The organism is Paenibacillus sp. J31P316 (assembly GCF_056269105.1).
In genome coordinates, this window is sequence record NZ_JBWDNI010000001.1 from 1,038,086 (window position 1) to 1,244,011 (window position 205,926).

General features: G+C 55.2%; 174 protein-coding genes, 1 tRNA gene and 1 other annotated feature (1 of these 176 running past the window's edge). Of the genes, 60 read left to right on the forward strand and 115 right to left on the reverse strand.

What is annotated here, in order from left to right; translation table 11 throughout:
• Positions 1-560 carry the 3' portion of an alpha/beta fold hydrolase gene (locus tag AC0YNU_RS04545; RefSeq protein ID WP_475753546.1) on the forward strand. Its footprint begins 223 nt before the window's first position, so only the last 560 of its 783 coding nucleotides appear in the window; its start codon lies off the left edge, out of view; it ends in the stop codon at positions 558-560.
• 200 nt (positions 561-760) lie between these two features.
• Here the strand turns inward: AC0YNU_RS04545 and lepB are convergent, their stop codons facing one another.
• Both lepB and AC0YNU_RS04555 read right to left on the reverse strand, forming a co-directional pair.
• Positions 761-1,417, reverse strand: a complete 657-nt coding sequence (lepB, locus tag AC0YNU_RS04550; protein ID WP_475753548.1) for a signal peptidase I — start codon at positions 1,415-1,417, stop codon at positions 761-763.
• Positions 1,418-1,593: 176 nt separating this feature from the next.
• Entirely contained in the window at positions 1,594-2,349 is a 756-nt protein-coding gene (locus AC0YNU_RS04555) for a class I SAM-dependent methyltransferase (RefSeq protein WP_475753550.1), read from the reverse strand.
• A 393-nt stretch (positions 2,350-2,742) separates the two neighbouring features.
• On the opposite strand from AC0YNU_RS04555, the gene AC0YNU_RS04560 reads away from it, so the two are divergent.
• Entirely contained in the window at positions 2,743-3,849 is a 1,107-nt protein-coding gene (locus tag AC0YNU_RS04560; RefSeq protein WP_475753552.1) for a DUF4303 domain-containing protein, read from the forward strand.
• A gap of 170 nt (positions 3,850-4,019) precedes the next feature.
• Here AC0YNU_RS04560 and AC0YNU_RS04565 read toward each other — a convergent pair whose 3' ends face one another.
• From AC0YNU_RS04565 to AC0YNU_RS04575, 3 genes are all read right to left on the reverse strand, one after another.
• Positions 4,020-4,196, reverse strand: a complete 177-nt coding sequence (locus tag AC0YNU_RS04565; RefSeq protein WP_475753554.1) for a hypothetical protein — start codon at positions 4,194-4,196, stop codon at positions 4,020-4,022.
• 16 nt (positions 4,197-4,212) lie between these two features.
• On the reverse strand, positions 4,213-4,599 hold the full coding sequence (locus tag AC0YNU_RS04570) for a hypothetical protein (protein ID WP_475753556.1): 387 nt from the start codon (positions 4,597-4,599) through the stop codon (positions 4,213-4,215).
• A gap of 104 nt (positions 4,600-4,703) precedes the next feature.
• On the reverse strand, positions 4,704-5,327 hold the full coding sequence (locus AC0YNU_RS04575; protein WP_475753558.1) for a hypothetical protein: 624 nt from the start codon (positions 5,325-5,327) through the stop codon (positions 4,704-4,706).
• Positions 5,328-5,612: 285 nt separating this feature from the next.
• Here AC0YNU_RS04575 and AC0YNU_RS04580 point away from each other — a divergent pair, with 285 nt between their 5' ends.
• The 4 genes from AC0YNU_RS04580 (at position 5,613) to sigJ (ending at position 10,313) form a co-directional block, all read left to right on the forward strand.
• Positions 5,613-7,061, forward strand: coding sequence for a spore germination protein (locus tag AC0YNU_RS04580; RefSeq protein WP_475753560.1), 1,449 nt, complete (start codon positions 5,613-5,615; stop codon positions 7,059-7,061).
• Positions 7,058-8,212: a Ger(x)C family spore germination protein gene (locus AC0YNU_RS04585; RefSeq protein WP_475753562.1), complete on the forward strand. Its 1,155-nt coding sequence runs from the start codon at positions 7,058-7,060 to the stop codon at positions 8,210-8,212. The genes AC0YNU_RS04580 and AC0YNU_RS04585 overlap by 4 nt, the downstream gene beginning before the upstream one ends.
• A 25-nt stretch (positions 8,213-8,237) precedes the next feature.
• A complete protein-coding gene (locus AC0YNU_RS04590) occupies positions 8,238-9,341 on the forward strand; it encodes a GerAB/ArcD/ProY family transporter (RefSeq protein ID WP_475753564.1) in 1,104 nt (367 codons plus the stop codon).
• Between the two features lie 90 nt (positions 9,342-9,431).
• Positions 9,432-10,313 carry an RNA polymerase sigma factor SigJ gene (sigJ, locus tag AC0YNU_RS04595; RefSeq protein ID WP_475753566.1) on the forward strand — a complete coding sequence of 294 codons (882 nt, stop codon included), beginning with the start codon at positions 9,432-9,434 and terminating at the stop codon, positions 10,311-10,313.
• A gap of 138 nt (positions 10,314-10,451) precedes the next feature.
• On the opposite strand, the gene yidC is transcribed toward sigJ, so the two are convergent.
• Positions 10,452-11,171 carry a membrane protein insertase YidC gene (yidC, locus tag AC0YNU_RS04600; RefSeq protein WP_475753568.1) on the reverse strand — a complete coding sequence of 240 codons (720 nt, stop codon included), beginning with the start codon at positions 11,169-11,171 and terminating at the stop codon, positions 10,452-10,454.
• An 84-nt stretch (positions 11,172-11,255) separates the two neighbouring features.
• Between yidC and AC0YNU_RS04605 the strand changes: the two genes are divergently transcribed.
• The 3 genes from AC0YNU_RS04605 to AC0YNU_RS04615 all read left to right on the forward strand — a co-directional run bounded on the left by AC0YNU_RS04605 (position 11,256) and on the right by AC0YNU_RS04615 (position 13,506).
• Positions 11,256-11,396, forward strand: a complete 141-nt coding sequence (locus tag AC0YNU_RS04605) for a hypothetical protein (protein ID WP_475753570.1) — start codon at positions 11,256-11,258, stop codon at positions 11,394-11,396.
• A 302-nt stretch (positions 11,397-11,698) separates the two neighbouring features.
• Positions 11,699-12,139: a MarR family winged helix-turn-helix transcriptional regulator gene (locus AC0YNU_RS04610; protein WP_475753572.1), complete on the forward strand. Its 441-nt coding sequence runs from the start codon at positions 11,699-11,701 to the stop codon at positions 12,137-12,139.
• A gap of 188 nt (positions 12,140-12,327) precedes the next feature.
• Positions 12,328-13,506, forward strand: a complete 1,179-nt coding sequence (locus AC0YNU_RS04615) for an MFS transporter (protein ID WP_475753574.1) — start codon at positions 12,328-12,330, stop codon at positions 13,504-13,506.
• A 49-nt stretch (positions 13,507-13,555) separates the two neighbouring features.
• Here the strand turns inward: AC0YNU_RS04615 and AC0YNU_RS04620 are convergent, their stop codons facing one another.
• The 4 genes from AC0YNU_RS04620 to AC0YNU_RS04635 all read right to left on the reverse strand — a co-directional run bounded on the left by AC0YNU_RS04620 (position 13,556) and on the right by AC0YNU_RS04635 (position 16,645).
• Positions 13,556-13,921, reverse strand: coding sequence for a GntR family transcriptional regulator (locus AC0YNU_RS04620; protein WP_475753576.1), 366 nt, complete (start codon positions 13,919-13,921; stop codon positions 13,556-13,558).
• Positions 13,918-14,574, reverse strand: a complete 657-nt coding sequence (locus tag AC0YNU_RS04625; protein WP_475753578.1) for an ABC-2 transporter permease — start codon at positions 14,572-14,574, stop codon at positions 13,918-13,920. The genes AC0YNU_RS04620 and AC0YNU_RS04625 overlap by 4 nt, the downstream gene beginning before the upstream one ends.
• Positions 14,567-15,421, reverse strand: a complete 855-nt coding sequence (locus tag AC0YNU_RS04630) for an ABC transporter ATP-binding protein (RefSeq protein WP_475753580.1) — start codon at positions 15,419-15,421, stop codon at positions 14,567-14,569. The genes AC0YNU_RS04625 and AC0YNU_RS04630 overlap by 8 nt, the downstream gene beginning before the upstream one ends.
• Before the next feature lie 369 nt (positions 15,422-15,790).
• Complete coding sequence (locus AC0YNU_RS04635) at positions 15,791-16,645, reverse strand: class I SAM-dependent methyltransferase (RefSeq protein ID WP_475753582.1); 855 nt, start codon at positions 16,643-16,645, stop codon at positions 15,791-15,793.
• A gap of 330 nt (positions 16,646-16,975) precedes the next feature.
• Here AC0YNU_RS04635 and AC0YNU_RS04640 point away from each other — a divergent pair, with 330 nt between their 5' ends.
• Entirely contained in the window at positions 16,976-17,164 is a 189-nt protein-coding gene (locus AC0YNU_RS04640; RefSeq protein WP_475753584.1) for a hypothetical protein, read from the forward strand.
• Between the two features lie 53 nt (positions 17,165-17,217).
• Here AC0YNU_RS04640 and AC0YNU_RS04645 read toward each other — a convergent pair whose 3' ends face one another.
• Positions 17,218-17,484: a hypothetical protein gene (locus AC0YNU_RS04645; RefSeq protein ID WP_475753586.1), complete on the reverse strand. Its 267-nt coding sequence runs from the start codon at positions 17,482-17,484 to the stop codon at positions 17,218-17,220.
• A 126-nt stretch (positions 17,485-17,610) separates the two neighbouring features.
• Here AC0YNU_RS04645 and AC0YNU_RS04650 point away from each other — a divergent pair, with 126 nt between their 5' ends.
• On the forward strand, positions 17,611-18,951 hold the full coding sequence (locus AC0YNU_RS04650; protein ID WP_475753588.1) for a serine hydrolase domain-containing protein: 1,341 nt from the start codon (positions 17,611-17,613) through the stop codon (positions 18,949-18,951).
• A gap of 37 nt (positions 18,952-18,988) precedes the next feature.
• Here AC0YNU_RS04650 and AC0YNU_RS04655 read toward each other — a convergent pair whose 3' ends face one another.
• From AC0YNU_RS04655 to AC0YNU_RS04685, 7 genes are all read right to left on the reverse strand, one after another.
• Entirely contained in the window at positions 18,989-19,693 is a 705-nt protein-coding gene (locus AC0YNU_RS04655) for a hypothetical protein (RefSeq protein ID WP_475753590.1), read from the reverse strand.
• Between the two features lie 311 nt (positions 19,694-20,004).
• Positions 20,005-20,190: a hypothetical protein gene (locus AC0YNU_RS04660; RefSeq protein WP_475753592.1), complete on the reverse strand. Its 186-nt coding sequence runs from the start codon at positions 20,188-20,190 to the stop codon at positions 20,005-20,007.
• Between the two features lie 104 nt (positions 20,191-20,294).
• A complete protein-coding gene (locus tag AC0YNU_RS04665; RefSeq protein ID WP_475753594.1) occupies positions 20,295-20,864 on the reverse strand; it encodes an isochorismatase family protein in 570 nt (189 codons plus the stop codon).
• Positions 20,865-20,892: 28 nt separating this feature from the next.
• Entirely contained in the window at positions 20,893-21,999 is a 1,107-nt protein-coding gene (locus AC0YNU_RS04670; RefSeq protein ID WP_475753596.1) for an AbrB family transcriptional regulator, read from the reverse strand.
• A gap of 86 nt (positions 22,000-22,085) precedes the next feature.
• Positions 22,086-22,490: an RrF2 family transcriptional regulator gene (locus AC0YNU_RS04675; RefSeq protein ID WP_475753598.1), complete on the reverse strand. Its 405-nt coding sequence runs from the start codon at positions 22,488-22,490 to the stop codon at positions 22,086-22,088.
• Positions 22,491-22,752: 262 nt separating this feature from the next.
• Positions 22,753-23,793 (reverse strand): formylglycine-generating enzyme family protein, encoded by a 1,041-nt coding sequence (locus AC0YNU_RS04680; protein WP_475753600.1) that lies wholly within the window; start codon positions 23,791-23,793, stop codon positions 22,753-22,755.
• Between the two features lie 629 nt (positions 23,794-24,422).
• Positions 24,423-24,716 (reverse strand): winged helix-turn-helix transcriptional regulator, encoded by a 294-nt coding sequence (locus AC0YNU_RS04685; protein ID WP_475753975.1) that lies wholly within the window; start codon positions 24,714-24,716, stop codon positions 24,423-24,425.
• A 374-nt stretch (positions 24,717-25,090) separates the two neighbouring features.
• On the opposite strand from AC0YNU_RS04685, the gene AC0YNU_RS04690 reads away from it, so the two are divergent.
• On the forward strand, positions 25,091-26,287 hold the full coding sequence (locus AC0YNU_RS04690; protein ID WP_475753602.1) for an MFS transporter: 1,197 nt from the start codon (positions 25,091-25,093) through the stop codon (positions 26,285-26,287).
• 188 nt (positions 26,288-26,475) lie between these two features.
• Here AC0YNU_RS04690 and AC0YNU_RS04695 read toward each other — a convergent pair whose 3' ends face one another.
• Complete coding sequence (locus AC0YNU_RS04695; protein WP_475753604.1) at positions 26,476-26,802, reverse strand: carboxymuconolactone decarboxylase family protein; 327 nt, start codon at positions 26,800-26,802, stop codon at positions 26,476-26,478.
• A gap of 128 nt (positions 26,803-26,930) precedes the next feature.
• On the opposite strand from AC0YNU_RS04695, the gene AC0YNU_RS04700 reads away from it, so the two are divergent.
• Complete coding sequence (locus AC0YNU_RS04700; protein ID WP_475753606.1) at positions 26,931-27,554, forward strand: YfiT family bacillithiol transferase; 624 nt, start codon at positions 26,931-26,933, stop codon at positions 27,552-27,554.
• Here AC0YNU_RS04700 and AC0YNU_RS04705 read toward each other — a convergent pair.
• The gene (locus tag AC0YNU_RS04705; protein ID WP_475753608.1) at positions 27,531-27,920 is read right to left on the reverse strand and encodes a tautomerase family protein; all 390 of its coding nucleotides are present in this window, start codon (positions 27,918-27,920) and stop codon (positions 27,531-27,533) included. The genes AC0YNU_RS04700 and AC0YNU_RS04705 overlap by 24 nt on opposite strands.
• Before the next feature lie 111 nt (positions 27,921-28,031).
• On the opposite strand from AC0YNU_RS04705, the gene AC0YNU_RS04710 reads away from it, so the two are divergent.
• The 3 genes from AC0YNU_RS04710 to AC0YNU_RS04720 all read left to right on the forward strand — a co-directional run bounded on the left by AC0YNU_RS04710 (position 28,032) and on the right by AC0YNU_RS04720 (position 30,811).
• On the forward strand, positions 28,032-29,015 hold the full coding sequence (locus AC0YNU_RS04710) for a LysR family transcriptional regulator (RefSeq protein WP_475753610.1): 984 nt from the start codon (positions 28,032-28,034) through the stop codon (positions 29,013-29,015).
• 108 nt (positions 29,016-29,123) lie between these two features.
• Complete coding sequence (locus AC0YNU_RS04715) at positions 29,124-29,783, forward strand: response regulator transcription factor (RefSeq protein WP_475753977.1); 660 nt, start codon at positions 29,124-29,126, stop codon at positions 29,781-29,783.
• The gene (locus tag AC0YNU_RS04720) at positions 29,780-30,811 is read left to right on the forward strand and encodes a sensor histidine kinase (RefSeq protein ID WP_475753612.1); all 1,032 of its coding nucleotides are present in this window, start codon (positions 29,780-29,782) and stop codon (positions 30,809-30,811) included. The genes AC0YNU_RS04715 and AC0YNU_RS04720 overlap by 4 nt, the downstream gene beginning before the upstream one ends.
• Positions 30,812-31,343: 532 nt before the next feature.
• Here the strand turns inward: AC0YNU_RS04720 and AC0YNU_RS04725 are convergent.
• The 4 genes from AC0YNU_RS04725 to AC0YNU_RS04740 all read right to left on the reverse strand — a co-directional run bounded on the left by AC0YNU_RS04725 (position 31,344) and on the right by AC0YNU_RS04740 (position 36,311).
• Complete coding sequence (locus AC0YNU_RS04725; RefSeq protein WP_475753615.1) at positions 31,344-33,329, reverse strand: FtsX-like permease family protein; 1,986 nt, start codon at positions 33,327-33,329, stop codon at positions 31,344-31,346.
• Positions 33,326-34,078 carry an ABC transporter ATP-binding protein gene (locus AC0YNU_RS04730; RefSeq protein WP_475753617.1) on the reverse strand — a complete coding sequence of 251 codons (753 nt, stop codon included), beginning with the start codon at positions 34,076-34,078 and terminating at the stop codon, positions 33,326-33,328. The genes AC0YNU_RS04725 and AC0YNU_RS04730 overlap by 4 nt, the downstream gene beginning before the upstream one ends.
• A 115-nt stretch (positions 34,079-34,193) precedes the next feature.
• Positions 34,194-35,705 carry an MDR family MFS transporter gene (locus AC0YNU_RS04735; protein ID WP_475753619.1) on the reverse strand — a complete coding sequence of 504 codons (1,512 nt, stop codon included), beginning with the start codon at positions 35,703-35,705 and terminating at the stop codon, positions 34,194-34,196.
• Between the two features lie 18 nt (positions 35,706-35,723).
• Positions 35,724-36,311 (reverse strand): TetR/AcrR family transcriptional regulator, encoded by a 588-nt coding sequence (locus AC0YNU_RS04740; protein ID WP_475753621.1) that lies wholly within the window; start codon positions 36,309-36,311, stop codon positions 35,724-35,726.
• 200 nt (positions 36,312-36,511) lie between these two features.
• Here AC0YNU_RS04740 and AC0YNU_RS04745 point away from each other — a divergent pair, with 200 nt between their 5' ends.
• On the forward strand, positions 36,512-37,291 hold the full coding sequence (locus AC0YNU_RS04745) for an alpha/beta hydrolase (RefSeq protein WP_475753623.1): 780 nt from the start codon (positions 36,512-36,514) through the stop codon (positions 37,289-37,291).
• 239 nt (positions 37,292-37,530) lie between these two features.
• On the opposite strand, the gene AC0YNU_RS04750 is transcribed toward AC0YNU_RS04745, so the two are convergent.
• The 4 genes from AC0YNU_RS04750 to AC0YNU_RS04765 are packed head-to-tail and all read right to left on the reverse strand — an operon-like array spanning position 37,531 to position 40,813.
• Entirely contained in the window at positions 37,531-38,130 is a 600-nt protein-coding gene (locus tag AC0YNU_RS04750) for a methyltransferase domain-containing protein (RefSeq protein ID WP_475753625.1), read from the reverse strand.
• Positions 38,131-38,151: 21 nt separating this feature from the next.
• Positions 38,152-38,844 (reverse strand): class I SAM-dependent methyltransferase, encoded by a 693-nt coding sequence (locus AC0YNU_RS04755; RefSeq protein ID WP_475753627.1) that lies wholly within the window; start codon positions 38,842-38,844, stop codon positions 38,152-38,154.
• The gene (locus AC0YNU_RS04760; RefSeq protein WP_475753630.1) at positions 38,841-39,965 is read right to left on the reverse strand and encodes a tetratricopeptide repeat-containing glycosyltransferase family 2 protein; all 1,125 of its coding nucleotides are present in this window, start codon (positions 39,963-39,965) and stop codon (positions 38,841-38,843) included. Before AC0YNU_RS04760 ends, AC0YNU_RS04755 begins: the two co-directional genes overlap by 4 nt.
• Positions 39,962-40,813, reverse strand: coding sequence for a class I SAM-dependent methyltransferase (locus AC0YNU_RS04765; protein ID WP_475753632.1), 852 nt, complete (start codon positions 40,811-40,813; stop codon positions 39,962-39,964). Before AC0YNU_RS04765 ends, AC0YNU_RS04760 begins: the two co-directional genes overlap by 4 nt.
• An 84-nt stretch (positions 40,814-40,897) precedes the next feature.
• On the opposite strand from AC0YNU_RS04765, the gene AC0YNU_RS04770 reads away from it, so the two are divergent.
• Positions 40,898-42,496: a glycosyltransferase gene (locus AC0YNU_RS04770; RefSeq protein ID WP_475753634.1), complete on the forward strand. Its 1,599-nt coding sequence runs from the start codon at positions 40,898-40,900 to the stop codon at positions 42,494-42,496.
• Between the two features lie 15 nt (positions 42,497-42,511).
• Positions 42,512-46,663, forward strand: coding sequence for a BclA C-terminal domain-containing protein (locus AC0YNU_RS04775; protein WP_475753636.1), 4,152 nt, complete (start codon positions 42,512-42,514; stop codon positions 46,661-46,663).
• A gap of 129 nt (positions 46,664-46,792) precedes the next feature.
• Here the strand turns inward: AC0YNU_RS04775 and AC0YNU_RS04780 are convergent, their stop codons facing one another.
• The gene (locus AC0YNU_RS04780; protein ID WP_475753638.1) at positions 46,793-48,184 is read right to left on the reverse strand and encodes a hypothetical protein; all 1,392 of its coding nucleotides are present in this window, start codon (positions 48,182-48,184) and stop codon (positions 46,793-46,795) included.
• A 228-nt stretch (positions 48,185-48,412) separates the two neighbouring features.
• On the opposite strand from AC0YNU_RS04780, the gene AC0YNU_RS04785 reads away from it, so the two are divergent.
• Together AC0YNU_RS04785 and AC0YNU_RS04790 are read left to right on the forward strand one after the other, a co-directional pair.
• Positions 48,413-49,162, forward strand: a complete 750-nt coding sequence (locus tag AC0YNU_RS04785) for a cupin domain-containing protein (RefSeq protein WP_475753640.1) — start codon at positions 48,413-48,415, stop codon at positions 49,160-49,162.
• A gap of 14 nt (positions 49,163-49,176) precedes the next feature.
• Positions 49,177-50,358 (forward strand): oxalate decarboxylase family bicupin, encoded by a 1,182-nt coding sequence (locus AC0YNU_RS04790; RefSeq protein ID WP_475753642.1) that lies wholly within the window; start codon positions 49,177-49,179, stop codon positions 50,356-50,358.
• Between the two features lie 350 nt (positions 50,359-50,708).
• Here the strand turns inward: AC0YNU_RS04790 and AC0YNU_RS04795 are convergent, their stop codons facing one another.
• From AC0YNU_RS04795 to AC0YNU_RS04860, 14 genes are all read right to left on the reverse strand, one after another.
• Complete coding sequence (locus AC0YNU_RS04795; protein ID WP_475753644.1) at positions 50,709-52,028, reverse strand: MFS transporter; 1,320 nt, start codon at positions 52,026-52,028, stop codon at positions 50,709-50,711.
• Positions 52,029-52,050: 22 nt separating this feature from the next.
• Positions 52,051-52,512 (reverse strand): MarR family winged helix-turn-helix transcriptional regulator, encoded by a 462-nt coding sequence (locus AC0YNU_RS04800; RefSeq protein ID WP_475753646.1) that lies wholly within the window; start codon positions 52,510-52,512, stop codon positions 52,051-52,053.
• Positions 52,513-52,811: 299 nt separating this feature from the next.
• Positions 52,812-58,499, reverse strand: a complete 5,688-nt coding sequence (locus tag AC0YNU_RS04805) for an S-layer homology domain-containing protein (protein ID WP_475753648.1) — start codon at positions 58,497-58,499, stop codon at positions 52,812-52,814.
• A 64-nt stretch (positions 58,500-58,563) separates the two neighbouring features.
• Positions 58,564-60,633, reverse strand: coding sequence for a cellulase family glycosylhydrolase (locus tag AC0YNU_RS04810; RefSeq protein ID WP_475753650.1), 2,070 nt, complete (start codon positions 60,631-60,633; stop codon positions 58,564-58,566).
• A 236-nt stretch (positions 60,634-60,869) separates the two neighbouring features.
• Positions 60,870-62,186 (reverse strand): carbohydrate ABC transporter permease, encoded by a 1,317-nt coding sequence (locus tag AC0YNU_RS04815; RefSeq protein ID WP_475753652.1) that lies wholly within the window; start codon positions 62,184-62,186, stop codon positions 60,870-60,872.
• A 5-nt stretch (positions 62,187-62,191) separates the two neighbouring features.
• Positions 62,192-63,121, reverse strand: coding sequence for a carbohydrate ABC transporter permease (locus tag AC0YNU_RS04820; RefSeq protein ID WP_475753654.1), 930 nt, complete (start codon positions 63,119-63,121; stop codon positions 62,192-62,194).
• Between the two features lie 72 nt (positions 63,122-63,193).
• Positions 63,194-64,660, reverse strand: a complete 1,467-nt coding sequence (locus AC0YNU_RS04825; protein ID WP_475753656.1) for an extracellular solute-binding protein — start codon at positions 64,658-64,660, stop codon at positions 63,194-63,196.
• Between the two features lie 251 nt (positions 64,661-64,911).
• Entirely contained in the window at positions 64,912-66,534 is a 1,623-nt protein-coding gene (locus AC0YNU_RS04830) for a response regulator (protein WP_475753659.1), read from the reverse strand.
• Entirely contained in the window at positions 66,512-68,380 is a 1,869-nt protein-coding gene (locus tag AC0YNU_RS04835) for a cache domain-containing sensor histidine kinase (protein WP_475753662.1), read from the reverse strand. The genes AC0YNU_RS04830 and AC0YNU_RS04835 overlap by 23 nt, the downstream gene beginning before the upstream one ends.
• Before the next feature lie 373 nt (positions 68,381-68,753).
• Positions 68,754-69,305 (reverse strand): hypothetical protein, encoded by a 552-nt coding sequence (locus tag AC0YNU_RS04840; RefSeq protein ID WP_475753664.1) that lies wholly within the window; start codon positions 69,303-69,305, stop codon positions 68,754-68,756.
• Positions 69,306-69,446: 141 nt separating this feature from the next.
• Positions 69,447-70,835: a glycoside hydrolase family 32 protein gene (locus tag AC0YNU_RS04845; protein ID WP_475753666.1), complete on the reverse strand. Its 1,389-nt coding sequence runs from the start codon at positions 70,833-70,835 to the stop codon at positions 69,447-69,449.
• Between the two features lie 106 nt (positions 70,836-70,941).
• Positions 70,942-71,715, reverse strand: coding sequence for a DUF817 domain-containing protein (locus tag AC0YNU_RS04850; protein ID WP_475753669.1), 774 nt, complete (start codon positions 71,713-71,715; stop codon positions 70,942-70,944).
• A 602-nt stretch (positions 71,716-72,317) separates the two neighbouring features.
• Positions 72,318-74,804, reverse strand: a complete 2,487-nt coding sequence (locus tag AC0YNU_RS04855) for a GH116 family glycosyl-hydrolase (protein WP_475753671.1) — start codon at positions 74,802-74,804, stop codon at positions 72,318-72,320.
• Positions 74,801-76,171, reverse strand: a complete 1,371-nt coding sequence (locus tag AC0YNU_RS04860) for a glycoside hydrolase family 140 protein (RefSeq protein WP_475753673.1) — start codon at positions 76,169-76,171, stop codon at positions 74,801-74,803. Before AC0YNU_RS04860 ends, AC0YNU_RS04855 begins: the two co-directional genes overlap by 4 nt.
• A 307-nt stretch (positions 76,172-76,478) precedes the next feature.
• On the opposite strand from AC0YNU_RS04860, the gene AC0YNU_RS04865 reads away from it, so the two are divergent.
• On the forward strand, positions 76,479-76,901 hold the full coding sequence (locus AC0YNU_RS04865; protein WP_475753675.1) for a hypothetical protein: 423 nt from the start codon (positions 76,479-76,481) through the stop codon (positions 76,899-76,901).
• Positions 76,902-76,925: 24 nt separating this feature from the next.
• On the opposite strand, the gene AC0YNU_RS04870 is transcribed toward AC0YNU_RS04865, so the two are convergent.
• Positions 76,926-77,693 carry a TioE family transcriptional regulator gene (locus tag AC0YNU_RS04870; RefSeq protein WP_475753678.1) on the reverse strand — a complete coding sequence of 256 codons (768 nt, stop codon included), beginning with the start codon at positions 77,691-77,693 and terminating at the stop codon, positions 76,926-76,928.
• A 197-nt stretch (positions 77,694-77,890) separates the two neighbouring features.
• On the opposite strand from AC0YNU_RS04870, the gene AC0YNU_RS04875 reads away from it, so the two are divergent.
• The 10 genes from AC0YNU_RS04875 (at position 77,891) to AC0YNU_RS04920 (ending at position 87,846) form a co-directional block, all read left to right on the forward strand.
• Positions 77,891-79,477, forward strand: coding sequence for a plastocyanin/azurin family copper-binding protein (locus AC0YNU_RS04875; protein ID WP_475753680.1), 1,587 nt, complete (start codon positions 77,891-77,893; stop codon positions 79,475-79,477).
• A gap of 22 nt (positions 79,478-79,499) precedes the next feature.
• Positions 79,500-80,429, forward strand: coding sequence for a cupredoxin domain-containing protein (locus AC0YNU_RS04880; protein ID WP_475753682.1), 930 nt, complete (start codon positions 79,500-79,502; stop codon positions 80,427-80,429).
• Positions 80,430-80,498: 69 nt separating this feature from the next.
• Positions 80,499-81,074: an RNA polymerase sigma factor gene (locus AC0YNU_RS04885; protein WP_475753684.1), complete on the forward strand. Its 576-nt coding sequence runs from the start codon at positions 80,499-80,501 to the stop codon at positions 81,072-81,074.
• Positions 81,071-81,871, forward strand: coding sequence for an anti-sigma factor (locus tag AC0YNU_RS04890; protein WP_475753686.1), 801 nt, complete (start codon positions 81,071-81,073; stop codon positions 81,869-81,871). Before AC0YNU_RS04885 ends, AC0YNU_RS04890 begins: the two co-directional genes overlap by 4 nt.
• Positions 81,872-82,227: 356 nt before the next feature.
• Positions 82,228-83,049 (forward strand): helix-turn-helix domain-containing protein, encoded by an 822-nt coding sequence (locus AC0YNU_RS04895; RefSeq protein WP_475753979.1) that lies wholly within the window; start codon positions 82,228-82,230, stop codon positions 83,047-83,049.
• Between the two features lie 102 nt (positions 83,050-83,151).
• Positions 83,152-84,147 (forward strand): ABC transporter substrate-binding protein, encoded by a 996-nt coding sequence (locus AC0YNU_RS04900; protein WP_475753688.1) that lies wholly within the window; start codon positions 83,152-83,154, stop codon positions 84,145-84,147.
• Positions 84,148-84,166: 19 nt separating this feature from the next.
• Positions 84,167-85,171 carry a FecCD family ABC transporter permease gene (locus AC0YNU_RS04905; RefSeq protein ID WP_475753690.1) on the forward strand — a complete coding sequence of 335 codons (1,005 nt, stop codon included), beginning with the start codon at positions 84,167-84,169 and terminating at the stop codon, positions 85,169-85,171.
• A complete protein-coding gene (locus AC0YNU_RS04910) occupies positions 85,168-86,154 on the forward strand; it encodes a FecCD family ABC transporter permease (RefSeq protein ID WP_475753692.1) in 987 nt (328 codons plus the stop codon). The genes AC0YNU_RS04905 and AC0YNU_RS04910 overlap by 4 nt, the downstream gene beginning before the upstream one ends.
• 72 nt (positions 86,155-86,226) lie before the next feature.
• Positions 86,227-86,931 (forward strand): metal-dependent hydrolase, encoded by a 705-nt coding sequence (locus AC0YNU_RS04915; protein ID WP_475753694.1) that lies wholly within the window; start codon positions 86,227-86,229, stop codon positions 86,929-86,931.
• A 186-nt stretch (positions 86,932-87,117) separates the two neighbouring features.
• A complete protein-coding gene (locus AC0YNU_RS04920; RefSeq protein ID WP_475753696.1) occupies positions 87,118-87,846 on the forward strand; it encodes a hypothetical protein in 729 nt (242 codons plus the stop codon).
• A 178-nt stretch (positions 87,847-88,024) separates the two neighbouring features.
• Here the strand turns inward: AC0YNU_RS04920 and AC0YNU_RS04925 are convergent, their stop codons facing one another.
• From AC0YNU_RS04925 to AC0YNU_RS04940, 4 genes are all read right to left on the reverse strand, one after another.
• Positions 88,025-88,486, reverse strand: coding sequence for an SRPBCC family protein (locus AC0YNU_RS04925; RefSeq protein ID WP_475753698.1), 462 nt, complete (start codon positions 88,484-88,486; stop codon positions 88,025-88,027).
• A gap of 62 nt (positions 88,487-88,548) precedes the next feature.
• Positions 88,549-88,989 carry an SRPBCC family protein gene (locus AC0YNU_RS04930; RefSeq protein ID WP_475753700.1) on the reverse strand — a complete coding sequence of 147 codons (441 nt, stop codon included), beginning with the start codon at positions 88,987-88,989 and terminating at the stop codon, positions 88,549-88,551.
• Positions 88,986-89,489, reverse strand: coding sequence for a MerR family transcriptional regulator (locus AC0YNU_RS04935; protein ID WP_475753702.1), 504 nt, complete (start codon positions 89,487-89,489; stop codon positions 88,986-88,988). The genes AC0YNU_RS04930 and AC0YNU_RS04935 overlap by 4 nt, the downstream gene beginning before the upstream one ends.
• Before the next feature lie 177 nt (positions 89,490-89,666).
• Positions 89,667-90,338: an O-methyltransferase gene (locus tag AC0YNU_RS04940; protein WP_475753704.1), complete on the reverse strand. Its 672-nt coding sequence runs from the start codon at positions 90,336-90,338 to the stop codon at positions 89,667-89,669.
• Between the two features lie 201 nt (positions 90,339-90,539).
• Between AC0YNU_RS04940 and AC0YNU_RS04945 the strand changes: the two genes are divergently transcribed.
• Together AC0YNU_RS04945 and AC0YNU_RS04950 are read left to right on the forward strand one after the other, a co-directional pair.
• On the forward strand, positions 90,540-91,430 hold the full coding sequence (locus tag AC0YNU_RS04945; RefSeq protein ID WP_475753706.1) for a LysR family transcriptional regulator: 891 nt from the start codon (positions 90,540-90,542) through the stop codon (positions 91,428-91,430).
• 86 nt (positions 91,431-91,516) lie between these two features.
• Entirely contained in the window at positions 91,517-92,281 is a 765-nt protein-coding gene (locus tag AC0YNU_RS04950; protein ID WP_475753708.1) for an SDR family oxidoreductase, read from the forward strand.
• Between the two features lie 84 nt (positions 92,282-92,365).
• Here AC0YNU_RS04950 and AC0YNU_RS04955 read toward each other — a convergent pair whose 3' ends face one another.
• From AC0YNU_RS04955 to AC0YNU_RS04965, 3 genes are all read right to left on the reverse strand, one after another.
• The gene (locus AC0YNU_RS04955; RefSeq protein ID WP_475753710.1) at positions 92,366-93,172 is read right to left on the reverse strand and encodes a hypothetical protein; all 807 of its coding nucleotides are present in this window, start codon (positions 93,170-93,172) and stop codon (positions 92,366-92,368) included.
• A 193-nt stretch (positions 93,173-93,365) separates the two neighbouring features.
• Positions 93,366-94,826, reverse strand: coding sequence for a hypothetical protein (locus AC0YNU_RS04960; RefSeq protein ID WP_475753712.1), 1,461 nt, complete (start codon positions 94,824-94,826; stop codon positions 93,366-93,368).
• A 35-nt stretch (positions 94,827-94,861) separates the two neighbouring features.
• Complete coding sequence (locus AC0YNU_RS04965; protein ID WP_475753714.1) at positions 94,862-95,689, reverse strand: hypothetical protein; 828 nt, start codon at positions 95,687-95,689, stop codon at positions 94,862-94,864.
• Between the two features lie 231 nt (positions 95,690-95,920).
• Here AC0YNU_RS04965 and AC0YNU_RS04970 point away from each other — a divergent pair, with 231 nt between their 5' ends.
• Entirely contained in the window at positions 95,921-96,820 is a 900-nt protein-coding gene (locus tag AC0YNU_RS04970; protein WP_475753716.1) for an SDR family oxidoreductase, read from the forward strand.
• Positions 96,821-96,906: 86 nt separating this feature from the next.
• Here AC0YNU_RS04970 and AC0YNU_RS04975 read toward each other — a convergent pair whose 3' ends face one another.
• Positions 96,907-98,361 (reverse strand): aldehyde dehydrogenase family protein, encoded by a 1,455-nt coding sequence (locus AC0YNU_RS04975; protein ID WP_475753718.1) that lies wholly within the window; start codon positions 98,359-98,361, stop codon positions 96,907-96,909.
• Between the two features lie 12 nt (positions 98,362-98,373).
• Complete coding sequence (locus AC0YNU_RS04980) at positions 98,374-99,417, reverse strand: zinc-dependent alcohol dehydrogenase family protein (protein WP_475753720.1); 1,044 nt, start codon at positions 99,415-99,417, stop codon at positions 98,374-98,376.
• Between the two features lie 135 nt (positions 99,418-99,552).
• Between AC0YNU_RS04980 and AC0YNU_RS04985 the strand changes: the two genes are divergently transcribed.
• Both AC0YNU_RS04985 and AC0YNU_RS04990 read left to right on the forward strand, forming a co-directional pair.
• Positions 99,553-100,437: a LysR family transcriptional regulator gene (locus tag AC0YNU_RS04985; protein WP_475753722.1), complete on the forward strand. Its 885-nt coding sequence runs from the start codon at positions 99,553-99,555 to the stop codon at positions 100,435-100,437.
• Positions 100,438-100,592: 155 nt separating this feature from the next.
• Positions 100,593-101,672, forward strand: a complete 1,080-nt coding sequence (locus AC0YNU_RS04990) for a lactonase family protein (protein WP_475753724.1) — start codon at positions 100,593-100,595, stop codon at positions 101,670-101,672.
• 969 nt (positions 101,673-102,641) lie between these two features.
• Here the strand turns inward: AC0YNU_RS04990 and AC0YNU_RS04995 are convergent.
• Positions 102,642-103,571 (reverse strand): NADP-dependent oxidoreductase, encoded by a 930-nt coding sequence (locus tag AC0YNU_RS04995; protein ID WP_475753726.1) that lies wholly within the window; start codon positions 103,569-103,571, stop codon positions 102,642-102,644.
• 198 nt (positions 103,572-103,769) lie between these two features.
• Between AC0YNU_RS04995 and AC0YNU_RS05000 the strand changes: the two genes are divergently transcribed.
• Positions 103,770-104,267 (forward strand): MarR family winged helix-turn-helix transcriptional regulator, encoded by a 498-nt coding sequence (locus AC0YNU_RS05000; protein WP_475753728.1) that lies wholly within the window; start codon positions 103,770-103,772, stop codon positions 104,265-104,267.
• An 85-nt stretch (positions 104,268-104,352) separates the two neighbouring features.
• Entirely contained in the window at positions 104,353-104,790 is a 438-nt protein-coding gene (locus tag AC0YNU_RS05005; protein WP_475753730.1) for a nuclear transport factor 2 family protein, read from the forward strand.
• A 137-nt stretch (positions 104,791-104,927) separates the two neighbouring features.
• On the opposite strand, the gene fsa is transcribed toward AC0YNU_RS05005, so the two are convergent.
• Genes fsa through zwf form a run of 3 tightly spaced genes read right to left on the reverse strand, consistent with a single transcriptional unit; the run spans position 104,928 to position 109,218 of the window.
• On the reverse strand, positions 104,928-105,593 hold the full coding sequence (fsa, locus tag AC0YNU_RS05010) for a fructose-6-phosphate aldolase (RefSeq protein ID WP_475753732.1): 666 nt from the start codon (positions 105,591-105,593) through the stop codon (positions 104,928-104,930).
• 48 nt (positions 105,594-105,641) lie between these two features.
• A complete protein-coding gene (gene tkt / locus AC0YNU_RS05015) occupies positions 105,642-107,630 on the reverse strand; it encodes a transketolase (RefSeq protein WP_475753981.1) in 1,989 nt (662 codons plus the stop codon).
• Positions 107,614-109,218, reverse strand: a complete 1,605-nt coding sequence (gene zwf / locus AC0YNU_RS05020; RefSeq protein ID WP_475753734.1) for a glucose-6-phosphate dehydrogenase — start codon at positions 109,216-109,218, stop codon at positions 107,614-107,616. The genes tkt and zwf overlap by 17 nt, the downstream gene beginning before the upstream one ends.
• Positions 109,219-109,338: 120 nt before the next feature.
• On the opposite strand from zwf, the gene AC0YNU_RS05025 reads away from it, so the two are divergent.
• Positions 109,339-110,217 carry a LysR family transcriptional regulator gene (locus AC0YNU_RS05025; protein ID WP_475753983.1) on the forward strand — a complete coding sequence of 293 codons (879 nt, stop codon included), beginning with the start codon at positions 109,339-109,341 and terminating at the stop codon, positions 110,215-110,217.
• Positions 110,218-110,461: 244 nt separating this feature from the next.
• Here the strand turns inward: AC0YNU_RS05025 and AC0YNU_RS05030 are convergent, their stop codons facing one another.
• Entirely contained in the window at positions 110,462-110,923 is a 462-nt protein-coding gene (locus AC0YNU_RS05030; RefSeq protein ID WP_475753736.1) for an SRPBCC family protein, read from the reverse strand.
• Positions 110,924-111,153: 230 nt separating this feature from the next.
• Between AC0YNU_RS05030 and AC0YNU_RS05035 the strand changes: the two genes are divergently transcribed.
• Positions 111,154-112,941 carry a family 10 glycosylhydrolase gene (locus tag AC0YNU_RS05035; protein WP_475753738.1) on the forward strand — a complete coding sequence of 596 codons (1,788 nt, stop codon included), beginning with the start codon at positions 111,154-111,156 and terminating at the stop codon, positions 112,939-112,941.
• 254 nt (positions 112,942-113,195) lie between these two features.
• Positions 113,196-113,434 (reverse strand) — a binding site (T-box leader).
• Positions 113,435-113,622: 188 nt separating this feature from the next.
• Here the strand turns inward: AC0YNU_RS05035 and AC0YNU_RS05040 are convergent.
• The 4 genes from AC0YNU_RS05040 to AC0YNU_RS05055 form a co-directional block, all read right to left on the reverse strand.
• Positions 113,623-114,618 carry a cell wall hydrolase gene (locus AC0YNU_RS05040; RefSeq protein ID WP_475753740.1) on the reverse strand — a complete coding sequence of 332 codons (996 nt, stop codon included), beginning with the start codon at positions 114,616-114,618 and terminating at the stop codon, positions 113,623-113,625.
• 248 nt (positions 114,619-114,866) lie between these two features.
• On the reverse strand, positions 114,867-115,883 hold the full coding sequence (locus AC0YNU_RS05045) for a zinc-binding alcohol dehydrogenase family protein (RefSeq protein WP_475753743.1): 1,017 nt from the start codon (positions 115,881-115,883) through the stop codon (positions 114,867-114,869).
• Positions 115,880-116,833, reverse strand: coding sequence for an aldo/keto reductase (locus AC0YNU_RS05050; protein WP_475753745.1), 954 nt, complete (start codon positions 116,831-116,833; stop codon positions 115,880-115,882). The genes AC0YNU_RS05045 and AC0YNU_RS05050 overlap by 4 nt, the downstream gene beginning before the upstream one ends.
• Before the next feature lie 188 nt (positions 116,834-117,021).
• Positions 117,022-118,500 (reverse strand): tagaturonate reductase, encoded by a 1,479-nt coding sequence (locus tag AC0YNU_RS05055; protein WP_475753747.1) that lies wholly within the window; start codon positions 118,498-118,500, stop codon positions 117,022-117,024.
• 138 nt (positions 118,501-118,638) lie between these two features.
• On the opposite strand from AC0YNU_RS05055, the gene AC0YNU_RS05060 reads away from it, so the two are divergent.
• Positions 118,639-119,511, forward strand: coding sequence for an AraC family transcriptional regulator (locus AC0YNU_RS05060; RefSeq protein ID WP_475753749.1), 873 nt, complete (start codon positions 118,639-118,641; stop codon positions 119,509-119,511).
• Positions 119,512-119,574: 63 nt separating this feature from the next.
• On the opposite strand, the gene AC0YNU_RS05065 is transcribed toward AC0YNU_RS05060, so the two are convergent.
• Together AC0YNU_RS05065 and AC0YNU_RS05070 are read right to left on the reverse strand one after the other, a co-directional pair.
• The gene (locus tag AC0YNU_RS05065) at positions 119,575-120,390 is read right to left on the reverse strand and encodes an ABC transporter permease (RefSeq protein WP_475753751.1); all 816 of its coding nucleotides are present in this window, start codon (positions 120,388-120,390) and stop codon (positions 119,575-119,577) included.
• Positions 120,387-121,418, reverse strand: coding sequence for an ATP-binding cassette domain-containing protein (locus AC0YNU_RS05070; RefSeq protein ID WP_475753754.1), 1,032 nt, complete (start codon positions 121,416-121,418; stop codon positions 120,387-120,389). Before AC0YNU_RS05070 ends, AC0YNU_RS05065 begins: the two co-directional genes overlap by 4 nt.
• A 202-nt stretch (positions 121,419-121,620) precedes the next feature.
• Here AC0YNU_RS05070 and AC0YNU_RS05075 point away from each other — a divergent pair, with 202 nt between their 5' ends.
• Positions 121,621-122,508: a fructose bisphosphate aldolase gene (locus AC0YNU_RS05075; RefSeq protein WP_475753757.1), complete on the forward strand. Its 888-nt coding sequence runs from the start codon at positions 121,621-121,623 to the stop codon at positions 122,506-122,508.
• Positions 122,509-122,689: 181 nt separating this feature from the next.
• Here AC0YNU_RS05075 and AC0YNU_RS05080 read toward each other — a convergent pair whose 3' ends face one another.
• Entirely contained in the window at positions 122,690-124,192 is a 1,503-nt protein-coding gene (locus AC0YNU_RS05080; protein ID WP_475753759.1) for a DHA2 family efflux MFS transporter permease subunit, read from the reverse strand.
• 227 nt (positions 124,193-124,419) lie between these two features.
• Here AC0YNU_RS05080 and AC0YNU_RS05085 point away from each other — a divergent pair, with 227 nt between their 5' ends.
• Positions 124,420-125,019: a TetR/AcrR family transcriptional regulator gene (locus AC0YNU_RS05085; protein WP_475753761.1), complete on the forward strand. Its 600-nt coding sequence runs from the start codon at positions 124,420-124,422 to the stop codon at positions 125,017-125,019.
• 75 nt (positions 125,020-125,094) lie between these two features.
• On the opposite strand, the gene AC0YNU_RS05090 is transcribed toward AC0YNU_RS05085, so the two are convergent.
• Together AC0YNU_RS05090 and AC0YNU_RS05095 are read right to left on the reverse strand one after the other, a co-directional pair.
• Complete coding sequence (locus AC0YNU_RS05090) at positions 125,095-125,949, reverse strand: phytanoyl-CoA dioxygenase family protein (RefSeq protein ID WP_475753763.1); 855 nt, start codon at positions 125,947-125,949, stop codon at positions 125,095-125,097.
• 81 nt (positions 125,950-126,030) lie between these two features.
• Positions 126,031-126,756 (reverse strand): MarR family transcriptional regulator, encoded by a 726-nt coding sequence (locus AC0YNU_RS05095; protein ID WP_475753765.1) that lies wholly within the window; start codon positions 126,754-126,756, stop codon positions 126,031-126,033.
• Positions 126,757-126,917: 161 nt separating this feature from the next.
• Between AC0YNU_RS05095 and AC0YNU_RS05100 the strand changes: the two genes are divergently transcribed.
• The gene (locus AC0YNU_RS05100; RefSeq protein WP_475753767.1) at positions 126,918-127,535 is read left to right on the forward strand and encodes an NAD(P)H-dependent oxidoreductase; all 618 of its coding nucleotides are present in this window, start codon (positions 126,918-126,920) and stop codon (positions 127,533-127,535) included.
• Positions 127,536-127,656: 121 nt separating this feature from the next.
• Here the strand turns inward: AC0YNU_RS05100 and AC0YNU_RS05105 are convergent, their stop codons facing one another.
• Positions 127,657-128,490, reverse strand: coding sequence for a helix-turn-helix domain-containing protein (locus AC0YNU_RS05105; protein WP_475753770.1), 834 nt, complete (start codon positions 128,488-128,490; stop codon positions 127,657-127,659).
• Positions 128,491-128,660: 170 nt separating this feature from the next.
• On the opposite strand from AC0YNU_RS05105, the gene AC0YNU_RS05110 reads away from it, so the two are divergent.
• The 3 genes from AC0YNU_RS05110 (at position 128,661) to AC0YNU_RS05120 (ending at position 131,872) form a co-directional block, all read left to right on the forward strand.
• The gene (locus tag AC0YNU_RS05110; RefSeq protein ID WP_475753771.1) at positions 128,661-129,491 is read left to right on the forward strand and encodes a phytanoyl-CoA dioxygenase family protein; all 831 of its coding nucleotides are present in this window, start codon (positions 128,661-128,663) and stop codon (positions 129,489-129,491) included.
• Between the two features lie 97 nt (positions 129,492-129,588).
• Positions 129,589-131,388, forward strand: coding sequence for an extracellular solute-binding protein (locus AC0YNU_RS05115; protein WP_475753773.1), 1,800 nt, complete (start codon positions 129,589-129,591; stop codon positions 131,386-131,388).
• A gap of 100 nt (positions 131,389-131,488) precedes the next feature.
• Positions 131,489-131,872: a YciI family protein gene (locus AC0YNU_RS05120; protein ID WP_475753775.1), complete on the forward strand. Its 384-nt coding sequence runs from the start codon at positions 131,489-131,491 to the stop codon at positions 131,870-131,872.
• Between the two features lie 126 nt (positions 131,873-131,998).
• On the opposite strand, the gene AC0YNU_RS05125 is transcribed toward AC0YNU_RS05120, so the two are convergent.
• Positions 131,999-132,499 carry a DUF6022 family protein gene (locus tag AC0YNU_RS05125; RefSeq protein WP_475753777.1) on the reverse strand — a complete coding sequence of 167 codons (501 nt, stop codon included), beginning with the start codon at positions 132,497-132,499 and terminating at the stop codon, positions 131,999-132,001.
• Between the two features lie 175 nt (positions 132,500-132,674).
• Between AC0YNU_RS05125 and AC0YNU_RS05130 the strand changes: the two genes are divergently transcribed.
• On the forward strand, positions 132,675-132,872 hold the full coding sequence (locus AC0YNU_RS05130; protein ID WP_475753779.1) for a MerR family DNA-binding transcriptional regulator: 198 nt from the start codon (positions 132,675-132,677) through the stop codon (positions 132,870-132,872).
• 164 nt (positions 132,873-133,036) lie between these two features.
• On the forward strand, positions 133,037-133,372 hold the full coding sequence (locus AC0YNU_RS05135) for a MerR family DNA-binding transcriptional regulator (RefSeq protein WP_475753985.1): 336 nt from the start codon (positions 133,037-133,039) through the stop codon (positions 133,370-133,372).
• 95 nt (positions 133,373-133,467) lie between these two features.
• Here the strand turns inward: AC0YNU_RS05135 and AC0YNU_RS05140 are convergent, their stop codons facing one another.
• From AC0YNU_RS05140 to AC0YNU_RS05190, 11 genes are all read right to left on the reverse strand, one after another.
• Positions 133,468-135,450, reverse strand: a complete 1,983-nt coding sequence (locus tag AC0YNU_RS05140) for an alpha-galactosidase (protein WP_475753781.1) — start codon at positions 135,448-135,450, stop codon at positions 133,468-133,470.
• Between the two features lie 152 nt (positions 135,451-135,602).
• Positions 135,603-136,493: a carbohydrate ABC transporter permease gene (locus AC0YNU_RS05145; RefSeq protein WP_475753783.1), complete on the reverse strand. Its 891-nt coding sequence runs from the start codon at positions 136,491-136,493 to the stop codon at positions 135,603-135,605.
• 15 nt (positions 136,494-136,508) lie between these two features.
• Positions 136,509-137,396 carry an ABC transporter permease gene (locus AC0YNU_RS05150; protein WP_475753785.1) on the reverse strand — a complete coding sequence of 296 codons (888 nt, stop codon included), beginning with the start codon at positions 137,394-137,396 and terminating at the stop codon, positions 136,509-136,511.
• 129 nt (positions 137,397-137,525) lie between these two features.
• Positions 137,526-139,241 (reverse strand): extracellular solute-binding protein, encoded by a 1,716-nt coding sequence (locus AC0YNU_RS05155; protein WP_475753787.1) that lies wholly within the window; start codon positions 139,239-139,241, stop codon positions 137,526-137,528.
• A gap of 224 nt (positions 139,242-139,465) precedes the next feature.
• Entirely contained in the window at positions 139,466-140,854 is a 1,389-nt protein-coding gene (locus AC0YNU_RS05160) for a response regulator transcription factor (protein ID WP_475753789.1), read from the reverse strand.
• The gene (locus tag AC0YNU_RS05165; protein ID WP_475753791.1) at positions 140,847-142,601 is read right to left on the reverse strand and encodes a sensor histidine kinase; all 1,755 of its coding nucleotides are present in this window, start codon (positions 142,599-142,601) and stop codon (positions 140,847-140,849) included. The genes AC0YNU_RS05160 and AC0YNU_RS05165 overlap by 8 nt, the downstream gene beginning before the upstream one ends.
• A 161-nt stretch (positions 142,602-142,762) precedes the next feature.
• Complete coding sequence (locus AC0YNU_RS05170; RefSeq protein ID WP_475753793.1) at positions 142,763-143,647, reverse strand: fumarylacetoacetate hydrolase family protein; 885 nt, start codon at positions 143,645-143,647, stop codon at positions 142,763-142,765.
• A 68-nt stretch (positions 143,648-143,715) separates the two neighbouring features.
• Entirely contained in the window at positions 143,716-144,738 is a 1,023-nt protein-coding gene (locus AC0YNU_RS05175) for a DUF4432 family protein (RefSeq protein WP_475753795.1), read from the reverse strand.
• Between the two features lie 42 nt (positions 144,739-144,780).
• Positions 144,781-145,818, reverse strand: coding sequence for a zinc-dependent alcohol dehydrogenase (locus AC0YNU_RS05180; protein ID WP_475753797.1), 1,038 nt, complete (start codon positions 145,816-145,818; stop codon positions 144,781-144,783).
• A 57-nt stretch (positions 145,819-145,875) separates the two neighbouring features.
• A complete protein-coding gene (locus AC0YNU_RS05185; protein WP_475753799.1) occupies positions 145,876-146,661 on the reverse strand; it encodes an SDR family NAD(P)-dependent oxidoreductase in 786 nt (261 codons plus the stop codon).
• Between the two features lie 14 nt (positions 146,662-146,675).
• Positions 146,676-147,794, reverse strand: coding sequence for a mandelate racemase/muconate lactonizing enzyme family protein (locus AC0YNU_RS05190; RefSeq protein WP_475753801.1), 1,119 nt, complete (start codon positions 147,792-147,794; stop codon positions 146,676-146,678).
• 274 nt (positions 147,795-148,068) lie between these two features.
• Here AC0YNU_RS05190 and AC0YNU_RS05195 point away from each other — a divergent pair, with 274 nt between their 5' ends.
• Positions 148,069-148,728, forward strand: coding sequence for a GntR family transcriptional regulator (locus tag AC0YNU_RS05195; RefSeq protein ID WP_475753803.1), 660 nt, complete (start codon positions 148,069-148,071; stop codon positions 148,726-148,728).
• Positions 148,729-149,083: 355 nt separating this feature from the next.
• Here the strand turns inward: AC0YNU_RS05195 and AC0YNU_RS05200 are convergent, their stop codons facing one another.
• From AC0YNU_RS05200 to AC0YNU_RS05230, 7 genes are all read right to left on the reverse strand, one after another.
• Positions 149,084-149,596 (reverse strand): VanZ family protein, encoded by a 513-nt coding sequence (locus AC0YNU_RS05200; RefSeq protein ID WP_475753805.1) that lies wholly within the window; start codon positions 149,594-149,596, stop codon positions 149,084-149,086.
• 249 nt (positions 149,597-149,845) lie between these two features.
• Complete coding sequence (locus AC0YNU_RS05205) at positions 149,846-151,123, reverse strand: Gfo/Idh/MocA family protein (RefSeq protein ID WP_475753807.1); 1,278 nt, start codon at positions 151,121-151,123, stop codon at positions 149,846-149,848.
• A gap of 37 nt (positions 151,124-151,160) precedes the next feature.
• Complete coding sequence (locus AC0YNU_RS05210) at positions 151,161-152,000, reverse strand: carbohydrate ABC transporter permease (RefSeq protein ID WP_475753809.1); 840 nt, start codon at positions 151,998-152,000, stop codon at positions 151,161-151,163.
• A gap of 15 nt (positions 152,001-152,015) precedes the next feature.
• A complete protein-coding gene (locus AC0YNU_RS05215) occupies positions 152,016-152,912 on the reverse strand; it encodes a carbohydrate ABC transporter permease (protein ID WP_475753811.1) in 897 nt (298 codons plus the stop codon).
• Between the two features lie 112 nt (positions 152,913-153,024).
• Positions 153,025-154,335 (reverse strand): ABC transporter substrate-binding protein, encoded by a 1,311-nt coding sequence (locus AC0YNU_RS05220; protein ID WP_475753813.1) that lies wholly within the window; start codon positions 154,333-154,335, stop codon positions 153,025-153,027.
• Between the two features lie 237 nt (positions 154,336-154,572).
• Complete coding sequence (locus AC0YNU_RS05225) at positions 154,573-155,628, reverse strand: LacI family DNA-binding transcriptional regulator (RefSeq protein WP_475753815.1); 1,056 nt, start codon at positions 155,626-155,628, stop codon at positions 154,573-154,575.
• A gap of 163 nt (positions 155,629-155,791) precedes the next feature.
• The gene (locus AC0YNU_RS05230; protein WP_475753817.1) at positions 155,792-156,394 is read right to left on the reverse strand and encodes a class I SAM-dependent methyltransferase; all 603 of its coding nucleotides are present in this window, start codon (positions 156,392-156,394) and stop codon (positions 155,792-155,794) included.
• Positions 156,395-156,897: 503 nt separating this feature from the next.
• On the opposite strand from AC0YNU_RS05230, the gene AC0YNU_RS05235 reads away from it, so the two are divergent.
• The gene (locus tag AC0YNU_RS05235) at positions 156,898-157,554 is read left to right on the forward strand and encodes a transcriptional regulator (protein WP_475753819.1); all 657 of its coding nucleotides are present in this window, start codon (positions 156,898-156,900) and stop codon (positions 157,552-157,554) included.
• 524 nt (positions 157,555-158,078) lie between these two features.
• Here AC0YNU_RS05235 and AC0YNU_RS05240 read toward each other — a convergent pair.
• The 4 genes from AC0YNU_RS05240 to AC0YNU_RS05255 all read right to left on the reverse strand — a co-directional run bounded on the left by AC0YNU_RS05240 (position 158,079) and on the right by AC0YNU_RS05255 (position 163,330).
• Positions 158,079-159,980, reverse strand: coding sequence for a glycoside hydrolase family 127 protein (locus tag AC0YNU_RS05240; protein WP_475753822.1), 1,902 nt, complete (start codon positions 159,978-159,980; stop codon positions 158,079-158,081).
• A gap of 45 nt (positions 159,981-160,025) precedes the next feature.
• Entirely contained in the window at positions 160,026-160,895 is an 870-nt protein-coding gene (locus tag AC0YNU_RS05245) for a carbohydrate ABC transporter permease (protein ID WP_475753825.1), read from the reverse strand.
• Positions 160,892-161,815: a carbohydrate ABC transporter permease gene (locus AC0YNU_RS05250; RefSeq protein WP_475753827.1), complete on the reverse strand. Its 924-nt coding sequence runs from the start codon at positions 161,813-161,815 to the stop codon at positions 160,892-160,894. Before AC0YNU_RS05250 ends, AC0YNU_RS05245 begins: the two co-directional genes overlap by 4 nt.
• 72 nt (positions 161,816-161,887) lie before the next feature.
• Positions 161,888-163,330: an ABC transporter substrate-binding protein gene (locus AC0YNU_RS05255; RefSeq protein ID WP_475753830.1), complete on the reverse strand. Its 1,443-nt coding sequence runs from the start codon at positions 163,328-163,330 to the stop codon at positions 161,888-161,890.
• Between the two features lie 432 nt (positions 163,331-163,762).
• On the opposite strand from AC0YNU_RS05255, the gene AC0YNU_RS05260 reads away from it, so the two are divergent.
• From AC0YNU_RS05260 to AC0YNU_RS05275, 4 genes are all read left to right on the forward strand, one after another.
• Positions 163,763-164,653: an AraC family transcriptional regulator gene (locus AC0YNU_RS05260; protein ID WP_475753833.1), complete on the forward strand. Its 891-nt coding sequence runs from the start codon at positions 163,763-163,765 to the stop codon at positions 164,651-164,653.
• 255 nt (positions 164,654-164,908) lie between these two features.
• Positions 164,909-166,228: an extracellular solute-binding protein gene (locus AC0YNU_RS05265; protein ID WP_475753835.1), complete on the forward strand. Its 1,320-nt coding sequence runs from the start codon at positions 164,909-164,911 to the stop codon at positions 166,226-166,228.
• A 98-nt stretch (positions 166,229-166,326) separates the two neighbouring features.
• Positions 166,327-167,208 carry a carbohydrate ABC transporter permease gene (locus AC0YNU_RS05270; RefSeq protein WP_475753837.1) on the forward strand — a complete coding sequence of 294 codons (882 nt, stop codon included), beginning with the start codon at positions 166,327-166,329 and terminating at the stop codon, positions 167,206-167,208.
• Positions 167,208-168,062 (forward strand): carbohydrate ABC transporter permease, encoded by an 855-nt coding sequence (locus tag AC0YNU_RS05275; RefSeq protein ID WP_475753839.1) that lies wholly within the window; start codon positions 167,208-167,210, stop codon positions 168,060-168,062. The genes AC0YNU_RS05270 and AC0YNU_RS05275 overlap by 1 nt, the downstream gene beginning before the upstream one ends.
• A 247-nt stretch (positions 168,063-168,309) precedes the next feature.
• Here AC0YNU_RS05275 and AC0YNU_RS05280 read toward each other — a convergent pair whose 3' ends face one another.
• On the reverse strand, positions 168,310-169,194 hold the full coding sequence (locus AC0YNU_RS05280) for a helix-turn-helix transcriptional regulator (protein WP_475753841.1): 885 nt from the start codon (positions 169,192-169,194) through the stop codon (positions 168,310-168,312).
• A 123-nt stretch (positions 169,195-169,317) separates the two neighbouring features.
• On the opposite strand from AC0YNU_RS05280, the gene AC0YNU_RS05285 reads away from it, so the two are divergent.
• Positions 169,318-170,823: an MGH1-like glycoside hydrolase domain-containing protein gene (locus AC0YNU_RS05285; protein WP_475753843.1), complete on the forward strand. Its 1,506-nt coding sequence runs from the start codon at positions 169,318-169,320 to the stop codon at positions 170,821-170,823.
• A gap of 13 nt (positions 170,824-170,836) precedes the next feature.
• A complete protein-coding gene (locus AC0YNU_RS05290) occupies positions 170,837-171,739 on the forward strand; it encodes a glycoside hydrolase family protein (protein WP_475753845.1) in 903 nt (300 codons plus the stop codon).
• A 149-nt stretch (positions 171,740-171,888) separates the two neighbouring features.
• Here AC0YNU_RS05290 and AC0YNU_RS05295 read toward each other — a convergent pair whose 3' ends face one another.
• The 12 genes from AC0YNU_RS05295 to nrdR all read right to left on the reverse strand — a co-directional run bounded on the left by AC0YNU_RS05295 (position 171,889) and on the right by nrdR (position 191,274).
• The gene (locus AC0YNU_RS05295) at positions 171,889-172,776 is read right to left on the reverse strand and encodes a carbohydrate ABC transporter permease (RefSeq protein ID WP_475753847.1); all 888 of its coding nucleotides are present in this window, start codon (positions 172,774-172,776) and stop codon (positions 171,889-171,891) included.
• Between the two features lie 21 nt (positions 172,777-172,797).
• Positions 172,798-173,667: an ABC transporter permease gene (locus AC0YNU_RS05300; RefSeq protein WP_475753988.1), complete on the reverse strand. Its 870-nt coding sequence runs from the start codon at positions 173,665-173,667 to the stop codon at positions 172,798-172,800.
• A 98-nt stretch (positions 173,668-173,765) separates the two neighbouring features.
• Complete coding sequence (locus AC0YNU_RS05305; RefSeq protein ID WP_475753849.1) at positions 173,766-175,286, reverse strand: ABC transporter substrate-binding protein; 1,521 nt, start codon at positions 175,284-175,286, stop codon at positions 173,766-173,768.
• A 274-nt stretch (positions 175,287-175,560) separates the two neighbouring features.
• On the reverse strand, positions 175,561-177,141 hold the full coding sequence (locus AC0YNU_RS05310) for a response regulator transcription factor (protein WP_475753851.1): 1,581 nt from the start codon (positions 177,139-177,141) through the stop codon (positions 175,561-175,563).
• Complete coding sequence (locus AC0YNU_RS05315) at positions 177,138-178,862, reverse strand: sensor histidine kinase (RefSeq protein ID WP_475753853.1); 1,725 nt, start codon at positions 178,860-178,862, stop codon at positions 177,138-177,140. The genes AC0YNU_RS05310 and AC0YNU_RS05315 overlap by 4 nt, the downstream gene beginning before the upstream one ends.
• 170 nt (positions 178,863-179,032) lie before the next feature.
• On the reverse strand, positions 179,033-185,014 hold the full coding sequence (locus tag AC0YNU_RS05320; RefSeq protein WP_475753856.1) for an S-layer homology domain-containing protein: 5,982 nt from the start codon (positions 185,012-185,014) through the stop codon (positions 179,033-179,035).
• A 206-nt stretch (positions 185,015-185,220) separates the two neighbouring features.
• The gene (locus AC0YNU_RS05325; protein ID WP_475753858.1) at positions 185,221-186,393 is read right to left on the reverse strand and encodes a WG repeat-containing protein; all 1,173 of its coding nucleotides are present in this window, start codon (positions 186,391-186,393) and stop codon (positions 185,221-185,223) included.
• Between the two features lie 302 nt (positions 186,394-186,695).
• Complete coding sequence (locus tag AC0YNU_RS05330) at positions 186,696-188,267, reverse strand: MDR family MFS transporter (RefSeq protein ID WP_475753860.1); 1,572 nt, start codon at positions 188,265-188,267, stop codon at positions 186,696-186,698.
• The gene (locus AC0YNU_RS05335; RefSeq protein WP_475753862.1) at positions 188,264-188,653 is read right to left on the reverse strand and encodes a MarR family winged helix-turn-helix transcriptional regulator; all 390 of its coding nucleotides are present in this window, start codon (positions 188,651-188,653) and stop codon (positions 188,264-188,266) included. Before AC0YNU_RS05335 ends, AC0YNU_RS05330 begins: the two co-directional genes overlap by 4 nt.
• A gap of 706 nt (positions 188,654-189,359) precedes the next feature.
• Positions 189,360-189,432 (reverse strand) — tRNA-Ala (locus AC0YNU_RS05340).
• Positions 189,433-189,564: 132 nt separating this feature from the next.
• On the reverse strand, positions 189,565-190,581 hold the full coding sequence (locus AC0YNU_RS05345; RefSeq protein ID WP_475753864.1) for a glycoside hydrolase family 130 protein: 1,017 nt from the start codon (positions 190,579-190,581) through the stop codon (positions 189,565-189,567).
• Positions 190,582-190,809: 228 nt separating this feature from the next.
• Complete coding sequence (nrdR, locus tag AC0YNU_RS05350) at positions 190,810-191,274, reverse strand: transcriptional regulator NrdR (protein WP_475753866.1); 465 nt, start codon at positions 191,272-191,274, stop codon at positions 190,810-190,812.
• Positions 191,275-191,409: 135 nt separating this feature from the next.
• On the opposite strand from nrdR, the gene AC0YNU_RS05355 reads away from it, so the two are divergent.
• Positions 191,410-191,625 (forward strand): alpha/beta-type small acid-soluble spore protein, encoded by a 216-nt coding sequence (locus AC0YNU_RS05355; protein ID WP_161693527.1) that lies wholly within the window; start codon positions 191,410-191,412, stop codon positions 191,623-191,625.
• Positions 191,626-191,685: 60 nt separating this feature from the next.
• Here AC0YNU_RS05355 and AC0YNU_RS05360 read toward each other — a convergent pair whose 3' ends face one another.
• From AC0YNU_RS05360 to AC0YNU_RS05410, 11 genes are all read right to left on the reverse strand, one after another.
• Complete coding sequence (locus AC0YNU_RS05360) at positions 191,686-192,267, reverse strand: lytic transglycosylase domain-containing protein (protein ID WP_475753868.1); 582 nt, start codon at positions 192,265-192,267, stop codon at positions 191,686-191,688.
• On the reverse strand, positions 192,264-192,860 hold the full coding sequence (coaE, locus tag AC0YNU_RS05365; RefSeq protein ID WP_475753871.1) for a dephospho-CoA kinase: 597 nt from the start codon (positions 192,858-192,860) through the stop codon (positions 192,264-192,266). The genes AC0YNU_RS05360 and coaE overlap by 4 nt, the downstream gene beginning before the upstream one ends.
• A gap of 86 nt (positions 192,861-192,946) precedes the next feature.
• On the reverse strand, positions 192,947-193,651 hold the full coding sequence (gene ytaF, locus AC0YNU_RS05370; RefSeq protein WP_475753873.1) for a sporulation membrane protein YtaF: 705 nt from the start codon (positions 193,649-193,651) through the stop codon (positions 192,947-192,949).
• 96 nt (positions 193,652-193,747) lie between these two features.
• Positions 193,748-194,653, reverse strand: coding sequence for a DNA-formamidopyrimidine glycosylase (gene mutM / locus AC0YNU_RS05375; protein ID WP_475753875.1), 906 nt, complete (start codon positions 194,651-194,653; stop codon positions 193,748-193,750).
• Between the two features lie 65 nt (positions 194,654-194,718).
• On the reverse strand, positions 194,719-197,379 hold the full coding sequence (gene polA / locus AC0YNU_RS05380; protein WP_475753877.1) for a DNA polymerase I: 2,661 nt from the start codon (positions 197,377-197,379) through the stop codon (positions 194,719-194,721).
• A 189-nt stretch (positions 197,380-197,568) separates the two neighbouring features.
• The gene (locus tag AC0YNU_RS05385; protein WP_475753879.1) at positions 197,569-198,771 is read right to left on the reverse strand and encodes an EAL domain-containing protein; all 1,203 of its coding nucleotides are present in this window, start codon (positions 198,769-198,771) and stop codon (positions 197,569-197,571) included.
• Positions 198,768-200,357: a GGDEF domain-containing protein gene (locus AC0YNU_RS05390; RefSeq protein ID WP_475753881.1), complete on the reverse strand. Its 1,590-nt coding sequence runs from the start codon at positions 200,355-200,357 to the stop codon at positions 198,768-198,770. Before AC0YNU_RS05390 ends, AC0YNU_RS05385 begins: the two co-directional genes overlap by 4 nt.
• Before the next feature lie 257 nt (positions 200,358-200,614).
• Positions 200,615-201,373 (reverse strand): phosphate ABC transporter ATP-binding protein PstB, encoded by a 759-nt coding sequence (gene pstB / locus AC0YNU_RS05395; RefSeq protein WP_475753883.1) that lies wholly within the window; start codon positions 201,371-201,373, stop codon positions 200,615-200,617.
• A 17-nt stretch (positions 201,374-201,390) separates the two neighbouring features.
• Entirely contained in the window at positions 201,391-202,278 is an 888-nt protein-coding gene (gene pstA / locus AC0YNU_RS05400; RefSeq protein ID WP_475753885.1) for a phosphate ABC transporter permease PstA, read from the reverse strand.
• On the reverse strand, positions 202,275-203,135 hold the full coding sequence (gene pstC / locus AC0YNU_RS05405; protein ID WP_475753990.1) for a phosphate ABC transporter permease subunit PstC: 861 nt from the start codon (positions 203,133-203,135) through the stop codon (positions 202,275-202,277). The genes pstA and pstC overlap by 4 nt, the downstream gene beginning before the upstream one ends.
• 185 nt (positions 203,136-203,320) lie before the next feature.
• Positions 203,321-204,292, reverse strand: coding sequence for a phosphate ABC transporter substrate-binding protein (locus tag AC0YNU_RS05410; RefSeq protein WP_475753888.1), 972 nt, complete (start codon positions 204,290-204,292; stop codon positions 203,321-203,323).
• Between the two features lie 188 nt (positions 204,293-204,480).
• Here AC0YNU_RS05410 and AC0YNU_RS05415 point away from each other — a divergent pair, with 188 nt between their 5' ends.
• Positions 204,481-205,386: a LysR family transcriptional regulator gene (locus AC0YNU_RS05415; RefSeq protein WP_475753890.1), complete on the forward strand. Its 906-nt coding sequence runs from the start codon at positions 204,481-204,483 to the stop codon at positions 205,384-205,386.
• Positions 205,387-205,926 lie beyond the last annotated feature (540 nt).

The window sequence follows — 205,926 nt, forward strand, 5'->3', positions numbered from 1 at the left end:
GATTGGCGGATGACGTCCGTGCCGTAATCGATGCCCTTCAGTTAAAGAACATTACGCTGGCAGGACATTCCACAGGAGGAGCGATCTCGATTCGTTACATGGCTCGACATCAAGGCCATGGGGTTTCCAAGCTCGTTCTGATCGACGCAGCATCGCCAGGCAGCGTTCCGAAAGAAGCTGCGAATAAATTCATCGCCGATACCATTCAGGATCGTCCTAAAATGCTGCGGGATTCAACGGGGCTCTTTTTCTTTCAATATATCTCGCCGCCGACCGCGGATTGGTTCTTTCAGCTCGGATTAGAAGCAGCCAATTGGGCGACGATCGCTATTATGGTTACGCTCAGAGATGAAAATGTTTACCAAGATCTGCCGAAAATAGTCGTTCCGACGTTAATTATCCACGGCATTCATGATAAAATCGTTCCATTTGTCAATGCCCAGGAAACCAACAAGCTGATCCGAAATTCTCAGCTGGTTCCATTCCAATACAGCGGTCATTGCACCTTTCTTGAGGAACGTGACAAATTCAACCACCTGCTGGCCCAATTTAGCGGCTAATTGTTAGTTTTGCATATAAAGCACAACATCCTCCATGTACTGACCCACAAGTTACGAGTTGTCTACCTTCATACATTCCAGTTGAACCGGCTTTTTTGGCCCGGTTAATTACCTCCTGCCATTTTTCTTCCGGTATATTAACTGGACCAATTTGGGTCATCATTCGGTTGGGATTCAACGATGCATCTAGCATCCAGCGCTTATGATGTTTTCTCATACCCCAGAACATGACCTTTCACATTAGCAATGGGAAGCGGTCCAAATATCTGACTATCGATGCTTCTCCACCACGTATCGCCCATGACGAACAGGTGGCCGACCGGTACCGTCACCTTATCCATATTTGTTATAAAATAGTTCCTCATGTTTCGCTCGCACTCTTCGCACGGACGAGACCGATCAAGCGTATTGAAATAGTCCTCTTCATTCAAACCCCAGCTCAATGCCTCCCCGTAGAAGGTATTTAACCGCTTCCCGTTTACATAGACCTTGCCCTTCTTGATTTGAACCTCTTCTCCAGGGAGTGCGATTATCCTGGAAATGTTCGTCTCAGGCGGCGTTAGGCGCGGATATTTATTCCGGTCAATCGCTGGTAGTGTATAATAAATCACTTCGCCACGTTGAAATTCATGCTCCTGGTAATAGCTCGGATCCACCACGAGCTTCCCGATCTCCTGCGAGTCATATTCCAGATGCCGACGAGACATGCCGTCGTTATTGTTTTCAACCCGAATGAAGCTCGGCTTCATCTCTACGGTCACAGGCGATTCGGGCGTGTTCGGATCCGTTATCGCCTGCTCTTCGCAGCCAACTGTCAACAAGACGAGGCAGAGGCCAAACATTATTTTCAACCGCATGGCTAATCCCCCTTCACTATGATCTCACCTCTATTTTACGCAAGATAAGGAAATGTCCGGCTATAAAATCCAACAATTTCCTGAACACTGAACTATCGTACATAGCTAGCTATATAAAGAAAGAGGAATCGCCATCGTTCGGCGGTTCCTCTTTCCCTTGCTAAGGATGCATGTTTTTACTTTCTAGCCCTAAAAATCATGAAATTTTGATCATCGTTCATGGCTTGAAAGTTGTAGCCGCCATAAACGGCTACCGCTTGAAAACCAATCTTTTCGAGCATCATGATAAATTCGTACTTATAGTACCATCTTAATTTGGATGTGGTGAATACCGTATCGAGTAGATGCCCGTCCTGAAAGATTTCGTATTTATCCTTATTCGTTTGCGCTTGATCATGGAAGTTAACGCTGGATATAGAGCTTAAAATGACTTCTGCTCCGTCACTGCGAATTCCCCTGCGTCCAACCTTCCAATCATCCGTATTCACGTTTCGAGGAATAAACAACGGAATAATGATTTGACCACCATGATCAAGATGGTCGAACATGCTTCCTAAAGCACGTAGAGCCTCATCTCGTTCCGATATGCACATAAAGGATGCTAGTGGAATATAGATCGTTTTATATGTTTTCGACAAATTTAAATCTTGTACAAGTTGATGATACAGGATGGGGAATACTCCCTTATCAGAAGCTTTTTGCTTGCAGAGGTCGAGCATTTCCCCCGAGCAATCAACCCCATCAACGTTGTAGCCTTCCGTCAGATAAGGAATTAACAGTCTGCCCGTTCCGCATCCAATCTCCAAAGCAGCCCCCGGAACCTCATTCATCAGCTTCTTGTAGAAATCCGTATCATCGAAATGATCTCCCGAAAACCAAATATCGTACGTGCTAGCAACGATTCCTTGATAAGCTCCTTGAGTAGAAGTCATGTATGGTATACCCTCCATATTTTAGTCTCATTTCAGAAGGGTATGAGTATGGATTACTTAACCCTTCAGCACCTCGGAATTAGTGGCTGCAACCTGGTTTCTTTTGTTCATTTCAATAACCTCGCTTCCTGATTGGGATATTTCCAGATTACTGTAAAAGTAAATATATGTATAGTGATAATTCCCTCCGGTCACATCTAGAAATACCATTTAGCTATATGTAAATGTACGAGGCAGGACAACATGTTTAACATTCGAAAAAATGCTTCCGATAATAGAAGAGCATGCTAATTTTGGAGTAAAGTTACAGATGGCGTACGGAACCTCGCTCTCCACTATTCTTAGTCCCAGCAGCATGACACATTAATGAATCACTTTTGGAGGATCGATGGTATGAATACTTACTACTCTGAGCTTGGCCGCAAGCTCGCAGGGCAAACACCAATTACAACAGAAGGCTTTTATGTTCTACATGATAACGATGAGGTCAGCCGGAGCTTGACTTCTTTGGAAGGGATTCCGATTGTTACAGCCGAGCGTTTCGCCAAGGCCTTGGTAGAAGGTTGCAAAACCATTATTCGTGAGTTCGCTGAACTTCCTGCGAATAAGGATGTTTACGCTTTTAACTTGTATGCGGACGATCACAACTGCTTCTTCGTCTATATGAATACCGAAGAATGTTTTACTGCGACGTTAGACAATTACGAATATGAAGATCCTAAAAGAATTAATTCACTAAAGTATAATCAGGGGGATTTTGATTATCAGTTCAGCACTGAAGATATGGGTGAATTCGGAGATACGATCGCACAATTTGAAAAAACGGCATATAGAGCTTTAGAACTGGAAGATGATGAGTTTGGAGAGGTTACAGGCATGCCAGTTGTCGCTTTCGAAGCAGGTATTATTTATATGGGTTATCAAGTGCTTGCGTTAGAAGCAATACAGTGTTTAATCGACGGGAATGCATTCTCTCAGCTACGAAGAACTGACGAATTTATAGCTTATGCCGCAACAGGAAACGACTATGTCGATTATAGCATTATCATGCGTAAGACAATTGAACCAGCATTGTTCGCTACGTTGTTCCCTGATATGAGAGAGCTTGACCAGCAGTATAATTTGGAGTTAGAGACCTATCGGAATCTGACGGTCTCTGAAGCAATCGATTACTGGATGGAAGCCGTTCACGACGGATATAAACTCAGCTCACCTTATCGTTACGTGCGGTCAGAATATGAGGTATTAGCGCAGCTTGCACCATTCGGAAATTCTCTAGCAGAGGAATGTCTCCCGAGATTAAGGAGACTCGCGGGACAGGACGAACTATCGCGAGTGGATATAGAAGAGCTATTATACTATATTGAATGTTTACATTTCTCGGGTAGCTTGAATGCCCAGCAGCAAGGTGAATGCCAAGAAATCGCAGAACTGCTGGTAGAGAAACACGAGGATTTAAAGACGGAAGCGCGCCAACTACTTTTATTTACCAACCAGTAGACGATAAAAGAAAAATGTATAAGAGCCGAAGCAACTATCCATGGATGCTTCGGCTCTTCGAATTAAGAATTACCTTTTCTTCCAAGATGCCAAATACCATATATCCGAGTAGGAACACTTATCACTGCTGACAACAATTCATATTCGGCACTCCTCACTTACGTTCCGGGTCAGTTAAACAGCTTGGATAACAGAATTGCAATTAAAGGCCCAATCACCATAAAGCCCAGAAATGCCGCAACGAATTTCATTGGCGTCGACAACCCTCTAGATTGATCTAAACGGTCAAGTTTGGCATTCAATTTCTTTAGCTCTTCTAATATTTCTCTATTCAGTTCGTCCGACATACGCATCGTCTCCTAGTCATCGTAATTGGATAGGAACGACAGGGTCATGTACATTTACCCCCGTAATCTTCCATTGTCTGGACTTATCCAAACCGTAATGAACATTCAGGGTCTGTTCGTCCACGGATCTCCACTTGCTATCGCCCACGTATGCGGTTATCGTCACTTCTATATTCTCTTTTCCCCTCTCCATCTTCACGTCGCTTTCATTAATAATCAGCGGAGATAAAAGGATTTTATCTTCATTTCCCGTTTGGATACCTACGTATTTGTTAGAAGATAATTCCTCAACCTCTTTAATCACCTCGTCAGACGTAGGCATTATGGGATCTGTTTCATGACTGCAAGCTGCCATTCCAAGAAGCAAGAAAAGGATGAGGCAAGTCGTGCCGATTTTTCTCAAACGATTGAACCTCCCTTAACGGTCTTTCTTCAACATCCACTTCTCCTTATTCGCATTGTTGTACCGAACCTGACTCTAGATCCATACTACCACATAACGGAATTTCACTGCCTGCTACCGAAATAAGCATCCAACCATTCAAAGTTATCCTGTAAGCTTTTATTCCCATCAACGCTTAAAACATCTAGCTTCAATCTAGCAGCTTCTTGCTGGATATAGTCGGCGAATAAAGCGTCCCGCGACATCCAGTTGTTAAAAGCCATCGCAGGGTTGTCAGTCTGCTGCAGCACGCCTTGAATCCAATTCCTCTTGGCATATTGTTCTCTCTGGAAGCGCTCAGTCGGAATAACCCATAACGCCTTCTGATTCTCATTCAGTAGGGGCGCTACGAGCGAAGGCAATAATTGATTGCCTTCTACGACAATGGGGGTGTCCGGTCGCTGGGCAAGATCCTTGAGGACAAACGAAAAGTCTTCCATAAAAGATTGTTTATAGACACGGAGCTGTTCTTGAACTTCCCGCGCATAGAAAGCTTCATTCGGATTCATCCTTGCAACTTGATACATCGCAGGATAGTCTTCGCTCGAAACATGCTGCGCGTGTCGGTCAAAATGATCATCGCAAGCGTAGAACGCCAACCCATGCTTTGCGGCATACATCCTGGCTAATGTGCTTTTTCCAGCGCAAGCGGATCCGCCGATCCAATAAACGGCTTGATTCTCGAGCATTTTCCCACCTCCGGCTCCACTCATTCGCTAATTACGAACGGATCGGGCAAGCAGCGCGCCAATCCGTTCCACGCCTCGTGCAATATCATCCTCGTTTACGTTGGTTGCGTTTAGCTTCACGATATTCCTCTTCTCCAAATGCGTCAAATCATTCCGCTCCATAGGATTCCAGAAAAATCCAGAACGCGATTTCTGGATGTCATAACGATCCATATTCGCATAGGGGCAGCCTGCACTGCACATATTATCCAACATGTGAGTTCTATAGCACCGAGGTGATCAGACATGAATGCCCTAAACACAAGCGTCGAAGCGAATGAAGCTCATCTCAGAAAACAATTCGAAGATTGCTCGGATATCGTGTTTCGATCCTTCAAGCTGCGAGACGACACTCTGCTGTTGCTTGTCTTCCTGGAGGGCATGACAAATCTTCAAAGCGTGGAAGTGAACATTCTGAAGCCCCTTCTATTCGATGGACTGCCGCATGGCGTGGAGATCCTGGCATCGATCGCGGAGACGTTCAAGCGCGAATGGCTTCCGCTCGCGAACGTCCAGACGGCTGACTCCCTGGAAGATCTCGTGCAGCATATTTTGAGGGGCAGTATGGTACTGATGATAGACGGCGAAGCTTCCGCGCTCGTAGCGCAAGTTCCAGGCTTCGAGGAAAGAGGCATTCTGGAACCGAAGAAGGAATCGACCCTTCGCGGTTCGAAAGAAGGCTTCGTCGAGAATATTCGCACGAACACGTCGCTGCTCAGGCGCCGAATCATTCATGCGGATTTGAAGACGGAATCCTTTTTGATCGGCACTTATACGCAGACCGAAGTCGTCCTTGCTTACGTGAAGGGACTCGTCGATGAGAAGGTCCTCTCCGACGTACGGGAGAAGCTCGGCAAGATCGACATGAAAGGCATCATCGATTCTGCCTATCTCGAAGAGTGGCTCGAGGACAACTCCTTCTCTCTCTTCTCCCAAATCCAGAATACCGAACGGCCGGATATCGTAGCTGCGAGCTTATTGGAGGGGAAGGTTGCCCTCATCGCGAACGGAAGCCCCTTCGTCCTTCTTCTTCCCATTACGTTCTGGTCGGGCTTGCAATCGGCGGACGACTATTTCGAGCGCTTCATCTTCGTCATCCTTACGCGGACCGTCCGTTACATCATGACGTTCATTTCGTTCGCCTTGCCCGCCATCTATGTCTCGCTGTCGACGTTTCACCCGGAGATGGTCCCGAGCAATCTCATGATCAGCATCGCAACGGCCAGGGAAAGCTCGCCGTTCCCGACCGTCATCGAAGTGTTTCTCATGATGTTCATCTTCGACGCCTTGCAGGAGGCCGGCGTCCATCTTCCGAATCAGCTCGGTCCGGTCGTGAGCATCATCGGGGCGCTTGTCATCGGACAGGCAGCCGTCGAAGCCGGCATCATCTCCACGCCGATCATCATCGTGATCTCCTTGACGGGTATCGCGGCTTATACGATTCCGAGATACAGCGCCACGCTGCCTTTCCGTCTGATTCGTTATCTGATGCTCGTCACGAGCGGCTTTCTCGGCTTCGTCGGCTTTGCTTTCGGAATCATCTTCCTGCTGATCCATCTGGTGATGCTGGAATCGTTCGGAACGCCCTTCCTTCGCCCCATTGCACCGTTCGACGGCAAGCGGTTCAAGGATCTGATCATCCGTTATCCGCTCTGGATCAAGAATGGCCGGGACAAGAAGAGGAGCCGGCAATGACTCGATTTCTTCTTCTCTTGAGTGCCATGTTGATCCTGACGACGACAATCTCCGGCTGTTCGGATTTCGTCGAGCCGAATCAATTGGCCTTCGTATTGGGAACCGCGATCGATCATAACAAGGACGGGTCGATCGAAGTCAGCCTTCAGGTCGTCATTCCGTCGCAGCTCCAAAGAGGCGCCTCCGGAAGAGCGAACAGCTTCGTCGTCATCTCCGCTAAAGGGAGGGACGTCTTCGAGGCCAGCCAGAACATCCAGCGCAAGATCCCTCGGAGGTTGATGACGAGCCATCGCATTCTCATTGCGATCAGCGAATCGTTCTTCCAAGCGAACGAAGTGAACAAGCTGTTCGATAAACTGGGCAGAGACCCCGCTAACACGCTGAGGGATGTCGTCATATTGGTCAAAGGAGGCCGCGCAAAGGATTTCCTGATGCTCAAGCATCCAATGGAATATCTGACCAGCCTCGCCGCCGTCAAAGAAATACGGATTAACGGACTAAGCAATTTCACTTCGCGGCAGCTCGTGATCGACAGTCTCTCCGAAGGAACAAGGGCGATGGTACCGGTGTTTAATGTGGAGTACAAAGCGGTGACGAACGAGAATAAGAAGGTTGCGATTCCCATCTTTGACGGCTTTGCCGTGTTGAACAAAGAACTCAAAGTGAAAGGCTTCCTGGGCAGTTCCGAATGCGCCGGCGCGAGCTGGCTGGCGGGAAGAGGCATGTATCAAGGCATATCGGTGCCGTGGAAGAACGGCAAGGGCGTGCTTTCGTTCCGCTTTACCCGTCTTGATCGCAGCATCCGTTCCGTCCGGGGCCAGGACCCCAGGGAGGTCGCTCTCACCGTCAAGGCTCAGGCTTACCTGCTGGAGAACACGGCCGGGCTGGATATGACCGACGTGGGCACGATCGTAGACGTCCAGAAGTACCTGAACGCGTATGTCCAAAAGAAGCTGCAGCGCACGTTGAACCAGGTTCAGCAGATGGGACCCGATATCTTCGGCGTCGGCGAGCACTTGCATCGCAAACACCCGATCTGGTGGAAATCGCAGCGGGGCGATTGGGACGGAAATTTCAAAACGATCCACGTTGCCGTCAAGACGGATATTCTGCTTCGGTCGGTCGGCGTGATCGGCGGGGAACTCAAATAATCACGACGAGGAGCGTCGCATCGCCATGAAAGTAAGCGGGTACCAGATGTTTTGGCTGATCAGCATCTCCTCCATGATCTTGTTCTCCTATCTCCCCATCCAGCTGGCTGCGAGGGAGGCTCGCCAGGACTGCTGGATCTCCATCTTGCTCGGAAGCGCGATCATGATGGCCGTTACCTGGCTCATGCTCCGGATCAGCATGCAGCATAAGGACAAAACATTGGTCGGCTTTATCAAAGACCTGTTCGGCACCGTTCTCGGCAAACTGATCGTTCTCGTCTACTTCTTGCTGTGGTTCATGCAGATGGCCACGATTGCAAAAGGAACCGCGGAGTTCCAAAATCTGGTCATGCTGCATAACACGCCGACGCCCTTCATCCTCGTGTGCATGCTCTTCCTCGTTGGGTACGCGGTATATCGCGGAGGAATTACGGCAGTCAGCCGCTGCGCAGAAGTCATTGGCCCCTTCTTCGTTCTCGTATTGTACGCCCAGCTGTTTCTGAATCCCCAAGAGATGGATGTGAAACGAATCCTCCCCGTATATTACGATTCGGGGTGGTTCCCCATCCTGAAGGGCACGTTCTATTCGATGAACTATATGGTCGATCCGTCGATTATCCTCATGCTATTCTTCTTCGCCGAGAATAGGCGAACCGCCACGCGGGGAATTTTTTGGGGGACGGCAGTCGCCATGGCATGGGGCGTCCTGACGACGCTCGTGCTGCTGTCCGAAACCGGACCCGAGATGGCCGCCAAGATGACCATCCCCGTCTACTCGCTCACCAAATTCATATCCATACTCAATTTCGTTCAGAACATCGATGCGTTCTTCATCACGCTTTGGCTGCTGGGCGCCTTCATTAAATTGGGGATAGGGCTATTCATTCTTAGTTTCGGGCTGTCCGAGTGGACCGGAATCAAGAATTGGAAGCTTATCGCTTGCATGACCACGGCAGTGTGGCTGGCGTATCTGATCTACAGCACGCATGAAGTCCGATTATTGTACACGCTCCGAAACTTGTACCTGGTCGGGGGCTTCTACCCCTTCGTCTTCGTTGTTCTTCCGCTGCTGCTCTGGTTGATCGGCAGCATCAAGCAAAGCCGAAAATCGTCGGGCAGCCCATCCTGATGTCACAAACCGGTCCCCAAGCTCGTTATATTTAGGAGCCATGCTTTATACTGCTGAAGAGAGCAAACAGAAAGGGATGGAAGTGGAACCATGCAGGAATTGTACAAGCAATACAAGGCGCTGCTGTTTACGCTTGCCTACCAGCTGACCGGATCCGTATCCGATGCGGAGGATGTCGTTCAGGACGTCTTTTTGAAGATCTACGACGTCCCGCCGGAGAAGTTGACCGAGCCCAAAGCGTATTTATGCAAAATGGTCACGAACCGCTGCAGGGATTTGCATAAATCGGCGCGCAACAAGCGCGAACAATATTATGGCGAATGGCTCCCGGAGCCTTTTGTCAGTCCCTATGACGATACGATGGATTCGGTGGTGCGCGACGACCTGCTGTCCTACGCGATGCTGGTGCTGCTTGAACGGCTGACCGTTACGGAACGGGTCATATTCGTCCTGCGCGAGGCCCTTGGCTTCGATTACCGCGAGATCGCCGAGCTGACCGAGAAAAGCGAGGCGAATTGCCGCAAGCTGTTCAGCCGTGCGAGCGCAAAGATGGGCGTAACCTCCGAAGAGCTCGATCAAGCCGAACCCGCGAACTCCGAATGGGTAGAAGGCTTCCTGGGCGCGCTCAAGCAAGGAAACCTGAATCAGATTCTGTCCATGCTCGATAGCGATGTCATGCTGGTCTCCGACGGCGGAGGCAAAGTAACGGCGGCCGCGGAACCCATCGAATCGAGAGATCGTGTCGCGGAATTTCTGCTGGGTCCGCTTCGTCAGGCTTCCATGGTGAATGGAGAACCGACCTTCGAGCCGGCTCTCGTTAACGGGCAACCCGGATTCGTCTTTCGTACGCGTTACGGGATTCATACGGTGGGCTTGTTCCATATCGAGGGGAATACGATCCGCAATGTCTACGTGATCCGGAATCCCGATAAGTTGACGCACATCAGCCAGATGCCCCGCTCTTCTAATTAAGGAGAACGCATTCGTTCGATACGCACACAGTCATGGCGTCAGAAAAAAGTCCCTCTCGTTCCGTCTGGAACGAGAGGGACTTTCGTTTTCTCGGGCGGCGTGCAGCAATCGAACGGCCTCCCGCTTATGCTTCCTGGTTCATGCAGTTCCTGCAGACATCGTGCCAACGCCAGGCTCCGCGGGCGGCGCCGGATACAACCGCTTGGCGATCAGCGTCTGCATGATCATGATCAAACCGCCGACGCACCAATAGAGCGGAAGCGCGGCTGGCGCCGAGAACGAGAAGACGCCCATCATGACCGGGGATAAATAGACGATCCACCCTGTCCCCTTCTGCGCAGGTTGCGACGAACGCGCGAGGAGGGCTTGTACCAGATAGACGGCAGCCGCCAAGAACGGCATGACGAGATCCGAGCTGCCGAGCTGAAACCACAGGAACGTATGATGCGCCATCTCCGGGTTCGAACGAATCGCGTAATACAGGCCGGACAAAATCGGGATTTGCAGCAGCAGCGGCAGGCAGCCGATGGCGAGCGGATTGTAGCCGTGCTTGCCGTATAGCGCCATCGTCTCTTCCGTTTGCTTGCGCTGCTTGTCGGGATCTTTGCTTGAAGCGTATTTAAGTTTGACGGCGTCCAACTCGGGCTGCATGGCGGCCAGCTTAACTTTCATGTTATGCTGCTTCTTGTATTGGTTGATCATGAACGGCATGAGCGCCAGGCGAACCAGAACCGTGATCGCGATCAACGCAAGCCCGAAGCTCCCGTCGAACCAGCCTGCAAAATGGTCGATCAGCCAAGAGAAAGGCGAGACGATATATTGATGAAAGACTCCGATCTGAGCATACATAGTCGACATAATAATTGAAATCCTCCCTGTTGAATGTGTTCATGCGTATTCAACAGGGTCGCGCATGGGGATGAATCATCATCCGGCGCTTCTTTGCGCTTCGTCAACCACGTCAGCCGCTGCCTGCCGGAGCGTAACGTTCCGGACGGCTGGCCCAGCTTGGCTGCGGGCAAGTCTGCTTCGCCGATCATCGATCCGTTCAGGATCGGCGCGGCAGGACTCCACAATAAATAGAGGCAGGCCAAGGAAACAAGCGCGCAGATGGACATCGCGTACAGCAGTACGTCATGCAGCTCGAACAATGAGATTCACCCCCCGTGATTTCGTTATGTTCCATTCTAGTCCTTTCAGGCGCGCCTTGAATCGGTCCTGAGGTGGAGAAGCGTCTGGCAATAAGCGCCAGCTTCAAGAAATATTTGACCATCTTTTCCCCGCTTGCAATTATGGGCATATGAGACTAAAATCAACTTTAGCAAGGAACAGCCTACTCGGCAAAGCAGTAAATCATCCGCCAGCATGATGGAGGCGAGACTTGAATGAATTCCGACATTGATATTCCAAGGCTGTGCAACGCCACGAAGCTAAGACGCGCGACGCGCCATCTGACGCGATTCTATGATGCTTGTTTAGCCGAGACGGGCTTACGGGTTACGCAATTCGCGATCCTTGGCCACCTCAAGCATCAGGGACCGAAGACGATGAACGAGCTCGCTGAGCTTATGGCTATGGATCGCGCGACCATCGGACACAATTTGCGGCCGCTTGAGCGTGATCAACTGGTACGTATTCAAGTTAGCGAGACGGACCGGCGTGCCAGAATCGTGTCGATTACCGATGTAGGTCACGAGCGGTTGGAAAGCGGAAGATCGGGCTGGGAGCGGGCTCAAGCCGAATTCGAGAGCAAGTTCGGCGCGGAGCATGCGCATGCCATGCGTGAAATGATGGACGATGTAGTACTTGTCCATTTCGATATCTGAGCAACGACATTGTCTGTTGCATGCAGAGGTAAAAACAGTGCATCTAATCATTTATTGCAAATAGGGGCATATGAGACTAAATTGGCGATTTGATGCTATCCAGGTGCTCGCTAGTCTTGGTAAAGAACAGCCGAACCGGGCATAATGAAGCCATCTCTTATACAAAGAAATTCAGGGGGAGATTAGCTATGAAAAAGATGCTGTGGGCTGTTCTTATGATGTCCTGCGGACCGACTTTTATTTCGTCCTTATTACCGCTCTATTCGGAGCACTATAAGCTGAGCAGCTTGGAATTAACCTTGTTGTTTTCCGTGTATGCCGCTTTCCTGCTGCCGACTTTGCTTGTCGTGGGAGCCAAAGGAAACGACTGGGGATTGAAAAAGGTGCTGCGCTTCAGCATTTGGATATCCATCGCATCGACGCTGCTCTTTCTCGGGAGCACCGACGCTTGGATGCTCTATGCGGCTAGAATTTTGGAAGGCGTCGCATACGGTGCATTTACCGCGACAGCAAGCGCGTTTCTGCTAAAACAAACCTCGAGCGATAAAATAAGCACGGCAATCAAGCTATCTGGCGTCACTGTGAACATGGCCTTTGGCCTAGGGCCGGCCATATCCGGCTTGGTCGTGCAGTATGTGGACCTTGCGCCGCTTCGATTGCCCTTCTGGATTTTGCTCGTCATGCTGTTGAGTGCTTGGATCGTGTTGGAACGATTGCCGAAGCGCGAAGAATTCCAAGGTCGGAAGCCGGCTAAAACCAAAATTTCATTCGGCGTTCCGAGCAATATCCGAGCCCATTTCTTGTCTTTCATCGGACTTCCGATCTTCATGGTATTCACGTTAGGCGGCATCGTCTTCTCGCTGCTCCCTTCCGTGGTCAAGAACGTCATTCATACCTCGAATCTCTCCGTTTCCGGTTTGTTGATCTTGGTGCTGCTTGGCGGCGGAGCATTGACGCAGTTCTTGCCATGGCCGCGTAATCCCGTGACACGTCTGCGTGTTGCGGTCCTTCTTCTCATTCTCGGATCGTGGATCACCGTAATCGCAGGTCAGACGGAGAGTCTGGTCCTGCTTTGGACCGGCATCATCGTGCAAGCTTTCGGCGCCGGGTGGACGTTCCAAGTCACGCTGCGTTTCGCAGGCCAGCTGCCGAAGCCGGAAGAACGCCCGCGCGTGATTACGGCCTTTTATTTCAGCGCGTACACCGGATTCATCGTTCCCGTCGTCGGCGTCGGCATCCTGACCCAATTTTTCAATCTTCACCTTTCATTGGTCTTCCTGAATTTGTTCGGTTCGCTCGTCGTGTTCTATATCTTGTTGTACTCGTTCAGATTCAAACGTTATTATGCGAAGCTCACGGCAAAATAAGAAACGCAAAAACGGCAGTCATTTCTTCATGGCTGCCGTTTTCATAGGCTCAATAGATCCGCTTCAACAGCTCGAACACTTCGTCGATCGTGAGGCCGAAGGATTTGTAGTACGACGCGTCGCTCTCCATTTGCTTCAAGACCATTTCGTTGCGCAGCTGCAGCATCTGCTCGGATGAGAATTCGGCCACGAAGCACCCTTTCCCCGTGACGGTATTGATCAATCCGCCGCGTTCGAGCTCTTCCCAAGCTTTCTTCACGGTGATGACGCTGACGCGAAGCTCTAGGGCTGCTTGTCGAATAGGCGGTAAACAGTAGCCGCTTTCCAGCTCGCCTTTCAGAATCTGGGCGCTGATTTGCTCGAAGAGCTGCTGATAAATCGGTTTTTCGGATGTACTTGAAATCGCTACGTTCATTGAATCTCCACTTTCATAAATCGTTTGACCGCCATGCGGTACGCAAGCAAGGTGAATGCAGCGAAGATTACGATTCCTGCGACCAGGAGCGAGATTTGAAGAGCCGTATTGTCTACGCCGCTGCCTTTGAAGGTGTCGAACACGAACGAATTCTGGATACCCACCCATTCTGCGACTCCGGCAAAAAGCATAGCGCCGGCAATCGCCGCGACCGCTGCTTTGCCGTGCAGATACGCAGTCTTATAATACATCGGCAGGAAGATCAGGTTGAAGATCGCAAGCATGACGAAACATAACCCCCAGAAACCCATGTACGGTCCGTAGAAATAATAGGTCAGGTTCGGATAGAGATGCAGGTTGATCGTCCCGAAGATGATGGCCAGCACGATATGCAGCAATTCCAGGATGACGATCACGGTCACCCTTGCTTTGACCATGTCCGTCTTGGTCACGGGCATCATCGCGGTAAACATCAGATCGTTCTGCGTCCGGAAGCCGTTAAACATATTCGGTATCGTGATCCAGCAAAAATACAGAAGGACAAGAAAATATAACCACCCTGGAATGAGCATCAAGGCGCCCGTCAACAGCGGCATGACAAACAGCATCGGACTTACGCCTAATTTAATATCCTTCATCAATAAATTAATCATGCGGACCCTCCTTCTTGGCGAAATAAATCATGATCTCCTCGAGACTCGGCGTGGCGGATTGAATATCGGAAGACGGATCGAAATCTCTGGCGTGAATCAATCCGGTAAAGCCGAAGGAATTGACTTTGTACGAAATCAACCGATCCTTCACTTGGCCGAGCTGACTTTCTTTTCCGTTCAATAAGCGATAGGAAGCTATAAATTCATCTTTCTCCGAGCTGTGGATGATCTGCCCGTTGTCGATAAACGTAATGAAATCGGCGCATTTCTCCAAGTCGGATGTAATATGCGTCGAGAACAGAATACTGATCTCGCCGTCTACGATGAGCTCTTGAAACACATCGAGCAGATCGTCTCTCGAGACCGGATCGAGTCCGCTTGTCGGTTCGTCGAGGATGAGAAGCTTCGCGCCATGGGATAAGGCAAGGGCCAAGCTGTACTTCACTTTCATGCCCGTCGACAATTCGGAGATTTTTTTGTTTTCATCCAGTTTGAATCTTCTCAGATAATTGGCATACGTCGCATCATCCCAATTGGCGTAGAACTTCTTAATCACTTCGGTCAACGTTTTGATCTTGCTTCGCGTATAGAAATCGACGCCCCCGAAGGCGTAGCCGATCTCTTGTTTCAATTCGAGCTCGTGTTCGGCCATGTTCTTGCCCAGAATACGGACCTCGCCGCTATCGATATGATTCATGTTCAGGATCGACTTGATCGTGGTCGTTTTTCCTGCGCCGTTGGCTCCGATGAACCCCATGATATAGCCCTTTTCCAGCTGAAACGATACATTCTTTAACTGAAAGCTTGGATAGCTTTTATTTACGCCTCGGACGTCTAATGCCAGCATGCCGTACCTCCTCCTTATATTGTGCATGTTGTGTATGCACAATATATCACCCGTTGGTTTAGGAAGTCAACATTGAACTTTGTTAGCCTTAAACGGAACAAGACTGCCGGCGACGGCAGTCTTTTGGGTATTAGGCTTATGGTTATCTGTTGCGCGCGATGATCGGCTGATATCCATACATGTTACGGACTAAGCCTCGGTTTGCAGCCCCAGGCCTTCATCAAGTCCCAGCATGATGTTCATGCATGGAATGGCTGCGCCGGAGGAACCTTTTCCGAGGTTATCCAGCCTGCAATGCAATAAAAGGAACGTCAGAGACGCAAAACTGCCCTTCGCTTCAAATCAGCAAAGGGCAGTTGCTACGCATGTTTATACGGTTCCGAAGGTGATTTTCATACTTGCCGCATAAGTTGCCGCCATGGAGGGGGTAAATCGCTCCGACAACGTTTTTTCACACTCAAATTGTCGATTGGCCTCTTCTTCCGACATGCCGCGTGCCAACAGCTTCTCTGTAAAGGAGCTGCGTTCCCCAGGGTTGCTGAATCGCATGGCTTCGTACAGCTGAGGCTCTCCAGACGCGGTCGGATCGTATATATTCACTTTATCGCTCAAACGGCATTGCACGTCGCTTAATCCTAAACGGTTAAAATATAAGGGGAGTTTTATTCCGATATTGCCGTCTTTGCCGGTACGGCTCGCATCGCGCTCAAACAATTCCTGCAGCTGTCCCAGCGGAATGACGGCGGACTGGTCAACGCCATCGAAGTGAAAGCTTGCGTTCGTACCGATCCAATGCGGCTCGAATGCGATTATTTTCCCGCCTTTCTTGACGCAATCCATCATCTTTCTCAATACGGCGATGGGATCTTGCATATGAAGCAGCACGGCATGGCAGACAGCAAGATCAAACTCTCCCGTAAAGCTGAACGCATGAAAATCTCCCGTGAGAAACTGCGTACGATAAGGCAACTCGCCAAATATCTCTCGGGCGTGCTCGATAAGTTTGGTACCCGCATCGATCCCGACATATTCCGAACCATCCGGCAGAACAGGCAGCAGTCGAAGGCCCAAGTGACCATACCCGCAGCCAAAATCCACGACACGAACGGGGCGATTTATTTTCCATACTCGCTCGACCAGAAATTCAATGTAATCGTCGTTGTAAAACAAGGAAGTAGACCTCTTTAAATACGCGATTTGCTCGTCCCAATAATAGGGTTCCATTTGATGATCTCCCTCACCCGATTAGCGCCGCGGTCGCTGAACTAAACATACCTCTACGGGCAAAAAAGGAATAGACTTACGTTGGAAAATTTTGTAGACTATTATGTATCTATGGCTTTTTCAAGCCAGCCAGATCAGTGGAAAATTTCATATGTAACGGATAACCCGGCACATGATATGTGTCGGGTTTATTGTTTTTAATAGCGGAATCCACCCTGTTAGCGGGAACCACGCCAACTAGTATATCCCCCATTTGCATACAAGCCCGAACCCTATCGATTCCGTTCTCATAGGATGAGCGTATACGAAACAAGAAAGGGGGATGATTCCATGCTTGCACTTTTGAACCGCCTTCGCGGAACGTTCGTCGTCCTGAAAACGGCTTCGGGAGAAGAAATCGGAGGACGCATCGTTAAGCTGCACAACGGCATCGTCATCTTGCGAACATTACTGGGAACGAAAATATATGTCCCTTTGAAAAAGATCATTGCTGTCATCACTCGCCAAGGCGGGAAATAAACAAAAAAAACGTCCGCTGCGGACGTTTTTTGTTTTGACTTTGAGTCGAATCCCTATTGATTTTCTGTTATATTAGCAGTCGGATTGGGATCTCTGAAAGAGCCGAACATACCAATGAATAGCCCAACCACCCCGATCGTAAACCCATATCCATCATATCCAGCCACTACGGCAAGGACCCCGATCAGCGTGATTTGGATCCCGAGAAGCTGTACCTGGAGCGCGCTTGGACTTATAAAGTCCACTAACAATCCTGCAAAGAATAACAGCGTAACGATGATAATAAATACGGTTAAAATCGTTAATCCCAAGCTCGCCATAACTCGCCCCCTAATTCTTCCGATCATAGTTCTTTTAACTCGACTGCAGACGCACCCAAATAGCTTTTGACTTCATACGATACGAATTATACACTCGAATGGAAAACATTGGGCAGAAGGAGTGGCATGATGCACGATATAACAGCACTTACGGGTCATGTGGATCGCCTGCTAGAGACGCATATCCAGCATGAACCGATGCCTGGACTGGCTATCGGCCTTATTAAAGATAGTCAAGTCATCTATGCCAAAGGCTTCGGCGTCAAGCAGATCACGACCGGCGAACCGGTCGACTCTCGTACGTTATTCCACCAAGCTTCCATATCCAAAACGCTCGTAGCGACTGCTATTATGCAACTGGTCGAACAGAACCGGATTGCGTTAGACGCCCCGATCTCGACCTACTTATCCTATTTTCAAATGAAAGATGAACGCGCTGCGCATATCACCGTAAGGCAGCTGCTAAACCATACCTCAGGAATGCCGGATGAAGATGACTACGAATGGGACCGCCCTCAACATGATGACCAGAGCTTAGAAAGGTATGTGAGAAGCATCAATGATCGGAGCCTTCTGAGCGAGCCAGGCCATACATACGCATATAGCAATATTGGCTATGAAATCTTGGGAGATCTCATCGCGAAAATATCCGGTTTAAGCTTCGAGCAGTACATGAAGGAACGGGTCCTTGAGCCGGCAATGATGAGCGACAGCACGTATTTCAAGCATGAAGCGGACGCGCTGCTTGCCGCTCCTCATATCCTTGGAAATAACGAAAACGAAAGATATGGCGTTCAAGTAAGCGGCGTCTTCCCTTATAACCGCGCTCACGGTCCAAGCTCCACGTTATATGCATCCGCCCTGGATATGTGCCGCTATGCGAGCAGTCACTTAAGGAGAGGACAAGCCGCGAATGGCTCCTCCCTTCTAATTGAAGAGAGCTACGCCGAAATGTGGCGCTCGCAAGCCTCCACCGGCCAAGGCGCAGAATCGGCGGCTATCGGGCTTGCTTGGTTCTTAGGCGAGTACCGAGGACATCGAATGGTTTCTCATTCCGGCATGGACACGGGATTTCAGAGCTACCTCGTTATGCTGCCCGACCAAGGAATTGCCGTGGCGGTTATGGCCAATGCGGATTTTACATGGCTGAGCTTCAGCTCAGCGCTGCTTGATGTATTGCTAGGCTTGGACGTCCCCTTTATTAAACAGTCCATGGCGCATTATTTGGCGAATTATCTCGCTGCGAATGACGTTGACGCAACGTTCGAAGAATATTCAAGGCTGAACGATGATGATCGCTATTATTCGTGGGAAGGTGAATATGAGTTTATCGCAAGCTTATTAAGAGAAAACGGTTGTACTGCTGAGGCGGCCAAATTCCTCCAGCTATCAAGGCGTCTGTTTCCGGACTCTCACCGTATCGGCGAGTTGCTTGGAGAACTTCACGGAAATGAACAGAAGGCGTAATCGTGGCCGTAATGTCCGAGTCGTTCATTACGCAGACTTACCGATAAAGCCATTGACGTATCCCCTCGTCAACGATTCTCGCTCCCGCCGGGGCGAAGTAAACATGCGCGCCGTCATCGTAGATCGTGTACGCGTAGGCAATCGGTCCTTCCGGATAGAAGACCATCTTATAGGTGAGCGGATCACCCTGTTGGCTTGGAGGGTAGTCCTGCACATCCTGTCCTTCTTCCAACAGCTGTATAAACGAAGCCAGATCTTCATCTCGAAGCGTCACGAAAGGCGCGGTCTCCTGTTCTCTGAACAGCGCCACATGCTCGACCTTGTTCAGGGGAACATCCTCATACCAGTCACGGAGCATATCGGCGCCTTCTTCGTTTCGGAACAGACGGTATCCCCCGATTCTCGTATCGTCCTTCGCCGCGATCAGCATATCGGGCTCGTATCCTCGAACACGATAGAGCTTGGATCCTTCTCGGAGAAACGACGCATCGCTGTTCTTCGTGTGATAGCCCGGGTTCGAGACAACGGACACGTTGAAAGTCACCTTGCCGACCACCTGATCGGTGATGTCGTTCGGATCCTGTATCACGCTCTGATTCAAACCCGTGTACGTGCGTCCGTCAAGCTTTACAAAATCAACCCAGTCGATGATCGCGTTTCCCCGAATATCGTTCGATTTCGCTTGGGAGCATCCGCATAACAGCAGGCATACGGCGACAAGTAGCATCCCTCGGATTTTCATGACCGCTTACTCCTCCTTATCTCCATCATTCTTGCGTGCTTCGCATGGATACTCTCTCCACGGCTTCACTCTTATCTCCAACCTCAGGTGTCGGACGAGGTGTGGAACATCCCATACAAAACAGGATAATAAAGGAATCTATCCCATTCGACGCATGGAAGCGGAACAAGGTTGCGGTCCAAGCCTGAAAACCCGCGCTGCCATCTTGCACACTCTGAATCTACCTCACATTTAATAGAGTATCCCCTAGTAAACGAGGTGATTCGAATGACTAACGCCAAGGCTGTACTACAACCTGATTTAGTATTGATTTATTGGTCAAAAAATCCCCTGGTTTCCGGATCCGCACGCAGGATCGTCGCTTCGCGCGTCATCGGCAGTTCCCGTCCCTGCACGGCCAGCATAGCAGCGGGTTCGCTGTTATCCACTGCCTTAGCCTGTTTATTGGACAACGACATTGGCTTCAAAATCGTATACCGCAAGAAAATATCCGACATCAGCGGCTACTTGCTCCTCCAACGGAGAAGCTGAAGGACGCGGCCATATGAAAAGAGCAGCTTCCCATTGGGATAGCTGCTCTCTTTACTTATCGTCGGTTGTCTTATTCGCCGCTGACGCTGTCTACGAATGCTGCCGTCGTTCTCAGCTTCCCGATGCGCGGGAAAATGTATTTGCACGTCGTGTCATGCTCTTCTTGACTGAGCGCCGTCATCGCGTCCGTAATGAAAATTTGATTGTAGCCCAACTGGTACGCTTCCCTCGCCGTCGTCTCCACGCCGATATTCGTCGAAATGCCGCAGAGCACGATCGTATCGATGCCCCGGCGGCGGAGCTGCAAGTCGAGATCCGTGCCGAAGAACGCACCCCACTGCCGCTTGACGACCACATGATCATGCGGTCCGACGCCGAGCTCCGGCACGAACTCCGACCAGCCTTCGGGATAACCGCCCGACTGAGCAGCCTGATCCGTCACCGGTCTCAGCGCATCCTTGCCATCCAGAAAATCGACCTTCACGAACGAGATGAATCCTCCGCGCGCGCGGAACTGCTCCACGAGACGCACCCCGTTCGCGATGATCTCGGCCGCGGTCGGAGCCCTGCCGATAATGCCTTTCTGCAGATCAATCAGAACCAATGCGGTTTTGCTAAAATCGATGTTCAATGCTTCCATGATTGCTACCTCCAATACATGTATTTGATCAGGCGGCTCCCCGCCTCTTCGCGCCGCTCGGCTGAATGCGAAGCACCATCCGCAGGAGCGGCGGCACGAAGAAGAGGATGAACAGCGCCCGGAACAGCTGATAGCCGGCCACGATGGACAGATTGGCATGAATCTCGTGCGCGATAATGCTCATTTGGTCCATTCCGCCAGGCGCGAGACTGAGGAGCCCCGTCGCTTCGGATACGGGCTGCAGGACGGACAACAGCAGCGCCAAGCCAAATGCTCCCGCGATCAGCAGCAGGCTGCTGCCGAACGCGAGCGATAACGTTTTGACTTTGTTCGGCATGTTTCTAGGACGAAGCATTAAGCCGACGTACGTGCCGATCATCAGCTGCGCAAGCTGCGTCAGGGTGCCCGGCAGTGCCGGACCGTGAAGTCCGGACAGCTGCAGCAAGCAGGTCCCGATGGTCGGACCGAGCAAATACGCCGTCGGCAGCTTCACGCGAGTACCGACGATGGCGCAGACGACGCTCGCGGCGCCGAAGATCAGTATGTTCGGGAACAGCCCGCTCCAGCTTGCGGCGGAGGCTGCGGCACCGGCTGCAGAAGCTGACGCGTCCTTCACTTGCCCGAGGATCGGGCTAAACACGATAAGCGGCATACAGACGACAATCATGATCAGGCGCGTGACTTGCGTGAAGGTGACGGAAGTAATATCAATGCCGTCCGTCTCTTCCGCGAGCAGGATGATTTGCGACAATCCGCCCGGTATACTGCCCATAAGCGCGGTTTTGTATCCCGTCCCCGAGAATCGCGAGACAACGTACGCAATTCCGGCACAGTAGGCAAGCAGCAATACGGCCATCAGCAGCATATAAGGCAGCTGAAGCGCCATTGCTTTCAGCGCCGCAGCGGTCATGGACAGTCCGATCGTGTAGCCGATGATGATCATCGCCGTGTTGCGAAATTGCATGGGCCAAGCGAACCGGTCCTCGACCACGTTGTTAGCGACCAGCATCGCGAACATCGGTCCAAGCATCCACGGAATGGGCAAACGGATCAGCGTGAACAGCAGCCCCCCGGCAACGGACAAAGCGAGCGTGACAGCGACGGCGCCGACCCGAATCGGCTTACGGGTGCTCATTGAAATCTCACCTCTTTCTTTTCAGGTTGTCTATTTGATAGCCGTGTTAAAAATGAGCAAAAATTTGCACATTTTAGCTAAAATTTTTAGCGTCGGATCAGATCGGCCACCGTGTAGTTTCCGAGAACCATCGTGACCTGCGCGTTAATATCGGACATGATTCGCTGGAACGATTCATTGACCTGCTGGCCGAAGCCGTGACTGCCCGTCGTGTCCAGCATTCGGTCCCACTGCGGCTGTTCCTCATGCAGTGACGTATATACCTCGAATAGCGTTATCGCCTCCGCCGACCGAGTCAGCTCATAACCGCCCGAACGACCCTGCCTGACCTCGATAAGGCCGGCATCGCTTAGCTGCGCCAATATTTTGCGAAGCGCCGTAGGCTCGCATTGAATTTGCTCCGCGATTTCCGCGCTCGAGCGAAGCTCTTCATTCGTCGCCAGCACGATAAGCGCCTGTAGGCCTAATCCGAATCGTTTCAATTGAGCCATCGATGTTCGCTAACGCCCCTGTCTATCTTAATGTGCTGATATTAGCACACATTAGCGGAGAACTCAACTTACGCGGTTTCTGCAACACGTTACATTCCTCGAAGCGACGACTCTGCATCCCGGCGAGAGCCGAGACGGAGCGGATAAGACCCAATCCAGCTATTACGAAAAAAGCCGGCCCTCTCCGTTTGGAGAAGACCAGCTTTGTCGTGAATAAGCGTATGATGCCATTGCATGGCAGGGCAGCTATCGCCCATATCGGCTAGGCGTCCGCCGCGCAGCGGAATCCGATATTCCCCGTCGAGCTGTCCGGCGTGTTCGAACTGCGCGCGGCAACCCGGTACCGGTTGCAGTACGATTGGTGGCATAAGTACGAGCCGCCTCGCATCGCTTTGGCCGTTCCCGACGCAGGTCCGCGAGGGTTCGAGCTGCCGGGCTTGGCATGACGGGTAGCGAACCAGTCGCCGCACCATTCCCACACGTTGCCGCACATGTTGTACAAGCCGAAGCCGTTCGGCCGGAACGATTGAACGGGCGCTGTCCCGGCATAGCCGTCGGAGGCGTTATTCTTGTCCGGAAACTTCCCCTGCCAGATGTTGCAGCGATGCTCGCCGTCCGGCTTCAGCAGATCGCCCCACGGATACCGTTTCTGGCTCAAGCCGCCCCGTGCCGCATATTCCCATTCCGCTTCGGTCGGCAGCCGTTTACCCGCCCACTCCGCATAGTCCGCGGCATCGTTCCACGATACGTGCACGACGGGATGGTCCTGCCGATCTTCTACATGAGAGCCCGCTCCCTCCGGCGTATGCCAGCAGGAACCGTCGATGGCGAGCCACCAAGGTATGCCGGGAACGGGTTTTGCCGCTGCCTTCAACTCTTCCGGCACGAACAAGTGAAACACGAACGACCAGCCGAACCGCTCCGCTTCCGTCACGTAGCCGGTCGCCTTGACGAATTCGGCGAACTCCGCGTTCGTGACCGCGCAGGCATCCATATAGAACGGAGACAGGTTCACCTGCCTAACCGGCCCTTCCCCGTCATTCGGAAAGCCTTCTTCATCGTTCGTCCCCATGAGAAAATCCCCGCCTTGCAGCAAAACCATCCCCTGTCGGCCGGAAAGTCCCTCAGACGGATACGCTTCGAGCGCTTCAGCTTCCGCTGGCTTTCCTTTGGATCGTTCTACTTCGGACGGCGCGCTAGCATTTATCGAAGCTGTCCCGACTGCCTCAATCGCAATCGTTGCTTTCTCCTGCATTGGTCTTGTCGCTGCGCAGCAGCAGGAAGGCATATCTCCTTTAGTCATCTTCAGGTCGCTCCCATCCACCACTCCGAATCGTCGAAAGACAAGAGACATGCCGCAAGAACCGGCGTTCTTACAGCATGTCTCCGGCGCTCCGATCCAAGAGCGGCTTGGTTTCATCTATAATCCCAACGGGCTTGCTTGGATATCGCTATGAGTTGAATGATACCTGCTCCATTTGATTTTTGTCAATGCATGGAGACCGCAGGAGAAATCACAAAAGAGACTGCGAGTGACCACGGATGTGACTGTAGTAGTGACTATAGTAGTGGCCGCGAAAGTGACTGCGGATGCGACTGCGGATGTGACCACTGTTGTGACCACGGAAGTGACTGCGGAAGTGACCGCAGAAGAGCCTACGCACAATGAACGGCTCCCGCCTCCCACAAACATTTTTAACTACTGCTAGAACGGACGCTGTTCCGGTGCCCGCGCTATCACCCGAATAACTGCATATCTGCACTTATTTTTTAATTCAGAACAGGTCTGAAAGGAAATAAATACGATTATGCAGTTCATCCGCCGGTTTACTGCTGAAAATGCTCGAAGTCGGCCAAATAGATGCAGATTTGCAGCTATTCTCGTTCTCAACGCCAAACAACTGAAAATAGATGCAGATTTGCAGTTATTTCTTAGCTTTCGTTACTCGCTCCCTCTCCCCATTCGACCGCCCATTTCTCCATTTCCTTCAAGGCGCTCTGGAATCCGTAGCCCTTCTCGGTCAACGCGTACTCCACCGTAACGGGCACCGTCGGAAATACCTCCCTGCGCACGATCCCGCTGCGTTCCAGATGTCGCAGCACGTCCGTGAGCGACTGCGTCTTGACGACCTTCAAATCACGGTTCAGCTGATTGAAGCGCTTGGGTCCCGCGCTCAACTCGGCGATGACCAGAAACGCCCACTTCGCGCCGAGAATTTCCAGCACGGAGCAAATATTCGTGGACCTGGAAGGTTGCTGCTCACTGACCTGCTCACTGACCTGCTCACTGACCTGCTCGCTGCGATCGCTCCTTGGTTCACGTTTTGGCTTTCCGATTGGACCTCGAATTGAAGCTTCGGCTTGCTCTCCGGTCGACTCGCTCGTTTGCTCGACTGGCTCTCCGATTGGATGGTCGGTCAACTTCGAATATGGACGCGTTTGCGGATTCATCCTCTTCTCTCCACCTTTACTTACTTTTTGTTAGTTAGTCCATTTAGTTGGATTATATCCATTCCATTTGCCTTCTTACTTAATGTTAGTGACTTTATTATACTACATCCAAGAGCTCGCTTACCATATCCAGGAAGGGATAGAACCTCATGAAAACAAACGCCTATCGATTGACCGTGTATGCACTGGCGTTCGGCGCATTCTTCACTGCAACGTCCGAACTTGTCGTCTCCGGGATTTTAAATGTAATCGCCAGCGACCTGCACATTGCGCTAGCCGCGGCCGGCTTGCTCATCACCGCTTACTCCACCGCATTCGCCATCGGCACGCCCATCGTCATCTCGCTCACTTCAAGGCTCGAACGCCGCAAGGTGATGATTGCCGCGCTCGGCTTCTTCATCCTCGGCAGCTTCGCTTCCAGCGCGAGCTCGACGTTCGAGATGCTGCTGTTCTCCCGCATCCTGCTTGGCATCAGCTCGGGCGTTTATCTCGTTGTCGCGTTCGGCGTCGCAGCTAGAATCGTGCCGCAGGAGAAGCTGGGAAGCGCCATCGGCACGATCGTGCTCGGATTCAGCAGCGCGATGATCCTCGGCGTCCCGCTCGGCATCGCCATTGCGAATCGGCTGAGCTGGCAGGCGATCTTCCTCCTCCTCGGCCTCGTCAGCCTTGCATTCATCTTCCTGCTTTACCGGCTGCTGCCCAAGATCGAAGGCGATGCGCCAACGTCATTCCGCAGCCAATTCAAAGCGATCGGCAGCACGGTTATCGTCAGCGCCCTCGTGCTCACGTTTCTTCGCGAATCCGGCAACTCCGTCCTGTTCACGTTCATGACGCCGTTTCTTCAACAAATGCTTCATTACAGCGTATCCGGAGTCAGCGTCATGATGCTTACGTTCGGCGTCATCGGAGCGGCCGCCTCCCGAATCGGCGGCTATAGCGTCGACCGCTGGGGCGCGGCGCGCGTAATCGCGGCCGGCGTCATGCTCCATATCGCCGCTCTCGTCCTGCTTCCGTTATTCCCGTCCTCCGTTGTCGCAGGCACGATCATGCTCGGATTCGTCGTGTTTTCCATGTTTGCCGTCGGGCCGGCGATGCAAAGCTATTTTATTCAACAAGCGCCTCAATCGGCCAATCTCATCCTCAGCGTGAACACGTCCATTATCCATCTCGGCCTCGCAGCCGGTGCCGGCGCGGGCGGCGTACTGCTGACAAACGCTTCGACGCTGCGTTATCATCCATGGCTCGCCGGAGGCGCGCTGCTGATCGGCTTGGCTGTCGGCTTGATCGGTTTTGCCAAAGGCAGAGCCGGGCGGCCGGCGAAGGCCGTTATCGACCAAACCGACTAATTCATGCAGGACCACTGCCGGACCAACAAGAAGGCCGAATGCGAAAAAACGGGTTGGCGCTGCTGCGCCAACCCGCCTTTTTTGTTGGTGAAGTAAGTAGTTCTACGGTTCTCATGCAGCTTGGCTGTCGTTACAGTCCTGCACGCTCAAGGTCGCTGAACGCGCGGAATTTCCCAATTTCGGCTATGTCAATTGTCCTTGTTGAAGACGGTTTTGACGGTACCAAGCGCTGCCGCAGCCCGCGGCCAGCCGACGTAAAATGCTAAATGCGTGACGGCCTCCACCAGCTCTTCCTCGGTCAAGCCGTTCTCGATGGCCAATCGCAAATGGTACGACAATTGATCGGTCAATCCTGCCGACACGAGTGCCGACACGGTAATCAGGCTCCGATCCCGCAGGGACAGCGCCTCCCGGCGCCATACGTCTCCGAACAGCACCTCTTCCGTATAGCGGACGAAGGCTGGAGCGGTATCTGCGAATGATGCCCGTGCCGTTGATGGGATACGTCTATGCATAGGATTTCCTCCTTGTTGTGGATTGAAGGTTGAAGCAAAAGGGCAGGAATTCGCATACCCAGTGAAGAAGCTAGACGAAAGCCTATGAAGTCAGCCGATGAAACATGAAACCATGAAGGAGCGCGATTATGGAAGGCGAACAGCCAAACGACAGTCACTTTCACTCCAGCAGCGAATCCGAAATCCGGCGTGTGAATGACGTAAATGAAGAAGATCTCGAGCGGATGCGCTTCCCCAACGGCCGTCTGGTACCCGCCTCGCATCCGGGTCCGGCGGATAGGCAGCGTTGGATGCAAGACTTAGCCGGCATTGCCGGAACGCTGCGCTCGGAGCTCGAACAGCTGACAACGGAGCAGCGGTTGCTGCCTTACCGCCCCGGAGGCTGGAACGCGCTGCAGGTCGTCCACCATTTGGCCGACAGTGACTTCAATGCTTATATCCGGTTCAAACGAGCGCTGACGGAAGAAGCACCGCTTGCGGGCACCTTCCGGGAGGATCTCTTCGCGGAACTCGCAGACTATCGGGAAACGCCGGTAGAATGGACGATTTCACTGCTGGACGCGCTGCATAAGCGGTTCCTTATTCTGCTGCGGCACCTGACGCCGGAGCAGTTTCAACGGACGTTTACGAGTCCTTCGCACGGCCGGATGACGCTCGATCAAGCGGTAGAGCGGTTCGCCTGGCATGGCCGGCACCATATCGCGCAGATCCATGGATTGCGAGGGCGATTAACGATCGATCATTTGCGCTAGACCGCAGCCGAACGACCAATTCTCCAGCCCCGACTCGACAAGCACGACGAATACATCCTCTACTCGCACGGCGCATTCCGCATGCAGGAGCGAAGCCAGCTTATTATAGAAGCCGCGCTTCTTCTCCGTGCTTCTGCCCGGAGCCAGCGTAATTTGAATCATGAGCAATCCGTCCCCGCGCGCGACATGCAAGTAATTGCGGCTGTATTGGAATTCCCCCCGTTTATGTCCTTGGTAGATTTGAAAATAATCCTCGTCCGGCACATCGAACTCCTCCTGCAGCGCACGCATAATAACGCGCCCGACGGCTGCCAGCTGTTCCTCGCCATATTGTTCCTCTTGGTAACTGACGCGAATGAATGGCATGTTCATCACTCCTCTTGTAGGGATGACCTCATTTTACGCCGGCGATCTTCATCTGTATAATTGAAAATAATCAACCACTTGATCGAAAACACCGATGGAGATGAGCGCCTTATGGACTTAAAAGAATTGGTGACCTTCCGAACGATCGTGCAGGAAGGAACGTTTTCCCGGGCTGCCGCGAAACTGAACTATGCGCAGTCTACGGTGACGAGCCAGGTTAAGCGGCTGGAGCAGGAATTGGGGCTGCAGCTGTTCAAGCGAGGATGGGACGCGGAGCTGACGGAGGCCGGACGGCGCTACGCCGACGAGGTCGACAGTCTTATCGCACATTGGCAATATGCCATCGAGCAGGCGAAGGCGCTGCATCAGGAGGAGATCGGCGAGCTTCGTATTGGACTGATCGAGTCGCTCGCCGATGACGTGATGCCCACAGCCATGAAGACATTTAGCGAATGGAAGCCGAAGATGAACGTTCATTTCACGATCGGCAATACGGATACGCTGGCACGCGAGATCCGGGGTCAAACCATCCAAGCCGCCATATGCGGAGAGCCTTCCACGGCCGAAGGTCTGCGCTTCCAGCCGCTCTACAACGAACGCGCCACATTTATCGCGAAGGCCGACCATCCGCTCGCGGCTGCGGTTGGCGAAGATCGCGATGATCGCGGTCGTGAAAATGGTCTTGATGATGATGGTTTTGGTCATGGTCGTCGGGCAAATGCCGGTGCAGTCCAGCAATCGGACGACGGAACGCTACCCGTTTCAGCGCTTTTTGGCTACCCCGTTATTCTCGGCGGCAAAACCTGTCTGTACCATTTACACGTTCAACGGGCATTGAACCGTTACGGTACGCTGCCGCAGGTGCATACGGTCAGCCGCATCTCTTCGATTCCCGCAATGGTCCGATCGATGGCCGCCGTCGGCGTCGTCCTGGAATCGACACCGCTGCCCGCGAACGTCGTCCGGCTGCCGGTCCAGCTGGAATCGGTCGATATTCCGGTCGGCATTCTTCACCCGCAGACCGCGGATTACATGCCCGCGTCCCTTGACCTGCTGCTGCAATGCCTGCGGGATGAGATTGCCGCGCGACGGTAGCGAGGCGCCCCCCTCATCCGTCCCCCGCGACTCCCCCTCTCCCGCCATGGTATACTGGAACGGACATCCAGGCATCCGCCGAAGGAGGCGTTATTCTTGTTCCAAATCATGCTCGTGGAGGACGACGCGGACATTCGCGGCATCGTGGCGGATACGCTCCGCAAATGGCAGTACGACGTCATCGAGCTGGCCGAGTTCAGCCAAGTGAAGCAGCAGTTCGAACATCATCGGCCGCATCTGGTCGTGCTCGATATCAATTTGCCCGTCTTCGACGGCTTTTACTGGTGCCGGCAGATCCGCGCCGTCTCGAACGTGCCGATCATTTTCCTCTCCTCCCGCAATCAAAACATGGACATCGTCATGGCCATCAACATGGGCGGCGACGATTTCGTGCAGAAGCCGTTCGATCTGGAAATTCTCGTCGCCAAGGTAAGCGCGCTTCTAAGGCGCAATTACACGTACCAGGAGGACAGCCTGCAGCTCCGGCACCGCGGTTTGCTGTTGAATCTCGCCAGCTCCTCCGTCGACTTCGAAGGCCGTACCGTCGAGCTGTCCCGCAACGAATTCATCATCATGGGCGTCATGCTGCGGAAGATCGGCGCCATCGTATCGCGCGACGAGCTCATGCAGGCCTTATGGCATGACGAGCAATTCATAGACGACAATACGCTAACGGTGAACGTCAACCGCCTGCGCCGCAAAATCACCGATCTCGGGTTGGACTCCTTCATCGCGACGCGCAAAGGAATGGGGTATATCGTGGAATGAAGCTGAAGCTGCTGCGCTTCCTGTACTACGAACGATCCTACGTCCTGCTCTGCGCGGCGACCTTCGGGCTGGTCATGCTGATCTGGTATGCGGAGCCCGGCAATCATCTGCATACCGAAAGCCTTGTCTATCTGATCGTGCTGCAGCTGCTCCTCATGGCCATATTCTTCGGTTACCGGTACTATCGCAACGAGTATGCCATCCGCACGATGAACGAGGAGGACGCCTCCCCTCTATCCTTGGAAGCGGAAGCCTACCAGCGCGTCGTTCAAGAGATGGAGCGCACGCATATCCGGGCATTGAACGAGGTTCATGCGCGGCAGAAGGAATACTACGACTTTATCGTGACCTGGTTCCATGAAGTGAAAACTCCGATTTCCGTCATCCGCCTTATGCAGCAGACCGTGGTGGAGCCGCGAAGCCTGGAGGAGCAGGTCGCCCGTATCGAGCAGTACGTCGACCAGGCGCTCTATTACGCGAAGCTGGACAATTTCAACCAGGATTACGACCTCGTCAATTGCGATCTGGAGCCGCTGCTCAAGGATGTGATCAAGTCGTGGTCCAAGACGTTCATCGCGCGAAAAATCCGCCTCACGCTCGAGGTCGGTCCCACCATCGTGCAAAGCGATTCCAAATGGCTGCACTATATCATCGGTCAGCTGCTCTCGAACAGCCTCAAATACACGCCAGCGAACGGCGAAATCCGCATCTCGGCTCGGACGAACGGCCAAGAGAAGCTGCTTGTCGTGCGGGACAACGGCATCGGCATCGAGCCTCGCGACCTGCCGCGCATCTTCAACCGGGGCTTTACCGGGACGAACGGCCGGGTCCATATGAAATCGACCGGCATGGGCTTGTACTTGGCGCAGGAGCTGTCCAAGAAGCTCGGCCACTATCTGACCTGCGTCTCGGAAGCCGGCCGATTTACGGAGATGACCGTCCATTTTCCGAGAAACCATGATCCTTATCGCGAGACGCTTCGGCAGTCCGATGCAGCAAGCAGTGAAACGAACAGCCCCGGCGACTGAATGCAGTCGCCGGGGCTGTAATCGTGTATAAACTACGGTTTCTCTGTTTTGTATCCGGTCAAACTCGCAGCATTCCGCGAGAACGTTGCGTTTCATGACGCTTAAATCCTGCCTCCCGGGAGAAATAAGTGTAATAATACATTTATTTCCGGCTTGTCGAGTCTATCCTATAAAATAGATGCAAATGCGCATTTATTTTTTGTTTCTGATCGATTAGAAGCCAGTTTTCCCGGAAATAAGTGCAGATTTGCAGTTATTTCGTCTATTTCAGGAAAAAGTGCAGAAATAAGTGTAGTTTTGCAGTTATTCCGCCCGGCTGAATGCAAATCACGGGAATAACCGCCGTGTCACAGCCATTCCGTTCATTTGCGCAGATTGACCTTGATTACTGCCATGGTCATCGGACAATAGCACATTTTCGGCAACCTGACAGCCCCGGCGACTAAAGTCGCCGGGGCTGTCATCGAAATCGTATCGTTACGTCGTAGTTACGTCGTAGTTACGTCGTTATTACGTCGTAGTTACGTCATTGTTATAGCGTACGGTTGGCAATCCGGTAGTACAGATTCGTGGAGACCAGGTAGAAGCCGGCATAGATCAGGAAATACAGCGCGATAATGCCCCATACCATGCCGATTAAATTCGGAAAATCCTGAACGGAGTCTAATATATACGTCTTGATAATCAGCCAGCTGCTGAGCAGACCGGGCAGGAGCGGCAGCGCGAACACGAACAGCAGCTGCTTGCGAATGACGTTCATCATCTCCCGCCTGCCGACGCCCAGCTTGCGAAGAATCGCGTATTGCCGGCGCGCTTCCGTCGCTTCGCGCAGCTGCTTGAAATAAATGACGCTGGCGAGCGCGAAGAGCGCGATCAGCGCCAGGAAAGCGCCTGCGAACAGCAGCAGCGACGAGCCTTCGATCTGCTTGGAGTACACGTCCGCGAACGAGGAGTAATACGTCTCCGGCTCATTCCCCGCTTCCGGCGCCTTCGTCACGATGCCGTACAGCTGCTCCGAGAGCGATTCGGCATCGCCCGCATCCGCGATATCATAAATTCGAAACGTCGCCATGGCGGTGCCCGCTGCCTTCAAGCTGGCGAAAGCGTCATCGGATATGACGAGCACCGCAGCCTTCTTGTTCATGGACAGAACAGGATCGGTCGACCAGCCGAGCAGCGCGTAATCCTTCTTCTCCACCAGCTTGAAGCCCGTCTCTTCTGACCCGGTACGAATCGTAAAGTCCGTTCCCGAGCCCGGCAGCGCCGTGGGGAAATCCATGCCCTGCGACAGGGACACCGCCTCGTCGCCGGCAAGTTGAACCTGTTGATCATCGCCCCGCCGTTGAACGAACGCATTATAATCCGAGGCCGAGGCGAGCAGAATGCCGGGTGCGAAATTTTCGGGATTCTCGAACGCGACACCCGCATCGGTTACCGCATCCGCGCGCAGCAGCTTCAACGAATAGCTGCCCGCGATCGCGTGTTCCGATGCCATGATCGTTTTTTTGACCTCGGCATCCACGGCAGCGCTCTTCGATTCATAGGCAATATCGTTCGGCAGGTTGCGGCCGACGGCCTCGAATTGAACGGAATAGTTGATGGACACGAAGCACACGAGCAGCACGAGCACCGTGCTGAACAGCGAGATGAACGTCAAGTTCAGCGTATTCCCGCGAATTTGAAACCGGATCGCGGACGTCCATAACGTCGTATTGCCGCTCAAGTAGCCTCTCGTGCGGCTCCAAACCTGCAGCAGCCACCCAGCGAACTGCCTGAAGAACAAGTACGTGCCGCCGATGATGCCGATCGCGCAGTAAATCAAGGATACGCTTGCGTAATCCGTCCAGAACACGGACTGTTTGCCGCCTCCGATCATCGCCAACGCCGATCCGAGCAGGAAGAACCCAAGGATAGCAAGCGTGGCCGAGGTCCGGATCGGCTTCTCCTGCTGCTCTTTCGCACGAAACAAGTCAATGAGCTGCACCCGCGTCACGAGCAGATAGCTCTGGATGCTGACGGCAACGTGAAGCACGACGAACACGACAATCGTAGCGATGATCGCCCGGACCGGAAAATCGAGCGACACGACCTGGTCGTATTTCATCAAATTCATGAGCAGCGCGCCGAAAACCTTGGACAACAAGCCGCCCAGCAGTCCCCCGATGACCAAGGCAACGGCACCAATCGCAAGCGTCTCATAGAACAGCATCGACAGCAGGTGGCGCTCGTTCATGCCGTACAGCATGTACAGCCCGAGCTCCTTTTTCCGCTGGCGGATGAAGAAAGAGTTGGCATAGAGCACGAACAAGAGAATGAACGACACGATGACGACGGAGGCAATGAGGAAGCCGGTATCGAAATTTTGCACATTCTTCAGCGCATCCAAAATATCATCGTTATACATCACGGACGAGAACGAGAAGAAAATCATGATGCCGATCAGCATGGAAATCCCGTAGATCGTATACAGGCCGAAGCTTCGGCGGACGTTCTTCAAGGACAGCTCGAGCAGACTCATCGCAGCTTTCCTCCCAGCAGGCTTTGCGTTTCCAGGATCCTGTCGTAGAAGCCTTGCTGGCTCTGTTCGCCCGCATACAATTCATTGACGATCGCCCCGTCGCGCAGGAAAATGACCCGTTTGCAATAGCTTGCCGCATAGACGTCATGCGTGACCATCAAGAGCGTCGTCCCGAACATGCGGTTAAGCGAAGTCAGCTCTTCCAGCAGCTGCGTCGCCGACCTGGAATCCAGCGCACCCGTCGGCTCGTCCGCGAAGACAATCGCTGGCCGGGTAATAATCGCGCGCGCGCAGGCGGTGCGCTGCTTCTGTCCGCCGGACAATTCGCTCGGGTACTTATCCAGGAGGTCCGCGATATTCAGGGCTTGTACGATCGGCATGAGCTTCCCGTTCAACTCCCTTGCCTTGACCTTGCGCAGCGACAATGGCAGCAGAATGTTCTCCTTCACGGTCAGCGTGTCCAGCAGATTATACTCTTGAAAGATAAAGCCCATCCGGTCCTGCCGGAATCGGCGCAGCTCCTTCTTGTCCAGCGCGAGCAGCGACTGCCCTTCCAGCCAGACGTCGCCTCCCGTAAAACGGTCAATCGTCGATAGGACGTTCATCAAGGTCGACTTGCCTGAGCCGGATGGACCCATGACCGCGGTAAATTCGCCGTTCATGACGGTCAAGTCGATATTTTTCAGCACCGTCGTCTTGCCATAAGCCTTCGATATATTCTCGGTACGGATAATTGCGGATGCGTTCACGGCGCTCCCTCCCTTTCGTTATCTCTACTATAGACGGGAAAGGAAGGCCATATCCATCGAAATAGGAGGCCGCAAGGTGACGGTTTTGTCACTTTACGACCTCCTATTGCTTTCGTTATGCCTGGATTCCCGCAGCTTGCTCGGCCTCCGGCTTCGGTGTCAGCACCTCCCGCTTCATGAACCAGGTAGCCAGGAAAGCGGCGGCCGCGAAAATTGCGCCAATGAGGAACATCTCTTGAAAGGCATCCGCGAACACGGTCTTGATCTTCAAGATGAGATCGGATGCGAGTCCGGACGGCAGGCCGCCGTTCATGATCGAATCCGCGGCGTCTGCCGGAAATTGATCCGACAATCCGGCAATGCCGTCGTGAATGCGACGGGACAGCAAGCTTCCGAAGATGCTGAAGCCGAGCGTCGCGCCGAGGGACTGGAACAGCTGCACCGTGGCGACGCCGACGCCTGTATGCTCGGGGCTGACCGTCTCCTGGACGATCAGGTTGTCGCTGCCGAACAGGACCCCGATGCCAAGACCGAGAATGAAGAACGCGGCGAGAATGTAGAGGACGGTCGTGTCCACGTCGACGCGCGACAGCAGGAAATAGCCGACGATCGGCAGCACGAACGAGCCGACGAATAAATATTTGTACGCGACGCGCATGATGAGGAAGCCGCATACGATGCTCATCGGGATGGCGCCGGCCATGAAGCCGAGCGACAGGTAGCCCGAGGCCGTCGGCGACAGGCCCATGACGATCTGAGCGAAGAACGGCATCCCGGACATGCCGCCCATGACGCCCAGCATTGTAATGAATACGATGACCGACAGCACGACGACGGAACGGTTGCGGAACAGCTGCAGCGGAATGATCGGCTCCGCGGCTCTCGCTTCGATGCGAATGAACAACAGAACGAATAAGGCCGACAAGACGAGAAGACCGATGACGACCGGGGATGACCAGGAATAGCCTTTAACGTCGATCAGCACGGGCGCGAACAACAAGGACAGGATGGCGAGTACGAGCGTGGAGGCGCCGGCCCAGTCGATTTGTTTCTTCTCGGGACTGACGGATTCGCGAAGCCCTTTGGCCACGAACAGCGCCGCCACGAGTCCGACCGGGATGTTCATGAGGAAAATCCAATGCCAGTCGATATGACTGACGAAATACCCGCCGATCGTGGGGCCGATCAACTGCGGCAGAATCAGCATCGGTCCGACGAGACTTTGCACCTTCGCGCGCTGCTCCAGCGGGAAGGAGTCGCCGATGATGATCATCGCGAGCGGCATCAATCCGCCTGCCCCGATTCCCTGCACGCATCTGCCGACAAGCAGCTGCGTCATGGAATCCGCCAAGCCGCATAGGATCGAACCTACCATAAACAACGCGACGCAGCCGAGATAAATTCGTTTCCGGCCGTACAGGTCCGCCATCTTGCCGAAGATGGGCATGAATACCGTAATGGCCAGCATATAGATGCCGGCGACCCAGCCGAACAGCGACAGTCCGTGCAATTCCCGGACGATCGTCGGCAGCGCGGTCGACACGGCCGTCTGGTCCAGTTCCGAGAAGACGAGACCGAGCAGCAGCCCGATCATAATCAACGTTTTGTTCGTCGATTCTTTCACCATGGTTACATCACTCTCCTATTAATCGGTTTGCTTCAACAGCAGCCGAATCATGAACTCCGGCGTCGGCCGCTTGTACAGCTCGAATTCGGTGGACTGCAAATTCATGATGCCGACGAGCGTCGTCAAGTACCAAACCGCCAGCTCGCGGGCATCGCCGTCGATGATCCGGCCGTCCTTCTGTCCTTCCAGCACGATCGGCGTCAGCACCTCGATAATGGACAGCGGATCGTAATCCGCCATGATCTTGGCCACCTCGGCCGGCACGTCGCGGGCGATCAGAACCTGCTGCATCAGAATGAAGGAATGATTATCCTCCTGCAAAATTTCCTTGGCCAGCAGCAGCAGCTTGTCGACCGGGTTTCCCGGCATCGCCCGGATATACGCAAACGCTTCGTTCGAGCCGTCGACCGCCGCTTGGATGAGCTCCGTCAAGATTTCGTCCTTGGATTTGAAATAGCGGTACGACAAGCCGTCGCTGATTCGCGCTTCCTTGGCGATCATGCTCATCTTCGTGCCGATCAAGCCATGCTGGGCAAACACCTTCAGTGCCGCCTTCTTGATCTGTTCCCTGCGTTCATCGCGAATCTGTTCGGAATCGTTTGTCATGTGCCAGCTCCCTCGATTTCATGAATGAATAAATCATTCATTTACTTTGTTGAGCTTATCATATTCATTTTCCAACACGATGTCAACCGCATTTTTTAATAAATGTTTCCAAATGGACTAGCGCTGAGGTATATATAGTTTGTAGGTACTCTTAAGCTCCCCCTTTCTTACAAGGACTGATCTAGGAGATGATCGTCAGGATGAAGGAAATTCCTATTCAGCATGGAACCGAATCCGCTTCGCATATTCCGGTCGTTTGGGCTGCGCCTGCAGAAGGAGCGTCCTCCGGAAAGCAAGATCTCGTCATCTGGCTGGCCGGCTTCACGGGCAAGAAGGAAGGGATGATCTCGCAGCTGGAGGAGCTGGCGCAGGCCGGCTATATCGCGGTCAGCTTCGACTTGCGCGAGCATGGCGAACGGACCGTCGGCTCTGAGACGCATCGGCAAATGGTCGATCGCGTGAACGACGAGCGGCGTCTCTATTTCTGGCCGATTATCGCGCAGACGGCGGAAGACGTATCCCGCGTGATCGACTGGGCGGTCCGCCGCTTCGGCATCGACGGCCGCATTCTGGCCGGAGGCATCTCGATGGGCGGCGACATCGCTTTGACGGCTGCGGGCATCGACCGGCGGATCGACGGCGTATGCGCCGCGATCGCCACGCCGGATTGGCTGCGCCCCGGCTCCGTCGATCCACAGGGCGAGAGCGACGCGTACTCGCAGCAACTCTACGACCGTTATGATCCAATTACGCATGTACAGCGGTTCGCGCACCGGCCATGGATTCATTTCGAGAATGCGGGGGCGGATTCTTACGTACCGCCTGATGCCGCGCGCCGCTTCCGGGAGCTGCTCCTTGCCGGCGCATATTCCGAATGCCCCGAGCGCATCGCGATCACGGAACATCCCGGCCTCGACCACGGGTTCCCGCCGGCAATGTGGCAGGGCTGCTTGGCGTGGTTCCGCGCGTTTCGCGCTTAAGGGCCCAAGACGGAGACTGCCGCTCTTCTCGTCGTTCACTCGTTCCGTGCAACCTTGCAGGCGGTCGTGCCGGTCGTCCCGAGAATCCTTGCGCAATCGGCGGCCGAAACCCGACCTGTTGAGCAGGATCAGGTTGAGCTGCATAGCCCGGAACATCAGCAGGCAGGCAACAAAAAGAACCTTCACTGCCGCGAATGCGGCACTGAAGGTTCTTTGCCGGTTGCAACGAACCCGCCCGATCAATCCGCCCCGCGGCGCAGGACGACGAAGTCCGCCGAGGACTGTTCCTTGTACCGCTGCGGAATGATCTCGTGAACGTAATAGTCTTCGAACGCCGCCAGATAGTGAAAAATATCGCGGTCCTGTATCGTCTCGATTACCTGCGGCTCCGACCCTCGGGTCAGGCGCGTGTACAACACGACGACGCGCGGCTTCGGACTGAACAAGTCCCGCAGCGTCGCCCTGTAATCCGCCTCGTCCGTAATATGATAGAGGACATCCAGGCAGACCGTCATATCCGCTTCCACGAAGCCGCGGTTCTGGAACGCGCCCGGCCGGTACAGCATAAAGCTCTTCGACAGGTCATGACCGTACTTCTCGGCGCACAGCTGCACTGCGGTCGACGAGATATCGAGCCCCAGGTACTGCGGATAATGCATGAGCGACAGCTGATTTCCGTCTCCGCACCCGAACTCCATGACTCGCCGCACGCCGTACTGCGCAAGGATCGCATTGACGATCTCCGCCTTGAAGGCTGCCAAATCTCCGAAAGAACCTCTCCCGGACGTCCCACCTTCCTTGTAGTTATTCTCCCAATACGAGATATAATCGAAATCCATAAGGCCCTCCTCCAGCATGGATTACACGTGAGCCGGACGTATGCGCAGGACCGCCCTGTAGCAGTACAACCGTCCCCATAGATCGGAAGTAATCGCATCCTCGGGAAGCGCCTCGGTCACATCGCCCGCGAAAATAAAGCCCTCCTGCTGCGCCAGCTCCCGGAAGCGCTGCAAGTCGACCGTCGGATAGTCGAACGTCAGCACGACTCTGCCGTCTTGTTTCAGCGTCCGGTAGAACTCGCCGAGCGCTGCCGTCAAATCCTTCTCGGACAGATGCTCCAGTACCGATATGCAGAAGATCGTATCGAATGTAGCGCCCTGGTAGGGCAGTGCCGCAATGCTGGCATAAGCCCGCTGAAGCCGGCTGAGGCTGGCGGCCCGTATCAGATTCTCTGCCGCTCCCTTGCCGAAATCGCGCACCACGTCCAGGTAAATCTCCGTCTCCGATTGAATACGCGTATCCCAATCGCAGGCATGCGCTTCCTTGCAGCGGTCCGCCAAAAAAAACTTGAACGGGTGCGAAATCCCGCACGCCGCGTCCAATACGACGTCGTCCGGATTCGCGAAGCCGGCGCACCACGCATATTCATACGGTCTGCTCCACCAAGGCCCCGGAAGCGGGAAAACGAAGCTGTCCTCCCTGTCGTCCGACGTCTTGAAAAACCGGGCATCCGCGGACTTCGCGTCCTCCGCCGTCGATCCGCCGCCGCTCATCGGGACACCTCCGCTTGCGCTGCCGATTCCGGCGAAGTCGCATCGCCGGGCCGCTTGAGCACGCCTTCCAGATAGGTTTTGTTGTGCAGCACGGAAGCGTCGTCGGGCCGGTATTCCCGGGCGCGTTCATTGTGCGCGTAAGCCCGTTCATGATCGCCCAGCTTGTCGTAGCAGACGCACAGCTGGAGATGAGGCAGCCATGTCGCGCAGGATTTGTTTTGCAAGGACCAGGCTTGATCCAGCTTCGGCGCGACAAGCGCCGACTCATACCAATAGGCTGCGGTTTCGTAAGCGTCCCGCTGCAGATGCCAATAGCCGATCCGGCAGCAAAATTCCGGCCGCGGGGGGCCGTACCGAAACGAGCGCAGCGCATATTCCAGCGCCAAGTCCGCCGCCCCGAGCGCGGAGTAACAATCCGACGATTTCCCGCATGCCGCGATATTATCCTCGACCCACCCTTCCCCCGTAAGAAGGAAGCGGCTGTAGTACATGACGGCCTGCTCGTAGCGGGCATGATCGTTCAATTCGTTGGCGTAATAAAATAAATCCCTTGGGCCGAACTTCTCTCCCCTGGCGAGCCGCTGCTCGTAAATGCGCAAATTACGGTCGCTGTCATGCCGAAGGCTGGCATGCGTCACCGCGACGTCCGACGAGAACGACTGGCCGTATACCTCCAAATATTCATGGACGGCACCGATCCAACGGAACCCGCGGGCCCGCTTCACCAATCGATTGCGGCGCAAGGAACTCGTGACCGTGCCGTATTCGTCCTTGGACAGATGATAGGCCATGGACACCGTATCCACCTCAGGCGAGAGAAAGCTCTTCAACGCCAGCAGCTTCTCCAGATCCGGCTCGAGGAACACGTCGTCGGCATCCAGCCACAGAATATAAGCGGAGGTCGCTTTGCTGAATGCGAAATTGCGGGCGGCCGCAAAATCGTCGATCCAGGCGAAATCATAGACGCAATCCGTATAGGATGCGGCAATGGACTTGGTCGCGTCCGTCGAGCCCGTGTCCACGATGACGATTTCGTCGACGGCGTCCTTCACGGAATCCAAGCAGCGCGCAAGCACATCCTCCTCGTCCTTCACGATGAGGCATAAGCTGATGGTAATCACGATACCGCCCTCCTGTCCGTTATTGGAATTGCGACGCAAATGATTTCATGGCCTTTACCTTCGCCCTGAAGGCGCGCAATCAGCCCCATTCGTTGTTCGGCGGACAATCCGTCGAACACGGGATGATCCGCCAGCAGCTGCTCGAAGCCGTACACGTATTGGCGCGTGAACAGCATATGGACATGCAGTCCGGCGGCGGCGACCAGCTGCCTGACATTATCGCGGGCGTAGTGGCACAGATGATCGGTCTCGGTATACAACGGCGATTGAACGCCGTGGATCTCATTCATGAGCGACTCCCGGTTCGGAACGCTGAACGCGATCAGGCCGCCCGGTTCCAGCATCGCTGCCGCTTCGGTCAAGAACGCGACGGGCCGCTCCATATGCTCCAGCACATGCCAGGCAACAATGGCGTCGTACGGTCCGCTTCGCGATGCCAGCTCGGAATTCCACATGGACTGAAGGAACGGCAGCCCGTACTTGGCGGCTGCGTAGCCGCACGAGGCGGACGACGGCTCGATGCCCACCGTCTCCCATCCGCCGCATTTGGCCATGTACAGAAACTCGCCCGTTCCCGAGCCGATTTCCAGCAGCCTGCCTTTGTCCGGCGCCGTCATTTCCAGCAGCAGCGTGTTGAAGACGGTATGGTTCAAATAGGTCACCTGGCCGTACTTCTCGCGCAGCGACACCCAGGCCTCATCGTAGATCTCTTCAATAAAGGCGGCCGCATCCCGCTGCCGGTCGGAAGGCTGGTACACAAGGCCGCAGGCTTGACAGGCCACGAGCTTATGCGTGGCATAGGCTGCGAACACCTCGAAGCCCACGGCTGCGCATAGCGGACATGACATCCTTTCCCCTCCCACTTTTTCTAGAATATTACTACTTTATGGTACATAACTTTCAATATTCCATGATTTGAGGGGAGTGGTGAAATGACCGAGCGGCGCATTCTCATCGGCAGCCCCGTCCGCCAGAAGGAAGAAATTCTCGTCTTGTTTCTTCGATCTCTGGAAAGGCTGCGCCATGCGACCTGGAAATGCGATTACGTATTCGTCGACGACAACGAAGATCCCGCTGCCAGCACGCTGCTCGTCCAGTTTGCTGACGCCATCCATGCCAAGGGAACCGGGACGGTCAGGATCTTGGCGCGCAGCCCGGCAGCGTCCGACTATAGACGTGACGAGGTCACGCATTATTGGAATGACGGGCTGATTCATAAAGTCGCCGGCTGGAAAGATCATTTCATCCGACTCGGCCGGGAAGAACGGTATGATGCCTTGTTTCTCGTGGATTCGGATTTGCTGCTTCATCCCGAGACGCTGGAATCGCTGCTGGAAGCGGAAAAGCCGATCATATCCGCGATTTTCTGGACGCAGTGGTATCCCGAGAGCATGGAATTGCCCCAAGTTTGGCTGAAGGATCACTATTGGCCCTGGCAAGCGGACAAAGATCCGGCCGCGGCCCGCGATGAACAGATCAAGCTGCTCGCCAAGCTCCGAATGCCGGGCGTCTACGATGTCGGCGGCTTGGGCGCCTGTACGCTGATCAGCCACGAGGCGCTGGCACAACCGATTTCGTTCCAACCCATACCGAACTTGTCCCTGTGGGGTGAGGATCGGCATTTTTGCGTGCGCGCCGCCGCGCTCGGCATCGGATTGTTCGTGGATACCCGCCATCCCGCCTTCCACGTCTACCGGGATACGGATCTGCAGCGCGCCGGGCAGTATCTCCGTACGACGGAATCGGAACGGCCGGAGCCGCGCAGGCCGCTTCATATTTTCATCAAATACGCGGGTCCGAAGCTGGTCCTCTCGATGACGGCACGCAACGAAGAGGGACGGTATTTGAGCGAGGCGCTGACGCGGCATCGCGAATATATCGACGCCGCGGTCATCATCGACGACGGCAGCACGGATGCAACGCCGGATATCATCCACGAACGCCTCGCGGGCATCCCGCTGTTCTACGTGCGCAATGCGGAGTCCCGTTTCGCGAACGAGATTGATTTGCGCAAGCAGCAATGGGATCGAACCTCCCGTCTTCGGCCGGAGTGGATATTGAATCTCGACGCGGACGAATATTTCGAGGACCGCTTCGCAGCGGAGATCAGAACGATGCTCGATCAACCGAATGCGCATACTTATTTGTTCCGACTGTACGATTTTTGGAACGAGCGCCAGTACCGCGACGATGCTTATTGGCAGGCTCATCTGACGTATCGGCCGTTTTTGGCCAGATTTTCGCCCGGCTTCCCGTATCAGTGGAATGAGGCGAAGCAGCACTGCGGACGGTTCCCGCGCAATATTTTCGACCCGGCGCCGGTGCTTTCGGACTTGCGGCTCAAGCACTTCGGCTGGGCGCGGGAGTCGGACAGACGGCTGAAAGCCGCCCGTTACGCGGAGCTTGATCCGGATGCCAGATACGGCTGGAAAGAGCAGTACGATTCGATCCTTGGCCTCCCGCGGCTGGTCGATTGGCAAGAGAACGAATCCTCGGTCGACGCAGACGCAGTCCCGGCAGCCATGAAGTAGAGGAGTGAAAGAAGAATGGCCAACGAGTTCGATCCAAACGCAAGGCCGCCCGCTATTCCGGTTACCCAGCTGCAGCTCAACCTGCTGAAGCAGATCCTCGGCAAGCTTGCCGGGCTGCTGTCCTCCGTGCTGGCAAATCCGACGCCTTCCGGCGTTACGCAGCTGAATACCCTGATGCGAGAGCTGCGGGCGTTGGTGCTCGAGATCGACTTCCAGCCGGAGGAGCAGTCGGCTCTTCTTGCCTTGCTGGAGAACTACATCACGTTGATCGAGACCCGCCCGTTCTCCCCGCTCGGCACGGCCTCCGTCACTCAGGACCTGTTGAACCTGCTGGGCGGTTATATTCTGTTGTTCGCGATTCCGGCTTCGGATAAAGATGCGCTTGTCGCGCTTGGCCGCGCGAACGAGCAGCAGCTGGCATCGATCTTCTCGCTGCTCGGAACCGCCGGGCCTCCAGGGCCTCCGGGGCCGGCCGGGGCCGCCGGACCCGCGGGGCCTCCAGGACCGGCCGGAGGACCGCCGGGGCCAGCCGGGCCTCCAGGGCCGGTCGGACCGCCCGGACCAGCGGGGCCGCCAGGAGCAGCCGGCGCGGTCGGAGCACAGGGGCCGGTCGGGGCCACCGGGGCCGGGCTTGTAGGCGTTACCCTCTTCAACCCGGTGAGTGCGATCAGTTACCCTCTCGGGCAACTCGTCTCCTACCTCGGGGCAACCTACTTGACGCTGATCGCAAGCCCGACGGGAACGCCGGGCAGCTCGCCGGATTTTGTTCAGCTTGGAGGTTCTGGCACCGGAGCGACGGGTGCGACTGGGGCGACCGGCGCGGGCTTGGTGGGCATCACAGCGTTTAACGCCTTGAATGCCCCGACCTATCCTGTCGGGCAGGCCGTTACGTCGAACGGCAGCACGTACGTCACCTTGGTAGCCGGACCGACAGGCGTGCCGGGAAGCTCTCCGAATTATCAGCTCGTAGCCGCAGGCGGAGCGACCGGCAGCACGGGGTCGCCTGGCGCTACCGGTGCCACCGGCCGTACCGGCGCGACCGGCACCACCGGGTCGACCGGCGGTGTCGGCTCGACCGGAGCTACCGGGTCGCCTGGCTTGCTCGGGGCGACCGGAGCCACGGGGGCGACGGGCAGCGGCGCGACCGGAGCTACCGGAGGCACCGGAACGGCTGGAGCTACGGGTGCCACGGGTGCATCAGGCGCGACCGGAGCCACCGGGGCGACGGGCTCCACCGGAACGCAGGGGCCAGTCGGGCCGACCGGCGCAGGCTTGTCGGGCGTCACCGCTTTCAATCCCGCCAATGCTCCGACTTACCCTGCCGGCCAGGTCGTGACGTTCAACGGCAGCACGTATATTGCAACAGTAGCGGGGCCTACCGGGACGCCTGGCTCCTCGCCGGATTATTTGCTTCTGTCTGCTGCGGGCAGCACGGGGGCGACCGGTTCCACGGGCGCGAATGGCGCGACTGGCGCGACGGGTACCACCGGAACGCAAGGACCAGTCGGACCGACCGGCGCAGGTTTGTCGGGCGTCACCGCCTTCAATCCCGCTAATGCGCCAACCTACCCTGCCGGCCAGGTCGTAACGTTCAACGGCAGCACGTATATTGCAACGGTAGCGGCGCCGACCGGGACGCCTGGTTCTTCGCCGGATTATTTGCTTCTTTCTGCTGCGGGCAGCACGGGAGCGACAGGCGGGACTGGTGCTACGGGTACCACCGGAACGCAAGGACCAGTCGGACCGACCGGCGCCGGCTTGACGGGCGTCACCGCCTTCAATCCCGCCAATGCGCCGACCTACCCTGCCGGCCAGGTCGTAACGTTCAACGGCAGCACGTATATTGCAACGGTAGCGGCGCCGACCGGTACGCCTGGTTCCTCGCCGGATTATTTGCTTCTGTCTGCTGCGGGCAGCACGGGGGCGACAGGCGGGACTGGTGCGACTGGTTCTACAGGCGCCCAAGGACCAGTCGGACCGACCGGCGCAGGTTTGTCGGGCGTCACCGCCTTCAATCCCGTCAATGCGCCGACCTACCCTGCCGGCCAGGTCGTGACGTTCAACGGCAGCACGTATATCGCAACGATAACAGGGCCGACCGGGACGCCTGGTTCCTCGCCGGATTATTTGCTTCTGTCTGCTGCGGGCAGCACGGGGTCGACAGGCGGGACTGGTGCAACTGGCGCGACTGGTTCTACAGGCGCCCAAGGGCCAGTCGGGCCGACCGGCGCCGGCTTGTCGGGCGTCACCGCCTTCAATCCCGCCAATGCGCCGACCTACCCTGCCGGCCAGGTCGTGACGTTCAACGGCAGCACGTATATCGCAACGGTGGCAGGGCCGACCGGGACGCCTGGTTCCTCGCCGGATTATTTGCTTCTGTCTGCTGCAGGCAGCACGGGGGAGACCGGCGCTACTGGTAATACCGGAGCCGCCGGAGCGACGGGTGCCACTGGCGCTCTAGGGACGACCGGGACTACCGGAGCCACCGGAGCCACCGGAGCTGGCAATACCGGAGCTACAGGTGCGACCGGAACTGCGGGCGCTACCGGTGCCACGGGAACGAATGGCGCGACCGGTGGTACGGGTGTTGGCGTTACGGGTGCTACGGGCACGACCGGCGCAACCGGCGATACTGGGGCGACCGGGACGGCCGGGGCTACAGGGGCTACGGGAACTGCAGGAGCGACCGGATCCACTGGGTTTGGCAATACCGGGGCTGTTGGCGCGACCGGATCCACCGGTGCAACTGGCGATACCGGTGCTGCGGGCACGGCCGGGGCTACCGGCGCAACTGGAACAGCCGGAACCACGGGTGCAACAGGAGTTGGTCTTACCGGCTCTACTGGGGCAACCGGCTCTACGGGCGCTGCGGGTGATACCGGCGCTACTGGAACGGCAGGCGCGACCGGGGCTACAGGAACTGGCGGTGCGACCGGTGCTACGGGTGTTGGCGTTACCGGAGCTACAGGAGCGACCGGATCCACTGGTGCTGCTGGCGATACTGGAGCTACGGGGACGGCCGGTGCGACCGGTGCGACTGGCATTGGCGTTGGCGTTACCGGGGCTACAGGAGCGACCGGATCCACTGGCGCTGCCGGCGATACCGGCGCTACGGGCACGGCCGGTGCGACCGGTGCGACTGGAGTTGGCGTTACCGGGGCTACAGGTGCGACCGGATCCACTGGCGCCGCCGGCGATACCGGCGCGACTGGCACGGCCGGTGCGACCGGTGCCACTGGCGTTGGCGTTACTGGAGCTACAGGAGCGACCGGATCCACTGGCGCCGCCGGCGATACCGGCGCGACTGGCACGGCCGGTGCGACCGGTGCCACTGGCGTTGGCGTTACCGGAGCTACAGGAGCGACCGGATCCACTGGCGCCGCAGGCGATACCGGCGCGACGGGTACGGCCGGTGCGACCGGTGCCACGGGCGTTGGCGTTACCGGAGCTACAGGAGCGACCGGATCCACTGGCCCCGCAGGCGATACCGGCGCGACGGGCACGGCCGGTGCGACCGGTGAGACTGGCACGGCTGGTGCGACCGGCGCGACTGGCACGGCTGGTGCGACCGGCGCGACTGGCACGGCTGGTGCGACCGGCGCGACTGGCACGGCTGGTGCGACCGGCGCGACTGGCACGGCTGGTGCGACCGGTGCGACTGGCACTGCAGGCGCGACCGGATCCACTGGCGCTACCGGTGCGACTGGTTCTACTGGTTCTACTGGCGCAACCGGCGCGACCGGTGCAACTGGAACAGTTTTCACCAACGTTAATGCTTTTGGAGCCAACACGTCCGGCTCGATCATTGCCGTTGTTCTCGGCGGCACGAATGTACCCGTCCCTAACAACCAGATATTGAACGGCGGCGTTACCGTCAACGGAGCGAATGACACGTTTACCGTCCCGACTGCAGGCGAATATATGATCTCGTACCAGTTTAATTTTACGGCCGCTCTGCTGATCAGTACGCGCCTATTGATAAACGGTACTCCTTTTACGCCCTCAGTCATCGCGCCTGTGCTCTCGATCTCCGAATTCAGCAATATGTTCATCGCAACGCTTACGGCTGGATCTACGATCACGCTTCAGCTCTTCGGCTTGCTCGGTGCCGCTACCTTGCTGCCGAGCAGCGCCGGCGCCGCCCTGACGATCGTCAAGCTGAGTTAACCGGCACCTTGCCATTACTGGCCGTCCGTCATATTCGGACGTGGGCTTAACCGCGAACAACAAAAACCTCTATCTCCACGCAATTGGTGGAAATAGAGGTTTTTGTCCGTTCTGGTACCCTGCCAACCTTCATTGACCCTTTACGTAGAACCGCAGCACGGGATTCCAATTCCACTGCTCGTAGAAATTGTCTCCGAGATCGATGCCCTTGATCCATACCCGAGCCTTCCCCGCTTGCTCCGCGGAAGGGGCGATCATCACGTCCGAGACGCTGGCGCGATCGGACCGGACCCAGGCGAGCCCGCTCGTCGACAGCGCGATCGGATTGAAATCCCCTTTGCCTTCGGAAGGTTTGGCTAAGGTTCGCTGCCGATCGCCAGTTAATTCGATTTGAACCAATTCGGGGAGAGGACGTTTAGCCGGATCGCCCGTCCATGCGCCTTCCTTCGCCCTAACGGCGATGATGGAATCAGGCCCGTACCAAGTAAAGCCCTGATCGACAAAGCCGGAAGGCGTGTACGCCTTCTTCGATATCGCCGGCACCGGCGTTACCGTAAGCCGCTTATTGGAGCTGGCTTCCCTGCCGACACCTGCGATGTACGCCAGACGATTCCCGCCTTGGGTCGAGTTTGGCGACCATTGATACCATTGTTCGTTACGAGCCATTTCATCCAGCGTAATAAACGATTGGCCATCTGCCGACAAGACGCAGAGCGTATTGCCGTCCGCGGACAATGAAGCGGTCGGCGTCGCTAGAAAGGCCATCCATTCACCGTCAGCCGACCAATGAAACTTGCTTGTACCGACGACGATCATATCGTTGATTTGCTTGGGCAGGACATACAATGGCTCTTCCTGTACAGGATCCGACGTTTCTGTCGGCAGCATAATCCGGCTGATTCGCACAGGCGTCCAGCCTTCCGGGAGCAGCTGGGCGGCCGAGGATACGAGAAATCCGCTGCCATCGGGCAGCCAGCTGAAATTACCGATCTCTGCCGCCACCTCTATGGCTTCGTCGCCTGCCTCCGGGCCGATCGTGTACAGCTTCTCCTCCTGAAGATAGGCGATTCGGTTCCTTGCGGGAGACCATTCAAATCTAGTCCCGCCCTCGGGCGCGGCAAGATGACTCTTTCCTTTCCGGACGTCCACGATCCACAGCTGACGCTGTTCTTCTCCCACGTTGTAGGCGATGCTGCGGCCGTCCGGGGACCATGCCGGATTGCGCGCGAAGCCGCCGACCGGCGACAATCGCCGTTCCTTCCCCTTGTCCTTCACCCACAATGCGCCTTCTCGCACGAAAGCCGCTGCCGTCTGTTCCGTCGCATCCGGCTTCGCGTACGCGGACCTATCCGCTGACTGCCGTTCCGGCAGCCTTTCTTCCGCCGGCTGCAGCATTGACTCTGTGGACACCGCAGATGCAGAAGCCGGCAGCGGCAATCCGCCGATCCAAATCGCAGCCGTTAATGCCAATCCCCGCAGCAATCTTACTGTATGACGATGCAAATAGACTCTTCTTTCCATAAGGACCTCTTTCCGCCGGCTCAACATAAGCGGCAGTCCGCAGTCCGGCGACTTAGTATTTGCCAATTGGCACCATTTTATTGGCATCGCATGCCGCACCACCTGCCGCCTAGCGTCATAGACTATTTCGTCGGGCATACGCCTATAAGAAATGTTGGTTTGCGCGGTCAAACCGACGATTGGATTTGCAGCAACCATCAGTTAAAGATGAAGGGCAGGAACAAACGAATGGCAGTTTCCTATATGGATTACACCGCTCCGAATGTACAGTTCACGTATGATTTGAAGAACAACAATTTCTTCACGAAGGATCCTCGCAACCTAATCAATGGATTATCGATTAATCAGCTGAACACCCTTGGCAATGTGTCGCTGCTCGATATTTTCCTCAGCACGGGCAACGTCGTCGAGCCTCATATCCACCAAAATGCATCCGAGCTCGTCTATTGCATTTCCGGCGCGGCCGTCGTCTCCTTGATCAATCCGTTCACGAAACAATTACTTAATTTTCCGATTCAACCCGGTCAAGTGGCGAACGTGCCGCAAGGCTGGTGGCATTACGAGATCGCTACCGTCGACAACACCCACCTGCTCGCCATCTTCGATGCGCCCGTACCTGAGTTCATTCCCGGATCGGATCTGCTGCGCCTGACGCCGGCGAGCGTTTATGCCCATACCTATTGCTTGGATGAAGCAACCTGGAAAGCCGCGGTCGCTCCGATTACCAAAACGGTCGTCATCGGACCGCCGGTCGGCTGCAAGCCTGGCCAAGTGGCGGGGGTTAATGCTGCGCCCAATGCCAATGCCAATGCCAATGCCAATGCCCAGTTTACCCAGCATGCACAACACGCACAGCAACACGGCGCCCACTATCCGCAAAAACCATACGGACAACGGGAACAGCCCGCATACGGCTACGCTCAATTTCCCGCTCCCGTCATCGGCAATGGCTGGGACTACGGCAACTTCAACGGTTAAAGGAGGCCCTGCCAGTGGCACAAGATCAACCTAACGGCATAAAACCGGAGTCCATCCCGCAGCCGTTCCGTCCGAGCGACGGCTTCGGCGGCCCGGACTTCGGCCCGCGCGACATCATGCGCGACAAGGAAAATCCGAACATGCTGGTCCCTCCCGCAACGGACTACGGCCTGCTGCCGAACATGAAGATGTCGTTCTCCGACACGCATATGCAATTGAATGACGGCGGCTGGTCGAGGGAGATTACGGTTCGCGACCTGCCGATCGCCACGACGCTGGCCGGCGTGAACATGAGCCTTCGTCCCGGCGGCGTGCGCGAGCTCCATTGGCATCAGCAGGCGGAATGGGCGTTCATGATCTGGGGCTGCGCCCGCGTCACGTCCGTGGATTGGCAAGGACGCAATTTTATCGCCGATATCAAGCAAGGCGACTTGTGGTATTTCCCCGCGGGGCTGCCGCATTCGATCCAGGCTTTGGAAGGCGGCTGCGAATTTCTGCTCGTGTTCGACGACGGCAGCTTCTCGGACTTGAACACCCTCTCGATCTCGGACTGGTTCGCGCATACGCCGAAAGACGTGCTCGCCGCCAATTTCGGCGTTCCCGTCGGAGCTTTCGACGGCATTCCGAAAGGGCAGGTTTATATTTTCCAAGATACCGTCCCGGGTTCGATCGAAAGCCAAGAAGTTCAATCGCCCTACGGATCCGTACCGCTCTCGTTCACGCATTCCATGCTTGCCCAAGAACCGATCGTCACGCCCGGCGGGACGGTGCGGATCACCGATTCCAGCAACTTCCCCATCGCCAAGACGATTGCCGCGGCGCTTGTCGAGATCCAGCCGGGAGCGATGCGCGAGCTGCATTGGCATCCGAACAACGACGAGTGGCAGTATTATTTGTCCGGTCAAGGCCGCATGACGGTATTCGGCGGAAACGGCGTCGCCCGAACTTTCGATTATCGCGCCGGCGACGTCGGCTACGTGCCGTTTGCGATGGGCCATTACGTGCAAAACACGGGCAAGGATACGCTCTGGTTCCTCGAAATGTTCAAAGCGCCGCGATTCGAGGATATTTCCTTGAATCAATGGATGGCGCTCACGCCGCATCAGCTTGTCAGAGACAACTTGAATGCAACGCCGGAGCTAATGAAATCCCTGCGCAAAGTAAAGTGGCCGGTCGTAAAATACCCGCCGCGATAGAAGCTGACGGCAAAAACCACCCTCGGATCTGGATCTGAGGGTGGTTTTTGATGAGCTGTGGACGCTAGCAAAGGCAACGAAACATCCGATTGGCGCGTTCGAGCTCCGAATTCGCTGCTTTTCCCGTTATGTAGTGTACGGGGTGCAGCTCTTGCTCCAAATTCGCATCTTTTTCGACCATGTAGTGTACGTGGTGCAGCTCTTGCTCCGAATTCGCTGCTTTTCCCGCCATGTAGTGTACGGAGTACAGCTCTCGCTCGAAATTCGCCACTTTTCCAGGCATGTAATGTACGGGTGCAGCTCTCACCTCATGCCCAGGACCGCTGCTTTCCTCGCAGTTGGCGCGCTGCTTAGGCGTTTACCGTCGTGCCCGCCGATCGTTTGAGCCGTTTTGCCGCTGCCAACCGCTGCAGAACGACAAGGCAAACGAACAGGAACATGCCGCCGGCGGAACACAGATACATCACGCCGTAATCGGCGGCCGACGAGATGGCGCCTAGAAGGATCGCGCCGACTGCAACGCCGAAATCGGTGGAGTTATAAAACATGCTGTTCGCCATGCCGTACTGCTCCGGCGCCGATGAACGCAGCATCCACGCTTGGATCGTCGGCTGAATTGCGCCGAATCCAACGCCGTACAGCAGCGCGGATAGGATGAGCATCGGCGTGGCATGCGTATTGGAAAGCACGGTCATGCTGGCCGTCACGAACAATCCAGCAGGAACGAGTACGGCGACATGGCCGTGTTTATCGAAGATGCGTCCCGAGAACGGACGAACCAATATAATCGTAATCGCGTTGAACATGAAGAACAGACCGACTTGCTCGATATGCACATAATCGCCGAACAAAGCGAGGAAACTAAGCAAACCGCTGTACGTGATCGATAATAAGACATTCAGCAGCACGGGAAACAGCAGCTTGCGGTTGAAGCCGGTTTTGGCTGCCGCGACGGGCTGCGAGTTTGGTTGAGAGCCTGGCCGCGAGCTTGCCGGAGAACCAGTCGTTTGCGAGCTAACCTGCACGTTTGCAGAAGAACTCTGCGTATGGCTTGTCGGCGAACCAGGCATAGATACTCTTTCTGCCGATTCTTTCTCACGAGACCGAGACAGCCAGAGCACAGGGAAGATCACCACGGCCGTGACCAATCCGATCATCGACAGCTGCGCGAACCCCCCATGCTTCATGACATTCAACCCAATTGAGGGTCCGACGGACATCGCCAAACTCGTGGACAAGCCGAAGTAGCCGATCCCTTCGCCCATTCGGCGCAAAGGAATGATGCGCGACACGAGCGTCGGCAGAATCGTGCTCGCCATCCCGAAGCCGATACCGTAGCCGATTCGCAGCGCCAACAACGCGCCGAACGAACCGGCGGCCGAATATAGCGCCGTCGTCGCAGCCGCGATGACGAGGCCTGCGAGCAGCAACCCCATCCGGGAGACGCGCTTCATGAGCGCTGCCGTTGCGAACCGGGCCACGATGGCGGCCACGGCAAACACTGACGTCACCAGGCTGACCTGCACGTTCCCCGCGTGAAACTCGTCCTTGACATAGGCCGGGAACGAGGACAACAGCATTTGCAAGCTTAAGAATAATAGAAAGAAACAAGCCGTGAGGGCAATGAATGGCCTGGTCCATAATGGCGTTCGTTGTTGCTCTGGCTGCATGTTCACACCTCTGATAATTGGTTTAGTCATCGTCGGATTCCAAGCTTCCGAGCTTGCCGCCGATATGCTGCTGGATCCGCAGAAGCAATTCCATCATCGTATCGTACTCTTCGTCCGATATGCATTGCTTGACGTCGGCCGTCACGCTGTCTTCGATCGGCGTCGTCTCGCGAATGACCTTCTGGCCCAGCTCCGTGCTGAATACGACAAAACAACGACGGTCCTGTTGTCCGGGCTTCTTATAAATGAGTCCCTTCTTCTCGAGAAGATCCAATATGCGCGTCGTCGTCGGCTTATCCTTGCCCGTACGATCGGCGATTTCCTTCTGAATCAATCCCTGAGCCCGGTCGATCTGATTCAATGCCGACCATTGCTCGGGCGTAATGCCGTGAGCGGCAAGCCGCTGTTGAAATAACGCCGACAGCTTGCGGTGAGTGACGCCCATCGCAAAGCCGATGGGCAGTTGAGAAGCAGGTTGAGGCATCGTGCCACCATCCGTTCGCCAATTAGTTGTTACGACAACTATATGTGAGACAACTGATTTTGTCAATGCTCTGGAGTTACTCCCGCATACGAATGAAACCCTGGCAAATGAAGAGAGGAGCCGCCTTATCCTCCTCTGACCTCACCTCGCTAATATAGGCTTGGAATGGCCTCGCTTACTGAACCGGAAGCAAAAACCGAACAGCAAAAGCCCCCGAGTCATACTCGAGGGCTTGCGAGTTCCATAAGTGCTAATTAGTCATCTGCATTCTCTTGCGTATTCAAGCATTACCTTACCCATTACGCGTTATACAGCCGTTCCATCAACACGGCCGTCTGCGCCCGCATGACTTGACCCTTCGGAAGCAAATTCTTGCCGTCTCCCTTCAGAATCCCGCTCTTCACGAGCGATGCCACGTTTTGTACCGCATACGCGGCTACTTGCGGCGCATCCGCGAACGCCTTCAGATCCGCAGCAGTTCCGGCTGCGACCGTTCGACCGGAAGCTTGCAGCCCTCTTACGATTAGCGCGGCCATTTCCTGCCGTGTAATAGGCGCATTCGGGGTAAACGCGTCTTTGCCGCTGCCTTTGGCGATACCGAGCTTGCGTGCGACTCCGATCGACTCGTAATACGGGGAAGTCGAAGGCACGTCGGCGAAGTTCGTATCGAAGCGCGCGGACAAACCGAGTGCTTTCACCAGCGCATCCGTGAACGCCGCTCTGGAGATACTTGCGTTAGGACTGAACAAGGAAGCGCTCGTGCCGGTCATGATGCCCTTCGCCGTCACCGTCTCGATCGCTGATTTGGCCCAAGCGAGCGTCTTGATGTCGGTGAAAGCAGGTGTCACGTAAGCAACGGCGTACTTGCTAAAATGCGTCGCTTGGAACGCCATCGCACCGGTTTGTTTGTCATACTTGCCGCTTGGAACCGGAACTGCATGACCGGTTTCGTCGATATACCATATCGCCAAGTGGTCCGTTTGCGACTGCTCCTCCGCGGTAGGTGCGTACGGAATCGTAATCGTGACAGGCGCATCCGCGTTGTTCCAGTGCAGCACTTTGCCGTCTGCTTTGAACCCGATTTCGACTGCTTGCTTCACGTTGTCGCCAAGCCCGGAAGAGTCGGCTTTGTTAATCGTCAGCTCAAGCGTGCTCACGCCCTCGAGATCCTTCGCATCGAACATGCTAAGCGGGAGCAAGAACGTGCCTTGGGACGTTTTGACCGCTACTTGACGGTCTGCGCTTTCCGCGCTTCCGAACAAGGCTGCCGGCAGCTGCAGTGCGTAGCCTTCTGCGCCATTGACGGCTTGAAGCTCTACGACAGCCGTTTGCTTGCCGTCGCTGTCTTTCTTGGATCCATTCAACGCTTGCTTCAATTCGTCCGCCGTAACGGCGCCCGATGCCACGCCGTTTGCAAGCTTCGGCGACACGGTGACTACTTCATCCTTCACGACGTTCGGCTGATCCGGTATTCCGATCGGTCCGCCGCCGCTGCCGCCCATATCGACGCTGAGCAGATATGGCTTTTCCTGCTCCAAGATGAAATTACCCGTGTCGACCGTACCGCCGTTAATGAGCTCTTGCACCGTTCCGATCGGCTTGCCGTTCACTTCGATGCTGATCGTCTTGGATGCGGACGACGAATCATAATTCGCGACATCGATCAGCAGCTTTTCGTTATACATGGTGCTTTGCCATTCAACGCCTTCGATCGGCGCTCCCGTGCTCTTGTCTTTCAGGACGACCTTCATCAGACCCAGATCGGCAAGCGCCTCTCTGACCGCAGGCTTGATCGCCGAGGAATCCGCGAGGACCTCCGAAGCGGCGATGACCGCGTTGCGGTCGTCCGCGTTCAGCGGCTGATTGTTCTCGTTCTTGCTGAGCGAACCGTCGCCGACGATGATGACTTTGCCTCCGCTCGCAACGAATGCTTTGATCGCCGTCAAAGTGGATGCGCTGACGTTGGTCACTTGCGGCACGATCAGCAGCTTATACGCCGAGAGACCGCCGTCCTTCGCTTGCTGCTCCGAGATGAATCCAGCCTTCTGGCCGCTCAGCGTCAGAGCTGAGTAAGCATCGCCAAGCGTCGTGTTATAAGCGCTGGAATAGACGAGCGACGGGAGCGAATACAGAATGGCCGCTTGCGGCTTGATGTTCTGCAGCGCCGTGACTTCGTAAGCCAGCCGGTTCAGGTCAAGACTGACCTTGCCGATCGCCTTCACGACGTCCGGACGTTCCAGCACGCTGCCGTAGAAATCGCTGTTCTTATCGTAGATCCGTTCCCAAACCCAAATCGTCGAGGCGGATTTGCCGTGTACCGCCGACTGGAACAGTGCCGTCTCGGCATGCTTCGCCTTCTGCGGCGAATAATCGGTATCCTTATCGGAGATGATGTGGGTCTCCGAATTGAAGACCGGCGCCAAGCGCATCGAATTCTGCAAATCGTAGTACTTGTTCTCATCCATGTAGCTGCTGACGTTGCTGAAGAAGTTCCAGTTGTCGTTGCCGTTCAACGTCGTAAACTTGCTGAAGTCCTCTTGATTGATGCCGTACGAGACGGCATCGTCGATGCGGGCCATGGTTTTCGCGCTAACCGGAATATTCGGCGCGAGCTCATGGATGATGCCGGCCATCCACGCATGCCAATCCGAGAAGTACTTGTTATTGAATAACGTCCAGTCGTAATACGGCAGCGTCGCTTGCTTGCCGGCAGGCATGGCCACGTCGTCGAACGACGCGTACTCCGTGCCGTACAGCTCGTTCAGCGCGGCGATGTCGCCGTACTTGTCTTCCAGGAAATCATGCCATGGTCCGACCGCATACGAATCCGTGCGCGTATCGTAGTTCGGCTCGTTGCTGATGACGATGCTCTGCAGCGACTTGTAATCCTTCACCATCGGGACGATCGTCCGCAGGAAAGCTTCCTCGACGGTGCGCGCCCGAGGATCGTTAATGTTGTAATTCAGGAATCCGGCGTTGCCGTTCTTGAGATCGGGCCATTTATCAAGGGCCCAACCAGGGAAATAGTGCGGCGACAACAGCAGGCTGACGGCCACGTTATTCTCCTCCGCGTTGCGAAGAACCGGAAGCACGCTGTTCGTAATCGTGTCTGTCGAGATGCTGTATTCCTCATCTTTGTTCGCTTCCGGCGCCATGACGGTGCTGTTCGGACCGATCTCCATCTGAATAATGTTGGCACCGAGGTTATTGAAGATCGGAATATCCTTCTGTGCTTGGCCGAAGTGTCCGTAGCCCGTGAAGAACACGGGACGCTTCATGATATCGCTCGATACCGACGTCTTCGTATCGGCGATCAGGGACGTTCCGCTGATCGTCGGTTGGCTGGACACATACTCCGGCACGGCCTTCGCTTGTTTCGTGCCGTTCAGGTATGCATTCAGGTTCGTCTCGGCTTCCGTGTACAACTTCTGCAGCTCTTCCGCGACGTAATTCGCGCGGGTAATATAATCGTGCGAGATGTCGTCCTTGCCGTACGTGATGAACTGCTTGATGACCTCGAGGTTCACCGTCTCGTAGTCGACGGGAATGCCCTGTTCCTTGGCCTGCGCGAACAGCGCCTCCAGCGCCGGCAGCTTGGCGTTCAGCGCATCCAACGCGGCCGTCAGTTCATCTCCGTTCTGCTGGACGGATACGTCGATCGACTCCGTCCGCGCAACCCCGCCCGCGGTCACGGTTGCCGTTACCGATTGGGAGCCCGTATTCTCGAACGACACCGGAATCGTCTTCTTCACGACCTTGCCCGCCGGTACGCCGACATGCGTATCCAGATCGGCAGCCGGCACGCTCACCGCGAAGTCGGCCGCTTCCGTGCCGAAGTTCGACAGCGTCAGCACGTAATTATAAGGCGTATTGGTCACGCCGGCATTCGGCCCGTGCAGCGCAGCCGCCCACGGCTTAGTCGCGTCGAGAAGCGACAGCGAACCCATGCTGGTCGCATCCTTAGGCGTGACGCCGATGCCAGGCGTCCACTCGATGAAGCTCTCCCGGCCACCGCCGTCATTATCGTTGACCAGCATCGTAAACGCGACGTTGCCGGTCGGAGCCACTGGCAGCGCGGCCAGCCAAGGCATGACGATATCGTACGTCGTTTCTTTGGCCGACTCGTCGCGGACGGCCTTCAGCTTGACGGAATCGACGTCCAGCTGGGCGCTGCCGCTGCTCCATCTGAATTTGCTGAGCGACCCTCCGTTGAAGGAGAAGCCGTATTCCGGACCGTACGTATAGCCGTCCGCGGAGAAGGCCATTTGGATGCTGTCTCCGATCCAGATGTCGCCGCCTGCTTTATCGAATTGCGTATCGTCCTTTACTTTGGCATGCACGTACAGATTATCCGTGTCGTATGCCAGGGAAACATCGGCGGATAGATCGTCGACGCCGCTCCAAGTGATAAGCTTCTTCACCTGTTTGCCGTCGGAAGGAAGCTTGAAGCCCGTCTGTCCGGTCCAATCGGTAACAAAGCCATTCTGATCGACGCTGTCGACCTTCTTAAGCCCTGCGACCATGCGGTCCAGCGTATCCGCGACGTTATTATTCAGGTTGAACAACTCTTCGCCCGGCGTCCCCGTCCCCATCGTGTACTGATACGTGGATACGGTGCTCTTCGACCCGGCAACTTCGGCATACGCTTTGATTTGCGTCGAGTCGTTCACCGTAATCGGACCTGCATAGGTCTGCTTCGTAGCCGACGTTCGCGGGTCGGTGCCGTCCGTCGTGTAGTAGATCGAGGCACCGATTGTCGTCGTAGACAGCGTAATCGTTGTGCCTGGCGTCACGGCACCAGGTGCCGGCGAAGCGGTTACGCCCTGCACTTCGTGCGTCATGACGCGCAGGTTGTCGAATTTGTATTGCAGCGATTGTCTGCCGGCAATATTCCCGTCATCGAGCCACACATAGAAGACGAAATACTGAATCGCGGACCGGTCTCCCTGTACCTTGGTAAGGTCGAGGGAATAAGTCAGCCAGCCATCCGCGCCTGGCGTAACGGTCCATGGATTGCTTCCGTTATTCAGCGTATGGGTCGGAATGGCATCCTCATAGAGCGCCGGCTGCGTCCCGTTATCCAGTTTGAAGCGGAGCGGTTCCATATCGCTCGTCGTCGGCGTGCCCACCGGCTTCAGGTCGAATTGGAGTGTCTCGGCGTTGGAGAGATCCACCGGCAAACCCGTGGTGTTCCAATGAATTTCCCGGTACCTCTCCGTTGACGTACTTGGAGCCGGGAAGGTGACGTCATACGACTTGTTTCCTTCCGTCTTGTCGACAGTATCGCCAACTGCAGTCATATCGCTATTGTTGGCTGCCCAATCACCGGCGTTGTCGAACCCATTCACGAGCATTTCGGAAAGCGGAACGGTCGTATCGATCGTTTTGACTGCCCGCATATTATCGAATTTAAAGTTCAGCGACGTGCGTCCGTTGATTTCCCCGTCCTTGTTGTAGACGTAGAAAATCACTTTCTTCACTTCCGCCCGTTTGGCGGCAGGAATGCTGCTCAAGTCGAGCTCGAACGTATTCCAAGCGTCGGCGTTCGGAATGGAAATCCCGCTTTCGTAGATGCCTTCGTTGGCATCGTTTATTAATTTGAAATGAAGCGGGGCCGTGCCGCCCACAGGTTTGATATCGACCTTCAATTCCGTTGCATCGGAGAGGTCGATCGTGCTTGCGGACGTATCCCAGCTGAATTCGCGCCAGGCGGCGATGATTTCATCATGTTCATCCTTATCGGCAGGAACAGGGAACGTCACGCCGATCGACTGCGCCCCCTGCGTCTTGTCCTGCGTGTCCGCGGCTCTGACGACGCTGCCGTCGTTCGCATCCCAGGCGGCCAAGTTCTCGAAGCCGTTCAGGAGCACCTCCTGCGTCTGAACCGGTTCGGCCGCTAACGCGCGGCCAGCCGGCAGAATGCTTAGCCCGCTTGCCCCGAGAAGCAAGCTGGCCGACAATACGATGCTGCTTAACTTTCTTAACATAGTGGGACCTCCGTTAGGTGATTTGGACTGCGGCTGCCGCATGACAGCCGCAGTCTGCTGCGAGTTACCCGTTGCGCAAATTATCGAAATAATAGCTGACGCTCGTTCGGCCAGCGATCTCGTTCGTGTAGCCCGACCACAAGTAGAGGTCGATATTATCGATCTTCTGACGGTTAGCGGTCGAAATGCCGGATAGCGTAATCGTGACGGTATTCCATTGGTTTGCTAGCAGATGAGGAATCTGCTGCTCATAGATAACGCCGCCCGTGACGTCATGCAGCTTGAATGCAATCGGTTCGCTGTAAGTACCCGGCGTCTGGCTGAGCGGATAGACGTCCAGCTTGATCGACGTCACGCCGGACAGATTCAGGTAAGGGCTGGCGATGTTCGTATAGTAATTCTTCCAGCCGCTGGCGACCGGATAAGTCGCCTTGATGGACTGACCGCCCTCCGTCTTGTGCGCCGTATCGGCGACGCCCGTCGCTTCTCCGGCCCACTGCGAAACGTTTTCAAACCCGTTGATCGCCGTGACCGGCTGCGAGTACCGAAGGTTGTCGAAGGAATACGCGACCGACGTTCGTCCGCCAAGCTCGCCAGCGAAACCGGACCATAGATACAGGTCGACGTTATCGATCTTCTGACGGTTGGCTGCCGATATGCCCGACAAGCTAACCGTTACGGTATTCCATTGATTCGCAATCAGATGCGGCAGCTGCTGCTCGTAGATAACGCCGCCGGTGACGTCATGCAGCTTGAGATCGACAGGCTCGCTGTAAGTGCCGGGCGTCTGGCTGAATGGATACACGTCAAGCTTCAGCTCCGTCGCGCTGCCCAAATTCAAGTAGGGACTGGCGATTGCAGTGGCGTAGTTCTTCCACCCTCCCGACGCGGCATAGGTCACCTTCAGGGATTGATTACCTTCGGTCTTGTGCGTCGTATCGGAGACGGCCGTTGCTTCGCCCGTCCATTGGGAAGCGCTTTCAAAACCGTTAATAAGCGGAGTGCCGCTGCCCGGAGGAGGGGTGACCGCACCGCTGTTGTAGCCCGATGTCGGAACGGCCGGCGCCGGAGGCGTGTTCGTCATGATCGTCGGAATTTGGTTCATCACGGGCTTGAACGTCCAGTCGTTGCGGATCATGCCGAAATTGAGCTCCGGGTCCGTCGTGCTGTCGCCGCCGTCCTTATACGAATACAGAATCATCGGTCCTGTCCACGACAGCCACGACGACTGCGTCCATACCTGGAAGGCGCTCGTGATGTAATCGCTTTGCTGCTGCTCCGTAACCGTGTTCGGCCCTTTCGTCGGATATCCGAATTCAGTGGCCCAAATTTGCTTGCTACCGTCTCCGTTGGCCGCCATCGTGTCATGCAGTTCGACCGTCCGCAGCAGATGATTGTACGTGCTTGTCGTCGTCGGCGCGAGCGGCCAGCAATACGGGTGGACCGCCTCGGCGTCGAAGTAGTCTTTCCCGCCGTTCGCATAGATGCCTGTCAGCCACGCGTACGGGTCGACGATTCCGGATACCCCGATCAACGACGCCGAAGCGGCGTTCAGAATCGTCACCGGCACGTGCACGTCGACGGAAGCCGCGCGAATCGCGTCCGAACCCGGCTTCAAGATATTGCTCGTGTACAGCGCCGGACTGGATTGCGGCGAATTGTTCGGTTCGTTCCACAGCTCGAACACCGTCGCGCCCTGCGGCAAATATCTTCTGGCGGCAGCGTCGAGGAAAGCTTTCCACGCATTGATGTCAGAAGGGTAATAGCGTTCGTCGGAATGGCCGCCGTTCGCCCAGCTCGGCGAATACGAAGCGACGAGGATGACCTTCAGGCCTCTGCTGAGCGCCTTGGCGACCATCTTGTCAGGCCACGTCCAATCCCAGGACGTCGCGCTCGTCGGCTGAACCTGCGTCCACCTCAGATCGATACGGACCCACCCGACGCCGGAATTCTTGACTTGATCGGCAGCCGTGTTCAGTTCGGCATCCGTGCCGTAGTACCACTGAGCATTCATGCCGCCTCTGGAGTTGGGCGTGCTGTAGGCACTGACGCCGGCGGCGGGGCTGAGAACGGAGAAGAGCACGGTAAGCATGACGACAAGCAAGGCATACGAAATGGTGCGCTTACGGTTCATAAGTCTTTCATACCTCCTCGAGATTGAAGAATGCCAGGATGCAAGCTAGCTCAACTGATCAGCCGCTTTGTTCCGCTTCCCTCCCTCCGATCGTCGCCCGACCATCCCCGCATACGTCCTGCCTGCGGCATCACCTCCTTGAAGTAAGGGCGGCATTCCCGCCCCCTCTGCCCTGATAGCTTCACCTTCGCCGGCCAACTTTTAACATCCAACCTTTGTCCTTCAACCTCTAACCTTCAACCTTTCACGCCCGAAAAATTAATGCCTTTCTCGATGGCGCCCTGCGTGCCCATGAAGAGGAGCATCAGCGGAATCATCGATACGACGCCGCCTGCGCTGATCCAGTTGGCTCGCGGATTGCGGCCCCCTTGCATATCGTTCATCGCCACCGTAAATGTCCAGTTGTGATGCGATTTCGTCACGACGTACGGCCACAGGAAGTCGTTCCACACCGGAATGAACGTCATGACCGCAACGATCGTAAATACCGGCACCGACATCGGGATGACGATGCGCAGGAACGTTCTCAGCTCCGATGCGCCGTCCACGCGCGCCGCTTGCAGCAGCTCTTTGGGCAGCTGGTCGAAGAAGCCTTTGAACAAGAAGATGACGAAGCCCCAAGCAAAGTGAGGCAGGATGACCGCCCAAATATTGTCCACGAGATTCAGCTTCTGCATCAGCAGATATTGCGGAATGAGGACGGATACGCCCGGAATCATGATCGTCGCGAGGAAATACATCAGCACGACGAACTTCGTCTTCTTGCTGCGCAAAAGCTGCGACAGCGCGTAGCTGGCCATCGCGCCGAAGACGAGCTGCCAGGCAATGACGACGACACAGATGAGCAGGCTGTTGAAGAAGTAGTGATAGAATCCGAAGCTGACCGCGGCTTCCGAGGCCAAAATATTCAGACTGCGGTAGCTGTCGAACAACCGCAGCCAATTGCGGGATTGCTCCAGTGCAGTCACTTTGCCGTCCAGCAGCTTGCGCTCGCTGAAGAAGGTCAAGAACTGCTTGCCGAGCGGTTGATCCGACAGAGTGCCCGCCGCTTCGATCTCCGACGGCTTGCCCTGGCCGTACCAGGCGAATTTGGACAGTCCGCTCTCCTTGATGCGCGGCAGCTTGGCTTTCATGACGTTGTCGTTGAACACCTGCGTCGGTACGATGAACGGCTGCCCGACGTAGAATTCCGCCGCGGTCGTCTTCGACTTATACAGCTCGCGCCCATCCTTGACGCCGGTCACTTTGATTTCCCCGATGTTCTCCCGCATGTTGGCCATCCAAGGGAACCAGGTCGCTTTCATGGCATCCTTGCGGTAGAAATCCTCGTTCTGATCCTGCTGTCCGGAATAATCGAGCGTGATGGCGATCGTCCGCGGCACGTCCGGAATGAATTTCGGCACGGTGGCGTCGATGGATTCGTTGTCCATCATGGACGTCAGCAGCATCCACAGGAGCGGAAGAATGCCCAGAATAATAAACACGATCGTCACGATATAAGAGGTGACCGCGAGCTTGCGTTCGCCTTTCTCTATGATGCGATGGCTCTTCATTGCTCTTAGTCATCCTCTCTTTGTAGCCGGAATTGAAGAACGGTCAGCACGGCGATGACGATGAACATGAAGAAGGACAGCGCTGCCGAGATGCCGAACCTGGACTGCACGAAGGCCGTCCGCTGAATCATGAGCGCGACGACGAGCGAGGCATCCGCCGGCCCCCCTTGCGTCATGACGAATATATTGTCGAACGACAGCAGGACACCGGACATAAAGCCGACGAATTGGATCAAGATGACGAACTTGATGTTCGGCAGAATGATAATCGCCATGCGGTGCCACGGTCCGCAGCCATCGATTTTTGCCGCTTCGAATAATTCCGCCGAGATCGATTTGATCGCCGCGTAGTAGAGCAGCACGCCGATTCCGCCTCCCATGAAGAAACCGGGCAAGACGATGGCGAACTTCGTCATGTGCAAATCGTTCAGCCAGCCATAGGGTCCCAGGCCGACTTTGGCCAATAAGTAATTGAACAAACCGCGGTCCGGATTGTACATCCATTTCCACAGCAGGACGCCGGCCACGACCGGAAGCACGGCTGGAATCTGATATAGCACGCGGTAGAATCCGTTAAAGCGCTTGACCTGCGACAGGAACAGCGCCTGCACGATCGGTACCCAGAAGACGATCGCTACCGACAAGAGGAAGAAGATGAACGTGTTTTTCATCGCCACCCAGAACGTCTCGGATTTCAAAAATTCGAAATAATTGCCGAGGCCGACAAATTTGCCGGGCGGGTTGACGATATCGTAGTTGAACAAGCTGATGTAGATCGCGTCGAAAATCAGATAATACTTGAATACGAAAAACACGATGATGGACGGCAGCAAGAACAGAATTGGCGTCCAATGAATTTTGAAGCGCGCGCGCGTTCGGGTCTGCACCTGCGCCTGTGCGGCAGTCCCTTGTTTCAGCTCCACTTGATTTCCCATGTCCGCTCCACCTACCTTATGAAAACCATCGGGATTTCCGGTAGGAAATCCCGATTTGTCGGTTCGCCGTTATTATTTCGCTGCTTTGAGATCGTTGTTGTATTTGTCGATAACTTCTTTCTGAGCCAGATCCTGCGCTTTCTGCAGCTCTGCCGCCGGATCCGCGTTCTTATCCAGCAGTACTTTCTGGATCGGTTTCACCAGGTAGCTGCTCAGGCTGCTCTTCAGGAAGTACTCCAGGTGCTGATCCTTCGCCGATTCATTGACGGCATCGAGGTAGTCCTGCGGAACGTCCTTGATGAATTTCGTCACGTCGAAGTCCTTGAGCACCGTGAACGGACGCACGCCGAGGCCGTTGTCGACTTTGAATTGACCGAGCGCGTCCTGCGATTCCTTGGACATGGAGTACATGGCATATTCGAACGCCGCCTTCTGCTGCTCCGGGGAAGATTTCGGATTCAGCATCCAGAAGCTGCCGCCGACTTGAGCAGGGGCTTTGCCCGATGGGCCTGCCGGGAACGGCGCGAAGCCGATATCGTCCGGATTCATGCCTCTGCCCACGAAGTTCGTGAAGCTGTCGGACGTACCGATAATCATGGCGGAGCGACCGCTGTAGAAGTCTTTCTCGTTCTCGCCGATATCCTGCACGACGTTCTTCTGCGTGACGTTATATTTCCATTTCAGGTCTTTGTAGTATTGGAGCGCTTTGACGGCCGCGTCGGACGTGAACGTCAGCTTGGCCGTTCCGTCAGGCTGCTGCTCCGTCAAGTCGCCGCCGGCCTGCCATACGTAATACTCGAAATGCCAATCCGCCCAGTCCATGCCGAGGATATCGAAACCGACGATGCCGGCGTTCTTCTGCTGCACGAGCTGCGCGTCAGCCGCGAACTCTTCCCACGTCTTCGGAGGAGCCGTGATAGCCGCGTTCGCGAACAGCTTCTTATTGTAAATCAGACCGCTCGTATACATGTCGTTCGGGATACCGTAGATCTTGCCGTCCTTGGTTGCAAGGTTGAACGCGCCATCGATGAAGCGGTCCTTATCCGGCGAAGCGTTGACGAGATCCGTAATGTCGGCCGCGATGCCCTTCGGAATATAGACCTGCATGTCCGGGAAAGCCGAGTACGAGAGGTCCGGACCTTCGCCGCCGGCAACCGCCGTCAGGAACTTCTCGCGAACGTCCGGCTGCCAGGCCTCGACGTGTTTGACTTTAATGTTCGGATGCGCGGCATCGAATTTGGCGAATTGCTCTTCGACGAACGACTTGGCCGGGTCATCCGGAGAAGGCTGATCCCATACCGTGATTTCCACGACCGCATCCGTCGCGGCGTCACCCGCATTGGCTGCGGCGTTCGTTCCGGCGTTCGTACCTGCATTCGCGTTCGTGCCTTCGGACGCATTGTTCGTCTGCGCGGCGGCATTGTTCGTTCCAGCCGCATTATCCTCTTTCTCCGATCCGCAAGCGGACAGCAATCCGGCTACGATCGTGGCAGCTACCAATACGGAAGCCGATTTCTTGATTCCCCCATGCTTTTTCATGCGATGCGTTACCTCCTAATGGAATGTCTGATTGGTTGTTCTTACAAATTAATCATAGCGGGAAAGGTACGGTCCGTTAATGGAAATAACGTACTTGTGGAGTATGAATATCTTGACGTTGCGATGCTTCCCCGGTGATGCGAAAGCCGCCGGAACGGATTCCGACGGCTTATATCTCAGGTCATGCGAACCGGTCTAAACGTACGGCCAAGGTGCCTGTCGCGGCTACCTTGGCCTGCCGTGTCAGCCGCTCATTCGGCGCTCTGCGCGCGGAATTGATTCGGCGTCATGCCGGTGGCCTTGCGGAATACGCTGCTGAAGTACGCGGCATCCTTGAAGCCGACCAGCTCGGCCACCTGTTGGATTTTCAAGTTGGGATCCCGCAGCAGCAGCTCCGACTTGCGGATTCTGGCGTTCGTTAGATAGTTGACGAAGTTCTCGCCGAAGCGCTCCTTGAACCGGCGGGAGAAATAACTCGGATGAAAGAAGAACCGTTCGGCGATCATCTGCAGGTTCAGCGGTTCATGCAAGGATTGATCGATAAACAGCTTGACCTCGTCGATCGCGATATATTCGGACGAATGGCGCAGCTTGTACAATTGCCCGATGATATTGTGCACCATCTCGATGAGCTGCTTCGGAATTTGGCGCCAATGCTCCAATCCCTGCAGCCAGTGCAGCAGATCGTCCAGCTCGCCGATCATCCATTCGGGGATGCCGGATTGGGTCAGCAAATATTTGCGCAGCAGCAGATGGAACTCCACGCAGAAGCTCTCGAGATGCGCGAAAGCGACGCCGCCGTCGGTGGCGATGGCCTCCACTCGCTGTTCGATCCAGGCGTGCATCGCACCGGCATTGCATTCGTTCAAGCAGCTGAGCAGGAACGCTTCATCCTCCCTGGTGAGGATGGAATGCGGAGAGGCCTTCATATACTCGTTCTCTGCCATATACACGCGTCCTGGGCCATGGATGATCCGGTTGCGCAGCGACTGCTTGGCATGCTGATACGATTGTTGAATGACCTCCATCTGACGAACCGCCGTACCGCAGCCAATTGTCGCATCCAGCTTCAAATGTCGTCGGATGCCCTCCAAAATATGCTCCAGCTCCCGCTGCAGCCACTCGGTTTCTACCGGTGTCTGTCCGCCGAGTACGTAGACCAGCTCGTTCTCGTGCATGACATGGCGGAAGAGCACCCCGTTGCGGCCCGTCGCCGCCAGGACGGTGGAAATAATGTTCTGCACCGCGAACCACAGCAGCTTCTCGTCGTCCGGACGAAAAGAAAGATGCGGAAGCTCGAAAGGCTCCAGTTGAAAGACGACCGCGGCAAAATAGCTGCACGCACTCGTCATCTCCAAGATGCGCTCGTCCCTTGCGGCTGCCTGCTGCCGCGAATCGTCGCCGTATTGAATCAGCTTGCTTAGCATTTGGTCGCGAAGAGATTCCTCGCTGCGGTTTTGCAAATGCTTGACCTGCTCGCCCAGCGATTGCTGCTGCTGCCGGCTTTCGATCTTGCGCATGATGCGTGTGAGGCTTTCCTTCAGCTCCTCCTTATCCACCGGCTTCAGCAGATAGTCCGTCACCCCGTATTGAATCGCCTTCCTGGCGTATTCGAATTCGCCGTAGCCGCTGATAACAATAAATTGCAGCTCCGGCCATGCCTGCAGCGCTTCTTGCAGGAAGCTGAGACCGTCCATCTGCGGCATGCGAATGTCCGTGATTACGATATCCGGCTGCTCCTCGCGAAGCTTGGCCAGCGCTTCCATCCCGTCGCCCGCTTCCGCGATCACCGTCAAGGGCAGCCCGGTCATTTGTATTTTTTTGCGGATGCCTTGCCGCATCAATTGTTCGTCATCGACGATCATTAATTTCATCGTGAGCTTCCTCCACCCGCATTTTTTTGACCCGTACCGTCACTGTCGTTCCTTGCTCTTCGCCGCTGTCCAGCACCAAGCCGTAGTGGTTGCCGAAGACGAGCTTGATGCGGTATTGCACGTTGAACAACCCGATGGACGACGCGGAATTGCCCGCGTAATTCTGCTGCTGGCACTGCTCGAGCATCGCTTGCAGCGACGCGAGCCGCTCCGGATGGATCGGCGGCCCGTTGTTCCACACGGTTATGGCGGCATCCGTATCGGACAGGCTGTAAGCCCGGATCCAGATCTCACCGCCCGCGGGCAAATGGTCAATGCCGTGCATGAAGCTGTTCTCCACGAGCGGCTGGAGCAGCAGCTTCGGAGTCAGGATCGTTTGCAGCCCCTCTTCCATCTCGATCGAATAGCTGAGCCTGTCCGCGAACCGGACCTGCTGGATGGACAAGTAAATTTCGAGCTGGCGGATTTCCGCTTGAAGCGTGGACATATGGCCGGCACTGATGTTATAACGGAACATTTTGGCCAGGTTGGAGCTGATCATGCTGATTCGGTCATCATCGTGCAAGGCCGCCAGACTGTCGATCATGCCGAGCGTATTGTACAGAAAATGCGGATTGATCTGCGATTGCAGCGACTTGATCTCCGCATCCTTCTTGACGAGATCCGCTTCGTACACTTTGACGATCAGCATATTGATTTCTTTGGCCATCTGATTGAAGCGCCTGACGAAATAGCCGATTTCATCCTTCGAGGATACCGGGACGGAGATGTTGTAATCGCCCTTCTCGATCGAGATGATTCCCTTCTTCAGCTGCTTGAGCGGCGTAATGATCTTGGAGGAGAGGATGCTGGCAATAATCATCGCTCCGAGCAGACAGAGTGCGCCGATGATCAGCGTTCGAAGCGCGAGCTCGTTCACCTGCTTCAGCAGCACGCTGAGGGGTACCTGCCCGACGAGTACCCAAGACGTATTATCAAGCTTGTTGGAGACGAACAGCGTTTTCTCGCCCTGATGATCGGCGTAGAGATATCGGGAATTCACGTGGTAGCTGAACGCGAATAACGGGTCGAGACCGGTCAACCGCTCGCCCTGCTGTTTCTCGTCGAGCGCGAACATGACCTTGCTGCCCTTGGAATCGACAAGCGCGTACTGGCCTTGCTCCTCGTTGCCGATCTCGCCCAGCCAGCCTTTGATGAAATCGGAAGAGAGCCGAATAAACATCACCCCGACGACGGGGTTATCCGAGTTGAAATCGATCGTTTTCACCGCTTGAACGAAGATCAGCGTCTTCGTGGATTTCTTCGTCCGCGGATCGACGGCGACCGTGGGCAGCCAGACGCCTTTGCCGTCATTCGCGACTGCAATCTTTTTCAATTGATCGAAGTCGCTATCGAGACTGCTTGCTTTGCTGAGACCGCCGGAGGTCAGCCGGTTGCCGCCGTTCAGCTGACTGACCATGATCAGGTCCGCAACGGGATTGCGGGACAGAAACTGGCTGAATTTGGTGGAATAATGGCTGTACGTCTCGGGATCCGCGCCCAGGTCTTTGACGAACTGCTGAAAATCCTTGTCCCCGAAATATTCCCAGGCGAAATTCTTGACGTTCAACATGTACGATTCCAGCGTCGCGGCGGACTGGCTGCTGATCAGCTCCATGTTGCCGATCGCCCGGTCCTTAATATCGGAGGACGTTTGCACGTAATAATCCAAGCCGAGCGCGATGACCGTAATCGTGATGGTCACGAAGAAGCAAAACCAAATTTTGCGATACAGGGATCTCGTAATGAAGCGATACGGGATCAACAGCGTGTGGGTCATCCTCGAAAAGCTCTTGCTCGTCTTCATCTGCCCTAATCCCCTTGTCTCGCCATCGTTAATGGTAACCGCCGAATGCTGCTCGCGAATGAGCAAAGCCGAGTGCGGCTCACGTAAAATAGCAAAGCCGAATAAAGCCATGCCTGTAATTATAGTGGCTGACGGCGATTTTGTTCATTAAATTTTTGATGTATGGGTATGAAAATCTTGAAAGGTTGTCGGGGGAGGCAGGAGAAGCAGTTGGGGAGGTGGAGAAGACGTGTGAATGTGGTGGGATGCCGCTGGAACTTAGCACGTGGTCATGTAGTGTACGGGGAACAGATCTTTGCCCGATTTCCCCGATTCCGCGGCCATGTAGTGCATGGGGGGCACTTTCTACTTTTCAAGAGTGGTGTGAGAACACTTAATGATTGAATCTCAATCGCCGCTCCGTAAACGTCTTTTCGTCAGCCGTTCCAAAGCCATACCCATCTTCAATTAATTGATTCACTTGAACATGCGGGGTTAACGCAATTCTTCTTGTTCCGCCTTCCGAAACGGTAACGATATAAAAGTAGTTCGCCCCATTGATATGGTACTTATCCTCCCTGTGGACCACATAGTCGACAGCGACATAATAAACCTGGGGATCTGGAAAGGATTCGATATAACGGGTAGGCAAATTCAGCCTGCCGTATTCATAGGGAATAGGCTTCACATTCACCAGATCTGCTTTCTTAATGTTGAATAGCCCTAGACGACTTTCTTTATTATAATCATCGCTTAAAAAGCCAATAAGCGTCTCGCGTTGACCCGACACCCATAACGTTGGAATTCCGGACCAGTTCTTGTCGTTTATGGCTTGGATGTACGTTGAAATCAACTTGACGGATGGATCATTATTTGCGACCGCTGCATTTGAACCTAGCAAGTACACGCAAAGTACCAATACCAACGCTATAACTTGTTTTTGCATTTTATCAACCTCCTCATTTTTCTGAGGATAGTATGTGATGTATTTCAATAAATTAAAAAGGCCGCCGAAATCGGCAGCCCCAACTAAAATTATAAGTCCTTCAAATGACTCCCGCGAAAACAAGCAACGATTCCGCATCGTCTATTCCCAAATCGATGCCATTTCCCACACGTTAAGCGTGCGCGCCAACACTCCCTGTCGATCCGCAGCGAAGACACTTACCCCGTCGCTGGATTCCAACGTCGGATAGACCCGAGCCGTCAGACACAGCTTATCGTTGACGAATATTTCCAGCACGGAGTGGTCCAGGAAGAGATGCAGCTTGAGCTCGCTCTCGGCGGCGAAGTCCAGCTCGCCCGTTACGATCGAATGGTTGGGCTCGTCCGACAGGCTCGAACGAGTGCGGTCGATGGAGACGGTACCGTTAGCCGGATCGAACGTCACTACGGTCTCTTCTTCGCCGCCCGGAGAACGAAGCAGCTTGATACCGAAGGACGGCGCATCGGAGGCCAGTTGAAATTCGGCGGTCAATTCCAATGCCCGCCCGCGAATCGACAGCGTCTCCTCGCCTGAGACCTGCTTCTCATCCAGCTGAATGCCGTTCCTTCTCAGCATTTGCAGTTCAGCGGCAGGTGCCATGCGCAGCGTAGCGTCGGCACCTAGGCTCAGCACGCGCGGAATGGATTGAATGCCGGCCCAGCCCGCATTTCCTTTGAATTCCCGCCGGTCCGCTTCCGGAATCCATCCCCACATTAGACGCCTGCCATCCGGACCTATCATGCTGTTCGGCGCATAGAATCCTTCGAATCCGTTGGCGTCCAGCGCTCCGCTGATCTCAGGTGTAAAGCTATAATCCGAATTCCAGGTCCCCGTCAAATACTTGACCTGCCCCCCTGGCGAGTAGACCAACACATGTTTATCCCCGAGCTTGAAGAAATTCGGGCATTCCCAGATCCCTTCCGTACCCTTGCACAGCAGGTTCAAATACCGCCATTCCAAGAGATTCGAGGAGCTGTACGCCAACGCGCAGCCCTTGCCCTCATGAATGCCGCCGACCACCATGTACCAGATGTCTCCCTCTTTCCATACGAAGGGATCCCGCCATTCCTTGATCACCATGTCGCCATGCGCCTCTAAGGCCAGCACCGGATTGGTCGGGTGTTTATCCCAGCTCACCATCCCGTCCCGGCTGGTCGCCAGCCATTGCTCCGGACCGTCCATTGCGCTGCGTTCGCCTTGTCCCACGCTCGTATACAGAATGGTCGGCACGCCGTCATCGTTAACGGCACAGCCGGAGTAGCAGTGGATTTCGCCCAGCTCGTGCGAAGGATAGAGTCCGATCGGCAGATGCTCCCAGTGGACCAGATCCTTGCTCTTGGCATGCCCCCAATGCATCGTATCCCAGTGATCCGCGTCGGGGTTGTATTGGTAGAACAGATGGTATTCCTCGTTAAAATACAGCAGTCCGTTCGGATCGTTCATCCAATTCTTCTCGGGGAGAAAATGGTAGATCGGACGGTAGAGATTCATGGTCATCACCCTTTCTGTTACGTATTATAGCAGTTTCTTCTTTTTCCCAAGTAGCGTTTTTTGTCAAAATATTGCTTGCACACCGCTATCGATCTCAGCCGAAAACCTATTCCTTCGTTGCTCGGCCCGCTTTTACATGCTTTAGCTGCGCAACGATGATAACGCTGATGATGACGAGCAGGAACCACGAGCTGATCTTACTGACGCTCACCAGCCGCCACGCGTGATACTGGTCGGGATATTTCCAAGCATTGAAGAATGTCGCGATATTTTCGGCTAACCAAATGAAGAACCCTACGATGAAGAAGGCCGCCGTCAAGGGCATGCGATACGTAACGTTCCGCACCCGGTAGATGATCCAAGTGCGCCGGAAGACGATAACCACGAGCGCCGTCAGCCACCAACGAAAATCGGGAACGAAATGATGCGTGAAGAAGTTCAGGTAGATCGCCCCGCCGAGCAGCCAAGCGGATGCGAGTCCCGGCCAGTTGGTCATGTCCATCCTCAATCTGCGCCATACCTGGCACATATAGCTGGCAACGCTGGCATACATAAATCCGCTGTAGAGCGGCACGCCGAGTATCTTCGTATACGCAGCCTCCGGGTATGCCCATGACCCCATCCTGACCTTATAGAGCTCCAGCAGCAGCCCGATGATATGGAAAACGCAGATGACTTTAAGTTCATCTCGTGTCTCTAATCCGCCGCGGTACATGAGGTACTGTACGGCGAGCAGCACGATTAGAATGGCATCATAACGGTGAACTAGAGGCAGCCGGACAACGCCCGAAAGCGCCAAGGTACCAAAGATCGCAACCGGAAACAGGCAGCTCATCGCCTGATAATAGCCGAAAAGCAGGAGTTGTTGCATGGATTTCATAGCTGATGTCTCCTCGCCGGGCAGCATGGATAGTCGAACCGCAATTCACGTCCCACTATTCAATATAGAAGCAATAACCCTCCTTATTCCAACCCCGTACCGATTAGCTACGTGCAGATCTGCCCTTTTTTACAAAAGCTAATTTATCACGATATTTATTGTTTTACAATATATTATTGCTGTAAAATGATACTACTCAATATATCCACTCACATCCGTACGCGTTAGCTTACGCGCTAACACGCCGTCGACAGCAAGGACCTCACAAACGCAGCGTCGAATAAGAACAACAGGCCGGAGTCATAAATCATGCTATAGAGGGCGGGAGCACCAAATGGGTCATTCCCGCCTTTACGTACGCGGTATCAAAATGCGACCAAGCTACCTATCGTTCGGTCCTCCCGCAAATGTTGAACGAGGATTTGCCTCAAAACCGCTATCGCATTGCCGGCGCCATTCAGGAATACTATCGGCCGGAGGATCAGAATGGCATTAAGTTTGCCATTCTATTCGAGCGTTTGTTCACCCGATTATGGCTAGTCTCGCCCGTAAAATAAAAAGCGGCTGCCGAGAACAATCTCGACAGCCCGCCTCACATTCCTCTATCCACGCACGTTTGCCGATTGCGTCATTCTCCTGCCGTTCACCTGTACATCGTTCAATTCGCCGTACAGCACCTCGATGTCCCAATCTGTCTGACCGGAGGTCTCATCGATCGTTTGCTTATAGATGCCCCATGCCGTACCGGTACTCCAGAAGCAGGAGAAGTCATCCTGGAATAGCTTTGGCGCGAATGACATCGTGCGGCCTATCATGTCGCAGGTATAACCGCTGATCGCAGGCAGCAAAGCCCAACTGGCCATTGAACGAGCATAATGGTTGCCGCATTCCACCTCGTTCCACGGATTACGGCGAATGCCGTCATGACGTTCGCGCAAGGCTTTGACGAGCGTCAGCCCCTCCTCGATTAAGTCCTCATAGATCAAGTGGGCCGCTACCTGATACTCAATCCCCGTCCACACTTCGTCGGAATAAATAAACGGAAATCGCGGCCGTCCCCCCTGAGGCCAGGAGCATAACAGCAGCCCTTTCTCATCGCCTAGCGCATACGTTCGCTGGACGTTGGCATGCTGCGAGAAATCCGTCCGGAAGTTATAGCGATACACCGAGCCAATGGCCGACTTCACATGTTCCTCCGGCAAAATATAGCCGAGTCCGGCGACATGCGCCATAAACTGGCCGATCAATTGGTCGGACAGACAGCCCGTGCCTTGCTGATATCGGTACGCATCCGCATCGTCGAGCCGTTGGATATAATACTCCCCGCCCCACAACATCGCGTCCATGGCGGCACTGCCTTGCATCCAAGCTGCCGCGTAGAATCGGCTTCGTTCTTCGTCGCCGATATGCGCGGCCATTTCCGCTCCAGCCTTCAAGGCGGCATAGAACATCGTATTCGTCAGCGAGTTCGGTCCGAAGAATTCCACGTCGTACGTATTGTGCTGCTCGCTGTCCAGCACGAAGTCGCCGTCGGCATCCCAATAGCGGAACGCAAAATCAAGCGCCGATCGGGCTTTCGGCCATAGCTCCCGCAGGAAAGCGTCGTCGCCGCTCAGCCTCCATTCCCGGTAGAGACGCACGATCGTGCCCAATTGCCCGTCGGCAGCAGGAACCATATCCCACCGCTCGCCGCCGAACACTTTGTTCGTGCGGAACGACATGCTCCCTTCTTCGTCCGTCTCCAGCAGAAACTCTACCCGGCGCATCGTCCTTTCCAAAGCGGGAAAAAGAAACGCCAGCGTCTGCGCGTAATTCCACACATGCGTGCATGATCCTTCGCAGCTGCCACGATGATCGAAGCCGCCTTCCCAGCCAAGAAGCGTGCCGTCTTGGATGCGAAAACAAGTCGTGCTGCGGAGCACGGTAATGTTAGCGGCGAGCGCGTCGATGACGTAATCCGGCAGCGTGCTGCCGAACAACGCGCGGTGAAAGTCTCTCGAACCGCCTTCAAGCCGGGCGATGTTCGCGTAGAGATATTTTCCGGCAGCCCATGCGTCCGTGAACAGATTCGCGTAGTAATTACGTTCCATGCCGATCCCGTCGCCAACCGGGAAGATATGCCCCTGCCACGCCTTCGGCCGATTCGGGAAATGCCAGCTCAGCACGAATTCAAAGATCCGCTCCTCGCCCGGCGCAAGCGTATGTCGGATGCATACCGATCCATACCGCTCCTTCCCCCCGGCGTGGAGCTTGCCCATCCCAGACTGCGTATTCTTCCAGGCTTCCACCCTGCCGTCCTCGGCGAAATCGGTCCAAAACTCCTGAATGCCGTCCCACCAGGCACCGGGCAGCCATTCCTCTTTCATGCTCACGCCTTCATCGCGAGTCATGAGCGACATCGTGCCATTGCGCAGATGCTCGGCGGGAAGGTCGGGCGAATAGAAGAAAATCCCCTGCAGCCCTTCCGCAGACCGGCGCTCATTGCGCACTTCGCCGGCGAGCCGCATGTTATGGAATAATTCACGCCCCTCATAACCAGCCGCGTTCGCAAGCGACCCGGCGATCGAGATTTCCGCAGGTCGGTCTGCCGTATTCGTCACAAGATAGCGGATGACCGCGCCCGGAATGCCCGAGTCGTCGGGATTCAGCGGAATGAATGGCGTGAATGCTTCCATGGAGACCTTGACCGGCAAGACGGGGTCCGTGAAATCCACATGGACGAACGGATACTCTCCCCGCAGCTGCGAGGCGTCCAGTCTCGGCAATCCTGCCAACTCATCGGCGAAGAAGCCGTGCGAATTCGCGAAAGGCGGCGTCAGCTTCGCTTCGAGCACCTTGGCCACAGCCTCTTCTTCGCCAGCCTTGGCACGAATGGCAAAGAACGAATAAGGCAGCGCATTGCCTTTGCCTTGGCTGTTGAACAGCTCCCAGTCGCATAGCTGCCCGCGCGAGCCGACCGAAATATTGCCGGTGCCAATGCCTCCGAGCAGAAATTTCGCTTCCCGCGCAGCTTGCGAATAGGAACGCTGCGGCCCTCTGCTCAGAAGCTCCTCCGTCGTGTACGGATATCGTTCGTGATCGTGACTCATACGGTTTCTCCTTTCGCTGCCGCCGGACGGGCCAGCCGTTCATTCATCCCGTCGTCGGATGCCGCTTCCAGCAGCAACACCCAATCTTCGCCTCTGCCGCTTGTCGGCGGGACGAATCGCTGTATGCCGGCTTTGACGTACGCGCCCGCATCCGCCCATCGCCCGCTTCGGGGATCGAACCAGGAAGCGGCGACAACCGGAGTTCCCAGCCGTTCCAGCACCGCTTCGAACGGGATGCCGTTCGGCGTATAGAGCAGCGCATATCCGCTGCCCCGCGCAGCAGCCATACGGTTTGATCCAGGTCGGTTATTGGCCACCAGAGCCGGGTCGGGCACGCGGTCAAGGCCTGTACGCGTTTCGATCAGTGTCCGGAGATGACGCATTTGCGTTGCGCCGGGCCTATCCAGCGCCTGCTTCCATGTCATGATGAACCGGTCTCCGGATTCCGCGGCCATCGACCAGACCGAGTTATGGCCATACGTATGCCCGCACGCGCCGGACAAGACCGAGTAGTAGGCGGCGATACGCACATCCGCCGCGTCGAAATACCCGTTCTTCTCCGCGTCATGGTCGCGAGGATGATCCTCGTAGCATGGCTCGCCGTCGAGCACGGGCTTCACAGGCGTTCGGGCATAATCCGCCGCTGCCAGCTTATCGGACTGTCGCTCCCCGAGATGGCGGTGACCGGACTGCATCATGTTAAAGTTCAGCCATCGCTCCTGATGCATGAACGAGGCGGACGTCTGACCGCCCGGCGGATGGAACGTCATGAGCTGGTTTCCGCCGCCGCCCTCGGACAGTCCCTCCGCCATTTCGTTCACTAGATCGAAATGCACGCGCGTCGTCAGCCATCGGTCGCCGCCCAGCACCCATATAATAGAGGCTCTGTCGCGGTACCGTCTGCCGATCCACTCACCGTACGCCCGCGCATTGGCGATATTAATAATTTCCGGTCCGATGCCGGACGCTTGGTGGAACTTGTCTCCCCAAGTAGGAAGCAAGGCCACATAGAGCCCCAACTCCTCCGCCGCGTTCACGATATAGTCGACGTGATCCCAATAGGAATACGGTCCGTCCGTGTCCGGCCGCAGCGGGTCCGGCAGTCCGTCCGCCCCCGGCTTGAACGGCAGCCGGCCGTGCGCGTTCGGCGATGTCACCCCTTCGAACTCTGCCAGCGCAACCGCTTGAATGACGTTATACTTCCAATCGGCTCGATTGGCCAAATAATGCCGCGCCTCTTCCCGGTTCAGCCTATGAAACAGCTCCCAGGCCGTATCGCCAAGCCAGAAGAAAGGCGTGCCGTCTTCTCGGACGAGAAATCTCCCATTATCGCTGACCCGCAGCGTCTGATTCGCGTTTGCAGTCATCCCTAATCCCCTTGCCTTCGTTATTTGGCCTGGCTATCTCCTTGTTAGGATAAATCCGGCGGCTGTCCGCAGGAAGAGAAAATCTTAACCTGTTTTATGGAAAATCGTGATTATTTACGGCCGTGCGGACCGCGGCTGGCGGCGAGACCCCAGCAATCCGATGGCAGACGCATTGAACAAACGCGAAAAGGCAGCCCACGCCGTGGAACTGCCCTGAAGTTGGATATGCTAGCATGGAAGCATGCTTTTGTGTAAACCAATAATCCCCTTCCCATGTCCACTCGCATGAACACGACAGGAGGCACCTATGTACGTATTCAAAATAAACCATCGATGGTCTGTCTTCGCTCAAGAAGCCGGTCTTGGCGAGGCGGCCGCCATCCGGATTACGAATACGGCCTTACTCCAACCCATGGAAGGTCCGTCGTACTGGATTGAATTCGAGCGGGATGGAAGGCGCTTCCATCTGTATCACCTGCACGGCCCTTCTGGCCTTGACCGGGATGAACTGCGGGAATTGAGCGCGGCCTACGCCGAGGTTCCTCCCGAAGACGTGTTCGGCGTTCCCGCACAGCAAGCGGCTGCCGTCACGAATGCACTCCACGCCTTCATGCAGCAGCAATATAATTCCATTCAAACATCCGTCGATTGCGGAAACGGCATCGAGCAAGCCAGAGCACAGATTCACAATGTCCGCATGAAACACTGGCTGCCTCACCTCTCGCGCTGATCCTTCCTGCAGCCGGCCGTTCGTCTACGACTCCATTGTCCCTTCTTCGGATGGTTCCCCGATCAACCCGACTTCCCGGCACAGCTCGACCAGCTGGTGCGCGCCGTAATATTGCCTGCGATTGCGAGCATGGATCGACTGCAGCGCCTCCGCGGTCACGCTTCTCGCCTTCTCCAGGCTGTGATGCTCCACGGCTTTCACGATTTCCTTCATTTTCTCCAGAAAATAAACCGTCCGGCGCAAGGTGCGAATCAGCAAGATTTGCCGGATATGCGTCGTGCTGAACAATCTGTAGCCGTTGTCCGGATCCCGCTCCGGCTGCAGCAGCCCTTCCCGCTCCCAATGCCGGATCGCCGACGTCGGCACGCCCGTAAGCTCGGCCGCTTCCCCGATCGTCATGGCGTTCTTCGGCAGCTTGCCCGGAATGACCGGCAGCTCCGGATTGCGAAGCAGCTCCAGCGTACGGTCGGCAACTGCCTTGTCCTCCTGGAGACTGGCCTGTTCCCGGTTGAGCAGCCATAACGCTGCATCCATGTCACCGGCTTGAACGTGGCGTAGCACTTCGCAGCCGATTGCCGTGCCGAAACCGGCGAACAAGGCGCGAAGACACCGGAAGTACACGGCATGCGTCTTCGTATACAGCCGATAGCCGTTCGCCGCCCGCTCCGGAAGCGGCACGACGCCCCAAGCTTCGTAATGCCGCAGCGCGCTCGTGCTGATGCCGAGCTCCCGCGCGATTTCTATGGGCTTGTAATAGACCGGTTCCACCGCCCCACCTCTCCTCTTCCCCATGTCAACTTTTCTCCTACTATAAGCAATCGCGCAGTGGAAATAAAGTACCTGTCCGCGGGCTATGAAGCTGCCTATTCGCCGCCCTAACGCCGGTTCTTAGCCCAAGCCGGTCAAAAAATCAATTTTCCGCTCAAACCGAATTCCCGCTTCCTTCGTTTCTCTCTGTGATGACCCCAATCTCAAGGAGGAATGAACCGATGAAAGGAAAACGTTTAGGGCTGTTCGGTTTACTGCTTGCGCTTTGTATCACCTGCCTGGCACCGGTAGGCAGTTCAGCTGCGGAAGCCGCCAGCACGATTGTCACGACAGACGGCCAGACCGCGGCCGGGCTCGGTCTGCTGCTCGGCGATGGCGACGGCGTAACAGCCGCTTATCTAGCGAAGAGCTCCACCCGCATTCAAGCTGCCATCATTTCTCTTCGTCTGCAGGGACAATTGTCGCAAGCAGAAGCTTTCAAGGGCACGGATAATTTCAATGATGCGGCTTCCGTCGGCACGACCAACCGCGCGGTGCTCGGTTACCTGAAAGCGCATCCCGAGCTCGGCTGGAACGGAACGGGCGGCGGCGGCTTCAATCCGCTGGCGCTGATCAGCTCCCAACAGTTCTACAAGGTGCTGCTGGAATCGCTCGGTTACCGATCCGGCAAGGACTTCGACTACGCGAAGGCCGAGACGTTCGCCGCCGATAAAGGACTGGGCCAAATCTCGGGCACGGCAAGCTTGACGAATGCCCACATCGCGACCGCCCTGGTCGAGGCACTTAGCGCAGCAACCGCGGACGGCAAGACACTACTGGCCTCGCTGCAAACGAAAGGCGTCTTGTCCTCGTCCGCAGCGCTTCCTGCCGCCGAACGTCTTCTTGTTCATCGCGACGCGAAGCTTGGCACGCTCTTCACCGACAGCAAGGGCCGGACGCTGTATTTCTTCACGAAGGATGCCGCGGATCCGAACAGCTGCGTCGGCGACTGCCTGAAAGCTTGGCCGATCTATACGACGCGCGACCTGCAAATTCCCGCTTCTCTGAATGCCGCGGACTTCGGCGTGCTGAATCGCGCGGATGGCACCGCGCAAACGACGTATAAAGGCTGGCCGCTCTATTACTTCGTGAAGGATCAAGCTCCCGGAGATACGTTGGGCGAAGCGGTCGGAGGCGTCTGGTTCGTCGCCAAAGCGGATTATGCGGCAATGCTAGGCACCTCGAAGACGTTAGGCAACTATTTGACGGACGCGAAGGGCAGAACGCTGTATTACTTCGACAAGGATACGGCCGGCACGAGCGTCTGCGAAGGTACTTGCCTCACGAATTGGCCTGCCTATTACGCTGACGGCTCCTCCCTTCCGACCGGCGTGAACCCTGCGGATTGGGGCACGGTCACCCGTTCCGACGGAACGAAGCAGGCGGCTTTCAAAGGCTATCCGCTTTATTATTTCATCAAAGACGCCCATACCGGCGATACGCTGGGGCAGGATGTGAGTCACGTATGGTTCGTCTTGGATCCTGCCGCCTTCAAAGGCACGACGGCGCCGGTTGCGAAGACGTACAACATCGACATCATGGATTATTCCTTCGGCTCGGGCCCGCTCACCGTGGAAGCAGGCTCCCATATCGTCTTCACGAATCACGACGACATGCAGCACAACGCTGTCGCGGTCGACGGCAGCTTCAGCATCCCGCTTCTCTCGAAAGGCGAATCCGCTACGATTACGTTGACGAAGCCAGGCGTTTACGATTATTTCTGCCAGCCGCATAAGAAATTCATGACCGGTCAAATCATCGTCAAATAAGCAAATGAAAGGCGGAATTACAATGCCAAAGCAACGACTACGAGCAAGCCGCCGCACTGCGCTGGCCGGAATCGGCCTCCTGCTGCTGGCCTGCTGCTTCATGCTCTCGGCGTGCGGAAGTTCCGGCAGCAAGGATTCATCCCAGTCTACCGCGAATACGGCCGCAGCCCAGTCGAATGCAGACAGCACGGACCCGGCCGCCAATACAGGGAACAATGGCTCTTCGGCGGGCGGTACGGATAACGCCCCGGTCGGAGACACAGCTGCTTCCGGCAACGCAGGCGGAGGCGGCGATCAATCGGCGACGGCTCCTTCCGGCGACAAGGCTGACGATTCGGGCAAGGATGCAGGCGACGACCACCCTTCCGCTTCGAATCAGGGCGGCGACGACAAGTCCGCCTCTTCCGGCAAGAACGGGAAGGACGACAAGCCCGGCAGCGACGATAAGCCGAAGCCGGCCGATTCGGGCAAAGGCGCGGGCGACGACCATCCTTCCGCTTCGAATCAGGGCGGCGATGACAAGTCCGCCTCTTCCGGCAAGAACGGGAACGACGACAAGCCCGGCGGCGACGATAAGCCGAAGCCGGCCGATTCGGGCAAGGGCGCGGGCGATGACCACCCTTCCGCCTCGAACCAGGGCGGAGACGACAAGCCGAAACCGGATACGGGCAAATCCGAACCCGCGCCTGCCGCCAAACCGAAAACCTACACCGTCGAAATCAAGGATTTCGCCTTCTCGCCCGACAAGCTCAGCATTAAGCCGGGGGACAGCGTCACCTTCACCAATCGCGACGAAGTGAAGCATTCCGCGACCTCCGTCGACGGCGTATTCGATACGAAGCTGATCGCCCAAGACACTTCCGTGACCATTTTGTTCAACGACGCCGGTTCGTTCAGCTATATCTGCACCCCCCATCCTGCGATGCAGGCCGTCGTCGAAGTGAAGAAATGACGTTCACGTAATGGCCGTTTCAAGTTACAATGAAGACTATAAAACATGCCTGACCTGGAGGCGCCCTGCATGCAGAACCTGTCTGATTACGAATTGATGCTTCTCGTCAAAGGCAAGCAGCATGCCGCGCTGTCCGCCTTGTACGACCGTTACGCGGGACTCGTCTACTCCTTTGCCTGGAAATCATTGCGGGAGGAAGCGGCGGCCAAAGATATCGTGCAGGCCGTCTTTCTCCGGCTGTGGACGACCGAATCGTCGTACGACCCCGAGAAGGGGAAATTCACGAACTGGCTGCTTACGATCGTTCGCAATATAACGGCCGACGTCCTGCGGAAGCGGCGCAAAGAAAACGTGGGCGTGCTTCATTACTTGCGGGAAGATCTCGAACGCATCCCTGATCGGCTGAACCTGTCGCCGGAGCAGCAGGCGGAGCATCAATTCGTGAAAGAACAGATTCGCGGCGCCTACAGGCATCTAAGCAAACAGCAGATCACGCTCTTGGAGCACTTCTATTGGCAAGGCTACACGCTGAGCGAGCTGGCGGCGTTATACAACCAGCCGCTGGGCACGGTCAAGAACCGGCTCCATCAAACATTGAAAATATTGCGAAGACACTTGTCTGCAGAAGGAGTAGGAACGGGATGACGGAACGAGGACGAATGCCCATATGCGAAGACTGCCTAAGCTATGTAGCCGGCTTGTGCAGCGATGAAGAAAAGCGCGTGTTCGAGCTTCATCTCCCGACTTGCGACAGCTGCCGGCAAGAGCTTGAAGATTTGCGAATCGTGTGGGAGGCACTTCCGGCCAATATGGAAATGATGGAACCGCCCAAAGAACTGAAGGATCAAGTCATGAACGCCGTCCGCGAAGCAACGATCGCAGAGAATCCTTCCGGCGATGGCAAGCGCAAGCCGCTCCCATTCACGCTCGGAAGACCGGGCTGGAACCGGCTGCCGCGCAGTCGAAAGCCGATTCTCGCCCTCCTCTCCACCGCCGCCGTCGCTGCAATCGTGCTGCTCTCCGTCTGGAATGCCGAGCTTCGCCGCGAGGCTGCCGCCGCGCCGCTGCCCGTGGAGCAGGCGCTGTCCGTTCCCGCGTCCAGCATCCAGCAGCTGGTGTCGCTGAAGTCGAAGGCTCCCGAGACCGCCGAGTCTTCCGGCGTGGCCTGCATCGTCGATAACGGGCAGAACCGGCAGTTCGTCGTCTATCTGTTCGGCGCGCCTCCGACGCTGGGCGAAGAAGCCTATCAGGTATGGCTGATCAAGGACGGCAAGCGGAGCAGCGCAGGCACGTTCCGCGTCGACGGGAACAGTCGCGGCATCGGATTGCTCGCGATGCCGATTCAAAGCGAGAAGCTCGATTTCGATTCCATCGGCATCACGCTGGAGCCGGATGAACGCGGAAGCCAGCCGCGGGGAAGCAAGATGTATGGTTCAACGTAAATAAGTTTTGCTGCCGCATGGCTTTTCCCATTATTCGCCTGGACGGTTGGCGGCACGCGAGTAATAATAGGATCAACCGGGCTGAACAGGCTAGCTCCAAATGTTTCCGTATCCTTGTATGTCCGCCGCATGCACGATAGACTACAGCTGTGGGTAAACGGCGTTCACCTCGTCAACGGCATCGGCATTCACATTCGGCTGAAGCGCCGTCAGCCGTAATCGCCCTCCGCGCAGTCCTTGGGAACAAGGGCTGGCGGAGGGCATTTTTCTATCTAGTCTTCAATAAATGTTTTCTATCAGATCTTCTAATACGGACGGATCTTCAATATGAGTCCTCTATACGGTTGTTGAAAGGAATGACCCGCGTGCGCTTCCAGCAATTCAATGCAATGATCCCTGTGCTCTCTCATATCTCCGCCAGCCAAACCTCTCAGGTTATCCAGCCCGTCGAAGGCCTGCATGTGCTGCTCGTCGTGCGCCAAGGGCATGTTACGATTTCCGCGACCGAGCTTGGGCTGCCTCCCGTAGTCTGCTCGCAAGGCTACGCCATCCATCCTTCCCAAGGAGCGCATGCCATCGAAGTGCCGCGGACCAGACAAGCCGATTACGTCGTGATTACCTATCGCGTACAGCCGGCGAACGCGGAGTGGGATCTCCATGGCCAGCTAAGCACGATTAGCGAAATCAAGATTCACTATATGCTCGATGATCTGTTCTTGAAATTCGCCGAGCTCCGCCATCCGCTGACCGAAGAAGAAGAATGGATCTATCAATGCCGGACCCGGTTGATGCTGGAACGCATCCTGTTTATTTTCTTCTACGAATCGCAGGCAAGGCTGGATGACAGATCCCCGGCCCGCAAAATCGAAGATGCGCTGACCTATATGAACGAGCACTATATGCTGAAGCTCACCCTGCCCATGCTCGCGCGGCGCGCCGAGATGAGCGAAGGGCATTTCACCGTGCTGTTCAAGAATCATACCGGGACGACGATGACGAGCTACCTGCGCACGCTCCGCATTGACAAAGCCAAGCAGATGTTCGAACAAACGCAATTGTCCGCCAAAGAAATCGCGGGCAAAGCCGGTTTCCTTGATTATTTCCACTTCAGCCGGGTATTCAAGAAGGAAGCCGGCTGCTCCCCCACTGCTTATCAGCAAAGCTTCCCAACAATCTAAGAATAGGACATGCCATATCTAATAATTAGATATGGCACTATGCCAGCCTCTCGGCTACAATTCTAAATGATAATAATAATCATTTGCAGGAGGAATACCATCATGATTCCCTGGTTCAAACGCACGCTAATCCTTACCCTGATCAGCTTATTCGCCGTCGGCTTAGCGGCTTGCGGTCAAAAGAACGAGAGTCAGAACGAGAACGCTGCGGCCAATACGGCTAACACGGCAGCTACTAATCAGAACGCCGGCAGCTCGGATACGTCCGCCAACGGCGCGATTACGGTCGAAGACGCGCTTGGCACAGTTACGCTTCCGAAAGCGCCGCAGCGCATCGTCACGATGGAGTTCAGCTTTACCGACGCGCTCGCGACGCTGGGCGTACAGCCTGTGGGCGTAGCCGACGACGACGACCCGACGTTGTTCATGGACGCGGTCAAAGACCAGCTCGAAGACTACACGTCCGTCGGCTCGCGCTATGAGCCGAACATTGAATTGATCAGCTCGCTCCACCCTGATCTCATCATCGTCGATCTGAATAAGCATAAGGAAGCGTTCGACCAGTTGAAGGGCATCGCCCCGCTGCTCGTACTGGACGATTATCAAGCCGATTACGAGCAAATGCTCGCCAACTACATGATTATTGCCAAGGCACTCGGCAAAGAAGCCGAAGGACAACAAAGGCTGAGTCAGCATGAAGCGACGATCGCCGAAGCCAAATCGAAGCTGAAAGACACGAAGCTGACCGTATTGCCCGCAGTCGTCAACCCGAAAGGCTTCTTCGCCCACTCGGATCACGCCTACACCGGCTCCTTCCTTGATATGCTCGGGTTTTCCGATCCCGTCAAGGACGAGAATTCCTACCCGCAGCTGACGTTAGAGCAGCTGGTCGAGACGAATCCGCAGGCTCTGTTCCTCATGCCGACGGAGAAGGAAACGATTGTCGACCAGTGGAAATCCAATCCGCTGTGGAGCAAAATCGATGCCGTCTCGAACGATCGCGTATTCACCGTCGAACGCCGCGATTGGTCGCTTGCGCGCGGATTGATCGGCTCCGAGAAAATGGTCGAAGACATTCTCGCCGATCTGGGAAAATAAGATGAACGCGGCGATTTCCATGGAAAAGCAGAGACGATCCAGGTCTCTGCTCTTCCTTTTTTCTATTGCTGGCGCGCTGCTCGTCTCCGGCTTCATCTGCAGTTTGAAATGGGGACAAGCACAGGTATCCTGGACGACGCTGTGGGAGGCGGTTACTTATCGGTCCCACGATAAAGCTGACCTCTTCATTCAGACGCTGCGCCTCCCCCGCGCCCTGACTGCCTGTATGGTCGGCATCCAGCTTGCTCTCGCGGGGCTGCTTACGCAGCTGACGGTGAAAAACCCGCTCGCCTCGCCCCATATTCTGGGCATTAACGCCGGAGCCGCGCTGGCCGTCGTGTTCGGGCTTGTCGCTTTCGCCGACTTCTCCCTGATGGCTTCCATCCTGTTCGCTTTTCTCGGCGCGGCGGGCGGCGCGCTGCTCGTCTGGGCGCTGGCCGGAACCGGGCAAGACAGCCATGTCCGGATCGCGCTGGCCGGCATTACGATTCACTTCCTGCTCTCCGCGCTGACGGAAGGCTTGATTATCATGAATCAGAGCTCCACGGACAGCATGATGTTTTGGCTTGTCGGCTCGCTTAGCCAGGCTTCTTGGCTGGATGTGCGCTTGCTGCTGCCTTTCTTCGCGGGCGGAATGGTTCTGCTCGGCTTCATGCTCCCGTCCTTCCGTCTCCTGCTGCTCGACGATGAGCTTGCTGCGGGCATCGGCGGGCGAATCGCCGTCATTCGCGCGATCGGCATGCTGCTTGTGATCATCCTTGCGGGGTCGGCTGTCGCGCTATGCGGTCCGATCGGCTTCGTCTGCTTGATCGTGCCCCATATCGCCCGCGCGCTCGGCGGCAGCAACCTGAACGTGCTCATCCCGCTGACCGGCTTGCTCGGAGGCGCGCTGCTCGTCTATGCCGATTTCGCAAGCCGGTTCATCGCGTTCCCGTTCGAGTCGCCCGTCGGCATCGTCACGTCCGCGATCGGCGCGCCTTTCTTCATTTATTTAGCCCGGCGGAAAGGCGGAGGCGTGCGATGAACAAAGGAATTGCCATACTCGCTGCCGCCCTTCTCATGTTGGCGTTGATCGTCGTAAGCGTGCGTGTCGGCGCCGTGCCTGTCTCGTTCGAGGATATGAACGCTTCGCTGCTGCGCCGATCGAACCCTTCTTCCTTTATCATCGAACATATTCGTCTTCCGCGGATTGCCGTCGGCATTCTTGCCGGCTTCGGATTAGCGACGGCCGGCGTTATTCTCCAAGGCGTTTTGCGGAATCCGCTGGCCAGTCCCGACGTGATCGGCTTGACCAAGGGCGCCGGATTCATGGCTGCGGCCGTCATCTTCCTGTTCCCGAAATCTCCCGTGTACGTGCTGCCGATGGCCGCATTCGCGGGAGCATTCCTCGCCTTTCTGCTGCTGCTTGCCTTGAGCCGCGGATTGTCGCTCTCCCCGGCTGCGCTGGCGCTCGTCGGCGTCGCGATCGGCTCGATCTTTCAATCCGGCATTCAGTACTTGATCACGAAGCATCCGAGCGACATCAATATGGCATTGACGTGGATGGCCGGGAGCCTATGGAGCAAAGGATGGGATGATGCGCGTTCCATGCTGCCGTGGATTGTCCTCCTGCTCCCCGCAGCCTGGCTGAGCTCCGCCAAGCTGAACGTCTTTCAGCTAGGCGATGAGACCGGAATATCGCTCGGTCTGCGCATGATCCGCGAACGTTTCTGGCTGCTGCTGCTCGCCGTGGCCCTGGCCGGCATCTCGGTCTCCGCCGTAGGCTCCGTCGGATTCGTCGGCCTGATCGCGCCGCATATCGCCAGAAGCCTCGTCGGCTGCAAGCATCAGTGGCTCATACCGCTCGCAGCGCTGATCGGCGCCGACTTCATGCTCCTGGGCGACTGCCTCGGCCGCATTCTCATCCTGCCGCGGGAAGTGCCGGTCGGCATCATGACAGCGGTCATCGGCGCGCCGTATTTCATCTATTTGCTGCGGCGGGAACGGCTGCAGCGGCGGGGACGTTGAAACAGGCCGTCGATTATGTCACTATTAAAGGGAATGATTCATCAACGTAACCGATAAAGGAGCGCGATCCCTGTGAAAATCAATTATCATGGCCATGCCTGCATTCAAATCCACACGGGCGGCAAATCACTCGTCATCGATCCTTTCCTTAGCGGCAATCCCGTTGCCAAAATCAAGCCGGAGGAGCTCAAGGTCGACGCCGTGCTGCTGACGCATGCGCATCAGGACCACATCCTGGACGCAGCGCCGATCGCGATCGAGAATAACGACGCTCCCGTCGTATCGATCGTCGAGCTCGCGGCTTACATGTCGTGGCAAGGCGTGAAAAACTCCGTTGGCATGAACATGGGCGGCACGTTCGATCTTGGCTTCGCGCAAGCGAAAATGGTCCAAGCGTTCCACAGCTCGGGCATCGTCATCGAAGAAACGAAGCAAATTTTGTACGCGGGCATGCCTGCAGGCTTCCTCGTGTTTGCCGAAGGCTTGACGATTCTGCATGCCGGCGACACGTCGCTGTTCGGCGACATGAAGCTGATCGGCGACCGCCATCCGATCGACGTCGTCTTCCTGCCGATCGGCGATCATTACACGATGGGCCCCGACGATGCGCTCCAAGCGGCACAATGGTACAACGCGAAGCTGACCGTGCCGATTCACCACAGCACGTTCCCCGGCATTAAGCAGGATGCGGAGCAGTACGTGCGCCGGCTGGAGGAACTCGGCCTGAAGGGCAAAGTGATGGCGCCAGGCGACGAGTTGGAAGTTGCGGGACGGTAGTAGCGACGAAGACGGGTGCAGTGTAAACGAACGTTTTTCGTCATGTTGACGGTATGGTAGCCTTGTCGTAAATGTAACTGGCCGGAGCTGCTCAGCGTTGAGCGCTTCGGCTTTTCTTTTTATGGGGGCAGCATCGTCGAAACTTTGACTGCAACAGCCCGTCTATAGGGGTGGGGGTGTTTCATAATGAAATCATCTAAACAATGGAGAATGATTTCGCTAGCACTTTTGATGATGATGATGATGATGATGGCTTCCGGCTGCAGTATGTTGGGCCAAGCAACATGTCATACTTCCGAGCTGGAATGGGACGATTTCCTCATTATCAATGACATCACGTATTCTCAAAACCACGATGGAACCACACCCGTACCAGCATCGCAGCTTGGTGAACAGGTAGGGAAAATAGCCTACATGCTAGATAATCTTGCTTGTTCGGGCCATGTATCCAAGAACGGGGACGCGGCATTTCTGCCGATCGGCACCGGTGTTTATGCATTAAAGGGCTATAAATCGGAGTTTCGCGTCGCGGCGAATAACAAGGTTTACGAAGTCGCGGATAATCCGAATGCCGCAACGATGGGTAATCTCTTGGACATTGCAGGCAAGGTGGAGAACGTCAGCCTGGAAAGCGGAATAGACGGCAGTCCAATCGGCGACTTTAGCCAGGAGGCGTCAACGGAATTCGTACGTGCGCTGCTGCCTCTGACCTATGTCGGCTTCGATGCGGTTTACGAGAAAATCAAGCATGACAACGGCGTTTTCCTGCGGGTGCATCTTCGAGATGGCACGTCTTTTCGAATGGTCTACTATCCGCAAGGAAATGCTTTCTCCAACGGTGCCTTCGGAACCGAACCATTGCAATCGTTAATCATGTCGCAGAGACAACAAATCAAAGCCGCAGCCGGAGTATAAGCGGAGCTTGAGTCGCGTTGCTGTGTTTCGCTTTCTACGCTCGGCTTACTTCGGGTTATCGCGCGTAAAAACAAACGGGAATCGACCCCTAGATCGATCCCCGTTACTTCGCTTGCCGCAAGTTTTCTTTTACAGCGCCGTTCGCTCCGCACTTCGGCCAAGCCCAGACTCTCCGTTGTCAAACCAGCTTCGCAACGACTTCCGACAGCTTGTCCAGGTTTTCCTCGTTCCCCTGGCCGGCATACTTCTTCACCTGCTCGAAGACGGCGGCCGTCTCGAATTGCTGACGGAAGATCATGCCCGTCTTGCCGTCCAAGTCCTCGAACACGGCGGTAAGCCGGAACACCGGCGCAAGCACATGCTTGAGGACGATGCGCTCGGGGCTCGTAATCTCTTCGAACGTATTCGTGTTCGGGTAATCGACGCCGTTCGGCCCATGCATGACGAATTCCCATACGCCGCCGGGACGCGGATCGAACGCGCTGAACGTATTCGTGAAGCCTCTGGGTCCCCACCACTGCGCAAGAAGCTCCGGATCCGTCCAGGCTCTGAATACCGTCTCCCGCGGCGCATCGATGACGCGCGTAGCCACCAGTTCATTCTCGCCGGGCGTTACCGGACTTATCTGTTGATAGGTCATATCCATCCCAACTTTCTAGATTGGTTATTGATGGTGCCACGATCGATCGCCCGCTCGCTCGTTTACTCGGACAAGCATTTTCCCAGCATATCCAGCATGATGCCGGTGCCATGCTCGCGCTGCGCCACGGAATCGTGTCCGTCAAGGAAAGCGCCCTGCTCGGTAAAGACAAGTTGCGTGCCGTTCTCCGCTGCCTTGAACTCCACCGTCACGACGGAGACCGAGACCCGCGCCTCGTTCATATCGAGGATGTACGTGTACACGATCCGCTCCCCCGGTACGATTTCCTGGTATTGCGCTTCGAAGTTGATCGACATGCCGTCCGGCATCGTATTCCGGCTGCTCTCATGCCCTCCTACGCGAAATTCGAAAACATCCGCTTTCGAAAACCAGTTGGCCTTTGCCTCGGGATTGGACCAAGCGGCGAATACGCGGTCCGGCTTAACGGCGTAGACGCGTTCGATTACAAATGTAGCATGTTCGGCCGAGCGTTCTGTCGTCATATTATAGTTCCTCCATTATTAGAATCGTCTTCTTCGGAGAGAAACACGCCCAATCGATCGAGGCTGTTCTCCATATTCTTCTTCCGTTCAAAGAAATATTTCTCATGACTCTTCTTCATTGTCTGCAGCAGCCCGATAAAATCGTTCACGGACAAGCCTTCCTTCGACGCCATCAAGCTCGACACATGCTCCAGCTCGCCGAGCAGCTTCTCCTGCACGCGAATCGTTTCTTTCACGCGGGCCGTCTGCTGCGCCACGATATCCGCCGGACTGAATTCCCCGCCCGTCAATACTTCCCTTACTTCGTCCAGCGACAGGTTCAGTTCCTTGAGCGCCAGAATTTGATGCAGCCGCGCAATGTCGGTCTCGTTGTACAGCCGATGCCCGGAATCGGATAACGACGATGGCGAGAACAGGCCGATGCCGTCATAGAATCGCAGCGTCCTAACCGTCAGTCCGGTCAGCTTCGCCAGCTCGCCTACCTTCCACGTTTGTTTCATAATCATCTCCTTTGGCTCTCAGCCGTTTCTACCGGTACCTTTACTATAAAACATGACGTTACGTAAGGAGCAAGCGAAAATCTAACATCGATGAAAAAATATTTTTCAGGCAGCGGCTTGGGACGCAAAAATCCCGCCGTACGCTGTTCGCAAGCGCAGGCGGGACGACCTCTCTATTCAGCTGTTCACGATGCCGATCATGAATCCGTCGTAGCCTTTGCTCCCGACGGTTTGGATCGCGGTCGCCGATATGCGCGGCTCCTGCGCGAGAAGATCATAGAAGGCCCGCACCCCTTTCACGCGGGGATCCGTGCTGTGGCGGCTCGCGACTTCGCCTTCGCGGACGACGTTGTCGCCGATGATGACCGTCCCGGGATGCGAGAGCCGCAAGGCCCACTGCAGGTAAGCCGAATTGTTCGGCTTATCCGCATCGATGAAGATGAGATCGAAGGGCTCCGCCCCTTCTTGCGCCAGCTTCGCCAGCTGCTCCAGCGCGGTTCCTGTCCGGATCTCGACGAGATGCTCCAAGCCGGCCAGCGCCACGTTGGCCTGTGCGACTTTCGCGTAATTCGGGTCCAGCTCCAGCGTAACCAGCCGCCCTTCCGCAGGAAGCGCTCTTCCCATCCAGATCGTGCTGTAGCCGCCCAACGTTCCGATTTCAAGAATCCGCTTCGCATTCGTCATCCGGGCGAACAGCTGCAGCAGTTTCCCTTGGTTCGGAGATACGTCGATCGGCGGCAGATCCGCTTGACGGTTCGCATCCAATACTTGCTCTAAAATGAGGTCCTGCGGGATAAGACGCTCCGTTATATAATCGTCCACAAGATTCCAAGCCGTGTTTGCGTTCATGTCGCCAGCTCCTCGAATCGAATTTGGTGGTGCTTTCGACTTCATTGTAGCTCCATTCAAATCATAAATATAATATATCTTTATGACGAACTGATATAATAAATATATGATTCCGAATGACTGAACGAGGACTTATCGAATGATTCAATGAATCAATGAATGAATGATGAATGAACGAGGACTTATGGAGGAGACTTGTTTATGAACTTACACGCCCTGCGGCTCTTTCACGTGATCGCTTCGACGGGAAGCGTCACGCGTGCTTCCGAGCTGTTGAACATCAGCCAGCCGGCCATAACGGCCCAAGTCAAAAAGTTCGAGAAGGAGCTGGCCTTCCCGCTCCTCCAACCAAGCGGGAGAGGCATTGCCCTGACGAATGCCGGCGTCCATATGGCGTCGCTTGCCAAGCGGCTGTTCGCCATGGAGCAGCAGATCGAACAGTTTTGCGAGGAATACCGGCGCGGCACGAGCGGTCACATCCGAATCGCCGCCACCTATCTGCCGGCGCAGTTTCTCATTCCCGCCTGGATCGCCAAGTTCAAGCAGCGCTACGAGCAAGTGGAGATGACGATCACGACGACCAATTCGTCCGATGCGCTGCAGCTGCTGTTAAACATGGAAGCAGACATCGCCGTCTATGGCGGACTGCCGGAGGAATATCCCGACACCGTTCAATCCGAGCAGCTGTTCCGGGATGAGCTGTGGTTCGTCGTCGCTCCGGATCATCGCTTCGCCGGCAAGCGCGTGCCGCTGCACGAGATGATGAGCGAGCCGTTCGTCATGCGGGAGGAAGGCAGCTCCACGCGCGAACGATTGCTCGCGCTGTGCAGAACCTATAGCGTGCCGATGCCCCGGATCGCCCTGCAGTTCAATGGGCTGCACGAAGCCATCACCGCCGTCATTGCCGGATACGGCGCGAACTTCGTCTCGTCGCTCGTTGTCCGCGAATACGTCCAGCGCGGCGAGCTGAGCCGCGTGTTCGTGGAAGACGTCCATCTGCTGAACACGATCGCGATCTGTACCCGCAGGAATGAGCCTTTGTCCGCAGCGGCCGCGAACCTTGTCGCGCTTATTCGGCAAGCGCATGATTGAAGCTCAAATTAGAGAGCAACATTACAAAACTCACCTCGTGTTATAACAATAGTGTACTTTGTTAGACACAAGAGGAGATGAAAATAATGGGTAAGTTGAAAGGCAAGGTTGCATTAGTTACGGGCGCTAGCCGAGGGATTGGGCGTGCCATCGCGACGCGCTTGGCGCTGGAAGGTGCATTAGTAGCCGTTCATTATGGCCAGAACCGGGAAGCAGCGGAAGCAGTCGTTCGTGATATTGTGCGTACCGGAGGAACCGCGTTCATGATTGGCAAGAAACTGGGCTCGGCAGAAAGTATAAAGGATTTTTATTTCGCGTTGGATGAAGCCTTACAAGAACGTACGGGTGACGCTCGTTTCGATATTTTAGTGAACAACGCAGGGATCTCCCTGGTAGCTCCCATTGCGGATACGACTGAAGAATCTTTCGATGAAATCATGACAATCAATGTGAAAACGCCGTTTTTCCTTACTCAACAAGCTTTGCCGCGTTTACGCGACGAAGGTCGAATTATTAACCTGTCGTCCGCTATAACGAGAATTTCCCTGCCTGCCATTCCCGCATACAGCATGACCAAGGGGGCAATCAACACGTTGACGCTCTCCTTATCCAGCCAACTAAGCCTGCGTGGAATAACGATCAATGCCATTCAGCCCGGGTTCGTTGCCACGGATATGAATGCCGCGATGCTGCAGGATCCTGCCAGCCATAAATACGGTGCGGATTTTTCTGCCTTTGGAAGATGGGGGCAGCCAGAAGACGTCGCGGATGTCGCCGCTTTTCTAGCATCATCCGATAGCCGCTGGGTAACCGGGCAATTGATAGATGCCAGTGGAGGTTCTCATTTGTAAAGTCTACCTCCTGTATTAAAGGATTTATCTTAGCCAAATAAAAATGCCCCGCAGCCGCTCTTTCGGCTTTGGGGCATTCTTTGTTTACGAGCACGCTGCGGCTTTGATCCGCTGCACTTCATTTTCCCGTTCATCCGGCGTCATGCGCGGACAGACGAAGCATTTCTCTCCGCCCTCGCGGCGGTCGTACTGGCAGCAGCCGGAACGCATCACCCAGCGTTCGCCCTCTTGATATGGATTGTCGACGTAACGAACCTGCCATTGAAACGGATTCCCTTTCCGCTGGAACGCTTCCGGAGGGACTGCCTCCGACAGAAGCCGGAAATGATGCTCGAAGCGGTCCGTAATTACGGGAGGGAGCCCCATCTTCCTTACGTAATCATCGACCATGGCTGCGATTCCGCCGAATTGGGCCCAGATCTGCTCCGGCTTCATTCCGCTTGCAGCGGCAATCGCTGTCACGGCAGGCGTCACGTCTTCCGTCATGAATCGCTTCCAATCCTCTGCCACGAAGGCATCGCCATTCTCGCCAGGGATCGGCAGCGTCCGAACTTCTTGAATGCGATAACCGAAATGCGGATGGCCATGGCCTTCCTCGTAATCGATCTGAAAGGTTAAGTTGGACAGCGGAAGCTCCAGCACCTCCCCGTACATCGCCAGGAAGATCAGCTTCGTTATGCTCAAATTGCACAGCGACGTACCGATAAAAGAACCCGGCAGCTTCAAGTCGATCGCCTGAACGATCTTCCCCGCCTTGCGCATCATTTCTTCCAGCCTGTCGGCTTGAAAGAAGCCTGACGCCGGCATTTCATCCAGCACATGCTCTACCCCGTCCGGGGAAATATGAAAATAGGTGTTCACCAGTGAAAAATCGTATGCCGTCGTCGTCATTTCATTGTCCGCTCCCTATGATAATGATTATCATTTCCGTTTATTCTATCATATTGAGCGGAGGTGCACAATTATTCATCTGAATCTTTCAGCGAATGAAACGGGATAGAAAAAAGGCGGCTAGAGCGTTATGCTCTGACCACCTTTTTGCGCGAAGATCGACTATGCATGCTAATCCGCCATTACTCCGCCGTTATTCCGTAATCTCGAATCCCATGCGAATCGCCGGAATCGCGGAGCCTGGATGGTCTGCCCCGTACGTAAGCTGCGGCGAGACATACACATCCGGGTTGGCCTGCTTGCCGCGGTAGATGCCCGGATACAGATCGATGATATGATAGCCCCGCTGACCGGAAGCGACAACCTTGAACGTCACGGTTCCCTGGCTGTTGAAGCCGCACATGTAACCTACGTACGCGTTATCATAATCCAAATAATACGCGTTGTCGTATTCCGTCCAACCGACGCCTTTGATCTGAATCGTGATTTCAGTGCCTGCAGGTCCGGAAGCCTGCGACATCTTCACGATCGAAGGCGTGATGGCCAGGTACGTCTCGGCATAGGTCACGCCTCCAACCTTGAGCTCGATCAGATGAGGCACGCCGCCAAGGTCGTCTGGCACATCGAAATCATAGCTCAGATTGCCGTCCTTATCCGACTGCGCATTTCCGAGCGAACTGATCTTCTCGGCAAATCCGTTGCCGGACACGCGGCTGCCTGCCATCGTATGCCATACGAAGCTGACCTTCTTGCCTGCCGGCAAGCCGCTCGCCTTCAGCGTTACGTCATCTCCGACTTGCCCTGCGGAACGACTCAGCGAAGCGGCTACGCCTGCCTTGTTCTTAAGCGCGGGCATGGTCACGCCGCCGCCTGCCGCCACGGGCTGAGCCTCGACTTCATTCTGTTTGACCGGAGCTTCGTCCGTCACGTTGAACGTGAAGTACGGTACGGGCAGATAGGACGTCGGCGCTTCCGTGTGGTTCAAGTACGGCATGCCCAAGTAACCGTGCCAAATCGTGATCGTGTGCTGCCCCACTGGGCCCGCGGCGCGAATCTTGGCGGTGGCGCTGCCGTTCGTGGACACCGCCGAGATCAGGCCGGTCATCTTGTTGTCGTACGTCAGTTGCCAATTGCTCTCCATCGTGGCATAGCTGATGCCTTCGGCTTGTACGGTAATCTCCGTTCCAACCGGTCCGGATTCGGGAGAAATATGGAACGTCGGCGCGACAAACAAGCTGGTTTGCGCGACGACTTGGTTATTTTGACGCACATACACCGTGTGGTCGCCGCCGAAGCCCTTCGGCACGACGATGCTTCCCGACCACTGGCCGTCCTGATCGGCCGTGCCAATCAAGAGCGACGCAACCTCGCGTTTGAATTCCGGTCCGATAAACGTGTAGATGCCGTCGATTTTGTAGCTGCCCTTCTCCGTTTCCCAGATAATTCTGGCGGGGGTGTTCGGCTTCAGGCCGACGACCTTAAAATGTACTTCTGCGCCAACGGTTCCTTGACTCTCGAGCATCTGGATCGACGGCTTCGAATCCGATGCCTTCTCCTCGGCGGCGGAAGCCCCTGTCAGGGCGAAGGATGACAGAAACAGAAAGCATAGACTAAGAATGATGGCTGGTTTGCGAATAAAGGTGCTCGGCTTCAAAGTGGATGCCTCTTTCTCCTAAGGGCGGATTTGAATTACTTAGCTGGTGCTTCGACTGCTTTCGTGCTGCCGCTATCCGCTGCGTCGGTTGCCGCTGGCGTGGTGGCTGTCGTGTCGGCTGCCGCAGGCGCGTCGCCGATCGTGACGAGCGAAGGCATAACGTTGAACGGCTCGTATTTGCCCTTCATCGAAGCAGTCTCGGCTGTAACAAAGTAATTCAGCGTGCCTTTAGGCGTCTTGTCGGTCACGGTGTATCTAACCGTCCAGAAGCGATCCGCGTTCGGCATATCCGGCGGATGCGTGCTCAGGACCATGTCGAGCACTTCGCCCGTGGACAAATGCAATTGCAGCTTCGCGTCCTCGGCGAGCTGGCCCGTAATCGGATTGATCGCTTTCATGCGGAATACGATGCCGTCCCCGACCGTAAAGCGGTTCTGAAGCACGCAGCCTGCATTGGATGATACGGTGTCGCCGTACACGACCAGCTTCGAGGCGAATTTAATGGCCGCCGTGCGCGTCTTGCCATCCCATGTCAAGCTGCTCGCGCCCGAAGCGCTTACCAAATCCTTGATGTACGCGGTCGGAACGCCGCCTGTTTCGACGACTTTGACTTCCTTGCCGTTCACCGTCGCCGTATGTTTCTTGCTGTCGTACGCGATCGCGATGCCGGTTGCAGCGCTGAAGCTCTTGAGGTCGACGTAGATTTTGCCGCCGGACAAATGAACGGCCGACGAGGTCAACGCGCTCCCGTTCACGTTAACCGTGACATCCGCGCTATTCGCCGATACGACGGCCGGCACGGAGATGATAACTGCCGCAGCAAACAAGAGCGAGGCTGCGCTTTTCTTTAGTCCTTTTTTCATCGATATACCCTCCAATTTAGGTGATTAAAGTGCCCAATAGACCAATTTCGGCCTACTTGGGACTCAAATTCAAAAACAATAGTAACACACGTATATTTCCCTATCAATCCAATTTTTGTAAGTATAGATATATTTTTCACTTCGCCCCTGGAACTTCCCGACGACTAGGCAAACACCCTCACGCTCAAGGATGAATAGTCTGAATCAGCCGATTACAATGGAGGTTCTGCGATGATTCCGGGATATCCCTACTACAGTCAAGAAACGAAATGCAAGCAGGTGCCGGTGACGTTTCCTCCCCAGCATCAGGATCGACAGCCCGGCTTGGAATATCTCATGACTCCGCTGCCGATCTCGGATAATCCGGGATACAAGGGAAGCGGCAAATTAGCGGGCAAAATCGCGATTATTACGGGCGGCGACAGCGGCATCGGGCGCGCTGTGGCCATCGCCTTCGCCAAAGAAGGCGCGGATGTCGCCATCGTCTATCTGTATGAGCGCGAGGACGCCACCGCGACCAAGCACATGGTTGAGCAGTACGGCCGTCAATGCCTGCTAATCGAGGGCGACCTGCGGCGGCCGGCGTTCTCCGCCGAGATCGTACGGTGCACGCTGGAACACTACGGCAAGCTCGACGTGCTCGTGCTGAACCAAGGCGTCCAATTCCCGCAGAAGAGCATTCTCGATATTACCGACGAGCAGCTGGAGGATACGTATCGGACGAACATCTTCCCCCACTTCTATCTGACGAAAGCGGCCCTTCCGCATCTCCTTCCGGGAAGCACGATTATTAGCACGGCATCGGTTACCGCCTACGCGGGAGCCCCCCTGCTCGTCGATTATTCGTCCACGAAAGGCGCCATCGTCTCCTTCACCCGCTCGTTGTCCCTGCAGCTCGTAGAGAAGGGCATCCGGGTCAACGCCGTAGCGCCCGGTCCGATCTGGACCCCGCTCATCGTATCCAGTTATTCCGCCGACTACGTGAAGACGTTCGGGCTGGAAACGCCAATGAAGCGCGCCGGCCAGCCGTTCGAGCTCGCCCCGACGTACGTCTACTTGGCATCCGACGATTCGTCTTTCGTCACAGGCCAAGTGCTGCACGTGAACGGCGGCATCATGACGGAAACCTAGTACACCCTGGCAACGTCGCAGAAGGATGACAAAAAGATCCCCGACTGCGAATGCAATCGGGGATCTTTGAAATCTTACTGCATGGATTAGAACGGGAATTTGCGCGGCTCTTGCTGCACGGACACCCATTTGGTCGTCGTCATTTCATCGAAGCCGTAGTTGCCGCCGTAATGGCCGATGCCGGAAGACTTCTCGCCGCCGAACGGCGCATTGACGTCCATGTTGGCCGTCGTGTCGTTCACATGCGTCATGCCGCTCTCGATCAGGCGTGCGAACGCATCGCCTTTAGCCAGATCTTGCGTGAACACGGCGCTGGACAGGCCGTATTCCGTGTTGTTCGCCCATTCCAGCACTTCCTCGTCCGTATCGAACGGAATGATCGTGGCGATCGGTCCGAAAATCTCGGTCTGCGCAAGCCTCGAGTCCTGCTTCACGTCCGCGAAGATGAACGGCGTCACGATATTGCCGATTTGTTTGCCTTCGAGCACGACGCGAGCGCCGTCCTGCTTGGCGATTTCCGCAAGCGCCATGACTTTCTGAACCTGTCTCTCGTTGATCAGCGTGCCGATGATGACCTTCGGATCGGACGGATCGCCGTACGGAACCTGCTGTGCGCGTTCCGCAAATTTCTTGATAAAGGTTTCGTAATGCTTGCGATGAACGAAGAAACGGTTCGTGCATACGCACACCTGACCTGCATTGAAAAATTTGCTGAATACCGCCGCGTCGATGGCATGATCCAAGTCGGCATCCTCGAACACGATGAACGGATTGTTGCCGCCCAGCTCCAGGGACGGACGCTTCAGATGACGTCCGCACAGTTCGCCGATATGGCGCCCTGCTGCCGTAGAACCCGTGAACGAGATGACCCGCGGAACCGGATGCTCGACCAGATAGTCGCCTACTTCTTCGAGATCGTAAGCGACGACGTTCAGCACGCCCTTCGGCAGGCCGGCCTGTTCGAATACGTCGGCAATGATCGGTCCGCCGGTAATGAAGGTTTGGGAATCCGGCTTCAGCACGACGGCGTCGCCGACGGCAATCGCGATGACGATGCAGCGGATCGCCGAGATAATCGAGAAGTTGAACGGCGTAATGACACCGACAACGCCTGCCGGGTGGTGGTAGACGCGATTCTCTTTGCCCGGGTAGGCTGCAGGGAACACGTCTACTTCGCCCATTTTATCGACGTATTTGACCGCGTCTTTTGTCGTCATGACGGCAGCCATCAGCTCGACCATCGTTTTGGTCACGGAGCTGCCTGCTTCCTTGACCATAGCCGCGACGATCTCGTCTTTTCGGGCCATGAACAAATCAGCCGCTTTCAGAAGCACCTGCTTCTTCGTCTCGGCAGGCGCTTTCGCCCATTCCTTCTGCGCCGCTTTGGCTGCGGCATAGGCTTCGTCGATATCAGCGCGGTTCGCAAGCTTGATGCGCACGACAACCTCGCCATTGTACGGATTGACATTCTCGTATATCTTCTCGCTCGAGCCGTCTCTCCATACGCCGTCGATGTATAGTTTCGAATATTTATCGGACATGAATGAAGCCTCCTAGTATTTCGTGATGACAGTCACGCCGACGCCGGCATAGGTAGCCATGTCATCGAACGCGGCATTGATATCTTCCAGCGCGATTTGCTTCGTGACCAGCTTGCCCGGGTTGAGCCTGCCTTGCTCGACCATCCGCAGCATCTCCGGATATTCCGGAATCGGCATGCCCGCGGAGCCGATGAGCTGCAGCTCATAAGCCAATAACAGGTTGACCGGAATGGGCGTCATGCCGCCGTTCGGATTGGAGCTCATGCCGATTTGCACGTGACGGCCGCGCTTGCGCAGGCTCATGACGGAATTGAGGCAGGTTTCTTGAATGCCGAGGGCATCGATGGACAGATGGGCGCCGCCCTTTGTCAGCTCCTTAATGGCTTGCGGCGCGTTGTGCGCTTTGCTGTTGACTGTCGCCACGGCGCCCATTTCTTTGGCGAAGGCCAGCTTGTCGTCGGCAATGTCGACGGCGATGACGTTAGCGCCCGCTGCGGAAGCGATTTGGATCGCGGACAAGCCCACGCCGCCGGTTCCGTATACCGCAACCCATTCGCCCGGACCGACTTGGCCCTGCGCGACCGTACCGTGGTAAGCGGTCATGAAGCGGCAGCCCATCGCGGCAGCGCTCAAGAAGTCGACGCCCTCCGGCAAGTGAAGCAGGTTAAGGTCCGCATTCGGAATGTGAATGTATTCCGCGTAACCGCCGTTGAAATGCATGCCGACCAGGCGGCTGTTATCGCATACATTATGGTGACCGGACAAGCAGTGCGGGCACACGCCGTCTCCTTGATTGAAAGGCACGAGCACGCGGTCGCCTTTCTTGAAGTTGCGGATGTTGCTGCCGACGGACTCGACGATGCCGCTCATTTCATGTCCTAGAATATGGGGGAACTCATTGACCATCGACATTTTGCCATGGATGGCATGCAAGTCGCTGCGGCATACGCCGGAGGCTTGCAATTTCAAAATGACGCCGTTCGGCGTTAATTCGGGATCCGCGACTTGTCTGACGGCCAAGGGCTGGTTAAACCCTTCCAATACTGCTGCTTTCATAATCTATAACATCTCCCGTTCATATAGAGGTAATGGTTCCGGCTCCTATTATAATTCGGGGAATTAATACTGTATAATACATAGTTAGCCATAGGAACATGCCATTAAAGCTATGAATGAAGGAGTATGACGCGCGTGGAGTTCTTGCAATTGAAGTATTTTCAAACGGTCGCCAGGCTGGAACATATCACGAAAGCCGCGGAGGAATTGAATGTCGCGCAGCCCTCCCTCAGCAAAATGATCGCGCGCCTGGAGAAGAACCTCGGCTTGCCGCTGTTCGAACGGCAAGGACGCAGCATCCGGCTCAATCCGTTCGGAAAAGCTTACTTGGAGCACGTGGACCGGGCGTTCAGGGAATTGGAGGAAGGCGAGCGCCAAATTCAGGACATGGCGGGGCTAAGCAAAGGGAGCATCACGATGGCGGTCTCCATCACGAACGTGCTGCCGGATCTGCTGGGCAAGTTTTTGAAGCTGCATCCGAACGTGCATTTCAAGCAGGTATTGGAACCAACGGCCGTGGTCAAGCGCATGTTGGAGGACGGCGAAATCGATCTATGCATCACGTCGGGACCTATCGAAGGGCCGGATCTGGAATGGCGGCCGCTGGTAACGGAAGAGATCATCGTCGTTCTCCCCGAACAGCACCGGCTGGCGGGACGCGGAAGCATCGATCTGATCGAACTGAAGGATGAGCCGTTCCTCACGCTTCGCTCGGGCTATTGGTTCCGGAGCTTGATGGAAGACATCTGCGTGCAAGCCGGCTTCACGCCCAACATCGTCTTCGAATTGAACGAGCCGGATGCGCTCGTCTTCCTCATCCGTCAAGGTCTCGGCATCAGCCTTGTTCCCACGATGGGCTGGGAGGCTAGATCGAGCCTGATTCCCGCACACCTGAAGATCAACGATCCGGTCAGCCAGTTGACGACGGGACTCATCTGGTCACGGAAGCATTATCTGTCGCTTGCGGCGCAGCGGTTCCGGCAATTCGTCATCGACTACTACGCGGAGCTGAAGAAATAGCATGTAGGGACAAGTCGATAGGCAGACAGGATTAGTTAGCGATGGATGCGATGTGATGCGACTTTTGCGTATCGAATGCCTTTTGCAAGAATTAATGGTAAAATGTTAGGTTAGAACGTATCCCTAAATCAACCCACTTGGAGGTGCGCCCGAACATGGCGACGACTCGAACTTTTGCCTTTATCGGCTCTTACGCGGACGCGGCTGGCCCTGGTTTATATGCCTGCGCCTATGACGAGCAGACCGGTGTTTTAACGCTTCTGGATCAGGCGACCGGCCTGCAGAATCCGACGTTTCTCGTCCCGAACGAACAAGACCGGACCGTCTATGCCATCACGGAAAGCAAGGATAACGAAGGCAAGAAATGCGGCGGTGCCGCCGCGTATCGCTTCGATCCCGCGGCCGGGAAGCTGGAGAAGCTGAACGAAGTCATTACGCTTCCCGCGACGACCTGTCACATCACGCTGGATGCTACGCACCGCGCTGCCTTCACGGCAAGCTATCACGGCGGCATGATCGGACTGTCTCCGATTCTGGATGACGGGCGAATCGGACCGACGGCCGACATCCACCGGCACGAAGGCTCCAGCGTCCATTCTGCGCAAACGCAAGCGCGGGCCCACTCGGTCATCGTCGATCGGGCGAATCGGTATGCCGTCGTTTCCGATCTCGGACTGGACAAGCTGTTCGTCTACAAGCTGGATGTGCCGAACCGGCGCATGACGCTCCACAGCGAGACAAGCATCGCTCCCGGTTCGGGACCGCGCCATTTCGTATTTCATCTGGAGCTGCCGTTCGCTTACGGCATCAACGAATTGAACAGCACATTCACGGTTTACGCCTACGATGCGGAAGAAGGGCGTCTGAGCGTCGTTCAAACGCTCTCTACGCTGCCGGACGCCTATATCGGCGAGAATGGCTGCGCGGATATCCACCTCTCTCCTGACGGCAAGTTCCTGTACGGCTCCAACCGCGGGCACGACAGCTTGGCGGTATGCAGCATCGACCCGGCGAGCGGCCAGCTTGAGACCGTGGAATACGCGCCTACGCTTGGCGGTCATCCGCGCAACTTCGGAATCTCGCCGGACGGACGGTTCGTGCTTGTGGCCAACCGCGACGGCAACAACATCGTGACGTTCAGCCGCGATGCCGCGACCGGCAAGCTGCAGCCGACGGGCAGCGAGTTAAGCGTGTCGAAGCCGGTGTGCTTGCGCTTCGCGCAATTGGCTGAATAGCGAGATGCTGATGGATCGGGATTGCGATCCCGATGACAAGCAAAAGAGAGCAGACGGCGATGCCGATTCTGCTCTTTTTGCTGAAGTAGTTTGGAAAGATGCTGTGAAGATCGCTCGCCTTCGAGGACAGCCGTCCTACGAAATTACTGCGTTCTCGAGATCGCACGACTCCGTGAGAGGAGAGTACTTCGGCTGCGAGAACACTCATCTCTCTAGATTACTGCATTCTCGAGATCGCACAACTCCGTGAGAGGAGAGAACTTCGGCTACGAGAACTCCGTCCCTCGAGATCACTGCTTTTACAGATCGCTCGCCTCCGTGAGAGTACATCGGCTACGAGAACACTCGTCTCTCGAGATCACTGCTTTTTCCAGATCGCTCGCCTCCGTGAGAGTACTTCGGCTACGAGAACACTCGTCTCTCGAGATCACTGCTTTTTCCAGATCGCTCGCCTCCGAGGGCACTCCGTCCCGCGAAGGGGTCGCTTGAAATAAATTAACTGCAAAAATACACTTATTTTCTAGCTTTATTAGCGATTCTGGCACAATAAGTGCAAATATGCAGTTATTTTTCACTTCAGAGCGTTATTATGCGTATTTTCCTGAAAATAAGTGCAGAAATGCAGTTATTCCGTGCGCAGCAGGCAAAGGCAAGGAAATAAGTGTAAATATGCAGTTATTTCGAACAGGTTTCATATGGAGTGCAGTCATTTGCAGTCCGGACGCGTCAAGTCTGTGCCCGACCGCAGAAAGCGAAAGCGAAAAGATAAGTGCGGCTGTGCCAAACAGCGGCTATGCCACACAGCAGCTCTGCGGTTAAAGGGAAATGTTCGATGGCCGACCCTATGGAGTAAAATGCCTACTCTACATAAAAAGGAGCAGCGTCGGCATCATGCCGGCCCTGCTCCTATTATTTTCCTGGTGCCGCTGTTGTTAGTCGCTTCAGTTAGAGGTTACTAAGAGAGCGTCCCTAGCTCTCCACCCGCAGCACGATCCGGCCTCTGCCGTGACCGAGCTCGCTCTGCTCATGCGCTTCCCGCACTTCGCTCAAGGAATATACGTGTTGGACGACCGCCTTGACCCGGCCTTCGTCCATCAGAGCGGCGATCGCCGCTAAGTCCTCGCTCGTCGCCAAGCTCGAAGGCAGCACGCGGATGCCGAGCTCCCTTCCTCGCTCCATCGGCGGCTGACCCGTGATCGTAATGAGCGTTCCTCCTCGCTTGACGACCGACCAGGAACGTTCAAGCGTGTCCCTGCCAACCGTATCCAGCACGAAGTCCACGTCCTGCGCGGCCTGTTCGAACGGCTCCGCCTTATAGTCCACCGCCAGGTCGACGCCAAGAGAACGAATGAAATCGATGTTCGCCGGCCCAGCGGTCCCGATGACTTGCGCTCCCTTGCACTTGGCGAACTGCACGGCGAACAAACCGACGCCTCCTGCCGCGCCGTGAATCAAGACACGGTCGCCTGCCTTCACGCCGGCGCTCTCGATTGCGCGCCATGCCGTCGTCGCTCCGCCGGAAATCGCCGCTGCTTCATCGAAGCTGATCGATTTCGGCTTGAGCGCAATGGCATCCACGGCTGCCGTCGTAAATGCTGCATAAGTCCCTTTCGCGCTGCGGCCGAATACCTCTTGCCCCTGCTGAAACGCGGTTACGCCCGGCCCCGTCTCCTCGACGATGCCGGAGAAGGCCGTCCCTGGTATTGCGGGAAACTTGACCGGCATCAGGAACAATCCTTTGCGAATCTTCCAATCGACGGGCAGCACACCTGCCGACTTGACGCGTATTAGCACTTCGCCTGCCAACGGCTGCGGGCGGGGAATACGTTCAAGCTGCAAGACGTCGGAGCCCCCGAATTGATGATACCGGACGGCAGTTTGCAAGAGTTGATCCGTCATAAGCGTTCCTACATCCTCTCAAACGAGAAATTCCGCGCCAAAATTCCGCGGTTAAATCGGTAATCCTTTGCCAACAAACCCATCTAGGATAAAATAAATTGTACAAAGTTGATTTATACTGTGTATACTCACTATTATACACTCGATTGTGAGTATACACAGTATTATTTCGCACTGTCAAGGAGAATGAACACATCCATGAACGATTCCAATTCCAAACCCAATCCCAAATACTCAGCTTCCCAATCAGAAACGCCGACGGCGGGTCAAGTCTTGGAGAAGCTGTTCACGACGACTCACCGTCTGCATTTGCAGTTCGAAACTCGGCTCGCCGAATATGGCCTCCCGGCGTTCATCACAGGTCCACGCCTGCGTTTTCTCGTCACCGTCGCGGAAGCCGGCACGATTCGCATGGGCGATATGGCCGTCAGAAGCGGCATCGCGCCGCGCACCGTGACGCAATTCGTCGATGCGCTCGAGCAGGAGGAACTGCTGCTTCGGCTTCCGGACCCGGAAGATCGCCGCGCGACGCTCCTTCGGCTAACCGATCAGGCCATTCCGCTGATCGAGCAAGCGCGTACCGCCATGAAGGAATCGGCTGCGCACGTGCTCGCTCACCTTGCCCCTCAATCACGAAGTCAATTCTATGAACTCTTGCTGCAGCTCCAAGTATCTCCGGATGCTATCGCCGATTGAACGCTCGCCTCGTTATTTTGGCACGGGCAGACAGAAGATTTTCATGGTACGATGTTGAATAATAAGGACAAGGGAGCTGATGTGCATGAGTACTGGTTTTCTAACCGTGCAGGAAACGCTGGATAATTATCGATCGGCCGCTTACGAGCAGGACGTGGACCGATTCTTAACTTCATTCGCAGCCGACATCCATATGTACGATTGCTGGGACAATTGGTCCATCACGGGCATTTCCGCGTGGAAGGATATCGTCGTTGCGTGGTTTAACGGACTGCGCGAGGAAGGTGTACGGCTCCGAACCGAATTTGACGAATTGGTCATCGAATCCAATGCGAATCTCGCTTTCGTCCGTTGTTCCATTACTTTCGCCGCTTACAGCGAGTCCGGAGAAAAGCTCCGTCAAATCTCGAATCGATTTACCTTTGGTTTAAGAAATGAAAACCATTCCTGGGTCATCGCGCATGCGCATTCCTCGCTGCCTATCAGCATGGAAACCGGGAAAGGTATGTTCAACTTAAAATAAAGCTTGCCCTCCTCCCAAGTAGCGTCCAGTGCTCCAAAGAAATGCAGCGTACCGTGCCGGACATTATCCGAATAAAATCAAAAAAGAGCAGCGCCACAAGGCGCTGCTCTTCTTCGTCTGTCTCTTCTAATCGCTTATTATTGCACGGATTTCTTCCAGTCCGCAGCGAATTTATCCATGCCTTGATCCGTCAGCGGGTGCTTCGAGATTTGCTCGATGACCGAGAACGGAATCGTCGCGATGTGAGCGCCGGCCATGGCAACGCGCGTTACGTGATCCGGGTGGCGGACCGAAGCGGCGATGATCTGCGCACTCAAGTTATGCACGCGGAACAATTCAGCGACCTTCGCGACCAGCTGCACGCCGTCTTCCGAAATATCGTCCAAGCGGCCGAGGAACGGAGATACGTAAGTTGCGCCGGCACGTGCGGCCAAGAGCGCTTGGTTTACGGTGAAGATCAGCGTCACGTTCGTTTTGACGCCTTTGTTCGCCAGGTAACGGCAGGCTTCCAGGCCCGCGAGCGTCATCGGCAGCTTGATCGTGATGTTCTTGTCGTAATCATTGATCTTGATCAGCTCGTTCGCTTGCGCGATCATCTCTTCGGCCGTAAGCGCGTCCGGCGTTACTTCTGCGGATACGGATTCGACTTCAGGCACTTCGCGCAAAATTTCCGCGATACGATCTTCGAATTTCACGCCTTCTTTGGCAACCAGGGACGGATTGGTCGTTACGCCGGATAGTACGCCGACTTTGTACGCTTTGCGGATGTCGGCCAGGTTTGCGGTATCGATGAAAAATTTCATGATCATTACCTCCGAATAGTAGTTTGGGTTTTGTGATCGAATTTTATGTTAGACAAGCAATTTTTTCGCCAAGCTGACGACATTGCTTACAGAGAAGCCGTAGTATTCCATAACCTCGCCGCCAGGACCCGAAGCACCGAACGTATCGATCGACAATACGCTGCCTTCCGGACCCGTGAAGCGATCCCATCCAAGCGAGATGCCCGCCTCGATCGCAAGGCGCTTCGTAACGGCTGCCGGCAGTACCGACTGCTTGTAGCTCGCATCCTGACGGTCGAACATCTCCCGGCTCGGCATTGCGACGACACGCACGGAGACATTGTCTTTCTCCAGTTCTGCTTTCGCTTCTACGGCAAGCGAAACCTCGGAGCCCGTTGCGATCAAGATCACGTCCGGTTTCTCGTTCGTTTCCGTCAGCACGTAACCGCCTTTGGCGACCGCTCCCACGTTGGCCTTCGTCGCTTCATACACCGGCAGGTTTTGTCTGCTCAGCACCAGGGCGACAGGACCATCGTTTTGCTGCAAGGCAAACGCCCAAGCGCTCGCCGTCTCGTTGGCATCCGTCGGACGGATGACCGTCAAGCCCGGAATCGTGCGCAGCGCCGCCAAATGCTCGACGGGTTCATGCGTCGGTCCGTCTTCGCCGACGGCGATCGAATCGTGCGTAAACACGTACGTCACTGGCAGCTTCTGCAGCGCCGCGAGCCGGATCGAAGGCCGCAAGTAGTCGCTGAAGACGAAGAACGTGCTGACGAATGGTTTCACGCCGCCATGCAGCGCCATACCGTTGCCGGCTGCGCCCATCGCATGCTCACGAACGCCGAAGTAGATGTTGCGTCCTGCATAAGACTCTACGGCAAAAATTGCTTCGCCGCTGATGTCCGTCATCGTCGAATGCGACAGATCCGCGCTGCCGCCGAAGATCTCGGGCACGAGCTTCACGTAATGATTAATCGCATTGCCGCTCGCGATCCGCGTCGAGACCGTCTTCGACGGATCGAATGTCAGGATATCCGAAGCATCGAGGGAGACTGTACCGTCGATCGCTTGCGCCAGCTCCTTGCCGAGCGCCGGATACTGTGCTTGATAGGCGGCGTACAGCTGGTTCCATGCCGCTTCTTTCGCCGCACCCTTCGCTTTCAGGTCTTCAAAATGCGCTCTGACTTCATTAGGGACGGTAAACTCTTCCTCGTAATTCCAGCCGTAGACAGCCTTCGTTGCCTTGGCTTCTTCTTTGCCGATCGGAGCGCCGTGCGCCTTGTTCGTACCCGCTACCTTGCTGCCGAAGCCGATGATGGTGCGGACCTCGATCAACGTAGGCTGCGATTCATTCTGCTTGGCTGCCGCAATCGCTGCCGTAATCGCGGCAATGTCGTTGCCGTCTTCTACCCGCAGGTACTGCCAATGGGCTGATTCCGCACGCTTCTTGACATCTTCGCCGAAGGAAAGGTTCAGATCGCCATCGAGCGAGATATCGTTGGAATCGTACAGCACGACCAATTTGCCGAGCTTCATATGGCCTGCCATCGACATGGCTTCATACGAGATTCCTTCCATAAGGCAGCCGTCGCCGACAAGCGCATACGTGTAATGATCGACCACCGGGAAGCTCTCCCGGTTGAATTTCGAAGCCAAATGCGCTTCGGCCATTCCCATGCCGACCGCCATTGCAATCCCTTGGCCAAGCGGCCCCGTCGTCGCGTCGACGCCGTCCGTGTGCCCGAACTCCGGATGGCCCGGCGTGAGGCTGTTCAGCTTGCGGAATTGCTTGAGATCGTCAATGGACACCTGATAGCCGGTCAAATGCAGGAGACTGTACAGCAGCGCCGAGCCGTGACCTGCGGACAAGACGAACCGGTCGCGGTTGAACCATTTGGCATGGCCTGGATTGTGGTTCAGTTCCTTGGCCCATAGGGCGTACGCCATTGGCGCGGCGCCCATCGGCAGGCCGGGGTGACCGGAATTTGCGGCGTTGATGGCGTCGATCGACAAGGTGCGGATCGTATCGACGGCCAGTTGATCAATGGTTTGTGTGATAGGCATAAGTATTTCCCTCTTTCGTTTCGTTTTGCATTTCAATTTGTGTTACATTCTGCATCTCTTCTTCGCTGCTGGCAGCCGTTACCGGCGATTCAGCGACGTTGTCGTTCTCCAGCTCGGTATCGAACTGCCAGCGGTACCCGTCCTTTGCCAGCAGCTCGTCGGATGCGGCCGGACCATATGATCCGGCCGCGTACGTTTGCAGCGGCACGAGGTTTTCGGTAAAGGCGTCCAAGATCGGCTGCACCCATTTCCAAGACAGTTCGACTTCATCCCAGTGGGCGAAGAAGGTCGGATCGCCATTCAATGCATCGCCGATTAAATTCTCGTAAGCCTCTGGCACATCGTGCGAATCGGAACGGAAATCGATGAACATCGGCTTCAGCTCGCCTCGGTGCTCCGGATCCCGCGTGCTCAGCTGCAGCGTGATGCTTTCATTCGGACTGATCTCGAAGACGAGCAGGTTCGGAATTCGGTGTTCGTCGTTCTTCTGCGACGGCTGTTTCAGCGGCTCTTTGAACTCGATGACGATCCGCGTCGATTTCTCCTTCATCCGTTTGCCCGTACGAATATAGAAGGGCACTCCCCGCCAAAAATAATCATCGATCTGCAGTTTCGCCGCGATGAACGTGTCGTTCATGGAATCCGCCGAAATGCCCGGTTCGGACGTATAGCCGGCGACCTCTTTCCCTTGAATGGCGCCTGCCGCATACTGACCGCGTATAACGTTGAGCGCCACATCCTCTTTGAGCAAAGGCTCGAGGGCTTCCATGACCTTCTTCTTCTTCGTGCGCACCTCGTCGGAAGTGCTGTTATGGTTAGGCAGATGAATCGCCAGCATCATCAGCAGTTGCAGCATGTGGTTCTGGAACATGTCTCTGACGGCTCCGACATGGTCGTAATAACCGGCGCGCTCTTCGACGCCGACCGTTTCGTTCGCCGTAATTTGCACGTTGGCGATGTGACGATTGGTCCACAAGGCTTGAAGCACCGGATTCGACTGCTGCAAAATCTCCAGCTTCTGCACCATCGGCTTGCCGAGATAGTGGTCGATGCGGAAAATTTCTTCTTCCGCGAACGAACGGCTTAGATGCTTATTCAAGCTTCTCGCGGATTGCAGATCGTGCCCGAACGGTTTCTCGATCACGAGCCGCTTCCAACCGGCCGCGGAGCTAAGTCCGCTCGCCTGGATATTCGAAGCGATCGTCTCGAAGAATTCCGGTCCGACGGATAAATAGAACAAACGGTTCGGGGCTGCGCCGAGCGCTGCTTCCCGCTGCTCGACAAGCTTGAGCAGCTTATTGTAATCTTCGATGCGGCCGATATCCAGCACGCTGTAGCGGAAGGCCTCCAAGAAGGCGTTCAACGACGAGGCGTCGTTCGGCTCGCGTCTCGAGAACGTGCGGATCGACTGCTCCACGTTCGCCCGAAACTTCTCGTCGGTCAGCTCTCTTCTTCCTAGACCGAATACGGAGAAAGCTTGCGGCAGTTTTCCTTCAACGAACAAATTATACATAGCAGGGTAGATTTTTCGTTTCGCTAAATCCCCTGTTGCTCCAAATAAAACAAACGTTGTTGCATCCATTTCTATTCCTCCCAGCATGGCTTCTCTTTGAGACTGGTTTCTGTTCCCTGAATCCACTATAATACGAATAGCATCCATACATGTAATACATATATTTCACAGGAGCTATAGACCATGTCTATGACCAACAATTACGAACTGTACAAGGTATTCTATTGGGCCGCAAAGACGGGCAGTTTGACACAGGCGGCCAAAGCGCTGTATCTCACCCAACCGAGCGTCAGCCATGCCATTAAGCAGCTGGAAGACAGCTTCGGCATCACGTTGTTTTACCGCAACTCCAAGGGCGTCTCGTTGACGCAGGAGGGCGTTATTCTCTATTCCTACATCGAGAAGTCCCATATTCTGATTTCGCTGGCGGAAGAAAAGATGGCGGCGCTCAAGAAGCTGGACAGCGGCGAGCTGCGAATCGGCGGCAGCGACTCGCTGTTCAAGCATTACTTGCTTCCTTACCTGGAGAACTACCATCAGAAATATCCCGGCATCAAGCTGCATCTCAACCACGGGACGACGCCGGAGACGATTTCGTTCTTGAAGGAAGGCCGAATCGATGTAGGGGTCGTGCGCATGCCGATCGTCGATGACCAACTGGAGGTCATGCGGGGCATTCAGCTGCAGGATTGCTTCGTTGCGGGGAGCCGGTACGCCGAGCTTCAGGGCACGGTGCTCTCGATGGAGCGGCTGCTCGACTTTCCGATCATCCTCTTCTCGCGCAACAGCCGGGTTCGCATGGCCATCACGGAATTGTTCCAAAGCTACGGCTATGAGATCAAGCCCGAGATCGAGGTCGGAAGCGTCGATCTCCTGATCGAGTTCGCGCGCAAAGGGCTCGGCATCTCTTACGTGACGCGAGAGTTCGTCGCCAAGGAGCTGGACGAAGGCTCGCTCTTCGAAATTCAACTGGACGTCAAGCTGCCGCCTTCCCAGGTCGGATTCATGATCATGCGCAATATGCCGCTCTCCAACGCCGCCGGCAAGTTCATCGAGCTCGTCAAATAGTTCGATATGTTCGAGGATGGCGAAGGGGAATGCTCGCGGCCGTCAACGCATCAAAAAAACACGCCGATAGCGGCGTGTTTTTTGGTGCGTTTGTGTGATGCCTTTGTATGATGTATTTGTTTGCTGCCTTTGTTCGATGCCTTGGTATGAAGCGTGATTTTAACTGTGAAAGGTTAAGCATCTATTTAGCTTCGGTATCTATTTAGCTTCCGTATTTAATTCGTTTCCGTATCCTTAAATATCTTTACACGATCGTCAGTGCAGGCAGCGTCCGTCCGGTTTCAAGCAAGCTTTTCAAATTGCTCAAGATCGCCGGCCAGCCGTTATTGATGCCTCGAAAGCCCTGACGCTCGTTGCCATAATCGTTCGGCATCAGATCTTCATGCCTCAGCGTCAGCTTGACCGTCGACGCCATCGGCGTCAGCTCGAAGTTCACCCTCGTGCTGCGCTTGTTCTTCGTATCGCTCTCCAGCCAAATGAACGTATACGATAATCGATGGCAAGGCTCGCTGATGCACACATGCCCTTTGTCCGTCACCCGTTCTGCCTCGTCCTGGAACGTAACCGGCGAGCCTTCCTTCCAGTCCGATTCGATCCTTCTGCCGAACCAATACCGGCGCGTGAGTTCGCCCTGAGTCAGCGCCTCCCACAGCTTCTCGGGCGTCGTGGCCATATAAATGACATAAACAAACGTCGATTCGTTCATCCCCACTGTCCTCCCCATTCACGATTACTCTTCTTCCGCTAGGTTCGCACTTGCGCCATTCAACCACCTCGATGCTTGCAGCAGCCAATTTTTGGCCGTTCAACCGCAACCTGATCCATGTTTTGGTCGTCTAATCATTGAACACGTTCAGGCGCAAGCACCTGTCCCGACGTGCAGCCGGACCATCATCCGGCTATCAGACAGCGCTCCCAAGACGACTAGGAGGAATTATGAATCCGTTAACGTATTATCGCATGACATTGAAGCCTTTACGAGTGTTTGCCCTTCTGCTTTCCCTGCTCGTCGCTGCCGGCATCTTCGGACTGCAGCATTCCGATGCCGCGCCTCTCAAAACCGCGACCGTTCCCGAAATCGCCATTTATCTGGAAGGCGCCAAGCTCGCTGCCGATGTTCCGCCTTTTATCGTCCCGAAGCTGAATGTAACCATGGTTCCGCTGCGGATCATAAGCGAGGGTCTAGGAGCAGCCGTGGATTGGAAGGCCTCCTCGCGCTCCGTATCGATTCAACGCGAAGGAACGCTCATTACGCTCCAGAGCGGCCAGGGCTACGCCAGCGTGAACGGCACGCAAGTCAAGCTGGACAGCACCGTTCAATCGATTAAGGGCAGGACGATGGTTCCGCTGCGGTTCGTCGGCGAATCCCTCGGGTTGACCGTCAACTGGAATCAGGCCGACAGGTCCATCTCCCTCTTCGATCAGGATGAGACCGGCGTTGGAGACGGACCGAACGGAGAAAATGGTGCAAATGGAGAGAATGGCTCAAACGGAGAGAATGGTTCAAGCGGTGGAAACGGCACGGATTCGCTCCGCGGCGCCTGGATCTCGACCGTCTACAATTTGGATTGGCCAAGCGCGCAATCGGCCGGTGACGAAGCGAAACAAAAGACCGAGTTCACGCAGCTGCTGGACGAGCTGCAGCGCATGGGGCTGAACGCCGTATTCGTGCAGGTCCGGCCGGCTGGCGATGCGCTCTACGCGTCCGCTCTCGTGCCATGGTCCAAGTATTTAACGGGCACGCAGGGCAAGGCTCCGACTTACGATCCGTTGACGTTCATGGTGGAGGAAACGCATAAGCGGGGAATGGAATTTCACGCCTGGTTCAATCCGTTTCGGGCGAGCGTCGACGCCAAGACAGACACGCTTGCGCCTAACCATGTAATCCTTCAGCATCCCGATTGGATCGTCAACTCGGGCGGAAAGCCTTACTTGAATCCCGGTCTGCCCGCTGCGCGCCAGCATATCATCGACACGATCATGGAGGTCGTGAGCGGCTATGACGTTGACGGCGTCCATCTGGATGATTATTTCTACCCTTCAAGCGGCGACTTCCCGGATTCCGCCGCGTTCACGGCTAACAATCCGCTTCGTCTGTCCTTGGCCGACTGGCGGCGGGCCAACGTGAATGCCTTCGTCAGCCAGCTTGGCGAATCGATTCATGCGCTGAAGCCGAGCGTCCGGTTCGGCATTAGTCCTTTCGGCGTCTGGCGCAATCAGTCGATGGATCCTACCGGTTCGCCGACGAAAGCGAGCATAACGGATTACGACAACATGTATGCCGACGTTCGGACGTGGATCAAGCAGCAATGGATTGACTACGTCGCGCCGCAAATCTACTGGAGCTTCGCTAACTTGGCCGTGCCGTATGATAAGTTGGTGGATTGGTGGTCGAACGAGGTCAAAGGCACGGACGTCGATCTGTATATTGGCCATTCGCCCTACAAGCTGGGCACGACGGAAGCCGGCTGGCAGTCTTCGAGCGAAATCATCAATCAGTTGAACTACGCGAAGACGCATACCGAAGTAGATGGCGATATCTTCTTCAGCGCCAAGGATTTGCGCCGCAACCCGCTCGGCATCATGGATGCACTGCGCGATTACTATAAGACAGGCAGCGGGAAGCTCCCTGTCGATGGTGCTGCAATTCCCGGAGGTGCTGGAGCTCCAACCGATTCGGCGACACCGGCTGGCTCTATAATTGCTGCTTCCTCCGTTCAGTAACCTGAAACAGACGAATACCCAGCATATAACGGCGGCGGTCCATGGAGATGAGTTCATCTTCGCGGATCGCCGCCGTCTTCATTCATGCCGACAGATTACGATACAAGCTGCTCAAACTTCATGTCCACGATCTTGCCGCTCTCTACGAATCCCACGTTGCGATACACCTTGTTGGAATCCGGGTTTAACGAATAACGTTTGGAACATCGCTCTTCCTCCTCGAGTATGGACGTGAACGCAAAAAAACCCCGTCCCCTTGGGACGGAGTTCCACTCCGCGATACCACCCTAATTGGCGCATGCACAGCTACGCCCTCTCTGCCATCGTCCAACAACGATGCTTCCTTGTAACGGCGGAATCCCGGGCCCGTCTACTCCAATTTCGGGGGCCTGCTCGGAGGCGATTTTCGGATACGAATGCCCGCTGCCTCGCACCGGCCGGCAGTTCTCTGAACGGGTTGTTCGAACCTACTTGTCCTCTTCGTCGCATTTGTATGCCATGTGTAATTAGGTCCACTATATAACCGAAGGAATATGCTGTCAACAATTTGATTCTCGGCAGTTTCCGGCAGCACGAAGGGGCAGTCCTTAGAAGCCATAAGCTTTAAGGACTGCCCCTCCGCACGACCCTTCGATCGGCTTTGCCTGCATTCTGCCTGCGTCCGGAATGCGCTTCGTCTTGCTACGCGGCGAAGCGATGATGACCGATCGTCGCGACCGTGTCCAAGCTGGACCAAAAATCGCCTTGGGAGATGGCAGGGTTGTAGAAATACACCGCATTCCCCACGTTATTCTTGCCGTTCAAAGCATCCTTGGCGGCACGCAGCGCGGTCGCATTCGGCTTGCTCTTGGCGAGCAGGCCATTATGGGCCGGCGGGAACTGTCTGCCGGAATAGATCACGTCCCGGATCGAATCCGGAAACCTCGTATCCTTCACCCGGTTCAAGATGACGTTCGCCAGTGCAAGCTGGCCTGCGTACGGTTCATAGCCCGACTCGACCATCGTAATCTTCGCCAGCAGCATCAAATCCGCTTCCGTGAACGGTTTGGCGGGCTGATCCAGGAAAGACGGGACAATGACCCGAAGCTTCGTTCCGGATTTGACCTCGGCCGTTCCGGCGAGCTCGTTGCGCTTCAACAGCTCCGTCTTGCTGACGCTGTACGATTGCACGACGACATCCAAGCCGTTGTCCGCCGCAACCGTCGCCGGCTGAACCGTCTTAAGCGAGATGACATCGGCATCTGCGCTCACGTCCAAGTCGGCATGGAGCATTTCCGATACCGTGCGCAGCGGCAGATACAGCCTCTCGTCCTTCAAGAACGGACGCGCATCCATCCGATAACGTCCCTCGTTGAAATACACGACGGGTACGCCGTTTCCGATCACAATCTGATCGTTTAATGCCGTATGTATGGATAATTCCTCATTCTTATTGTCCCAGCTCGTCTTCGCGCCGAATAGTTGGGCTATTCGGGCAGCGGGAACATAAATCCTGCCATTGACGTTAAAAACGCGGCTGTGCAACTCCACGGTCTTTCCGTTTACTTTGATCGTCGGATCCAGCACGGTGACGGCCTGGCCGGCGGATGCGAGGGACATCGGTCCGAAGCAAAGCAGGAGCAATCCGATAACGATTACGAGGATTGGCTTTCTAACTAGCTTGCTGTCTCTGATCATGTGTACCTCCCAGCTGAGCAAGTGAGTTGGATGAAGCTCCCAACGTTCGTCTACTGGGAAAAATTATAGCACAGCCTTTCTAGCCTTTTGGATTAACATTTTCACAGAATTCAATAAAATTTGATGAAATCTTTAACAAAAGCTGTGAAAATCTGGGTGAATGGAGCTTAAAATGGCAGCCCCATAGGACCAAAGACACCTCGCGGAGCTGTCGGCGCGAGGCGTCGCGGTGCCGGCTTGAATGCGGATTACAGCTCGACCATCGCCTTGATAACTTTCGTTTCCGGCTTCAAGTAGCTCTCGAACTGCCCGATCATCTCGGCAAACGGAACCCGGTGGGTAATGTACCGATCCGCGTCTATCGCCCCCGCTGCCAGCGCCGCCATGACCGTATCGAAATCCTCCCTCGTCGCGTTACGGCTGCCCATCAGCGTCAACTCCCGCTTATGGAACTCCGGATCGTCGAAGGTGATATCGGCTTTGACCAAGCCTACGAACACGAGGCGTCCGCCATGCGATACATAGCGAAAAGAGCCGTTCATCGACTTCACGTTCCCCGTAGCATCGAACACGATCGAAGGCAGCTCGCCGCCGTTAACGGCCAATATGGCATCCAGCGGCTCCCGCATCGCGTTTACGACCGTATCCGCCTTCGCCCATTCCCCGCAGAACGCCAGCCGTTCATCGTTCACGTCCATGGCGATGACTTTCGCTCCGGCATGCTTGGCGATCGCCATCACCCCAAGCCCGATCGGCCCGCCGCCGATGACGAGCGCCGTCTCGCCCGCCGCCAGCCCGGAACGCCGCACGGCATGCGCTCCGATCGCAAGCGGCTCCAGCACCGCGGCTTGATCGAGCGTCAGTCCTTTCGTTCCGATCAGGCGCTCGACAGGTACCGCGATTCGTTCCCGCATGCCGCCGTCGATATGAACGCCGAGCACCTTCATGTCAGTGCAGCAATTCGTCTTGCCGCCGCGGCAGGCGATACAAGTCCCGCAATGCATATAAGGGATAATACTGACCTGGTCCCCGGCTCGGAAGCCCTCTTCGTTCTCGCCGACCGCCTCAATGACACCCGCGAGCTCGTGGCCCAGAATGCGGGGATACGAGAAGAACGGCTGGTTGCCTTTGTACGCATGCAAATCGGTGCCGCATATCCCGACGCGCTTAATCGTCACGATGGCCTGTCCGGCTGCCAGCACCGGCTCGGGGAGATGATCGGCCCATTCGAACCTGTCGACCTCTGCGCAAACGATTCCTCTCATGATCTTCCCTCTCCTAACTGCTCGTTATATTCGGATCGCCCGCTGATCCACGTCTCATTGCGGATGGGCTCAAGGATGCCCAGTACGTTCGCCAGCAGCTCCTCGTCGATCGGTTCATCGGTCCAGGCGGCATTGTTGCGAATGTTCGCCGGGTTAGCCGTGCTCACCAACGTCGTGGGTATACGTTCGTTGCGCGTCGAGAATTGAACGGCCAGCCTCGCGATATCCGCTCCCTGCGATTCGCAATATTCCGCCGCCTTCAGGCAGGCTGCCTTCAGCTCCGGACTTGCCGGGTGCCAATCCGGCGCCCCGCGCGTGCCGAGCAAGCCCATGGAGAGCGGCGAGGCGTTGACGAGACCGACGCCGCGCGCTTCCAGGAGAGGCAGCAGGCTTGATAATGACGTATCGTTCAACGCGAAATGGCAATACGAAATGATGGCGTCCACCTCCGCCTGAGGAAGCAAGGTTTCGAACAACTGCAAGGGCAAGCCGCATATTCCCGTGAACCGAATTTTGCCCGCAGCCTTCAGCTCCTGCAGTGCCGGAAGGGCTTCTTCAAGAATGATCGATGCCGGCGCGAACTCGATATCATGCAGGAAAAGGATGTCGACATGTTCCGTATGCAGACGCCGCAAGCTCTCCTCCAAGCTGGCGAGAATCCGTTTCCGCGAGAAATCGAACTCTTCCATGCCGTACCGGCCTGCTTTGGTAGACAACAGGAAACGGTCCCTGGGGATTTCTTGAATCGCCTTACCCAGCACCGTCTCCGCTTTGGTCAAGCCATAGTATGGAGAAACGTCGATGTAATTGATTCCCGCGTCGATCGCCTCATGCACCGTGCGGATCGCCTCGGCTTCGTTCGTGTCCCGGAATACCGATCCGAGCGACGATGCGCCGAAGCTGAGCACGGAAACGTCCAGTCCGGTATTGCCTAATCTACGGTATCGCATGCTACTCAATCACCCCGTCCTTAAAAATCGCGATTTCGCGGAACCCGCGGTCGGCACATCCTCTAGAAGCGGCATCTCCACCCCGTCCTCAAGCTCGAGCTTTCCGCTTTCCGCCTTCCGCCTTCCGCCTGCCGCAAGCGGCTTGCAGCACGATCGCCACATGGTCTTCTGCGAGTAAGCGAACCCATCTATTCACTGGCGCCAGACTCCAGTTCCGACAGACTTGCCGCGACCTGGCTTGCCAACCCTGCAATGGCCGACAGGTCTTGGCCCCATGCTTCCGTCAATCCGAGCAATGCGGCCGCCGTCTCCTCCAGCGGCTGCTCCACCGACCAGATTTTCGAGAAGGCTGCGAGCAGCGCCGCATCGTCCCGAACTTCGTATGGCGTACCGCTCAATGTCCGCCCCTTGAACGTTTCTCCTTCTCGTACGACCTTGCAATACCGCAGCAAGCCTGCGAACGCTTGCACGATTCGAGGCGGAACGCTCTCTCCACGCTCGGCGTAAGTCAACAGCGTCGGCAGCAGCCGCGCCTTGAACTTGCTCAAGCTGTTCATCGCGATATCCGCCAGCCGATGATCGATGAACGGATTCAGGAAACGTTCGTATACCGATTCCGCGAAGGCTATCAATTCCTCCGCTTCCAATGGAACGACGGGAATGATGTCCTGCTCCACTGCATCCTTGACGAATCGGCCGAAGCGCGGATGCTCCATCGTCTCCCGCACGATCTGGAGGCCGTGCAGCAAGGCAAGCGGCGTCATCAACGTATGAGCGCCGTTCAGAATACGCACCTTCCGAAGCTGATAGGGCCGAAGATCATCGACCCACTGCACGTTCAAGCCTGCCCTTTGCAAGGGTAATTCGACTTCAAGCTCCGGCCCGGCTTCGATGGCCCAGAAGTGATACGGCTCCGCCGTATTCAGCATCGCATCCCGATAGTTCCAGTCGGAGAACCACGCCTCGGCTTGCTCGTCCGGATAGCCCGTCACGATGCGGTCAACCAGCGAATTCAAGAAACAGTTGCTGGTCAGCACCCAGCTCTTGAATTCCTCCGGCAGCGACCATTGCTCGCAATATTGGAGTACACAGCGCTTCAGCTCATCGCCGTTGCGCTCCAGGAGCTCGCATGGGAGGAAGATCAGCCCGCTTGCATGCTTTCCGCCAAGCGCCGTATATCTGCGATAGAGCAGCCAGGCGATTTTGCCCGGAAACGATTGAATCGGCTCTCCCTCGGCCAGGGCCTCCGGCTTGTAGACAAGCCCCGCCTCGGTCGTATTCGATACGACGAAGCGGAGCGCCGGGCTCTCCGCCAGCGCGATGAGCTGCTGCCAGTCGCCGTAAGGGTCGAAGGCCGCGGAGAATACCGAGATGATCTCCTTCCGCTCCACCCGCTCGCCAGACTCGAGTCCCCGGGTCACCAAAGTATACAGGCCGTCCTGGGCAGCAAGCTTCTCGATCTTCGCTTTGCCCTGCGGCCTTGGCTGCGTTAATGCAATGCTCCCGCTGAATAAACCTTGCTCACGGCAGCGGTGAATCATCCAATCGAAGAAGCCGCGCAGGAAGTTTCCTTCCCCGATTTGCAGCACGGTAACCGGGCTTGCTTGCACGGCGTCAAGCGCCTGCCGTTCCGAATCGTGCAATAGACTGCGATTGAGCTGTGTCACAGGTCTTACAACTCCTTTGGTTTCGATTCTACCTCTACTTTATCAGAGCATTTCATTCCTAAAAGACCGAAATATTGCGTTTTTATACTCTTTTTTGATATCTTGAGGATAAGTTTACCGAGTAGAGGAGTCACCGCTATGAAGCCGGTTCGCAAACGATTTGACGCGCACCCCGATTTCCCTTTCGCGATGACGTACCGGGACACGAAGACGCCCCAGTTGGAGCTGCCCGACCATATGCACGAATGGTACGAGCTTGTCTATGTGCATCGCGGCAAAGGCGCATTCTTCATCGACCGTACGATCGAGGATATGCGGGAAGGCGATCTCTTCATCATCCCCGGCAGCACCATTCACCGGGCGTTCCCTGACAAGGACGATCCCGTCACTTCCACGGCATTGTTTCTCAGCCCCCTGCTTGTCGAGCAGCGGTCGCTCGGAGAGCCCTTCTCGTACCTGCAATGCTTCGAGCAAAGCCGGGACAGCCGGAATTACAGGCTGGCATGCACGCCGGCTCTTCGGCAAGCATTCGAAGCCGGCCTGCCTCGGATCGAGGCCGAGCTCGGCTCCCAGTCACCGGGATATCGCCATGCGATTCTATTGGAGACCCAACAGCTGCTGCTTGCCGTTAATCGGGAGCGCGGCGGCGAGTCCAAGCAGCGCGGCGGTTCCGCGTTCGCCGGCCCGCTGTGGATGCGGGACATGCTACTGTACGTGGATCGGCATTTCACCGAAGAGATCGGCCTTGGCACGCTCTGTCGGCAGGCAGCCGTCAGTCCGGCGCATTTCAGCCGCGTATTCAAACAGCTGACGGGCATGAATGTCACCAAGTTCATCGCGCTGAAACGGATCATACTCGCCAAAGAACTGCTGCTGGAGTCGACGGACAGCGTCTCGGCGATCGCCGCCCGCTGCGGCTTCGAGAGCATGCCTCATTTTCACCGCGTATTCAAGCACATCGTCGGCGTTACGCCTGCGGCTTATCGGCATCCTTCTCCCGCAACACATTAAAAAAGGTATGTACCGCAAGCCGTAAGCTTACGATACATACCTTTTAAATTTCCTTGCATTGTACTACGTCCGGCGCATATAAGCACGTACGGTAATCGGCGCGAAGATCGCTACGATGGCGCAAGCCGCGATGAGCGAAATCCCGAAATTCCAGCCGACGGTACTGGCATTGGTCAAATCCCGGACGGCCGAGACCAGATGCGAGACCGGATTGATGTTGACGAACCACTGCAGCCAGTCGGGCATCGTATCCACCGGCACGAACGTGTTGGATAGGAACGTGAGCGGGAATAACACGAGCATCGATATGCCTTGCACGCTTGACGCCGTCCGAGCGATTACGCCGAAGAAAGCAAAGATCCAGCTCATCGCCCAGGAGCAGAAAATAACGAGCAATGCGGCAAGCGCGACATAACCCAGACCGCCCTCTGGCCGGAAGCCCATGATATACCCCATGGAGAAGGTAAGCACGGTCGCGATGGTATAGCGGATCGTATCCGCCAGGAGAGCTCCCGCCAGCGGCGCAATTCGCGCGATCGGCAGCGACTTGAACCGGTCGAAGACTCCCTTATCCATATCCTCGCGCAATTGAACGCCCGTGACGATCGAGGTCGTGATGACGGTCTGCACGAGAATACCTGGAATGATGATCGGCAGGTAGCTGGCGACGTCGCCGGAGATGGCACCGCCGAAGATGTACGTAAACATCAACGTGAAGATAATAGGCTGAAGCGTAACGTCGAACAACTGCTCCGGCGTGCGCCGAATCTTCAACAAGCCGCGATAGGCCATCGTCAAGGAATGGCGTACCGTCTGGCCGAAGCTCGTATGGTTCTTGAGCTTGCGCTCGATTCCCGGTTGAATGGTCGTGCTTCTCATGCTCTTGCCCCCTTCGTCGTGCTCGGCTCATCGGAGGCATGATCCTTGTCTTCCTCTACGCCATGGCCGGTAATGGTCAGAAATACTTCGTCGAGGGTCGGTTTCTGCACGCTCACCTCGGACAATTGAATGCCATCGGCTCGAAGCGCGATAAGCAGGTCCGTAACGCGGTCGGCATTCGCCATCGGCGCCGTGATCTTGCCGGCTTCCGGCGACACCGCGGACGGAACCTGAAGGACCTGCTCCACGATTCGGCGAGCAGCCTCGATATCGCTGCGTTCCTGCACCCACAATTGCAGCGACGAAGTACCGACGGATGCTTTCAGCTCATCCACGGTGCCCTCGGCAACGACATGGCCGCGATCGATAACCGCGACCCGGTCAGCCAGCTGATCGGCCTCCTCGAGATACTGCGTGGTTAACAGCACGGTTGAGCCTGTCTTCACCAAGCGGCGGATCGTATCCCACATTTGCGAACGCGTACGCGGGTCCAGCCCCGTTGTCGGTTCGTCCAAGAAGATGAGCGGCGGCTGAGCGATAAGGCTCGCCGCGAGATCCAGCCTGCGGCGCATGCCGCCGGAGAAGTTTTTGAGCGGGCGCTTGGCGGCTTCCGTCAAGCCGAATTCCTCCAGCAGGTCCGCTGCCTTCTTCTTCGCTTCCGCGCGGCCCAGCCCCAGCAGGCGGGAGAAAATAATCAAATTCTCCGTCGCGCTGAGCGCTTCATCGACCGATGCATACTGGCCGGTGACGCCGATCAGTTGGCGAACGATATGCGACTCCTTCGCCACGTCGTGGCCGAAGATTCGCGCCGAGCCTTCATCCGGCCGAAGCAAGGTCGCCAGCATGCGAATCGTCGTCGTCTTGCCCGCTCCGTTCGGTCCCAATACCCCGTAGATCGAACCCGTGCGTACGTTCATGTCCACCCCGTCCACGGCGCGGTTGCTGCCGAATGTCTTGACGAGACCGCGCGCTTCAACCGCCCACTCGCGATTGCCCGGGTCAAACGACTTCCTATATTCATGTTCCATTGCATTTCCTCCTCAATCACTGTTCAACTATTAGGATGGTAACGCAGATCTATGAACGGAATATGAACAAGTATAATAAAGCCCGGCACTTCTTATTCGTTTGCTTCGCGCCTGACAGGAATAGCCGCTTTCGTCCGTGGTATAATGAAACCGACTCACGACTCATTTCAGTTCAGTTCGATACGTGGAAGGGGACAAGTCCATGAATACGGAGCAAGCGGAACGGATTCGTACGGGGAAAGGCTTCATCGCGGCATTGGACCAAAGCGGCGGAAGCACGCCGAAAGCTTTATTGCAATACGGCGTCAAGGAATCGAGTTATGCCAGCGAGGAAGAGATGTATGCGTTGGTGCATGCGATGAGAACGCGTATCATCAAGAGTCCGGCGTTCGACGCGAAGCGCATTCTCGGGGCCATCCTGTTCGAGAACACGATGGATCGTGCCATTGACGGGCAATTCACGGCCGAATATCTATGGGAACGCAAAGGCGTCGTGCCTTTCCTCAAAGTCGATCAAGGGCTTGCCGAGCTCGAGGACGGCGTTCAGCTCATGAAACCGATGCCCGGCTTGGACGACTTGCTGAAGCGAGCAGTCGAACGCGGCATCTTCGGAACGAAGATGCGCTCCGTCATCAAAGCGGCCAATCCGAACGGCATCCGCAAAGTCGTGGAGCAGCAGTTCGAAATCGGGCGCCGGATCGCGGCGGCGGGGCTCGTTCCGATCATCGAGCCGGAAGTCGATATCCGAATACCGGACAAGGAAGCGGCCGAAAGCCTGCTGAAGACCGCCATCGCCGAACAGCTGTCCCTGCTTGATCCCGCGACGACAATCATGCTCAAGCTCTCCATCCCCTCGGCAGATAACTTCTACGCCGATCTCATGAAGGATCCGCATGTGCTTCGGGTCGTGGCCTTGTCCGGCGGCTACTCGCAGTCGGAAGCCAATGCGAAGCTGGCGCGCAATCACGGCTTGATCGCGAGCTTCTCGCGGGCTCTGGCCCAAGATCTATCCGCGGACCAGACGGACCAGGAATTCGACGCGCTGTTATCGACGTCAGTCCAAGCAATTTATGAAGCTTCTATTCTATAGCCAACATAACGACTCCGGTCAGCATCTGCCCGGAGTCGTTTTTTGTTGGTTTTAGGCGAGCATGAGCATCCCTGCCGCGGGTCCTCATGCAAAAAAACTTGGCCCGCCACCTGCAGTTCCATTAAGGAACCTGCAGCTAAGCGGACCAAGCCTCGTTGTTTCTACTACATTATAGGCTTGCTTAGGATTCCGAAACGGTGACGCGATTGCTGTCCAGTGAAATCCCGGCCTCGCGCTTTTCCTCGGCTTGCCCCGTACGTTTAATGAAGAACGACAGCAGCAGGCCGACCACGCCGATCCCGATAATGACCAGATACGCGTCGTTGATGCCTTGAATCGTGGCCTCCATAATCATATGCTCCTGCGTATCGCCGGAAGCGCCCGTGGCCATCATATCTTTCATATGCGTTGTCGTTCTGCTCGTCATGACCGTGACGAGAAGCGATGTACCGATTGCGCCGGCCACTTGCTTGATCGTGTTGGAGATCGCGGTACCGTGCGCGTTCAATCGCGCCGGCAGCTGATTCAAGCCCGCCGTCGTAATCGGCATAAGGAACATGGCCATCCCGAACCGGCGTCCCGTGGACATCAGAACCAGATACGTGTAGCTGGTGGAATCCGTCAGATTCACGAAGCCGATCGTCGTTACGATCGTAATGGCCATCCCGATAATGGACAACCATTTCGCGCCGAACTTGTCGAACAGCCTGCCCGTGATGGGCATCATAATACCCATCAGAAGCGCGCCTGGAAGCATCAGCAAACCGGACTCCAATGCCGTGTAGCCGCGCGCGGTCTGCAAATACAACGGCAGCAGCATCATATCCGCGTACATCACCATCGTTACGGCAATGTTGATAACGGTCGTCAAGGAGAACATGCCGTATTTGAATGCGCGAAGATCCAGCAGCGGACTTTTCGAGATCAACTGTTTCCACGTAAAGACGATCAAGGAGACCACGCCTACGGCAATCATGATGATGACTTCGCTGCTGGACCAGCCCTTGCTGCCCGCGCTGCTGAAGCCGTACAGAATGGCGCCGAACCCGATCGTCGAAAGCAAGACGCTCGGCAAGTCGAACTTAGGGAAAGAGCGCTCGGCTACGTTCTTCAGATAAATAAAGGCGCAGGCAATAACGATCACGGCCAGCGGAATCATGGCATAAAACATCGTCCGCCACGAGTAATGCTCCATCACGTAACCGGCTATTGCCGGCCCGATCGCAGGCGCGAAGATAATGGCGAAGCCAACCATCCCCATCGCCGCTCCCCGCTTGTTCGGAGGAAACACGGTCAGAATAACGTTCATCAGCAGCGGCATGATGATCCCTGCGCCAGCGGCTTGAATGAGGCGTCCGGTCAGCAGTACGTCGAAGTTAGGCGCAACCGCCGAAACGATCGTACCCCCGAGGAAAATGACCATCGCCGTTTGGTACAGCTCCCTTGTCGTAAACCGCTGCATCAAGAAAGCGGTAATCGGAATCAGAACCCCGTTAACCAGCATGTAGCCGGTGGTCAGCCATTGCGCCGTGGAAGCCGCAATATCGAAGTCAACCATCAACTCCGGCGTCGCGACGCCCATGATGGTCTGATTCAGAACGGCAATGAATGCCCCGAGAATCATTACGAACAATAGCGGGCCTTTCTTAATCGAACTGCTGTCAAAAGCTGAAGCTGTACTCATGTACGCCATCCCCTCAAAAACATCGTGCAACTAATTAACACAATGTCGTATAATAAACTCAATGTTTAGAATTATAATCAGCTCCGCCGTTTATCACAAGCTACAGCTTTTCGCAAAATGTTTATTAATCTACACTTTCTAAAAATATGTCGTGCAGTCAATAAATCATTTACATTATGGAACCAATTGTTGCACAAAGCTTGGATGGGGAAAGGAAATGAGCGCACATGTCCACTTTATCGCCTCGTTTGGATCCGCGCGTGCTTCGGACGCGCCAATTGATTCGCGATGCATTCATCGATTTGCTGCAAGAGGTGGAGCTGGAGAAAATAACCGTGAATCGGATCGCGGAACGCGCCACCATCAATCGCGTCACCTTCTATCTTCATTACCGGGACATCCAGGACATGCTGGAGAAAATGGCGGATGACATGATTCATGAAATTAAGGAGATCCTAGGGGATGTTAAGGCTCGGTCCGCCGACAAGGACAAGAACGGGACGATCATGCTTAAGGTCTTGGAGCATATCGCGGCCAATGCCAAATTCTATAAGGTACTGCTCGCTTCCAGACGGATTCCGGTATTCACCGATCGCCTTACGCAGCTTATGCTGGAGGTCATCACCGCCAGAGCCCAGCATCCGGAGCTCGCCCCGCCCGCTGCCGCGTTGGGCGTTCCCGTCGACATCGCCGTCTGGTACGGTTCTTCCGCCTTTATCGGAACGATCGTCTGTTGGCTTCGCAACGATATGCCCTATACGCCGCAGTATCTCGCCAAACAGATGGCCCTGCTGTTCAGCATGCATCAAAATACGACCGGTCCATAGGACCGGTCGTCGTGTATGCGTATGAGGACGCGCGCTCATTCATTTGTTCTTTCTTCTTTTAATAAATGCCTTCTTTTAATAACTGCCTTTAGGAATCGTCGTCCATTTATCCAACCATTGCTCGTACGATTCTTCAGAAGAGGGATCTTTCTCGCTTCGTGCGATGAAACCTTGCGGTTTCCCGCTCTCCGTAGCCGTCGGAGCGGCTTCATAGCGAATATCCATCGACCAACGAACGCGATTGGATTGGTTCGGCAGCGCCCGATGCGGCATCAGCTGGTTAAAGCACAGGATGTCCCCCGGCTCCATTTCGATGGAAAGCCCCCTCAGCCGTTTCGAATCCTCCATACTCAAACCTAGAAAATCCGAAGCCTCGTCTACGACGCCAACACGCAAGGAATCCGCATAGAAACCAGGCGCAACCTGCAGACAGCTGTTATGTTCTGTCGTCGTCTGCAATGGCATCCACATCGAAATAACCGGAACCTTCTCCGCATCGCGATAATACTGGGCGTCTTGATGCCAAGGCGTATCCGTCCATTTCTGGTCGGGCAGCTTGGGCCTGGCATTGAAAATCCCATGCGCCATCAGCTCGTTCGTTCCAAGCAAGTCGGCGGCCAGGTCCAGGAGTACCGGATGCTTCAAGTAAGTGTACATCGGTTCTCCGACAAGGTCTCTGCGGGGGCTGCGTATGTATCTCGGCTTGCCTGCCGCGCGCCACAGCTCCACCAATCTGCTGCCGAAGTCCAGATCAGGTCGCCTGTCGGCAATCAGCCCTTGTTCGATCCAGGTATCGATCGTCTCCTCGACCCAGTCACTCAAGATGCGCGTCGCCAATGCCAATAAATCCTGCGGAATGACAGCTTTCACGTGGATGTAATGATTCGACTTGAAAAATGCGATTTGCTCCTCATTCAAAATCTTCCCCATGAGAATCCACCCATCCCTCTCATTATCAACCTTAGATTCATGATAGCACCAATCTATTGGCGCCGCTGAGGAATCCACTCATCAATCCATGAAAGCAATCTGCAGCAAGTCCTTCGCCTTATTCAACTTCCGCGTGTCTAATTGTTGAAGCATGGCGACGATTTCGCGAATCGTCACCCCGTCCTGCGCAGCTTCGTCTTGTTCCGAAGCAGGAGGCACCGCATGACTGTCCTTCTTCGTGCTTGGCCTGCCTTCGGTCGTATCCGATTGCGGTTGCGGCTCAACCCAAGAGGTTTCTGCCGTGTCCCTCATGCATTGCAGCAGAAACTGCATCTCTTTGACGTCGTATTTGCGCAGGAAAAGCTGCACATTATGCGCAATCTGCCGATGCAGCCGCGTATGAAGGTCATATATTTCGCGCCCCATTGAAGTTAAGCGAAACAGGACTTCCTTCTTGTTGTCCGGAAGAACCTCGAATTGCACGATCCGCAGGTCCGCCAGCTTCCGCGTTATTTTGGACACGCTTCCTCTCGGAATGCCGAATTGTTTGGATATCGTAATCCCGTTCACCGGCTCGAGCCGGCCTATGGCATCGATCAGATGAAGCATGATAACGGTCGATTCCTTCAGGAAGGCGATGATCGCAGCATTGCCCGTGTGGCCGATCATCCAGCGTCGCTCGTCATCCTCGCCCTCGGATTGAAACTTTTTCTGCAGCTTCACGACTTGCAGCATCATTTCCTTCATCAATAATTCTTTCTCTATCGGCTCTACCGCTTGAATCCGTGTATCCGAAGCTTCCGGCATCGCTCATTCCTCCAGTAACATATCTATCATCAGTATAGCAACTACTCGCGGCGAAATATATATTTCCAAGAAACATTATTGACACCAAGGAAATAAAAACATACTATTGTTTCAAGGAATATATATTGATTCATACGAAACAATTATAGGAGTGAATGAAAATGAATGTCGTCATCGTGTTCGACCATCCTTATGGCGCTTCCGCATCCGAAAACATTCCACATCGCAGAAGCTATTCCGCAGCACTCTTGGCCGCCGTCACTCGAGGCTTGCGTACGAAAGGTCATTCTATTGACTTGATCGATTTGCACGCAGACGGGTTTAATCCCGTCACCACGGCCGCCGATCTTGCTTCATGGAGGCAGCGGCAGACAAATGATCCTCTTACGGCCCAATATCAGCAGCGACTTATCGCGGCCGATCATATTATTTTCATCTTCCCGATCTGGTGGGAGTCCATGCCCGCGCTTACCAAAGGCTTTATCGATAAAGTATTCGTCAAAGGAATTCTATTCGACGAGACGAAGCCGGGACGTCCGTTCGTGAGCCTGCTGCCCAATATAAAAGGCGTTTCCTTATTAACCGTCATGAGCACGCCTAACGTCGTATACAAGTGGATCTTCGGAAACCCGATCACGAAAATCCTGTTCCGCGGCACGTTTCGCAAAATGGGGATACGCAATCTGAAGTGGTATAACTATACCGGCATGGAAAATCGCAGCTTGGAGAAACGCCAGCAATTCCTATTGAAAACGGAACGGTTGTTTGCCAGCGTTTAAGCAAGTCACTATGACGGAAAATTGGAACGCCCCTTTTGCAAACCCCCGACTCGGTTAACGAATTCACTGCGCAGCCGAATGATCTTCCGATCGCTGTCGTTCCCGGATTCCTTGCTGCGCGCTACCTATCTGCCCCGGACCGCATCGCGGACGGCGAGATGCCGTAATGACGTTTGAACAATTTGCTGAACGTATAGATATCCGAGTAACCTAACGCGTTCGAAACTTCGGTAACCGTCATCGCGGTTTCGTTCAACAAATGAACGGCCCGTTCCATTCGCAGCTTGGTGATGGTTTCCTTCAGCGTCAAGCCCGTATGCGTCTTCATCAGCCTGCTGACGGAGCGCGGCGACGACCCGACGCTCTCACCTAATGCTTCGTAATCGACCGGCTCCGACAGCCGAAAGCGGATCGCCTCCTGAGCCTTGACGACGATCTGCTTCTGATAATAGGTTTGGCCGGTCTCCGCTCCGCGATCCATCTCTCGAACCCACTTGACCAGAATGAGCTTGATCAGCAAATCCATCTCGGCCGCATCGCCGGCCGTCCGCAAATGCGACAGCTCGATCAACTGCGACAGCAGCGACTCGATGCCGGCTGTATCGCGAAACGTCACCGGCGTCCTTGGTAACGGCAGCGGGGCCGGATGCTCTCCGTTCTCCAGTATGCTCCTATCGAAATGACAGAAGAACACGACCAACGGACGTTCCGGATTGTGCATCGCGACGACCCGGTCTCCCGGTTGAAACACATAACAAAAACCCGGACCAATGGTATGGTGGACGCCGTTCAGCATCATGCTGCCTTGTCCCGATACCGCGTACCACATATCGTAATCCGCGAACGGATTCGGCTGCCAGGACCAGCTCGGTTCGCAGCGGTACTTGCCGGAAGTCGTGCCTATCGCGAAGCAGCAAGATCGAAACGATGCCGCGAGCTCTTGCAAGTCAGACATCAAGCATTTCTCCTTCGTGAGATTCGAATGTTTGGCTGTCTTGCCTATCCTTGATCTTTGTTGAAGCAGTTAAGTACAAATAATCGAAGGTTGCGAACATCCACAGTCCTATCTCCCCTATGGTATCGTATTCTTGAAGAAACGAATACCATGGCGAGGAGCGATTCACGATGAGCAGCATCCCCTTGACTCCAGAAGAGATCAATCTACTCCTATATCGGTACGATCATGTGCATGTAAGTCTAAACGACAAAGAAAACATAACGGAGGATCAGCTGTTAAACTACCGCAGGGACGGCTTCCTGTCCGTCAACGGACTGCTGGATGCCCAAGCGGTCGAGATCGCCAAGCAAGCGTTGGCGGACCTCGTATTCATCGACCGCAAAGGCGCGAAGCTGCAGTTTACGAAGCCGGAGAAAGAGCTGCCTTCTCCCGGGGAGAAAGAGCTGGCGCTCCGGAAAATCTACGACTTCGTGGAGTCGGAGGATCGGCTGCGCGCAATCGCGTACCATCCCGCGATCTTGGACGTCGTTCGGGGAATTTTCGGAGAGGAACCGAAGTTGATTCAGGACATGGCGCTGCTAAAACCGCCGCATGGCGGCGGCGAGAAGCCGTGGCATCAAGATATGGCCTATGGAACGTTAACCTACACGAAGGCGGCGATCGGCGTATGGATCGCGCTGGACGAAGCGACTGCCGATAACGGGTGCATGCATGTCATTCCCGGCTCCCATCGGGAAGGCGCGACGCCGCATTACGCGGTCCGGGACTGGCAGCTGTGCGACGCGCAGGTTCCCATCGAGCGGGACGTGATCGTGCCGCTCCGGCCGGGAGGCGCCTTATTCTTTCACGGGATGCTGTATCATGGCACGCCGAGCAACTTCTCCTCCGATCGCAGAAGAGCGCTTCAGTTTCACTATGCGCCTATCTCGGCGGAACGGGTAAACCCGCAGGAATATAAACGCATGTTCACCAATGAATTGTCCGGCGCGGAGTGTTAAGCATTTGCCTGTCGTGGCGCTAATTCCGTTTCGGCGTGCAACTTCCTCCTTTTTCCTGCGTCTTGAATAATAGGCCAATTATGGAAGGGGACCCATCATGCACCGTCGCAAACTAATGATCGCCACGCTGGCATCCGTCTTATTGAGCGGACTGCCCGCAGCAGCAGCCGCTCCGCAAGAAACAAGTACCAGTCATCCGCTTGCATTTCCAGATCCCAACGCACCGAGGCCGATTACCGTGATCCTGTTGGATTACTCCTCCGCCCTTCGCGCTCAACTTCTCAATGGTACCTTAATGGTACCCGCACGCGACCTGCTGAGAGCTATCGGCTACGACTTGGCATGGGATGCCGCCCGTCAGACGCTGACAGCCGAACATGCCGGCAAGCCTACGCTCGTCTTTCAAGTCGGTAATGTTAACGTCGCCGTCGGCAGCAGCAGCACGAAGAAGAGCCTGGCCGCTCCTTATGCAGCCGACGGCATCCTTCAAATCCCGCTGCGCCTCACGATCGAAGCCGCCGGCCTGAACGTCGCATGGAATGGAGCGAATCGCGAAGCGATCGTCAACGATCCCCAAGCCCTGCCGAAGATCAGGCTCACGACTCGGGCGGACAACGGCAGCGTCCAACAGCCTTTGAACCTGATGAACTATTTCCGCTCGAACATGAACGTCGACGTCGATGTGAACCTGATCGAGCCCGAGAATTACGTGCCGAAGAACCGCGTAATGATTGCCGCCGGCGACATGGGCTCCATGATGCTGGTGGAGGACAGCTACTCCTACTCCGATGAGCTGTTCCAAAGCTTCTCCATGGATCTTACCGACGATCTGAAAGACTTTCCGCGCTTGAAACAGCTGGTTGACGGCACGAACGGGGCTCGCAAGATCGACGGCCGAATATACGGTATCCCGCGTCCGGCCGATCCGCATGATTCGCCTTTCCCAGCGGTTCGGAAGGACTGGCTGGAGGTCCTCGATCTAGCCCAGCCGAAGACAATGGATGAGATGTATGCTGCACTGAAGGCAATGACGGAGCGCGACCCCGACGGCAACGGCAAACACGATACGTTCGGGATGACCGGGTATGTGACGGCGTCGACTCTCGGTTCGTTTGCCTGGGTCGAGCAGGCGTTTACGGAGAGCCCGGATCGTTTCGCGGTTCGGAATGGCCAGGTCGTCGATCTCGCGGTCGGGACCGGAGAGACGGAAGCGTTGAAGTGGCTGAGCACAGCCTATAAGGAAGGTCTGATCGACAAGGAGTTCGCCGTGAAGAGCGAGGAACAAGCGATGGCGAGCGTTCGCGACAATCGTGTCGGCGCAGCCGTTCTAAGCTTGCGGGATGCCGCATCCCTCACGCACGATAAAGTGACGTGGACGCCGTTGGCAGGCTTGAGAGCGGATTCGCTCCGTGCTCCGATCGCGCCTTGGAACACGAACGAGCCGGATACCTATATCGTCACTCGCATGTCTCGCGTTGCGCCGAAGACGATATTGCAATGGCTGGATAAAGGGCTGGCGATGAACGAGACCAAGGCATGGGATGAAGTCGACGAATTGGATCAGACGGACCGTTCCGCGCTCCAAAGCATCTTCGGCGAGCCCGATCTGCTGGACGATGCCGCGCTCAAGACGGCGAATGAACCGACGCGCGCTGCATACGAGTCGGCTGTCGCCGAATGGCGCAAAACCTCCTACGCGAACGAAGTCGTTCCCGCTTTCTCGCAATTGTGGAGCACGGGCAAATACGCGGAGTTGAACGCCGATCTGCAGCAAATGAAGATCAAGGTCATTTTGGGCGCGGTATCCCTGAACGACTGGGAGCAATATACGAAAACCCTCACGGCTTCCGCGCCGTATAAGGCCATGATGGCGGATTTGGAGAAGATGAAGGGTTAAGAAATGGCAAAAGAATGAAGGATTAAGGATTAAGGATGAACAATGAAGGATGAAAGATTAAGGATGAAAGGTTAAGGATGAAGGATGAAGGAGGTTGAACATGCTCTATATGTGCTTGGGTTATTTGGAACCGGACAAAATGGATGCCCGCCCGAAAGCGGAAATCGATGCCATTATGAGCGAATGCCCGCCTCATCTCGACGAACTCCATAAGAGCGGACGGGTCCTCGTCGAAGCCGGACTTTCGGCAGAGAGCAAAAGCCTGCGGCGCTCAAATGGCAACGTGACTGTCGTCGACGGCCCCTTCGCCGGAACCAAGGAACTGATCGGCTGCGCGTTCCTGATCGAAGCAAGCGACATGGAGGAAGCCATTCGGCTGGCCTCCCTGCATCCGACACTGCAGATCGCCGCGGGCGAACAGTTCGGATGGGGCATCGAGATTCGGCCCGTTCATTACTTCAAAGGCAATGAGTCTCGCATCTAGTCCTTACTGACGTGCTAGGTTTACTGCATTTCGTCATAGAGAGAACCCCCCATCCGTTCGGATGGGGGGTTTGTCGTTCGGCTGGGTGGCTCCTTTCTCGGAGACGTCAGGAGAGCCCGCCTCGAATCAGCTGCGTCCGCTTTCTTTTCGGCGATGGATTTCTTCCAGGATCGTTTGCCTCCCCGTTGCGCGAAGTACCGTAAGTTCGGGCGCTTGCGGAATATCGAATCTCAGATGGGAATGCGGCAATTCGAACAGAAGCGTCCCTATTTCCTGCTTGTCACGGTTCTGGAGAACGATCCAAAAGACGCGTCTTTCGTCGGAAGGATGGCCCCAAGACGACTTTTCCAGCGAATTCCTAAAGTTCAAACATCCCGCGATAACAAAATCATTCGCTCTTGCTGCCTCGGCAGATCGAAACCCGCCGCGTTCGAGCTCCTGCCACATCGTCGGCAATAATTGATCCAGATACATGCCGTACGTCGCATCCTCGTACTCCGGAAACAAGCCCTCGAGGCGCTCCCTGTTTGCATGAAGCGTCTCTTCCCAATGCTGCTTGATGTACCTCGCGAAAATCGCTCCTATCTCATCTATGGACATCGAAGGCTGAATGCGATCATTCCCCAACCTAGATCCCTCCTGCAATTCGTTTCGTTACAGCTATATCGTACAACATTCAAGCAAATTGGAAGGTTTCAGCAATCCGATCATCGAAATAAGAACAAACTGAACGCAAAACTTTGGATGTCGCCGAATGTTCACGTAAAAGGAATGAAATGGTGGGAGGGAACGTTCCGTCAGCATGAAGCCGATCGATATCGCGAGGAAATTAAACGTTAGCGCAAGCACGCTGAGAAGCTACGAGGAACGGGGACTTGTGCCGCGCCGGCACATCGCCTGCCTCAAGGGTACAGAGTCTATACGGAGCTGCATCTTGCCTATTTCGAGTGCATCGTCCGCTTGTCGGCCGGCTTCGGCATGGACGTCACTTCGAGGATGATGAAAGACCTGCAGCGGGGCGAGCTTCGCTCCGCGCTTTGGATCTTAAACGAAGTTCAAGCATCACAACGGGACGAGAAAACGCTGCTCGCCAGCGTCATGAACAATTTGGAGCCTATCTTGCACTACCGGCACCTGATTAAACGACCGTAAACCATCGGAACGATCGCGAAGCTGACAGGCTTGACCACGGCCGCCTTACGATATTGGGACGAGGAACGCTATATTGAACCCGTCCGGATGGAACGCAACGATTATCGCGTCTATGATTCGCTGCAAGTGCTCAAAATCCTATTCTTGAAGCTTACGAAGCGGCTCCTCTACTCCGCGGAATTGGTTGCTTTGAAGCAAATGGTAAAGGAGCTTAAGCAGCCTGACCTAGAACTCGCTTTACGAATCGGCGATCGCATCCTCGAACGATTCAATCAACGCAACGAGCTGCAGCTGATGGGGATCCATTACCTGTATCGGCTGAGCCAACAATTGGAGAAGGAGGGATAATCGCACTAATTCGCAATGACCATTGCACGAAATAAAGAACCCCGCATGCTGCCGCGGGGTTCCAGCGTGTCTAACGCGATTGACTAAAGCTGTTGTTATCGCTCAAGCGGCAGCCTGCGCAGGCGCACGACCTCGGACGACTCCTCTTCCATGCCGGAGAAGCGCAGTCCTTCCTCCATGAGCAGCGCGCCGGCGAGCTCCGCCGTCCTGCCGCTGTCCTCGAAGTGCAGCTCGTACAGCGAATCGGCATCTAGCCCCGACAGCTTCATGACGCGCTCCGGCTCTCCGCCGGCCAGTCGGAAAACGAACAGCAGCGCTTCCTCCGCCCCGCCGAGGACGTATTGATAGCCGTTCCACGAATCGCCGCTCCCGGTCCGTATCGTTTGTCCGGTCAGTCTATGCATGTCGGCGTCCGCGACGAAGCGGCGGCCGGTATTCGTATAGAAACCGATCAGCTCCTTCAGCCGTTCCTTGGCCCAGCCGGGAAGCTCAGGAAGCCGGTAGGAGCAGCCGAAGCCGTTCAGCATGTTCGCGCGGATGATGTAATCGAGCCGGTGCCGCGGCATATCCGGTTTGATCGGATCCTTGTCGAGGTTGCTGTCGTAATGCACGATCGTCTCCGACCACGAGAAGTGGAAGCAGGCGGACGGATGCAGCATCATCGACGCTCCCCAGAACAGCTGCAGGTGGTGGCGGGTGAAATCCGGGTCGCTCAGGAACGCGCCGTGCGTATGACGGGCTAGACCGAGATCGATCCGAAGGCCGCCTGACGAGCAATTCTCCAGATAAACCTCCGGATATTTCTCGCGAACGCGCGTAAGCAGCTCGTAATAGCCCCGGTAATGCTCGAACAGTCCATCGCCGTCACCGTGCCCGTGATCGGTCCGGTTGCAGCCCGCGCACGGGTCGAGGTTGAAGTCGAGCTTGATCCATTCCGCCTTGTAATCGGTGATCAAATGTTCCAAGACGCCGAAGGCCCATTCCCGTGCTTCCGGGTTGCCGAGGCAGACATAACCGAGATGCTCGCCGTCGCGCCGCGCCGGCAGCTCCGGCCGGAGCGCGCCGATCTCGGACTTGATGCCTAGCGCCTCGATCTCGCACCAGATGCCGAATTTCATCCCCTTGCCACGGACGTATTCGGACAGCGCGGCGATGCCGGACGGGAAGCGAAGCGTGTTGACCTTATGCCAATCCCCCCGCTTCAGGAACCAGTCCACGTTCTCGCTCCAGCCGAGGTGGTCGTTGCAATTCGGATCCGGCTCCCCGAACCAGCCGGCATCCAGCGTGCAGATCTCAAGGCCGAGTCCGGCCGCTTCGTCGGCGTTCGCCCGGAACACGTCCTCGTTGATGGCGGAATCTTCGTATGGCCACCAATGATTCCAGGCTGCCGGTACCGTGCGGGATATCGCGTTCCGCGGATACCAGAACTGCTTGCCCCACCTTCCGAACGCAACGGAGACCTCGTCCAGGCCGCCCTCAGGCAGGTATGCGAACAGCACCGCCGGGCTTTCCATTGCTTCGCCGGGCTTTAGCGTCTTGGCGAATTCCCAGTCGCTAAGACCGCCGGTCAGCCGGTAAGCGCCTTCGTCCGCGGGCTCGAACCGGAAGATCCAATTGCCCGACCAAGCGACGGCGCCTGCGAGCGTGCCGCCGCCGGCATCCCGCAGCGTGAACCACGGATGCATGCCGCGCGAGGACCGTCCGGCGACGGCCTCCAGCACCTTGGTTCCCGTTAGCGGAACGCTTCGCGGGGAGAATTCCAAGCCGTTCGTCGGACATTCGAAGTAATCGAGCGTGAGGCTCCCCTTGGCAAGCAAGCCGTGAACGGTGTCGATCCGCGTGATGCGGATGTCGCGTTCGGACCGGTTCGACACCTCGATCCGGCGCTGCACGACCGGCGAGTCCGGATAGGACACGGTTACGGAGGCGACGCTTACGCCCCCCGACGCCGATAGATACGTCTCCGTCCATTCGCGGGAGCCGTCCGGCAGCTCCTTCTCGGCTTCCGTCGTTTTGGCGTAACCGTCGGTCTCCGTTCCGCGCCGCCCATCGATATCGAGCATAAATCCGCTTAACATGCCGTACTCCCCTTCCATAATCAATTCCCTATTCAATTCCATAATCCGTTCCATATTCAATTCCATAATTAATTCCACAATCAATTCCCTAATTAATTCCACAATCAATTCCAAAATCCGTTCTTAATCTGACCCTATGCCTCGCAGCCCATCTATTCCTTCACGGAGCCGAGCGTAATGCCCGTAATGAAATACCGCTGCAGGAACGGATAGATGAGCAGGATCGGCACCATGCTGACCAATATTTTGGCCGCGTTCATCGTTCGGTCGGACAGCTTCGAGAGCCGTTCGATTTCGTCCGGCGTCATGTTCGTCGTCGGCTGCGCCGCCTGCACGATGATTTGGTTCAGATACGTTTGCAGCGGATAATGGTTCGGATCGTTCATGTAGATCAACCCGTCGAAGAACGCGTTCCAGTGGCCGACGACGCTGAACAGCGTAACCGTCGCGATGGACGGCAGCGACAGTGGAAAATAGATGGCCCACAGCTTATGCCACGGCCCGGAACCGTCGATGACCGCCGCTTCGTCGAGCTCCTTCGGCAGGCTTTTGAAGAAATTCATCAGCACGATGATATTGAAGACCGCCACCGCCGTCGGCAGCACGAGCGACCACATCGTATCGAGCATGTGCAGCGATTTGATCGTCAGGTACGTCGGAATGAGGCCCCCGCTGAAAATCATCGTGAACACGAGCACCCACATGTAGACGTCGCGCGACCGGAACTCCGACTTGGGCCGCGATAAGGCGTAAGCGGATACGATCGTCAGAACGAACTGGATCGCGCCGCCGAGCAGCACCCGCTCCACCGATACGCCGAACGCGTGGAAGAACGCGCTGTCCGACATGACGGCTTTATACGAGACGAGCGTAAAATGGACCGGGTACACCGTGACGAGCCCGCCGGATGCGGCCGCTTTGTCACTGAACGAGACGGCCAGAATATGAACGAGCGGAAACAGCGTACTGAGACCAAGAAGACTAAGAATAATGATGACGAAGATTCCGAATACGCGCTCGGAGGCGCTGAGCCGAATACCCACTGCGGTTCACACCCTTTAGAAAATACGATAGTTGGCAAATTTCGAAGCCAGGAAATAAGAAATCGTGATGAGAATGAGGCTGACGACCGACTTCAAGAGACCGACGGCCGTGGCCAGCTCGTACTGCAATTCCTTCAAGCCGGCCCGGTAGACGTACGTGTCGATAATATCGCCCGTCTGGTAGACCATCGGATTGTACAGATTCAAGATCTGTTCGAAGCCGGCGTTCAGCACGTTCTGCATATCGAGCGTCAGCAGCAGGATGATCGTGGTAGCGATACCGGGCATCGTCACGTATAGCAGCTGCTTCAGGCGGCCCGCCCCGTCGATGCCTGCCGCCTCGTACAGGCTCGGATTAATGCCGGTCAGCGCGGCCAAGTAGATGATGGCCGAGAAACCGAACTCCTGCCAGACATGCGTGCCTACGATGACGCCGGGGAACCAGCTGTTGCTGCCGAGGAAGAAGATCGGCGAGATGCCGAGCTTTCCGAACGTTTCGTTCACGATGCCGTCCAGCGACAGGACATTGATGACGATACCGCCGAGCAATACCCACGAGATAAAGTGCGGCAGGTACACGATCGTTTGAATGCTTTTCTTGAACAACGCGCCTCTCACTTCGTTCAGAAGCAGCGCAAATATCAGCGCGAGCAGCTGCGTCGCGAGGATTTTCATGACCGCGATGGACAAGGTGTTCATGAAGATCGTCTTAATGTCCGGAATTTCGAACATATATTTGAAGTTCTCCAGGCCGATGAACGTCGAGCCCCATATCCCCTTGCCCGGGTTGAACTCCTGAAACGCCAGCATCAGGCCGAACAACGGGTAGATGCTGAATACGGCGACCAAGACCATCGTGGGCAGCAGCATGAGGTGATAATGGATGGATACTCTCTTTTTCATAGTCATACTCCCGATCTGATTGGGTTTCGGTTTTGTTTCTTGATGGTGCGGCGGCTATCGTGATCCCTAACAAAAATCGAGCGCGGAGCACCTTCGCGCCCGCGCTCGTCGTCTTCCGTCAATCGGGTTTTACTGCTTTAACGCTTCGTTCACTTCCTGCGTAATTTCGTCTCCGCCCTGCTTCTTCCACTGGGATACGAAGTCGTCGAAATAATCGACGGGCTTCTCGCCCGTAATGATCTTGATCATGGCGTCCTCTTCCAGCTTGTTCAGGTTGGTCATCTTGCGCTGCATCGTCTTCGTGGTGCTGTAGAACTCGCTGTATACCGGCTCGATGTCGTTCTCGATGATCGGGTTAACGCCGATAATCCGGGAGATCGGCTCGCCGTAATTGTCCGGATTCTTGCGCAGCCAATCGATGCCCTTCGCCCAGAAGGCGCCCATCGTCTTGTAATTGACCGCCGTCGCTTCCGGAACGTCCGGCAGCGCTTCGCCCTTGGAGGCGGCCAGGATGCCGGTGTGGTCAAGGATGACGGAATCGGCCCGCCACAGCGCCAGCGCGATCGGAAGCGTCTGCCAGTTCGGCAGCACCAGACCGGCGTACGGATCGCCGCCTGCATCGGCCGGGTTGTCGAGCGTGACCTGATACTCGTAATTGACGACCTTGACAAGCGCTTCGGGATGCTTGAAGCCTTTCTTAAGCACCGCGATCGTGCCGATCGGCGTCTCCTGCTTGGCGCGCGCCACGCCATCGGCGTCCTTCAGCGCGTAAGCCTGCCAATCCGCGGTCGGATCATTCTTGATCGCGTCGTTCAGCGGCGACCAGCCCGACCACCAAGGTCCGAAGAAAGCGCCTGCCTTGCCGGAGATGACAAGCTCGTTCGCCTGCTCGTTCTTCAGCACCGGGAAGTCCTTCGGAACGAGCCCTTGCGCGTACATCTCGCTCAGCTTCGATAGCGCGTCCTTCGTCTGCGGCTGGATGGAACCGTATTGGACGGTGCCGTCCGCGGCTTTGACCCAATTCTTCACGTACGATTTGTAGTAGTCGAACACCGGATCGAAGCCGTAGGTGCTCGCCCATTGGCCGGTGAACGTCTGCGAGCCCGGCATGCCGATCGTGTCCTTCTTGCCGTCGTCGTCCGGATCGTTCTCGATAAACGCTTTCAGAATCGCGTTCAGCTCGTCGATGGTCTTCGGCGGCTGCAAGCTCAGCTTGTCGAGCCAGTCCTTCCGCAGCCATACGAGCGGATCCGAGTTGTGCAGCGTGCCCATCGTCGGAATTCCGTATAACTTGCCGTCCACCGTAGCCAGATTCATCGCCTTGCCACCGTCGGTCTGCAGCACGCCTTTCAGCGCGGGACTGGCATAATCCTGGTACGCCTGCGTCAGATCCTCGAGCATGTCCGCTTTGATCATTTGCTGGTATTGCGTGTAGCTGACGAGCATGACGTCCGTGATGTCGTTGCTTGCGATCATGAGGTTCGTCTTGTCTCCGATCGCGCCGCCTTTGACGACGACCGGGAATTGCACGTCGATGTTCAGCTTATCGGACAGTGCTTGCACGTAACGGTTCTTCAGCACCGTGTCGCCCTCCGGCAGACCAAGATCCTTCGGCGTCGAGTCGGGATCGGCCTTCAATACCGTCAATGTCGTCTTCTCCGGCAGCGGGCCGAACGGATCCTTCGATTCGGCGGCTGCGCCGTTGTTCGGCGTGTTCGCGCCCGCGTTTCCGTTCGCCGCGTCGGAATCGTTCCCATTCGAGCCGTTATTGCCGCAAGCGGTCAATACGAGGGACATGGCAAGCGCGACGGAAAGCGAGGCTTTGCGTAACGTCTTCTCTTTCATGCTGTAACCCACCCTTTCATTATCTCGTTCATGCTTTGTAAGCGGTTTATCTACTTTCATGATAGAGAATTTCCAAGAAGCGCACTATGCACTTCTGCGACCAATAAGGGCGGATTTCGTTCTTTCTCGAGCGATAAAATCATACGAAGAGGCACATGTTTCACACCCGGGATGAGTGCGGACGCGTCCGTTCGCGCCTTGTTCTCCACCTAGTGGTCAGATAATCAAGTCCGGCCGGTTTTGCGGTACTCGTTGGGCAGCATGCCCGTGAAATCCCGGAACACGCGGCTGAAATGACGATAATCGCTGAAGCCGCACTGCTCGGCCACGCGCGCGATCGGATCGTCGGTGCGGAGGATGAGCCTTTTGGCGCGCTCCAGCTTCCGTTTGCGGATATAATCGCCGTAGGATTGTCCCGTTACCTTCTTGAAGCATTTGCTGAAATAGCCGCGGCTCATGTTGACTGCCCGCGCAATCTCGGATTCGCTCGGTTCTGGCCTGTCCTCGCGGTCGAGCAGCTCGATCGCCTGCATCATGCTTTCCGCGATTTGGCGCGACCCGTTCGCGTCGACCGTCTCCCGTATCGCGCTTCGGAACCCGCGCAGCCAAGCTTCCCAGTCCCTCCAACGGAGAAGGCCGTTCGTCCGCTCCAGCAGCCCCTTTAGCGAACCGGTGCCGAGAAGCCGTTCCCATTCCAGAACGACGGGATACAACCGCTTCAACAGCGCCGTTCCGTCGATGTCCGCCGCGGCCGTCTCCCGCAGCATCTTCTCGAACCGCTCGTCGCCGTACACCCATTCCGATCCTTCCCAATCCGCCCCGGCGTTGAAGACACCGGCTCGAGCCACCGCTGCGGCGGTGGTTGCCACAATCTCCGGCCACGCGGCTTCTGCGTAGGACTCCGCAGCATGGAACAGCACATGCTTGCGATAGTCGCGCAGCACCGCAGCCATGTTCCGGCTGTCCGCCGCTTCGATTCCCCCGATGCGTACGCATGTCCAGCCGCTCTTGTCGAGCCGCGGCCGGATGACATCCGCGAGCGGGCCGGTCTCGGAAGCCGCAAGCCGAAGCAGCCATGCCGCGCCGTCGATTTCGCTCAGCCTGCCGTCGTATCTCTCCAGCTCATCCGGCCGAATCAACTCCTGCGGCTCCGCATCCGGTCCAGGCGCGAATAGCAGCAGCCCTTCCTGCCGAGGCATCGTGCCGCGATTCGCCCTCTCTTTGGAACTGAATTCTTCGTTCAGCTTTTGCGCGATGCGTGCCAATGTTTCGTCCACGGCCTCGTCTTCGATCTCCGTCTTGACGATATAATCCAACACCCCGAGCCGCATCGCTTCCTGAATATATTTGAAATTGTCATGGCAAGTCAGCACGACGGCCGGCAGCCCCGACTCCGTTTCCTTCACTCTTCGAATGAGCTCGAGTCCGGACATGCCGTTCATCGACAGATCCGTAACCAGCAGATCGAACGATTCCCGCTCGATCAACTCCAGCGCGCTTTCGCCGCTCGCGGCGTCGCCTGCGACTACGAAGCCGTACTTGTGCCAGGGAAACGTCGTCATAATGCCCTGACGGACCAGCTTCTCATCATCTACGATCAGCACTTTATACATCCTTCTCTATCTCCTTTCGCCTCGTCGGTATTGTAAACCAATAGACGGTACCTTCCCGCTCCGAGCTCTCGGCCCGCAGTCTGCAGCCCTCCCCGAAATGCACGTCCAACATGCGGTTGACATAGTTAAGTCCGATGCCGAGCCCCTGCCCGACCTCGGTTCGATGTCCTTCGAACAGTCCGGCAAGCTTCTCTTCCGATAAGCCCGTGCCGTCGTCGCGGACGGATACCGTCACGAAGCCGGGCGGCGTCTGACGAACCGTCACCTCGATCGTCCCATTGCCTTCCTTCAAGCCGTGGCAGATCGCGTTCTCGACGAGCGGCTGAAGAATGAAGCGAGGAATCTCTACTTGAAGGACCGCGTCATCGACGTTGAAACAAGCCTCGAATTGATCATCGTTGCGCACGAGCTGCAAGGCGACGTAATCCTTCAGCGCGGCCAATTCCTGTTCGATCGTGACGATCGAACCTTCCTTGCCGAGATTATACCGGAGCAGGCGGGTCAGCTCGGCGACCAGCTTGACGATTTTGCGCTGCCCTTCCGCCTTGGCGATCCACTGCACCGTATTCAGCGAGTTGTAGAGGAAATGCGGATTGATTTGCGACAGCAGTTTGTCGACCTCCAGCTGGCGCTTCTCTCTCTCCTGCTGCCGAACCTCTTGAAGCAGGGATTGGATCCTGTCCTTCATGGAATGAAACTGCTTCAGCACCTGATCGAACTCAGCCACGTTCGTCCGTTCCGTCACGGTATCGAATTGGTTGGAGGCCATATGGCCGATTTCTTTCTTGAACAGCCGGATCGGCACGTAGACCGAGCGCCAGACCAGATAGCCGAGCAGCAGGCTGAGGAGCATAAGAACGGCGCCGATAAGCGCCATGCGCAGCGCCCAGTCGCGAATCTCGCTCGTAAACGTGCTTTTGTTGAAAGCCGCGACCAAATGCCAGCCGTAACGGCTCGTCGTATCGAATACGTACGCATCCGCGGCGCGCCTGATCGAATCTCCGGATTCCCCCGCATACAGCGCGCCCAGCTGGAAGCTGTCCGGAAGCTGGCTGTAGACGATTCGATTATGGTCGTTGGCAATGACGTAGTTGATCTCCATCCCGAGCTGCTTCGGCTTCATGATGTTGGCTAGCGCGGGCAGGCTGGATTCCAGGTATAAGTTCAAATTGGATTCGCCCATCGTATCGACGGGACGCGTGAGCGACAGCACGAGCCCGTTCTTCCCATCCGCCATGGAAGGGTGAGGACCGTAGAAGGTGAACAGCGTCTTGTCGGTCAAGACGGGAAGTCCCGTCATGACGGGCGGCCGATTCAGTTTTCCGTTCTCGAACAGCGTCTTGCCGGTGTCCGGATAATAATAGAAATGAAAACCGGCGTTCGGATTCGTAAAATCGATCAAATTGAGATAGGCGTTGATGTTGTCGTAATGCGTCTTCTTGCTGGAATAGCTGTCCGTGGCCAAATAATTCGTCAGATCGTTGGATACCGTGCCCCCGTAACTGAGCTGACTGGAGACGGAGAGCAGGTTGTCGACCGCAAGGTCGGTGTCGCGGGACACTTCGTCCAGCGTGAGCTGTATGTTCCGCTCGATCTTGTTGTATAAGATCGACGAGATCGTATAGTAGGAAGCAGAACCGACGATCGCGAACGTCATGAACGTACTGAACAGAAACACGACCGTCACGCGGTTCTTCAAGGAATACAAGAAAGGCCGGCCCGTCCATGCATGCAGCCATTGCTTCATGCCGATTTCATCTCCCTTCTGCCAGGCGTCTATGGGCGTCGCCATTGGCATCTTGTAGTCGTACAACAGACGGAAGCGAAGTCCGCGGTGCGCGCGGCGCACTCACGAACTTCGCATGAGGTCAAGTTATTCGGATCGCGCAAGCCGCGAACTCATCTACGTTAGTCTCGCTGCTCTGCGACCATGCGGTTGGTCAGCCTGCCGAGCTTCTCGATCTCGATCGTCACGACATCCCCCGCCTGCAGGTACTGCTGCTTCTCCGGAGGGTAACCCATGACGACGCCCTCCGGCGTCCCGGTAAGGATGACATCGCCGGGAACGAGCGTCATATGTCGCGAGATATAGCTGACGATTTCGTCGACGGCGAAGATCATGTCCGACGTGTGCGAGGACTGGCGCGTCTCTCCGTTCACGGTGCTGCCGATGGCCAGGTCGTTCGGATTGCCAATCTCGTCCGCCGTCACGAGATACGGACCCAGCGGCGCGAAGCCGTCGCAGCTCTTGCCGAGCAGCCATTGCTGCGTGCGCAGCTGCAGGTCGCGGGCAGACAGATCGTTGGCGTTGCAGTAGCCGAACACGTAGTCCAGCGCCTGCTCGCGGGGCACGTTCTTGGCCGTCCAGCCGATGACGACGGCCAGCTCGGCCTCGTAATCGACCTTCTCGCTTACGGCCGGCAGCGCGACGTCGTCTCCATCGCCGCACAACGCGTTATTGAATTTGTTGAAGAGAATCGGAACCGACGGAATCGGCGAATTCGTCTCTTCGGCATGCTTGCGGTAATTAAGGCCGACGCAGATGATTTTGTTGGGTACTGGAACGCAGGCGCCAAGCTTCAGCCCCTCCTCGCTGCGGAAACAGGCGGAATCCGCCTCGCCCGATAGGCGCTGCAAGACGGATAACGCCTCGGCTCCGCCTTCGATGGCTTCCTGGATGGAGGCCGGAACGCCGTCTCCCGCCGACGACGCGGCGGCGACGTCCAGCACGCCCCTGTCCGTGACGACGCCTAATCTGGATAATCCGTTATCGATGAAGTGAATCAGTTTCATTCGCGTAGTGCCTCCTTGATGCTGATCATGAACATGTTGTTCGATCGTTCTATATCCCGCAAGTTCGGTTAACCGTCTTGACGAGGCTGAAACTTCGGACCCGTTACGCTGCCGTCGGCGTCAATCCCCTCTACGGCACTGAAGCCGTCATATACCGTCGCCACGATATCGAACAAGGCGGTCTGTCCCGGCTCCAGCGTCTTATGGGTGCCGCGCTCTACCCCATCCGCGAGACGCACGGGGTAGCCCGTGCACGGCTCCAGCACGACGGTCTGCAATTCTCGCCAGCCGCCATAGGACGCGAATAACCAGCAGCTCGGAAGCGCTTCATTATCGTAGCTGAGGCCGAAGCCTATGCCGTCCTTCGTGTCCGTGAGCGCGCACCAGCCCGCCTTCATCTTCGTCGCGTATTGGAATTCGCTGACGCCCGAGTCGAACGGGAGCACCTCGCGCATATCATGCAGGCTGCCGTCTGCTCCTGCGGCGTAAGGCCATGAATAATCGTACGACGTTCTGCCTGTCCGCGGAGATCCGAAGCTTTCCATGCGGACTTCTTCCGCCGGCAGATCGATGCGGCAATGCTCGTCCGCCGACATCGCCGCATGCAGCTTCCACAGATACGGCTGCGGCTTGCGGCCCTTGTTCTCAATCGTATGCCGGAAGCGCAGCTTGGCTTCGCCGGCCCGCAGCGTAATCGTCTTCACGATCCGCGTCGCGCTGATCGGCGTCTCCACCCACAGACGCAGCACGGCCTCATGCTCATCGCTGCGCTCGACCGCATAGTGCCAAGGCAAGGTCCAGATTTCGCCATGGTCGGGGAACGTCTCCCCGCCGATCGACTCCGCTTCGTCGTTCGGATACAGCTCGTCCCAGCCGCCGAAGAAATGATCATCGTACGACGCGTGGAGCTGCAGCTTCCTGGGGGTCATGCGCGGGTGACGCCACAGCAGTTCTTTATCGCGCGGCTTGTAAACGATCTGCCAAATCTTCGCGCCAAGCTCCGGCATCACGACGACGCGCAGCTTTTCATTCTCCAGCACGACGGTGCGGATCTCGTTATACGTCCAATTCGTGTCGACCGTTACGCCCATATCAGACGCTCCCTCCGGTTGCGATGTTGCCGAATGCCGGCATCAGCCTTCGCCTCCCGGCACGAGCAGCACCTTCGACAGGCTGCCCGGGCTCGCGATCAACCGTTTATACCATTCGGCGCCTTCCGAGAGCGGCGCTTCGACGACGCCGTCCGTAAGGCCGATGCGCCCTTCCTCGATCCAGCGCAGCGCGAGGCGGAAGTTCAAATCCGAGTATGCGAACGAGCCTGTCATGGCGATTTCGCTGCGGATGGCAACGTTGACCGGCAAGGAAGATTGTTCTTCGTGCAGTCCCGTGTAGACGACGCGCCCGCCGGGCGTGCAGGCCAGTACGCATTGACTGCGCGTCAAGGTCGCTCCCACCGCATCGATCGCAACGTCCACGCCTGCGCCTCCCGTCAGCCGTTTCACTTCTTCCAAGGTATCCGCGCTTGCAGGATGAATCGTATGCGCCGCGCCCAGCTTGCGGGCAATCGCAAGCCTGTCCTCGTTCATGTCCACGGCGATAATGTCCCGCACGCCGTACTGAAGCACGGCTTGCAGCGCCAGCAGCCCGATCGGTCCCATGCCCAGGATGAGCACCTTATCCGAGGGCTTCGGGCTCGCGAGCTCTGCCGCCCGGATCGCGCATGCCGCGGGCTCCGTCATCGCGGCTTGCTTCAGCGTGACCGACTCCGGCACGGGGAGCACGAAGTCGGCCGGGATTTTCACATATTGCGCATTGCTGCCGGGCAGCGCCGCGGATAGCAGCTTGCGGCTCGCGCACAGCTGCTGGCGGCCGCTCGCGCATTTCCCGCAGCGCCCGCAGGTGACGAGCGGGTTCGCCGTCACGCGCTGGCCGACCGTCCATCGGCCCGAGGCTGCCGCTTCCGCTCCCATCGCGGCGATGGTTCCCGCGAATTCATGCCCGAAAATCATCGGCGGCTTGCGCAAGGCGTTGTGCCCGAGAAAGCCGCTCAATTCGGAGCCGCAAATGCCGGAATAGGCGACGGCGATCAGGATTTCGCCCGCTCCGGGAATCGGCATATCGACCTCCCGCATGGTCATCGTTTCGGGTCCTTCGTACAGTAATGCTTGCATGCCAGCAGGCCTCCCTATCGTAAAATCGATTGCGACGCCGTACGTTGTCGTACGACGCTAGAATGTAATCGACAACCCGCCGTCCACAGGCACGATCGCCCCGCACATATACGATGCGTCGTCCGAGGCGAGGAAGGCGATGACGCCCGCCGCTTCCTCCGGCTGCCCTTGTCGCCGTTGGGCGATCTTGCCCCGCGCGACGTAAATGTCCTTGAACCACTCCGTCTCATGCTCCATCACGCCGTCGACGAACGACATCGGCGTCTCGATGAAGCCGAGCGCGACGGCGTTGACGCGGATGCCCGCATCGATGAGCTCGATCGCGGTGTTGCGGGTCAACTGATCCATTGCGCCTTTGCCCGCGTTATAGCTCGACGACTCCGGAAGAGCCCGGCTGCTGTTGATCGACGATACGTTGACGATGGCTCCCTGCGTTCCGCCGGCTCTCATCAGCGCCGCTCCCGCCTGCGTGCAATAAAAAGTCCCGTTGACGATAATATCGAACACATGCCGCCATTCCTTTATCTTCGACCCCAGAAACGGCATCGGTTCGAACGTGGCCGCATTGTTCACGAGAATGTCCAGCCGACCGTGCAATTGTTCGAGTTCATCGAACATCGCCGTTACGGATGCTTCATCCGACACGTCGCCTGCGATGAAAGTTACGTCAAAGCCTTCTTCCCGCAGCGCTTCCGCCGCTGACTCGCCGACATCCGCCCGGCGTCCGGTAATGACGACCGAAGCGCCTTCCGAAGCGAGGCGCCGCGCCGTCGCATACCCGACGCCCGTCGCGCCTCCCGTAATGAAAGCGACCTTGCCCGCGAATCTGCCCGTATTTGCCATGAATAATCAGCCTCCTAATTGACGCGGAATTTGTTAACGACGTCTTCGTTGACCGTAATGCCTAGACCCGGACGGTCCGGCACGTGGACATAGCCGTCCTTGAAGACGATCGGCTCGGATACGAGTTCGCGCGCGAGCGGCGACGTGGACGCCGTATGCTCGATCATGAAGCCGTTCGGGATCGAAGCCGCGAAATGCGTGCTCGCCGCCACGAGAATGCCCGTCTTGAACGCATGCGGCACGACCTTCTTATGGCGCTCGTTCGCCATATAAGCGATCCGCTTGCCTTCGGTCAGACCGCCGCAGCGACCTAGATCCGGCTGGACGATGTCATGTCCGCCTTCCTCGATCAGGCGCCGGAATGCCGTCACGCCGCTCTCCTGCTCGCCGCCGGCAATGCGCAGCGACGTCCGGGAGGACAGCTCCTTGTAGCCGGCGAGGTCTTCCGGATGAAGCGGCTCCTCGAGCCAATAAACGCCGTGCTTCTCGTAAATGTCAGCCATGCGCAGAGCGCCCTTCAGGTCCCATGCGAGACCTCCGTCGATCATCACGTCGATGTCCCGGCCGACGGTTTCGCGGATCGCCCGGATCTGCTCCTCGTCGAAACGGGCGTCCCGGCCGATCGGTCCCCAGCCGAACTTCATCGCCTTATAGCCCTGGGAAGCGAATTGCTCCGCCAAGCGGACCGCTTCCGAGATCGTGTCCGGCATAAGCGAGCTCGCGTACGCCTTCAGCATGCTGCGGTACGTGCCGCCGAGCATCCCCGATACGGGGCGGCCGGCCTTCTTTCCCGCGATATCCCAAAGCGCCATGTCGATTCCGCTCATCGCGTGCATCGCGGGGCCGCCACGGCCGAAATAGATGGTGCCGCGGTACATTTTGTCCCACAGCCGCTCGATATCGAGCGGATTCTCGCCGATCAGCAGCGATCGCAAGCCCGTCGCGATGGAGTGGGACGGCGGGGCGTCGATGGCGGCTTTCGCCACGAGCGGCACGGAATCGACTTCGCCGTAGCCCGTAATTCCCTCGTCCGTGTGCACGCGTATCATGAGCGTGTCCTGCGTTCCGTCGCAGCGCTCCGCGTCAAGATCCGGCAAACGCAAGTAAATCGATTCTACTTCGGTGATTTTCATTGCTATATCCCCATTCCATCAATAAATTTCGGTGAGCGTGCATGATCTGCGGTCCGCACGAGTCTCAGGCCGCTTCTTCACCGTTATGTAAATGATTGCGCTTCAACACCATCATTGTAGTAGGTCATTTTGAATATTGTCAACAATATTTATTTGATTGTATAATGGGGGTAACTTACAATTATTTCTTCGTATACGAGCGCTGCATGAAGTATACTTGTACATACGAAGAATGAACTTCAATTCCCCCCATATAGAGGAGTTATCCGACAAGATGGCTGAATTTACGTTTAAGCAGCAAGCCAATATTTCTCTGCGCGAGAAGGTGACGAACGATCTGCGCGAAGCCATTCTGAATGGCGATCTTGAGCCCGGCGCGAGAATCAAGGAAATGGACATCGCGGAGCAAATGAAGGTCAGCCGGGGACCTATCCGCGAAGCGATCCGCCAGCTCGAGCGCGAAGGCCTGCTCGTGTCCTATCCTTACAAAGAAACGGTCGTCGCCGATCTCGGGGCAAGCGAAGTGCAGCACATCCTTAACCCGATCCGGTTTCATATCGAATGGTACGTGGTGAGGACGTATCTGAACCTCATGGATGCTGCGTTCTTCACGAAGCTGCAAGCGATCGTGGACGATATGAGCGCCGCCGTCGTCAGCGGCGAGAAGACCCGGCTCGTCGACCTGGACCTTCTGTTCCATCATTCGATTCTCGAATTGGCAACGGAACGAACCGTCATGCTGACTTGGCAAAGCATCGTGAACCAGATTCGGCTTCACTTCGCCAAGAATCTCCCCTTCTACGATCACGACCATATGGCATCCGATCATCAAGCTTTGCTGGATGCATTCCGATCCAAGGATTTGGAACGCATTCAAGCCGCCATCGTTGCCCATCTGGGCAGTGATGACAACCTGCTTTGCTTTATTCGATAGTGGGTTTGAAGAGGAGTCGAATGGGGCGACGAAGCGAAGACGAATGACAGCAAATATGAAGACGAATGACAGCAAATATAATGAAAAGAGGCAGCCAAGGACGAGTTCCATTGAATCGGAACTCACTTGCTAGTCGGCGCAAACCTCGCCAATCCTCGGCTTTTCGGCTAAGTAGCGAAGCTCAACAGCCGAACAGGTCCGAGCAGTCCGCTCGGCTCTTGCTGGGCAAACCGTGAAAACCCGAGTTCAGCAGCGCCTGCGTAGACGGCTCGCCAAACAATCCGTTATTGGGACAACTTTCAGTCCGCTAGTTACGTTCGGCCCGTGTTTCCGTCATGCTGCTGAAGCCTTGTTATCAATGAGGCAACGCTTTGTTCGCGATAGCCGGTTTGACGTACGGCGGTTTGAATAGGACCCATGCAGCCCATCCCAATAAACCTCCGGATACGTTAAGAATCAAATCGTCCACATCGAAGCTCCCGATCGAAAAAATCAGCTGCGCGCATTCCAATCCCAAGCTTACAGCTAGTGAAAGCGAGGCTGCCCAGAAGCATGCCGTTACGATGCGATTCGACAGCATGCTGAAGAATACGCCTCCGGGCAGGAAGATCGCAATATTGCCAATCAGGTTGACTTGATCATGCGGATTCGAGAAGCGGTGCACGTTTTGAGCGATGGATCTGAAGGGCGACAAATTGGCCGATTGCAAACGGTCATGGAGGTATTCGGGAGTCAGGATCGTTTTCTGAAGCTGCTGCCATAGAAAAGGAAGGTCGGCCGAGCCGAACTTAAACAAAATGATTTTGACTAAGTAATAGCTATATAGTAAAAACAGCAATGCTACGATAAACCCCTTCGCGTTCTTCATATTGTGCCTGCCCCTCACTATCAAGATGTCGAGCGTGTTGTTATCCCTAGGGTAGTGCGAATTGTTTAATAAAAAGCAGGGGCAAATATAAAGTTTCTATTAAGCGGAGCATAGCGCGCATGCACTCTGCAAACGTGCTTTTTCCGGTAGCAACACAAAATAAAAAAACGCATCCTATAATTGGTTGCGTTGATTTGAATTATGATCTAGAGCCTTATGCATGTTGCTAATCAGGCATGAATTCCCCGATCATGAAACGTTTCCGGACGCCCCTGCGATCCTCGCGGCAAACGCCTCGAGCTCGATGGACTCACCTTTGTTCAACCGGGAATGCTCGGCCGCGAAGGCCATCATATGGCTCCGCAAAGAAGCCGAAGCCGACGTCAGTCCTTCTCCGTGACCGTACGCCCTGACATCCTTCAAGAAACTTCTGACGATGCCGAAGTCTCCGCCGCCATGTCCGCTGCTCGGGACGTGAACGGTGATTTCGTCCTTCTGCTTCGTCAGGAAATCATGGACGACGATCCGATCCTCCGAGCCGCTGATCTGCCCTTTCGTCCCCATGATCTGAATAATCCGTTCCTGTTCCATCGTGAATCCGCACATGCTGAACGTCGCCGTGGAGCCGTTGGCGAACTCCATGTTGACCACCTGATGGTCCACCACGTTGTTGTCGGACTTATACACGCATCGCCCGTAAGGCGTCGTTCGCAATCCTTCGAGCACGGCTTCACGGGAGAGGTCCGGAGCAAAATGCTTCGCCCAGTGCCGCCCCTCTTCGTCGCTCAAATAAAACCGCGGCGCCGAGTACGGACAAGCCGCCTCCACCGCGCAGCCGTCCAAACACCGATCGGTCGAGCCCGCCGGCGCGTTGCCGGCATGAAAATGCATTAATGAACCGTAGGAGCTGACGCGAACGCAAGGCTGATCCATCAGCCAGGAGAGAACGTCCATGTCGTGGCAGGACTTCGCGAGAATCATCGGGCTCGACGTGTTCGAATGGCTCCAATTGCCGCGAACGAAGCTATGGGCGATATGCCAATAGCCGACATTCTCGTTCAGCTGGATGGAGACGACCTCCCCGATTCGGCCGTCCGTGATCAATTGCTTGATTCTCGACCAGAACGGCGTATACCGAAGCACGTGACAAATCGATAAGAGCCGCTCGCTTTCCTTGGCCGCGCGTTCCATCTCGATGCATTCCTTCGGATCGGGCGACATCGGCTTCTCCAGCAGGACGTGATAGCCCTTGCCAAGCGATTGCACGGCCGGTTCGAAGTGCATGCGGTCCTGCGTGCAAATCATCATGATATCGGCCATCTGCGGTTGTTCCAGCACTTGTTCCCATGACTCGTAACAACGATCGGCCTCGATGCCGTGCTGTTCGGCGAATGCCGCGCGCCTGGCGGGATCCTTCTCCGCGACGGCGACGAATGTCAATTCATGCGGGTAGTCCAAGGCGTATGGCGCGTAGCTCCTTGCGCCGCGCGCTCCCGCTCCAAGCAATATGGCTGTTAGTGGTTTCATGGCTGGCCCTCTCTCTATTTCATGGATGCGGCGTTGCTTAGCCTTTCGTGCCGGTGAGCGCGATTCCCTCGATGAACGAACGCTGGAAGACGATGAACACGATGATCATCGGCCAGATCGCCAGCAAAGAACCGGCCATTAGCACGGGGTAATTGGTCGAATGCTCGCCTTGCAAATAAGCGAGACCTGCGGAAAGCGTCATTTTCTCCAGATCCTGATTCACGATCAGCGGCCAAAGCAGATCGTTCCACGACCAAAGGATCGTCATGATCGACAAGGCCACGAGACCGGATTTGGCCAGCGGCAGCATGATGCGCCAATAGACGCCGAAATACGTGCACCCGTCGAGCAGCGCGGCTTCCTCCAGCTCCTTCGGAATCGTCATGAAGAACTGCCGCAGCAGGAAGGTGCCGAATACGCTGAATAACCCGGGCACGATCAGCGCCGTCAGCGTGTTCAGCCAATGCAAATCTTTCATGATGAAATACTGGGGAATGATGAACACTTGCCCGGGAATCATCAGCACCGACAGGCAGAGGATGAAGATCGTGTCTCGTCCCGGAAAATTCAACCGAGCGAACGCGAATGCAGCCATCGAACAGAAAAGCAGCTGTCCGACGGTCTTCGCCACGGTCGTCAAGGTCGTATTGAAATAAAACGTCATGAACGGCAGCGAGTCGATCGCCTTGGAATAGTTGCTCCAGTGAAATACGGAAGGGACGAGGATCGGCGGTACTTGCGTCGATTCGCCCAGCGTCTTGACGGAGGTCAAGAACATCCAGAGGAACGGCGCGATCATGAGCAGCGAGCCGATCGACAACAGCGCGTACACGACGCCCAAGGAAAATCTGTTGCTTCTTGCGTTGATGGAATTCATGTCTCCCGCCCCTCTCTATTCGTAATGCACCCATTTTTTTTGCAGCTTCATCTGGATCGCGGTGATCACCATGATAATGGCGAGCAAGAACACTCCGATTGCGGAGGCATAGCCCTTGTCGTTGTCTTCGAACGCGTATTTGTAGAACAAATAGACGACCGATTGCGTATTCTCGATGACGGGGCTCGTCTTGCCGATCATCATGAAGATCAAGTCGAACACCTGGAAAGCGCCGATCAAGGAAATAATCGTCACGAAGAAAATCGTAGGCGTGAGGAGCGGCAACGTAATCAGGTAAAATTTACGGAACGGACCTGCGCCGTCGATCGATGCGGCTTCGTAGTAGGAAGTCGAAATGCCTTGCAAGCCGGATAGAAAAATAATCATGTTGTTGCCGATGGAGCTCCAGACGGACACGATCACGACGGATAACAAAGCGAGCTTCGGATCGGTCAGCCACGATTTCCCGTGAATGGAGAACTTGCCTAGCACCTCGTTAATTAAGCCGTAATCGCCGTTATAGAGCCATTTCCACACCATGGCCACCGCGGCGGGCATCGTGACGACGGGCAGGAAGAACAACGTGCGGAAGACGGCCAGCCCGCGCACCTTCTGATTGAGCAGCGTGGCCGCGATAATGGATAGGATAATGCTGAGCGGAACGAACATGACGACGTACAGCACCGTGTTGCGCAAAGCATGGAACAGGCTTTCGTCATGGATCAACCGTTTGTAATTGGCGAGTCCGTCCCAGGAATACGTATTGAACGCTTCCCATTTCGTAAAGCTGAAATACGTCGTTTGAAGGATCGGCCAAATATAGAAAATCAACATGCCGACGAAGAACGGGGCGATCAATACATAGCCCCAGAGCCATTGGCTTCGCGTTAACTTGCTTTTTCCCGTTCTCATTAGCCAATCCCCCTTCTCGTATACGCCGCCGTTGGATGGCGACGGCCGGATAAACGGCGGGAAACGCTCGTCATCCGAACGTTCCCGCCGCTTCCATGTTCCCGTCATCCGTTTATTCGGCAGCGAGCGCCTCGTTCATCTTGGCCGCCAATTGCTTGCCGGCTTCCTCCGCGGAGATGCTGCCCGACCATGCTTTGGTCAGAATCTCCGTTTCTTGCGACGCCCACTTCGACGTATACTTGGAGATCGGATACGGCTTGGAGTAGTTAACCTCGTCGATGAATACTTGCAGCTTCATGTTCGGGATGGATTTCACCCAAGTATCCTGCGTGCCGTTCATGGCGGGAATGACGATGCCCGTCTTGGCGTAGATATCGCTCGCTTCTTTGGAGCTCAGGAATTTGATGAATTCCCAAGCTTCCTTCTGATGCTTCGTCTTGGCCGACATCGCGTAACCGAGGCCGTGAATGACGACGGCTTGCTCTTTGCCCTTCGGCAATGCCGCGACGTCCACTTTGTCTTTCAGGTAATCGTTCTTCGCGTATACGCTCGCGCTCCACGAGCCGTCCCAGACCATCGCGACCTTGCCGGATTGGAACATGGTGTACGGATCGGTATCCGTCATCTGGGCGAGCGTCGGAGACGACTTGTCCACGTTGATCATGTCGGTGATGAACTTCAAGCCCGCGATCGCTTCGGGTTTGTCGTAACCGGATGTTTTCTTGTCGTCCGAGATCACGTATCCGCCGGCTTGATAGATCGTATCGTAGTAGACGCCCTGGGAATCGAGCGCGCCCGCGAAGCCCCATACGCCTTTGCCGGGATCCGTGAGCTTCTTCGCAACGTCGGCGAACTGCTGCCAATCCCAGGAGCCGTCCGGATACGGGACGCCCGCCGCGTCGAACAGCGCTTTATTGTAATAAACGCCGATCGTATCGAAGTCCTTCGGGATGGCGAATTGCTTGTCTTGATAGTTGTAGAGATTATTAAGCGACTCCGGGTAAGCCTTCATGTCCAAGGCGTCCTGCTTGATCAGATCGTCCAGCGGCTGGAGCATTCCGTTCGATGCATAAGAAGCGAAGCGCGGTCCGTTCATCCAGAACACGTCGGGCAAATTATCGCCGCCCGCTGCCGTGTCCATCTTCTGCCAATACTCTTTGTTCGGCGTGTCTTGAATTTTGACCGTAATATTCGGGTGCTCGGTTTCGAATGCCTTGATCAACAGATCGTTCGTCTCGTTGTAGGCCGTTCCGCCCCACATCCCGTAGGAAATCTCGACCTTCTTGCCGCTCGTCGCCGAATTGCCGGCGTCTTGCGAGGCAGCCCCCGCGTCATTCCCCTCGTTGTTGTTCCCTTTGGTGTCGGAGCATCCGGATGCGATAACAGTGGTCATGGCTAACAAGGCAATAATGGCTTTTTTCATGTGCTGATTCCCCCTAAGATAAGTTGATCTTACTTGCATGTGGGTCACTTGCGTTCGAATCATGAGCATTGCCGTTTACCTATACCGATGCTTGCGATGCTTGTCCCAACACCACCTCCAAAAAGGTTCGACTTTACAAATTGGGGCAAATAAGTGATAACGTTTGCCCAAAGGGTATAATAAAATTCGGCGACGATTGACGCCGAATTCGATCAACACGATCTCTCACTGCGAATTTCACTTCTCCAGCCTATAGTCCGAGGACTGCCGAATCCTGAGCTGATGCGGAATTTGAATGCGGATCGGAAACGTCAGCCTGTTCTGCATGGTGTCGACCAGCGTTCTCGCGGCCATCATTCCGATTTCGTTCTTGGCGATATGCAGGGACGATAGCGGCGGAGACGTGTATTCGGCGATTTCGATATTATCGATTCCCACGAAAGCCATGTCCTCCGGTATGCGCAAGTTCTGCTCCGCCACGGCTCTCATGGCCGGAATCGCCATCATGTCGCTTGCCGCGACCATGGCGGTCGGCAGGTTGCCGGCTTGTCGCTGCAGCATGTCCAGCATGCCGCTATGGCTGCGGGCCACGTGCCACTTCGTCTCTACCATCCAGTCTGGATTCCATTCTAGGCCGAATTCCAGCATCGCCTCCTGGTAGCCTCTGAACCTTGCTTCTTTCTTGCCTTCGTTGCCGAATCCCAAGCCCCCGCCGACGAATCCGATCCGCTCGTGGCCTTGGACGACCAGATGCTGCACGGCGGTTCTGACTGCCGCTAACCGGTCGTAATCGACGATGGAAAATCCGGGATCGGGCGATATGACGTCGATGCCGACGATGGCCGGGATGTTGTCGCGGATGTAGGCCATGATCGGAGGGTCGATTTCCCCCACGATAATCATGCCGTCGACGGAAGATTCCTTCACTGCTTTATGTAATACCGCTTCATTGCGCACTTCTTCCAATGAATGGATATTGGACAACGTATAACCGAGTTGAAATAATTCTTTCTGCACGCTGGACAGGATTGGCGAGAAATACGGATGATGCTGCATGAGTTGGGGAGCGAATACGATGCATCCGACTTGCATGGACGCCTTCGGCTCGTCCTTCTTGCTCCGCACGAGGCGCCGGGCAGATTCATTGGGCTCGTATCCCGTTTCCTGAACGGCCTTCCAAATTTTGTTGCGCGTCTCCTCGTTCGCGTGTCTGCTCCGATCGTCGTTGATGACCCGGGACACCGTGGAAACGGAAACTCCGACCCGGTCAGCGATATCTTTCAATGTGACCACTCGATTGTCTCCTCTGCTTTTGCCAAATAGTTGCGCCAAACGTTTTCACAATTTGATAATAAGTGGATGTCAACTTTGTTGTCAATCCATTCTTTGACGAATTGTAAATCTCGCTCGCGCTGCGTATACACTGTACGCACATCTGATTCCTCACTCGGCAAGCTTATTTTTTGGCATCCAAGATAAACATCGTCGCATCTTGGTTCATGAATATTTTACTGCCGGTATAAATGGGTTTGGAGGTTACGTCCTTGAAGCCGATCCTGCCCATAAGAGCGATGAGATCGCCCTGATCGAATCCATTATGAACCAGATCCGCTTTCACGTTGTCATTCTTATCGAAATCGACGATCAGTAACTGCCCGCCGGGATTCAGCACCTCATATAACCTGGCTAACACCGGCTCTACGTCTTGGATGTGAAGCAAAACTTGTGCCATGAACACATAATCGGCATGCAGATCGGATCTTAATCCCGCTTCAAAATCAAAGCATAACGTCTCGGCATTCCGGATTTCGGTGTCGGCCGTCTTCCGATCGATCTGATCCAGCATATTCTGCGAAGTATCCAGAAAGACGATGCTGCGGAAGTCATCCAGCAAATCGAGCCCGACAAGCCCGGTTCCGCATCCGAAATCAATCGCGCTTTTCTCTTTGCCGTTCTCGATGAATTCCCGAATGGCGTTTGACGCGATCTTGGCGATTTGAATTCGCTCGGGAGTATCATAACCGCTTGCCATCGCTTCGAAAATATCCGTATTTCCCATTCCTCTGCCTCCAGTTCGGTTCGTTAACGATAGGTGCTCAGCCCATCGCTTTTCATGAAACACTCGACTGTTTGAATTATATCAAAAGCAATCACTCGAGCAAATTAACGCTCGAATAAAAAGAACCCCTAGGACACCTAGGGGATCAGACCTATTATCGGAACGATCCGGATTTTTCGTCCAACTCGACTTTTCGATCGTATGCTCGATTGCTCGCCCCTTGCGTAATTTCTCACTTCCAACGTTTGATTCAGCGCGATCTTCAGGTGCCCTTCCGTGCCGTACGCATCCACGCCGATAGGATAGAACGGGTTCGTCTCGCCTTTAAGCGATCGCGTGCCCGTGGAAATTCAGCTCCCCCATTGCCAAAATCAATTGCATGAAATATACTGTTGTAAAAATATGTAACGGCACGAAGCACATGCCGCTTTGATTATCAGAATCTCTTACGATTCCGGATCAAGGCGGCATTTTTTTGTCCAGATTGAAAGAAGGGAGTACTTATGAGTGCTTTTGAGACGAAGTTGAACCAATGGCTTCACGATCAACTTGCTGTAGAAAAGAATCCGAGAAGACGCGAAATGCTTCAAAAGGAAATTGGACATGGTACGAAAGAGTTTTTGAGAACGATATGGTATCCTGCCGTGGGTAACTTTAATCATCTACATGCGGAATGGGAAGTTCGGGATTATGGCAATCGATGGCGTTATCTGGATCTCGCCTATATGCCTGGAGGAGCTAAAGGCTGCATCGAAATCCACGGCTATCGATCCCACGCTAGAGATATTGAAGCATGGCGATTCCGGGATTTGTGCAAGAAACAAGCGTACCTCGTATTGGGCGACTGGCTGTTCCTTCCTGTTGCGTACTTGTCGATCGAGGAAGAACCGGAGGTAATCAAGCAGATGGCATTATCCTTCGTCGGTAAGTTCGTGTCCCTGTCAACGAGTCATTCGCTCAGTTGGATTGAAGCAGAGGCGCTGCGGTTTGCGCGCGGCGTTATTCGGCCTTTTCGCTCCGATGAACTTTCCGTGCACCTGAATCGATCCACGAGACAGGCGAGGCGTATTTTAGACAAGCTCGTGGAAATGAACGTTCTCATGGTTCACAATGGACAACAGCGTTATCGCACCTATCAACTGGTCACTCATGACCATTAGAACACTATTCACGTAAAAGCCTTCTGTTTACGGACAGCTATGACCATTAGAAACAAACATCATCGTTTTCTCTGGCAATTGTCTCGCTTATGGACACTAACTTCCGCAAGAAAGGCAGAAGACCGAATCATCGACGCTAACGGTCTCTAATGTCCGAATGATTAGGTACGAGATTATGCTGCAGACGGTTCTCAGCGAATGGTTGGCGGAAAGGAAAACCCTCCGTTTTGAATAGACGGAGGGTTCTCAACAGCCCGAAGACTTTTGCATAGCAGAAGTCTTCGGGCTTAATCAGACTATAAATAAGTACGAAGCTTACAGCCTACTCTCTGGAGCGGCTAGCCGTTCGTGCACGGCCAGAGTTCGTGCGCGGCCAGCGTTCGTACTGGCTAGCCGTTCGTGCGCGGCCAGCGTTCGTGCACGGCCAGCGTTCGTGCGCGGCCAGCCGTCCGTGCGCAACCAGCCGTTCAAGCCCCGCCAGCCTCGAACGGGCACGGCAGCAACTTTCATGATGTCGATATTAATTAATGTTCACGTATCCAAACCGTCATCTCTCCCGGTTTCCGGTTGCCCCAGAAGGCGTATGGAACGGCCTTAACGGGGACGCTCATCTTCTTGCGCGCGACCGGCCTGTACAGTTCGTCCGTCCAGGAATGATCGGAACGCTGCCCCTCTCCGGATAAGACAACGATACCGCCTAGAACGTCTTCCTTATATTCCGCTATGAATTCGGCATCCTCGGGAAAGCAGAGATCCGTCAGGTCCGGGCCGTTGTCCGCTTCCTCCACGCAATACACGAGCGGACCGAATTGCAAAGCGATTTTACCCGCATTCTCGTGCACTTTGGGATTCGATTCGATGCGCTCGACGACCATCGGGAAATGCAGCTTAATTTCGTCGTTCTCCATCCACGTTCTGCTGATATGCGCATATCCATGCTTGACGATCGCCTCCAGCGCCAGCAAGTCCCCGTTGACCGTGATGGAGGGGTCTCTGCACCAAGAAGGGATTCGGAAAGAAAGCGTGCAGTCGGTCGGCTCATCCGTTTGCAGTCGGATCTGAATGTCTCCGTCCCAAGGATAACGCGTTTCCGTAAGCAAGATCATCTTATGTCCTTGAACATCGAAAGAGCTCTCGTTCGAAGCATAGAGGTGCATGGCGATCTCCGCGCCGTTTTGCGTAAAGAAGTACGTATCCAACGATGTCAGCAGCCGCGCGATATTGGGCGGACAACAAGCGCAGCCGAACCACGGCACGCGTTCCGTCTTGACGTGCTGCATATCGTAACGATATTGCGTAACGGCAGGATGAACCTCCAATGGGTTGACATAGAAATACCGCGTGCCGTCCAGCGACATTCCGCTCAGCACCCCGTTGGATAGCACGCGTTCCATCACATCCCCGTATCGGCTGTCCGTTTCGATCCGAAGCATACGGTAGGCCCACATGACAAGTCCGATGGACGCGCATGTTTCCGTGTAAGCCGTATCGTTGGGCAAATCGTAATCGATCGTAAACCGTTCGGCATGGCCTTGCGAGCCGATTCCCCCCGTGATATACATTCGCTTGGACGTCATATGAACCCAAAGTTTGCGAAGCGCTTCGGTCAGCGTCGCGTCTCCGCAAGCAATCGCGAGATCCGCCATAGCCGAATACAAATACATGGCGCGCACGGAGTGTCCTTCTGCCGTCTCCTGCTCTCTCACGGGGGCATGGGCTTGATGGTAATCCAGATCGAACCAACGATCCTTGGACGGGCCGCCGAACTCGGGCTCCTCCTTCAGGAAACTCGGCTGCTTGCCGCGCTCCTCCAAGAAGTATCGGCTCAGCTGCAAATACCTTGGCTCTTCCGTTATCCGGAACAGCTTGACGAGCGCGAGCTCAATCTCTTCGTGGCCGCAGTACACGTGCATCTTTTCCGAATCCGGCCCCATGGTACGGTCTATATAATCGGCGTACCGGCACATCATGTCCACGAAAGTACGCTTGCCCGTGGATTCGCAATACGCCACAGCCGCCTCGATCAGGTGGCCCGCGCAATATAGCTCATGCCCGAAAGAGAAATCCGTCCAGCGTCTCTCCGGCGCGGCGACCGAATAATACGTGTTCAAATAGCCGTCCGGCCGCTGGGCGCGTCCCATCAAATCAACAACCGCATCGATGACGGCTTCGAGCTGCGGATCCGGGAACTGCCGCAGGCTGTACGCGGCGGCTTCGATCCATTTGGCCACGTCGCTGTCCTGGAAGACCATGCCGTAGAACGTTCCGGTCTGCTCTCCTGCCGAGATGCGGAAGTTTTCTACGGCGTGACTCGGCTCCGCGCCATCGATTTCGTCGTTCAGCGCCCTCCACTGATAAGGAATCGTTTCCTGCACCGTCTGCTGGACTCTGGGCTGCCAAAACCGATCCGTTAGCCTAACGTTCATATTCATAAATCTCCTTTCACTGGGACGAAACGGCCATGTGCCGAACTAATTTTTCAATCCGGTCAGCGTGATTCCCTCTACGAAATACTTTTGACCAATTAAGTAGAATATGACGCCCGGAGCAAAGGACAAGCACGTGGCTGCCATCGTCAGCGACCAATCTTGCTTTAATTGGCCTCGGAAATTGGTAAGCCCGAGCGCAATTGTGAATTTCTCGCTCGAATTAATGTAAATCATCTGTTGGAGCAAGTCGTTCCATAAGCCGATGAAGATAAACAACGCGACGACGATCATGGCGGGCTTGATAGCCGGCATAATGATACTGAACAAGATGCGGAAGTATCCGGCGCCGTCGATCGTTGCCGCTTGGTCGAGCTCTCTCGGTATGGAAAGAATAAACTGCCGGATCAAAAAGATATTGAAAGCGCCCCCGCCGCAAAAATAAGGCAAAATCAATGGCAGATAGCTGTCATGGATCCCGAGCCCCCGCGTCCAGCCAATGTACAGCGGAATGAGCGTAACCATGGCAGGCAGCAGCATCGAACCGACGCAAAGGGTCCAGATCAACTGCTTGCCCCGGAACCGCAGCCTCGCGAATGCATAGCCGCACAAGGTAGCCGTGAACGTTCCCGCCAAACAGGAAGGAACGATAATTTCCATCGTATTCCCCAAATATCTCCAAAACTTAAATACCTTCAGCGTAGCTTCATAATTGGAGAACAACCAATTTCCCGGAACGAGAGACGGCGGATAGTGATAGATTTCGGGATTGGTCATCAGCGATGTTCGGAAAATCCACCAGATCGGAAAGATCACGAGGACGGCGAAAAAAATGACGATCGCAAGCGTAATCGCGTTGGTCGTACGTTCGCTGCGTTTCCTGCTCTTCAGCTTGACGTATGCCGCTTCGCTCAATTCCCGTCCCCACCTTCCGAGAAGATCCATCGATTGGACGTCTTGAACAGCACGCCCGTAAAAGCGGCAAGAATGGCGAAAATAATAAAGGTCGTCGCACAGGCATAGCCCAGCCTGTAATTGACGAAAGCCTGATCGTACATGAGATACGTCATGAACCTTGAAGAATTGCCCGGACCGCCATTGGTCAGAGAAAGGGCCGGCGTAATGACTTGGAGATTAGCGATCAGGCTCATCAACAGGTTATAGAAGATTATCGGCGACATGCAAGGCAAGGTGATATGCCTGAAGCGTTTCCAACCGCTAGCCCCGTCCATCTCAGCCGCTTCATGATAGACGCTCGGAACGTTCTGAAGACCAGCCAGAAATATAACGATCAAATTCCCGGACAGCCACACCGCAATCATGGAAAGCGAAGGAACGACCCATCTGGAATCCGCGATAAAGAGAATTTTATTCAATCCGATTTCGGACAGGAGATAGTTGAAGAAACCGAAATTCGCCTCGTAAAGCCAGGACCATCCGACGTAGATGGCGGCAGCCGGCAGAACGAACGGCACATAAAATACGGCTCTGAAAAACCCTCTTGCCGGGATTTTACGATTCAACAGCAGCGCCATGAAAAACGAATATATCATGCTTCCGGCTACGGATAGAACGGCGAAGTAGAGCGTCGCGATGATCGAATCTTTAATGTAAGGATCGGTTGTAAACAGCTTGATATAATTATCGAAGCCGACGAACCCGGGTTTGGATAATCCCGTCCAATTCGTCAGGCTGATTCCCAGCACCCCCAGAAGAGGCAGATAGGTCAGGAAGATCAGTCCGAGGAAGGCCGGGATCAAGCATATATAAGCCACTTTGGCCTCGCTTGAGAAAAAGCGCGAACGCCGTTGCGGCGGTTTATTGATCGTTTCCATATCTCGCTCCCCACCTTATGTTTGAAGGATGACCGCCGCTTGCACGATGCCGGCGGCCACCCTTCCCAGCCGTTATTTATTGCCCGTATGAGCCGCTTTCAAAGCGTCGAGATTTTTGGCAATGGCGTCCTTGGCGGTCTTCTTGCCGGTCCACACATCCCCCAGCGTCGATCCGAGCAAGGTGTTAAAGTCCGTCGTATGATTCGTATAGAACCAGGAAGCGGGCCTCGCGGCGGCGGATTGCGCATAATCGACGACCGCGGACTTGTATTCGTCATACGGAGGGAAGTTCGGATTGTCGACCCATTTATGGGTGAGCGTTTCGTCCGTATACCATTTTTGCAGCGTTGGCATCCAAATGCCCGATGAGATGAGTCCCCAGTTGTTTTCTTCGGAGTTGTACCATTTGAGCCATTCCATTGCTTCTTTCGGATGCTTGGTTTGGGAGAATACGACGTTGGCGCCGCCCGTATTCAGGGTCACCTTATCCTTCATGTACGGCAATACGGCTACGCCGTATTTCAGGCCTTTCTCCTTGGCCGCATTCAAGCTCGTTCCTACATTCCACGCGCCGTTCGTGGCCATGGCAACCGTTCCCGCGATGATGGTGCGCTGAATGCCGTCATCGGTCTGACCGACCGACAACGGGGCAACATGATCTTTCAAGTACAGATCCGCGACCTTCTGGATCGCTTCGGTACTGGCGTCTTCCCCGATTCTCACGTCGGTTCCGTCATTGGAATAAAAACCGCCCCCATTGCTCAGCGCCCAAGCTTCCAACTGCCACGGCAGATTTTCGACGGAAGCGCCGTATTGCACGATGCTCTGCGATTTAAAGCCGGCCTCGTCGGGATGCTTGCCGTTCTTGTCGACCGTCAGCTTCTTGGCCGCGGCTACGAATTCATCCCATGTCCATGCTTTATCCAGTATGGATGGGGGATAAGGCACATTCGCTTTGTCGAACATGTCTTTGTTGTAATAAAGGAGGAGGATTTCGTTGGCAGCCGCATAGGCTACGGTTTTGCCTTGATAGTTGTAGGCCAGGCTGTCGAGCGGCTTGCTATCGCTTCCGTCATACATGGAGCTGACGTCATTCAGCATGCCGTCGGCGGACCACTGGATGACGCCATCCTCTTTCAAAATCCCCGTATCCGGCAATTGACCTGCCGTTGCTTCCGTATTCAACTTGGTCATGTAAGTTTCCCAAGGGACCGCTACCACTTTTACTTCGATGTTGTCTTGGGAAGCATTGAATTTATCCGCCGCCGCCTGGGTTGCGTTCCCCTCTTCTTCGCTTCCCCACATCGAATACGTAATCTTGACTTTCTCTGTCTTGGCTGGCGCATTATCCGTCTTGGCAGGCGCATTATCCGTCGTATTCGCCGGTGCGTTAGCATCTGTTCCTGTCGATGGCGTTGAGCTCGCCTCGTTGTTCCCGTTGTTCCCGCAACCTATGACACCGATTGCCAATGCAGCCGAGATCAGACCTGCCCCAAGTCTCATTCCTGCTTTCATTGCCCCGTTCCCCCTTCATCATTTGAATGATGTTCAATGTCCAGAAATTCGGCCCGCTCCTTGGAACTTCCAAGATTCGAGTTGAACGTTCAGCACTTCCGCGCCTGCCCCAACCGTCGTGCCTTCTCCGTGTCCTTGTAAGCCGATTCAGGAAAGCGCTTTAATAGAATTGTGACATGAAGCGCCCTGGAAATAAACAACATTTTCCAACCTGATTTTTCAGATTTTCAACCTTAATCTATCCGCCCTGGATGTCGAGCGCATCCTATGCTCGTTTCGGCGGCTTTGCTGGGATACCGATCCCCGCCGCTCGCCGCGTCATACCGGACGCTCTGCAGGAAACGCTTTATTTAATCGATAACGATGAAGTATCATGAGACTAACAACAGTTGCGATTTGATATTCACGATTTCAACCTGGGGAGGAACGAGCGTGGACTCTGCGATTCTTCATTTTATCTCGCCGCCGATTCCCTATTTCGTGGACTGCGGCTATGCCTATTACGGGGTAGGCGATACCCATATCGACCGGAATTGCATCCGGGTGTTCGATCTGATCGTTGTCCGCAAAGGGGTTCTCCCGATCGGCGAGAACGGCCATACCTGGGAAATCAATGAAGGAGAAGGACTCATCCTTCTCCCGAATGCGCACCATTATGGCAGCGCTCCCTGCAAAGTCGACACGGAGATCATTTGGATTCATTTTCAAACGTTCGGCAGCTGGCAGATGTGCCGCGACATGAACGAATGCCAGGGCAACCAGCTGGAATTGATCGAGGAGCACAAGAAGTTAGCGTATCTCAACCACGCCGACGTCTGTTCCATCTTCCTCCCCAAGCATATGAAATTGTCGGCGAAAGCCTTGGAGGCGCTGGAAACCTTCTTCCAACAGGAGAACGAGCCGCAGTCGCTCCGCAATTGGAAGCGGCAAGCTTCCTTCCAGTTGTTCTTGCAGCATCTGGACCGCGATCTCGCATCCCCCGCGAACGCCACCGCGATTCAGCTCGCCGAGCGGATCGAGCTGTTCATCCGCCAGAGCTATGCCAGCGATATCACGAATTCGGTCCTGCAAAAGAAATTGAACTATCACCCCAATTACCTGGCCAAGGTAATGCTGAAAGCATTCGGAATGACCCCCATGACCTACCTCCAGTATTACCGGCTCGAGCAGTCCAAACGGTTGCTGCTGCAAACCTCCAAATCGATTGCCCAGATCGCGGACGAGGTGGGCTTCCATCATATCTCGCATTATTCCACCTGCTTCTCCAAGAAAGAAGGCCTCTCTCCCTCAGACTTCCGCAGTAAATTCGCCAAGAAACGCTAAATGCAGCAACCCCGGACGATGTATCCCGCGCAGCCTTAGACACTTGGCAATCCTGGTGTCGAAAGGCTTTTTCCGCGTGTTTCATTTGGCACGGGGGAGGGATCATATCGTCTTATTTCCCTCATATGTACGGAATGACATATCCAGTATTATACAAATTTATCCTCCAATAATTGAAATATATCCCTATTCAAAATTATCCGATAATTCTATTCTGAAATAGATACATATACCCAATTAGGAGGTTCCAAAGTCATGAAGAAAAGTCTTCTGGTCTCATCGCTTAGCTTGGTCCTTGCAGCGTCAACGGTCTTAAGCACGGCTGGTGCGGCGACAAAAACCGACACCATCGTGATCCGTCACACGCAATTGGGCGAGGCGAAACAACAACGTCTTAATATCCTCAAAGATGTATTGGCCAAGGTTACAAAAGAAGTTCCAGGCGTGAAATACAAACTGGACGGCGTAGATTCGGACGTAAACCGCAAAGAGAAATTACGTTCGGAAATGGTCGTGAACAAAGCGCCTGCGATTTTCGATCTGTTCGGCGGATCCGACACGCAGCTGTACGTGGAAGCAAACAGGCTGCTGGATCTGACGCCGATTCTGAAAGAGCTCGGTTTGTCGAAGAAGTTTATTTCCTTGAACGAATTCACGGTGAACGGAAAAGTCTACGGCTTGCCGATCGGCGGCTACCAAGAAGGCTATTTCTACAATAAAGAATATTTCAAAGCCAAAGGCTTGAAAGTGCCGACAACCTTGGCCGAACTCGAGAAACTGGCCGACACGATCAAAAAAGACGGAAAAACGCCTTTTGCCCAAGCTTCCAAAGCCGCATGGGTGCCGCTCATGACAGCCAATACCCTGTGGTCCCGATATGCGGGTCCGGACATTACGAACGGGTTCGCGACAGGCAAAACAAAATGGAATAGCGCACCAATGGTGGCAGCTTTTACTAAATACCAAGAATGGGTGAAAAAAGGCTACTTCAAACAAGGCGAACTCGGTTTGGATTATGCCGAGCAGCGCAACCAGCTCATTCGCGGCGAAGCCATCTTGATGTATGACGGATCTTGGGCATCCAGCGTATTCGCGGATAAGGCGCAAGCAGGGGATATGACGGGCAAAGTCGGTTACTTCGCGCTGCCGGCAGTGGCTGGCGGCAAAGGCAACCAAACGTACGTAAACGGCGGCTTCTCCAACGGTTACGGGTTCTCGGCCAAAGTGAAGAACAACAAGAAGCAATTGGCGTTCGTCAAATCGTTCATCAAGAATATGTATAACGATGAAATGCAAATCCGCGGACTTGAAGCGGACGGCGTCCTGCCTTCCATGAAAGTAAGCAGCTCGAAATTGGCTAATGCCAAAGTTACGCCGCTGGTGAAAGAAATCATCGCCGTAGGCAACAAAGCAAGCGGCGCTTTCCCGGCATTCGATTCCTTGGTATCGGCCGACGTCAACACGGCGCTGAGCGAAGGCATTCAAAAATTGATCGGCGGAAAAGTGACGCCTAAGGCGATGCTGGACGCTGTTCAAAAAGCGCAGAATACGTCAAACAGCGATGACGATTTTTAAGCGATAATACGCATGAAGAAGACCACCCTCTTTAGAGTGGTGGTCTTTTTCATAACAACGGCTCATACGGCAAACGTCAGACTATTGCGGAGGAAACGATGAATCAAACACTACGAAAACCATGGACGTATGTCCTCTTTCTGCTACCGCTCCTCGTGCTCTATGTCCTATTTTTCATTTATCCGATGATTTCGGCCACCATTACGAGCTTCATGAAATGGAACGGCCTTACCGAACCGCGTTTTAACGGTTTGACGAATTATAAACACGCCTATCACGATCCCAAATTCTGGGACGCCGTTCTGAATAACGGCAAGTTTATTCTGTTCTCGATTTTCGTGCAGGTTCCCGTCATCTTATTCTTCTCGCTTCTAATAAGCAACGTAAAAAAACTGAAGGGTTTATATAAAACCGCCGTATTCGTCCCTTCCGTCATGTCGACCGCGGTTATCGGCATCCTGTGGAGCTTCATCTACGAGCCGGATATCGGCTTATTCAACCTCGCGTTGACGAAGCTCGGCTTGCAGCCCGTCATGTGGTTGTCCGACTCCCATTGGGCCATGTTCTCGATTCTGATTACCAACGCATGGCAGTGGACGGGATTCTACATCGTCATGGTCCTTGCCGCGATCCTGTCGATCCCTCGGGAAATCGACGAAGCCGCTATCGTCGACGGAGCCGGCGCTTTCACGCGCGCGACCCGGATTACGGTACCGCTCATCATGCCCATCATTTCCGTCGTCATCATGCTGTCCATCGCAGGCGCGATGAAAGCGGCCGATATTATCATCGTCATGACGAAGGGCGGCCCGGGCGGAGTAACGGACGTGATGGCAACCTATTTGATCAAATACGGGATCACGAATGCGAAATACGGGTACGGCAACTCCATCGGGGTGTTGATTTTCGTATTCTCTCTCATGCTTACGGCGTTGTATCAGGTGTTGGTTGCCAGAAGAGTCGAAAGGATCGAATACTAATGACCATGACGCTAAGTTCCATGAAGAGAAGTATCCCGCATATTTTGCTATTCGCGTTTCTTATTTTGACCCTGTACCCGTTCCTGTTCGTCCTCTTCTCGTCCATCAAGTCGGATAACCAGGCGATCGCGAGCAACCCGTTCGGTTTCCCCGCTTCGTTTCACTTCGAGAATTATCGCGAAGCCTGGGTGAACGCGAAGATCAGCGTCTACTTCTTCAATAGTCTGTATATCTCTACGCTCTGCTCGATCGTGACGATTCTGTTCTCTTCGATGGGGGCTTATGCGATTTCGCGGATGCGCTATCTGAAAATAAGCAAAGTAATGTACCAATTAATTCTGATCGGGTTGCTCATTCCGGGCAATGCCTTGCTGCTGCCGATCTTCATCATGCTGAACAAGTTGGAATTCTTCGGTCATGCCGTATTGGGAACCCATATGGCGCTCATCCTGCCTTACACCGCCGGGGCAATTCCGTTCACGGTGATCATACTTGTTGCGTTCATGCGATCGATCCCGGGTGAAATCGAAGAGGCCTCCGTCATGGACGGTTTGAGCGCCAAGGGGATTTTCGCCAAAATCATTATCCCGATTACCATTCCGGCGTTAGTCACCGTCTTCATTATCAATTTCATCGGGAACTGGAACGAATTCCTCATGGCGAATTTCTTCATCTCCTCCGACAATCTACGAACGCTGCCCGTCGGGATGGTCGGCTTCCGCGATATCTATAACACGAATTACGCTCAAATGTCGGCGGGAATCGTCTTCAGCATCCTTCCGGTCATGATCATTTACGCCGTCCTGCAAAAACAAATCATCGAAGGTTTAACCGCTGGCGGCGTTAAGGGCTGAGAACGATTGCGGTCGATAGGAATGGGCATTTCGAGTTGATTATTAACTCTCGCATCCGTTACAGCTTGAAATGGCATAAATAATTCCACATACGGCGTGAAGCACATACCGCCTCGGAACGTCTTGTTTTTTCGACAAGGACGTACCGAGGCGGTTTATTTTTCTATTCCTTGCATGGGATGTGGAGCGGAATGAGCAGGTTTGAAGAAGCTTACCGAGATTGGATCAGGCCCCCATCTCCGCGCGTTTACGTCGCAAAACGCTTTCGATATCCGCTTGGATTTACGCCCTTTTCCTTGGCGAAGCGTCTTGCAAGATAAGACAAGTTCTCGAAGCCGACCTGCTCGGCAATCTCCGCGACAGACAGATCGGTCTTGATCAGCAGCAGCGCTGCCTGTTCGATCCGGTAAGCAATCAGGTATTCGATCAGATTCATCCCGTAGGCCTGCTTCATGCACCTGGACAGATAGGTCGGGTGAAAACGGAAAACCTCGCGGATTTTATGGTAGGAGATGGGCTCGCGGTAATGCGTGCGCAGGAAGTGGGCCACCTTCTCCGCGAGCCGGAGCGCCGTCGAATCTTTCTCGTTCTCGCCGGCGGCGTGCAAGACTTGCAGGATACTCTGAAAAACGAGCTGCTGCTGCCATCTAGCCCAAGCTTGAGGCTGTGGCGCCAGCTCCAGTAATTGCTGCATGCTCGCGTATAAGCTGTCCGGGTTAAGCAAGGCGCAAAATTGCGGTAGCTGCAGCACGCTCGTCTTGATGTTCAGCCGTTCGTCGCTGTCTGCCCGTTCGTACTCGCGATAGCGGGGATGCGGATGATCCGCCCATCCGTCCTTCTCCGCTTCCGACCACATGCCGATGGACTGGAAATGCACGTAATAGAAATGCGTTTCTTCATCGCAGGAGCGGTAGGTCGCATGGCGTTTGTCCGGCTTCAGGATCAGCATATGGCCGGCCTTCACCGGATAGCTCGTCTCTTCTTCTTGGATATAAAGCGTGCCCTTCGTTACGACAAGCAAGTCGAACACGCCGAGATTGGAGCGGTCCGGATGCCGGCAGCCGAAATAGTAGGTGTCTTCGCCGACGGCCAGGAAGCAAGGAAAAGGAGGAGCGGTAAATCGTAGGTTCATTTGCGGCAGCCTCGCTCTGCAGGAAGTCAATTTTGTGTTTATATTCGTCAATCATCCGGCTATTCCTTGTCCGGGCGCCGAATTATGATGTAGGAGAACTCGACAGAGGGAGTTGGGCATCCAATGATGATTAACCTTGCGCATCTTGAGCTGGACGATGACGAAGCCAGCTGGCTGCAGCTGCATGCGCCGCTGTTCGAATGTCCGGACGAGGTTCTGCAGCGCGCGTACTATTACCGATGGTCCGTATTCCGCAAGCATCTCAAACGGACGCCGGCCGGTTACGTCGTGACGGAATTTCTGCCGGATGTCCCGTGGGCGGGGATGTACAACACGATCAGTTGTCCGGCCGGCCACCATTTCTACGAGGGGCGTTGGCTACGCAATCCGGTTTACTTGAACGATTACGCGGCGTTCTGGTTTCGCGGAGGCGGCGAGCCCCGAAGATACAGCTTCTGGGCAGCGGATGCTTTGTACGCGCACTACCTCGTCACCGGGGATGCGGAAGTCGTGCTGACGCTTCTTCCGGACCTGGTTCGGAATTTCGAGGCGTGGGAAAAGGAGCGCAAAGACGAATCCGGGTTGTTCTGGCAGATCGACGATCGGGACGGAATGGAGTTCTCGCTTGGCGGCTCAGGCCTGCGGCCGACCATCAACAGCTACATGTATGCGGATGCCGCGGCGATCGCCGCAATCGCCGAGCTGGCGGGCGACAAGGAATTGAAGGAGACCTACCAGCGGAAAGCACGAGAAATCAAGCTGCTGACCGAGAAGCTGCTTTGGGATGCGGAAGCGAAATTTTTCAAGGTTCGCGTGAATCGCGAAGGGCTTGATTATACGATGAAGCATTCCGCAGCGTGGCGGGACAGGCTGCCGGCGCGGCAATTGCAAGAGGGCAGCCTCGCCGATGTATGCGAGCTGTCCGGCTACATCCCTTGGTGTTTCGGCCTTCCGGGCAAAGGCTTCGAGGAAGCTTGGTCGCGGCTCATGGAGTCCAGTCAATTCTATGCGCCCTACGGTCCGACGACGGCGGAGCGCTCGCATCCGGGTTTCATGATGGAGCACGAGCATGAATGTTTGTGGAACGGGCCTTCCTGGCCGTTCGCCACGACGCTTGCGCTGACGGCCATGGCCCGCGTCATTCGGGACTACGAGCAGGCCTACGTCGGCAAAGCCGATTATTATGATCTGCTTCGGAACTATGCCGGCTCCCATCGCCTTGTTGCGGAGGATGGCAGCTCGATTCCCTGGATCGACGAGAACCTGGATCCGTTCACGGGACAATGGATCGCCCGCGACAAGCTGCATGAGCGGGGCGATGCCAACAAGGACAGAGGCGCGCATTACAACCACTCCGCGTTCTGCGATTTGATCCTGTCGGGCTTGATGGGCATTCGCCCGCGCCCGTACGACGTGTTGGAACTGCAGCCGCTTCTTCCCGAGAGCGCGGACTGGGACTATTTCTGCCTCGAGAACGTCGTTTATCACGGTCGCGAGATCGCTATTCTGTACGATAAGCACGGGACCAGGTACGGCGGCGGATCCGGTTTCCGCATCCACGTCGACGGCATCGAACGATTCCGTTCGGAGAAGGTTCAGGCGGCGACGATTTCACTTTCATACACGTGAGGAGATGCGATTCATGAGCGAAGTTAATCATGCAGGCTGGAGCAAATACGCGAACAATCCCGTACTCGGGGGAGATTACGGCACCTGTTTCGATCTTACGGTGCTGAAGGAAGGCGATGCGTATCGCATGTGGTTTTCCTGGCGTCCGAAATCCAGCATCGCGCTGGTCGAGAGCAAGGACGGCATTCACTGGAGCGAACCGGTTATCGTGCTGAGCCCGCTGGAAGCGACGGGATGGGAGAACGACCTGAACCGGCCGGCCGTCGTCAAACGCGAGGACGGCTATCATATGTGGTATGTCGGGCAGACGTGGAAGCCGGATCGCTCCTGCATCGGTTACGCAAGAAGCGACGACGGCGTTCACTGGGTGCGCCAAAGCGACAAGCCGGCGCTTCAACCGGAGGCCGCATGGGAGAAGGTAGCGGTGATGTGCCCGCATGTGATCTGGGACGAGGATGCGGAGAAATTCCGGATGTGGTACTCCGGTGGCGAACAGTACGAGCCGAACGCCATCGGATACGCCGAAAGCGCGGACGGCCTGAACTGGGAGAAACATGCGGGCAACCCGGTGTTCGACCGCGATCCGGAACGAACGTGGGAGCAGCATAAAGTAACCGCGTGCCAAGTCATTCCTTATCAAGACGGCTTCGCCATGTTCTATATCGGTTTCCGCGACGAAGACTACGCGCAGATCGGAGCCGCTTGGTCCAAGGACGGCATAAACGAGTGGCGGCGCCACCCGCTCAATCCGATTCTGACGCCTGAGCCTGGCGCTTGGGATGCGGAAGCAAACTACAAGCCTTACGCGATCTTCGACGGCGAATCCTGGCTGTTATGGTACAACGGTCGCAACGGACATTTCGAGCAAATCGGACTTGCGATGCACAAAGGCTACGATCTGGGATTCTGGAAGTAAACTTCTTGGTGGCGCGCGCCTTTCATTTCTCGTTCGAAGCCGCCTTCTGCCCCTTTTCATATCAAAAAACGCCACTACCGAGGTAGTGGCGTTTTTCATGAAGCCTAGGGAGGTAGATTCGGAGCGCCGTGCTCCTTCGCCATCGCCCCTTATCCTTTAACCGCCCCGACGGTTATCCCTTTGACGAAGAACCTCTGGAAGAACGGATAGATGAGCATCACCGGCAGGCATCCGAGCACGGCAACGGCCATTTTGATCGCCGTGGAAGGAAGCGTTGCGGACAAGCCGCTGCCCATGCCGGAGGAGGCGCTGCTCATCAGGAATTGCACGTCCAGCAGCATTTTGTTCAGGAGCACCTGAATGCTGAACAGATCGGCATCCGTAATGTAATAGAGCCCGTTCAGCCAATCGTTCCAATAGGACAAACCCACGAGCAATCCCAAGGTCGCCATGATCGGCATCGACATCGGAAGGACGACTTTCATCAGCGTTCCCGATTCGCTTGCCCCGTCGATCTTGGCAGCTTCGATGACGGCTTCGGGAATGTTCGTGGTGAAATAGGTCCGCATCATGATGATGTTGAATGCGGACAGCAGCATCCCCGGGACGATCAATGCCCATATCGTATTCTTGATGTCGAAATATTGCGTCCACATGATATACGACGGCACCAGCCCGCCGCTGAATAACATCGTGAAGAAAATGAAGAACGAGAACACGTTTCTTCCGGGCAGGTCTTTTCTCGATAACGGATAGGCCATCAGCGTCGTCAGCACGATATTCGCTGCCGTGCCGATTGCCGTTACGAGCAAGGTGATCCCGTAGGCTTTTACGATCGAGTTCGAATCGCTTAACAGAAATTTATACGCCGAGAAGTCAAGCGCCGAAGGAATAAACGAATACCCGTTATGGATGAGCACCTTTTCGTCCGTAATGGACGAGATGATGAGAAGCGCGAAAGGAATCAAGCAAAACAGCGCGAGCAGAATCATCATGAGATGCGCGAATAACTGAAAGCCTTTATTATTGTCGACCAAACTTAGGTTCACTCCATTCCGCTAGAACAAGGCGCTGTCTTTATCTATTTTTTTGACCATAACATTCGCTGCGATGACGAGAACGAATCCGACGATGGATTGATAAAATCCGGCTGCCGATGCCATTCCTACGTTGTTCAATTTCGTTAGTCCCCGGTACACGTACGTATCGATGGTGTTCGTAGCATCGATCAAAGCACCGCTATTCATCGGAACCTGGTAGAACAGGCCGAAATCCGAATAGAAGATTTTGCTGATGCTCATCAGCGTCAAGATAATGATGATGGACTTGAGTCCCGGAAGCGTAATATGCTTCATCTGCTTCCATTTGTTCGCGCCATCGATGACCGCGGCTTCATAGTAGGACTTATCGATGCCGACCAGCGTTGCGTAATAAATGATGCAGCTGTAGCCGAACGACTTCCAAATGCTGACGATCACGATGATATAAGGCCAGTATTTCGACGTCGAGTACCAGGAAATCGGATGCATCCCGAGCTTCTCCAAGATGCTGTTGTTCACGAAGCCCGATTCCGAGCTCAGAAACCCGTAAACCAGATAGCTCACGACGACGATCGAAATCAGATGGGGGAGCAAAATGAGCGTCTGATAGCTCTTTCTCGCCGCATTTTGGCGAACGGAGTTGAGTAACATGGCAACCCCTACCGCGATGACGGTTCCTAAGACGATAAAGGTCGCGTTGTACAAAATCGTATTTCGGGTAATCGTCCATGCCTCTTTCGTCTTGAATAAAAATTCGAAATTTTTGAATCCGACCCATGGACTATCCCAGATTCCGATCCGATAATTGATCTTCTTGAACGCGATCATAAGACCGCTCATCGGGATGTAATTATTGACGAGAATATAAATACACCCCGGAATGAGCATCAAATAGAGCGGAATAAACCTTTTGATTCTAACTAGCTTTTTTTTTTAAGCATATGAAGGCAACCTCCGCATATCTTCATCCGAACTCGGATCGGATGTTATTTATTTGCCGCCAGCCAGGCATCAAGCTGCTTTTGCTTCTCCGCGATAATCTTATCGACGCCGGCAGCCTTCAACTCTTCCGAATACTTCGGCAGCGTCTTGGCAGGATCCAATGTACCGGTCTCCAAAGCCAGGGCGTATTTCGCGTCGACGTTGCTTACCATCGTAATTTCGTTCGCTACGGTTTCGGCATTGAAGCGGAAACCTTTCGCCGGCGATTGGTGCGCGGAACTGTTATATTGCTCCAAGTATTCCCATTTGTTCTCGGGATCGCCTTTCCAGAGATAGGAGATCGCGGCGTTCGGCGTTGCCCACGGCAGCGACATCCAGCCCGTGTTCCCCGAATCTACGCCTTGCGGATAATCGATAATTCCTTTAGCTTCGTCCACCATGACGTAGTTCCGATCTTTCACGCCATACACGAGCAAGTTCGAAATATCGGCATTCGTATGCACGAGGTTCAAGAACTCGACCGCTTTCTCCGGATTTTCGCTTCCGCTCGCGAGCGACCAACCCATGCCGGCAACGTGCCCCGTAATCGAGAACGGCTTCGTCAGTTCGACGACCGTGAACGATTGTCCCACTTGTTTGGCGATATCGTCGACGTTGCCCGGATTCAATCCGCTGAATCCGCCCATCACTTTACCTGCCTTCAGCAAGCTGACCCGGCTTTCGGAGTTGTTGGCCGCGTCGGGCATGACCAGGCCGCTCTTCGACCACTTGTACATATGGTTCACGAAGTCTTTGTAGCTGTCCGTATCGATCATGTTGACGACTTTCGTGCTTTCTCCCATGGCATCGATGACCCCCGGGCCAGTTCCCAAATTGTCTTCGGTGTTCGGACGATAGACGTTCGTGAAATCAAGTCCGATCGGATACATGTCCGGATGCAGCTTCTTCGCTTCGTTCATGACCGCTTCCAGCTGATCGTACGTTTTCACTTCTTCCGGCTTCAAGCCGATTTCGTCCGCGATGTCTTTGCGCATGATAAAGCCGTAATTCGTCGCTTTTTCTTTGGCGGTCGGGATGGCATAAATTTCGTTATCGATCGATACGGCGCGCTTATCCCCTTCGCTGAGCTTGCCCAAAATATCTTTGCCGTGATCCTCCAACAATTTCGTCATCGGTAAAATCTGTCCGCTGTTCGCGAGCGTGTTGATATCCAGGGCGAACGTGACGAACAGATCCATCTTCTCGCCGGACTGCATGGCCAGATTGGCCTGCTGTTGGAAAGAACCGAAACCGACTCTCGTAATGTTGACGTCCACGTTGATCAACGGTTCGGCGATTTTGTCGATTGCCTCTTCGACGGCTTTGATATCTTCCTCTTTGCCGTCGCCGACCATCATAAGATCGACCGTATACGGTTCCTCCGCGGCCGCGTTTTGGGACGGCTTGTTGCCTTGCGATGTATCGGCGCTTTCGTTCGGCTGGTCGTTGTTATTCCCGCAAGCGGTAAACAACGCCGACGCCAACGTCAACACCGAGAGTAAAGCCAACTTCTTTTTCTGTTTCATTGCTGTGTAGACTCCCTTCGAAACTGGTTAGAGTTATAAGGCCTTCTTCATCTTAGCGGTTGGCAAGGCTGTCGCTCTACCGAACTTGTTACGGTTATTATCACTTTTAATCCTGTCCTTCGCCGGCCCGTGCGCCATTGTCAGAAATGTAACCTGCCGCTGTTCGATTTGTAACTTGATCATGCAAACTTGTACATACAAATTTACTCATTCAAAGCGAATACCCTCTCGCACGCTCGCAAGCATGCAGGAGGGTATTCATTGGCGTTTCCCGTTATCCGCGATCTTCGGCAGGCGTGACGTTCCAGGTCTTCTTGTATACCTGGGAAAAGTGAGAGAAGTTCGCGTAGCCGACCTTCATCGCGATGATGCTGATCGGCAGCTTGGTCGATTTCAACATCGCTTGCGCCAGCTTCATCTTCTCCATCACGATAAATTCTTTGAGCGACATGCCCGTCTCGGATTTGAACAATCTGGACAAGTAGTTCGGATTCAAATACACTTCATTGGCGATATCCGTGCGTCTGATATCTTGGTCGATATGATCGCGTATGTACTGGATCACGACGTCGACTTGATTTTTCATTTCTTCTTTGGAGCCTGGAAACTGCTTGAAAAACTCCGTCGTAAACGCAATCAATTCTTTCATATCGTCCACGTTCGCGTACGAGTTCAGCCCTTTCTCCAGACTGTGCTCGTCCCGAAAAATCCGTTCCAGCGAAATGTCCATCGTCTCCGCGGTCGTATACAGGATCTGCATGAACTGCTGATAAAACCGCTTGAGAAATCCGGCGTCGATCTTCCCGTCGATCGCCAGCCGATCCAGTAAATCGCAAGCTTGATCGCGAACGACTTCCGTATCCCCCTGCTCGAGCAGCTTGCTCCACATTCTCATGTTAGGGATCGGATAAGAAACGGCCTGATCTTCGGTACGATCCTTCAAATGAAACACTTTGCTCGCGAACGAAACGTTGTTCTGCATCAGCTCGAGCAGCAGCGCCGCTTGACCAGGCGTCTCCGCTACGGATATTGCATCCCCCGTATAACAAGCAATATCGCAGCCGTAATAGTCGCGATACACGTCCATCAATTTATTCAGCTGCCGCAATACGCCTTCTTGATCAATTAACTTCCCGCCGGATGCATGCACGAACAACAAAAATCGTTCGTCTTCGATTTGGGCGACCAGCACGTGCTGGCCGTACCGTGCGAACAGCTCCGTCACGATATTCCCGATCGAGAATTTCAGCATGCCGCTGCGCCAGGAATCCATCGACGCTTTCAAATGAAAGACGTCGAGCGTCACGAGATATACCCGATCCAACGCATCCAGCGATACCTGAATTTGGTTTAGATCATTGATGAAGCGCATCGAATCTTTGTTCCTGCGAAAAATCCAATCCTTGACGATATTGTCGAGTAGAATCTCTTTGCTGTGCTGAAACATTTTACCGTACGCGTAAAATTTCTTCGTTTCGTTTTTCTGTTTGATTTTACGGATCGCGTTACGGATCGTATTTTCAATCGTTTCGTATCTCGCGGGCTGCAGAATATAATCGAAGCCTCCCAGCTGCATCGCTGTTTTCGCATACGTAAAGTCGGCATGAGCCGTTAAAAAAATGCATTCGATATCGATTTCCTGGTCGCGCGTCCACTGGTATAACTCCAACCCGGTTTCGGCCGGCATTTCGATATCGCACAGCATGATGTCGATGGGGCGGCTTCTTAGCATTTCTCGCGCTTCGAACGCATTGTAAGCCTTCAGCACGTCCTTCACGCCGATTTTCGCCCAATCGATGCCGAAGAATAATCCGTTCACCACTTGCGTCTGATCGTCTACGATGAGTACGTTCACGTGATAGCTCTTCCTTTCGCTTCATCCGAACGATACGGAATAAAAATATCGATGCATGCACCGCCCGAAGTACTGAATAGGAAGGTGCATTTATTCTGGTAAACCACGTTGCATCTTCGGATGACGTTCAGAATGCCGACATGGCCTTTCAACGCGTTCGGATTCGAATCGTTCAGCAACGCCAGCATGTCGTCCGAGAATCCGGCTCCGTTATCCATAATCGTAATATTCACCCATTGATCGTCTTCGTTTTCAAGCAGGCTTGCTTTGATCGAAACGATCAGTTGTTTATGGATCGAAACGGCATGCTTGATGGAATTCTCGACGAACGTCAAGATCGAAACCGGCAAAATCGGGAAATCGTTTAAACGCTCGTCGATGTTCGCTTTGCAGACCAACTCATGAGAAGCGCTCATCTGCTGTAACGCCATATAGTTCTGCACGTTGGAAATTTCGTTCTCGAGCGGGACCAAGGAATCGTTCTCTTGAAACATGTATCTTAAATGCCGCGACAACAGGAGAATCATCTCTTGAATTTGATCGTATTTCTTCTGCTCCGCGATTCCGAACAGGTTCTTCAGCACGTTCAAGTAAAAATGGGGCTTGATCTGAATCTGCAGGAACTGAAGCTCAGCCTGCTGCTTCTTCATCTCTTTCTCGTAGCTCTCGATCTTCAAATCTTTGATTTCCGTCATCATTTCATTGAACGTATGACTCATTTGCCTAAATTCTTTCACGCTTGAACCCGTCTCCATCGTCGCGTCCAGATGGCCGTTTTTGATCTGCTTCATCGTGACCATCATTCGCTTTAACGGGATGAAATAAGAACGCTCCAACAAGAGGAACGAGATAAACATCAGCAATACGATAAACACGGAACCGACCAGGAAAGCGATTTGAACCGTGTCCAAATAAAACAGAAATCCTCGATATGGCATGATATAAATATAGTTCAGCTGGACGGCGGCCGAATAATTCTGAACCACGAAATAACGCTGCGAACCGCCGGAAATGTAATGAGATTCGTCATGCTTCCGAATCGATATTCCCTTGTCCTTTATCATGTCGACGGAAGTGAGCGGAATCCCTTCCCGATTGGCGAATACGAAAAAACCGGTGTCTTGGTTTTGACTGAAGCTTTGCGGTACGATGACGTTGTCGAAATCGATCATGCACATCGAATACGTGTCTTTCGCTTCCAAGATGCGGAACAAATAAAATTTCCCGTCGATTTCGTGAGGGAACCAGCCTTTCGACCGATAGTTTTCTTTCGTTTGCAGCACGGATTTCAAATAGCTTTCGGCACCTTGCCGGATGTCGTGGCTATAGTTTTGGCTATACGTTTTATAGAAGAGGTCGTTCGTTTTAGAATAAACGAACATGCCCCCGATGATTTCGTTCGTTTGAAAATAGCCCTTGTATTTATTCATCATGTCTTGCGCGTAAAATTGCAAATCGATCGGATCCTGTTTAAACATCAATTTCATGAAGCTGTAATCGTTCGATACTAAGTTCGACATATACAAGTCGGCGTTTCTTAGATTTTTCTCGAACGTGCTCTGATACAGCATGATTGCATTCCGGTTCGTTTGTTCGATCTTGGTATTCAAGACGTTGACGACATACAAATTATAAACGGTCAGCAGCAGCACGAGAGGTACAACAAAGATCATCATGATCAATACGACTTGCTTTTTCGAAGAAATATTCAGCTTCTTCATCGACTTATCACCAACTTATGTCCATTCAATGCCTAATTATTGTCTACCTGCAAGAACGATGTCAATCGTTCGGAACAAAAGACCGAATCTGATAGTCGCGAAAACAGAAAAGAGGGATGCCATCCATACGGCATCCCTCTTTCCTGATTACTTCAAAGCGAAGTATCGCGTTACTGAATGATGTTGTAGATCAGTTGGGCCGATTCGGCACGAGTAGAAATTCCTTTCGGCTCGAACTTGCCTGCTGCTCTGCCTTTGATCCAATGCAATTCGCCCGCCGCTTGAACATACGACTGCGCCCAATCGGACACTTGGTCGGAGTCCTTGAAGAAGCTTCCCGAATAGCTGCCCAGCTTCGTTCCTTTGAGCACTTCATATGCTCGCGCAGCCATGATGACCATTTCTTCGCGCGTAATCGCGCCATTCGGATCAAACGCCGAGGCGCTCTTGCCTTTGGTAATGCCCGAAGCGTATGCAACCGAGATCGGCATAGCGTACCAAGCGTCCGCCGCCACGTCGTCGAAGCGCACGTCCGATGTTTGCGTCAGCCCCAATGCCCGCACGAGCATGGCAATGAACTCGGCGCGAGTCACTTGACGTCCCGGCTCGAAGGTCGTACTGGACGTACCTACGATAATGTGCTTGGCTGCCAATGCTTGTATCACGTTGTACGCCCAATGACTCGATGGTAGATCCGTGAACGCTACGCTGCCCGTTTGCCCCGGCTGCGTGCCCGAATCCCCCGATCCCGATGGCGGCGTTGTAGTCGTAGCAGCCGTTACCGTTACTGCTACCGTCTTCGCGAAGCTTCCATCCGCCGTCGTTGCCGTAATCGTTGCAGAGCCGGCAGCTACTGCCGTCACGACACCGTTGGCTACCGTCGCGACCGCACTGTTGCTCGAGCTCCATGTTACGGTTTTGTTCGTCGCGTTCGACGGAGCGACCGTCGCCGTCACGGTACCCGTATCGCCCGCTTTCAGGTTCAAACTGCCGCTGTCAACCGTCAGGCCCGTTACGGCTATCGTCGGCGGATTGGTTACAGGCGGCACTGTCGTCACCTTCGCGATCTCGGAACGGTCTCTGACTCTGATTCTCGGGTGCATGTCCGAATCGCTGACCACCTCGCCGATGGAAGCCAAACCGACGACGGAAACCTTTGCTCCGTCTGCAATGAACGGAAGCGTCGTTCCCTTCGTGATGTAGCCGTTAATGAATACGATCGCCGGGCCGGACCCGTCATCGATCGTAAATTGGTTGACCGTTCCGTCCGAGTCTTTGTAAATATTCGATACGATGCCCTCCGTTTTCACCAAAAGCCCGGTGTTGCCGGATGACATGGAAGCAGTCGTCGAGAGAGCGGAAGGCTCGCGTTTATGGATGTTTGGATCCAAAATCGTCATTGCGCTGACCGTCAACTCGACTTCGCCTTGATAATGCGTAATCTTGCCGGAGAACCTCGCTTTTTGTCCCTCTTGAATGCCCGAGGCAACCGGGAATAGATTGATGCCGCCCGATGCGTCCTGCGCATAAATAGAGTCGAAGAAGCCTTTGTTCGTATCCGGATTCGTGCTTTGCGTATTGACCTCGCTCGTTGCCGTTGCTTCAATGGTAACGTCCGTTCCATCCGGCAGATTCTTGGCGTCGGCAATGGTTGTGATTGTCTGCGGATTAACCGATTTGTATAGATTCTCCATTAAATTGTAGTTGGCGTAAGGCAATGTACCGGCGTTTTCTTGCGTCACCTGTATTTCGAAGTTACTCATGAACGATCCGCCGGCAACGACGACAAGAGAAGTCTTACCGTTCTCATGCGTGACCGTTTCGGACGCCGCCAGCAGTTTTTCTTCCGGATTCGCCGCAACCTCGCTGTTTGGATTGACATACTTCGGTATATAAAGACCTTGCGAATTATTGATTCCCTTATCCGTTTTATTCGTTCCGACGGTGACGAAGGGAAAGGCATCCTTAGTCGAGCCATAACCGAAGTTATCATTATCGGTTTCAGCCGAATACGTGGTCGGGAAGCCGAACACGAGCGGGCTGACCGTTGCCGGCAACGTCGTGGCTCTCTCGCCGTTCGCCGGATCTACGGCGTAAATGGTCGAGCCCGAGTATTGGCTGTAAGTCTGTCCGTCGACGACGCCTTGCAGCAGCGGATTCGCCATATTGAACTCCGTCGGATACAAGCGATACGATTGTCCGCCGTTCTTATCATCGTCCATCACCTCGTCGTCGCCTTCGCGCAGCGTGGAACCGATGGCTGCCAGGACGTCGTTCTGCAGCTCGGACATATGTTTCTTCGGCGCTGCCGGATCAGCGTTCGCGGATTCCGCGTAGTCCGCGATATCTCCGAAGACAAGCGTGTTTCCGTTTTCCGCAAATGCCTTCAACGCCGCGATTTCCGCCGTCGTGTAATTTGCCGGAGTCAGCCATGCGGCAACGCTTTTTCTGGAAGGAGCATTCAGAATAATCATTTTGTATTTCGGATTGCTCGTAGCGGCGATGAATTCCGCCGACGTATTCAGTTGCACGACTCTCACGCCGTTTTGCCCCGCGAGCGTCATCATGTTGGTCATTGAATTCGGGTAGCTTCCTCCGCTGACGTACTCATTGCCATGCGAGGCATCAAGCCCGACATACGACACGGTGCTAATATCGAACACCTTCATCTTGCTGGTCGCCGTATACGTCTTATCGACGCCGTTCACCGTAATCACGGCGCTGATCGTCACTGTTTTGGATCCGGTCGTCGTCGGCGTATAGCTGAATACATGGGTAGCATCGCCTGAGGACGCTATGCTCGTGCCCAGGGTAAACGTTTTGTCAGCCGCGGAATCTCCGTCTACGGTATAAGAAACGGACTTCAGCGTGACAGGCGTGCTTTCATTATTGAAGAATTTTGTCGTTACATTCAACGCCTCTGTCGTAACGGGCATGACGGAGCTGTTGCTTACCGAGGTGATTCCGACCTTCGGCGCCGAACCGAGCCAAATCGGCGCCGTCACGGCGACAAAACCCTGGTTGTCCGTGATGATCGCGAAGTAATAGCCGGCAGCCGGTGCCGTCATCGAATACGTGTAATTCGCGTTATGGGTTCCGGCAGCGTACGTCTGTTGATCGACGATCTTGCCTCCATAGCCGATCAGCTTGACGGAAGCGATATCGCTTGTCGCCGCGCTTGGGTTTTTATTCTCCGCCGTTACCGTTATGCTCGCGCTTGCGGGGGGAACGTCCACGATGGCGCCCATGCTGTAGGCGGTCGTCCCGGCGGTCAGATGATAGGTGACGTCCAAATCCCTGTTTTCCGTCGCCCATACCGAACGGTCTCGTATCGCCTGATAGATTCCGCTTAATGTAAAGTCGTTCGTATAAACAACGGTCGCAGCGGTATTCGACGTTCCCCAGCCCTTCTTGTGATTGTCTCCGTTATTGGACGGGGCCAAGTGCCAGCCTTTATCCAACGCCAAGATATACTGGTCGATCGACTGGAAGTAGCCGCCCGAGCCGACGGCGCCTTCGCCGTTGCCGACTTCGACGAGCGTAATTTTATCGTCTATCGCGCTGTCCAAATACGCGAAATCCGTAAAGTTGCCGAACGTATAGCCGGGATGATTGAACTGCGATACGGAGCCGGGCGTATTCTCGAGCATTTCATAATACTCCCGCATGCCCGCATCGTTCGTTTTGTTATTCAACGTCGCGTTGTTGCGGCTGACGACGCCGGACGTGTTGAACGTATTGATGTGTCCGGGGCCGCCCGCCCATGTCATCTCATAGCCGTAGTCGGCGACGAAAGATGCCGTCGCAGCGTTCGCCGCAGCCTGTTTGCCTTCCAGCCAACGCGCGTTGGTCGTGTTGAAATCATTAATATTGTGATCCGCGTTGACGTCGTAAGTGGCCGTATCGTAAGAATTGGAGTGGTCGGACAAGAAGAAGAAATCATATTTGCCCTGGTCTTTCGCATAAGCGAATGCCTCTGCCAAGGTCCCTTGACCGTCCGAGTTGAGCGTATGTCCGTGCAGGGATCCATAATAGTTCTTCTCCCCGCCGGCAGCTTTTTTGGCCGTATACGTGAAGGTTGAAGGATCGCTGTCCGTATAATTCGCAAGCGTGGCCTTTGCTACGATTCTTACCGGGAAGTAGGAGGCATCCAAGGTGATTGGAGCCGTATAAACTTGATTGGCTGTACCCACCAGAATACCGTCCGTGGAAGAATACGAATTTTTATAGATCGAATAAAGGATGGCTGAATCCGCCGTAGCCGACGTTAATGCGATTGGAGTTGAGGCGGTAATCGCTGAACTCCCCGGGTTCGCTACTACATTAGCGGCCTTGCTTTGCGTATAGGTAAACGTTTGCGTCGCCGTTGTATACGTGCCGTCTGACGCAGTTGCCGTAATCGTTGCAATGCCGTTTTGGAAGGCATCGACCGTAACTTCAACCGAATTGCCGGTGCTCGTAACAGGAGCGCCTCCATTTAAACGATAGGTTATCGTCGCGCCTGTTGTTGCAGTGGCAAGCGTCACCTTGGATTGAAGCGGCACGGCCGTTCCGGAAGGTGCGCTCGCGGTCATGAACTCAACAGTCGGGGCTGCAGTTGCAACGAGATCGGCCGTATTGGAAGAAAACAACTGTACGCCGTTGCTATAATTCACGATCGCCTTTGTGATATTCACGTAAGTTCCAGCTGTCAGAGTAATCGCTTTGGTACGTAATGCAGCCGTTATACCTGCCTGGCTGACGGTGTGATTGTAATAGCTCGTTCCGGTTCCGGTGACCGTATCGAGTTTCACGGTATTAAAGGAGACCAGCATGCCCTCATAGGTTCTGTCCGCAAGCTGACTGAACATGATTTTGGTCGGCGTCGGAAGCGTCGGGCTACTGTTACGTACCACGACAGTCGATGCGTCCACGGCATCCGGAACGATCTCCATCAAGCCGTTATACGGCGATGTCTTCCCGTGGACATAGATTTCTTTGCCCACATAGGAGGAGAAGTCTGCACCGGCTTTATAAATACAGAGACCGCTGCCGGCGTTCATGCCGTCTTGCATGTATAAGGTCGTGTTTCCGTTCAAGTACGTACCGATGCCTTTTACCCAGACATTTGTCCCGGCGGCAAGTTTTTTCGCGTCGGCATTCGATGTAACGATCTGTTGGTTAAAGGAAAACGTAACGGCATCGGACGCTATAAGCGTAGGCGATTTCGCTACCGCCTTAACGACAAACGAGTTAGTTTCCGTAAAACCGCCTTCGGAAAGAGCCGTGATCGGCGCTGTATATAATTTTGTGGAGCCGCCCACTGCAGTCGCCGGCGTCGAACCGTCTGTCGTGTAATATATTTGCGCGGTTGGATCTGCATTCGCTAAAGCGATAGGCGTTACATCCAATAGGTTTCCGGTTGTATCCGGCGATGTCGTCGTGACGGGCGTAGTCAATGCCGGATCCTTGGTTCCGTAGAGTTGAATGTTGTTCATGCTGCTGGTACCGGCTGCAGCGACTACGCCGTTTCCTTCGGAAACTTCGGATTTCTGAATGATTCGGATATATAATGCGTTTAGATTTTCTGCCCCTGCAGGCAAAGCCATGCCGAATTGCTCAGGGCTCGTACTCTCGATTTTAACGGGAAAGCCTGCCGTTCCGACTGGATTTCCGAATACCGTCCAATCCGATCCGTTGGCGCTCCACTCGGTATTGAATTCGCTCGGACCGGTTCCCGAAGAACGGGCATTGAAATTTAAAACGAGATCCTTGAATCCAGCGGTGGAGGTCTTGATATACCAGTATCCTTTATCCGTCTGTCCATTGAAACCGTTGCTTGTGATCAACGAGGACGTATAGGTAAAGGATGCAGTGACTTGCGTGTTATTTTTGAATAATTGCAAGGTCGAATCTGTCGTATCCGGGGCTGTCTTGTAATAACCGCTCGTTGCCGTGAAGTTTCCGTTCGCGGCGGTTACGTCTCCAATCGTTCCATAGCTCCAGGTTGCAATATCCGTTTTCCCCTCGATGCTTTGCGGTGGATTTTCAACGGATTTGCCGTTGTTGATCGCCGCGAATGCCGTTGTTGCCGGAAATGTCGGCAAAATGCTGTTAACTACTAATAGGCAGGATAGGCCTATGCTCCACAGCGCTTTTTTTAATGCTTTCATGTCCTCGCTCCTTATACGATTATTTATCGCAAAATATTCGCATCGAATGAACGCATCAGAAGAGCCTGCATGATGACGAATTGACCTCCGCTTGTCCCGCAGCCTTCCAGAGGGATTCATTTATACGTCTATTCTCGCAAACATTAAATAACCTGCTTGACCAGCTTGTCCTCTAAATTTCCGTGAAATTGAATTCGTCGCCACTTTTAGTTACTAGGGGCCCAAATATATCTTCCGGCGTGATCGATATATCCAATTCTTCCGTCGGACAAGCTTACTTTTGCAATTCCGTTTCTGAATGCTCCGGCTTTATTGCGTTTAATAATATTGTTCTCATCACTAGCAACGACCGGAGCAATGCTAAGCTTTCCCTCCTGATTCATATATCCGCCAGCCCCGTCGGCAATTGGCACTAAGCCTTCCGCAAACCGCGTCTCGTTCATGTTGTCCTTTAACTTGGGGCCGATTTTGTAGGCTCCGGATTCATCGATATACCCGATGGAGTAATCGTTGATGCTCTCCCCTTCGCATACCTTTGCGAGCCCTTCGGAGAACTCGTATGCCTTCGTGAATTTAGGTTCGATCTTCATCTTTCCCTTTGTATCGATATATCCGTATTGAACGATGGACGTTTCCTTGTTCTGCACGGCAACGGCTGCTAAACCATCGGAAAAGCTTCTGCCGGAACGATATGGACTCGCGTCAATCTTTACTTTCCCCGTTTTGTCTATGTACTGGTAGTCGTTGTCTTTCTTGACTAGAGCTAAGCCATCTGAAAAAGGATAGGCTTCGTCATATTGATAGGGGATCGCAAATTTTCCGTAGCGATCGATATATCCGTACATTTCGGTACCTTCATCCTGTACTAAAATCATGCCTTCGCTTTGCGCCGGAACATCGCTTTGAGGGGTCATCATCGAAACGATATTCATGTCAGCCGGCAAGGTGGCTAAGACCTTTCCTCTTTTATCAAGGGTGTAATAGTTAAGATCATACGTCTCCTGATCCAGGATGATCGCGCCGGCTACACCGTCGGAATATAAGCTTAAATAGGAATAATCCGGATCGACGATCATCTTCCCGGTCCTATCTATGGCGCCGTATTTGACATGATTTTCTTCCTCGGTATCGTTGCTGCCATCTGAACTTTCGTTAATCTGTACGATCGCGATACCCTCATGAAAGTCATCGGCCCACGCATAAGTCGGTTGTATTGCAATATTGCCCTTTTTATCTATATACCCCCATTTCCCTTCGACTTGCACAGGATATAATAATGTTTCTGCGCCCTTCTTCTTATTTTCAGTCAAGATCCCTGTGATTATCGCCGCTATCATAATTGCAAGGATCAATAGTGTCATACGCAGCCTTTTTTTCATCTTACTTTTATCCTTTCTTCACGAACATGCATCTGCAACGCCTGATTCCCACTCTAAACATCTAAACATCACAACTTGAATCTTATCGTTTTATTGTTAGATGAAGCTCGTGAGTTTGTTAATTATGAGCAAGATTTACATTGATTTAGCGTAAAGAACCGAGGACCTGGAGCGCTACGTGTTGCCCCCTATGGAACGCCATAGCAAAAAACGCCACTACCGAAGTAGTGGCGTTTTTGCTATGGCGCGTGCGGTTTTCGCATGGAAGGACCGCGGACTCCTCGAAATCCAAGCGGTGCAACTTACATCATTTCAGCTTCGGCTTTCATCGGAGCCGCGCCCGCTTCGCGCTTCGGCATGCGCAGCTTGCCATAGAAGACGGAAGCCAGCAAACCGACGAGGACGACGACGATTCCGATCACGAACACGGATGTAACCGCATCGCTCAAAATATTTTGCATGGCGGCAAGCAGCTTAGGCGGAATTTGCGCCTTCACTTCCGGCTGGAGCAGCGACTGCGGATTCGCCAATTTGCTTAATTGATCGGCTGGAATGTCTTTGAAATCGCCTTGAATGCCGGTGATGCCGCTTGTCATTTTGCTGGACATGATCACGCCCATGATCGCGACGCCGACCGTACCGCCGATGGAACGCGTGAACTGCGTGGTCGATGTAGCTACGCCCCGAAGGTCGTGGCCGACCGCGCTTTGCGCCGCGATGGTTAGCACCGGCATGAGCGCCCCCATCCCGAAACCAATAATGATCATGTAGAAAATAAGTTCCAAGCTGCTCGTATGGACGGACATTTGCGACATCAGGAAATATCCGACCGTCATGATCGCCATCGAACTCATCACGATCGTCCGGTAGCTGATCTTCGTAATCAGGCGTCCGCCGAGGATACTGGAGAGAATCAGCGACAGCATAAGCGGCGTTAGAATATACCCGGAATGCGAAGCCGAGGTACCGATGACGGCTTGCGAGAATAGCGGAATATACGTGATTGCGCCGAACATCCCCATCCCCATCATGAAGCCGACTACGCTGGATACGGAAATCGCGCGCACGCTGAACAATCTAAGCGGAATGATAGGTTCCTTCACCTTGGATTCGATCCACAGGAACAACAGCACCAATACGATGCTGGCACCGAACAAGCCGAGAATTTGCGGGGAATCCCACGGATATTTCGTCATGCCGCCTTCCGATGAACCGCTTCCGCCCATCTCGATCGCAAGGAGGAACGCAACGACCGCGCCGGTAAGCGTTGAAGCGCCGCCCCAGTCGATCGATTTTTTCTCGGTGCTCTTGGATTCTTTCAGCGCGATCGACAGGATAATGGCCGCGAAGATCCCGAACGGCAAATTGATGTAGAAAATCCACTGCCATGCCATATGATCGACGATGAAACCGCCGACCGCAGGACCGAGAACGCTGGAGAGACCGAATACGGCGCCGAAGATACCTTGCATTTTACCGCGGCGGTCCGGAGGGAAAATATCGCCGATAATCGTCATGGCGATCGGCATCAAGGCGCCTGCCCCGATCCCTTGAATGGCGCGAAATACGATCAATTGCGTCATATCATGCGACAACCCGCAAAGGGCCGAGCCGACGAGAAAGAGTCCCATCCCGATTAAGTAGACGAGCCGTCTGCCGAACAAATCCGCCAGCTTGCCGAAGATCGGAACGGCCGTCGTCGAGGTTAACATGTAGATTGTAAATACCCAGCTGTATAAGCTGAAACCGTTCAATTCTGCGATAACATGCGGCATTGCAGTCGAAACGATCGTTTGGTCGAGCGAGCCGAGCAGCAAGCCGAGCATCAGCCCGGTTACGATCCAACGAATCTGTTTAGGACTAATATTGGTCATGATTCCACTTCCTTGTTCTGATCTTGTTTGTCTTCGATTAATCCATACAGCAGCTTGAAAGCTTCCAAAATAACATCCAGCTGCGATTCTTCCAGCTGTCCGACAATGCCGGCAAACCATTCTTTCCGCTTGTTCCATATCTGGCCAATGATTGCTTTGCCTTTCGCCGTTAACGTGAGCAGGACGACTCGGCGATCTTCCTCCGGGCGGGTCCGCTCGATCAGCTCTAATGCGACCAGCTTGTCGGTGAGTCCGGTCGCCGCACCCGAGGTGACGCCGAGGATCTTGGCGACATCGTTGACCTTGCACGTATCAATCTGATTTAAGTACATCAGAACGGTAATTTGGCCATGGCCCAAATTGAGCGGGTTTTCCAGCGTCTTCAAGCGATTTCTCGCTCTCTGCGACCACTTCTCCATAATGAGTTGAAGCTCGGAGAGCTTCGCGTCTTTGCCGCTCGAATCTTCTATGGGTCTTCTCCCTCCATCTCTAAACCTGCCATTCGCTTCTGACGCCAATGGCTTACTGTTTAAATAGCTTAGTAACTAAGATATTTACCTTCTGAGATGTTATAACAAATGATGACTCGGGTCAATAGTTAGGGGAGTGAAAATTTGTAGGCTGCTCCCGATGGAGCCTAGGGGATCCGACTCGCTCGGCTCGTTGATCCATCATGGGATGTCCGAATCTTGTTTGTAGGCTGACGAAGCTTATTCGATGAGGACTTTTAGCGGTAGATTCAGACGCCGTTTTCTTACCCCACAAAACTCGCCTCCGGCTCCGTCCACGCGGACTGAACCCTATGGAGCCTAGGGGATTCGACTCGCTCGGCTCGTCGATCCATCATGGGATGTCCGAATCTTGATTGTAGGCTGACGAAGTTTACTCGATGAGGACTTTTATCGGTAGATTCAGACGCCGTTTTCTTACCCCACAAAGTGAAGTGTTTCTTCGAAGCTTACTCCTATTACTTTGCGGGGGCCCCAAAATTTGCCTCCGGCTCCGTCCGCGCGGACTGAACCCCGGGGTTCGCCCCCTGGGCAATCCATACAAAAAAACGTCACCATGTGATATGGTGACGTTTTTTTTGTATGGAGCCTAGGGGGATCGAACCCCTGACCTCTTGCATGCCATGCAAGCGCTCTCCCAGCTGAGCTAAGGCCCCGTATGTAAAGGTGACGACAAGAAAGAGTATAGCATGGATATGCTGAGTTATACAAGCTTTTTATTCAACTTTTTCTTCAGACGAGAAAGGGAGACAATGCGAAGCCTTATCTCCCCCAACCAAACCGTCTTCTTACTTCTTCCCGCTCTCCGCGATTACATACTCCACCAGCTCTTCCAGCGGAACCGTCGCGAGACCGATCGCGGTATCCGTGCAGCCATAGTAGATATACAGCAACCCGTCCTTCACCACATTCGCCGTCGGGAAGACGACGTTCGGAATGAACAAACCGAACTTCTCATAGTACGTTTCCGGCTCCATGATGAAGCCCGGCGCGCGCGCGATGACCCGCTCCGGATGCTCCAGATCGAGCAGCATGGCGCCTACGCGGTAAATATGGTCGGCACCTACGCCGTGGTACAGCGTCAGCCAGCCTTTGTCGGTCTTGATCGGCGGCGTGGAGCCTCCGATCTTCTTGAATTCCCAGTCCGCCTCGGGAACGGCCAGCAGGATCGGGTCTTCCCAGTCGATCAGGTTGTCCGAATACGAGATCCACATGGCCGGCTTCTCCGTGCCGTACGCTTCTCCGATATACTCCTCGGGACGGCGGAGCAATGCGTATCTGCCGCCGATTTTCTCCGGGAACAAAATATTGTCGCGGTCGTTGATATCGAGCGGTGTCGTGTCGCAGAGGAACTCCCAGTGAATCAGATCCTTCGACGTGGCGATCGATGAGCGCGTCAGCCAATCCTCCGCCTTCCCCCAACCGTCCGGATAGTCCGGTTTGGAGCTGTTCGGAATGCCGACGCCTGTCGGATAATAGCTCATGGAGCATGGACGAAGCGCGTAATTCAAATAAAACGTATCGTCGATTTTCACGACGCGCGGATCCTGGATGCTCCCATGCGGAAAGCCGAATTGCTCTGGATGGATGATCGGCTTGTCCACCACATGGCGGAAGTTGATTCCGTCCTGGCTCTCCAGCAGACCGAAGAAGCATTGGAACGGGTCCAAGCTGCCCGCCGTACGTTCGATCATATAAAAGGTATCGTTCTCGATAATGACAGCCGGATTGAAGACCGTCGCTTTCCGCCAATCGTACAAGCCGGGCATGACGATCGGATTCGATTCGCAGCGGGTGATTTTCATGATAGCATTCAGCCTTTCTCTACGTGAAATGCACTTGAAGCAACAGCCAAGCGATGCTTCTATTGTAAGCGCAGCTTGCCGATGTTGAAAGAACATCGGGCAAATCCATGTAGGAATGACAAGTCAAACGCAGCCTCCGCCTTAAAACCTAAGAGCCGTAGACTCGACTCTGCAAACAACAAAAAAGCCCGCCCGCCGCAAGAAGCGGCGAGCAGGCGGCGGAACAGGCTAAGACATCGGATCTTTGGCCAGCAAGCTGTTCAGTTCTTTCATGAACATGTCGATGTCCTTGAACTGGCGGTACACCGAAGCGAATCGAACGTAAGCCACCTCGTCCACAGGGTAAAGCTGGGACATGACGAGCTCGCCGATCTCGCGGCTCTCGACTTCGGCTTGGGCGGTCGTCCGCAGCTCCTTCTCCGCTTCGGATACGATGATCTCAAGCTGATCGATGGACACCGGCCGCTTCTCGCAAGCGCGAATCAGTCCCCGCAAAATTTTGTCGCGGCTGAACTCTTCCCGGCTGCCGTCCTTCTTGATGACGATAAGCGGGGTTTCCTCCACCATCTCGAACGTGGTGAACCGCCGCGTGCATTTCTCGCATTCACGGCGGCGGCGTATCGATTTATTTTCGTTAGCGGGTCTGGAATCGAGCACTTTCGTCCCAGCATTGTCGCAATACGGGCATTTCATCGTCTAACTCCTCCGTCTAATCGCGATGCGAATTTCAAGCTGACGCATGTCAAAAAATTTTCCCAAAGGTTACCTGTAATGAAACTGCCGTTAACGCACATAATACATTTACCAACCGCAAGGAGGTGAACGACAATGGCTAACAACAACAGCGGAAGCAACCAACTCGTAGTGCCACAAGCTAGCGCTGCATTGGACCAAATGAAATACGAGGTAGCTCAAGAGCTGGGTATTGCCATCCCGCAAGATGGATACTACGGCAACATTACGACTAAAGATGCCGGTTCCATCGGGGGCAGCATCACTCGTAAACTGGTACAAATTGCAGAGCAATCTCTTGCAGGTCGTTAATTTAGGATAGATCGACAAGCATTGGCCGGCTGCCGCAAGGCAGTCGGTCAATGCTCTTATTTATTCCTCGCGAAAATCGGGATACAATTCTTCGTACTTATTATAATAATAAATGACCCGCTGTACATAGTGTCTTGTCTCTCCGTAAGGAATCTGATCCACCGTCCCGATCTCGCCATCCCACGTACCTTCGGACAACCAACGATTTACCGTCGTCGGGCCCGCGTTATAGGCAGCGATTACCTTAACCATGCTTCCCTCGAACTGATCGTTCAATTCGCTTAAGTACCAGGAACCGATTTCAATTCCAGCCTCGGGGTGCTTCGCCACCGATTCCGTCGTGATATCCTCGAAACCGCCCTTCTTGATGGCCCAATTCGCGGTATCCGGCATAAGCTGCATAATACCGACGGCGCCTTTCCGCGACACTGCTTCGGGCTTGTAATTCGTCTCTACGCGTATGATGGCCGCGACCAAATGAGGATCCAGTTCGTACGTATCCGCGCTCGCGACGATCGCCTCGCGATAATGCACGGGATACAGCCAATGGCTCATCCATTCGGAGCGGACAAACAAAAGCGCAAGCAGGCCGAGTACCAAGATGAGAAATACGCGCTTGCGCAATCGTCTTTTCTTCTTCATGACAGCCCCTGCTCCATCCAGAAGCGATCGACTTGCTGCTCCGTGTTCGCAAGCGTGCCGCTGTTATCGATAACGAAATCCGCCATGGCGCGTTTCTCTTCGATATCCATTTGCAAGGACACGCGCTGCTCAGCCTGCTCGTGCGCCAACGCGTTACGTGCCATCAATCGTTGAATTTGAACGCTCCTCGGCACGTAGACGACCATCACCGCATCATAAAGCCCGGCTTGTCCCGTTTCGTATAACAGCGGAATATCCGCGATAATGAGCTGCTTCGGATCCTCCGCCTCATGGGCGCGAATCTGTTCCCACATCCGATTCCGGATCGCCGGATGAAGAATCGATTCAAGCGCCGTCAGGCGCTCGCGGTTATTGAACACGAGCTTGCCGACTTCCGCGCGGTTCATCGTACCGTCTTCGTTCAATACAGCTTGTCCGAACGCCGCGACGATCGCCGCCAAGGCTGGCTCGCCGGGAAGCACGACTTCCCGGGCCGCCTGATCGGCATCGACCAGCTTGGCGCCGCGGGCGACAAGCATCGCGGCCACTGTGCTTTTGCCGCAGGCGATCCCGCCGGTTAATCCAAGTTTCAATGCATTCACCTCATAATTCCAAACGTTGCGATTCTAGAAGCGATTCCGATATGACTAGCTCAGCGGTCCATCGAACGACCAGTTCCTTACATAAGCCGGATCAGGCCCATGACGATTAGCATCACGCCGGGCAGCACCGACATCGCCTGCATCCCGCGCCATGCCGCGAATCGAAATCCGAGCCGCATGCCCGCGAGCAGGAAGATGCCGCTTGCTGTACTGATGACGAGTGCGGTCAACAGCGGATTAAAGCCGACCATGGCGGCGCCAAGACCGGCACCGAAGCTGTCCAGGGACAACGCGAAGCCGAGAAGAATGGCCTCCGAAGATGAAATAACGCCCGACCGGTCCACGTCTGCGATTTGCGGCTTGCGCAGGATTTGAATGACAATTCCCAGCCGTTTCAGCTCGAGGATCACGATCGTAGTAGCTGTGGCTCTCGTATCGTCTTCGGCGCTTAAGGCGCTGGCCTCAAAGGCTTCGGGCTGTTCGTCTTCTTGCGGAACGGCGTTCGCGCGCCTGCGCTGCCACCATTGGATGAGCGCGTAAGCGCCGATCAGCATGAGCAGCACGGCTCCGATCCATTTGGCCGTCATCGGCGACATGTAGCCGGACAACAACGAGCCGATCTGCATCGATAACCAAACGACGAGCCCCGAACAGAAAGCAATGATGACAATGGATAACAACGGGATGCGAATACGTCTTAATCCGTACGTCACGCCAACTCCGAATCCATCCAGGCTGACGGCAAACGCTAGCAGCAGCAAGGAAAACGCATGAATAAGCACCTTGATGTCCCTCCCATGAAGACGAAATTGCAGGTTCTGTGCATTCGCCTAGAAACATGAATGGTTCATCATATGCGGTTCATCGCGACTCGTGCCTTATTTAGCGTGCGGCTTGGCTTTTGCCTTCGCGGCTTTGGAGCCTCTGACGGCCTTCGCCGCTTTGCCGCGCTTAGCCGGATGCGGCTGGCAGATCGGACAGGTGTGCGTTCCTCTGCCGCCGACAACGGTTTTGACGATCATCGTCCCGCAGCGCGTACAGGGTGCGTCGTTGCGGCCATAGATGAGCAGCTGGTGCTGAAACATCCCCATCTCGCCTTGTCCGTTTACATAGGATTTGATCGATGAGCCTCCAGCCTCGACTGCCCTTCCGAGCGTCGTGCGGATCGCGTCATACAGACGGACCCATTCCGGACTCTTCAGCGTCACGGCTTCCCGCTCGGGATGGATGCCTGCCGTGAACAGCGCCTCGTCCACATAGATGTTGCCAAGACCGACGATGTAAGCCTGATTCAGCAGCAGCGGCTTGACCTTGGTCGTGCGATGCGCGACCTGGCCTTTGAAAGCCTGCAGCGTGAATGCCTCGTCCAGCGGCTCGATGCCGAGCTTGTTCAGCGGCGGATGCGTCAAATCATCGCCCGGCGCGAACAAGTGCATCGTGCCGAATTGACGGACGTCCTTATAACGAAGCTCCGTGCCGTCGTCGAACCGAAACCGTACATGCGTGTGCAGCTCAACGGGCTCGTCCTGCGCGAAGACGCCGTAGCGGCCTTCCATGCGCAGATGCGAGACGAGCACGAGGCCGTCAAGCAGGATTCTCAGAAACTTACCCTTGCGTTCAACAGATTGAATCGTATGTCCGGCAAGCGCCGCCGCGAAAGCTTCGGGCTCCGCCGGGCGCTGAATAATTCTTGGAAGCGTCACAGTCACCCGTTCGATTCTTTTTCCTGCGACTAATTCGTTCAGCGTACGCCGAACCGTTTCAACCTCTGGTAATTCCGGCATATGAATGTATCTCCTCCCATGCCAATGGTTCAACCCCCATTATACGACATGAGCGCGAGAATGTCTTACTTCGCTTCATACCAATTGTCACCGTAGCTGACGTCCGCCCTCAGCGGCACGTCGAGCTTCAGCGCGCTTTCCATGACTTCCGGGACGAGCGTCTTCATCAGCTCCAGCTCCTCGGCCGGCACTTCGAAGACGAGCTCATCGTGTACTTGCAGCAGCATGCGGCTGCGCAGTCCGCGCTCGCGTAGCTCGTGATCCATCTTGACCATCGCCAGCTTGATGATATCCGCTGCCGTGCCTTGGATCGGCGTGTTCATCGCCGTCCGTTCCGCGAAGGAACGAAGGTTGAAGTTCGACGCCTTGATCTCCGGCAAGTAACGGCGGCGTTCCAGCAGCGTCGTCACGAAGCCATCCTTCCGTGCCTGCGCCACGATATCGTCCATATACTGCCGAACCCCTTGGAATACGGCAAAATATTGCTCGATGAACCTGGCCGCGTCCTTGCGCGAAATGCCCAGGTTGTTCGAAAGCCCGAAATCGCTGATGCCGTAAACGATGCCGAAGTTGACGGCTTTCGCCTGGCGGCGCATGTTCGCATCCACCTCGGAGGCCGGAACGCCGAAGACGTCCATGGCCGTCTTCGTGTGAATGTCCGTGTCTTCGATGAACGCTTCCTTCATCTTCTCGTCGCCGGAAATATGCGCGAGGACGCGAAGCTCGATCTGCGAATAGTCTGCCGCGAGGATTTTCCAGCCCGGCTCCGAAGGCACGAACGCTTTGCGGATGCGTCTTCCTTCCTCCATCCGGATCGGGATGTTCTGCAAGTTCGGGAATTGGCTCGACAATCGGCCCGTCGCCGCGATCGTCTGCCGGTAGTACGTGTGCACCTTGCCGGTATCGCGGCGAATCTCCTTCAGCAGCCCTTCCACGTACGTGGATTGGAGCTTGGTGAGCTGCCTGTAGTGCAGAATCATCTTGACGATCTCGGAATACGGCTCCAGCTTCTCCAGCACCTCGGCATCCGTAGAATAGCCCGTCTTCGTCTTCTTGATGACCGGCAGGCCGAGCTTCTCGAACAGCACTTCGCCCAGCTGCTTCGGCGAACCGATGTTGAACTCCATGCCTGCATGCGCGTAGATATCGCTCATATACCGGGCGATGCCCTTCTCGAGCTCGGCGCCGAGGTCTTCCAGCACGGCGGGATTCACTTGAATGCCCTGTTTCTCCATGCCGGCGAGCACGACGGCGAGCGGCAGCTCCAGCTCGTCGTTCAGCTTCGACATCTTGCCGTTATCCAGTTCGCTCGACAGCATCGGCACCAGCCTGCGAACGGCATCGGCTTTGGCAGCCAGGTGATGGGCCAGCACGTCAGCCTCCGGCACCTGCAGCCGCGCGCCTTTGCCGTAGACGGCCTCATCCGTCTGAATGGAGGCAAGCCCGTGACGCTGAATGAGCCACGCCAGCGATTGGCTCGATTCTGTCGGATCGAGCAGATAAGCCGCCAGCAGCGCATCGAACGCGATGCCTCGCAGATGGATGCCGATCCAGCCGAGCGCAAGCTCCGCCTTATGCAGATCGTAGCCGCGCTTAGGCGCATGTTCATCCTCCAGCCACGCCCGTACCGGAGCGGATAGCGAAGGATCCATCAGGTCGTCGTACGTCAGCACGACGATCCGCTCCCCGCTCGTGACCGCGATGCCGATAAGCCTCGCTTGATGCGGGTTATCTCCGATCGATTCGATATAGAGACTTTCCGAAGAAGCAAGCAGCTTCTCGAGATCCGCCTTGCTCAGGGAGTCGGCACGAAGCACCTCATAGGTCGGAGGAGCAGCCGGAACGCCGTTATCGGCGCTGCCAGCGTCCGGAAGCGCAAGCCGTTCGATCAGCGACTTGAATTCCAGCTTGCGGAACATGTCCGCCAGCGCATGCGCTTCATAGCCGCCGTAAGAGAGATCGGCCGGCCCTTTCTCGAGCGGCACCTCGCGGAAGATCGTCGCCAGCTTCTTGCTCATGATCGCGCTGTCCCTGTGCGTCTCCACCTTCTCTTGCATTTTGCCCTTCAGCTCGGAGGCATGCTCCAATACGCTCTCGACGGAGCCGTATTCGTGCAGCAGCGTCAACGCCGTCTTCTCGCCGACACCCGGAATGCCCGGGATATTATCGGACTTATCGCCCATCAGGCCCTTAAGATCGATGATTTGCAGCGGCTTAAGGCCGTATTGGTTGTTGATCTCGGCCGGATCGTAGCGATCGACCTCGCTTACGCCTTTGCGCGTCAGCGCGATCGTGACATGATCGGAGGCCAGCTGCAGCATGTCCTTGTCGCCGGATACGACGACCGTCTCCACCCCTTGCTCGTCGGCGAGGCGGCTCAGCGTACCGATAATATCGTCGGCTTCATAGCCGGCCAATTCATATTGCGCGATGCCGAAGGATTGCAGAAGCTCCTTCAGTACCGGAAACTGTTCCGACAGCTCCGGCGGCGTCTTCTGCCGTCCGCCCTTGTAGTCCTCGTAGCCCTCGTGGCGGAACGTTATTTTGCCGGCGTCGAATGCCACGAGCATATGCGTCGGCTTTTCTTCTTCCAACAGCCTGAGCAGCATGGTCGTGAAGCCGTATACCGCGTTCGTGTGCATGCCTGCCGAATTCGTCAGCGGCGGCATCGCATAGAATGCTCTGTAAATAATGCTGTTTCCGTCAATCAATACCCATTTATCCATCGAAAAGGCACACCTCACCTTTAGTTTCCTAGTGCTTATCATAGCACAAAGCAAACAAGCTTTCCCAATGAATCCGCTGTCGCGGACGCTCGGAAAGCTTGAATTTATCGCCATAAGACGGCTGATTCCCGCTAAGCGCTTTGATCTCCGTTTAGCGCTGCATGCCACGTTAACCGCAGTCAGCTGACGTTAACCGCCGTTAACCGCCGAATCCGACGGATAAACGACGAAAGGCGCCGGACGGCCGAGCAGAAAACCCTGCGCGTATTGAACGCCGAGCGCCTGAATGTACTGCAGCTCCTCGTCCTCTTCGATGCCTTCGGCGATCAGCTTGATGTCCATCTTCGCCGCCAAATCCGCGAACGTCTGAACGAGGTGCGCCTTCATGCCATCCTGGTGGATGCCCCGGATCAGCGAACGATCGAGCTTGATATAGTCCGGCTTCAGCTCGACGATCGACTGCAGCGAGGAGTAGCCAGCGCCGGCGTCGTCGATGGCGATTTGGTACCCCTGCGTGCGGTAATGCTGAAGAATCCGTTTGGCTGCATCGAAGTCTTCGATCGACGTCCGTTCCGTAATTTCGAACACGACATGGTGCGGGGACAAGCCGTACCGCTGCAGCAGCAGCAGCGTCTGTCCCGGCGAGAAGGACGCATCGTTCATGATTTTGGCCGTAATGTTAATGAATAGCTTGCGCCCGTTCGCAAGTCCCGTGCAGCCCTCGATCGCTTTCTCGCGCGCAAGCCGGTCGAGCGCGTACGTCAGCCCCTCTTCGTCGGCAAACTGAAACAGGCCGAGCGGCCCGTCGAACCAGCGGCTGCCGGGCAGACGAGACAACGCTTCATACCCGAACAGGGACACCTTATCCCGCTGAAGCGACATAATAGGCTGGTACACGGGCACGATAAGCCTTTCGTCCAAAATGTTTTCCAACGCTCTTCGCTTCAGGCTGCGTTCGGCCGCACCGGTCGATTGCCCATGCACGATTGCGCGCTTAATTCCGTCGTATAGCCGTTCTTCTTCCGACACGATACCGCCATCCAGATACGATACGCCCGTGTGCAGTCGCAGATCCGGCACATGACCGTCGAAAGCCGTCTCCATGAACCGCGGCTCCCAGTCCAGCTGCAGCGCATTCCCGATTTCCAGCAGACGCTCCTCGAGTCTCTCCGCACGTTCGCCCGGCAGCGAGAAACAGACGAAGAGATCGTCGCGCATCCACATGCGAGATACTCCGTTCAAGACCGCCTGCCCGTCCTCGTCCAGCATTTTCTCGGCGAAACGCCGCCAATTCGCGCGCAGCCGGCTTTTAATCTCCGTCTTCTCCTGCGCTTTGCCATGCCAGGCAAAGTAAATGATTCCCATCCCGACGCTGTCTCTTCTCACGTTCACGTTATTCCCTCTCCCAGATGCTTCTCAATTACTTGGCCTGTCACATAGACGCTGCCGCCGATCGCTTTGGCCTGCTTCTTCACACGCGCCGCCGCCTGCGAGATGACGGAGGTCGTCACATGCTCCGTGCCGTCCCACAGCAGCAGCGACAAAGACAATGCCACGCCTTCCTGCGCTACCGGGTTGCCGCTCCTATCCGTAACGGCGGAGACGTCGGCATCGCCGTAGAACGCCGTAACGCCGTCGTTGAAACGGGCGATCATCTGCCGGCAGTGCAGCTCCGCGTCGTCGGCTTCCGTCAGCAGAATAAAGTCGTCCCCGCCGATATGGCCGACGAAATCATCCTTGCGGCCCCCTTGGCCTGTCTCCTGCTGCAGCACTTCGGCCAGAAAACGAATCAACTCGTCGCCTTGGCTGAATCCGAAGCAGTCATTGTACCATTTGAAATAATCCAGATCGGCATACACGATGGCAAAGGGCTTCCCTGCATCGATCCGCCGCTGCAGCTCGCGCTGGATCGCCGCATTGCCTGGCAGTCCGGTGAGCGGACTTGCGGTCAGCGCTTCTTCCGTCCGCAGTTGCGTAATGCATTCCAGTATGGAGCGGACCGACGCAGCGCCGATGAGTTGTTCGTCGCGCATAATGATGACGACATGGTACAGACGGGAGATATCCCGCGCCATCGCCATCTGAGAGACCTGCTCTACCGGCCAGCTGGCATCCACCACCAACGCTTCTTCGTCCATGATCTTGGCAATGGAACGATTCCAATACAGCGGAAGCCCGAACTGACCCGCAAGCAGCTGATTCATGTTTTCCTTCATGACGAGTCCCAGCGGACGGCCCTCGCTTGCGATAACGGCGCCCTGCACCTGCGGATTCGTCTCGAACATCCGCGCGAGATCCGACACGAGCGCTTTCGGATGGAACGACGGAATCGGCTTGGCGAGCGCGCCGATCGGAAACGGCGAAGGTCCGCCGTGCATCAGAGGAGGCGGAGGGCTCAGCCGATGCGTCTGACCGATCGTTAGAGGCTGCTCCGGCTTGCTCGTATACGGCTGCTCGTCGAACAGCTCCGTCTCGGCTCCAAACGACGCTGACTGCTCGAATACGTCGGCCGCCTCCTCTTGTCGGAAACGCGATCGGATCACGGCGGTCACTGCTTCCTTCACGGCGTTGTAGATCGTCGCTTCGGCTGAACGGCCCGTGCTTGTCGGATATGCCAGCGCGTGCCCGATCGCGAATCGAGACGATGCCGGATTCCCGTTTCCTTGCAGACTGCGGTCCACCTTGGCATAGACGCGCTTTAACCGATCCTGCAGGCCGGCCACGGCGCGGCGGGTCAGCTTGTCCAATTGCTCCTCCGACTTGCCTCGCTGCAGGAAATAAAAGAAATCCGTCTCCATCCGATAACGCCATATCAGCCGCCGCTGCTCGTTCATCCAGCCCGTGAGCGCCTCGTAAGCGGCGGAAGGCGGATTGCCGTACAGGTGGACGATAATGACGCCGATCCCTCCATGATGCCACTGCTCCATGAGCCGATTAATCATTGTGCGGTCCAACAGACCATATCCAATTTCATCCACGGGAATCCCTCTTAGGCGTGAGTCGTTTTGACTAGCTTATAGGTCTATTGTAGGTCTTGATTGTGAAGGGAGCGTTGCTCCACTGTTAAAATTATGTAAAACATTTCTCAAGCAACGATCGTCGAACGTCGGCGGCGATCCCTTCGATAAGCAACCCTGCCAATGACAAAGAACCAAGCGCTGTACAGCCGCCCGGCTCCTTAGGTTATGCTATTGATCTTTGCCGTAATGACTGCCCCTCAGGACTTTTCCGGCTATTAGCCGAAACGACCGGAGATGTAATCGTCCGTCGCCTTCTCGGAAGGATTCGTAAAGATTTTATCGGTTTTGGCGTACTCGACGACTTTGCCCATATAGAAGAAAGCGGTTTTGTCCGAGACGCGCGCTGCCTGATGCATGTTGTGGGTAACGATGACGATGCTGTAATCCTGTTTGAGCTCCGCGATCAGTTCTTCGACCTTTGCCGTCGATACGGGATCAAGCGCGGATGCCGGTTCGTCCATCAAGATGACCTTCGGCTTAACCGCAATGGAGCGCGCGATGCAGAGCCGCTGCTGCTGGCCGCCGGAGAGCGCCAGCGCCGAAGTATGCAGACGATCCTTCGTCTCTTCCCACAGCGCGGATTTCCGCAGGCATTCTTCCACGATCTCGTCCAGCTGCTTCCTCTTCCGGACGCCGTGGTAACGCGGACCGAACGCGATATTCTCGTAGATCGATTTGTGAAACGGATTCGGGCGCTGCCATACCATGCCGATCTTCTGCCGCAGCAGGACGACGTCGACGCCGGGGTCGTTGATATTCTCGCCGTCGATCCAGATCTCGCCTTTCGTGCGTACGCCGCCAATCGTATCGTTCATCCGGTTCAGGCTGCGCAAAAACGTTGATTTGCCGCAGCCGGAAGGTCCGATGAGCGCGGTTACCTCGCGGGGCGCGAAATCAAGCGATACGCTCTTGATGGCTTCCTTCTCCCCATAGAATACGCTGAGGTTGCTGGCTGATAATCCTGTCTGTTGCATGCTTGTTCACCTTCCCCTTATTTGGTCGCCGTAAATTTGCGGTGCAAGTATCTGCCGAACCATCTTGCCGAGAAATTGAAGATCAGTACCATGATGATGAGAACAGCCGATGCGCCCGCAGCGATTTGCGAAGCATCCGGTGCCAAGCCCTCGCTGTTGATTTTCCAAATATGAACCGCCAGCGTCTCCGCCGGACGGAACGGATTGAGCGGGGAGAACGGGCTGAGCGGGTTCCAGTTCGTAAAATCAAGCCTTGGCGAGCTCATGCCTGCCGTGAACAACAACGCCGCCGCTTCGCCGAAGACGCGGCCCGCGGCAAGAATGGTGCCTGTTACGATGGCCGGCATCGCGATCGGAAGCATGACCGACGTGATCGTCTTCCAACGGGAGAGCCCGAGCGCCAAGCTCGCTTCCTTCTGTTCGCGCGGCACGCCGCTCATCGCCTGCTCCGTGATCCGTACCATGAGCGGCAGATTGAATACCGTCAGCGCAAGCGCACCGGAGAAGAGCGAGAAGCCCAGTCCGAAAATATTAACGATCACGAGCAAGCCGAACAATCCGACGACGATCGACGGGAACGAAGACAGCACCTCGACGATCAGGCGAATGGAATCCGTCAGCTTGCCGGGCTTCGCGTATTGGCTCATGTATATGCCGGCGCCAAGGCCGATCGGAATGGTAATGATCAGCGTCAGCACCAGCAAGAACAAGGAATTGAACAGCTGGGGCCCGATGCCTCCGCCCGCTTTGATCGTTTGCGGACCGGATGTCAAGAAATGAAAGCTGATGTTCGGCAATCCCTGGAAGAGAATATACCCCAGCAAGCCTGCCAGCAGGAGAACAATGAGGCCGGATACGGCCACGATGACGGCTGTTGCGATGCGATCTGCGGTTTTGGCGCTCATCGGTTATTTCTCCTCTCCAGGAATCGAACGATAAAGACGAATACGAATGTCATGGCAAGCAAGATCAAAGCAAGCGACCACAGCGCGTTGTTATGCGTGGAGCCCGTAATCGTGTTGCCCATGTCCAGCGTAATGACGCTGGTCAGCGTCGAAGCCGACTCGAACAGGGAATGCGGGATGTGCGGCGCGTTGCCGATGACCATTTGCACGGCCAGCGCTTCGCCGAAAGCGCGCGACATGCCGAGCACGACACCTGTCAGCAACGAAGGCAGCGTCGTCGGAATTACGATCCGGTAAATCGTCTGCCAGCGAGTTGCGCCGAGCGCGAACGAAGCTTCCTTCAGGCCGCGCTGCAGGTTGGACAACGCGTCGGTCGCGATCGTCGTGATCGTAGGCAGGATCATGAACGACAAGACGATCGCACCGGCCGCGATGCCGATCCCCTGACCCGGGAATACCGAGCGCAGGAAAGGAACCACGATGCTCAGGCCGACAAAACCGAATACAACGGAAGGAATGCCTGCAAGCAGTTCGATGACCGGCTGAAGCACGCGCTTGCCGATGCCCGGCATGATCTGCGTCATGAAGACGGCGGCGCAGCAGCCAAGCGGTGCGGCGATGACAGCCGCAAGCAGCGATGTGCTGAAGGAGCCGAAGATGAACGGCAGGGCGCCGTACAGCGGAATATCGCCCTCCGGATCCCATTTCAATCCGCTAAGCAGCCCGCTGAGGCTGACGCCATCGGTAATAAAGGTAGCCAAACCGTGGGAAGCTACGAAATAGACGATGGCGGCGATCGTGACGACAAGTACGGTGACGCACAAGGTCGTGAACACTTTCCCTACCCATTCTTCCATGACGTGAGGCTTAGCTATCGTGCGTGTCGTTCTCTGGTGTACGCGTGGTTGATCATTCACAGCGGGCTGCTCCATCGTTTCATCTCTCCTTCAATACAAACATTGGCGTAGTCTTGACCGTCAAGAAGAGGCGGAGAGCTCCACCTCTAATGACTGGTTCGATATTCGATTGCCTGATGCGTTGCTTATTTTACGATGGCGCCGGAAGCGTCACGTTTTACTTGCATGTTGCCTACAGGAATGTAGCCCAGTTCAGTAACGTCGCTCTTTTGAACTTCGTCGCTCACCATGTAGTCCAGGAAAGCTTTCGTTGCTGCGTCAGGCTCGCCTTTCGTGTACATGTGCTCGTAAGCCCAAATTGGATAAGCGCCGGTTACGATGTTTTCTTCTTTCGGTTCTACGCCTTCGTATTTGACTGTTTTAACGGTATCGTCCAGGTAGGAAAGGGCCAGGTAGCCGATAGCGCCTTTTGTGTCGGTTACGTATTTCTTAACTGTACCGGATGCATCTTCTTGGATCGAACCTGCTACGTCTTCGGATTTCGTGCCGAGCGCGTATTTTTCAAACGTTTTGCGCGTACCGGAGCTGCTTGGACGGTTGATGATCGTGATTTTCTCGTCTTGGCCGCCTACTTCTTTCCAGTTCGTCACTTTACCCGTGAAGATGTCGACCAATTGCTGTTTCGTCAGGTTGTCGACCGTTACGCTTTTGTTCACGACAGCTGCCATCGCTACGACTGCAACTTGATGGTCAACCAGTTCTTTCGCTTTGTCTGCATCCGCGTCTACGAACTTCTCTTCCGCGAAAATATCCGAGTTGCCGATGCCCACTTGACCGCCTTGCACTTGCGTCAAGCCAGTGCCGCTGCCGCCGCCTTGAACTTGCACGGTGATGCCGCTGTACTTCGCGTCTTCCATGAATTTCTTCGATACTTGCTCGACGAGCGGTTGAAGAGCCGTGGAGCCTGCTGCCAGAACCGATCCGCTCAATGCCTCGCCGCCTGCGTTCGCGTTACCCGTGCCTGCGTTGCCCGTACCTGCATTGCCTGTGTTTTCCGTACCGCTATTTGCATTGCCGCCGTTATTGTTGTTGGAGCCGCAAGCAGCAAGACCGATCGTCAACATTAGTGCTACAACGATGAAAAGTGCTTTTCTCATTTCAGTTCGTTTCTCCTTCCGCTATCCCCGCGGTTATTTGTTTTACAAGACTTATTGTATAGGCTGGTTATTAATTTGATATTTTCTTAGTGTTAACGGAATGCTAAAACTGCATAGAGAATATGAATAAATTATTGATATAATATAAAGGAATTGTATATTCTAGTCGTTTAGGAGCTTAACAATCCATGAGTATATTAAGACTGCAGATATTAGTGATGCTGGATCAACTGAAGAAAGTCACCGCGGTCGCCGAATCGATCGGCGTGAAGCAGCCTACCGTCAGCTTTCATATGAAGAAGCTCGAGGAAGAATGGGGCGTTCCGCTCTTCGAAATCAAGACAGGCAAAGTGCTGCTGACGGATCCGGGTCGGATCCTGCTTCGCTATGCCGTAGAAGTCGATCGGCTCTATAGAGAAGCGGAAGCGAGATTTCAATCCTATCGCGAGCATGGCAAGCACGGATTCATCATCGGCTGTACGGATGTCGCTTCTTCCTTGCTGTTCGGGCTGGATTGGGGGGCGCATGCCGCGGACGCAGGACAAATGCGCATCGAGCTGCGCACAGGAAGTCATGCGGAACTGCTGGAGCAACTGCAAGCAGGCGCGATTGATCTGCTCGTCAGCGGGAGCTTTCCTATGCGAGGCGCTTTGCCGCAGCTGCAGTTCCTCGAACTCGCCCAAGAACGGCTGCTGTTATTCATGGACGAGCGCCATCCTTTCGCCGGATCCGCTTCCATTCCGCCCTACAAGCTAGCCGGCCAGCGTTTCGTCGAGCTTGCTGATACTTCTCTGAGAGAAGCGCTTCGCGGGTGGGAGCTGCACGAGAAGGTAACCCTTCCGTTCAACTGGTCCACCGACCGGATTGACCTCGTGCTCGGCGCGGCGACGGGAGGCGGCATGCTTGCCGTCCTACCCGCTTCGGCCGTCGAACGCTGCGGGGCACGCATGCTGCACGTTCCGCTGCCCGGGCAAGCGGTATATATGAAGTTCGCGGCCGCCTGGCGGAGCGATTACTGGAATCCATCCTTCGTGCAGCAGATTGTTAACTTGCTGTCCCGGGGCGGGAGTTTGGCTTCAGCGCCGGGGCAATAATGCAGAGCTGGCTACGTGTAGCCGGCTCTAGGTCGGTGAAGAGATCGAGAGGAGATGCCCGCAGGAGGCCGGTTCGGTCGGAAAGCTGCTGTTTCGCAGCTTTGAGCATCGCCGGAGACGGCTCGGCCGGAAAAGCTGCTGTTTCGCAGCTTTGAGCACTCGCCGGAGCCGGTTCGGCTGGAAAAGCTGCTGTTTCGCAGCTTTGAGCACTCGCCGGAGCCGGTTCGGACGGGAAAGCTGCTATTTCGCAGCTTTAGGCATCCTCCGGAGCCGGTTCGGCTGGAAAAGCTGCTGTTTCGCAGCTTTGAGCACCTGCCGGAGCCGGTTCGGACGGAAAAGCTGTTGTTTCGCAGCTTTGAGCACTCGCCGGAGCCGGTTCGGACGGGAAAGCTGCTATTTCGCAGCTTTAGGCAGCCGCCGGAGCCGGTTTGGACCTCTGTCAAGAAAGTAGACACCAGCTATGACCCGGTTCTCTTATCAAACTGAGCTGCGAAACGAATCGGGGACAGGTAGCCTAGCGAGCCGTGGATCCGTTTACGG

Coding starts and splice junctions, on each gene's coding strand:
- AC0YNU_RS05355 (WP_161693527.1), top strand. CDS start 191,410: ATGGCTAACAACAACAGCGGAAGCAACCAACTCGTAGTGCCACAAGCT.
- AC0YNU_RS04975 (WP_475753718.1), bottom strand. CDS start 98,361: ATGTCCGATAAATATTCGAAACTATACATCGACGGCGTATGGAGAGAC.
- AC0YNU_RS04865 (WP_475753675.1), top strand. CDS start 76,479: ATGTACGTATTCAAAATAAACCATCGATGGTCTGTCTTCGCTCAAGAA.
- AC0YNU_RS05190 (WP_475753801.1), bottom strand. CDS start 147,794: ATGAAAATCACCGAAGTAGAATCGATTTACTTGCGTTTGCCGGATCTT.
- AC0YNU_RS04885 (WP_475753684.1), top strand. CDS start 80,499: ATGCAGAACCTGTCTGATTACGAATTGATGCTTCTCGTCAAAGGCAAG.
- AC0YNU_RS04725 (WP_475753615.1), bottom strand. CDS start 33,329: ATGAGTCTGCTCGAGCTGTCCTTGAAGAACGTCCGCCGAAGCTTCGGC.
- AC0YNU_RS05215 (WP_475753811.1), bottom strand. CDS start 152,912: ATGAGAACGGGAAAAAGCAAGTTAACGCGAAGCCAATGGCTCTGGGGC.
- AC0YNU_RS04585 (WP_475753562.1), top strand. CDS start 7,058: ATGACTCGATTTCTTCTTCTCTTGAGTGCCATGTTGATCCTGACGACG.
- pstA (WP_475753885.1), bottom strand. CDS start 202,278: ATGAGCGCCAAAACCGCAGATCGCATCGCAACAGCCGTCATCGTGGCC.
- mutM (WP_475753875.1), bottom strand. CDS start 194,653: ATGCCGGAATTACCAGAGGTTGAAACGGTTCGGCGTACGCTGAACGAA.
- AC0YNU_RS05415 (WP_475753890.1), top strand. CDS start 204,481: ATGAGTATATTAAGACTGCAGATATTAGTGATGCTGGATCAACTGAAG.
- sigJ (WP_475753566.1), top strand. CDS start 9,432: ATGCAGGAATTGTACAAGCAATACAAGGCGCTGCTGTTTACGCTTGCC.
- AC0YNU_RS04720 (WP_475753612.1), top strand. CDS start 29,780: ATGAAGCTGAAGCTGCTGCGCTTCCTGTACTACGAACGATCCTACGTC.
- AC0YNU_RS05085 (WP_475753761.1), top strand. CDS start 124,420: ATGTCCACTTTATCGCCTCGTTTGGATCCGCGCGTGCTTCGGACGCGC.
- AC0YNU_RS05150 (WP_475753785.1), bottom strand. CDS start 137,396: ATGAAAAAGAGAGTATCCATCCATTATCACCTCATGCTGCTGCCCACG.
- AC0YNU_RS04560 (WP_475753552.1), top strand. CDS start 2,743: ATGAATACTTACTACTCTGAGCTTGGCCGCAAGCTCGCAGGGCAAACA.
- AC0YNU_RS04745 (WP_475753623.1), top strand. CDS start 36,512: ATGAAGGAAATTCCTATTCAGCATGGAACCGAATCCGCTTCGCATATT.
- fsa (WP_475753732.1), bottom strand. CDS start 105,593: ATGAAATTTTTCATCGATACCGCAAACCTGGCCGACATCCGCAAAGCG.
- AC0YNU_RS04590 (WP_475753564.1), top strand. CDS start 8,238: ATGAAAGTAAGCGGGTACCAGATGTTTTGGCTGATCAGCATCTCCTCC.
- AC0YNU_RS05300 (WP_475753988.1), bottom strand. CDS start 173,667: ATGCTCATTCCGGGGTGTATTTATATTCTCGTCAATAATTACATCCCG.
- AC0YNU_RS04580 (WP_475753560.1), top strand. CDS start 5,613: ATGAATGCCCTAAACACAAGCGTCGAAGCGAATGAAGCTCATCTCAGA.
- AC0YNU_RS04990 (WP_475753724.1), top strand. CDS start 100,593: ATGGCGACGACTCGAACTTTTGCCTTTATCGGCTCTTACGCGGACGCG.
- AC0YNU_RS04810 (WP_475753650.1), bottom strand. CDS start 60,633: ATGAACCGTAAGCGCACCATTTCGTATGCCTTGCTTGTCGTCATGCTT.
- AC0YNU_RS04880 (WP_475753682.1), top strand. CDS start 79,500: ATGCCAAAGCAACGACTACGAGCAAGCCGCCGCACTGCGCTGGCCGGA.
- AC0YNU_RS04945 (WP_475753706.1), top strand. CDS start 90,540: ATGAACTTACACGCCCTGCGGCTCTTTCACGTGATCGCTTCGACGGGA.
- AC0YNU_RS05115 (WP_475753773.1), top strand. CDS start 129,589: ATGCACCGTCGCAAACTAATGATCGCCACGCTGGCATCCGTCTTATTG.
- AC0YNU_RS04670 (WP_475753596.1), bottom strand. CDS start 21,999: ATGAGCACCCGTAAGCCGATTCGGGTCGGCGCCGTCGCTGTCACGCTC.
- polA (WP_475753877.1), bottom strand. CDS start 197,379: ATGGATAAATGGGTATTGATTGACGGAAACAGCATTATTTACAGAGCA.
- AC0YNU_RS04950 (WP_475753708.1), top strand. CDS start 91,517: ATGGGTAAGTTGAAAGGCAAGGTTGCATTAGTTACGGGCGCTAGCCGA.
- AC0YNU_RS05220 (WP_475753813.1), bottom strand. CDS start 154,335: ATGAAAAAAGCCATTATTGCCTTGTTAGCCATGACCACTGTTATCGCA.
- AC0YNU_RS05250 (WP_475753827.1), bottom strand. CDS start 161,815: ATGGAAACGATCAATAAACCGCCGCAACGGCGTTCGCGCTTTTTCTCA.
- AC0YNU_RS05120 (WP_475753775.1), top strand. CDS start 131,489: ATGCTCTATATGTGCTTGGGTTATTTGGAACCGGACAAAATGGATGCC.
- AC0YNU_RS04775 (WP_475753636.1), top strand. CDS start 42,512: ATGGCCAACGAGTTCGATCCAAACGCAAGGCCGCCCGCTATTCCGGTT.
- AC0YNU_RS04875 (WP_475753680.1), top strand. CDS start 77,891: ATGAAAGGAAAACGTTTAGGGCTGTTCGGTTTACTGCTTGCGCTTTGT.
- AC0YNU_RS05060 (WP_475753749.1), top strand. CDS start 118,639: ATGAAGCCGGTTCGCAAACGATTTGACGCGCACCCCGATTTCCCTTTC.
- AC0YNU_RS04920 (WP_475753696.1), top strand. CDS start 87,118: ATGAAATCATCTAAACAATGGAGAATGATTTCGCTAGCACTTTTGATG.
- AC0YNU_RS04705 (WP_475753608.1), bottom strand. CDS start 27,920: ATGCCATTCATTCGCGTCAGTTACCAAGAGGAACAATATGGCGAGGAA.
- AC0YNU_RS05285 (WP_475753843.1), top strand. CDS start 169,318: ATGATGATTAACCTTGCGCATCTTGAGCTGGACGATGACGAAGCCAGC.
- AC0YNU_RS04715 (WP_475753977.1), top strand. CDS start 29,124: ATGCTCGTGGAGGACGACGCGGACATTCGCGGCATCGTGGCGGATACG.
- AC0YNU_RS04755 (WP_475753627.1), bottom strand. CDS start 38,844: ATGAGCGGCGGCGGATCGACGGCGGAGGACGCGAAGTCCGCGGATGCC.
- AC0YNU_RS05035 (WP_475753738.1), top strand. CDS start 111,154: ATGAATCCGTTAACGTATTATCGCATGACATTGAAGCCTTTACGAGTG.
- AC0YNU_RS05050 (WP_475753745.1), bottom strand. CDS start 116,833: ATGCGATACCGTAGATTAGGCAATACCGGACTGGACGTTTCCGTGCTC.
- AC0YNU_RS04825 (WP_475753656.1), bottom strand. CDS start 64,660: ATGAAAAAGCATGGGGGAATCAAGAAATCGGCTTCCGTATTGGTAGCT.
- AC0YNU_RS04660 (WP_475753592.1), bottom strand. CDS start 20,190: ATGTCGGATATTTTCTTGCGGTATACGATTTTGAAGCCAATGTCGTTG.
- AC0YNU_RS04735 (WP_475753619.1), bottom strand. CDS start 35,705: ATGGTGAAAGAATCGACGAACAAAACGTTGATTATGATCGGGCTGCTG.
- yidC (WP_475753568.1), bottom strand. CDS start 11,171: ATGTCGACTATGTATGCTCAGATCGGAGTCTTTCATCAATATATCGTC.
- AC0YNU_RS04935 (WP_475753702.1), bottom strand. CDS start 89,489: ATGAAACAAACGTGGAAGGTAGGCGAGCTGGCGAAGCTGACCGGACTG.
- AC0YNU_RS05140 (WP_475753781.1), bottom strand. CDS start 135,450: ATGTTAAGCGGATTTATGCTCGATATCGATGGGCGGCGCGGAACGGAG.
- AC0YNU_RS04610 (WP_475753572.1), top strand. CDS start 11,699: ATGAATTCCGACATTGATATTCCAAGGCTGTGCAACGCCACGAAGCTA.
- zwf (WP_475753734.1), bottom strand. CDS start 109,218: ATGGATGCAACAACGTTTGTTTTATTTGGAGCAACAGGGGATTTAGCG.
- AC0YNU_RS04910 (WP_475753692.1), top strand. CDS start 85,168: ATGAACAAAGGAATTGCCATACTCGCTGCCGCCCTTCTCATGTTGGCG.
- AC0YNU_RS04555 (WP_475753550.1), bottom strand. CDS start 2,349: ATGACTTCTACTCAAGGAGCTTATCAAGGAATCGTTGCTAGCACGTAC.
- AC0YNU_RS04780 (WP_475753638.1), bottom strand. CDS start 48,184: ATGGAAAGAAGAGTCTATTTGCATCGTCATACAGTAAGATTGCTGCGG.
- AC0YNU_RS04620 (WP_475753576.1), bottom strand. CDS start 13,921: ATGAACGTAGCGATTTCAAGTACATCCGAAAAACCGATTTATCAGCAG.
- AC0YNU_RS04860 (WP_475753673.1), bottom strand. CDS start 76,171: ATGACTGCAAACGCGAATCAGACGCTGCGGGTCAGCGATAATGGGAGA.
- AC0YNU_RS04630 (WP_475753580.1), bottom strand. CDS start 15,421: ATGCTGGCATTAGACGTCCGAGGCGTAAATAAAAGCTATCCAAGCTTT.
- AC0YNU_RS04575 (WP_475753558.1), bottom strand. CDS start 5,327: ATGCTCGAGAATCAAGCCGTTTATTGGATCGGCGGATCCGCTTGCGCT.
- AC0YNU_RS05280 (WP_475753841.1), bottom strand. CDS start 169,194: ATGAACCTACGATTTACCGCTCCTCCTTTTCCTTGCTTCCTGGCCGTC.
- AC0YNU_RS04665 (WP_475753594.1), bottom strand. CDS start 20,864: ATGGAAGCATTGAACATCGATTTTAGCAAAACCGCATTGGTTCTGATT.
- AC0YNU_RS04640 (WP_475753584.1), top strand. CDS start 16,976: ATGCTTGCACTTTTGAACCGCCTTCGCGGAACGTTCGTCGTCCTGAAA.
- AC0YNU_RS04690 (WP_475753602.1), top strand. CDS start 25,091: ATGAAAACAAACGCCTATCGATTGACCGTGTATGCACTGGCGTTCGGC.
- AC0YNU_RS04805 (WP_475753648.1), bottom strand. CDS start 58,499: ATGTTAAGAAAGTTAAGCAGCATCGTATTGTCGGCCAGCTTGCTTCTC.
- AC0YNU_RS04680 (WP_475753600.1), bottom strand. CDS start 23,793: ATGACTAAAGGAGATATGCCTTCCTGCTGCTGCGCAGCGACAAGACCA.
- AC0YNU_RS05110 (WP_475753771.1), top strand. CDS start 128,661: ATGAGCAGCATCCCCTTGACTCCAGAAGAGATCAATCTACTCCTATAT.
- AC0YNU_RS04855 (WP_475753671.1), bottom strand. CDS start 74,804: ATGAGTCACGATCACGAACGATATCCGTACACGACGGAGGAGCTTCTG.
- AC0YNU_RS04840 (WP_475753664.1), bottom strand. CDS start 69,305: ATGCAAAAACAAGTTATAGCGTTGGTATTGGTACTTTGCGTGTACTTG.
- AC0YNU_RS05205 (WP_475753807.1), bottom strand. CDS start 151,123: ATGAAACCACTAACAGCCATATTGCTTGGAGCGGGAGCGCGCGGCGCA.
- AC0YNU_RS04565 (WP_475753554.1), bottom strand. CDS start 4,196: ATGTCGGACGAACTGAATAGAGAAATATTAGAAGAGCTAAAGAAATTG.
- AC0YNU_RS04770 (WP_475753634.1), top strand. CDS start 40,898: ATGACCGAGCGGCGCATTCTCATCGGCAGCCCCGTCCGCCAGAAGGAA.
- AC0YNU_RS04820 (WP_475753654.1), bottom strand. CDS start 63,121: ATGGGAAATCAAGTGGAGCTGAAACAAGGGACTGCCGCACAGGCGCAG.
- nrdR (WP_475753866.1), bottom strand. CDS start 191,274: ATGAAATGCCCGTATTGCGACAATGCTGGGACGAAAGTGCTCGATTCC.
- pstB (WP_475753883.1), bottom strand. CDS start 201,373: ATGCAACAGACAGGATTATCAGCCAGCAACCTCAGCGTATTCTATGGG.
- AC0YNU_RS04615 (WP_475753574.1), top strand. CDS start 12,328: ATGAAAAAGATGCTGTGGGCTGTTCTTATGATGTCCTGCGGACCGACT.
- AC0YNU_RS04925 (WP_475753698.1), bottom strand. CDS start 88,486: ATGACCTATCAACAGATAAGTCCGGTAACGCCCGGCGAGAATGAACTG.
- AC0YNU_RS05045 (WP_475753743.1), bottom strand. CDS start 115,883: ATGAGAGGAATCGTTTGCGCAGAGGTCGACAGGTTCGAATGGGCCGAT.
- AC0YNU_RS04955 (WP_475753710.1), bottom strand. CDS start 93,172: ATGACGACGACGGCATACGATTTTTCACTGGTGAACACCTATTTTCAT.
- AC0YNU_RS05065 (WP_475753751.1), bottom strand. CDS start 120,390: ATGAGAAGCACGACCATTCAACCGGGAATCGAGCGCAAGCTCAAGAAC.
- AC0YNU_RS04710 (WP_475753610.1), top strand. CDS start 28,032: ATGGACTTAAAAGAATTGGTGACCTTCCGAACGATCGTGCAGGAAGGA.
- AC0YNU_RS05345 (WP_475753864.1), bottom strand. CDS start 190,581: ATGAAAATCACCCGCTGCGAATCGAATCCGATCGTCATGCCCGGCTTG.
- AC0YNU_RS04830 (WP_475753659.1), bottom strand. CDS start 66,534: ATGAAATTAATGATCGTCGATGACGAACAATTGATGCGGCAAGGCATC.
- AC0YNU_RS05265 (WP_475753835.1), top strand. CDS start 164,909: ATGAAGAAAAGTCTTCTGGTCTCATCGCTTAGCTTGGTCCTTGCAGCG.
- AC0YNU_RS04635 (WP_475753582.1), bottom strand. CDS start 16,645: ATGGAACCCTATTATTGGGACGAGCAAATCGCGTATTTAAAGAGGTCT.
- AC0YNU_RS05000 (WP_475753728.1), top strand. CDS start 103,770: ATGAACGATTCCAATTCCAAACCCAATCCCAAATACTCAGCTTCCCAA.
- AC0YNU_RS04970 (WP_475753716.1), top strand. CDS start 95,921: ATGATTCCGGGATATCCCTACTACAGTCAAGAAACGAAATGCAAGCAG.
- AC0YNU_RS04890 (WP_475753686.1), top strand. CDS start 81,071: ATGACGGAACGAGGACGAATGCCCATATGCGAAGACTGCCTAAGCTAT.
- AC0YNU_RS05040 (WP_475753740.1), bottom strand. CDS start 114,618: ATGATCAGAGACAGCAAGCTAGTTAGAAAGCCAATCCTCGTAATCGTT.
- AC0YNU_RS04750 (WP_475753625.1), bottom strand. CDS start 38,130: ATGGATTTCGATTATATCTCGTATTGGGAGAATAACTACAAGGAAGGT.
- AC0YNU_RS05290 (WP_475753845.1), top strand. CDS start 170,837: ATGAGCGAAGTTAATCATGCAGGCTGGAGCAAATACGCGAACAATCCC.
- AC0YNU_RS04700 (WP_475753606.1), top strand. CDS start 26,931: ATGGAAGGCGAACAGCCAAACGACAGTCACTTTCACTCCAGCAGCGAA.
- AC0YNU_RS05030 (WP_475753736.1), bottom strand. CDS start 110,923: ATGAACGAATCGACGTTTGTTTATGTCATTTATATGGCCACGACGCCC.
- AC0YNU_RS05255 (WP_475753830.1), bottom strand. CDS start 163,330: ATGAAAGCAGGAATGAGACTTGGGGCAGGTCTGATCTCGGCTGCATTG.
- AC0YNU_RS05155 (WP_475753787.1), bottom strand. CDS start 139,241: ATGAAAGAGAAGACGTTACGCAAAGCCTCGCTTTCCGTCGCGCTTGCC.
- AC0YNU_RS04835 (WP_475753662.1), bottom strand. CDS start 68,380: ATGAAGACGAGCAAGAGCTTTTCGAGGATGACCCACACGCTGTTGATC.
- AC0YNU_RS05095 (WP_475753765.1), bottom strand. CDS start 126,756: ATGCCGGAAGCTTCGGATACACGGATTCAAGCGGTAGAGCCGATAGAG.
- AC0YNU_RS04675 (WP_475753598.1), bottom strand. CDS start 22,490: ATGGCTCAATTGAAACGATTCGGATTAGGCCTACAGGCGCTTATCGTG.
- AC0YNU_RS04800 (WP_475753646.1), bottom strand. CDS start 52,512: ATGCCTCAACCTGCTTCTCAACTGCCCATCGGCTTTGCGATGGGCGTC.
- AC0YNU_RS05025 (WP_475753983.1), top strand. CDS start 109,339: ATGACCAACAATTACGAACTGTACAAGGTATTCTATTGGGCCGCAAAG.
- AC0YNU_RS05100 (WP_475753767.1), top strand. CDS start 126,918: ATGAATGTCGTCATCGTGTTCGACCATCCTTATGGCGCTTCCGCATCC.
- AC0YNU_RS05320 (WP_475753856.1), bottom strand. CDS start 185,014: ATGAAAGCATTAAAAAAAGCGCTGTGGAGCATAGGCCTATCCTGCCTA.
- AC0YNU_RS04905 (WP_475753690.1), top strand. CDS start 84,167: ATGGAAAAGCAGAGACGATCCAGGTCTCTGCTCTTCCTTTTTTCTATT.
- AC0YNU_RS04850 (WP_475753669.1), bottom strand. CDS start 71,715: ATGAAATCCATGCAACAACTCCTGCTTTTCGGCTATTATCAGGCGATG.
- AC0YNU_RS05195 (WP_475753803.1), top strand. CDS start 148,069: ATGGCTGAATTTACGTTTAAGCAGCAAGCCAATATTTCTCTGCGCGAG.
- AC0YNU_RS05210 (WP_475753809.1), bottom strand. CDS start 152,000: ATGAATTCCATCAACGCAAGAAGCAACAGATTTTCCTTGGGCGTCGTG.
- AC0YNU_RS05075 (WP_475753757.1), top strand. CDS start 121,621: ATGAATACGGAGCAAGCGGAACGGATTCGTACGGGGAAAGGCTTCATC.
- AC0YNU_RS04900 (WP_475753688.1), top strand. CDS start 83,152: ATGATTCCCTGGTTCAAACGCACGCTAATCCTTACCCTGATCAGCTTA.
- AC0YNU_RS04785 (WP_475753640.1), top strand. CDS start 48,413: ATGGCAGTTTCCTATATGGATTACACCGCTCCGAATGTACAGTTCACG.
- AC0YNU_RS05230 (WP_475753817.1), bottom strand. CDS start 156,394: ATGGGAAATACGGATATTTTCGAAGCGATGGCAAGCGGTTATGATACT.
- pstC (WP_475753990.1), bottom strand. CDS start 203,135: ATGGAAGAATGGGTAGGGAAAGTGTTCACGACCTTGTGCGTCACCGTA.
- AC0YNU_RS04940 (WP_475753704.1), bottom strand. CDS start 90,338: ATGAACGCAAACACGGCTTGGAATCTTGTGGACGATTATATAACGGAG.
- AC0YNU_RS04740 (WP_475753621.1), bottom strand. CDS start 36,311: ATGACAAACGATTCCGAACAGATTCGCGATGAACGCAGGGAACAGATC.
- AC0YNU_RS05235 (WP_475753819.1), top strand. CDS start 156,898: ATGAGTGCTTTTGAGACGAAGTTGAACCAATGGCTTCACGATCAACTT.
- AC0YNU_RS04815 (WP_475753652.1), bottom strand. CDS start 62,186: ATGAAGAGCCATCGCATCATAGAGAAAGGCGAACGCAAGCTCGCGGTC.
- AC0YNU_RS05360 (WP_475753868.1), bottom strand. CDS start 192,267: ATGAAGAAGAAAAGACGATTGCGCAAGCGCGTATTTCTCATCTTGGTA.
- AC0YNU_RS04870 (WP_475753678.1), bottom strand. CDS start 77,693: ATGGGGAAGAGGAGAGGTGGGGCGGTGGAACCGGTCTATTACAAGCCC.
- AC0YNU_RS05130 (WP_475753779.1), top strand. CDS start 132,675: ATGAAGCCGATCGATATCGCGAGGAAATTAAACGTTAGCGCAAGCACG.
- AC0YNU_RS05185 (WP_475753799.1), bottom strand. CDS start 146,661: ATGGCAAATACGGGCAGATTCGCGGGCAAGGTCGCTTTCATTACGGGA.
- AC0YNU_RS05165 (WP_475753791.1), bottom strand. CDS start 142,601: ATGAAGCAATGGCTGCATGCATGGACGGGCCGGCCTTTCTTGTATTCC.
- AC0YNU_RS04625 (WP_475753578.1), bottom strand. CDS start 14,574: ATGATTAATTTATTGATGAAGGATATTAAATTAGGCGTAAGTCCGATG.
- AC0YNU_RS04845 (WP_475753666.1), bottom strand. CDS start 70,835: ATGAATCTCTACCGTCCGATCTACCATTTTCTCCCCGAGAAGAATTGG.
- AC0YNU_RS05105 (WP_475753770.1), bottom strand. CDS start 128,490: ATGTCTGACTTGCAAGAGCTCGCGGCATCGTTTCGATCTTGCTGCTTC.
- AC0YNU_RS04695 (WP_475753604.1), bottom strand. CDS start 26,802: ATGCATAGACGTATCCCATCAACGGCACGGGCATCATTCGCAGATACC.
- AC0YNU_RS04650 (WP_475753588.1), top strand. CDS start 17,611: ATGATGCACGATATAACAGCACTTACGGGTCATGTGGATCGCCTGCTA.
- AC0YNU_RS05270 (WP_475753837.1), top strand. CDS start 166,327: ATGAATCAAACACTACGAAAACCATGGACGTATGTCCTCTTTCTGCTA.
- AC0YNU_RS05170 (WP_475753793.1), bottom strand. CDS start 143,647: ATGAAACTGATTCACTTCATCGATAACGGATTATCCAGATTAGGCGTC.
- AC0YNU_RS04930 (WP_475753700.1), bottom strand. CDS start 88,989: ATGACGACAGAACGCTCGGCCGAACATGCTACATTTGTAATCGAACGC.
- AC0YNU_RS05070 (WP_475753754.1), bottom strand. CDS start 121,418: ATGGAACATGAATATAGGAAGTCGTTTGACCCGGGCAATCGCGAGTGG.
- AC0YNU_RS05315 (WP_475753853.1), bottom strand. CDS start 178,862: ATGAAGAAGCTGAATATTTCTTCGAAAAAGCAAGTCGTATTGATCATG.
- AC0YNU_RS05410 (WP_475753888.1), bottom strand. CDS start 204,292: ATGAGAAAAGCACTTTTCATCGTTGTAGCACTAATGTTGACGATCGGT.
- AC0YNU_RS04965 (WP_475753714.1), bottom strand. CDS start 95,689: ATGAAAAAAGGACTAAAGAAAAGCGCAGCCTCGCTCTTGTTTGCTGCG.
- AC0YNU_RS05080 (WP_475753759.1), bottom strand. CDS start 124,192: ATGAGTACAGCTTCAGCTTTTGACAGCAGTTCGATTAAGAAAGGCCCG.
- AC0YNU_RS05325 (WP_475753858.1), bottom strand. CDS start 186,393: ATGAAAAAAAGGCTGCGTATGACACTATTGATCCTTGCAATTATGATA.
- AC0YNU_RS04655 (WP_475753590.1), bottom strand. CDS start 19,693: ATGAAAATCCGAGGGATGCTACTTGTCGCCGTATGCCTGCTGTTATGC.
- AC0YNU_RS05330 (WP_475753860.1), bottom strand. CDS start 188,267: ATGACCAATATTAGTCCTAAACAGATTCGTTGGATCGTAACCGGGCTG.
- AC0YNU_RS05005 (WP_475753730.1), top strand. CDS start 104,353: ATGAGTACTGGTTTTCTAACCGTGCAGGAAACGCTGGATAATTATCGA.
- AC0YNU_RS04795 (WP_475753644.1), bottom strand. CDS start 52,028: ATGCAGCCAGAGCAACAACGAACGCCATTATGGACCAGGCCATTCATT.
- AC0YNU_RS05175 (WP_475753795.1), bottom strand. CDS start 144,738: ATGGGCGTAACGGTCGACACGAATTGGACGTATAACGAGATCCGCACC.
- lepB (WP_475753548.1), bottom strand. CDS start 1,417: ATGCGGTTGAAAATAATGTTTGGCCTCTGCCTCGTCTTGTTGACAGTT.
- AC0YNU_RS05275 (WP_475753839.1), top strand. CDS start 167,208: ATGACCATGACGCTAAGTTCCATGAAGAGAAGTATCCCGCATATTTTG.
- AC0YNU_RS05305 (WP_475753849.1), bottom strand. CDS start 175,286: ATGAAACAGAAAAAGAAGTTGGCTTTACTCTCGGTGTTGACGTTGGCG.
- AC0YNU_RS04895 (WP_475753979.1), top strand. CDS start 82,228: ATGACCCGCGTGCGCTTCCAGCAATTCAATGCAATGATCCCTGTGCTC.
- AC0YNU_RS05180 (WP_475753797.1), bottom strand. CDS start 145,818: ATGCAAGCATTACTGTACGAAGGACCCGAAACGATGACCATGCGGGAG.
- AC0YNU_RS05090 (WP_475753763.1), bottom strand. CDS start 125,949: ATGGGGAAGATTTTGAATGAGGAGCAAATCGCATTTTTCAAGTCGAAT.
- AC0YNU_RS04995 (WP_475753726.1), bottom strand. CDS start 103,571: ATGACGGATCAACTCTTGCAAACTGCCGTCCGGTATCATCAATTCGGG.
- AC0YNU_RS05240 (WP_475753822.1), bottom strand. CDS start 159,980: ATGAACGTTAGGCTAACGGATCGGTTTTGGCAGCCCAGAGTCCAGCAG.
- AC0YNU_RS05200 (WP_475753805.1), bottom strand. CDS start 149,596: ATGAAGAACGCGAAGGGGTTTATCGTAGCATTGCTGTTTTTACTATAT.
- AC0YNU_RS04645 (WP_475753586.1), bottom strand. CDS start 17,484: ATGGCGAGCTTGGGATTAACGATTTTAACCGTATTTATTATCATCGTT.
- AC0YNU_RS04765 (WP_475753632.1), bottom strand. CDS start 40,813: ATGTCATGTCCGCTATGCGCAGCCGTGGGCTTCGAGGTGTTCGCAGCC.
- AC0YNU_RS05160 (WP_475753789.1), bottom strand. CDS start 140,854: ATGTATAAAGTGCTGATCGTAGATGATGAGAAGCTGGTCCGTCAGGGC.
- AC0YNU_RS04980 (WP_475753720.1), bottom strand. CDS start 99,417: ATGAAAGCAGCAGTATTGGAAGGGTTTAACCAGCCCTTGGCCGTCAGA.